General features: G+C 70.9%; 180 protein-coding genes, 1 tRNA gene, 6 pseudogenes and 1 riboswitch. Of the genes and pseudogenes, 77 read left to right on the forward strand and 110 right to left on the reverse strand.

Features of this window, described 5'->3' with window-relative positions; translation table 11 throughout:
• Positions 1–527 (forward strand): SLATT domain-containing protein (locus KUM49_RS45130; RefSeq protein ID WP_217242799.1); only part of this gene is annotated, 527 nt, incomplete at its 5' end.
• Positions 528–663: 136 nt separating this feature from the next.
• Here KUM49_RS45130 and KUM49_RS45135 read toward each other — a convergent pair.
• From KUM49_RS45135 to KUM49_RS45145, 3 genes are all read right to left on the reverse strand, one after another.
• The gene (locus tag KUM49_RS45135) at positions 664–2,565 is read right to left on the reverse strand and encodes a serine/threonine-protein kinase (RefSeq protein ID WP_217242800.1); all 1,902 of its coding nucleotides are present in this window, start codon (positions 2,563–2,565) and stop codon (positions 664–666) included.
• Positions 2,566–2,648: 83 nt separating this feature from the next.
• The gene (locus tag KUM49_RS45140; protein WP_217242801.1) at positions 2,649–3,110 is read right to left on the reverse strand and encodes a MarR family winged helix-turn-helix transcriptional regulator; all 462 of its coding nucleotides are present in this window, start codon (positions 3,108–3,110) and stop codon (positions 2,649–2,651) included.
• A complete protein-coding gene (locus tag KUM49_RS45145) occupies positions 3,107–3,715 on the reverse strand; it encodes a type 1 glutamine amidotransferase family protein (protein WP_217242802.1) in 609 nt (202 codons plus the stop codon). The genes KUM49_RS45140 and KUM49_RS45145 overlap by 4 nt, the downstream gene beginning before the upstream one ends.
• Positions 3,716–3,904: 189 nt before the next feature.
• Between KUM49_RS45145 and KUM49_RS45150 the strand changes: the two genes are divergently transcribed.
• The 3 genes from KUM49_RS45150 to KUM49_RS45160 all read left to right on the forward strand — a co-directional run bounded on the left by KUM49_RS45150 (position 3,905) and on the right by KUM49_RS45160 (position 6,845).
• Positions 3,905–5,260 carry an aspartate aminotransferase family protein gene (locus KUM49_RS45150; protein WP_217242803.1) on the forward strand — a complete coding sequence of 452 codons (1,356 nt, stop codon included), beginning with the start codon at positions 3,905–3,907 and terminating at the stop codon, positions 5,258–5,260.
• Between the two features lie 101 nt (positions 5,261–5,361).
• Positions 5,362–6,063: a GntR family transcriptional regulator gene (locus tag KUM49_RS45155; protein WP_217242804.1), complete on the forward strand. Its 702-nt coding sequence runs from the start codon at positions 5,362–5,364 to the stop codon at positions 6,061–6,063.
• Between the two features lie 131 nt (positions 6,064–6,194).
• Positions 6,195–6,845 carry a hypothetical protein gene (locus tag KUM49_RS45160; RefSeq protein WP_217242805.1) on the forward strand — a complete coding sequence of 217 codons (651 nt, stop codon included), beginning with the start codon at positions 6,195–6,197 and terminating at the stop codon, positions 6,843–6,845.
• 2 nt (positions 6,846–6,847) lie between these two features.
• Here KUM49_RS45160 and KUM49_RS45165 read toward each other — a convergent pair whose 3' ends face one another.
• Both KUM49_RS45165 and KUM49_RS45170 read right to left on the reverse strand, forming a co-directional pair.
• Entirely contained in the window at positions 6,848–7,141 is a 294-nt protein-coding gene (locus KUM49_RS45165) for a hypothetical protein (protein WP_217242806.1), read from the reverse strand.
• Between the two features lie 217 nt (positions 7,142–7,358).
• On the reverse strand, positions 7,359–8,642 hold the full coding sequence (locus tag KUM49_RS45170; protein WP_217242807.1) for an adenylosuccinate synthase: 1,284 nt from the start codon (positions 8,640–8,642) through the stop codon (positions 7,359–7,361).
• A 201-nt stretch (positions 8,643–8,843) separates the two neighbouring features.
• On the opposite strand from KUM49_RS45170, the gene KUM49_RS45175 reads away from it, so the two are divergent.
• A complete protein-coding gene (locus KUM49_RS45175; RefSeq protein WP_217242808.1) occupies positions 8,844–9,737 on the forward strand; it encodes an acylglycerol kinase family protein in 894 nt (297 codons plus the stop codon).
• A 26-nt stretch (positions 9,738–9,763) separates the two neighbouring features.
• Here KUM49_RS45175 and eutC read toward each other — a convergent pair whose 3' ends face one another.
• Positions 9,764–10,522, reverse strand: coding sequence for an ethanolamine ammonia-lyase subunit EutC (eutC, locus tag KUM49_RS45180; protein WP_217242809.1), 759 nt, complete (start codon positions 10,520–10,522; stop codon positions 9,764–9,766).
• Entirely contained in the window at positions 10,519–11,907 is a 1,389-nt protein-coding gene (locus tag KUM49_RS45185; protein WP_217242810.1) for an ethanolamine ammonia-lyase subunit EutB, read from the reverse strand. Before KUM49_RS45185 ends, eutC begins: the two co-directional genes overlap by 4 nt.
• Positions 11,908–12,111: 204 nt before the next feature.
• Here KUM49_RS45185 and KUM49_RS45190 point away from each other — a divergent pair, with 204 nt between their 5' ends.
• Entirely contained in the window at positions 12,112–13,623 is a 1,512-nt protein-coding gene (locus KUM49_RS45190) for an APC family permease (protein WP_217242811.1), read from the forward strand.
• A 461-nt stretch (positions 13,624–14,084) separates the two neighbouring features.
• Here the strand turns inward: KUM49_RS45190 and KUM49_RS45195 are convergent, their stop codons facing one another.
• From KUM49_RS45195 to KUM49_RS45215, 5 genes are all read right to left on the reverse strand, one after another.
• Entirely contained in the window at positions 14,085–15,287 is a 1,203-nt protein-coding gene (locus KUM49_RS45195) for a cytochrome P450 (RefSeq protein ID WP_217242812.1), read from the reverse strand.
• 89 nt (positions 15,288–15,376) lie between these two features.
• A complete protein-coding gene (locus KUM49_RS45200; protein ID WP_217242813.1) occupies positions 15,377–15,814 on the reverse strand; it encodes a VOC family protein in 438 nt (145 codons plus the stop codon).
• A 13-nt stretch (positions 15,815–15,827) separates the two neighbouring features.
• The gene (locus tag KUM49_RS45205; protein WP_217242814.1) at positions 15,828–16,538 is read right to left on the reverse strand and encodes a response regulator transcription factor; all 711 of its coding nucleotides are present in this window, start codon (positions 16,536–16,538) and stop codon (positions 15,828–15,830) included.
• The gene (locus KUM49_RS45210; RefSeq protein WP_217242815.1) at positions 16,535–17,872 is read right to left on the reverse strand and encodes a histidine kinase; all 1,338 of its coding nucleotides are present in this window, start codon (positions 17,870–17,872) and stop codon (positions 16,535–16,537) included. The genes KUM49_RS45205 and KUM49_RS45210 overlap by 4 nt, the downstream gene beginning before the upstream one ends.
• 210 nt (positions 17,873–18,082) lie before the next feature.
• Positions 18,083–19,045 (reverse strand): alpha/beta hydrolase, encoded by a 963-nt coding sequence (locus KUM49_RS45215; RefSeq protein WP_217242816.1) that lies wholly within the window; start codon positions 19,043–19,045, stop codon positions 18,083–18,085.
• 250 nt (positions 19,046–19,295) lie between these two features.
• Here KUM49_RS45215 and KUM49_RS45220 point away from each other — a divergent pair, with 250 nt between their 5' ends.
• Positions 19,296–19,904 (forward strand): TetR/AcrR family transcriptional regulator, encoded by a 609-nt coding sequence (locus KUM49_RS45220; RefSeq protein WP_217242817.1) that lies wholly within the window; start codon positions 19,296–19,298, stop codon positions 19,902–19,904.
• Positions 19,905–19,955: 51 nt separating this feature from the next.
• On the opposite strand, the gene kynU is transcribed toward KUM49_RS45220, so the two are convergent.
• The 11 genes from kynU to KUM49_RS45275 all read right to left on the reverse strand — a co-directional run bounded on the left by kynU (position 19,956) and on the right by KUM49_RS45275 (position 30,989).
• Complete coding sequence (gene kynU, locus KUM49_RS45225) at positions 19,956–21,212, reverse strand: kynureninase (RefSeq protein WP_217242818.1); 1,257 nt, start codon at positions 21,210–21,212, stop codon at positions 19,956–19,958.
• Entirely contained in the window at positions 21,205–22,044 is an 840-nt protein-coding gene (locus KUM49_RS45230; protein WP_217242819.1) for a tryptophan 2,3-dioxygenase family protein, read from the reverse strand. Before KUM49_RS45230 ends, kynU begins: the two co-directional genes overlap by 8 nt.
• 149 nt (positions 22,045–22,193) lie before the next feature.
• Positions 22,194–22,607, reverse strand: a complete 414-nt coding sequence (locus tag KUM49_RS45235) for a DUF3151 domain-containing protein (protein ID WP_217242820.1) — start codon at positions 22,605–22,607, stop codon at positions 22,194–22,196.
• A gap of 77 nt (positions 22,608–22,684) precedes the next feature.
• A complete protein-coding gene (locus KUM49_RS45240) occupies positions 22,685–24,151 on the reverse strand; it encodes an MFS transporter (RefSeq protein ID WP_217242821.1) in 1,467 nt (488 codons plus the stop codon).
• A gap of 66 nt (positions 24,152–24,217) precedes the next feature.
• Entirely contained in the window at positions 24,218–25,249 is a 1,032-nt protein-coding gene (gene fbaA, locus KUM49_RS45245; RefSeq protein ID WP_217242822.1) for a class II fructose-bisphosphate aldolase, read from the reverse strand.
• 181 nt (positions 25,250–25,430) lie between these two features.
• A complete protein-coding gene (gene pyrE, locus KUM49_RS45250) occupies positions 25,431–25,979 on the reverse strand; it encodes an orotate phosphoribosyltransferase (protein ID WP_217242823.1) in 549 nt (182 codons plus the stop codon).
• 10 nt (positions 25,980–25,989) lie between these two features.
• Positions 25,990–26,778: an aldose 1-epimerase gene (locus KUM49_RS45255; RefSeq protein WP_217242824.1), complete on the reverse strand. Its 789-nt coding sequence runs from the start codon at positions 26,776–26,778 to the stop codon at positions 25,990–25,992.
• 86 nt (positions 26,779–26,864) lie between these two features.
• Positions 26,865–27,791 carry an SRPBCC family protein gene (locus KUM49_RS45260; RefSeq protein ID WP_217242825.1) on the reverse strand — a complete coding sequence of 309 codons (927 nt, stop codon included), beginning with the start codon at positions 27,789–27,791 and terminating at the stop codon, positions 26,865–26,867.
• Between the two features lie 120 nt (positions 27,792–27,911).
• Positions 27,912–29,549 (reverse strand): polyamine aminopropyltransferase, encoded by a 1,638-nt coding sequence (locus tag KUM49_RS45265; RefSeq protein ID WP_217242826.1) that lies wholly within the window; start codon positions 29,547–29,549, stop codon positions 27,912–27,914.
• Positions 29,550–29,609: 60 nt separating this feature from the next.
• Positions 29,610–30,239, reverse strand: coding sequence for a DUF2617 family protein (locus KUM49_RS45270; protein WP_254402775.1), 630 nt, complete (start codon positions 30,237–30,239; stop codon positions 29,610–29,612).
• 405 nt (positions 30,240–30,644) lie between these two features.
• The gene (locus KUM49_RS45275; RefSeq protein WP_217242827.1) at positions 30,645–30,989 is read right to left on the reverse strand and encodes a hypothetical protein; all 345 of its coding nucleotides are present in this window, start codon (positions 30,987–30,989) and stop codon (positions 30,645–30,647) included.
• Between the two features lie 129 nt (positions 30,990–31,118).
• Between KUM49_RS45275 and KUM49_RS45280 the strand changes: the two genes are divergently transcribed.
• The 4 genes from KUM49_RS45280 to KUM49_RS45295 all read left to right on the forward strand — a co-directional run bounded on the left by KUM49_RS45280 (position 31,119) and on the right by KUM49_RS45295 (position 33,562).
• The gene (locus KUM49_RS45280; protein ID WP_217242828.1) at positions 31,119–32,324 is read left to right on the forward strand and encodes a pyridoxal phosphate-dependent aminotransferase; all 1,206 of its coding nucleotides are present in this window, start codon (positions 31,119–31,121) and stop codon (positions 32,322–32,324) included.
• A gap of 162 nt (positions 32,325–32,486) precedes the next feature.
• Positions 32,487–32,744, forward strand: a complete 258-nt coding sequence (locus tag KUM49_RS45285) for a type II toxin-antitoxin system Phd/YefM family antitoxin (RefSeq protein WP_037676836.1) — start codon at positions 32,487–32,489, stop codon at positions 32,742–32,744.
• Positions 32,745–32,753: 9 nt separating this feature from the next.
• Positions 32,754–33,014 (forward strand): Txe/YoeB family addiction module toxin, encoded by a 261-nt coding sequence (locus KUM49_RS45290; RefSeq protein ID WP_217242829.1) that lies wholly within the window; start codon positions 32,754–32,756, stop codon positions 33,012–33,014.
• A 263-nt stretch (positions 33,015–33,277) separates the two neighbouring features.
• The gene (locus tag KUM49_RS45295; protein WP_217242830.1) at positions 33,278–33,562 is read left to right on the forward strand and encodes a hypothetical protein; all 285 of its coding nucleotides are present in this window, start codon (positions 33,278–33,280) and stop codon (positions 33,560–33,562) included.
• Positions 33,563–33,697: 135 nt separating this feature from the next.
• Here KUM49_RS45295 and KUM49_RS45300 read toward each other — a convergent pair whose 3' ends face one another.
• The 3 genes from KUM49_RS45300 to KUM49_RS45305 all read right to left on the reverse strand — a co-directional run bounded on the left by KUM49_RS45300 (position 33,698) and on the right by KUM49_RS45305 (position 35,878).
• The gene (locus KUM49_RS45300) at positions 33,698–34,588 is read right to left on the reverse strand and encodes a hypothetical protein (RefSeq protein ID WP_217242831.1); all 891 of its coding nucleotides are present in this window, start codon (positions 34,586–34,588) and stop codon (positions 33,698–33,700) included.
• Positions 34,589–34,869: 281 nt separating this feature from the next.
• Entirely contained in the window at positions 34,870–35,007 is a 138-nt protein-coding gene (locus tag KUM49_RS49560; protein WP_308407017.1) for a DUF397 domain-containing protein, read from the reverse strand.
• Complete coding sequence (locus KUM49_RS45305) at positions 34,964–35,878, reverse strand: helix-turn-helix transcriptional regulator (protein WP_217242832.1); 915 nt, start codon at positions 35,876–35,878, stop codon at positions 34,964–34,966. The genes KUM49_RS49560 and KUM49_RS45305 overlap by 44 nt, the downstream gene beginning before the upstream one ends.
• A 176-nt stretch (positions 35,879–36,054) precedes the next feature.
• Between KUM49_RS45305 and KUM49_RS45310 the strand changes: the two genes are divergently transcribed.
• A complete protein-coding gene (locus tag KUM49_RS45310) occupies positions 36,055–36,528 on the forward strand; it encodes an ATP-binding protein (protein ID WP_217242833.1) in 474 nt (157 codons plus the stop codon).
• Positions 36,529–36,707: 179 nt separating this feature from the next.
• Here KUM49_RS45310 and KUM49_RS45315 read toward each other — a convergent pair whose 3' ends face one another.
• Entirely contained in the window at positions 36,708–37,235 is a 528-nt protein-coding gene (locus tag KUM49_RS45315) for a YbjN domain-containing protein (protein ID WP_217242834.1), read from the reverse strand.
• A 158-nt stretch (positions 37,236–37,393) separates the two neighbouring features.
• Here KUM49_RS45315 and KUM49_RS45320 point away from each other — a divergent pair, with 158 nt between their 5' ends.
• Entirely contained in the window at positions 37,394–37,885 is a 492-nt protein-coding gene (locus KUM49_RS45320) for a hypothetical protein (RefSeq protein WP_217242835.1), read from the forward strand.
• A 97-nt stretch (positions 37,886–37,982) separates the two neighbouring features.
• On the opposite strand, the gene clpB is transcribed toward KUM49_RS45320, so the two are convergent.
• The gene (gene clpB / locus KUM49_RS45325) at positions 37,983–40,580 is read right to left on the reverse strand and encodes an ATP-dependent chaperone ClpB (RefSeq protein ID WP_217242836.1); all 2,598 of its coding nucleotides are present in this window, start codon (positions 40,578–40,580) and stop codon (positions 37,983–37,985) included.
• A 131-nt stretch (positions 40,581–40,711) separates the two neighbouring features.
• Between clpB and KUM49_RS45330 the strand changes: the two genes are divergently transcribed.
• Positions 40,712–41,125 carry a pyridoxamine 5'-phosphate oxidase family protein gene (locus tag KUM49_RS45330; protein ID WP_217242837.1) on the forward strand — a complete coding sequence of 138 codons (414 nt, stop codon included), beginning with the start codon at positions 40,712–40,714 and terminating at the stop codon, positions 41,123–41,125.
• Positions 41,126–41,368: 243 nt separating this feature from the next.
• Here the strand turns inward: KUM49_RS45330 and KUM49_RS45335 are convergent, their stop codons facing one another.
• Positions 41,369–41,704, reverse strand: coding sequence for a hypothetical protein (locus tag KUM49_RS45335; RefSeq protein ID WP_217242838.1), 336 nt, complete (start codon positions 41,702–41,704; stop codon positions 41,369–41,371).
• Positions 41,701–41,940 (reverse strand): hypothetical protein, encoded by a 240-nt coding sequence (locus KUM49_RS45340; protein WP_254402777.1) that lies wholly within the window; start codon positions 41,938–41,940, stop codon positions 41,701–41,703. The genes KUM49_RS45335 and KUM49_RS45340 overlap by 4 nt, the downstream gene beginning before the upstream one ends.
• Positions 41,941–42,109: 169 nt before the next feature.
• Here KUM49_RS45340 and KUM49_RS45345 point away from each other — a divergent pair, with 169 nt between their 5' ends.
• A complete protein-coding gene (locus KUM49_RS45345) occupies positions 42,110–43,054 on the forward strand; it encodes a helix-turn-helix transcriptional regulator (RefSeq protein WP_254402795.1) in 945 nt (314 codons plus the stop codon).
• Between the two features lie 36 nt (positions 43,055–43,090).
• Positions 43,091–44,065, forward strand: a complete 975-nt coding sequence (locus KUM49_RS45350; RefSeq protein ID WP_217242840.1) for a helix-turn-helix transcriptional regulator — start codon at positions 43,091–43,093, stop codon at positions 44,063–44,065.
• On the opposite strand, the gene KUM49_RS45355 is transcribed toward KUM49_RS45350, so the two are convergent.
• Positions 44,028–45,095: a helix-turn-helix transcriptional regulator gene (locus tag KUM49_RS45355; RefSeq protein ID WP_217243037.1), complete on the reverse strand. Its 1,068-nt coding sequence runs from the start codon at positions 45,093–45,095 to the stop codon at positions 44,028–44,030. The genes KUM49_RS45350 and KUM49_RS45355 overlap by 38 nt on opposite strands.
• Positions 45,096–45,472: 377 nt before the next feature.
• On the opposite strand from KUM49_RS45355, the gene KUM49_RS45360 reads away from it, so the two are divergent.
• From KUM49_RS45360 to KUM49_RS45370, 3 genes are all read left to right on the forward strand, one after another.
• Positions 45,473–47,011, forward strand: a complete 1,539-nt coding sequence (locus tag KUM49_RS45360) for a circularly permuted type 2 ATP-grasp protein (RefSeq protein WP_217242841.1) — start codon at positions 45,473–45,475, stop codon at positions 47,009–47,011.
• A 210-nt stretch (positions 47,012–47,221) separates the two neighbouring features.
• On the forward strand, positions 47,222–48,154 hold the full coding sequence (locus KUM49_RS45365) for an alpha-E domain-containing protein (RefSeq protein WP_217242842.1): 933 nt from the start codon (positions 47,222–47,224) through the stop codon (positions 48,152–48,154).
• A 1-nt stretch (position 48,155) separates the two neighbouring features.
• The gene (locus tag KUM49_RS45370; protein WP_217242843.1) at positions 48,156–48,998 is read left to right on the forward strand and encodes a transglutaminase family protein; all 843 of its coding nucleotides are present in this window, start codon (positions 48,156–48,158) and stop codon (positions 48,996–48,998) included.
• 61 nt (positions 48,999–49,059) lie between these two features.
• On the opposite strand, the gene KUM49_RS45375 is transcribed toward KUM49_RS45370, so the two are convergent.
• Both KUM49_RS45375 and KUM49_RS45380 read right to left on the reverse strand, forming a co-directional pair.
• Positions 49,060–49,719: a Uma2 family endonuclease gene (locus KUM49_RS45375; protein ID WP_217242844.1), complete on the reverse strand. Its 660-nt coding sequence runs from the start codon at positions 49,717–49,719 to the stop codon at positions 49,060–49,062.
• A 103-nt stretch (positions 49,720–49,822) separates the two neighbouring features.
• Complete coding sequence (locus KUM49_RS45380; protein WP_217242845.1) at positions 49,823–50,281, reverse strand: ATP-binding protein; 459 nt, start codon at positions 50,279–50,281, stop codon at positions 49,823–49,825.
• 221 nt (positions 50,282–50,502) lie between these two features.
• Here KUM49_RS45380 and KUM49_RS45385 point away from each other — a divergent pair, with 221 nt between their 5' ends.
• On the forward strand, positions 50,503–51,384 hold the full coding sequence (locus KUM49_RS45385) for a helix-turn-helix transcriptional regulator (RefSeq protein WP_217242846.1): 882 nt from the start codon (positions 50,503–50,505) through the stop codon (positions 51,382–51,384).
• A gap of 10 nt (positions 51,385–51,394) precedes the next feature.
• A complete protein-coding gene (locus tag KUM49_RS45390; RefSeq protein WP_217242847.1) occupies positions 51,395–51,577 on the forward strand; it encodes a DUF397 domain-containing protein in 183 nt (60 codons plus the stop codon).
• A gap of 22 nt (positions 51,578–51,599) precedes the next feature.
• On the opposite strand, the gene KUM49_RS45395 is transcribed toward KUM49_RS45390, so the two are convergent.
• Positions 51,600–52,706 (reverse strand): sugar ABC transporter substrate-binding protein, encoded by a 1,107-nt coding sequence (locus KUM49_RS45395; protein WP_217242848.1) that lies wholly within the window; start codon positions 52,704–52,706, stop codon positions 51,600–51,602.
• 296 nt (positions 52,707–53,002) lie between these two features.
• Here KUM49_RS45395 and KUM49_RS50990 point away from each other — a divergent pair.
• Positions 53,003–53,828, forward strand: a pseudogene (locus KUM49_RS50990) (PA14 domain-containing protein); the annotation flags it as partial.
• A 763-nt stretch (positions 53,829–54,591) separates the two neighbouring features.
• On the opposite strand, the gene KUM49_RS45405 reads toward KUM49_RS50990, so the two are convergent.
• The 5 genes from KUM49_RS45405 to KUM49_RS45425 all read right to left on the reverse strand — a co-directional run bounded on the left by KUM49_RS45405 (position 54,592) and on the right by KUM49_RS45425 (position 59,911).
• On the reverse strand, positions 54,592–55,038 hold the full coding sequence (locus tag KUM49_RS45405; RefSeq protein WP_217242850.1) for a heat shock protein transcriptional repressor HspR: 447 nt from the start codon (positions 55,036–55,038) through the stop codon (positions 54,592–54,594).
• A gap of 5 nt (positions 55,039–55,043) precedes the next feature.
• On the reverse strand, positions 55,044–56,234 hold the full coding sequence (gene dnaJ / locus KUM49_RS45410; RefSeq protein WP_217242851.1) for a molecular chaperone DnaJ: 1,191 nt from the start codon (positions 56,232–56,234) through the stop codon (positions 55,044–55,046).
• A gap of 33 nt (positions 56,235–56,267) precedes the next feature.
• Entirely contained in the window at positions 56,268–56,948 is a 681-nt protein-coding gene (gene grpE / locus KUM49_RS45415; RefSeq protein WP_217242852.1) for a nucleotide exchange factor GrpE, read from the reverse strand.
• A complete protein-coding gene (gene dnaK, locus KUM49_RS45420; protein WP_217242853.1) occupies positions 56,945–58,786 on the reverse strand; it encodes a molecular chaperone DnaK in 1,842 nt (613 codons plus the stop codon). The genes grpE and dnaK overlap by 4 nt, the downstream gene beginning before the upstream one ends.
• A 96-nt stretch (positions 58,787–58,882) precedes the next feature.
• The gene (locus KUM49_RS45425) at positions 58,883–59,911 is read right to left on the reverse strand and encodes an MraY family glycosyltransferase (RefSeq protein WP_217242854.1); all 1,029 of its coding nucleotides are present in this window, start codon (positions 59,909–59,911) and stop codon (positions 58,883–58,885) included.
• 228 nt (positions 59,912–60,139) lie between these two features.
• Here KUM49_RS45425 and KUM49_RS45430 point away from each other — a divergent pair, with 228 nt between their 5' ends.
• Complete coding sequence (locus KUM49_RS45430) at positions 60,140–62,431, forward strand: heterodisulfide reductase-related iron-sulfur binding cluster (protein WP_217242855.1); 2,292 nt, start codon at positions 60,140–60,142, stop codon at positions 62,429–62,431.
• A 72-nt stretch (positions 62,432–62,503) separates the two neighbouring features.
• Here KUM49_RS45430 and KUM49_RS45435 read toward each other — a convergent pair whose 3' ends face one another.
• Positions 62,504–63,535, reverse strand: coding sequence for a hypothetical protein (locus KUM49_RS45435; protein WP_217242856.1), 1,032 nt, complete (start codon positions 63,533–63,535; stop codon positions 62,504–62,506).
• A 166-nt stretch (positions 63,536–63,701) separates the two neighbouring features.
• On the opposite strand from KUM49_RS45435, the gene KUM49_RS45440 reads away from it, so the two are divergent.
• On the forward strand, positions 63,702–64,688 hold the full coding sequence (locus KUM49_RS45440) for a Yip1 family protein (RefSeq protein WP_217242857.1): 987 nt from the start codon (positions 63,702–63,704) through the stop codon (positions 64,686–64,688).
• A gap of 82 nt (positions 64,689–64,770) precedes the next feature.
• On the opposite strand, the gene KUM49_RS45445 is transcribed toward KUM49_RS45440, so the two are convergent.
• The 3 genes from KUM49_RS45445 to dcd form a co-directional block, all read right to left on the reverse strand.
• Entirely contained in the window at positions 64,771–65,139 is a 369-nt protein-coding gene (locus KUM49_RS45445) for a helix-turn-helix domain-containing protein (protein WP_217242858.1), read from the reverse strand.
• Between the two features lie 115 nt (positions 65,140–65,254).
• Positions 65,255–65,764 carry a phosphoribosyltransferase gene (locus tag KUM49_RS45450; protein WP_217243038.1) on the reverse strand — a complete coding sequence of 170 codons (510 nt, stop codon included), beginning with the start codon at positions 65,762–65,764 and terminating at the stop codon, positions 65,255–65,257.
• Positions 65,765–65,814: 50 nt separating this feature from the next.
• The gene (gene dcd, locus KUM49_RS45455) at positions 65,815–66,390 is read right to left on the reverse strand and encodes a dCTP deaminase (RefSeq protein ID WP_217242859.1); all 576 of its coding nucleotides are present in this window, start codon (positions 66,388–66,390) and stop codon (positions 65,815–65,817) included.
• A 556-nt stretch (positions 66,391–66,946) separates the two neighbouring features.
• Between dcd and KUM49_RS45460 the strand changes: the two genes are divergently transcribed.
• Positions 66,947–67,017: transfer RNA gene (locus KUM49_RS45460), tRNA-Gly, on the forward strand.
• A gap of 298 nt (positions 67,018–67,315) precedes the next feature.
• On the opposite strand, the pseudogene KUM49_RS45465 reads toward KUM49_RS45460, so the two are convergent.
• Positions 67,316–67,604, reverse strand: a pseudogene (locus KUM49_RS45465) (PIN domain-containing protein); the annotation flags it as partial.
• A gap of 269 nt (positions 67,605–67,873) precedes the next feature.
• Positions 67,874–68,143 (reverse strand): hypothetical protein, encoded by a 270-nt coding sequence (locus KUM49_RS45470; protein WP_217242860.1) that lies wholly within the window; start codon positions 68,141–68,143, stop codon positions 67,874–67,876.
• Between the two features lie 273 nt (positions 68,144–68,416).
• Here KUM49_RS45470 and KUM49_RS45475 point away from each other — a divergent pair, with 273 nt between their 5' ends.
• Positions 68,417–69,262 carry a DUF6281 family protein gene (locus tag KUM49_RS45475; protein ID WP_217242861.1) on the forward strand — a complete coding sequence of 282 codons (846 nt, stop codon included), beginning with the start codon at positions 68,417–68,419 and terminating at the stop codon, positions 69,260–69,262.
• Between the two features lie 773 nt (positions 69,263–70,035).
• Here KUM49_RS45475 and KUM49_RS45480 read toward each other — a convergent pair.
• Positions 70,036–70,440 (reverse strand): PIN domain-containing protein, encoded by a 405-nt coding sequence (locus KUM49_RS45480; RefSeq protein ID WP_217242862.1) that lies wholly within the window; start codon positions 70,438–70,440, stop codon positions 70,036–70,038.
• A 337-nt stretch (positions 70,441–70,777) separates the two neighbouring features.
• On the opposite strand from KUM49_RS45480, the gene KUM49_RS45485 reads away from it, so the two are divergent.
• Genes KUM49_RS45485 through KUM49_RS45505 form a run of 5 tightly spaced genes read left to right on the forward strand, consistent with a single transcriptional unit; the run spans position 70,778 to position 74,898 of the window.
• On the forward strand, positions 70,778–71,281 hold the full coding sequence (locus tag KUM49_RS45485) for an RNA polymerase sigma factor (RefSeq protein ID WP_374200283.1): 504 nt from the start codon (positions 70,778–70,780) through the stop codon (positions 71,279–71,281).
• Positions 71,282–71,283: 2 nt separating this feature from the next.
• Positions 71,284–72,102, forward strand: a complete 819-nt coding sequence (locus KUM49_RS45490) for a zf-HC2 domain-containing protein (RefSeq protein ID WP_217243039.1) — start codon at positions 71,284–71,286, stop codon at positions 72,100–72,102.
• Positions 72,099–72,932: an ABC transporter ATP-binding protein gene (locus KUM49_RS45495; RefSeq protein ID WP_217242864.1), complete on the forward strand. Its 834-nt coding sequence runs from the start codon at positions 72,099–72,101 to the stop codon at positions 72,930–72,932. Before KUM49_RS45490 ends, KUM49_RS45495 begins: the two co-directional genes overlap by 4 nt.
• Positions 72,929–74,326, forward strand: coding sequence for a hypothetical protein (locus KUM49_RS45500; RefSeq protein WP_217242865.1), 1,398 nt, complete (start codon positions 72,929–72,931; stop codon positions 74,324–74,326). The genes KUM49_RS45495 and KUM49_RS45500 overlap by 4 nt, the downstream gene beginning before the upstream one ends.
• Complete coding sequence (locus KUM49_RS45505) at positions 74,323–74,898, forward strand: hypothetical protein (protein WP_217242866.1); 576 nt, start codon at positions 74,323–74,325, stop codon at positions 74,896–74,898. Before KUM49_RS45500 ends, KUM49_RS45505 begins: the two co-directional genes overlap by 4 nt.
• A gap of 179 nt (positions 74,899–75,077) precedes the next feature.
• Here the strand turns inward: KUM49_RS45505 and KUM49_RS45510 are convergent, their stop codons facing one another.
• The 3 genes from KUM49_RS45510 to KUM49_RS45520 all read right to left on the reverse strand — a co-directional run bounded on the left by KUM49_RS45510 (position 75,078) and on the right by KUM49_RS45520 (position 80,139).
• Positions 75,078–77,840, reverse strand: coding sequence for a hypothetical protein (locus KUM49_RS45510; protein ID WP_217242867.1), 2,763 nt, complete (start codon positions 77,838–77,840; stop codon positions 75,078–75,080).
• Between the two features lie 79 nt (positions 77,841–77,919).
• Positions 77,920–78,828, reverse strand: a complete 909-nt coding sequence (locus KUM49_RS45515) for a L,D-transpeptidase family protein (protein ID WP_217242868.1) — start codon at positions 78,826–78,828, stop codon at positions 77,920–77,922.
• A gap of 105 nt (positions 78,829–78,933) precedes the next feature.
• Positions 78,934–80,139, reverse strand: a complete 1,206-nt coding sequence (locus KUM49_RS45520; protein WP_217242869.1) for an Ig-like domain-containing protein — start codon at positions 80,137–80,139, stop codon at positions 78,934–78,936.
• A gap of 232 nt (positions 80,140–80,371) precedes the next feature.
• Between KUM49_RS45520 and KUM49_RS45525 the strand changes: the two genes are divergently transcribed.
• The 3 genes from KUM49_RS45525 (at position 80,372) to KUM49_RS45535 (ending at position 83,312) form a co-directional block, all read left to right on the forward strand.
• The gene (locus KUM49_RS45525) at positions 80,372–81,061 is read left to right on the forward strand and encodes a response regulator transcription factor (protein WP_217242870.1); all 690 of its coding nucleotides are present in this window, start codon (positions 80,372–80,374) and stop codon (positions 81,059–81,061) included.
• Complete coding sequence (locus KUM49_RS45530; protein ID WP_217242871.1) at positions 81,058–82,878, forward strand: HAMP domain-containing sensor histidine kinase; 1,821 nt, start codon at positions 81,058–81,060, stop codon at positions 82,876–82,878. Before KUM49_RS45525 ends, KUM49_RS45530 begins: the two co-directional genes overlap by 4 nt.
• 239 nt (positions 82,879–83,117) lie before the next feature.
• Positions 83,118–83,312, forward strand: coding sequence for a hypothetical protein (locus KUM49_RS45535; protein WP_374200281.1), 195 nt, complete (start codon positions 83,118–83,120; stop codon positions 83,310–83,312).
• Positions 83,313–83,391: 79 nt separating this feature from the next.
• Here the strand turns inward: KUM49_RS45535 and KUM49_RS45540 are convergent.
• The 3 genes and pseudogenes from KUM49_RS45540 to KUM49_RS45550 all read right to left on the reverse strand — a co-directional run.
• Positions 83,392–83,789, reverse strand: a pseudogene (locus tag KUM49_RS45540) (glycosyltransferase); the annotation flags it as partial.
• Positions 83,786–84,595, reverse strand: coding sequence for a MerR family transcriptional regulator (locus tag KUM49_RS45545; protein ID WP_217242872.1), 810 nt, complete (start codon positions 84,593–84,595; stop codon positions 83,786–83,788). The gene KUM49_RS45545 and the pseudogene KUM49_RS45540, both read right to left, overlap by 4 nt.
• A gap of 244 nt (positions 84,596–84,839) precedes the next feature.
• Positions 84,840–85,139 carry a hypothetical protein gene (locus KUM49_RS45550; RefSeq protein ID WP_217242873.1) on the reverse strand — a complete coding sequence of 100 codons (300 nt, stop codon included), beginning with the start codon at positions 85,137–85,139 and terminating at the stop codon, positions 84,840–84,842.
• An 830-nt stretch (positions 85,140–85,969) separates the two neighbouring features.
• On the opposite strand from KUM49_RS45550, the gene KUM49_RS45555 reads away from it, so the two are divergent.
• A complete protein-coding gene (locus tag KUM49_RS45555) occupies positions 85,970–87,400 on the forward strand; it encodes a glycoside hydrolase family 43 protein (protein ID WP_217242874.1) in 1,431 nt (476 codons plus the stop codon).
• A gap of 247 nt (positions 87,401–87,647) precedes the next feature.
• A complete protein-coding gene (locus KUM49_RS45560) occupies positions 87,648–89,918 on the forward strand; it encodes a family 43 glycosylhydrolase (RefSeq protein ID WP_308407019.1) in 2,271 nt (756 codons plus the stop codon).
• Positions 89,919–90,164: 246 nt separating this feature from the next.
• Here KUM49_RS45560 and metK read toward each other — a convergent pair.
• The 9 genes and pseudogenes from metK to KUM49_RS45605 form a co-directional block, all read right to left on the reverse strand.
• Positions 90,165–91,065 (reverse strand): annotated as a pseudogene (gene metK, locus KUM49_RS45565) (methionine adenosyltransferase); the annotation flags it as partial.
• A gap of 286 nt (positions 91,066–91,351) precedes the next feature.
• Positions 91,352–92,068 carry a GAF and ANTAR domain-containing protein gene (locus KUM49_RS45570; RefSeq protein ID WP_217242876.1) on the reverse strand — a complete coding sequence of 239 codons (717 nt, stop codon included), beginning with the start codon at positions 92,066–92,068 and terminating at the stop codon, positions 91,352–91,354.
• A gap of 78 nt (positions 92,069–92,146) precedes the next feature.
• Complete coding sequence (locus KUM49_RS45575; RefSeq protein WP_217242877.1) at positions 92,147–92,866, reverse strand: ANTAR domain-containing protein; 720 nt, start codon at positions 92,864–92,866, stop codon at positions 92,147–92,149.
• Positions 92,867–92,933: 67 nt separating this feature from the next.
• Positions 92,934–93,104, reverse strand: coding sequence for a hypothetical protein (locus KUM49_RS45580; protein ID WP_217242878.1), 171 nt, complete (start codon positions 93,102–93,104; stop codon positions 92,934–92,936).
• A 273-nt stretch (positions 93,105–93,377) separates the two neighbouring features.
• Positions 93,378–93,971: an alkaline shock response membrane anchor protein AmaP gene (gene amaP, locus KUM49_RS45585; protein ID WP_217242879.1), complete on the reverse strand. Its 594-nt coding sequence runs from the start codon at positions 93,969–93,971 to the stop codon at positions 93,378–93,380.
• Positions 93,972–93,980: 9 nt separating this feature from the next.
• Positions 93,981–94,670: a DUF6286 domain-containing protein gene (locus KUM49_RS45590; protein ID WP_217242880.1), complete on the reverse strand. Its 690-nt coding sequence runs from the start codon at positions 94,668–94,670 to the stop codon at positions 93,981–93,983.
• Complete coding sequence (locus KUM49_RS45595; RefSeq protein ID WP_217242881.1) at positions 94,667–95,113, reverse strand: Asp23/Gls24 family envelope stress response protein; 447 nt, start codon at positions 95,111–95,113, stop codon at positions 94,667–94,669. Before KUM49_RS45595 ends, KUM49_RS45590 begins: the two co-directional genes overlap by 4 nt.
• Complete coding sequence (locus KUM49_RS45600) at positions 95,110–95,337, reverse strand: hypothetical protein (protein ID WP_217242882.1); 228 nt, start codon at positions 95,335–95,337, stop codon at positions 95,110–95,112. Before KUM49_RS45600 ends, KUM49_RS45595 begins: the two co-directional genes overlap by 4 nt.
• A gap of 38 nt (positions 95,338–95,375) precedes the next feature.
• The gene (locus KUM49_RS45605; RefSeq protein ID WP_217242883.1) at positions 95,376–95,810 is read right to left on the reverse strand and encodes an Asp23/Gls24 family envelope stress response protein; all 435 of its coding nucleotides are present in this window, start codon (positions 95,808–95,810) and stop codon (positions 95,376–95,378) included.
• Between the two features lie 200 nt (positions 95,811–96,010).
• Here KUM49_RS45605 and KUM49_RS45610 point away from each other — a divergent pair, with 200 nt between their 5' ends.
• Positions 96,011–96,817, forward strand: a complete 807-nt coding sequence (locus KUM49_RS45610) for a hypothetical protein (protein ID WP_217242884.1) — start codon at positions 96,011–96,013, stop codon at positions 96,815–96,817.
• Positions 96,818–97,141: 324 nt separating this feature from the next.
• Here KUM49_RS45610 and KUM49_RS45615 read toward each other — a convergent pair whose 3' ends face one another.
• The 3 genes from KUM49_RS45615 to KUM49_RS45625 form a co-directional block, all read right to left on the reverse strand.
• Positions 97,142–98,380 (reverse strand): PP2C family protein-serine/threonine phosphatase, encoded by a 1,239-nt coding sequence (locus KUM49_RS45615; protein ID WP_217242885.1) that lies wholly within the window; start codon positions 98,378–98,380, stop codon positions 97,142–97,144.
• A gap of 191 nt (positions 98,381–98,571) precedes the next feature.
• Complete coding sequence (locus tag KUM49_RS45620) at positions 98,572–99,375, reverse strand: hemolysin III family protein (RefSeq protein ID WP_217242886.1); 804 nt, start codon at positions 99,373–99,375, stop codon at positions 98,572–98,574.
• A gap of 60 nt (positions 99,376–99,435) precedes the next feature.
• Complete coding sequence (locus tag KUM49_RS45625) at positions 99,436–99,768, reverse strand: MerR family transcriptional regulator (RefSeq protein ID WP_217242887.1); 333 nt, start codon at positions 99,766–99,768, stop codon at positions 99,436–99,438.
• Positions 99,769–100,657: 889 nt separating this feature from the next.
• Between KUM49_RS45625 and KUM49_RS45630 the strand changes: the two genes are divergently transcribed.
• Both KUM49_RS45630 and KUM49_RS45635 read left to right on the forward strand, forming a co-directional pair.
• Positions 100,658–101,587, forward strand: coding sequence for a phosphorothioated DNA-binding restriction endonuclease (locus KUM49_RS45630; protein ID WP_217242888.1), 930 nt, complete (start codon positions 100,658–100,660; stop codon positions 101,585–101,587).
• 331 nt (positions 101,588–101,918) lie between these two features.
• A complete protein-coding gene (locus KUM49_RS45635; protein WP_217242889.1) occupies positions 101,919–102,293 on the forward strand; it encodes a hypothetical protein in 375 nt (124 codons plus the stop codon).
• Positions 102,294–102,450: 157 nt separating this feature from the next.
• Here the strand turns inward: KUM49_RS45635 and KUM49_RS50555 are convergent.
• Positions 102,451–102,695, reverse strand: a pseudogene (locus tag KUM49_RS50555) (VapC toxin family PIN domain ribonuclease); the annotation flags it as partial.
• A gap of 211 nt (positions 102,696–102,906) precedes the next feature.
• On the opposite strand from KUM49_RS50555, the gene KUM49_RS45640 reads away from it, so the two are divergent.
• Positions 102,907–103,680 carry a polysaccharide deacetylase family protein gene (locus KUM49_RS45640; RefSeq protein ID WP_217242890.1) on the forward strand — a complete coding sequence of 258 codons (774 nt, stop codon included), beginning with the start codon at positions 102,907–102,909 and terminating at the stop codon, positions 103,678–103,680.
• Positions 103,681–104,206: 526 nt separating this feature from the next.
• Here the strand turns inward: KUM49_RS45640 and KUM49_RS45645 are convergent.
• The gene (locus KUM49_RS45645) at positions 104,207–105,496 is read right to left on the reverse strand and encodes a S1 RNA-binding domain-containing protein (RefSeq protein WP_217242891.1); all 1,290 of its coding nucleotides are present in this window, start codon (positions 105,494–105,496) and stop codon (positions 104,207–104,209) included.
• A 236-nt stretch (positions 105,497–105,732) separates the two neighbouring features.
• Between KUM49_RS45645 and KUM49_RS45650 the strand changes: the two genes are divergently transcribed.
• Positions 105,733–106,908: a hypothetical protein gene (locus KUM49_RS45650; protein WP_217242892.1), complete on the forward strand. Its 1,176-nt coding sequence runs from the start codon at positions 105,733–105,735 to the stop codon at positions 106,906–106,908.
• Between the two features lie 32 nt (positions 106,909–106,940).
• On the opposite strand, the gene KUM49_RS45655 is transcribed toward KUM49_RS45650, so the two are convergent.
• The 3 genes from KUM49_RS45655 to KUM49_RS45665 are packed head-to-tail and all read right to left on the reverse strand — an operon-like array spanning position 106,941 to position 116,838.
• Positions 106,941–109,517 (reverse strand): ATP-binding protein, encoded by a 2,577-nt coding sequence (locus tag KUM49_RS45655; RefSeq protein ID WP_217242893.1) that lies wholly within the window; start codon positions 109,515–109,517, stop codon positions 106,941–106,943.
• Positions 109,517–112,870, reverse strand: a complete 3,354-nt coding sequence (locus KUM49_RS45660; protein ID WP_217242894.1) for a hypothetical protein — start codon at positions 112,868–112,870, stop codon at positions 109,517–109,519. The genes KUM49_RS45655 and KUM49_RS45660 overlap by 1 nt, the downstream gene beginning before the upstream one ends.
• Positions 112,870–116,838, reverse strand: a complete 3,969-nt coding sequence (locus tag KUM49_RS45665) for an AAA domain-containing protein (RefSeq protein ID WP_217242895.1) — start codon at positions 116,836–116,838, stop codon at positions 112,870–112,872. Before KUM49_RS45665 ends, KUM49_RS45660 begins: the two co-directional genes overlap by 1 nt.
• Positions 116,839–117,887: 1,049 nt before the next feature.
• On the opposite strand from KUM49_RS45665, the gene KUM49_RS45670 reads away from it, so the two are divergent.
• The 4 genes from KUM49_RS45670 to KUM49_RS45685 all read left to right on the forward strand — a co-directional run bounded on the left by KUM49_RS45670 (position 117,888) and on the right by KUM49_RS45685 (position 121,656).
• On the forward strand, positions 117,888–118,730 hold the full coding sequence (locus tag KUM49_RS45670) for an SDR family oxidoreductase (RefSeq protein WP_217242896.1): 843 nt from the start codon (positions 117,888–117,890) through the stop codon (positions 118,728–118,730).
• 26 nt (positions 118,731–118,756) lie between these two features.
• Positions 118,757–119,854 (forward strand): class I mannose-6-phosphate isomerase, encoded by a 1,098-nt coding sequence (locus KUM49_RS45675; RefSeq protein ID WP_217242897.1) that lies wholly within the window; start codon positions 118,757–118,759, stop codon positions 119,852–119,854.
• Positions 119,855–119,935: 81 nt separating this feature from the next.
• Complete coding sequence (locus tag KUM49_RS45680; protein WP_217242898.1) at positions 119,936–120,784, forward strand: alpha/beta fold hydrolase; 849 nt, start codon at positions 119,936–119,938, stop codon at positions 120,782–120,784.
• On the forward strand, positions 120,781–121,656 hold the full coding sequence (locus KUM49_RS45685; protein ID WP_217242899.1) for a sugar phosphate isomerase/epimerase: 876 nt from the start codon (positions 120,781–120,783) through the stop codon (positions 121,654–121,656). Before KUM49_RS45680 ends, KUM49_RS45685 begins: the two co-directional genes overlap by 4 nt.
• A gap of 88 nt (positions 121,657–121,744) precedes the next feature.
• Here the strand turns inward: KUM49_RS45685 and KUM49_RS45690 are convergent, their stop codons facing one another.
• Together KUM49_RS45690 and KUM49_RS45695 are read right to left on the reverse strand one after the other, a co-directional pair.
• On the reverse strand, positions 121,745–122,857 hold the full coding sequence (locus KUM49_RS45690; RefSeq protein WP_217242900.1) for a CU044_5270 family protein: 1,113 nt from the start codon (positions 122,855–122,857) through the stop codon (positions 121,745–121,747).
• Positions 122,854–123,573 carry an RNA polymerase sigma factor gene (locus KUM49_RS45695; RefSeq protein WP_217242901.1) on the reverse strand — a complete coding sequence of 240 codons (720 nt, stop codon included), beginning with the start codon at positions 123,571–123,573 and terminating at the stop codon, positions 122,854–122,856. Before KUM49_RS45695 ends, KUM49_RS45690 begins: the two co-directional genes overlap by 4 nt.
• Before the next feature lie 250 nt (positions 123,574–123,823).
• On the opposite strand from KUM49_RS45695, the gene KUM49_RS45700 reads away from it, so the two are divergent.
• On the forward strand, positions 123,824–124,195 hold the full coding sequence (locus KUM49_RS45700; RefSeq protein ID WP_254402780.1) for a hypothetical protein: 372 nt from the start codon (positions 123,824–123,826) through the stop codon (positions 124,193–124,195).
• A gap of 103 nt (positions 124,196–124,298) precedes the next feature.
• Here the strand turns inward: KUM49_RS45700 and KUM49_RS45705 are convergent, their stop codons facing one another.
• The 5 genes from KUM49_RS45705 to KUM49_RS45725 form a co-directional block, all read right to left on the reverse strand.
• The gene (locus KUM49_RS45705) at positions 124,299–124,802 is read right to left on the reverse strand and encodes an MSMEG_6728 family protein (protein WP_217242902.1); all 504 of its coding nucleotides are present in this window, start codon (positions 124,800–124,802) and stop codon (positions 124,299–124,301) included.
• A gap of 66 nt (positions 124,803–124,868) precedes the next feature.
• Complete coding sequence (locus KUM49_RS45710) at positions 124,869–125,345, reverse strand: SRPBCC family protein (RefSeq protein WP_217242903.1); 477 nt, start codon at positions 125,343–125,345, stop codon at positions 124,869–124,871.
• Between the two features lie 89 nt (positions 125,346–125,434).
• A complete protein-coding gene (locus tag KUM49_RS45715; protein WP_217243054.1) occupies positions 125,435–125,722 on the reverse strand; it encodes a hypothetical protein in 288 nt (95 codons plus the stop codon).
• Positions 125,723–125,786: 64 nt separating this feature from the next.
• Complete coding sequence (locus KUM49_RS45720; protein WP_217242904.1) at positions 125,787–126,674, reverse strand: hypothetical protein; 888 nt, start codon at positions 126,672–126,674, stop codon at positions 125,787–125,789.
• Positions 126,671–128,323: a serine/threonine-protein kinase gene (locus KUM49_RS45725; protein ID WP_217242905.1), complete on the reverse strand. Its 1,653-nt coding sequence runs from the start codon at positions 128,321–128,323 to the stop codon at positions 126,671–126,673. Before KUM49_RS45725 ends, KUM49_RS45720 begins: the two co-directional genes overlap by 4 nt.
• 282 nt (positions 128,324–128,605) lie before the next feature.
• On the opposite strand from KUM49_RS45725, the gene KUM49_RS45730 reads away from it, so the two are divergent.
• A complete protein-coding gene (locus tag KUM49_RS45730; RefSeq protein WP_217242906.1) occupies positions 128,606–128,872 on the forward strand; it encodes a hypothetical protein in 267 nt (88 codons plus the stop codon).
• A gap of 24 nt (positions 128,873–128,896) precedes the next feature.
• On the opposite strand, the gene KUM49_RS45735 is transcribed toward KUM49_RS45730, so the two are convergent.
• Positions 128,897–131,365 (reverse strand): SpoIIE family protein phosphatase, encoded by a 2,469-nt coding sequence (locus KUM49_RS45735; protein WP_217242907.1) that lies wholly within the window; start codon positions 131,363–131,365, stop codon positions 128,897–128,899.
• Positions 131,366–131,592: 227 nt separating this feature from the next.
• Here KUM49_RS45735 and KUM49_RS45740 point away from each other — a divergent pair, with 227 nt between their 5' ends.
• The 4 genes from KUM49_RS45740 to KUM49_RS45755 all read left to right on the forward strand — a co-directional run bounded on the left by KUM49_RS45740 (position 131,593) and on the right by KUM49_RS45755 (position 136,566).
• The gene (locus KUM49_RS45740) at positions 131,593–133,560 is read left to right on the forward strand and encodes a glycoside hydrolase family 97 protein (RefSeq protein ID WP_217242908.1); all 1,968 of its coding nucleotides are present in this window, start codon (positions 131,593–131,595) and stop codon (positions 133,558–133,560) included.
• A 167-nt stretch (positions 133,561–133,727) separates the two neighbouring features.
• Positions 133,728–134,774 carry a polyprenyl synthetase family protein gene (locus KUM49_RS45745; protein ID WP_217242909.1) on the forward strand — a complete coding sequence of 349 codons (1,047 nt, stop codon included), beginning with the start codon at positions 133,728–133,730 and terminating at the stop codon, positions 134,772–134,774.
• 227 nt (positions 134,775–135,001) lie between these two features.
• Positions 135,002–135,808: an ABC transporter ATP-binding protein gene (locus KUM49_RS45750; RefSeq protein WP_217243040.1), complete on the forward strand. Its 807-nt coding sequence runs from the start codon at positions 135,002–135,004 to the stop codon at positions 135,806–135,808.
• On the forward strand, positions 135,805–136,566 hold the full coding sequence (locus KUM49_RS45755) for an ABC transporter permease (RefSeq protein WP_217242910.1): 762 nt from the start codon (positions 135,805–135,807) through the stop codon (positions 136,564–136,566). The genes KUM49_RS45750 and KUM49_RS45755 overlap by 4 nt, the downstream gene beginning before the upstream one ends.
• A 283-nt stretch (positions 136,567–136,849) precedes the next feature.
• Here the strand turns inward: KUM49_RS45755 and KUM49_RS45760 are convergent, their stop codons facing one another.
• A complete protein-coding gene (locus KUM49_RS45760) occupies positions 136,850–137,077 on the reverse strand; it encodes a hypothetical protein (protein ID WP_217242911.1) in 228 nt (75 codons plus the stop codon).
• A gap of 225 nt (positions 137,078–137,302) precedes the next feature.
• Between KUM49_RS45760 and KUM49_RS45765 the strand changes: the two genes are divergently transcribed.
• The gene (locus KUM49_RS45765; RefSeq protein ID WP_217242912.1) at positions 137,303–137,905 is read left to right on the forward strand and encodes a CAP domain-containing protein; all 603 of its coding nucleotides are present in this window, start codon (positions 137,303–137,305) and stop codon (positions 137,903–137,905) included.
• 35 nt (positions 137,906–137,940) lie between these two features.
• Here KUM49_RS45765 and KUM49_RS45770 read toward each other — a convergent pair whose 3' ends face one another.
• The 3 genes from KUM49_RS45770 to KUM49_RS45780 form a co-directional block, all read right to left on the reverse strand.
• Positions 137,941–138,957 (reverse strand): hypothetical protein, encoded by a 1,017-nt coding sequence (locus KUM49_RS45770; protein WP_217242913.1) that lies wholly within the window; start codon positions 138,955–138,957, stop codon positions 137,941–137,943.
• Positions 138,958–139,166: 209 nt separating this feature from the next.
• Positions 139,167–139,958 carry an Fpg/Nei family DNA glycosylase gene (locus tag KUM49_RS45775; RefSeq protein ID WP_217242914.1) on the reverse strand — a complete coding sequence of 264 codons (792 nt, stop codon included), beginning with the start codon at positions 139,956–139,958 and terminating at the stop codon, positions 139,167–139,169.
• A 125-nt stretch (positions 139,959–140,083) separates the two neighbouring features.
• Positions 140,084–140,851 (reverse strand): DUF4232 domain-containing protein, encoded by a 768-nt coding sequence (locus KUM49_RS45780; RefSeq protein WP_217242915.1) that lies wholly within the window; start codon positions 140,849–140,851, stop codon positions 140,084–140,086.
• A 213-nt stretch (positions 140,852–141,064) separates the two neighbouring features.
• Here KUM49_RS45780 and KUM49_RS45785 point away from each other — a divergent pair, with 213 nt between their 5' ends.
• Positions 141,065–142,363: a helix-turn-helix transcriptional regulator gene (locus tag KUM49_RS45785; RefSeq protein WP_308407020.1), complete on the forward strand. Its 1,299-nt coding sequence runs from the start codon at positions 141,065–141,067 to the stop codon at positions 142,361–142,363.
• Positions 142,364–142,493: 130 nt separating this feature from the next.
• Here KUM49_RS45785 and KUM49_RS45790 read toward each other — a convergent pair whose 3' ends face one another.
• Positions 142,494–143,006, reverse strand: coding sequence for a hypothetical protein (locus KUM49_RS45790; RefSeq protein WP_217242917.1), 513 nt, complete (start codon positions 143,004–143,006; stop codon positions 142,494–142,496).
• Positions 143,007–143,405: 399 nt separating this feature from the next.
• Between KUM49_RS45790 and KUM49_RS45795 the strand changes: the two genes are divergently transcribed.
• Positions 143,406–146,447 (forward strand): hypothetical protein, encoded by a 3,042-nt coding sequence (locus tag KUM49_RS45795; protein WP_217243041.1) that lies wholly within the window; start codon positions 143,406–143,408, stop codon positions 146,445–146,447.
• A gap of 75 nt (positions 146,448–146,522) precedes the next feature.
• Here the strand turns inward: KUM49_RS45795 and KUM49_RS45800 are convergent, their stop codons facing one another.
• Positions 146,523–147,200 carry a TetR/AcrR family transcriptional regulator gene (locus KUM49_RS45800; RefSeq protein WP_217242918.1) on the reverse strand — a complete coding sequence of 226 codons (678 nt, stop codon included), beginning with the start codon at positions 147,198–147,200 and terminating at the stop codon, positions 146,523–146,525.
• Between the two features lie 149 nt (positions 147,201–147,349).
• Between KUM49_RS45800 and KUM49_RS45805 the strand changes: the two genes are divergently transcribed.
• The 8 genes from KUM49_RS45805 to KUM49_RS45840 all read left to right on the forward strand — a co-directional run bounded on the left by KUM49_RS45805 (position 147,350) and on the right by KUM49_RS45840 (position 153,111).
• Positions 147,350–148,213 carry a patatin-like phospholipase family protein gene (locus KUM49_RS45805; protein WP_217242919.1) on the forward strand — a complete coding sequence of 288 codons (864 nt, stop codon included), beginning with the start codon at positions 147,350–147,352 and terminating at the stop codon, positions 148,211–148,213.
• Positions 148,214–148,245: 32 nt separating this feature from the next.
• Entirely contained in the window at positions 148,246–149,463 is a 1,218-nt protein-coding gene (locus KUM49_RS45810) for a cytochrome P450 (RefSeq protein WP_217242920.1), read from the forward strand.
• Between the two features lie 91 nt (positions 149,464–149,554).
• Entirely contained in the window at positions 149,555–149,911 is a 357-nt protein-coding gene (locus tag KUM49_RS45815; RefSeq protein ID WP_217242921.1) for a PRC-barrel domain-containing protein, read from the forward strand.
• 34 nt (positions 149,912–149,945) lie between these two features.
• Positions 149,946–150,116: a hypothetical protein gene (locus KUM49_RS45820; protein ID WP_217242922.1), complete on the forward strand. Its 171-nt coding sequence runs from the start codon at positions 149,946–149,948 to the stop codon at positions 150,114–150,116.
• A gap of 234 nt (positions 150,117–150,350) precedes the next feature.
• Positions 150,351–150,554: a cold-shock protein gene (locus tag KUM49_RS45825; protein WP_030939356.1), complete on the forward strand. Its 204-nt coding sequence runs from the start codon at positions 150,351–150,353 to the stop codon at positions 150,552–150,554.
• A gap of 238 nt (positions 150,555–150,792) precedes the next feature.
• Positions 150,793–152,373: a DEAD/DEAH box helicase gene (locus KUM49_RS45830; protein WP_217242923.1), complete on the forward strand. Its 1,581-nt coding sequence runs from the start codon at positions 150,793–150,795 to the stop codon at positions 152,371–152,373.
• 132 nt (positions 152,374–152,505) lie between these two features.
• Positions 152,506–152,787: a hypothetical protein gene (locus KUM49_RS45835; protein WP_217243042.1), complete on the forward strand. Its 282-nt coding sequence runs from the start codon at positions 152,506–152,508 to the stop codon at positions 152,785–152,787.
• 6 nt (positions 152,788–152,793) lie between these two features.
• Positions 152,794–153,111 carry an SCO5918 family protein gene (locus tag KUM49_RS45840; RefSeq protein ID WP_217242924.1) on the forward strand — a complete coding sequence of 106 codons (318 nt, stop codon included), beginning with the start codon at positions 152,794–152,796 and terminating at the stop codon, positions 153,109–153,111.
• A gap of 75 nt (positions 153,112–153,186) precedes the next feature.
• Here KUM49_RS45840 and KUM49_RS45845 read toward each other — a convergent pair whose 3' ends face one another.
• Positions 153,187–153,561 carry a hypothetical protein gene (locus KUM49_RS45845; RefSeq protein ID WP_217242925.1) on the reverse strand — a complete coding sequence of 125 codons (375 nt, stop codon included), beginning with the start codon at positions 153,559–153,561 and terminating at the stop codon, positions 153,187–153,189.
• 440 nt (positions 153,562–154,001) lie between these two features.
• Here KUM49_RS45845 and KUM49_RS45850 point away from each other — a divergent pair, with 440 nt between their 5' ends.
• Positions 154,002–154,340, forward strand: coding sequence for a MerR family transcriptional regulator (locus KUM49_RS45850; RefSeq protein ID WP_217242926.1), 339 nt, complete (start codon positions 154,002–154,004; stop codon positions 154,338–154,340).
• Between the two features lie 6 nt (positions 154,341–154,346).
• Here KUM49_RS45850 and KUM49_RS45855 read toward each other — a convergent pair whose 3' ends face one another.
• The 5 genes from KUM49_RS45855 to KUM49_RS45875 form a co-directional block, all read right to left on the reverse strand.
• Entirely contained in the window at positions 154,347–154,958 is a 612-nt protein-coding gene (locus KUM49_RS45855) for a phosphoribosylanthranilate isomerase (RefSeq protein ID WP_217242927.1), read from the reverse strand.
• A gap of 75 nt (positions 154,959–155,033) precedes the next feature.
• Positions 155,034–155,621 (reverse strand): TIGR03086 family metal-binding protein, encoded by a 588-nt coding sequence (locus KUM49_RS45860; RefSeq protein WP_217242928.1) that lies wholly within the window; start codon positions 155,619–155,621, stop codon positions 155,034–155,036.
• Between the two features lie 143 nt (positions 155,622–155,764).
• On the reverse strand, positions 155,765–156,058 hold the full coding sequence (locus KUM49_RS45865; RefSeq protein ID WP_217242929.1) for an SCO5918 family protein: 294 nt from the start codon (positions 156,056–156,058) through the stop codon (positions 155,765–155,767).
• A 135-nt stretch (positions 156,059–156,193) separates the two neighbouring features.
• On the reverse strand, positions 156,194–156,397 hold the full coding sequence (locus tag KUM49_RS45870) for a cold-shock protein (RefSeq protein WP_010986199.1): 204 nt from the start codon (positions 156,395–156,397) through the stop codon (positions 156,194–156,196).
• A gap of 254 nt (positions 156,398–156,651) precedes the next feature.
• Positions 156,652–156,999 carry a MerR family transcriptional regulator gene (locus KUM49_RS45875; RefSeq protein ID WP_217242930.1) on the reverse strand — a complete coding sequence of 116 codons (348 nt, stop codon included), beginning with the start codon at positions 156,997–156,999 and terminating at the stop codon, positions 156,652–156,654.
• A gap of 128 nt (positions 157,000–157,127) precedes the next feature.
• Here KUM49_RS45875 and KUM49_RS45880 point away from each other — a divergent pair, with 128 nt between their 5' ends.
• On the forward strand, positions 157,128–157,487 hold the full coding sequence (locus tag KUM49_RS45880) for a hypothetical protein (RefSeq protein ID WP_308407022.1): 360 nt from the start codon (positions 157,128–157,130) through the stop codon (positions 157,485–157,487).
• A gap of 103 nt (positions 157,488–157,590) precedes the next feature.
• Here KUM49_RS45880 and KUM49_RS45885 read toward each other — a convergent pair whose 3' ends face one another.
• Positions 157,591–159,249 (reverse strand): lysyl oxidase family protein, encoded by a 1,659-nt coding sequence (locus KUM49_RS45885; RefSeq protein ID WP_217242931.1) that lies wholly within the window; start codon positions 159,247–159,249, stop codon positions 157,591–157,593.
• Between the two features lie 597 nt (positions 159,250–159,846).
• Here KUM49_RS45885 and KUM49_RS45890 point away from each other — a divergent pair.
• Positions 159,847–160,218 carry a DUF6479 family protein gene (locus KUM49_RS45890; RefSeq protein WP_217242932.1) on the forward strand — a complete coding sequence of 124 codons (372 nt, stop codon included), beginning with the start codon at positions 159,847–159,849 and terminating at the stop codon, positions 160,216–160,218.
• 82 nt (positions 160,219–160,300) lie between these two features.
• Here KUM49_RS45890 and KUM49_RS45895 read toward each other — a convergent pair whose 3' ends face one another.
• Complete coding sequence (locus KUM49_RS45895) at positions 160,301–160,822, reverse strand: hypothetical protein (RefSeq protein WP_217242933.1); 522 nt, start codon at positions 160,820–160,822, stop codon at positions 160,301–160,303.
• A 218-nt stretch (positions 160,823–161,040) separates the two neighbouring features.
• Between KUM49_RS45895 and KUM49_RS45900 the strand changes: the two genes are divergently transcribed.
• A complete protein-coding gene (locus tag KUM49_RS45900) occupies positions 161,041–162,165 on the forward strand; it encodes an aminopeptidase P family protein (protein ID WP_217242934.1) in 1,125 nt (374 codons plus the stop codon).
• A 34-nt stretch (positions 162,166–162,199) separates the two neighbouring features.
• Here KUM49_RS45900 and KUM49_RS45905 read toward each other — a convergent pair whose 3' ends face one another.
• Positions 162,200–162,955: an Ig-like domain-containing protein gene (locus KUM49_RS45905; protein ID WP_217242935.1), complete on the reverse strand. Its 756-nt coding sequence runs from the start codon at positions 162,953–162,955 to the stop codon at positions 162,200–162,202.
• Positions 162,956–163,218: 263 nt separating this feature from the next.
• On the opposite strand from KUM49_RS45905, the gene KUM49_RS45910 reads away from it, so the two are divergent.
• Positions 163,219–163,923: a DUF4142 domain-containing protein gene (locus KUM49_RS45910; RefSeq protein WP_217242936.1), complete on the forward strand. Its 705-nt coding sequence runs from the start codon at positions 163,219–163,221 to the stop codon at positions 163,921–163,923.
• A gap of 24 nt (positions 163,924–163,947) precedes the next feature.
• On the opposite strand, the gene KUM49_RS45915 is transcribed toward KUM49_RS45910, so the two are convergent.
• Positions 163,948–165,627 carry a glycoside hydrolase family 13 protein gene (locus tag KUM49_RS45915; RefSeq protein WP_217242937.1) on the reverse strand — a complete coding sequence of 560 codons (1,680 nt, stop codon included), beginning with the start codon at positions 165,625–165,627 and terminating at the stop codon, positions 163,948–163,950.
• A gap of 286 nt (positions 165,628–165,913) precedes the next feature.
• On the opposite strand from KUM49_RS45915, the gene KUM49_RS45920 reads away from it, so the two are divergent.
• Entirely contained in the window at positions 165,914–166,858 is a 945-nt protein-coding gene (locus KUM49_RS45920; RefSeq protein WP_217242938.1) for an LAETG motif-containing sortase-dependent surface protein, read from the forward strand.
• A gap of 163 nt (positions 166,859–167,021) precedes the next feature.
• Here the strand turns inward: KUM49_RS45920 and KUM49_RS45925 are convergent, their stop codons facing one another.
• On the reverse strand, positions 167,022–167,390 hold the full coding sequence (locus tag KUM49_RS45925) for a metalloregulator ArsR/SmtB family transcription factor (protein WP_217242939.1): 369 nt from the start codon (positions 167,388–167,390) through the stop codon (positions 167,022–167,024).
• 80 nt (positions 167,391–167,470) lie between these two features.
• A riboswitch (cobalamin riboswitch) is annotated at positions 167,471–167,671 on the forward strand.
• A gap of 27 nt (positions 167,672–167,698) precedes the next feature.
• On the opposite strand from KUM49_RS45925, the gene KUM49_RS45930 reads away from it, so the two are divergent.
• Positions 167,699–168,796: a HoxN/HupN/NixA family nickel/cobalt transporter gene (locus KUM49_RS45930; RefSeq protein WP_254402781.1), complete on the forward strand. Its 1,098-nt coding sequence runs from the start codon at positions 167,699–167,701 to the stop codon at positions 168,794–168,796.
• Here KUM49_RS45930 and KUM49_RS45935 read toward each other — a convergent pair.
• Both KUM49_RS45935 and thrS read right to left on the reverse strand, forming a co-directional pair.
• Positions 168,793–169,755, reverse strand: a complete 963-nt coding sequence (locus KUM49_RS45935; RefSeq protein ID WP_217242941.1) for a nucleoside hydrolase — start codon at positions 169,753–169,755, stop codon at positions 168,793–168,795. The two genes, KUM49_RS45930 and KUM49_RS45935, sit on opposite strands and share 4 nt — an antisense overlap.
• 45 nt (positions 169,756–169,800) lie before the next feature.
• On the reverse strand, positions 169,801–171,030 hold the full coding sequence (gene thrS, locus KUM49_RS45940; protein ID WP_217243044.1) for a threonine--tRNA ligase: 1,230 nt from the start codon (positions 171,028–171,030) through the stop codon (positions 169,801–169,803).
• Positions 171,031–171,368: 338 nt separating this feature from the next.
• On the opposite strand from thrS, the gene KUM49_RS45945 reads away from it, so the two are divergent.
• Positions 171,369–172,145, forward strand: a complete 777-nt coding sequence (locus KUM49_RS45945) for a hypothetical protein (RefSeq protein WP_217242942.1) — start codon at positions 171,369–171,371, stop codon at positions 172,143–172,145.
• Here the strand turns inward: KUM49_RS45945 and KUM49_RS45950 are convergent.
• The 8 genes from KUM49_RS45950 to KUM49_RS45985 form a co-directional block, all read right to left on the reverse strand.
• Positions 172,142–172,420 carry a hypothetical protein gene (locus tag KUM49_RS45950; protein WP_217242943.1) on the reverse strand — a complete coding sequence of 93 codons (279 nt, stop codon included), beginning with the start codon at positions 172,418–172,420 and terminating at the stop codon, positions 172,142–172,144. The genes KUM49_RS45945 and KUM49_RS45950 overlap by 4 nt on opposite strands.
• 11 nt (positions 172,421–172,431) lie before the next feature.
• Positions 172,432–172,779, reverse strand: coding sequence for an ANTAR domain-containing protein (locus tag KUM49_RS50560; protein WP_217242944.1), 348 nt, complete (start codon positions 172,777–172,779; stop codon positions 172,432–172,434).
• Entirely contained in the window at positions 172,754–173,170 is a 417-nt protein-coding gene (locus KUM49_RS45960) for a hypothetical protein (protein ID WP_217242945.1), read from the reverse strand. The genes KUM49_RS50560 and KUM49_RS45960 overlap by 26 nt, the downstream gene beginning before the upstream one ends.
• Positions 173,171–173,318: 148 nt before the next feature.
• Positions 173,319–174,140, reverse strand: a complete 822-nt coding sequence (locus KUM49_RS45965) for a GAF and ANTAR domain-containing protein (protein ID WP_308407024.1) — start codon at positions 174,138–174,140, stop codon at positions 173,319–173,321.
• 107 nt (positions 174,141–174,247) lie between these two features.
• Positions 174,248–175,069, reverse strand: coding sequence for a GAF and ANTAR domain-containing protein (locus KUM49_RS45970; protein WP_217242947.1), 822 nt, complete (start codon positions 175,067–175,069; stop codon positions 174,248–174,250).
• A gap of 86 nt (positions 175,070–175,155) precedes the next feature.
• Positions 175,156–175,944, reverse strand: coding sequence for a TIGR03943 family protein (locus KUM49_RS45975; protein ID WP_308407025.1), 789 nt, complete (start codon positions 175,942–175,944; stop codon positions 175,156–175,158).
• Complete coding sequence (locus KUM49_RS45980; protein WP_217242949.1) at positions 175,941–176,945, reverse strand: permease; 1,005 nt, start codon at positions 176,943–176,945, stop codon at positions 175,941–175,943. Before KUM49_RS45980 ends, KUM49_RS45975 begins: the two co-directional genes overlap by 4 nt.
• A gap of 75 nt (positions 176,946–177,020) precedes the next feature.
• A complete protein-coding gene (locus KUM49_RS45985; RefSeq protein WP_217242950.1) occupies positions 177,021–178,370 on the reverse strand; it encodes a tetratricopeptide repeat protein in 1,350 nt (449 codons plus the stop codon).
• Positions 178,371–178,525: 155 nt separating this feature from the next.
• Here KUM49_RS45985 and KUM49_RS45990 point away from each other — a divergent pair, with 155 nt between their 5' ends.
• Positions 178,526–178,744 (forward strand): hypothetical protein, encoded by a 219-nt coding sequence (locus KUM49_RS45990; protein ID WP_217243055.1) that lies wholly within the window; start codon positions 178,526–178,528, stop codon positions 178,742–178,744.
• Here KUM49_RS45990 and KUM49_RS45995 read toward each other — a convergent pair.
• The 4 genes from KUM49_RS45995 to KUM49_RS46010 form a co-directional block, all read right to left on the reverse strand.
• Positions 178,741–180,174 carry an extracellular solute-binding protein gene (locus KUM49_RS45995; protein ID WP_217242951.1) on the reverse strand — a complete coding sequence of 478 codons (1,434 nt, stop codon included), beginning with the start codon at positions 180,172–180,174 and terminating at the stop codon, positions 178,741–178,743. The genes KUM49_RS45990 and KUM49_RS45995 overlap by 4 nt on opposite strands.
• Positions 180,171–182,804, reverse strand: a complete 2,634-nt coding sequence (locus KUM49_RS46000; RefSeq protein ID WP_217242952.1) for a caspase family protein — start codon at positions 182,802–182,804, stop codon at positions 180,171–180,173. The genes KUM49_RS45995 and KUM49_RS46000 overlap by 4 nt, the downstream gene beginning before the upstream one ends.
• 4 nt (positions 182,805–182,808) lie before the next feature.
• The gene (locus KUM49_RS46005) at positions 182,809–183,153 is read right to left on the reverse strand and encodes a hypothetical protein (protein ID WP_308407026.1); all 345 of its coding nucleotides are present in this window, start codon (positions 183,151–183,153) and stop codon (positions 182,809–182,811) included.
• 76 nt (positions 183,154–183,229) lie between these two features.
• Positions 183,230–184,477 (reverse strand): hypothetical protein, encoded by a 1,248-nt coding sequence (locus KUM49_RS46010; protein ID WP_217242954.1) that lies wholly within the window; start codon positions 184,475–184,477, stop codon positions 183,230–183,232.
• Positions 184,478–184,654: 177 nt separating this feature from the next.
• Between KUM49_RS46010 and KUM49_RS46015 the strand changes: the two genes are divergently transcribed.
• Both KUM49_RS46015 and KUM49_RS46020 read left to right on the forward strand, forming a co-directional pair.
• Positions 184,655–185,137: a hypothetical protein gene (locus tag KUM49_RS46015; protein ID WP_217242955.1), complete on the forward strand. Its 483-nt coding sequence runs from the start codon at positions 184,655–184,657 to the stop codon at positions 185,135–185,137.
• A gap of 300 nt (positions 185,138–185,437) precedes the next feature.
• Positions 185,438–186,340: a hypothetical protein gene (locus KUM49_RS46020; protein ID WP_217242956.1), complete on the forward strand. Its 903-nt coding sequence runs from the start codon at positions 185,438–185,440 to the stop codon at positions 186,338–186,340.
• A 98-nt stretch (positions 186,341–186,438) separates the two neighbouring features.
• Here KUM49_RS46020 and KUM49_RS46025 read toward each other — a convergent pair whose 3' ends face one another.
• Positions 186,439–187,785, reverse strand: coding sequence for a PLP-dependent aminotransferase family protein (locus KUM49_RS46025; RefSeq protein WP_217242957.1), 1,347 nt, complete (start codon positions 187,783–187,785; stop codon positions 186,439–186,441).
• A gap of 85 nt (positions 187,786–187,870) precedes the next feature.
• Between KUM49_RS46025 and KUM49_RS46030 the strand changes: the two genes are divergently transcribed.
• From KUM49_RS46030 to KUM49_RS46040, 3 genes are read left to right on the forward strand one after another with little or no spacing between them, the layout of a single operon-like run.
• Entirely contained in the window at positions 187,871–188,665 is a 795-nt protein-coding gene (locus tag KUM49_RS46030; RefSeq protein ID WP_217242958.1) for an alpha/beta fold hydrolase, read from the forward strand.
• Positions 188,666–188,675: 10 nt separating this feature from the next.
• Positions 188,676–189,641, forward strand: coding sequence for an endonuclease/exonuclease/phosphatase family protein (locus KUM49_RS46035; protein ID WP_217242959.1), 966 nt, complete (start codon positions 188,676–188,678; stop codon positions 189,639–189,641).
• Positions 189,638–189,778 carry a hypothetical protein gene (locus KUM49_RS46040; protein ID WP_217242960.1) on the forward strand — a complete coding sequence of 47 codons (141 nt, stop codon included), beginning with the start codon at positions 189,638–189,640 and terminating at the stop codon, positions 189,776–189,778. Before KUM49_RS46035 ends, KUM49_RS46040 begins: the two co-directional genes overlap by 4 nt.
• 21 nt (positions 189,779–189,799) lie before the next feature.
• Here the strand turns inward: KUM49_RS46040 and KUM49_RS46045 are convergent, their stop codons facing one another.
• Entirely contained in the window at positions 189,800–191,869 is a 2,070-nt protein-coding gene (locus tag KUM49_RS46045) for a PhoX family phosphatase (RefSeq protein WP_374200282.1), read from the reverse strand.
• Between the two features lie 282 nt (positions 191,870–192,151).
• On the opposite strand from KUM49_RS46045, the pseudogene KUM49_RS49575 reads away from it, so the two are divergent.
• Positions 192,152–192,596 (forward strand): annotated as a pseudogene (locus KUM49_RS49575) (Toxic cation resistance protein); the annotation flags it as partial.

Here is a 192,596-nt window from a genome sequence, read left to right on the forward strand (position 1 = left end):
CGCAGGGGCTGCGGGCGGGGGCGGCGGCCGGGGCGGTGGCGGGGGCCGCGCTGCCCCTGCTGGACATGACGGGGGTGGTGGCCGGCGTCGCGCCCTGGGGGTATCTCTCGCTGCTGCTGGCGGTCGCGTGCGTCGCCGGGGACCGGTTCTTCGGTGTGACGTCCGGCTGGATAAGGGACGTGGCCACGGCCCAGGCCGTGCAGCGACGGCTTCAGGTGCTCCAGTTCGACTGGTCCTCGGAGTGCGTGCGGGAGGTGTTGGGGCCGGCGGACGGGACGGCGAGCGAGGCGGCCGAGCGGTGTCTGGGGGTGCTGCGAAGGTTCTCCGAGGACGTGGCGGAGCTGGTGCGTACGGAGACGGCGGACTGGATGGTCGAGTTCCACACCGGTGCGTCGCCGCTGGGGATCCAGTCGGCGGTGGCCGTGGGGCAGCGGGCGGACGCCGGGGCCTTTCCGGGGCGGTTTCTGCCGCCGGGAGCGGGGGCCCGGCCGAACATGCCCCGCCAGCGGCCGCCGGAGCCGCGGTGACCGTGCGGGGGTGGGGTGGTGGGCGCCGGGCCGTTTTCGCCCCCGCCGCCCCTTCCCGTCCCGTCCCGGGGGCTGCGCCCCCGGACCCCCATCGGCCCGAAGGGCCTCGTCCTCAAACGCCGGACGGGCTGGGGGGTCACTGTCGGGTGTACGTCAGCTTTTCGTCCGTGCCGGTGTTCGTGCGCTCCAGTGTTCCGTCCGGCAGCAGGGTGATCTCGGTCGGCGCTCCCGGCGTGCAGGAGGAGCGGGGCTCGCCGCTGGTGACCGAGGACGGGCCGACACTCAAGGGGCCGTCACCGCTCGGCGCTTCGAGCAGGTCTGCCTGGAAGACGCAGTGGTAGGTGCCGTTCGCGGTGGGGCCGTCGGCGACCAGGGACAGGACCGTGTCGCCCGTCTCGCCCTGTTGGAGGGTCAGTTCGCGGGTGTGCAGGCCGTCGGCGTTGTCGATCGTCGTGGTCCAGGTGCCGAGGTAGCCGGCCGGGATCGCGCCGTCCGACGGCGGGGCGGAGGTCGCCGGCTCCGAGGGTGACGGGTCGTCGGGCGTGCTCTGGCCGGGGGTCGTGGGAGCGGTCGCGGTGGGGGTGGCGGTCGTGGCGGTCCCTCCGCCGCCCGTCTCCTTGTCACGGTCGCCGCTCATCAGGGCGTAGACCGTGCCGCCGGCACCGAGCGCGACGACCAGGGCGACGAGGACGAGCAGGACGGTGGAGCGGCGGTTCTTCCCGGGGTCCTGGGGGGTCGCCGGGCCGTAGGGCGGAGCGGGGGCGGCGGGAGGCGGGCCGTAGGGCGGGGTCCCGCCGAGGCTGCCGTACTGGTTGTACGGCGGCGGGCTGCCCGGCTGCTGCGGAAAGCCGTACGCCGAGGGCTGCGGGTGTGGTTGCGGGTAGCCGTACGCGGGGTGGGCCGGGGCGGGAGCGGCCGGGCTGCCCGTGGCTGCCGGTGACGGCGTCCGGCCACCCTGGCCCGCGACGACGGTGGGCAGGTGGTCCAGCCGCGCCCCACTGCCCGGCTGCCCCGGCACGGGCGGGCCAGGGGGCGCGGCGTCGGCGACGGCGGCGTGCTCGGGAGACGCCTCGGGACCCCGGGGCGCGCCGGCCCCAGTGCCGTCACCTCCCGCCCCCTCGGGATCCTCCGCGTCCAGCAACTCCACGGCGTGCCGCCCCAGTTGCGCCACCAGCGCGCCGGGCAGCCACGGATCCCGTGACCGCCCCCCGGCCACCGTGTCCTCCGCGCCCGTGCGCTCCAGGATGCGGTCCAGCGTCGGGCGGGCCTCCGGTTCCTTCTTCAGACAGGCACGGACCAGTTCGGCGATGCCCTCGGGGACGCCCTCCAGGTCGGGCTCCTCCTGGACGATGCGGAACATCAGGGCGTGGACTCCGCTGTTGGCGGTGCCGAAGGGCAGCTTGCCGGTCGCCGCGTACGCCAGCACCGAGCCGAGGCAGAAGACGTCGCACGCGGGGGTGATCCGGTCGCCCCGGACCTGCTCGGGCGCCATGAAGCCCGGCGAGCCGACGAGCGCGCCGGTCCTGGTCAGCCCGCCGTCCGTCACCGTCTCCAGGGCGCGCGCGATGCCGAAGTCGATGACCCGTGGACCGTCGATCGTCACCAGCACGTTGGACGGCTTGAGGTCGCGGTGGATGATCCCGCCGGCGTGGATGTCCTGCAACGCGTTCGCCAGTCCGGCCGCGAGGATGCGCACGGAGCGTTCGGGCAGTGCCCCGTGGTCGTGGCCGACGACCTGCTGGAGGCTGGGGCCGGCGACGTATTTGGTGGCGACCCACGGCACGACCGCCTCGGTGTCCGCGTCCAGCACCGGCGCCGTCCAGTACCCACCGACCTGCCGTGCGGCCTGCACCTCCTGCCGGAACCGCGCCCGGAACTCGTCCTGCGCGGCCAGCTCCTCCCGCACGAGCTTGACGGCGACCGTGCGCCCCCGGTCCGACCTGGCCAGATACACCTGGCCCATCCCGCCGGCGCCGAGCCGCGCCAACAACCGGTACGCGCCGATCCGGTGCGGATCCCCAGGCCCCAGTTTCTCCATCGTCGCGCCGCCTTCCCCCGCCCCGCACGTGAGCAACAGCCCGAGGATAGTGCGGCTCCACCCGGCGGTGAGCTGGGCGTTGTCTACGGTTCCGTAACAGGCGGGCCCACCTGTTCGAGCACCTTGGACAGCCGTTCCAGCACCCGTACGGCCTCGGCGAGTTCGGCGTCGCCGCCGTACGCCTGCGCCAGCCGGTCGGCGAACGCCGCGTGGCCGGGGTCGATGCGGGAGACGGCCGCCCGCCCCTCCTGCGTGGGCGCCAGCAGCTTGGCGCGCCGGTGTGCGGGGTTGGGCCGGTATTCGGCCAGCCCCTTCTGCACCAGCAGATCGGCGATGCGCTGCACACTCTGCCGGGTGATGCCCATCGCGCGGGCGATGCCGGAGACCGGCAGCGGTTCGCCGAGCACCGCGCCGAGCACCTGCCACCAGGCGGCGGTGAGTGCGGCGGGCTTCGCCAGCTCCTCGGCCACGGCGAGGAACTGCCCGTTGAGCCGGAAGACGCCGAGTGCGGTGCGGCTGAACAGGTCCTGACGCTCCCGGCTCACTGCTGCGCCTGCGCCTTCTCCAGCACGGCGTACGCCTCGGCGTCGGAGTCGTGGAACAGGCGGTACCAGGCGTCCAGCACCTCGCCCTCGTACACGCCGAGGAGCCCGAAGACCTCCCGGGCGAAGGCGACGGGTTCGGTGGGGCCGGCGGTGATCACGCCGCGGTCGGTGACGGCGTCCGCGTCGACGTACCGCTCGGCGCCGCCGTATCCGGTCGCGGCCAGGTAGAAGGAGACCGCGCTGGTGTGGTCGCGGTCGTCGAGCAGGCCCTCGCGGGCGAGCCCGGCGGTGGCCCCGCAGATCGCGGCGACGGGAACGCCGGCGTCCAGGAAGGCGCGGGCCTTGCGGGCGAAGGGGGCGAGGTCGTCGGACAGGTCCCAGAGGTCGGCACCGGGGAGGATCAGCAGGGAGCTGTCCTCGGGGCGTACGTCGTCCAGGGCCAGGTCGGGCCGGATGCCGAGGCCGCCGAGGGAGGTCACGGGCTCGCGGGCCGGGCCGACCGTGCGGATCTCGTATCCGGCGCGGGCGAGATACGCCGTCGCGTGCCCCGTCTCCCAGTCGGCGAGGGTGTCGTACACGCCGAGATGAACGGGCTTGCGGATCATGGCTGCCTCCTCGGGCGTTCACTGATTCCCTTGATGACAACATCCTGTCATTTCGACAGGAGGCTGTCAATATGACCTCCTCGGCGCTCCACCACCCCCGCCCTCTTCGACAACCTGTCGCGGAAAGCCCCCGTCCACAGACAGGACGCCGATACCGCTTCCACATCGCGGACATTTACTCTCGGGTCCATGACCCCTCAGCCAAACCCCGAGGTCGGCGCCGCCGTGAAGGCCGCGGACCGTGCGCACGTGTTCCACTCCTGGTCCGCGCAGGAGCTCATCGACCCGCTCGCCGTGGCCGGCGCGGAGGGGTCGTACTTCTGGGACTACGACGGCAACCGGTACCTCGACTTCACCAGCGGGCTCGTCTACACCAACATCGGCTACCAGCACCCCAAGGTCGTCGCCGCGATCCAGGAACAGGCCGCGACCCTGACGACCTTCGCGCCCGCCTTCGCGCTGGAGGCCCGGTCGGAGGCGGCACGGCTGATCGCCGAGCGGACGCCCGGTGACCTGGACAAGATCTTCTTCACCAACGCCGGCGCCGACGCCGTGGAGCACGCCGTGCGCATGGCGCGGCTGCACACGGGCCGGCCGAAGGTGCTGTCGGCGTACCGCTCGTACCACGGCGGCACCCAGCAGGCGATCAACCTCACCGGTGACCCGCGCCGCTGGGCATCCGACGGTGCCGCGGCCGGTGTCGTGCACTTCTGGGCGCCCTTCCTGTACCGCTCCCGCTTCTACGCCGAGACCGAGGAGCAGGAGTGCGCGCGGGCCCTGGAGCACCTGGAGACGACGATCGCCTTCGAGGGGCCGGGGACGGTCGCTGCGATCCTCCTGGAGACCATTCCGGGAACGGCCGGGATCATGATCCCGCCGCCGGGCTACCTCGCCGGCGTCCGTGAGATCTGCGACAAGTACGGCATCGTCTTCATCCTGGACGAGGTCATGGCCGGTTTCGGGCGGACCGGCGAGTGGTTCGCGGCGGACCTGTTCGACGTCGTGCCGGACCTGATGACCTTCGCCAAGGGTGTGAACTCCGGGTACGTGCCGCTCGGCGGTGTCGCGATCTCCGGGGCGATCGCGGAGACCTTCGGGAAGCGGCCCTACCCGGGCGGACTGACGTACTCGGGGCATCCGCTGGCGTGTGCGGCGGCCGTCGCGACGATCAACGTGATGGCCGAGGAGGGCGTCGTCGAGAACGCGGCCCGGCTCGGGGCGGACCTCGTGGCCCCCGCACTGCGGGAGCTGGCCGGGCGGCACCCTTCGGTGGGCGAGGTACGCGGTGTCGGCATGTTCTGGGCGATCGAGCTGGTGAAGAACCAGGAGACCCGCGAGCCGCTGGTGCCGTACAACGCGGCCGGTGAGGCGAACGCGCCGATGGCCGCGTTCGGTGCCGCGGTGAAGGCCGGCGGGGTGTGGCCGTTCATCAACATGAACCGGACGCATGTGGTGCCGCCGTGCAACGCGAGTGAGGCGGAGCTGAAGGAAGGGCTGGCGGCGCTGGACACGGCGCTGTCCGTGGCGGACGAGTACACGGAGTAGTCACCTGGACCAATGTTGCGCCGATTCGAACGCGTAAGGTGGCGTGCTCGTAGACATGTACGTGTACGCCACCGGATCGCGACGAGGGAGACGCCCCGACCATGCCCGGCCGTAGCGGCAACGGCGCCGTGACCCGCAGCACCCTGCGGCAGCAGATCGCCGACGCGCTTCGAGACGAGGTGCTGGCGGGGCGGCTGCAGCCGGGGCAGGAGTTCACTGTGAAGGAGATCGCCGAGCAGTACGGCGTCTCCGCGACACCCGTGCGCGAGGCGCTGGTGGACCTGTCCGCGCAGGGCCTCCTGGAGGCCGACCAGCACCGGGGCTTCAGGGTGCACGAGTACTCGGTCGAGGACTTCCGGGGCATCCTCGAGGCCCGCGCCCTGGTCACCGACGGAATGTTCCAGGCGCTCGACAACGGCCACCTGGGCTACCGCGACCTCGACGACCCCCGTACGGCCGCCGCCGTGGCGGGTATACGCCGCCGCGCCGACGAGGCACAGCGCGCCGCGGCCGCCGGTGACCTCACCGTCCTGATCGGCTACGACCTGCGCTTCTGGCGCGAACTGAGCAGCATGTTCGGCAACCGCTACCTCGCCGACTTCCTGCACCGGCTGCGCGTGCAGTCCTGGGTGTGCACGGTGCAGCACCTGCGTCGCCTGACCGACCTGCGCGGCTGCCTGTGGCACGGCCACACCGAACTGGTGGACGCCCTGGCCGGGCACGACACCAAGGCCGCCCGCTCGATCGTCGCCGCGTACAACGCGGACTCCCTGGCCCTGATCGAACGCCTCGCCACGGGGTGAGCCGGGCCGGGCCGGGTATGTGACGTGCACAGGGGCAGCCGACCCGGGGCCGCACCGACTACCCTGCCTTGACCACCGTGTGACGACCACTGTGACGACCGCAGCGCTGCGAGTGACCGAGGAGCTGACTTTTGGCCTGTGACCTGTGGCTGGTGCCGCTCGTAGACGTGTTGTGCCACACCCCGGACAATCCGTTCGCCGAGGAACTCGCGCAATACAACAAGGTGCTCGCCGAGGCCGGGCTCCCGCCGGTTCCGGTGTACCAGTACATGCCGGGACTGTCCGGCGAGGTCGCGCCGGTGGCCGGCTTCGACTACGACGCGCTGCACTTCCTGCGCCGCGCCTACCTGCTCCAGGTCTGCGGGCTGCCGGTGACGCCGGTGGACGAACTGGGCGGCGACTACGAGCAGTTGCTGGAGATGTTCGAGGCGACGGCCCAGCAGTCCCACCTGGTGTGGCACTACGACCACGCGGGCGCGTACGTCCCCGTGGACTTCCCGCACCCGCTGTCCAACGACGAACTCCTCGCGGGCGGCGGCCCCCTCGGCTCGTCCCAGACGCTGCTGCGGGAGCTGGAGTTCGTCGCCCCGTCACTCGGCATCGACCCGGCCAACCCTCCGGCGCCCCCGGAGGCACCGCCCGGTCCCACGGAGCTGGAGGAGCCGGCCGCACCGGTTCCCTACGACCCCAGCCCCTTCGCCCGCGAACGTCACGTGTGGCTCGGCCTGCACGCCGCGGCGACGCGCAGTCTGGCCCAGGGGTCGATGATCATCTTCAGCTGAGGTCAGCGACCCAGCCGGGAGAGGCCCTTCTGGACGTCCTCGTGGTTCATCACCGGGGTGTAGGTGATCTTGGCGCCCAGGTTCATGAAGAACGGCTCGCTGATCACCGGCATCTGCGAGCTGTCCTGCGTGTCGAAGACCATGCAGGCGGTGCGCTGGCCGTTCTCGGAGGTGAAGTAGGCCGCTTCGGGCTTGATCTGTTCCAGCGACGCCTCGATCAGTTTCGGCAGGGTGCCGTTCTGGATGGCCTCGTTCGCCTTCTCCGTGTCCATGGACACCTTGAGCAGTACGCGCATCGCGCTCACCTCTCCTGTGGGGAATCACGCAGACACGATCAGGCTATGCCCGATAAATCCGGTTAGTTCCTACACAAACCGCCCTCCCTTCACGTCGACTCGGGCGATGCACGCGCGTGTGCCCCCGTCCGAGACCGGACGGGGGCACACGCGGGAGAACAGACATCTCTGCTGCACAGGACCCCTGCTGAACAGGACCCCTGCCGAACTGCCGTTCCTAGATGAACGAGTTGATCTCGATCGTCTCGTCCCGGCCCGGACCCACGCCGATCGCGGAGATCGGGGCGCCGGACATCGCCTCCAGCGCCTTGACGTAGTCCTGGGCGTTCTTCGGGAGGTCGGAGAAGGACTTCGCCTTGGAGATGTCCTCGGACCAGCCCGGCAGCATCTCGTAGACCGGCTTCGCGTGGTGGAAGTCGGACTGGGAGTACGGGAGTTCCTCGACGCGCTTGCCGTCGATCTCGTACGCCACGCAGACCGGGATCTGCTCCCAGCCGGTGAGGACGTCCAGCTTGGTGAGGAAGAAGTCGGTCAGGCCGTTCACCCGGGTCGCGTACCGCGCGATCACCGCGTCGAACCAGCCGCAGCGACGGTCACGACCGGTCGTGACGCCCTTCTCGCCGCCGATGCGGCGCAGCGCCTCGCCGTCCTCGTCGAAGAGCTCCGTGGGGAACGGGCCCGCGCCGACGCGGGTCGTGTACGCCTTCAGGATGCCGATGACCCGGCTGATCTTCGTCGGGCCGACTCCGGAGCCCGTGCAGGCGCCGCCCGCGGTCGGGTTCGAGGAGGTGACGAAGGGGTACGTGCCGTGGTCGATGTCCAGGAGGGTGCCCTGGCCGCCCTCGAAGAGGACCACCTTGTCGTTCTCCAGGGCCTGGTTGAGGACCAGGACCGTGTCGGCGACGTACGGCGCGAGCCTGTCGGCGTAGGTCAGCAGCTCCTCGACCACCTGGTCGACGGCGATCGCCCGCCGGTTGTAGAGCTTGGTGAGGATCTGGTTCTTGACGTCGAGTGCCGCCTCGACCTTCTGCGTGAGGATCGACTCGTCGTACAGATCCTGGACGCGGATGCCGACGCGGTTGATCTTGTCCGCGTACGTCGGGCCGATGCCGCGCCCGGTGGTCCCGATCTTCCGCTTCCCGAGGAAGCGTTCCGTCACCTTGTCGACAGTGACGTTGTACGGCGTGATGATGTGGGCGTTACCACTGATCAGGAGCTTGGACGTGTCGACGCCACGCTCGTTCAGTCCGTTCAGCTCGGAGAACAGGACCGACGGGTCGACGACGACTCCGTTGCCGATGACCGGGGTGCACCCCGGCGAGAGGATTCCGGAAGGGAGGAGGTGGAGGGCGTACTTCTGATCGCCCACGACTACCGTGTGGCCGGCGTTGTTGCCGCCCTGGTAGCGCACCACATAGTCCACCGAGCCACCGAGCAGGTCGGTTGCCTTTCCCTTGCCTTCGTCACCCCACTGAGCACCGAGCAGCACAAGTGCGGGCACGCGCGTACACCCCTTCCGGGCGGGGCATGTCCAAGGTCAGAGGCGTACGCGCCATTGACTGTGCCTCGCACAGCCTGTTTCGTACACCGGCGGCCTTCGTTGGCCGCAACCCGTCGGACCGGATGCCCCGGAATAGACGAAGCCCCTGGCGCAATAGCGCAAGGGGCTCTTGCACAAAGATGCTACCCGAGGAAGCGAGGCATGACCGAGGTGGCGACTTACGACCAGCTGCTGGTGGTCATAGACCCGGTCGCCCGCCGTACGGACGGCGAGGCCGTACGGATCGCGAAAGACGTGCTCAGCGCGGGTGCGACCACGAAAGTGTGCCTCCCGGAGGGGCCCGAGGAATTCGCCCGGGCACTCCAGCGAAAAGGTTCCCGCAGGCCCGTCGTGATCGGCGACGACCGGGCTCTGGTGCGGACGGTGTCCCTGCTGCACCGGTGGCGGGAGCTGGCCGGATGTGGGCTGTCGGTGGTGCCGGTGGGGGGCGCCCAGGCCCTGGCCCGCTCCCTGGGCATCCCCGTGGGCGCGGTGGCCGCGGCCCGGGCCGTCCTGGACGGCGCCGAGCGGCGCATGGACCTGCTCGTCGACGAGAGCGACGGGGTGGTGCTGGGGGCGTTGCGGATTCCGCCCCTGCCGGGAGCGGCGGAGGACGCCGAGGAGGCCGGCCGGCACGGCGCCGACCTCGACTCCGGCCGCCCCTGGATACGGACGTGCCAGTCCCTCGTACGGACCCTGGTGACGGCCCGCCCCACCCGCTCCGCCTCCCCGGCGTCCGCCCCCGGCCACTCCCGCCTCCGCGTGGAGGTCGACGGGGTCACCCTGGTGGACCTGGACCAGCCCCTGGAGGCCCTGTCGGTCACCCCGGGCGCCTCGGGGCTGGCCGAGGTCGAGGCCCGGCCCCTGTCGGTGGGCGCGGAGGCGACTCCGCTGCTGGCGACGGGGCGGCGGATCACCGTGTCGGGGCCGGACTTCCGGTACCGGGCGGACGCGGTGGTGTCGGGTCCGGTGCGGAGGCGGACGTGGACGGTGTGGGAGGGGGCGTGGGGGCTGACGTTGCCGGTGGCGGCGGCTGGTGATCATCCACTTGGGTGATCAGGAGCCCGGCCCCTCTTGAGTGATCAGGGACCCGTCGGCAACGCGTCCGACTCGTCCTTCAGCCCCACCCCCGTCAGCCCCAGCTCCCGCGCCCTGCCCATCAGCGCCGCCAGCTTTCCCGCCGCCGCCTCGTAGGTCAGCCCCAGCGGGGGCCGGATGTTGGACAGGCAGTTGCGGTCGGCGTCGGTCGTCACGCCTGGCCTCGGGCCGTACGTGAGGTACGCGCCCAGGGAGTCCGCCGCCGACATACCGGGCCGCTCCCCGACCAGGACGGCCACCATCGCCGCGCCCATCGCGTGGGCGATGTCGTCGCCGAGGGCCACGCGGGCCTGCTCGGCCAGGACGACGGGGGCCACCCGCCAGTCGGCCGCCAGGCGGGCCGTCGTCGCCCGCACCATCGCCGCCGCGTGCTCGTGCACCGCCCGGCTGGACAACCCGTCGGCGACCACGAACACCAGGTCCCACTCCCCCGACGGCAGATGCGCGCGGTCGGTGGCGTCCAGACGGCGGCCCAGGTCGGGTCGCTGGAGGTAGGTGAGCCGGTCGGGGGCGGCGCTGCGGACCCGTATCGTCGGCGTCCCGGTCAGCGCGGCGGCGACCGTGTCCGGGGCGAACGGCGAGTGCACCGCGTCCCGCGCCGCCGCGTGCGCGGCCTGGAGTTCCAGCCGGTGCCGGGTGGGCAGCCCGGAGCCGGCCCGGCCGAGGCCGATACGGGCCTGGGTGTGACGCCGTAGCGTCGACCACAGCGCCGAGTCCTCGGTGTGCGTGACCAGTTCACTCATGCCGCCAGCTCCCGTCCGATGGCCGTCAGCGGATGTGCCGTGACCTCGCGGATCCCGCCGCGTTCGTCCAGCAGGCCGATCGACTCCAGCCACGCCTCGAACTCCGGCGCGGGCCGCAGCCCGAGCACTTCCCGCAGGTACAACGCGTCGTGGTACGAGGCGGACTGGTAGTTGAGCATGATGTCGTCGCCGCCCGGCGTGCAGATCACGAACGAGGCGCCCGCGACGCCGAGCATCGTCAGCATGGTGGCCACGTCGTCGTCATCGGCGTCCGCGTGGTTCGTGTAGCAGATGTCCAGGCCCATCGGCAGGCCGAGCAGCTTGCCGCAGAAGTGGTCCTCCAGGGCGGCGCGCAGGATCTGCCGTCCGTCGTAGAGGTACTCCGGGCCGATGAAGCCGACGACCGTGTTGACCAGCAGGGGGTCGTAGCGCCGGGCGACCGCGTACGCCCGTGCCTCGACCGTCTGCTGGTCGACCCCGTGGTGCGCGCCGGCCGACAGGGCGCTGCCCTGGCCGGTCTCGAAGTACATGACGTTCTTGCCGACCGTGCCGCGGTTCAGCTTCCCGGCCGCCTCGTGCGCCTCGTCGAGCAGCCCGAGCGTCACCCCGAAGGACGCGTTCGCCGCCTGCGTCCCGGCGATGGACTGGAAGACGAGGTCGACGGGCGCCCCGCGTTCCATCAGGTCCACGCTGGTCGTCACATGGCACAGCACGCACGACTGGGTCGGGATCCCGTACCGCGTGATGACCCCGTCCAACAGCTCCAGCAGGTCCCGTACCGCCCTGGGGCTGTCCGTCGCCGGGTTGATGCCGATCACCGCGTCGCCGGAGCCCAGCAGCAGACCGTCGAGCAGGGCCGCGGCCACGCCCGCCGGGTCGTCGGTCGGGTGGTTGGGCTGCAGGCGGGTCGCCAGCCGGCCCGACAGGCCGATCGTGGAGCGGAAGGCCGTCACGACCCGCACCTTGCGCGCGACGGCCACCAGGTCCGCGTTCCCCATCAGCTTCGACACGGCGGCGACCATCTCCGGCGTCAGCCCGGGTGCCACGGCCGCCAGCGTCTCGGCGTGCGCCGCCTCGGACAGCAGCCACTCCCGCAGTTCCCCGACCGTCATCCCGGCCAGCGGCGCGAAGGCCAGCGGGTCGTGCGTGTCGAGGATCAGCCGGGTCACGTCGTCGCTCTCGTACGGGATGACCGGCTCGCTGAGGAAGGCCGCGAGCGGCACCTCGGCCAGCGCCCAGCGCGCAGCGACCCGCTCCCGGGCGGACGACGCGGCGAGCCCGGCCAGCCGGTCGCCGGAGCGCTCGGGGCTCGCGGCCGCGAGCAGGCGCGCGAGGGAGTCGAAGCGGTGGCGCTCGCCGCCGAGGGTGGACGCGTAGGTGCTCATGCGAAGGACGCTACGAGGCGCGGTCGGGCCCGGTCCACGAGCTGCCGCAGAGTTAACGAAGGCGTTCCCCACGCCCGGTTTTTAAAGGTCTGGTTGACATGCATTTAACGCTTCCGGCCTCCTGCGTGACTCATTCGCCCGCCAGGATTCCGGTCCAGTACCCAAACGCGCCGCCAGGACGGCCGACAGGAGAGGGGCCACCCGATGGCAGTACAAGAGGGCGTTGCCCCCGAGGCGAAGACTGGCGGCGAGGGGACCGTTCACCGGCTCAAGCCCAACGCCATCGGCCTGCTCGGCGTGGTCTTCATGGCCGTGGCGACGGCCGCGCCGATCACCGCGATGACCGGCAACGTGCCCTTCATGGTGTCGTCCGGCAACGGCATCGGCGCCCCGGCGAGCTACCTCGTCGCAATGGTCGTCCTGGCAATCTTTTCCATCGGCTTCACCTCGATGGCGAAGCACATCACCTCCACCGGCGCCTTCTACGGCTTCATCTCCTACGGCCTCGGCCGCACCGCCGGTCTCGCCTCCGGGCTCCTGGCGACCTTCGCGTACGTCGTCTTCGAGCCGGCCCTGATCGGCATCTTCTCGGTCTTCGCGACCACCACTCTCGAGGACCAGACGGGCCTGCACATCCCGTGGTGGACGTTCGCGATCCTGATGCTCGCCGTCAACGCGATGGGCACCTGGTTCGGCGTCTCGGTCGCGGAGAAGGTGCTCGTCGTGCTGCTGGCCACCGAGGTGACGATCCTCGCGGCGATGGCGATCTCGGTCGCCCTCCACGGCGGCGGCCCGAACGGCTTCACGTTCGGCCCGATCAACCCGGTCAACGCCTTCCAGGGCACCTCCGCCGGTCTCGGCCTCTTCTTCGCCTTCTGGTCGTGGGTCGGCTTCGAGTCGACCGCGATGTACGGCGAGGAGTCCCGCAACCCGAAGAAGATCATCCCCAAGGCGACGATGATCTCGGTCCTCGGCGTCGGCGTGTTCTACGTCTTCGTCTCATGGATGGCCATCATCGGCAACGGCGAGAAGGAAGCCGTGGCGGCCGCCTCCTCCGCGAACCCCCTCGCGCTGTTCTTCAACCCCACCGAGCAGTACGTCGGCCACTGGGCGGTGGTCGTCATGCAGTGGCTGATGATCACCGGCTCGCTGGCCTGCGGCATGGCCTTCCACAACTGCGCGGCCCGCTACATGTACGCGCTGGGCCGCGAGGGTGTCCTGCCGTCCCTGAAGAAGACCATCGGCCGCACCCACGCCCGGCACGGTTCCCCGCACATCGCGGGCCTCGTCCAGACCATCGTCAGCGCCGTGCTGATCGCCGCGTTCTGGATCGCGGGCAAGGACCCGTACGCCGGTCTGTACGTCCTGCTCGCCATCCTCGGCACCATGGCGATCCTCGTCGTGCAGGCCGTGTGCTCGTTCGCGGTGCTGGCGTACTTCCGCACGCACCACCCCGAGAGCAGGCACTGGTTCAAGACGTTCGTCGCGCCGCTGGTGGGCGGGGTGGCCATGCTCGCGGTGGTCGTCCTGCTGGTGTCCAACATGGGCGTGGCGGCCGGTACGGAGTCCGGTTCGCTGGTGCTGAAGGCGACGCCGTGGCTGGTGGCGCTGGTCGCGGCGGTGGGCATCGGATACGCGCAGTACCTCAAGCGGAGGGACCCGTCCCGGTACGCGCTGATCGGGCGGACGGTACTGGAGGAGACGAAGGAGCGTTAGCCGTATGGCGGTCGGGCCCTGGTGGAGAGGTCGGTCTCTTCCAGGGCCTTGGTCTGTGCGGCCTTACTAGCGCCCCTTGCGGCGGCCCCGCTTCCCACGTGCCTCGCGCTCCTCGAGCTGCTTCCTGATGCTGTCCCGGTCGTGGCGCTCCATTTGCAGCTTCATGTTGAGCCGCTGGAGGGTCGCGCCGTTCGGGACCCGGCTGGCGCGGAGGGTCAGGCCCGGCGAGCCGTCGGTCGTCTCGATCAGCAGATTTCTCGCCCCCGCCGCCCCTGCCCGTCCCGTCCCTGGGGGCTGCGCCCCCAGACCCCCGCTTCGGCCCGAAGGGCCTCGTCCTCAAGCGCCGGACGGGCTGAAAATCAGCCCCTCCGGCGTTTGAGGAGCGGAGTCTGGGGCGGAGCCCCAGAAGGATGGGACGGGTAGGGGCGGCGGGGGCGAGACAACCCGGCGGCCCCCCGTCGTCACGGCTCGACGGCCAGTCCCTCCAGCCCCCGGATCACGAAGTTCGGCTTCCGCCGAGGCTCCGCCGTCAGGCGCAGCGTCGGGGCCTTCTCCAGCAGGGCCGTCATCGATGCCGCCAGCTCGATACGGGCCAGCGGGGCGCCGATGCAGTAGTGGATGCCGGCGCTGAAGGAGATGTGCGGGTTGTCCTCGCGGGCGAGGTCGAGCCGCTCGGGATTCCGGAACACCTCGGGGTCGTGGTTGGCGGAGCCGTAGAGCATCGCGATCTCCGCACCCCGCGGGATCGTCGTACCGTCGACCTCGATGTCGTCGAGCACCCAGCGTTCGAAGAGCTGGAGCGGCGTGTCGTAGCGCATGAGCTCTTCGATCGCGGACGCGACCAGGGTGTGGTCCGCGCGCAGGGCCGCCAGCTGGTCGGGGTTGCGGAACAGGGCGTACCAGCCGTTGACGGTGGCGTTCACCGTGGCCTCGTGGCCCGCGTTCAGCAGCAGCACGCAGGTCGAGATCATCTCCTGCTCGGTCAGCCGGTCGCCCTCGTCGTGCGCCGCGATCAGCCCCGAGATCAGGTCGTCGCCCGGCTCCTTGCGCCGGTCGGCGATCAGCTGGAGGAGGTAGTCGGAGAACTCCACCGAAGCCCGCACCGCCTTCGCCGCCACGTCCTCCGACGGGTTCAGCTCGTACATCCCGCAGATGTCCGCCGACCACGGCCGCAGGGGCGCCCGGTCCGACTCGGGGATCCCCAGCATCTCCGCGATGACGGCCACCGGAAGCGGCTCCGCCACGTCCGCCAGCAGGTCCCCTCCGCCCTTCTCGACCAGCGCCGACACCAGCTCGTCCGCCAGCCCGTGCACATACGGCTTCAGCTGCTCCACCGTGCGGGGCGTGAACGCCTTCGACACCAGACGCCGGATCCGCGTGTGGTCCGGCGGCTCCAGGTCGAGCATCCCGTGGTCGTTGAGGACGTGGAACGGCTCGTGCTCCGGCGGCGGAGCCGTCCGCCCGAAGTCCTCGTGCGTGAACCGGTGCTGATAGGTCCGCCCCAGCCGCCGGTCCCGCAGCAACGCCGAGACGTCCGCGTGGTGCGACACCAGCCACTGGCCGGTGGGCTCGAAGTACCGCACGCGGCCACGCTCACGCAGCTCGGCGTACGCGGGGTAGGGGTCGGCGAGGAACGCCGGGTCCCAGGGGTCGAAGGCTGCCATGCACGGACGCTAGCCCGGCAGCCCCCCGCCTGACCAGGGGTGTCCCACCGACCGGGGCACACTCCCAGCTGCGGCCTCGTGGAGCGACCTCATGGGGCGCCGAAGTCGGGGATGGTCACCGAACCGTCCTCCGCCAGCGGGAACCCCGGATTGTGGGCGACTTCCCAGGCGTGGCCGTCCGGGTCGACGAAGGCACCGGAGTAGAACCCGACGACGTTGACGGCGGCGGGCTTGGTGATGCTGCCTCCCGCCTGTTCCACCGCCGCGAGGAGCGCGTCGGCCTCCGCGTCGGACCGGACGTTGTGGGCCAGGGCGATCCCGCCGAAGCCGGCCGGTGCCGGGCCGGGCTCCAGACCGCAGTCCTCGGCGAGCTTGTCGCGGCTCCACAGGACCAGGCCCAGGCCGCCCGCCTGGAAGAAGACGGTCTCCTCGACTTCCTGCCCCAGCCAGCCCAGGGCCTCGTAGAAGGCCTTGGACCGCGGGAGATCGGACACACCCAACGTGATCAACGTGACGCGCTGTTCCATGCACTCACCGTACTCAGCCGGGCCGGACCAACCGTGCCTCGTACGCGAACACCGCCGCCTGGGTCCGGTCCCGCAGGCCCAGCTTGACCAGGATCCGGCTGACGTGGGTCTTGATCGTCGACTCGGCGACCACCAGTCGTCCCGCGATCTCCGCGTTCGACAGGCCCTGGGCGATCAGGACCAGGACCTCCGTCTCCCGCTCGGTCAGATCTCCGTAGGCCGCCTGCGCGGAGGGCATGAGGCGCGGTGCCTCGGACAGCTTGGAGAACTCGTTGATCAGCCGCCTGGTCACCGAGGGGGCGAGCAGGGCCTCCCCTGACGCCACCACCCGCACCCCGTCCGCGAGTTGGCGCGCCGAGGCGTCCTTGAGGAGGAAACCGGAGGCTCCCGCCCGCAGCGCCTGGTACACGTACTCGTCGAGGTCGAAGGTGGTGAGGACCAGCACCTTCGCCGTGCCGTCCGCCGCGACGATCTCGCGGGTCGCCTCGATGCCGTTCAGCTCGGGCATACGGATGTCCATCAGGACGACGTCGGGGGCGAGCTCGCGGACCTGGTCGACCGCCTCCCGGCCGTTGACGGCCTCGCCGACGACCTGGATGTCCGGCATCGCGTTCAGCAGGACCGAGAAGCCCTCGCGCACCATCATCTGGTCGTCCGCGATCAGGACGCGGATCTTGCCCTGCGTCGTGTCCTGGGTCGTGTCCTGGGTCGTGTCCTGCGTCATGCGTCGCCCTCGCTCACGACGGGCACCGGCAGGAACACCGTCACCTCGTACCCTCCCTCGTCCGTGGCGCCCGCCGTCATCTCACCGTTCAGCATGGAGACCCGCTCCCGCATGCCGGTGATGCCGTGCCCCGCGCCCGGTGAGGGCTTCACCAGGGACGGCTCGGGCGGCGGGCCGTTGACTATGCGCAGGCCCAGGCCGCCGAGGACGTACCCGATCTCCACGCGGGCGCCCGCGCCGGGCGCGTGCCGCAGGGTGTTGCTCAGCGCCTCCTGCACGATGCGGTACGCCGACAGCTCGACGCCCTGCGGCAGTTCGCGCACCGCTCCGGTCACCGTCTTGTCCACGTTCAGCCCCGCGTCCCGCACATTGGCGAGCAGGACTTCCAGGTCGGCGAGGGTCGGCTGCGGGGCGTCCGGGGCCTCGTAGTCCTCGGCGCGGACCACGCCCAGGACCCGGCGCAGTTCGGTGAGGGCCGCCACCGCGTTCTCCCTGATCGTGACGAAGGCGCGCTCCAGCTCCGGCGGCGGGTTCTCCACCCGGTAGGGGGCGGCCTCCGCCTGGATGGCGACGACCGACATGTGGTGGGCGACCACGTCGTGCAGCTCGCGGGCGATCGTCGTGCGCTCCTCCAGGAGCGTGCGCCGGGAACGCTCGTGCGCGGTCACCGTCTGCTGGGCGGTCACCTCCTGCTTGGCCTCGCGGCGTATGTGCCAGACGGAGACGCAGAGCAGGACGAGTGCGGAGAAGACCAGCATGGGCGCGGTGTTGGTGCCGTAGTAGCGGCCCGAGCCGAAAAGGGTCTCCGCCACGATGCCGTAGGCCGCGGTCAGCGCCCACATCCAGCCGGCCGTGCGCGGCCGGGTGCGCAGCGCCACGATCGTCAGCACCGTCAGGTGGCAGGCGAAGCTGCCGGGCAGCCACGGCCAGTCGCCCCACTGGTCGCCGAACGGGAGGGCGAACGGGGTGGCCGCCATGGACAGCCAGAACGCTCCTATCGGCCGGACCATGGTCAGCAGGATCGGGATCACGGCGAGCAGGCCGAGCAGCAGGGCCAGGCCCGCGTCGATGGTCGCGATGGCCAGCGCCGTCAGCGCGGCCGCGCCGATCAGCGCGTGCGGGGTCCAGCCCGCGTACTCCCGCAGCCGGCCGGACAGCCGCCGGGTGAGCGGGCCGTCCGCGCGCATGCGCGGGAGTGGGCGGTAGGCGAAGGCGTCGTGGAACAGGTCCTGCCGCAGCCCGCGCAGGGCGTCCGCGGCCAGCCGGAACTCCGGGCTGCGCGACTTGGCCCCGTCGCCCGGCGGCGTGGTGTGGATCTGGGTCGTCTCGGTCACGTACAGAACGGTAGGCGGAGGCGGGGGTCTCGGTCGTCACCAGTGAGAGGGGTCCTTCGCGGTCCCTCTCAGGTACTACGGGTCTGCCGGCCGGTGGCGCCGAGGCCGACGGAACGCGTTCGGCGCGCTCAGCACGGCGCCGCCTGCCGGTTGCCTCGACGGCCGCAGCCGACTCGGCCTCGACCAGGACGGGTCACCACGCCGGGCGGCTCACCACGCCAACTGCGCGATCTCCTCCGCCACCACCGCACACGCGTCCGCCGCCGGGTCGATCAGCGGGAAGTGGCCGACGTCCTCCAGGAGGGTCAGGCCCACCACTTCCCCCGCCTTCGCCGCCGCGTCCGCGTAGGACTCGGCGACCGCCTGCGGTACGACCACGTCGCTACGGCCCTGGACGAGCGTCGTCGCGATACCCGTGGGAAGCAGCAGGGCGGGGTCGGTATAGGGCTGTCGCTCGGCGAACACGGCCTGTCCACCGAGGAGTTGGAGTACCGCCCCACCGCACACGTCCAGCTTCTCCGCCACCGCGAAGTCCGCGATCGGAGCGAGGGCGACGACCCCCCGCAGCGGCACCGGGCGGTCGGTGCGCCAGGGGGCGTCGGCCGGCAGCAGATGGCGGGCCGCGGCCCACAGGGCGAGGTGGCCGCCCGCCGAGTGACCGGCGACCAGCATGCGGCGCGGGTCGGCCTGCGGAAGGATCTCGCGGACCAGCGCGGGCAGCGCGTCCAGCGCTGCGGCGACGTCGTCGAAGGTGTCCGGCCAACGCCCCGCGACCGGCGTGAACTCCCCGGCCCCGACCTCGGCCCCAGCCCCAGCCCCAGCCCCAGCCCCAGCCTTAGCCCAGTCTTCCGCCCCGGCGCCGCCCTCACTCCCCCGCCGATACTCCACGCTCGCCACCGCGAACCCCCGGCGTGCCAGGAAGTCCGCGAACGGTGAGATGTGACGGCGGTCGTACGGAGCACGCCACGCGCCCCCGTGCAGCACGACGACCAGCGGGGCCGGAACACCGGGCACGACCTCGTAGTGCGGGGCATAGAAGTCGATCACCTGGTCGGGATGATCGCCGTACGCCGCGGTGGCATCGGGGTCGACCGCCTGGTGCGAGAAGACCGACTCCTCTTCGGCGGCGGCACGGGCAGCTGCGGCATCGCGCGCTGCGGCGTCGTCCGGCATGCTCCAACCTCTCAACGACGATGGGGGTACCTCCCAGGCTTTCGGCACTGGGGGAGGATTTGACGGACCGGGAGGCAATCCCGTTGGGAGATTCGGCTGTTGGCGGGGACGCTATCAGGCCCATGACGTGCGCGGACACGGGGATGTCACGCTCGGTGAGGGTTAAACGGTTCTGCTGTTTCGTTACGCTGACGCCGGGGGACCGTGCATCCATCACCCTGGCCCCCACACATGGATCAAGGAGGCCGATATGTCCGCCGAGCCCGGCACCGTGCGCCCCGGCGGGCGTACCGCGCGAGTTCGTACGGCCGTACTGCGGGCGGCGGGGGACGTGCTGGCCGAGCAGGGCTTCGACCGGCTCGACCTCGCGGACGTGGCCCGGCGCGCGGAGGTCGGCAAGACGACCGTGTACCGGCGGTGGGGCTCGGTGACCGGTCTGGTGGCCGACCTGCTCGCCGACATGGCCGAGCAGTCGCTGCCGCGTACTCGCACGGGTTCCGTGCGGGGAGACCTGCGCGCGAACGCCTCGCTGGTCCAGCGGACCCTGGCCGACCCCCGGCAGGGCGCGCTGTTCCGCGCGGTCATCGCCGCGGCGGCGTGCGACGACCGTACGGCCCAGGCGCTGCGGCGCTTCTACGAGGTACGGGTGGCGGAGTGGGCGCCGTGCGTGGCGGCGGGCGTCACCCGGGGCGAGCTGCCGGCAGGCACGGACGCGGGGACCGTCGTGCGGGCGGTCTCGGCGCCCCTCTACTACGGCTTCCTCACCACCGGTACCGCCCCGGACCCCGCCGACGCCGAACGCGCGGCGGACGCGGCGGTCGCGGCGGCGGAAGCGGGGGTGTACGCCCCCTCGGCGTGACCGCCTCCGCCCACCCGACTCGTCCAGTTCCAGCCGGCCAGTTCCAGCCTGTCAGTAGCCTGCGAGATCACCCCGCAACGTCTCCCCCAACACCCCCGCCGCCCGCTCCACGTCCGCGAACCCGACGTACAACGGCGTGAATCCGAACCGAAGCACGTCCGGCCGCCGGAAGTCCCCGACGACCCCTCGCTCGATCAGCCGCTTCATGACCTCCCCGGCGATGGGGGTACCTCCCGCTCGAGCGGAGCCGAGAGTGGGGGAGCACCGCAACGCGACCTGACTGCCGCGTTCCTCGTGGGCCACCGGTGTCAGCGTCTCCACGCGGCCCGGCGGGACGTACTCGGCGACGCACTCCAGGAAGAAGTCCGTCAGCGCGAGGGACTTGACCCGGACGGCGTCGATCGAGACGCCGTCCCAGACCTCGAGGGCCGCCTCCAGGGCGAGCATGGAGAGGATGTCGGGCGTGCCGACGCGGCCGCGCAGGGCGCCGGAGGCCGGTTCGTAGTCGGGGCGCATGCCGAAGGGTTCGGCGTGGGAGTTCCAGCCGGGCAGCGGGGAGTCGAAGCGGTGCTGTATCTCGCGGCGTACGTAGAGGTACGCCGGTGAACCGGGGCCGCCGTTGAGGTACTTGTAGGTGCAGCCGACGGCCAGGTCGACCCCGTGCTCGTCGAGGCCGACCGGCAGGGCGCCCGCGCTGTGGCACAGGTCCCAGACCGCGATCGCGCCCGCCGCGTGCACGGCGGCCGTCAGACCGGGCAGGTCGTGCAGCCGTCCGGTGCGGTAGTCGACGTGATTGAGCAGGACGGCGGCGGTACGGTCGCCCAGCACGCCCGGCACCTGGGCCGGCGTCACCGGGCGCAGGGTGCACCCGGTCATCCGGGCCGCCGACTCCGCCATGTACCCGTCCGTCGGGAAGGTCGTCGCGTCGACGACGATCTCGTCTCGCACGGAGCCGCCGAGCCGAGCCAGCCGTACCGCTCCCACGAGTGCCTTGAAGACGTTCACGCTCGTCGAGTCGCCGGCCACGATCTGCCCGGCCGCCGCCCCCACCAGCGGGGCGATCCGGTCGCCGATCCGCTCGGGCGCCGTCCACCAGCCGCTCTCGTCCCAGGACCGGATGCGCAGCTCGCCCCACTGCCGCCGTACGACGTCGTCGACGCGCCCGGGGACGGCCGCCGGCAGCGCGCCGAGCGAGTTCCCGTCGAGGTAGACGACGTCGTCGAGCACGAACCGTGAGCGAACCCCCGCCAGCTCGTCACCGGCGTCCAACTCCTGTGCCTTGAAGGCCAGTTCGGTGGTCTCAGACATGGGATCGCGCCGTCCACAGCTCGGGGAAGACGTTCTTCTGCGCGCGCTTCTCCAGCCAGGCGACTCCGGCGGAGCCGCCGGTGCCGGTCTTGGAACCCATGGCGCGCCGGGTGGCGACCAGGTGGTCGTTGCGCCAGCGCCAGACCAGTTCGGCCACGTCGGTCAGGGCCTCGCCGAGACGGGCGAGGTCGTCGCTCTCGTCGCCCGAGTACAGGGCGGTCCACACCGCCTCCACATCCGGCGACGGCTCGTAGCGGCGCGACACGTCACGGTCCAGGACAGCGGCCGGGATCGCGTGCCCGCGCCGCGCCAGCAGCCGCAGCACCTCGTCGTACAGGCTCGGCTCGTGCAGCGCCTTCTCCAGCTCCCCGTGGACGCGGGGCGCGCCCCGGTGCGGGACCAGCATGGACGCGGACTTGTCGCCGAGCAGGAACTCCATGCGGCGGTACATCGCCGACTGGAAGCCGGAGCCCTCGCCGAGGGCACTGCGGTACGCGTTGAACTGCGCGGGCGTGAGCTGGCCGAGCGGCTTCCAGGAGGCGTTCAGCGCCTCCAGTTCCCGTACGGAACGCTTCAGCGCGGCGACGGCCGTGGGCACGTCGTCGGAGCGCAGGGCGTGTGCCGCGGTCTCCCACTCGTGGACGATGACGGTGAACCACAGCTCCATCACCTGGGTCGTGACCAGGAAGACCATCTCTCCGGGATCGTCGGAGAGGGTGTGCTGGAGGTGGGTGAGCACGTCCGCCTTGACGTAGTCCTCGTACGGCGTCGTGCCTGCGAAGTCGAGATGCGGAGTCTCGGGCTCCTGGGATTCGTGAGCCTCGTGGGACATCGCTGTCTCCTGTTTGTACTCCGGGTAGCGGTCCGCCCCTGCCGTTACCGACACGGGGGCCCCGGTCCCCGCCGGGCATCTTCTTCGATGGTCCGCCGAAATGGCAAGGCCCGCCTGATCGCGCAGGCGGGCCGTACCGGAAGAACGTCCTAGCCCAGGGTCTGGGCCGCCGTCGGCGAGGAGTCCTTCAGGAACTGCGAGCAGCGCTCGTACTCCTCCTGCTCGCCGATGGCCTGCGCGGCGCGGGCGAGGCCGTGCAGGGCGCGCAGAAAGCCGCGGTTCGGCTCGTGCTCCCACGGGACCGGGCCGTGGCCCTTCCAGCCGTTGCGGCGCAGCGAGTCCAGGCCGCGGTGGTAGCCCGTGCGGGCATAGGCGTACGACTCCACGACGCTGCCCCGCTCGAAGGCCTCGTCGGCCAGCTGGGCCCAGGCCAGGGAGGAGGTCGGGTACTTCCCGGCGACGTCCGCCGGCGCGGTGCCGTTCGCAAGCAGCTCCCGCGGCTCCGGGTCGTCGGGGAGGTGGGTCGGGGGCGGTCCCCCGAGAAGGTTTTCGTGAATGGACATGGGCCAAGTCTCCTCCATCCGACGCGCGACGGAGCCACGTGGGACCGAGCGACGTGTGACAGCGCGCGGTCGTGCCGTCACGCCGGCTTCCGCCGCGCCCGCTCCCCCTCCAACGGCGGCGCCGTGACGAACCCGTGCGTCCGGCACTCGGGCCTGCGGCAGTCCGCCGCCGGCTTGCGCACCGTCGCGAAGGCGACCACCGCCCCCACCACCAGGACCCCCGCGCACACCGTCATGGCCCGCCCGAAAGCGTCGTCGAAGGCCCCCGGCGACCGGTACGCCTCCTCGCCCATCCCGGCGATCAGCGGCAGCGCCGCCACCGCGATCAGGCCCGCCGCCCGGGCCGCCGCGTTGTTGATCCCACTGGCCAGCCCGGCCCGCGCGGTGTCCACCGACGCGAGGACGGTCGCCGTCAGCGGCGCGACCAGGGTCACCATCCCCAGCCCGAGGACGAGCAGCGCCGGCAGCACGTCCACGACGTACGAGGCCCCCGGCCCGACCCGCAGCATCAGCAGCATCCCGGCGGCACACAGCAGCGGCCCGACGGTGAGCGGGATGCGCGGCCCGATGCGGTCGGCCAGGGCGCCCGAGCGGGCGGAGAACAGCAGCATCAGGGCGGTCGTGGGCAGCAGTGCCGTCCCGGCGCCGAGGGCCGAGTAGCCGACGACCACCTGGAGCTGGAGCGCGGCGAGGAAGAAGAAGCCGCCGAAGGCCGCGTACACGCACAGGGTGACCAGGTTGACCGCGGTGAACTGGCGCGACGCGAAGATGTCCGTCGGCATCATCGGATCGGCCCTGCGCCGCTCGACGAGGACGAAGACCACCGCGGCGGCCACCCCGGCGAGGGCCGTGAGCACGACGACCACGGAGCCTTCCCGGGCCTCGATCAACGCGTACGTCACGAGAGCGAGCGCCAGCGCGCCGAGCACCGCCCCCAGCACGTCGAAGCGGGTGTGCGTACCTCCGTCCCCGGACTCGGGAACATGCCGTACGGCGATCGGCGCGCACAGCAGCGCCAGCGGCACGTTGATCAGGAACACCCACCGCCAGCCGGGCCCGTCCACCAGCCAGCCGCCCACGAACGGCCCGACCGCCGCCCCGACCCCGCCGAACCCGGACCACAGGCCGACGGCCCGGCTCCGGTCGTCGGGATGGAAGGACGCCTGGATGATGGCGAGCGAACCCGGCGTGAGCAGCGCGCCGCCGACCCCTTGCAGCGCCCTGGCGGCGATGAGGAACTCGGCGTTCGGGGCGATCCCGCAGAGCAGGGAGGCGGCGGCGAACCAGAGCACGCCGATCACGAAGACCTTCCGGCGCCCGAACCGGTCACCGAGCGCACCGCCCAGCAGGATCAGCCCGGCCAGCGTCAGCATGTACGCGTTGATCGTCCACTGGAGGGCCGCGAGGTCCGCGTCGAGATCGCGGCCGATGCGCGGCAGGGCGACGTTGACGACGGTCGAGTCCAGCAGCGCCATGCTGGAGCCGAGGACGGTGGTGAACAGGATCCATTTGCCTTGCGGCGAGGCCAGCCGGACGTCGGGCATGCCCCAGGTATACAGCGAGCCCGGTGCTGTGGCACCGGGCTCGCCGCAATCGCTCGTGCGCTGCGGCTACTTGATCTTCGTGCCGCTGGAGCGCAGGTTCCCGCAGGCCTCGACGACGCGCGCGGCCATGCCGGCCTCGGCGAGCTTGCCCCAGGTGCGCGGGTCGTAGGTCTTCTTGGAGCCGACCTCGCCGTCGACCTTCAGGACGCCGTCGTAGTTGCGGAAGACGTGGTCGACGACCGGGCGCGTGAACGCGTACTGCGTGTCGGTGTCGATGTTCATCTTGACGACGCCGTTCTCCAGCGCGGTCGCGATCTCCTCCGCGGAGGAGCCGGAGCCGCCGTGGAAGACGAAGTCGAACGGCTGCGAGCCGGCCGGCTTGCCGTACTTGGCGGCGATGCCCTCGTTGAGGTCCTTCAGCAGGTCGGGACGCAGGACCACGTTGCCCGGCTTGTACACGCCGTGGACGTTGCCGAAGGACGCGGCCAGCAGGTAGCGGCCCTTCTCGCCGAGACCGAGAGCCTCGACGGTACGCACCGCGTCGTCGACCGTCGTGTACAGGGAGTCGTTGATCTCGTGCGAGACGCCGTCCTCCTCGCCGCCGGTCGGGGTGATCTCCACCTCGAGGATGATCTTGGCGGCGCGGGCGCGCTCCAGGAGCTCCTGGGCGATGGACAGGTTGTCGGCCAGGGTCTCCGCGGAGCCGTCCCACATGTGGGACTGGAACAGCGGGTTCTCGCCGCGCGCGACGCGCTCCTCGGAGACGGCCAGCAGCGGGCGTACGTACCCGTCGAGCTTGTCCTTCGGGCAGTGGTCCGTGTGCAGGGCGACGGTGATGTCGTACTTCTTGGCGACGATGTGCGCGAACTCGGCCAGGGCGACCGCGCCGGTCACCATGTCCTTGCTGTGCTGACCGCCCAGGAACTCGGCGCCACCGGTCGAGATCTGGATGATGCCGTCGCTCTCCGCCTCCGCGAAGCCGCGCAGGGCCGCGTGCAGGGTCTGGGAGGAGGTCACGTTGATGGCCGGGTAGGCGAACCTGCCTGCCTTCGCCCGGTCGAGCATCTCGTTGTAGACCTCGGGGGTTGCGATGGGCATCTGTCCGCTCCTTGGTATGTGCGGGTTGGCGTTCTGCGTACTACGGCCCTGACCTAGACCTTGGGGGTGACGTCATCGTCGGCCCCATCTTTCCAGACTTGGCCGGATGGTCCCCCCTCCGTGTCCAGCCTGTGGATAACCGGCCGGACATCGGCCGGACAACGACCGGACAACGGCCGGATCAGTCCAGGCCCAGCTCGTCCTTCGAGTACGCGAAGCGGTACGGCACCCCCGCACCCTCCTCGATCTTCTCGGCCGCCCCGGTCGCCCGGTCGACGATCGTCGCGACGGCGACGACCTCCGCGCCGGCCTCGCGCACGGCCTCCACGGCGGCCAGCGGAGAGCCGCCGGTGGTGGAGGTGTCCTCGACGACCAGCACCCGGCGGCCCGCGATCTCCGGACCCTCCACGCGCCGCTGCAGCCCGTGCGCCTTCGCGGCCTTCCGGACGACGAAGGCGTCCAGCTTCCTGCCGCGGGCGGCCGCCGCGTGCAGCATCGACGCGGCCACCGGGTCCGCGCCCATGGTCAGCCCGCCCACCGCGTCGAAGTCGAGGTCGGCGGTCAGGTCCAGCAGCACCTGACCCACCAGCGGGGCGGCCTCGCCGTCGAGGGTGATGCGCCGCAGGTCGACGTAGTAGTCGGCCTCCAGACCCGACGACAGGGTCACCTTGCCGTGCACCACGGCCTTGTCCTTGATCTGCTGCAGCAGCACGCCTCGTACGTCAGTCATGCCAGCCAGCTTAGAGGCGGCGCCACGCCCAGCTGGTCGAGGCCTCCAGCGGCTCCAGCGGCGTGACCAGGCGAGGCAGCGAGTTCAGCCCGTTGGGCGGCCCGGTCTGCGGCTCCACGCACACGGCCGCCTCCTGCTCGTCGTACACGACGACCCACTGCTCGGGACTGGTGACCTTGAGCTCCAGCTGCCCCGGCCAGGTGAGCGTGACGTCCACGCCGCCGGGCATGCCGAAGCAGTCGTCCCACGGGCCCGGCTTCGGGTCGAGCCGGTTGCCGGTGGGCAGGTGGTCCTCGCCGCGCTCCTCCTGCCAGGCGGCCTCGAAGCCGAGCCGCACGTCCTCCTGCCCCAGGTTCCGGTTGAACCACGGGTGCCAGCCGATCTGGGCCGGGAAGGAGGACCCGTACGTCTCCACGGACATGGTCAGCGTCAGGGCGTCCTCGGTGAGGGCGACGACCTGGGTGACCCGGCCCGGGTAGGGCCAGGGCTCGACGAGGTCGTACGTGATGACCACCTCGTCGGCCGTGGTGCGGGCGGTGCGCCAGACGCCGTCGCGCACGGTGCCGTGGATGGCGTGCGGCGGGGAGTTGAGTGGCATCTGGTGGACGGTCGCGCCGTCCCGGAACCGGCCGTCCCTGGTCCGGCCGCACCAGGGAACCATCGGGAAGCAGCCGAAACGGTCGCCCTGGCGCAGGAGTTCGACCCCGCCGACGCGGAGCCCTCCCACCCGGCCGCCGTTGCCCGGCTGCACGGTCACTTCCGCGTCGCCCGCGGTCAGCGTGATGTCTTCGTTACTCACGGGACGACCCTACTGGGCTGATCAAGAGGGCGGTCGGGGAGGACCGCGGGTACCGGGGCGCCGACCCGGCGCTGCGGCGCGCTTCCTCAGCGACGCCTGCGCAACGCCCGGCCCGCGACGATCGCCGAAGCCAGCACCAGCGCCGCCGCCGGTGCCGCCCACCGCAGCGCCGGGTTGGTCCCTGCCGTATGCGGCGCGGGAACCGGCGCGTACCGGCCGCGCGGCGGCGCGTGGTCGACCTCCTCCGCACTGCGCCCGATCATCGTCCGCCGCGCGTGCGCCGCCTCGGCGGGGGGCTGGACGGGCTCCGTGAAGTCCTCGGAGGCGTCGGAGAGGGCGGGCGGGGGGACCTCGGCGTCGAACTCGGAGGGGGACTCGGGGTCAGCTTCGGGCCCCTCCTGCGCGCCGGGCCCTTCCTGCGCGTCCGGCCCCCCTTGCGCGTCAGGCGCCTTTGGCCCTTCCTGGGCGTCCGGGCGCTCCTGCGCGTCCGTGACATCAGTCTTGTCCGTGGCGTCCTGCCGGTCCGTTGCATCCGGCGCGTCCGTGGCATCAGGCGCGTCCACCGCCGTCGGCTCCACCGCCGTCGGCTCCTCCGCCGCGGCCCCCAGGTTCTCCGCGAACCGGCCGAGGAGCCGCGCGGCCGCCGAGGCCACCGCGTCCGGCGGGAGCTCCGTGAGGCGGCCGTCCGCCGACGCCGTGCCGTCGAAGGTGACCGTGGAGCCGCCGTCCGTGTCCCGGAGGCGGAGGGTGAGCGTGAGTTTCACCGCGCCCGTGCCGCGGGCCTCCACGGCGTCACCCTCGACGGCGTACGAACCGTCCGGCCGCGCGAGCACGCGTACGGAACCGCGGTAGGTGACGGAGTGACTGCCGACGCGTACCTTCAGTCGCCCCGCGACGGGCTCGGCACCGGCGTCCTGCTGGAGCCCTGGGACCGCCCGGGCGACCCGCGCGGGGTCGGCCAGCGCCTCCCTGAGCCGATCGACCGGAACCGGAACGAACACCTCATGCTCCATGTCAGCCGAGACTACCCAGTGAGCGCCGTCGTGCACCCCCGTTGGTCGAAAGTGACCGCGCGTCGATACCGGCCTACGCAGAACCGCACCGTCACCGGCTCGGCGCCGCCTCGGTCCGCCTCAGTACCGCGGATGCACCAAGGTCGACGCCGGCAAGCCCGAGATCCGCGTCCCCGCCGCCGCCGTGCCGTCCGCCCTCAGGGAGGCCTGCGTCATCGTCCGGGGGCGCGGCCCGTCCGGGTCCAGCCGCAGTCCCGGCCGCTCCGCCGGTGCCGCGAGCACGAACCCCCAGTCGCGCGGGGCCCTCGACGCGCCTGCCGAGCGGTCGGGGCCCGCGGCGAAGCCGGAGTCGCGGCCACCCACGCGGTAGGGGCTCGTGCGGAGGTCTGCCGCGCGCACGGTCGTCTCCACCGTCCAGAAGACGTGCGGTCGGGAGGTGACCGGGCCGGCGTGGACGACGAGGCGGCCGTCGTCCGTCAGCGCGCGCCGGGCCAGGCCGTAGAACTCCTGGGCGTACAGCTTGGTGCTCGCGGTGATGCCCGGGTCGGGCAGGTCCGCGATCACCACGTCGTACGTCGTCGGCGGCGCCCCGCGCAGCCAGTGGAAAGCGTCCGCGGTCGCCACGTGGACGCGCGGGTCGCCGTAGACCTGGCCGTTGAGCTTCGCGAGGGCGGGGTCGTGGCGGGCGAGCCGGACGACCGCCTCGTCGAGTTCGACCACGTCGACCCGGCGGACGCCGTCGTGGCGCAGTACCTCGCGGGCGGCGAGTCCGTCGCCGCCGCCGAGGATGAGCACGCGCGCGTGCGGGCCGCTCATCGCGGGGTGGACCAGGGCCTCGTGGTAGCGGTGCTCGTCACGGCCGCTGACCCGCAGCCGGCCGTCGAGGAAGAGGGCGAGGGGGCGGCCGTCGGTGCCGCCGGTGAGGACGATCTCCTGGACGTCGCTCTGCAGCGCGACTCGTACGTCCGAGCCGTACACCGCCTGCCGGGCGGCCCGTTCGAAGTCGTCGACGAGTACGGCGGCCGTGGCGAGGACGGCGAACACGGCCACGTTGCCGAGCAGCAGGAGCCAGCGGGCCCGGCGGGTAAGGTCGCGGCGGAACAGGCCGAGGACGAGCGCCCCGCCGGCGATCAGGTTGACCGCGCCGGTGAGCAGCGCGCCGGTCAGCTGGCCGAAGAGGGGGAGCAGGAGGAAGGGAAACGCCAGGCCGCCGACGAGTGCGCCGACGTAGTCCGCCGCGAACAGGTCGGCCACCGCGCCCCCGGCGTCCTGGCGCCGGATGCGCTGGATCAGCTCCATCAGCAGCGGCACCTCGGCGCCGATCAGCACGCCGATGGCCAGGGAGAAGGCGACCAGGAGGCAGCGGGGGCCGCTCGTCCACAGGCCGCCCCAGTCGCCGGTCCAGGCGAAGACGGCGTACAGGGCCATCGCGCTGCATCCGCCGACGAGGGCGAGGCACGCCTCCACCGCGGCGAAACCGGCCGCTGCCCGCCAGCGCAGCCCTTTGGCGGCGAGGGAGCCGAGGCCCATGGCGAAGACCATGACGGACAGGACGACGGAGGCCTGGGTGACCGAGTCGCCGATCAGATAGGTGGCGAGGGCGACGAGTTCGAGCTCGTACACGAGTCCGCAGGACGCGCAGACGAAGACGCAGGCGAGGACGAGGAACCGGCCCGTGCCGGGGCGGACGGGCAGCCGCGCGGGGTCCGCCCCGGGTGGCGTGGTGCCGGGTGGGGCGGGCGCGTGCGGTTCGATCACGCTGCGACGTTACGTCACGGCAACGGCACGCTTCGTCACCCACACGTGTGGAACTGTCGGTCAGTTGAGCACTCGGGGGTTTGAATCCTGCCGCGATCCCGTCGGCACGCTGCCGGCATCCTGCTGGGCTCCTCGGACGCCGGACGGGCCGGAATGGGCCTGACGTGGCCCGGACTTGGCCGCAGACGCTCTCATCCCCACCCGCGTCCTGGTCGCCACCAACTGCCCGTCCTGCGGGTACGCGTGCCAGGTCCGCCAGTGCACGTGCCCCTCGTGGCGCTGGGCCAGCAGCGCCGTGAAGGCGTGCGGGCTGCCGGGGAAGACACCCGCGAGGCCGTTCGGATGGTCGGCGACCAGGGCCAGCAACTCCTGGGCACGGCCCGCGAAGGAACCGGGCGAGAGGACCTCGACCCGGGCCGCGAACTCGTAGTCCCAGTCGCCCACCCGCTTGGCCACGCCCAGCGGGAGCGGTGTGCTGCTGCCCGAGATGCACGCCACCGTCTCCGAACAACTGCCCCGCTCCTCCTCCATGAGCACCTGGTGGGATGCGCCGAGCAGTCGCAACTGAAGCTTGGTGCCCGCCAGTTCGAGGTCGAGCGTGGCCAGGGCGGGGAGCGGTTCGCGCCCCAGGGCCCAGGCGAGGTCGGCCGCGCGCGTGTCGGTGTAGGAGGTCTTCAGGGTCGTGAGCATGGATCGGCTCCGCTAGCACGCAAAGAAAGGGAGGTGTGGGTCCGGCGCACCTCGGTCGGCACCCGGGATTCGGCCCGGTCGGCCCAGTCGGAGTGTGGGGGGTCGGGTGTCCGAGGGATGTCCGAGGGCCAGGTTGGCGTTTTAGAGGGAATCATGAACTGTGGTGGCGCCACAGTGTTTTTACCCAACTTCGTGCGGTTTCCATCCCCTAGAGGGCTCCACAGCTCAACTGTTCAACCACGGCGTGCGCCAGGGCGGTCGGGGCGTGCGCGGGGGTGCTGTGGTATCGGCCGGGAGCCGGACACAGCAGCGGGGGCGTGCAGTCCGATCCAGATACGGACTCCACGCCCCCGCGCCCCCCGATGCGGATGCGGTACCCCCTTCCGGGAGCTCAGCTGCCCCGTGTCAGCTGCCTCCCCCGCATCCGCCACCACCGCCGCAGGACGAGGACCCGCCACCGCAGGACGACGACGACCCGCTGCCGCAGGAGTGGCCGCCGGACGAGCCGCCGTCGTGCCGCGAGCCGCCGTCGGACGATCCCGAGCCGCCGTCACCGGTGGCGACGCCGCCGGCGACCCACCAGCTCGCGTCGCTGCCGCTGCTGCTGTGGTGGTTGCTGCCGCTCGACGACCGGCGGCCCCCACCACGGCCCGCCGGCCGTACCGCGGCGCGTCGGCGACTGTTGCCGACGGCGATGAAGACCCCGACAAGAACGAAGCAGACGATCGCCAGGATGATGCCGATGACCATGGCGCCACCCTCCTTCCGATTCCCCCGAAGCGGCCCCCCGTGGGCGCCTCGCTTGGTGCGTGCCGTGGAGATGCCCCTCCGCCACGCCCGCCAAAGCAGAGTTGAGGAAGTCCAGAGCTTGGGCGGAGGATGGCCGGCATGACCTCCAGCGCACGCCCCCTCCTCAACCGTCGGCTCGCCGAGTTCGGGACGACCATCTTCGCCGAGATGTCCGCCCTCGCCCTGAAGACCGGGGCGATCAACCTGGGCCAGGGCTTCCCCGACACGGACGGGCCCGAGGAGATCAGGGAGGCGGCCGTACGGGCGCTGCGCGACGGCCGCGGCAACCAGTACCCGCCGGGCCCGGGCGTCCCGGAGCTGCGTACGGCGATCGCCGAACACCAGGAACGCCGGTACGGCCTGTCGTACGACCCCGACACGGAGGTGCTGGTCACGGCCGGCGCCACCGAGGCCATCGCCGCCGCGCTGCTCGCGCTGGTCGAACCCGGTGACGAGGTCGTCGCCCTCGAGCCGTACTACGACTCGTACGCGGCCTGCATCGCGATGGCGGGCGGCACGCGCGTACCGGTGACGCTGCGCCCGCACGTCGACGAGGAGGGCGCCGCCTTCCGCCTCGACCTCGACGAGCTGCGCGCCGCCGTCACCGACCGCACCCGGCTGCTGCTGATCAACACCCCGCACAACCCGACCGGCACGGTCCTCACCCGTGCAGAGCTCACCGCGATCGCCGAGCTGGCCGTCGAGCGCGATCTGCTCGTGGTGACGGACGAGGTGTACGAGCACCTGGTCTTCGGCGAGGCCGAGCATGTGCCGCTGGCGACCTTCCCGGGGATGAGCGAGCGGACGGTGTCGATCGGCTCGGCCGGCAAGACGTTCTCGTTCACCGGCTGGAAGGTGGGCTGGGTGACCGGTACCGCAGAACTCGTCACCGCCGTCCGCTCGGCCAAGCAGTTCCTGACCTACGTGGCCTCCGGGCCCTTCCAGTACGCGGTCGCGGAGGCTTTGCGCCTGCCGGACAGCTACTTCGAGGAGTTCCGCGCCGATATGCGGGACAAGAGAGAACTGCTCGCGGACGGGCTGGAGCAGGCGGGCTTCAAGGTCTTCCGGCCGGCAGGCACGTACTTCATCACCACCGACATCCGCTCCCTCGGCGAGACCGACGGCTTCGCCTTCTGCCGCACCCTCCCCGAGCGAGCGGGTGTCGTCGCCATCCCGAACGCGGTCTTCTACGATCACAAGAAGACGGGGGCACCCTACGTCCGGTTCGCGTTCTGCAAGCGCATCGAGGTACTGGCGGACGCGGCGGAACGGCTCCGCAAGACATTCGCGCCCTGATCACCGTTCCTCGGGGCCGGTCGCCACATCCTCGTTACCCGCCGCACGTCACCCGCCCGGAACTTTCGCGCCAGAAGCCGCCCGGTCTCGAGCGTCATTCCGGCGCTTGCCGCACCACAGGAGTCGACGTACAGTTTCTTGTACGTGGAAGGAGGGTCGATCGTGAAGACCATGACGTATTCCGAGTCGCGCGCGCGGTACGCCGAGGTGCTCAACTCCGTCACCGACGACCGAGAAGAGGTCGTCATCACCCGGGCCGGGCATGAGCCGGTCGTCATCGTCTCGCTTGAAGACTACGAGTCGCTGAAGGAGACGGCGTACCTGCTACGGAGCCCGGCGAACGCCCGGCGCCTGCTCGCGTCCATCGACGAGTTGGAAAACGGCGGCGGCACCGTACGCGAACTGGCGACCGACGAGTAACGGCCGCGAATGAAGATCACCTTCTCCTCCCGCGCTTGGGAGGACTATCTGTGGTGGCAGCTTCAGGACCGGAAAATCCTGAAGCGCATCAACACACTTATCGCGGACATCGCCCAGAACGGCAACGAGGGCATCGGCAAACCGGAACCGCTCAAGCACGGATTCCAGGGCTACTGGTCGCGCCGCATCAACGACGAGCACCGACTGATCTACAAAGCCACCGAGGATGGCGTCCTGATCGCACAGTGCCGCTACCACTACGAGAGCTGAACGGACTCGACCGGATCGAGCACAGCCTCCGTCGGCCTCAGCGTCGCGTAGCGGTCAGCACGTCGGCACCTCATCCTCGACGCCGGGAGCCGACTTTGGTCGCGGACCTGCGCAAGTCGCTTGGCCGGCGCCTTGTCCCGAGCCCTCAGAAGCCGCCCTGCCGCCTCCAAACGGCCCCGGTGGCGGGGTGGCGGCAGCGCCACAGGTCGTCGGCGGCCTGTTCCAGCAGCGGCAGCACCGAGTCCCCCTCCTGTTCCCGGAACATGGCGAGTGGCCTCGTCCGCCACGCCGAGCGGGCCCCACAGATGGTCCACGAGCCTCCACAGCTGGAGTTCCGGGCCGTGTCCTTCGGGGATCTCACCACGGTCGGCCAGCGTGATCGCCGCGGTCTCGGCGCAGCCGGGGACCTGGGAGGCCGCGGCTTTGCGCAGGACCGCGAGCGCTCGCGGTTCATCGAGTTCCGCGAGCACCGGCGCGGCGGCAAGGCGGCGGAGGGCGGCATCGGCTTCCAGACCGGCGCAGGCGTCGATGAGCTGGACTGCGGCTGAGCCCTGGCCCCGATGACTAACCACCAGGCCGCACACGTGGAAGAAGCAGCCAGTGCGCACCCTGGACCTCAGCCCCTGAACTCAGGCGGCAAGGCACACCACTGCTCTGCGGTGGACACACATCAGGCCACCGGCTCAGCCGGCCGCACGGAGATCGTCCCCGGACCGGCAATCCCGGCAACGGCCGGGGTCCGCCGAGCGGAACCCCCGGTCGCAGCCGTCACAGTTCCGCATGGGCCCGATCGCCTTACGTACCGCGGGTTCTGCGCCTCTGGTGGCCGGTGCGGGCAACGGCGTTTCCTTGAGCCGGTAAGCGAGGATGCCGACCGGGCGGACCAGGAGGTTGTCCGGGAGTCCTGCGGTGAGGTGGTCCGTGATCTGTGTGGGCAGGAGGCCCGCCGCGAGCCACCGGGTGACGGCCGGGGCGAGGCGGGCGGCTTCCTGCGCGGACAGCACCAGGCGGGGGTCGACCCTGCGCAGGGCGGCCAGTACGGCGACGGCCCGTGGGTCGGCGTCGGCAAGCTGGACCGGTGTCTCCGCCTCGGCCTGGACGGGCGCGGCCACCATCTCCTCCACGCCCGCGGACGCGGGCGTGACCCTTGAGGCGGCGGACTGCTTTCGGGTCCGACGAGGCTTGGGCGGCTCGGGAGGCCCGTCCGGGTCCGGATCCGGGCCACCGCCGGGTACGTCGTAGAAGTACGTTCGGGTGCGGACCTGCCCGGCGGGCGTTCGCTCGCGGCGGCGCTCCAGGTATCCGGCCGCTTCCAAGTCCCTGAGCGCTCGCGAGATCAGGATCTCCCCCTCGCTGAAGTGCTCGCACAGGGCGGTGATGGTCACGGAGGAGCCGTCGGGCAGCGAGGAGATGTACGCCGCGACGCCGACCGTGACCGCACTGCCGCGCCGCTGGGCGAGGGCGTTGGAGATCACCGTGAAGTCGGCCGTCAGGCGGGTACGTACGTGGATCACGCCGGAGGTCGGAGCTCCGGCGTCGGCGCGCAGGCGCGCGTTAGACTGCGGGTCAGCCATCGGGAAGCGGGTTTCTTCCTGGTTGGTCAGGCCCTCGTTCGGGATTGCAGTCCCGGCCGGGGGCCGTATCTGTTTGCGGTTGTCGCGGCGAACGTAACCGCCCGTATCCCGCCCCTGCAAGCCGGTCACTCGGACGGGTGACGCGGGCTTCCTGGCGGGGAGGGTGGGTGGGCGGGTAGTTCTTTCTCCTGGTTCTTTCAGGAGGTCAGTGGCCCGCCGGACCCTCGCGGACAAGGGCCCGGGGATCCCGGAACGCGGACGGCGGCCGGGGGCCGGCCGCCTCAGGTACGGCGGTGCCCGGCCTTCAACTCGCCTATGAAGGCGGTCCAGGAGGCGGCCTCGAAGCAGAGCCCCGGACCGTGCGGGACCTTGCTGTCACGGACGGGGACGACGGCCCGGAACCCGTCGGCCACCTCCACGCAGTCGCCCCCCGCCTGATTGCTGTAGCTGCTCTTGCGCCACGCGGCGCCGTTCAGATCGGGACGGGAGATTCGAGCCACGGTAGTTGCCCTCCATCACGGACCGGATCATGTCGAGTGACATGAGCGGGGGCAGGGCTGCCGCCCGGAGCCGATCGTAAATCACCTTGAAGCGACTGACGTTGGCTGGTTCCTCGATGAGCTGGCCGTAGTCCGAACCCTCTGTGTAGGCCACTTCCGAGCCGTCCGGCAGGATCAGGATTGTCAGCGAGCCGCCCATCGCCTCGTGCCCGCCTTGGTCGAACGGCAGTACCTGCACGGTGACGTGACGTTCCGTAGCCGCGTCAAGCAGTCGCGCCAACTGCTTCCGCATCACGGCCTGGCCGCCGATCGGACGCCTCAGTACCGCCTCGTCCAGGATCACGCACAGCTCCGGCCGGTCGGGCGAACTCAGCCGTTCCTGCCGTCCCATACGTGCTGTGACCCGCTCCTCCAACTGCTCTTCGCCGTCCAGCAGGGCATCCAGGCTGAGAACCGCCCGCGCATAGTCCTCCGTCTGCAACAGCCCCGGCACCACATGAGCCGCGTACTGCCGGATGGCCACCGCCCGCTCCGCGTACTCCATGAACTTCCGCGACCAGTCCGGAAACGCCTCCCGGTACACGTACGGCCACAACTCGACCAGCAGATCGTCCGCGCCGAGTACCGCGTCCAGCGCACGCGCCAACTCCAGCGTCGGTTTCGCCCCGGACGCCCGCTCGATCTGCGTGATCCGGGTGCTCACCACGTGTGTTCTGGCGCCGAGTTCGGCCTGCGTCAGTCCGGCCGCCGTACGGAGCCTGCGTACCCGCGCGCCGAACAGCGCCGCCATGGACGCACTGGGGTCAATTCCGTTGGCCAAAGCGTCACTTCCGTTCCTTACGGGTGGAAAAGTAAGGCTGTGTCACCTGTCGAGCGTAGGGCGATCGGTCGATTCTTGAGCACGGAACGTGACGACTCGTGTACGTCGCGGGATGCCTCAGCTCGACAGACAAGGACGGACAAGCCGTGCTGACCAAAACGACCACGCCGGGAGACGACGAGGCACGCGAACTCCCCGCTTTGGCCGAGCAGTTCGTTTCCTCGCCACGAGGTGCGCAACTCGCCCGGAACCGTGCTGTCCGGCGCATGGAGGAGTGGGGCTACCCGCCGGCGTCGGACGCGTCGTGCACGGTCGGCCTCGTCGTCGGCGAACTCACCGCGAACGCCGTACAGCACGGCCGAGTCCGCGGACGCGACTTCGGTCTCCGGCTCACTCTCGACGCGGCGGCGGGCCTGGTTCGCATCGAGGTCGCGGACGCCGCCACCGCGAAGCGGCCACCCGCGGTCCCGCCCTCGTCGTCCCCCGAGGGTGAGTCCGGTCGGGGGCTGCTCCTGGTGGACGTCCTGGCTGTGCGCTGGGGGTCGGCGTCTCGCCGACCCGTAGGCAAGACGGTATGGGCGGAGGTAGCTGTCGAGGCGGCACTCACCCGTGAGAGCTGATGGCGGCGCAGCCGCCGTGCGGAGACCACCGGGGAGGGGCCGACCAGGTTTTCCACAGGCCGTGCACGGCGAGAGCCCGGCCCTGGCACGCGACCGTGGGGGTCGGCGCCCTGGCCGGGCTCTCTTTCGCCGCTACGGCGGCGGTACGGCGGTACAGGCCGTTACAGGCCCGGGGGGACCTACTCGTCCTCTTCGGGCTTCTCCGCGTCGTTGACCTCCTGCTCGAGGCCCAGCTGCTCGACGAGCCACTTGTCGAACTCGATGGCGGCCCGCACCCAGCTGACCGTGGAGGACACGAAGTGCTCCAGGCTGACGCCGGTGCCGATGAGCATCTGCGCCTCGCCGATCAGACGGACGGTGCCGTCGTCATGCGTGTGCGTGTAGACCTTGGGCCACAGGGTGCGCCGGTTCCAGTCGTCGATGGACTCCAGCAGCAGGGGCTTCTCGTCGATCTTGTGGGGGCGGTCGTAGAACGTCCGCACCGAGAAGACCTGCTGGTCTCCCTCACCACGGAACATGAAGTACGTACGGAACTGCTCCCACGGCGCCGCGAGGTCACCCTCGTCGTCGACGACATACTTCAGCTCCATCTGGTCGAGGAGCTGCTTCACGAGGTCCTGATCCGGGACGACGGGGCCCGCCGGAGCTGACGGCTGCGGCTCGGGCTGGCCCCCGAAGTTCGGAATCGAGGACGGGTCGATGGTCACCGTGATTTTCCCTTCGTACGGATCCTGCCATCCTCCCCCATGCGGGGAGGGGGGTGGCAAGCCCAGGCGAGTCTGTGAGCCTCGGGCTGACATGATCCGGTCAGCAGGAAGCAGGTACAGGAAGCAGGTACTGACCGGTACCCGACGGAGGGGAACTCATGACGCGGAGCGGCGACGAACCCGTGACGGAGCCGAGGACGCCCGGCAGGACCCGCTGGGGCGTGTTCGCGGCGATCATGGCGTTACCGGCCCTGCTGGTGGCGGGAGTGCCCGTGTTGCTCGCCCTGTGGCTGTCCACGGACGACACCGCACGGACGGGGGTCGAGAAGGCACCCTGCGCCGACGCGCTGGCCTTCGGCGGGGCGAAGCTGCCCTCCGGCGCGGACGACGCCGCCTGCGAGGTGCAGTCCGGCATCGACACCCGCTACGACGCCCGCTTCCGTATGCCCCGCGACCAGGTGCGGGACTGGCTGGCGGCCACGTACCGGGGCGGGCCCGAGCCGCGGACGTCGCAGTGCGCCGAGGCCACGGCCGACCTCTGCCTGAACCTGGGCCCCGGGGAGTTCGGCGACCACGGCGCCGTACAGGTGGACATCACTCACGACGGGCCGGACTGGTCCCGGGTGCGGTTCGTGGCGTTCACAGTGTGACCGTGACCGTGACCGCCGTGACCATGACCCGGGCAGGGGCCGGGGAGACCGGCATCCCCGCCCGTGGCGTCCGTCCGCCCACCGTGACAGTGCCTTGTCAGAGCGTCTTGTCCGTCGACGGCCCGACGATCAAGCCCTCCCCGAACACGTCCACCCGGACGGTGTCGCCGTCCTTGACCTCGCCGGAAAGGATCTCCTTGGCGAGGCGGTCGCCGATGGCGGTCTGCACGAGGCGGCGCAGCGGGCGGGCGCCGTAGGCCGGGTCCATGCCCTCGGTCGCGAGCCAGACCAGGGCCTCGTCGCTGACCTCAAGGGTGAGGCGGCGTTCGGCCAGCCGCTGGGTGAGGTGGCCGATCTGGAGGCGGGCGATCCGGCTCAGCTCGTCCTTCGACAGGGCCGAGAAGACGACCAGGTCGTCGAGCCGGTTCAGGAACTCCGGCTTGAAGGATGACCGGACCACCTCCAGCACCTGCTCCTTCTTCTCCGCCTCGCTCCTGATCGGGTCGACCAGGAACTGGCTGCCCAGGTTCGAGGTGAGGACCAGGATCGTGTTGCGGAAGTCCACCGTCCGGCCCTGGCCGTCCGTCAGGCGGCCGTCGTCCAGCACCTGGAGGAGGATGTCGAAGACCTCGGGGTGCGCCTTCTCGACCTCGTCGAGCAGGACGACGCTGTACGGCCGGCGCCGCACCGCCTCCGTGAGCTGGCCGCCCTCCTCGTAGCCGACGTAGCCGGGGGGCGCGCCGACGAGCCGCGACACGGTGTGCTTCTCGCCGTACTCGCTCATGTCGATGCGGACCATGGCCCGCTCGTCGTCGAAGAGGAAGTCGGCGAGTGCCTTGGCGAGTTCGGTCTTGCCGACTCCGGTGGGGCCGAGGAAGAGGAACGAGCCGGTGGGGCGGTCGGGATCCGCGATGCCGGCCCGGCTGCGCCGTACGGCGTCCGACACGGCCTGTACGGCCTCCGTCTGGCCGATGAGGCGACGGCCCAGCTCCTCCTCCATGCGCAGGAGTTTCTGCGTCTCGCCCTCCAGGAGGCGCCCGGCGGGGATGCCGGTCCAGGCGGCCACGGTGTCGGCGATGTCGTCGGCGCCGACCTCCTCCTTGACCATGGTGTCCTTGGCGGCCTCCTCCTCGGCCTGCGAGGCGACTTCCAAGTCCCGTTCCAGGGTGGGGATCTCGCCGTACAGCAGCATGGACGCGGTGTCGAAGTCGCCGTCGCGCTGGGCGCGTTCGGCCTGCCCGCGCAGCTCGTCGAGCTTCTCCTTCAGCTCACCGACCCGGTTGAGGGACTGCTTCTCCTTCTCCCAGCGGGCGGTCAGGCCGCGCAGCTCCTCCTCCTTGTCGGCGAGATCGCGGCGCAGCCGCTCCAGGCGCTCGCGCGAGGCCGGGTCGGTCTCCTTGACCAGCGCGAGCTCCTCCATCTTCAGCCGGTCGACGGCGCGCTGGAGTTCGTCGATCTCCAGGGGCGAGGAGTCGATCTCCATGCGGAGGCGGGAGGCCGCCTCGTCGACCAGGTCGATGGCCTTGTCGGGCAGGAAGCGGGAGGTGATGTACCGGTCGGAGAGGGTCGCGGCCGCGACCAGCGCGCTGTCCGCGATCACCACCTTGTGGTGGGCCTCGTAGCGCCCCTTGAGGCCGCGCAGGATGGCGATGGTGTCCTCGACGCTCGGCTCGGCGACCAGCACCTGCTGGAAGCGGCGCTCCAGCGCCGGGTCCTTCTCGATCCGCTCGCGGTACTCGTCCAGGGTCGTGGCGCCGACCATGCGCAGCTCACCCCGCGCGAGCATGGGCTTGAGCATGTTGCCGGCGTCCATCGAGGAGTCCCCGCCGGCGCCGGCGCCCACGACGGTGTGCAGTTCGTCGATGAAGGTGATGATCTGGCCGTCGGAGTCCTTGATCTCCGCGAGGACGGTCTTCAGCCGCTCCTCGAACTCGCCGCGGTACTTTGCCCCGGCCACCATGGCGCTGACATCGAGCGCGACGAGCCGCTTGTTCTTGAGGGACTCGGGCACGTCGCCCTTCACGATCCGCTGGGCGAGCCCTTCGACCACGGCGGTCTTGCCGACGCCGGGCTCGCCGATGAGCACGGGGTTGTTCTTGGTCCGCCGGGACAGCACCTGCACCACCCGGCGGATCTCCTGGTCCCGCCCGATGACGGGATCGAGCTTGCCTTCCCGCGCGGCGGCGGTGAAGTCGGTCCCGAACTTCTCCAGGGCCTTGTACTGGCCCTCGGGATCGGCGGTGGTCACGCGGCGTCCTCCCCTTGCCTTCTGGAAGGCCTCCGACAGCTTCTTCGCGGTGGCCCCCTGCCCGGAGAGTACGTCGCCGGCCGGGCCGCCCTTCGCGGCGATGCCGATGAGCAGGTGCTCGGTGGAGAGGTATTCGTCCCCGAGGTCCTTGGCCCGCTCCTGGGCGTCCGCGATCACGGCGAGCAGCTCGCGGTTGGGCTGCGGGGGCGCGACGGTGGATCCGGTCACGCTGGGCAGCGACGCGATCGCCTTCTCCGCGCCGGCCCGCACGGCGGCCTGGTCGGCGTCGACGGCGGCCAGCAGATCGACGATGTTCTCGTTGTCCTGCCCCTGGAGCAGGGCAAGGAGCAGGTGGGCCGGGGTGAGGTCGGGATGTCCCTCGGTCACGGCCCGGTTGCCGGCCGCGTTGATGGCGTCCCGGCTCCGGTTGGTCAGCTCGGCGTCCACGTTCGCTGTCTCCTCCTCCTGGCGTCCTTGCGTCAGCCGTCCCGTCACACTGACTCAATCAACGTACACAAACTTGAGTCTATTCCACTCAAGGTGGCCACGGGGAGGTTCCGGACGGCTAGGTTCGGTTCATGGCCGCACATCCCCAGGACCCGGGTGCCCCGGACGCGTCATACCTCAGCTTCTGGCGCGAACGGCACCTGTGCACGCTGACGACACCCCGCCCCGACGGCAGCCCGCACGTGGTGCCGGTCGGAGTGACATACGACCCCGAGAGCCGACTTGCTCGGGTGATCGCGGACAGGGCAAGCACGAAAGTGCGCAACATCCTGGCGGCGGGGCCGGCGGGCGCCCGGGTCGCGGTCTGCCAGGTCGCCGGCCGCCGCTGGGCCACGCTGGAGGGCCGGGCGTTCGCGCGCACGGGGCCGGAACAGGTCGCGGAGGCGGAGCGCCGCTACGAGGAGCGCTACGGACACCCACCGCGCCCGAACCCGACGCGCGTGGCGATCGAGATCCAGCTGACGCGGGCGATGGGGCGGGGCTGAGAAGGCCGCGAGGCCGAAAAGGACCGGGCGAAGCGGGCTCCGGAGGCCCTGGAGACCCGCCAGGACCCTCACAGAGCCGCCGGGACCCGCCCCGCACGCAAAATCGATCAGTTTCAGCCACTCACCGATTCGCCCGATACCTGGAAATGTCCCCAAACTGCAGCGGCGTCACCGTGTTCAGGTCACGGTGACGCCGCTGCGGGGGGAAGCGCCTGCGCGATCTGTTACGACGGGGGAATCGCGTCAGGCACTGCGGGGGGTGGCTGAGATGGTTCGTTGGGGCGGAGCGTCCTGCTCCACCAGTCGATGGTCCCGCTGGTCCAGGTTCACAAAGATCATTCCGTACCGGATGGCACACCGCACGGGCTGCGGCGCACCCCGGGGCCGCCGCAGGCACCGATAGGCCCGTACGTCCTCGTCCTCGTCCCGCGTCACGACGACCGGCTCACCGAAGACGGTCACCATCAACGAGTCACCGGCGTGGGGGATCGCGGTGACCAGGTCGATGAAGTGCCATCCCGAGCGGTAGGCGGTGGCCATTTCGCGGCGGAAGGAGCGGTCGTCGGGTGGAGTGGTCATGACTCGGCGGCCCAGGTGCTGTCGTCCATGCCCCATGTGCTGTCGGCCGGGGCGTCGGACGCCGCCACCACCACCCACGTACTGTCGCCGGGCGGGGCGGCAGTCGCGGCACGCGTGCTCCAGGCGCTGTCCGTCGGGACGTCGCTCCTGGTCTCCGCAAGGCCACTCAGCGTCCCGAAAGCCACAACAGCGGAGAAGGCGGCGGCAAGCGCCGAGCGAAGCATTCTCTTACGCATAGTCGGCTTCGTCCTCATTTGAAGGTCACCTCTCCCCCGTCGACTACGACGATGGCGCATTTGGGCACGTCATGGCCACACAATCGATGCATCATGTTCCTGCACGTTCAGGACCCTGGGGGGTGGAGATTTGATAACAAGCGCGACTAAGCGGACACATCCTCACGCGCTGACTGCACTGTGCGAGGAGGGTCGCCGTCTCTATGAGAACGCTCTCCGCACCGGACGCATCGCCCGTGCGGACGTCGAGCCCGCTCCGTGCTTGATGGAGTTCGCCCTCCTTCATCCCGATCCGGACGACGCGAACTGGCTGCGCCCCGTGCCTCCGTCGATCGCCCTGGCACAGCGGCTCAACCCGATCGAGCACGAGATCACTCAGCGCAGGCGGGAGTCGATCGAACTCGCCGACGCTTTCGAGCCGTTCATGGCCCTCAGCGCCCAGGCGACGGCGTCCACGCACTCCATCACGGTGCTGGAGGGCATCGACCGGATCAACGCTGCGCTCGACCTGGCCACCGCCCAATGCCACACCGAGATGCTCACGGTCCAACCGAGCCGCCGCCGGCTCGAGCACACCCTCGCCCAAGGGCTGGAGCGTGACAGGCCGTTGATCGAAAGAGGCTGCCGCATCCGGACCCTCTACCAGCACACCGCCCGTCACAGTCCCGAGACGCTGGCCTACGTGGCCCGGTTCTCCGACGGCAAGGTCGAATACCGCACCATCGACGAACTGGTGGAGCGGCTGATCATCTGCGACGAGACCGTGGCCTTCATCCCGACGCGTGACGACGGGCAGGTCGCCCTCGAACTGCGTCACCCCGGGCTCGTCCGCTACCTGATCAAGGTCTTCGAGTTCATGTGGGGCCGCGCGGTTCCGCTGAGCGCCGGCGCACCCTACGAAACCGCCCCCGACGGCATCACGGACATCCAGCACTCCATCGCCAAGCTCCTCATCGAGGGCCATGTCGACGAGGCCATAGCCCGACGCCTGGGGATGAACGTCCGCACGTGCCGCGCTCACATCGCCAAACTCGCCTCGGCCCTCGGCAGCGGGAGCCGTGCCCAACTCGGCTTCCTCATAGCGCAGTCGGGCATTTTGCAGCAGGATGCCTGACTCCCGCCGGAGGAAACCGGAAGAAGAGGGTCACGCGTGACGACATCGACGCACCGGCACGGGCCGGAGGAACTGTGCCCAGCGGGTCTCGAACTGTACGGTCGCGCCCTGCGCGAAGGCCGCCTCCCGGAGCACGAGGCGGACCCGGTGCCCTGTCTGCTCCGCGTCGGGCTGCTCCGGCCCGACCTCGACGACACGCGGTGGCTGCGTCCCGTCGCCCCCACCGTGGCCTTGCCGCGGCTGCTGCGCGGCATCGCCGAGGACATCGCCCGGCGCAGACAGGCCGAAACCCTCCTGGCCCAGGCGTTCGAGCCGCTCATGGCACTCGGCATCGGACACCCGGACCCGACGGAAGCCGCGGGGACAACCCTGCTCAGCGGCTCCGAACAGATCGACGAGGCCATCCGACAGGCCATGCTGCGGTCGTCCGACGAGGTGCTGACCATCCAGCCGGGCGGAAAGCGGCCCGTTTCCTCGCTCGCCCTCGCCTTCCCCAAAGAGCAGGAGATCCTCGCCCGGGGCGCCCGTATGCGCACCCTCTACCAGCACACCTCGCGCCACGACCCGGCCGTCCTCGCCCACTACGAACTCCTGGACGGCGACGTCGAGGTCCGCACCCTCGACGAAGTCCCCGAACGTCTCATCGTGCTCGACCGTGATGTCGCCTTCATCCCCGCCAACCCGGACCGCACGATCGCCGTCGAGGTCCGCCACCGTCCCCTGGTCACCTACCTCGCCACCACCTTCGACCGCCTCTGGCACCTGGCCACGCCGATGTACCCCCAGGCGGTCCAGCAGCCCACCCTGAACGGCATCACCCCCCGCCAGCGCGCCATAGCCGCCCTCCTCGTGGAGGGCCACACCGACGCCGTCATCGCCGACCGCCTCGGCCTGAACATCCGCACCGCCCGCGAGCACATCGCCAAACTCGCCTCCACCCTCGGCAGCGAGAGCAGGGCGCAGCTCGGCTACCTCATCGGACGGGCCGGGATTCTTGATCAGGAAGGCTGAGGGCACCCGGCACGAATCCCGGCTCGGCACCCGACCCCACGTCGGCGGGGTGGGACGTACCGTCCAGACCCACCTGCGCGATACGGACGCCCAGTTGCGTACGGCTGGCCGCGCCCAGCGTCTCCGACAGCCGCGCGATGTGCGCCCGGCACGTACGGACGCTTATCCCCAGCCGCTCCGCGATCACCGCGTCCTGATGCCCCTCCGCGAGCAGCGCCGCGATGGACTGCTCCCGGTGCGAGATGCCCTCGATGCCGGTGTCGGGCAGGGGGGCGGTCAGCGGGATCGCGAGGCGCCAGAGGCGTTCGAAGACCGTGCCCAGGTACTCCACGAGCGCGGGGTGGCGTAGTTCGAGGGCCAGCGTGCGGTCCGCGTTCGCCGGGATGAACGCCACCGTGCGGTCGAAGAGGATCAGGCGGTCGATGACCTCGTCGAGGGTGCGCGCCTGGACCGCGCCGCCCATCAGCTCCAGGTAGTTGAGCAGGCCCTGACCGTGCCGGGCCACGTGCGTGTACAGATCGCGCATGCGAACGCCCCGGCCGCGCAGTGCCAGCGCCCGGTGCAGACCCTCCGTCAGTTCGTGCTCGGGACGGATGCCGCCGGGCTGGACGGTCAGGACCTCCGTCGTGCAGGCCTCCGTCGCCTCGTCCATCGCCGCCTGGATGCGGGAGAGGCCGTCGAGGACGCGGATCGCGCCGCCCTCGGCGGATGCCGCCTGCGGTTGTGGGCCGAGGCCCGCGTACCACTCGAAGGCCGCCACCGCCGAACCCACCCGCCGCTGGCTCGCGCTGACCTCGTCGTACAGGCCGCGCAGCAGCCGCGTCATGACCTCCTGGGGTGCCGTCGGCACCAGCCAGTCCATGTCGTCGGGGTCCGGGTGCAGCAGGGCCAGCTCCAGCAGACAGGGCACCGGCCCGGCATCCTCGCGCGGCACGCGGCCCCGCCGCACGGCCCGGGAGTACACGCGGTCCCCGGCGTCGCACAGTCGGTCGGCACCGTGTGGATGCTCCTCCGCCCCGTGCCCGGCCATCGCCCGTCCCACCCCCGGTTCCAGCGCCTTTTGCAGCGCAACTATGCGCGGACCGGACCGGCTGCGCAACACGGCTCCCCCCTTCTCGGCAGGGAGAAAACACCGGTTTGCCCCACTGACTCCACGCCTCCGCCGGTCGGGTTGCAACAACCTGACGGGGGTGTCCCGTACCCGCCGGGCGCACGGTGGAACCCGTACCACCGGCAGCCTCGGGGGCGGCCGGGCGGAATCTGCCCCGCTCGGCGTGCCCCACCCGCCCCCGACGCCACGCCGATCCCACCCGCCCCCGACGCCACGCCGATCCCGCCCGCACCCGCGAGAGCTGCCGGAAATCACGCAGTGATCAGCGCGTTACCAACCCCACTTAACGTCAGGCCATGGCGGACATATTTGACGCATACGCGTTGGCCGACGCGTGGGACGAGATGTTTGAGCGGCCGGGTGAGGTCAGGACCGCCTATGAGCCGGTGCTGGCGGCGCTGCAGCCGATCGAGCCGAGCGAACTGCGCTTCCGGGCCGACCAGATGGCCCGGGCGTTCACCGACCGTGGGGTGACCTACGCCTTCGCGGGTGAGGAGCGGCCGTGGCCGCTGGACCTCGTGCCCAGGATCCTGGACGCCCTGGAGTGGGATCTCATACAGCGCGGGGTGAGTCAGAGAGTCAGGGCCCTGGAGGCCTATCTCACCGACGCCTACGGGCCCGCCCGTGCCTTCGAGGACGGTGTCGTGCCCTGGCGGCTGCTCCTCAGCTCCCCCCACTTCCACCGCGCGGCCCACGGCGTCGAACCGCCGGGCGGTGTCCGCATCCACGTCGCCGGCATCGACCTCGTACGGGACGAGGCGGGCGACTTCCGGGTCCTGGAGGACAACGTCCGGGTGCCCAGCGGGGTTTCGTACGTCATCGAGAACCGGCGGGCGATGACCCGGATCTTCCCGTCCCTCTTCGCCGAGCAGCACGTCGTGCCCGTCGACGGGTACGCCCAGCGCCTGCTCGCCGCCCTGCGGGCCGCCGCGCCCGACGGCACCACGGATCCGCGGGTGGTCGTCCTGACCCCGGGGCCGAGCAACGCCGCCTACTTCGAACACGCCCTGCTCGCCCGCCTGATGGGCGTCCAGCTGGTCGAGGGGCACGACCTCGTCTGCCGCGGCAACCGGGTGGGGATGCGGACGACCCGCGGCGAGGTACCCGTCCATGTCGTATACCGGCGCCTGGACGACGACTTCCTCGATCCGCTCCACTTCCGCCCCGATTCGGTGATCGGCTGCCCCGGCATCATGGGCGCCGCCCTCGCGGGCAACGTGACCCTCGCCAACGCCGTCGGCAACGGCATCGCGGACGACAAGCTGCTCTACACGTACGTCCCCGACCTGATCCGCTACTACCTCTCCGAAGAACCGATTCTCCCCAACGTGGAGTCCTTCCGGCCGGACGAACCCGGCCAACTCGACGCCGTCCTCGACCAGATCGACCAGCTGGTCATCAAGCCGGTCGACGGCGCCGGCGGCCAGGGCATCGTCATCGGCCCGAAGGCCGACCGCGAGACCCTCGAACGCACCCGCGCGGCCGTCATCGCCGACCCCCGCGGCTTCATCGCCCAGCGGCCCGTCGCCCTGTCCACCTCCCCCACTCTCGCCGGGGAACGTATGGCGCCACGCCACATAGATCTACGGCCCTTCGCCGTCAACGACGGCAACGACGTCTGGGTCCTGCCCGGCGGCCTCACCCGGGTCGCCCTCCAGGAGGGCAACCTCATCGTCAACTCCAGCCAGGGCGGCGGCTCCAAGGACACCTGGGTGCTCGCCGAGGGGCACGCGCGGCGACCGGCAGCACCGACAGCGGCACTGCCCGACGTCGCCCCGCGTCAGCTCGGTCCCGGCGGTACCCCCGCCGACGTTCAGGAAGGGGCACAGCAATAAGGGCGCGGCAGCATTGAACCCTCCCCCTCGAAAGCGAGGGGGAGTCCTGGCTCACACTGCTCGGCCGCTCAGCGAACGGTCGAGTCCTACGCGATCAGCGCCAGCCGGGTTGGAACCAGCCCGGTTTCCCCACGGAATGGAGGTTGCTGTGCTGGCTTGGCTCTCGCTCAGCACGTCTCGACCCTACCCGGCGTGTGAGCGGGGGGCCCAGTGAACGACGTGATTCTCTCCCGTATCGCCGAATCCCTGACCTGGACCGGCCGTTACGTCGAGCGCGCGGACAACACCGGCCGCATCCTCGACGCCTACCTGCACCGCATGCTGGAGGACCCCTGGCGCGACGAGGACGTGGCCTGCCGGTCGCTGTACGCGATCCTCGGCGTCGACGCGGGCGAGCCGCGCGTCGACATGCAGCAGGTCCTGGACCAGCTGGCCTTCGACGCCCGCTCCACCTGCTCCATCGAGGGCGCGCTCGGCGCTGCCCGGCTCAACGCCCGCAGCGCCCGCGAGGCGGTCTCCTCCGAGATGTGGGAGTGCCTCAACTCCACCTGGCACGCCCTGGCCGACCAACGGCTCGCGGCCCGCCGTACCGGCCCGTACGCCTACCTGGAACTGGTACGCCGCCGGGCGGCCCTCTTCTTCGGCCTGGCCGACTCCACCATGAGCCGCGACGACAGCTGGCGTTTCGTCGTCCTGGGCCGGAGCCTGGAACGGGTGGACATGACCGTACGACTGCTGTCCGTGCGCGTACTCGACGCGGCGCACGCGCCCGACTGGCCGACCCTGCTCAGCGCGTCCGGCGCCGACGAGGCGTACGCGCGCGTGCACAGCGGCTTCGGCGACACCTCACGGGTGGCCGAATTCCTGCTCATGGACCGGGAGTTCCCGCGCTCGGCGCTGCACGCCCTGACGACGGCGGAGGAGTGCCTGGCCGCGCTCGGCCGCCCCCGCCAGGACCCGGCGCGCCGCCCGATCGGCCGGATGCGCACCCGCCTGGAGTACCTCGACTCGCAGGCCATGGAAGACCAACTCCCGGCCCTACTACGGGATTTGCAGCAGTCCTGCATGGCATCCGCCGACGGAGTGGCCGAGCGGTTCTTCCCCTACCAGGGCCCCGTCGAGTGGGCCCAGGAAGGAGCCTGAGATGGCTCGTCGCCTCCGCATCCGGCACGTCACCCGGGTCTCCTACGCCCAGGCCGCGGTCTCCTCGCACAACGAGGTCCGCATGACCCCGCTGACACTGCCCCACCAGACCACCCTGGACTCCCGGGTCACCATCAGCCCGACCGCCACCACCTGGTCGTACTGGGACTACTGGGGCACCCAGGTCACCGGCTTCGACCTCATGGACCCGCACGCCGACCTCACCATCACCGCCTCCAGCCTGGTCGAGACCCACGCCCCGGACTCCCTCCCCCAGCCCCCGACCTGGCCGGAAGTAGCCGCCCACACCGCCCGCTCCCGCCTGCTGGAGTTCGCGGGCGACACCCCTCGTACGACACTCCCCGCCGAGCTGGTGGAGCAGGCACGGGACGCGGCGGCCGGCCTGGACCCGCACGAAACCGCCGCCACCGTCTCGTCCCTGGTCGCCGACCGGGTCGCCTACCTCCCCGGCTCCACCGGAGTGACCACCTCCGCCGCCGAGGCCTGGGAACAGGGCGCGGGCGTCTGCCAGGACATCGCCCACGTCACCCTCGCCCTGCTACGAGGCCTGGGCCTGCCCACCCGCTACGTCTCCGGCTACCTCCACCCCGACCAGGAAGCGGAACTGCACCTGCCGGTCGCCGGCCAGAGCCACGCCTGGGTCGAGTACTGGGCGGGCGACTGGTGCGGCTACGACCCCACCAACCGCACGAGGCCCGACGAGTCCCACGTGGTGGTGGGCCGAGGCCGCGACTACGACGACGTCACCCCGCACAAGGGCGTGTACCGGGGAGTGGCGGGCGGGTTGCCGGAGGTGACGGTGGAGTTCACGCGGGTGGCGTGAGACGGGGGGCGTCAGGCGGGGGCGTCAGGCGGCGTTGTCCCCCTTTCGGCACCGGTTCGGCTCAGCCCCGCCTGGGGCCCGTGATCGCTTCCCCGATCACGAAGCCCTTGGCCGGGCCTTCGGAAACGGTGACGTCGGTGCCGTACGGGACGCGCTGGATGTCCTCCCAGTCGGCCTTGTCGGGACGAGGGCCGGTGAAGAGGGTGACGGCGCCCTGGCCGTCGTAGTCGTCGATGAGGACGTACACAGGAATCCCGGCGCGGGCGTACTCGCGGCGCTTACGGACGCGGTCGCGGTCTTGGTTGCGCCGGCCGGGGGAGACGACTTCGACCACCAGGTGAAGTGCCTTGGCCTGTACTCCCAGGCCGTCCGCATCCGCGTACGGCTCCGCGTCTTCGGGGGCGACAAAGGCGTCGGGGATCCATCCCTTGCGTTTGTGGATGACGTTGGTGTCCTGAAAGCAGGCGTACTCGCCCTCTTCCAGAAACTTGTCCAGCAGCCGGCGCAGTCGATTGATGATCTGCGCGTGGGACAGGCGACCGGTGGGCGACGCCTCGATGGCTCCCTCGATGATCTCAGCGCGGTAGCCCTCGGGGAGTTCCATGGCCTTCCATGCCTGCCACAGGACCTCGTCCAGCTCGGGGCCGTTCTCGGCAAGGGACACGGACTCGGTCCTGGTCTCAGGCATGGTCTCGGGCCTCTCGTGCGCAAGAGCGGTCATGGCGGCATCACCTCCTCAAGTGTGGGCTGGGCGTGCTTGGGGCACAAGCAACGCCATCACGGTAGGTACGGCTATACGGCTGACCAGGGGAAATGCCCCCAGTTCACCCGTTCGAGCGAGGGCGGAACGAGCCCTCGCCCCCACCCAGCTCGAACCACACTCCCTTGGCGAAGCGCCCCGCCCTCTCGGCCGCGACACCCCACGTGTCCGCCATCTCCGCGACGAGCGCGAGCCCTCTCCCCCAGCAGGCAATGGCCCCCGCGGCGGGGTGCGTGACGACGGGTGGGTCGGGGCTCTCGTCGAAGACGCTCACATGGAAGCGGGCCGGGGTGAGGCGGACGCGGAGCATGGCGGTGCCCTTGGTGTGCAGGTGGACGTTGGTGACGAGTTCCGAGGTGCACAGGGCGGCGGGCATGACGAGGAGTTCACGGTCGTGGGTGAAGAGGACGGCACGTACGAAGTCACGGCAGACGCGGGGTGCGGTGGCGTCGGCGGGGGCGAACAGGCTGTATTGGTGGGTGAGTTGGGTGGGTCGGTGAGCAGTGTGGCGGGCTGGGTCCACGGAGGCTCCTGGGTACGAGGGGGGTTGCCCGGCGATGGCGGTGCCCGGGGTGCGGGTGCTCTTTCGGCTTATGGGCAGGGGAGGCTGAGCGGTTTCAGTGCGTAACTGATTCCACACCCAAGGTAGCGATGAACGGTTCTCGCGAGCAACCTGATCGTCAGAATCGGTGGACTAACTACCGGCGACGGGGCAGACTTTGGGCCGATCACCAAGGAGAACCCGTGGGACTGCGCACCACCATCAGCGAACGACAGCGGCGACTCGGCTTCGAACTCAAACAACTGCGCGAACAGGTGGGGTTGACCACCAGTGAAGCCGCCGACCGGATCGGCATGACGCGCGGGCAACTGGGGCACATCGAGGCTGGCCGGACCTCGATCCTCACCGAGCGACTGCTCGACCTCTGCCGTGTTTATGGTTGCTCAGAGGAGCCCTACATCGAGACCTTGGTCTGTCTCTCCGAGTCCAGCGGCCAAGGCTGGTGGCGCGCCTACCGGAAGCACATGGGGCCGGACTCCCTGAACCTGGCCGAGCTCGAATCAGAGGCTGCGGCCATCCGGACGCACGAGCCACTGTTCATCCCGGGCCTCTTCCAGACGGCCGACTACACGCGGGCCATCTTCACCAGCGAGGACCTGGGCTTTGCGAACATCGAGGAGGGGCTGAGGTTCCGTATGGAACGGCAGCACATCCTGACGCGCGAGAACCCCCCGTCCGTGCATGCTGTCATCCACGAGTCCGCGCTGCACATGCGGTTCGGCGGCACGGAGGTCGTACGGAAGCAGTTGCTGCATCTCATCGAGCTGGCGCGCCTGCCGAACGTGACCATCCAGGTCTATCCGTTCACCTCCCAGGCGCACGCGGCTCTCACCGGCAACTTCGCCCATATCATCCCCGCCAACCCGAAGTTGGGCACCGTCGTGGTCGAACAGCTTCTGGGCTCCCACTACTTGGTGCAGCAGCGCCATCTCCGGGAGTACAACTCACTGTTCGACCGGATCGCAAAGAACGCCCTCGCCCCTGTCGACGTATCGTTGGCCCCTGAAACACACTCGGTGAAGGACTCACTCGCCCTCATCCAGCATGTGCTGTACACCCTCTGAGGAGGCACGGATGCCCGAACTGCACTGGCAGAAGTCGTCGTACAGCGGCGGCCCGGAAGGCAACTGCCTCTACGTCGCCACCGCCCCCGACAAAACGATCCGCCTCCGCGAGAGCGACACCCCGGACGTCATCCTGACCACCGCCCCCGCCGGCCTCGCCGCGCTGATCCGGTACGTCACGGACGCCGGCTGACAGGCCCGGCCGTGGAGAGGGCCTACTTCAGCCCGATCTCCTCGCACGCCGCCTCGTAGTCGCTCGTGCAGATGTCGGACACCTTGTAGATGCCGTCCGCGACGACCGTGGACTCGATGTTGGCCTTCGTCAGGGTCACCACCGGCACCAGCTGGGCTGAGATGTTCTTGTCGGTGGGGCTGTCCACCTTGTCGGAGGCGAGGGCGTCGAACTTGATGTCCTTGCCCTGGATCTTCGCCACGGCCATCTCCGCGGCGGCCTCGGCCTCCTGCGCATACGGCTTGTAGACGCTCATGTACTGCTCGCCGGCGACGATCCGCTGCACGGCGGAGAGTTCCGCGTCCTGGCCGGTGATCGGGGGCAGTTCGGAGAGACCCGCGGCTTCCAGGGCCTTGATGATGCCGCCGGCCATGGCGTCGTTGGCGGAGTACACCGCGGCGATGTTGTTCTTGCCGATCTTGTTGAGCGCCTGGGTCATGTTGGACTGGGCCTCCTCCGGACTCCAGCCCTTGGTGTCGAACGACTCGGCGATCGTCACCTTGCCCTCCAGCTCGGAGAGCGCGCCCGCCTTGAACTGCCCGGCGTTCGGGTCGGTGGGCGAACCGTTCATCATGACGATCTTGTCCGAGGTGTCGGCGCGCGGGCCCAGCGCGTCGATGATCGAGCGCCCCTGGACCTCGCCGACCAGCTCGTTGTCGAAGGAGACATACGCGTCGATCGGGCCCTCGGCCAGGCGGTCGTAGGCGATGACGGGGATGCCCGCGTCCTTCGCCTTCTGCACCGTGCCGGCGATGGAGTGCGAGTCGACGGCGTCCAGGAGGATGACGTCGACCTGGTCGTCGATCATCCGCTGCATCTGGCTGGCCTGCTTGTCCGGGTCGGCCTCGCCGTTGGCGTACACCGTCTTGCCCTTGTTCGCGGTGAGGGAGGAGACCTTGGCCTGAATGATGGGGTAGTCGAACTCCTCGTACCGCGTGTTCGTCTTCTCCGGCATCAGCACGCCGACGGTGATGTCGTTCCCCTTGGTCGGGCTCGCCTCGCTGCCCGTCCCGGTCACCCCGAGCGCACCGCAGGCCGCAAGCGAGAGGGTCATCGTGGACGCGGCCACGGATACGGCGATACGACGCATGGGGGAGCTCACTTCTTGGTGCCTTCCGGACGCGGGCGCAGTATTGCGACCCAGGTGTCTGAAAAGACAACGCGTCAGCGTCCCCCAGCGTCAAGCGGAACCACTTAACGAGTGCGCAACGCCACGCTCCGCTTTGCATGTGAAGACATAGCGAAACTTCTCCAAACGCCCGTTACGGACTCTCCATCAAACGCACCCCCTCGGGACGGCAAAGATCCGTACAACCAAGTTCATTCCTCGCGAGTCGTGATCACAGCGGCTGCCTCTGCCGCTCCGATCACCGACCAGAGGACCGAATGAACCCAGCCAGACGCACGACCAGGGCGGCCACGACCGCCGTCGTGCTCGCCACCGCGGGCGGCCTGCTCACCGCTGTCACCGCCCCCGCGTCCGCCGCGACGACCTGCACCTCGCCGGTCTTCAAGCGGCAGTTCTTCGCGAACACCACCTTCTCCGGTACACCGAAGAAAACGGACTGCGACAGCGCCATCGACCAGAACTGGGGCACCGGCGCCCCCGCCTCCGGCCTCCCGTCGAACAACTTCGGCGTCCGCTGGACCGTCACCCGCGACTTCGGCTCCGGCGGCCCCTTCGCCCTGCCCGTCTCCGCACAGGACGGCATCCGCGTCTACCTCGACAACGTCCGCAAGGTCGACCTCTGGAAGAACGTGTCGACCACGGTCAAGAAGACCGTCAACGTCACGATCCCGTCCGGCAGGCACACCCTCCGCGTCGACTTCGTCAACTGGACCGGGACGGCGAACGTCTCCTTCGCCTACACGCCCCGCACCTCGGCCACGGTCGACACGGTCAAGCCGCTCGCCCCGACGGGTGCTTCGGTCACATACGACCAGGCCACCGGCAAGGCGAAGCTCACCTGGGCGAAGAACAAGGAGATGGACCTCGCCGGATACCGCGTCTACCGGCGCCTGAAGGGCACGGCGTTCGGCAGTGCACCCTTGGCGACGACCACGTCCGCGTCGTACACCGACACCACCCTGCCGGTGACCGGCGACGCGTACTACTACGAGGTCCGCGCCCACGACAAGGCCGGCAACACCTCGACGGGGACGGCCGACCAGGGTGTGACCACCGTCGACCGAACCGCGCCCCCCGCACCCACCGGACTGAGCACCGCCTCCGAACCGGAGGGGCTGTGGGTCGGCTGGGGCTCGGTCTCGGGGGCTGCGTCGTACCGGGTGTACCGGGCGACGAGTGCGGAGGGGACGTACACCCGGGTCGGGAGTACGACGAGCCAGGTGTCCTACGTCGATGCCTCGGCAGCCGAGGGCAGCGCCTACTACTACCGGGTGACCGCCCTCGACGCGGCCGGCAACGAGTCCGTACGGTCCGCCGCCGTCAGCGGCAGGCGCGGGGACCTCACCCCGCCGTCCGCCGTGACCGGGGTGACGGTCACGCCGACCGAGTACGGCTTCCATGTGACCTGGGACGCCAATCCGACGCCGGACCTGGCGCGTTACGTGGTGCGCCGCGGCGAGCTGCTCGGGGACGAGGAGGAGCGGATGTGCTCCCTCTACCCGGGCTATTACGTGGGCGCCGAGACCACCTCGTACGCCTACGCCACCGTTCCGGACGGCGAGGAGTCCTGCTTCATCGTCGACGCCGTCGACGACGACGGGAACTCCACGTTCCAGTTGACCGGCGAGGCCCAGATCGTCATCGCGACCGAGCTCGACATGACACCGAGCACGGCGATGCCGGAGGGTCCGGCGGTCACCGCGCCGTAAGTTCTCAGAGGGAAGCCGGGCCCACTCGTCGAGTGGGCCCGGCTTCCCTCTGGTCACACTTGCCGCGCCGTAGCCCGCCCGGAAAACGCGAAGAGGGCCGGGAAATCCCGGCCCTCTCCACGAGTTGGCCTCAGCCGTCAGTCCTGCTGCCGCTTGGGCCGCCACACCACCAGCGCACTCGTCTGCTGGACCTCCTGGTACGGGACCAGGTCGCGGCGGTACGACGCGTGTACCGCCGCCTCCCGCTGGCGCATCGCCGCGGCGGCGCCCTCGAGGGCCGCCTCCATCTCCGCGACGCGGGACTGCAGCGCGGCGACCTGGTTCTCCAGCTCGATGATCCGCTTGATGCCGGCCAGGTTGATGCCTTCGTCCTGCGACAACTGCTGGACGGTGCGCAGCAGTTCGATGTCGCGGGCCGAGTAGCGGCGGCCCCGCCCGGGGGTGCGGTCCGGGGAGACCAGGCCGAGACGGTCGTACTGGCGCAGGGTCTGCGGGTGCAGGCCGGAGAGCTGGGCCGCCACCGAGATGACGTAGACCGGGGTTTCCTCGGTCAGTTCATACGGGTTGCGTCGACGACCGTCCATCTCGATCATGCTCCCTTCGCGGCCTGGAACAGCTCCGCCCGCGGGTCCTCGTCCGCGGTTGCCTCGCGATACGCCTCTAGCGCTTCACGAGCATTCCCCGTCAGGTCCTTCGGAACACTCACCTCGACGGTGACCAACAGGTCGCCGCGGGTGCCGTCCTTGCGGACCGCGCCCTTGCCGCGGGCGCGCATGGTGCGGCCGTTGGGCGTGCCCGGGGGCAGCTTCAGGGTGACGGGAGGACCGCCCAGGGTGGGGACCCTGACCTCGCCGCCCAGTGCCGCCTCCGCGAACGTGACCGGGACCGTCACCGTGAGGTTGTCGCCCTTGCGGCCGAAGACCGGGTGGGCGCCCACGTGCACCGTGACGTACAGGTCGCCCGCCGGGCCGCCGCGCTCGCCGGGTGCGCCCTTGCCGCGCAGCCGGATCCGCTGCCCGTCGGTGACGCCCGCCGGGATGCGGACCTGCATGGTGCGGGAGGACTTGGCCCGGCCGCTGCCCTTGCAGTCGAGGCAGGGGTGCTCGGCGATCAGGCCGCGGCCCTTGCAGTCGGGGCACGGGTCGGTGAGGGAGAAGCCCCCGCCGGTGCCGCGGGCGACCTGACCGGTGCCGACGCAGGTCGGGCACACGCGCGGTGTGCCGTTCTTGTCGCCGGTGCCCGAGCATGCCTTGCAGGGCTGCTGCGAGGACATCCGCAGCGGGACCGTCGCGCCCTCGATCGCCTCGGTGAAGCTGAGGGTGACCTCGGACTCGATGTCCTGGCCGCGCCGGGGCTGCGTACGCGTGCCCGTGCCGGCGCCGCCGCGGTTGAACAGGCCCCCGAAGACGTCACCGATGCCGCCCCCGAAACCGCCGGCGCCTCCCTGGGAGCCGCCGCCCTGGGCGCCGCCTCCGAAGAGGTCACCCAGGTCGAAGTTGAAGGAGCCGCCGCCCGCGCCCGGCCCCGGGCGGAAGCCGCCGTTGCCGAAGAGGGCGCGGGCCTCGTCGTACTCCTTGCGCTTCTTGGGGTCGCCGAGGATGTCGTTCGCCTCGGAGATCTCCTTGAAGCGCTCCTCGGCCCTGGCGTTGCCCTTGTTGGCGTCCGGGTGGAACTCGCGGGCGAGCTTCCGGTACGCCTTCTTGATCTCGGCCTCGGTGGCGTCCTTGGGGACGCCGAGGACCTTGTAGTAGTCCTTCTCGATGAAGTCCTTGGTGCTCATCCTCGACGTCCCTCCTTCCACGTGGGTTCAAGCTCAGCCCTCGTCCGGGCCACCGCTCTCCTTGTCGTCGGCGGCGGAGGCACCCGAGGCACCGGATGACGTCTCCGCCTCGTCGCCCTTGACGGTCTGCGCGCCGGGCTGGGGCTCGGCCACGGCCACCCGCGCGGGGCGGATGGTGCGCTCGCCGAACCGGTACCCGGGCTGCAGAATCGCCACGCACGTCGTCTCCGTGACGTCCGGCGCGTACGAGTGCATCAGAGCCTCGTGGATCGTCGGGTCGAAGGGCTCGCCCTCCTTGCCGAACTGCTGCAGGCCCATCTTCGCCGCGACGGTCTCCAGCGACTCCGCGACGGACTTGAATCCGCCGACGAGTTCGCCGTGGTCCCGCGCACGGCCGATGTCGTCGAGGACCGGCAGGAGCTCGGTCAGGAGGTTCGCGATGGCGATCTCCTTGACCGCGATCCGGTCCCGCTCGACCCGGCGGCGGTAGTTCTGGAACTCGGCCTGGAGCCGCTGGAGGTCCGCGGTGCGCTCGTCGAGCGCCGTGCGTACCTGATCCAGCTGGGCCGTCAGGCCTGCCAACTGTGCTGATGCGTCCCCGGCCGGGGCCGCCCCCTCCCCGGAGGGGGAGGCGGCCTTCGGCTCGGCGTCGTCGGGGGTGGCGCCGGAAGGGACGTCGGGCTTCTCGTCGAAGCCCGGGGTCTCCTCCGTCACGCGGCACCGTCCTTGCGCTCGTCGTCCACGATCTCGGCGTCCACGACGTCGTCGTCGGCCTTGGCCTCGGACGCGCCCTCGGCACCGGCGGTGGCCTGGCCCGCCTGGGCGTCGGCGTACATCGCCTGGCCGAGCTTCTGCGAGACGGCCGCGACCTTCTCGGTGGCGGTACGGATCTCGGCGGTGTCCTCGCCCTTGAGCGCGGCCTTGAGCTCCTCGATCGAGGCCTCGACCTCGGTCTTGATCTCGCCGGGGACCTTGTCCTCGTTGTCCTTGAGGAACTTCTCCGTCTGGTAGACGAGCTGCTCGCCCTGGTTGCGGGTCTCGGCGGCCTCGCGGCGGGCGTGGTCCTCCTCCGCGTACTTCTCGGCCTCCTGGCGCATGCGGTCGACCTCGTCCTTCGGCAGCGAGGAGCCGCCGGTGACGGTCATCTTCTGCTCCTTGCCGGTGCCGAGGTCCTTGGCCGTGACGTGCATGATGCCGTTGGCGTCGATGTCGAAGGCGACCTCGATCTGCGGGACACCGCGCGGGGCCGGCGGCAGACCGGTCAGCTCGAACATCCCGAGCTTCTTGTTGTACGCCGCGATCTCGCGCTCGCCCTGGTAGACCTGGATCTGGACCGAAGGCTGGTTGTCCTCGGCGGTGGTGAAGATCTCGGACCGCTTGGTCGGGATCGTCGTGTTCCGCTCGATCAGCTTGGTCATGATGCCGCCCTTGGTCTCGATACCCAGGGACAGCGGGGTCACGTCGAGGAGCAGGACGTCCTTGACCTCACCCTTGAGGACACCGGCCTGCAGGGCGGCGCCGATGGCGACGACCTCGTCCGGGTTGACGCCCTTGTTGGCGTCCTGGCCGCCGGTGAGCTCCTTGACGAGCTCGGCGACGGCGGGCATCCGGGTGGAGCCACCGACGAGAACGACGTGGTCGATCTCGGAGAGGTTGATGCCGGCGTCCTTGATGACGTTGTGGAACGGCGTCTTGCAGCGCTCCAGCAGGTCGGCCGTCAGCTGCTGGAACTGAGAGCGGGTGAGCTTCTCGTCCAGGTGCAGCGGGCCTTCGGCGGACGCGGTGATGTACGGCAGGTTGATCGAGGTCTCGGTGGACGAGGACAGCTCGATCTTGGCCTTCTCTGCGGCCTCGCGGAGGCGCTGCAGGGCCATCTTGTCCTTGCCGAGGTCCACACCGTGGCCGGACGCGAACTGCTTGACCAGGTAGTCGACGACGCGCTGGTCCCAGTCGTCACCACCGAGGTGGTTGTCGCCGTTGGTGGCCTTCACCTCGACGACGCCGTCGCCGATCTCCAGGAGGGACACGTCGAAGGTGCCGCCACCGAGGTCGAAGACGAGGATCGTCTGGTCGTCCTTGTCGAGGCCGTACGCGAGCGCGGCCGCGGTGGGCTCGTTGACGATACGCAGGACGTTCAGGCCCGCGATCTCGCCGGCCTCCTTCGTCGCCTGGCGCTCGGAGTCGTTGAAGTACGCCGGGACGGTGATGACCGCGTCGGTCACCTTCTCGCCCAGGTAGGCCTCGGCGTCCCGCTTCAGCTTCTGCAGGATGAACGCGGACATCTGCTGCGGGTTGAAGGGCTTCCCGTCCAGCTCGATCTTCCAGTCGGTGCCCATGTGGCGCTTCACCGAGCGGATGGTCCGGTCCACGTTCGTGACCGCCTGGCGCTTGGCCACCTCGCCGACGAGCACCTCACCGTTCTTGGCGAAGGCGACGACGGACGGCGTGGTCCTGGCGCCCTCGGCGTTGGTGATCACGGTGGGCTCGCCGCCCTCCAGAACGCTGACGACGGAGTTAGTCGTGCCCAGGTCGATGCCGACCGCACGTGCCATGGTTGATTCCTCCAGCGATGACTTGAGTGGAACGGACTCAAGTGTGCACGACGCCTCAGCCCTGGTCAACAGACCTGAGTCGTGCGGACTCAACTCTTATCCGTTCCTTACACGCAACCGCCCTGTGACCTGCGGGGATTCCAGGCGCCGAGGACTGCGAGGGGTGTACACCCGGATCCGCAGCAGGGCGATCACGGCGACCAGGGCGCCCGCCGCCACCCAGAACACCCCGGAGTGCGCGACCCATTCCAGATGCACGAGGACCGCGACGAGTACCCCGCCCAACGCCCCGACACCGAGCAGAACCGCCACCCCCTGAGGGGTGAGGCCGAGCCGCCGCAGCCGGTGCGCGAGATGGTCCGGCCCGCCGCGCAGCAGCGGCCGCCCGGCCAGCCGCCGGGAGAGCAGGACGAGGGCGGCGTCCGCGCCCGCGAGGGCCGTCAGCGCGAACAGCACGCCCGCGCTGGACGCCGGTTCGTGCCCGGTCCGGGCGGCCACGGCGGCCGAGGCGAGCACGAACCCGGTGAACAGGGACCCGCACGAACCGAGCCCCACGCGTGCGGGAGGCCAGTTGTGCATCAGGAAGCCGGTCAGCGCGGCGGCCAGCACGCTCAGCAGCGCGGCCAGCCCGTCCAGCACCTCGGCCGCCGCGAGCACCCCCACCCCGAAGGCGGTGACGACCCCCACGGTGCCCGCCAGCGCGTCCGCGTGGTCGAGTGCCCGGAAGCCGACGGCGACGAAGACGATCCAGCAGATCGCCGACAGCCCGCCCGCGATCCCGGTCTCCGCGTACGGCACCACACAGGCCGCCGCGACAGCCGTACCGCCCACCAGGAAGCGCATCTTGACGCGCCGCAGGTCGGCGATCAGACCCAGCGCGGCGACGGCGGTCCCGGCGCAGAGCAGCGTGCCGACGCCGTCCACGAGCGGCGCGAACCCGGTCCACTCCCCGGCCATCGTGACCAGGCAGGTGACGAGCACGACGGCCACTCCGCCGAGCAGCGGGAGCGGGCGCTGCCGGCGCCGGTCGAGGATGCCGAGGCGTAGGGCAGGGACCCGCAGGGCAGCGGTGAGGACGGCGGCGAGGACGAGGGCGATGACGGCGGCGGCGATCCCGTAGAGCACGGATCCAAGCTAAGCCGAATGTCATGATTTGGTATGAATGGCGGGACTGGACCGGCGCGCCGCGTGAGCCGGTCGCCACCGGGTTTACTGAGGTCTGCCTCAGTAGCACAGATCACCGAGCGGCTGACTACATTGCGACACAGGATTGCGGGTACTCTCAGAGGACTGCATAAGTTACCGCTTAGTAATCTCCCGCGAAGACCCCCTCGCAGGCCCGAGGAGCCCGAAATGCAACTCGCCGCGATCATCGTGTCGCTGGTTCTGACCGTGGTCGGCGTCGCGCTGCTCGCACGCGCCATCGGCCAGTTCGTCCGGTACTTCAAACTCGGTCAGCCGCTCCCCGCCGGCGCCCGGACCGACAACCCCTACCAGCGCAGCGTGACGCTGGTGAAGGAGTTCCTCGGTCACACCCGGATGAACCGCTGGGGCATCGTCGGCTTCGCCCACTGGTTCGTGGCGATCGGCTTCCTGACGCTGCCGCCGACCATCATCACCGCCTACGGCCAGCTCTTCGAGGCCGACTGGACGCTCCCGGTGATCGGCGGCTTCCTGCCGTACGAGCTGTACATCGAGTTCATCGCCGCGATGACGACCCTCGGCATCGCCACGCTGATGGTCATCCGCCTGCTGAACCTGCCGTCCCGGCCGGGCCGCAAGTCACGGTTCGCGGGCTCGAAGATGGGTCAGGCGTACTTCGTCGAGTACGTGATCCTCACCATCGGTCTGGCCATCTACGTGCTGCGTGGCCTCGAGGGCGCCATCCACCACGTGGAGCACTACGAGGCCGCGTACTTCGCCTCGTACCCGCTGGTCCTGGCCTTCAAGGGGCTGAGCGTCGGCACGCTCCAGAACCTGATCTACTTCACCGCGATGATCAAGCTGGGCACGACCATGGTCTGGATGATCACGGTCTCGCTCAACACCAACATGGGCGTGGCCTGGCACCGCTTCCTGGCGTTCCCGAACATCTGGTTCAAGCGCAACGCCACCGGCGGGACCGCCCTGGGCGGACTCCAGCCGATGACCTCCGGCGGCAAGCCGATCGACTTCACCGACCCGGGCGACGACGACGTGTTCGGCGTCTCCCAGGTCGAGCAGTACTCCTGGAAGGGCCTGCTGGACTTCTCCACCTGCACCGAGTGCGGGCGTTGCCAGTCCCAGTGCCCGGCCTGGAACACCGGCAAGCCGCTCTCCCCGAAGCTGCTGATCATGTCGCTGCGGGACCACGCCCACGCCAAGGCGCCCTACCTGCTCGCGGGTGGCGGCAAGACCATGGAGGGCGAGGAGAAGGCGTCACAGGAGCAGCTGAAGGACGTCCCGGCCGCCGCTCTCGCGGAGGCCGAGCGCCCCCTCGTCGGCACCGCCGAGGAGAACGGCGTCATCGACCCGGACGTCCTGTGGTCCTGCACCACCTGCGGCGCCTGCGTCGAGCAGTGCCCGGTCGACATCGAGCACGTCGACCACATCGTCGACATGCGCCGCTACCAGGTGATGATCGAGTCCAGCTTCCCCTCCGAGGCGGGCACGATGCTCAAGAACCTGGAGAAGAAGGGCAACCCCTGGGGCCTCGCCAAGAAGCAGCGCCTGGAGTGGCTGAAGGAACTCGACTTCGAGGTGCCGGTCGTCGGCAAGGACATCGAGGACCTCTCCGAGGTCGAGTACCTGTACTGGGTCGGCTGCGCGGGCGCGCTGGAAGACCGCGCCAAGAAGACCACGAAGGCCTTCGCGGAACTCCTCCACATGGCGGGCGTCAAGTTCGCGATCATGGGCGGCGACGAGAAGTGCACGGGTGACTCGGCGCGGCGCCTCGGCAACGAGCCGCTGTTCCAGGAGCTCGGCATGGAGAACGTCTCCGCGCTGAACCTGGCGTTCGGCGAGGAGATGGACGACGAGGGCAACTTCACCGAGGAGTCGAAGAAGCCCAAGTCGGCGAAGAAGATCGTCGCCACCTGCCCGCACTGCCTGAACACCCTCGGCAACGAGTACCCGCAGCTCGGCGGCGACTACGAGGTCATCCACCACACCCAGCTGCTCCAGCACCTGATCGACGAGGGCAAGCTGGTCCCGGTGACGCCGGTCGAGGGCCTCATCACCTACCACGACCCCTGCTACCTGGGCCGCCACAACAAGATCTACACGCCCCCGCGCGAGATCATGACGGCCGTCCCGGGCCTGCGCCAGCAGGAGATGCACCGCCACAAGGAGCGCGGCTTCTGCTGCGGCGCCGGTGGCGCGCGGATGTGGATGGAGGAGCGGATCGGCAAGCGCATCAACAACGAGCGTGTCGACGAGGCCCTTTCCCTCAACCCGGACATCGTCTCCACGGCCTGCCCGTTCTGCCTCGTCATGCTGACCGACTCGGTCAACGGCAAGAAGAACGACGGCAAGGCCAAGGAGTCCATCCAGGTCGTCGACGTCGCCCAGCTGCTCCTGGACTCCGTCAGGACGCCGGTGGACGACGAGCCCCCGGCGGGCGACACGGACGCCGAGAGCGAGCCGGAGCCGCAGCCGGTGAAGTAGCCGGTTCCGCAGGTGCGTTGAAACGCCCCCATGTCCCGACCGGACATGGGGGCGTCGTCGTACGCGGTCCCGTCACCGAAGGCTGCGGATCGACGTGAGGATGTACACGACCAGGACGAGGAAGAAGCTCCCCCCGGCGAAGAGCAGTTCCGCAAGCCGCGGTTCCTCCCCCAGCAGAAGCGGGCGCCAGCCGAGGAACACGGCCGCGGCCAGAGCCGCCCGGACCGTCTGCGCGAGTGGGGACCAGGCCAGCTTCTGCAGATCGTCGGCGTCGGCGACCAGGCTGAACACGGGCGTCAGAACGCCGCCGAAGACCACCGCGAGGAGGATGAAGGCGAACAGCATCGCGCCGCCCAACTCGCTGTCCGGGAAAGCCTTCCAGCGCCCCTCGGCGATCGTCGGCAGGTCCCTGCCCTCGTGGACGAACCCGCCGAGCCGCGTCGCGGACCGGGCCCACAGGACGTCGACCTCACTCCCCTTGCGGGGCTTCTCGGAGGTGTACGCGCCCTTCACGGTGAGCCGTTCGGGCCCTCCGGCCACGGACACGACGAGGCGCGACGAGTAACCCTGTACGACGTCCTCGTCGTCCACGTCCGTCCGAACCGCCGTCGGCTTCTCCACGACCGTCGCGGCACTGACCTCGGCGCCGGCGTCCCGCAGCGTCTCGGCCCTGCCTCCCGCCTCCGAGCCGGTCAGCAGCGCGACGAAGAACGCGCCCGAGGAGAACGCCACGAGCATCCAGACGGCGGCGGTGCGGAGTTTGGTCCAGATCTCGTGCCCCTGGAAGGAGAGTTCGTGGACGTCGTCCCAGTCGTCCCGGCGGCGGTCCGCACTCCCCTCCTTGCTCAGTGAGACGCCGCCCAGAAGCCGCCAACGCCCGTGCCACCAGGCAACCGCGGCGGGCACCCGCAACACCCACAGCGCCAGCGCCCGCACCACCGCACACCCCGCCGCGACGGCGCCCCACACCAGCGGCCCGTTCCACGGCTGGGGCGTGGGCGCGACGCCGAGCAGCCACGTACAGGCCACCGCGGTGGCCACCCAGCCCGCCAGCGCACACAGCCGTACGACCCAGACCAGCACCCAGAACAACACAGAGTGCATGAGCGCCCTCCCCCCGACTCCCCCAAACCGAACAACCGCATCATCACGCGTCCGGCGTCACATGCAACCTCTTGGCCACCATCAGCCAAATCACCACCGGCACCCCGCACCCCGGCACACCTGCCCCTCGACACCCCTGCCAAGGGGCCCAGGGGTCCCCTAGGGGATGTCACAGCTCGGCAGCAAAGCCGGGCCCGGAACGCCAGGCCCGGCACGTCACTCTCCGAGACCAGGTACGTTCGAAGACGTGGCTGGATTCAGGATCGGACGCGGCCGGGACAACGGCGCTCCTCACGCGCGACCGCAACAACCTCCGTACGGGCAGCAGCAGGCGCCCCAGGGACCGCCGTACGGCTCGTCCCAGGGACCGTCGTACGGCTACCCGCCGGCGCCGCAACCCCACCCGGGGCAGCAGTACGGCGGCGGCACCCAGGCGGGCGGTTACGACGAGCCGGAGTACTTCGGCGACGGCGGCGCATACCCGCCGCAGCCCGGCCCCGACCCGTACGCCGCCAACCAACCGGGGCACACCCAGGCGTTCTCGGTCGACGAGGACCCCTACAACCAGGGCGGCACCTACCGCGCAGGCTCGGCCCCCACGGCCCCGGTCGGCCCCCGCCTGCACTGGAAGCAGCTGTTGAGGGGCATCGTCCTGGCCCCCAACCAGACCTTCCTCCAGATGCGCGACTACACGGTGTGGGGCCCCGCCCTCGTCGTGTCCTTCCTCTACGGCCTGCTCGCGGTCTTCGGCTTCGACGGCGCCCGCGAGGACGCGATCAACGCCACGCTGTCGAACGCGGTCCCGATCGTCCTGGTCACCGCCGTCGCGATGGTGCTGAGCTCCTTCGTCCTGGGCGTGGTCACCCACACCCTGGCCCGCCAGCTCGGCGGCGACGGCGCATGGCAGCCCACCGTCGGCCTCTCCATGCTGATCATGTCCCTCACGGACGCCCCGCGCCTGGTCGTCGCGATGTTCTTCGGCGGCGACGCGAGCTTCGTCCAGATCCTGGGCTGGGCCACCTGGGTCGCGGCCGGCGCCCTGCTGACCGTGATGGTCCGCCGCTCCCACGACCTGCCGTGGCCGAAGGCGCTGGGCGCTTCCGCGATCCAGCTGATCGCACTGCTGTCGATCGTGAAGCTGGGCACGTTCTGAGGTTCCGCAGCGTAGGAAAGGGGCTCCCCGCGTGCTGCGGGGAGCCCCTTCTCGTGGGCCGCCCAGCTACGGTCGGCCGTCCTCAGCTCCGGGCGTCGTACTGCTCGCGTGCCGCGAGTACCGCTTCGATGTGCTCCTCGGCCCAACGGCCCAGTGCTTCCAGGGGCATGTGCAGCGTGCGTCCCAGCGCGGTCAGTTCGTACTCGACCCTCGGCGGCACCTCGGCGTAGACATGGCGGGTGACGAGGCCGTCCCGTTCCAGGTCCCGCAGGGTGTCGGTGAGGACCTTGGCGCTGATGCCGTCGACGGCGGTGCGCAGGTCGCGAAAGCGCAACCGGCCGCTGCTGAGGGCGATGACCACCATGGCGGTCCACTTGTTGGCAATGCGGGCCAGCGACGTGCGCGAAGGGCAGGTCGCGGTCATCACATCGAAATCCGGGTGCTGTGGCATGCGTCACACCGGTCCATCGGTTACGTGAGGTGGCTAGTTACCGATGGTGAGTATAGGGCTCCAGCAGCACAAACCACCGAAGGAGAGAACCCGCATCCGCATCCGCGTCCGCAGGTCAGACGGCTTCCTTGTTCTCCTTGGGTGCCTCTCCCGACCTGTGTACGGGAGGCAGGACACTCCACGGGAAGTTGATCCACTCATCGGTCCGCCTCCACACGTACTCACACTTGACCAGCGACTGGGTCTTCTCGTAGATGACCGCGCTGCGCACCTCGGCGACCGTGTCGAGACAGAAGTCACGCACCAGCTTGAGCGTCTTGCCGGTGTCGGCGACGTCGTCGGTGATGAGGACCTTCTTGGAGGAGAAGTCGATGGCGTTGGGGACGGGCGCGAGCATGACGGGCATGTCGAGGGTGGTGCCGATCCCCGTGTAGAACTCGACGTTCACGAGATGGATGTTCTTGCAGTCGAGGGCGTAGGCGAGCCCGCCGGCGACGAACACCCCGCCGCGGGCGATGGAGAGCACTATGTCGGGCTCGTACCCGGAGTCGGCGATGGCCTGCGCGAGCTCGCGCACGGCGGTACCGAACGCCTCGTAGGTCAGATTCTCCCGAACACCGCTCACACCGCTCACACCACTCGCCCCCTCGCTCATCCCCGCGCTCATCCCCTCGCTCACACCTGTGTCCGATGGAAGTTGAGGAAGGAGCGGGAGGCGGTCGGCCCGCGCTGCCCCTGGTACCGGGACCCGTACCGCTCACTCCCGTAGGGGAACTCGGCGGGCGAGCTGAGCCGGAACATGCACAGCTGCCCGATCTTCATGCCTGGCCAGAGCTTGATCGGGAGGGTGGCGAGGTTGGACAGCTCCAGCGTCACGTGCCCCGAGAACCCCGGGTCGATGAACCCGGCGGTGGAGTGCGTGACAAGCCCCAGCCGCCCCAGGGAGCTCTTCCCCTCAAGCCGCGAAGCAAGATCGTCGGGGAACGTGATGACCTCGTACGTACTGGCGAGGACGAACTCCCCGGGATGCAGAATGAACGGCTCATCGCCCTCCGGCTCGACGAGCCGCGTGAGATCCGCCTGCTCGACGGAGGGATCGATGTGGGGGTACCGGTGGTTCTCGAACACCCGGAAGTACCGATCAAGACGTACGTCAATGCTGGACGGCTGCACCATGGATTCGTCGAAGGGATCGATGCGCACCCGCCCGGCGTCGATCTCGGCCCGGATGTCCTTGTCTGAGAGAAGCACGCCCCGAGGATACGCAAGACGCGCGGACCGACCACCATCGGACGGCCCGCGCGCCACCACTGCTCTCGTACGACTACCGGTACGGATACCGATAGGGCTACTGCCGCGTCACCTGCTACGCCTGATGCTTCTCCAGGGCCACCGGCACCACACTGCGGAGCCGGGCACACCGAGGACACCGGACGAGCCGTCCGGGACCGAGCCGCTCGGCCTGCTGCATCGGGAACGAAGCGGTGCTGAACACGTGCCCATCGGCACAACGGACGACGGTGCGTTCCATCAAGTCCATGAGTCCCTTCCCCAAGAGCCGCGTCGTCCGGCTGCTACTCGCCGCACGACAAAAGCCACATTACGGGATCAAAGAAGCGACTCTCCAGGCGGCACTCCGGCCCACCCGGCCCCTCTCCCACGTCTCCACCGTACGCCCCAACTCCGGCCCCCCGCAGCCCGGTCACCGCCCCTTAAACACACAGCGGCCCCACGGCTTCAGCGCCGGGGGCCGGACATGAGGTAAAGTGACCGTGCGTTCCGACACCGGTTCATTCCGGCGTCTTTCGCGGGTGTAGTTTAGTGGTAGAACATCAGCTTCCCAAGCTGAGAGTGCGAGTTCGATTCTCGTCACCCGCTCTTTTTGAAGCCCCAGGTCAGCGGCCTGGGGCTTGTTTCATTGGGGAGCCGTTGCTGCGTCTTGCGAGTTTTCTGTGCCCCGGGATTGGGCACGCAGAGGGCACGCGCGCCTTGAGAGGGCGCCCCAATCACGTCGCAGCGTGACGTTGACCTGCATTTTCATGTAGATGAGCCGGAGACGAGCCCTCAGCCCGCTGTTCCCGGGCGAGGGCGATATCCGTCCTGCACGCGCTTCGTCTCGGGCGGCACACAAGCCCCTCGTGGGAGCGGGCACTTGACCGCCGAGGGTCCTGCGCCAGAGCGGGAGGTCGTCGGGGAGTACCCGGAACGCCTCGTGGCGGCCCAACGGGCGAACGGCCCGGAAGTCTCGTCGGTCGAGGGTGAGAATCGCGTCCGTGTCGTAGTCGGCGGCAAGCGCCACGTTCACCGCGTCGGCGAGGTCGAGGTCCAGGGCGCGGTAGCGGACGCGGGCCGATTGGGCGGCGCCCAGGTGGTGCTCCGTGATCTCCGGGATGACGACACGACCCCGGCTGATCCAGCGCCGCAGGTCGTCGACCGCGCTGAGGTGCCGCCTCCCTGCCGAGCTCAGGCACTCTTCCCCATGCCCACGTGCCGAGGACCAGCCGAGCCACGAACAGACCCTCTTCCTCACCCGGGTCCATGACCGGCTGTTCCGAACCGGGCTGGCCGACCTCGCCGACCCCGACCAGCCCACCACGCTCCGGACCGCCACCCGCGCCTACGGCAAGGCCGGGACGACCACCTCCGACGCGCCCGGACTAGCCACCTGAACAGCCAAAACCTGCACCATCACGCAAACCGACCCGATCAGGACGGCTTCGCTCGTCCAAGCCTTCTAGGGAATCCTGACCGTGTAGACACCGTTGGAGAAGTCGGCGGCCGTGGGCTTGACAGTCACGCCGCCGAGAGACTGCATCCCCCCACCCGAGCCGCAGTTGCCGCCCTCCCAGGCGGAGATGTCAATGCTGGTGCCCGCGGTGATCTTGTAGTCGGTAGCGAGTACGATCCGGCCGTTGCCGCCGGAGACGTCGGCGTCCCGCGCACCCAGGCAGGTGACGGAGGTGCCGTCATCGATCCGGAGAGTGCCGAAATACACGACGGACATGCCGGCCCCTCTGGCGGCCATCGGTACGTTGGCGGTGAGTGAGGCCGTGGTGGCTGCGGACGCTGTGGGCGCTGCGACAAGAGCGGTGGCACCGGTGAGGGCGAGCAGGGCGGCCAAGGAAGCGGAACGGGCCGTGCGGCAAGTACGGCCGTGGGGGGACGTGAGGCGCATGCCGTCTTCCAATCATCGAAGGGGTTGTCCAACTCTCAAGCAATTTCCGTGACCAGTGTTACCCCAGGGAATACCGGCACGGGACCCCGGTTTCGGCCATGTTTGAGCCCCGTCGCGACCCGGGCGTACGGAGGAACCGCCGACACCGTTCCGGCCTGTGGACAAGAGGTCGCGCGGATAGGCGTGCTGGATCTGCTGGCGACGGCTGCTTTCGCCGTTCTCGCCGTCGGATGCTCGTCGACGGCGTCGAACGACGCGAGCTCGAAGTCCCCGTCGGACAAGGCGGTTTCGAAGACCAAGTCGGAGAACTCGGCACCACAGCTGGCCCCCGCTGCCTGCGCGGAACCGCTCGACGTGGAGTTCCAAGGCCGCGTCTGCAGGGCCGTCGAGAACGTCGACTTCGGGATCGGCAAGAAGGCGGGCAAGGCCGTCTCGGTCATGTGCGACGACACGGACCGGAAGGACGACGCGCTCGTCCCGCAGCCGGAATCGCCCGCCTACAAGATCGACGGTGTCGACCCCCGCGATGCCATCGCCGTCGACGACACCTTCTTCGTGGTCAACTCCGGCGAGCAGCTGTCCGCCAAGGTCCAGAAGCTCATCGACGACGCGACCACACGGGACCAGACGGAAGCGACGGTGCCCGAAGGCGCCTGCGCGCAGGAGGTGGAATTCGCCGGCAAGGTCTACACGGGCGTCACCGTCGACCGCGACGTCAAGACCGGCAACAAGGTGGGCAATGCCGTCCACGTCGCCTGCAACGACACACCCGGCGACCACAACGACGGCCTCCTCCCGCAGCCGGAGTCGCCCGCATACAAGATCCCCGGCGTCGACCCCGGCATCGCCATCGCGGTCGACGACTCCCAGGACACCATGCAGATCTACGTGGCCGACCTCGACAAGCCTCTGCCCTCCGAGATCGAGAAGCTCATCAACGCCTCGTAACTCCACCCCACGCACAGCCGCCGGATCGCTCCCTCCCCCTGCGCGTCGTCGACCTGCCCGTCGCCGTCGCCCAGGGGAAGCCCCTCCCTCCAATGCGCCATCGCCCAGGCCGGCTCGCGTGTACCGAGCCGAGCGGGCATGCGGCCGCACGGCCGAAACCCCACGTGTGCACCCGCAACGGCACACCCAAACCGACCCACGACACGAAGGAACCCGGGCCAATGAGGGGCGGAGAGCCGTGTATCCCCTCTCTCCACGACGCCGTGCCCACAGCGTGCCCGTAAGAGCGGACAACCACGGTCAACAGGGGTGCGATCCGACCCTGACGACCACCTCAAAAGGGAGGTATCTACGCAGGTCAAAGCCATGTGGTCCGCTCAAGCGCCGTCCCTTCCCAAGCTGAGAGTGCGAGTTCGATTCTCGTCACCCGCTCTTCTTGAAGCCCCAGGTCAGTGGCCTGGGGCTTGTTTGTCGGCGAGGATTTCTCTGCAGGAACCGGCCACTGGGTACACGAAGATCGGGCACGCGGAGGGCACAAGTTCTCAGCGGTCATGGCAGACTCACCGGATCTAACCGCGAACGGCTCCTCTGACCTGCGGTTTCGCCGCATCAACCACATCGGTCGCACCTGCGAGCCCTCAGCCTGCCCGTCCCACTGGAGAGACGGATGGCGCGTGCGGACGCCGCGCAGCACTGTTGATTGCCCAACTCCTGCCTGGTGGACAGGGCTTCAACGAGTCCGCAACGGTGGACGCGAGCGCTGCGACCACCCCTCAGGCGATGTCGTGGATGTTGTGCTCGGTCAGGTCGGATGCGTGCCGGGCAATGGTGCGATAGTCGTCGTCGTCGTGCAGAACGGCCAGTCCGTGATGGGCTGCAGTCGCGGCGATGACGAGGTCCACTGCTGAAGCGCTGCGGTGCTCACCGGCCCGAGCCATCCGGTGTTGCACTGCGCTGATCCAGCGCCCCGCGTTCTTCGATACCGGCACATCGGCGTACAGGTCGGTGAACATCTCCGTGATCTCGTCGTACTCGCGTCCGTTCCGGGCACTGTGGAGGAATTCGGCGCGCTGCACGTAGCAGGATGCGATGGCCCCGGCGTCGATCGCGTCGTACCAGGCCGATCGCAGGGCCACGCCTGAGTCTCGGATCCCGGCATGTGCAGGTGCGACGGACACTCCAGATCAGCTCCGACTCCTGCCTCCTGCTCACCGGCTGTGCACCGGAGACGGGCTGGTACTCGAGTGACGACGCGGTCGCCTGCGCCCATCCCACCTCATGGCCCCACCCTGGGAACGCACACGGCGCGCCGGGCACGGCGGCAGTGGCAATGCGACTCCCGTCTGACGCCGGTGCAGACGGCGGGACGCCGTCGTACCGGAGCTTTCGGAGTCGTCGCGTATGACGGGGATCACACCGAGGGGAAAACCTGCCGTACGCGCCGGGCGTCTAGCGGGTGTGAGATCAGTGAGGAAGGAACCGGCTGAGCTGGACGAGGAGCGTCTCGTCCGGCTCGTGGCGAGGGGTGACCGCGCGGCGTTCGAGGAGTTGTACCGGCGCACCGCGCCGTGGCTGGCGGTGCGGTTGCGGCGCCGCTGCGCCGACGAGCAGATCGTCGCCGAGGTCATGCAGGAGACGTATCTGGCGGTGTGGCGCGCGGCGGGCGCGTTCGCCGGGGCCGCGGTCGGCGGGACCGCCGTCGGCTGGCTGTGGACGATCGCGGCACGCCGTCTCGTAGACGCGTTCCGGCGCAGGGCCCACCACGCGGAGCCGCCGCCCGCGGCCGCCGCGCGACCCATGGCACCCGCGGCCGAGGAGGAGGCGCTGGCGGCGACCGTCGGCGGTGATGTCGGGGACGCGCTGCGGCGCCTCGCGCCCGAACTCAGACAGGTACTGCAGGCCATGGTGCTCGACGGGCTGTCCGTCCGGGAGACCTCGGTCCTGCTCGGCGTGCCCGAGGGCACGGTCAAGACCCGTGCCCGTCGGGCCCGGACCGAGATGCGGAGGGCGCTGGCATGAGCATGAGCGTGGAACACGCGTCGACGCGGCTCATCGACGGTTACGCGCGCGGCGATACGGACATCGCCGCCGACGAGGTGTGGGCCCTGGAGGCCCATCTGGAGGTGTGCGGGGTCTGCCGTGACCGGTTGTCGACCGCCACCACGGCGGGGGCGCCCGCCGTGGCGACGCTGGTCGGCACCGTGTGGTCCGACCTCGAACCCCGGCTGGCCACCACCGCCACCATGCCCCGCCGCAGGCGCTGGTCGGCACGGTTGTCGAGGTGGCTGACGCCCACGATGGTGCCGTGGCTGGCCATGGTCGTGAGCGTGACACTGCTCGCGCTGCTGCTCGACCTGGCCGGCACCGGCTTTGGTGACGTGTCGCTGGTGCTGCTGCTCGCCCCGGTCCTGCCCGTGCTCGGTGTCGCGGCGTCGTGGTCGCGCGGGCTGGACCCGGCGTACGAGCTGACGGCCTCCGTGCCCAGGGCCGGGCTTCCCCTGGTGCTGCGGCGCACCGCGTCCGTGCTCGCCGTCGTCGTCCCCGCGCTGCTGGCGGGCGGATGGGTGACGGGGGTGACGGCCGCTCAGTGGCTGCTGCCCTGTCTGGCGTTCACCTCGACGACCCTGGCACTCGGCGGAGTCGTCGGCGTGACCCGGGCCGCCGTCGCGCTGGTCGCGGTGTGGGCCGCCGTGGTCGTGGCACCGACCCTGGCCACCAGCCGTACGCCCTTCGCCCTGCACACGGACGGTCTGCCCGTATGGGGCCTGATCCTCACCCTCGGCATCGGCGTCGTGATCACCCGCAGGGGCGCGTACGCCGTACTGGGAGCCCATCGATGACCAACCGGAAGGAACACAACGTGATGTCCGCGGTGAGCGCGGCCGACCTCGCGCCGACGCCCTACGCCTGGGAGATCCGGGCCACAGGGCTGAAGGTGAGAGTCGGTCGGAAACGGATGGCCGTCGACGGGCTCGACCTGTCGCTCGGTACCGGCGTGCACGGCCTGCTCGGACCCAACGGGGCCGGCAAGACCACCCTCATCCGGGCGCTGGCCACCGTGCTGCGCCCCGCCGAGGGAACCCTGGAACTGCTCGGCGAGTCCGCCGGAGGCCTCGGCGAACACCGGGCGCTGCGCCGCCGGATCGGCTACCTGCCCCAGGAGTTCGGCTACTACAAGCGCTTCACGGTGCGCGAGTTCGTCGAGTACATGGCATGGCTGAAGGAGGTGCCCAAGGCGGACATCCCCGCGGCGGTGCAGCGAGCGGTCGAGCGGGTCGGCCTCGCGGACCGCGCCGACGACCGGATGAAGACCCTGTCCGGCGGCATGGTGCGGCGCGTCGGGATCGCCCAGGCCATCGTCAACGACCCGGCGATCCTGCTCCTCGACGAACCGACGGTCGGCCTGGACCCGGCCCAACGACTGCGCTTCCGCGAGCTGTTGCAGGAACTGGGCACGGACACCTGTGTCGTCGTCTCGACCCACCTGGTGGAGGACGTCGCCGCCGCCTGCACCGACGTGGTGCTGTTCGCCGAGGGCCGGCTGGTCTTCCAGGGCACCCCGGACGAGCTGGCCGCGGCGGGCGGACCCGAGCACGTGGGTGACAGTCCGCTGGAGCGCGGCTACTCGGCCCTGCTGCTCAACCCCGCGCAGGAAAGGGGCACCTGGTGAACGTCCGTGTCCTGCACATCGAGCTGAGACGCTCCGTCGCCCCGTGGGCCGGCGTCGTGGTCCTGACGAGCGCGCTGGCGTTCCTGTACCTGCTGGACGCCGAGTGGTGGAGGGGCACCACGGCGTGGACGGCCCAGTGGACGCCCCTGGCGATGTGGACCCGCTCCCTGCTGTTCTACCTGTGGCCGCTGGCCGTGGGGCTCGGGGCGCTGCAGGGGCTGCGCGACCACCGCTCGAAGATGTCCGACCTGCTCACGAGCACGCCGCGGCCCGCCTGGCACCGCGCGGCCACGCTCGCGGGCACGACGGCGATCACGCTGGCCTCGGCCTTCGCGCTCCTCGTCCTCGCGGGCGGGGTCCAGGTGTTCGCCAACTCCGGGTACACGCACCTCGGGTGGCTGCCGGTCTCGCTGGTGGGGGCACTCTTCCTCGTCGCGGGTGCCGTGCTGGGCATGGGGGCCGGGCGGGCCCTGCCGTCCGCGCTCACCCCGCCCGCGCTGGCCATGAGCGCGTTCGTGTTCACGGCCCTCATGCACATGTCGTTGGGCCGGACGGAGACGACCACGGCGACGGGGATCACGATCACGGAGCCGAACCGGGTCTCCCTGCTGTCACCGGCGGTGCAGGAGGTGCGCGATGTGCTCCTCACGCTCTCCGCCTCCGTGCACGTCGGGCAGACGATCTGGCTCCTCGGCATGGCCGCGACCGGCTTCGCGCTGCTGGTCGCCGCGACCTGGCGCGCCCGGCTGATCGCCCTGACGCCCGTCCTGGCGAGCGCGGTGATCGCCCTGCTCGTCCTCCCTTCCGACCCGCGCCGGATGTACGTCGTCGACGAGGCCGCCGCGGAGCTGGTGTGCGACGGCCCGGTGTGCGTGACGAAGACGCACCAGGCGCGACTCGCCGACCTGGCGGGCCCCGGTAAGGAGGCACTGCGCCTGCTGCACGGCGCCCTGGGCGGCCGGGCGCCGGTGTCGGTCCGGGAGAACACCGCCGTACTGCCGGAGGGCTCCACGCCGCAGTGGTCCCGCGAGACCGTGCTCATCGACTTCGACGACGGCGTCATCGCCGCCGCGAAGGGCGAGGAACTGACCCGGGCCCTGATCGCCAAGGGCATGGTGCCGGGGTGCACCCCCGTCGGCTGGAGCGGCTTCGGGGGAGACGAATACGCGCAGACCGTCGCGGCGGGCTGGGTCCTCGGGGACCTCAGGCCGCTTCCCGGCATGGAGTCAGCAGGTGTGCGCCGCGAGGTCGACGCCGCGACCCGCCCGGTGTGGAAGGAACTCAAGGCGCTTGGGCGGGCCGAGCAGCTCTCGCGGATCAACGCGATGCGCGCCGCCGCGCTCTCCTGCGAGGGCGACCCGTTCGATGTGCTGTCCGGCGGTGCGTCCCGGTGAGATGGCTGACGCTGTACGCGCGCTCGCGTCAGGTACCCGCATCGCTCGCCATGGTGGTGACCAGCGCGGTGGCGGTGTGGGCGCTCGCCCGGGACGGCGGTGCGGGGTCCGGGGATCAGCGGCCGGCCGTGCTCGTTCTCGCTACCGGGGCGATGGCGGTCTCGATCGGGCTCGGCGGGCAGGACCTCGCGCTGGACCGGACGGCCGCGATCCGCTGGGCGCCCCGCAGAGCGGCGCACGTGCTGCTCGCCGGCGCGGTCGTGGCCGCGGTGCTGCTGGCAGTGCAGACGATGGGCGAGGACATGACCACCGCCGCGTTCGTCGTCCGGGACAGCGCGGGCCTGATGGGACTGGCCGCTCTGGGCGCGGCGCTCTCCGGCGGGCAGTTCGGGTGGACGCTGCCGTTCGCCTGGCTCTCGTTCTCGTTCTTCGCCCCGCCCCCGACGAGTGCGCCGATGCAGGTGGCGACGTGGATGCTGCTGCCGCCCGGCACGGCGGCGGGCACCTGGACGGCCCTGGTCCTCGCGGTCACCGGCACCACGGTCTACGCCTTCGCGGGACCGAGGCGGTAGCCGGTCCGGCCACCGCTCGGGACACGGCCGTGATCGTGCGCGCCGTCCCCCGTGGTGCTTCGTGTCCCCCTGGTGACGCAACGGTGGGTGGTGGCCGATCGCCTCGGCCACCACCCACCGCTTCGGTCACTTCGGCGGGTGGGGACGCATCGTGCGTCCGCGGTCCCGCACGGCGCCCCTCAGGACGTGTCCTCGATCCTGCCGGTGAAGACCGGGCCGACCGGCGGCTCCTCGAAACCGAACAGCTGGATCCGCACCGCCTCCTCCGGTTCGGTCACCCCGTCGGCGATCGTGGGGAGGGCCACCTCGGCGCTCAGCCGACCGGCGGGGACGGCGGACATCAGGGACATTCCCACCTGGGACAGAGGGCGCTCCGGGAGCGGCGATTCGCCGTGGTTCTCCATCAGCCACCGCGGGTCCACGTCCGTGGTGGACAGCTCCGCGCCGTCGTCCGCCGCCAGGAAGCTGAATACGACGGGTACTTCGGTGTCCGCGACCGTGGACAGGTTGGCCCGCCAGGTGAGGCTCTGTCCCTCGGTGACCCGGTCCGCGACGGGCGTCACGGTGACCTCGGGCATCGGGTCGTCGTTCCGCACGGTCACGCCGCCGTGGTGGGAGCCGACCACCGCGCCGTGCACCGCCTTCACGAGCACGTCCTGCCCCGTGTCCTGGCCGTAGCGGGTGTTGCCCTCTGCTTTCACCGGCACGTCGATGACGGAGTCACCGGGCCGCACCCGCACCAGGCGGGACGTGGCCCGGCCGGTGACGGGATCGGTGACGAACAGCCTGACCTGGCCGTCGCCCCGGCCCGAGAGGCGCACCGGGACCTGGTGGGTCCGGGTTCCGGAGTCCCCTTCGTCGACCGTCAGCCGGCCGATGTCCACACGGGGCAGTGCGACCGGGCGCACGGCCGGTGTACCGGGGCGCCAGCCCCAGGCGTCCATCAGCCAGGCCCGTCCGGAGCGGTCGCGCGGGGTGATGTCCAGCGTCGTCACCCGGCCCATGTCCAGCCGGGCCCGGGTCGCGGCGGTCAGCGGCACGCGTATCTCCTGCCCCCAGTACGAGGCGGTCCCGCCGCTCCCCGGCAGCCCGGCGACACGGACCCGGCCGAGGGTCGCGCGGCGGCCGGAAGCGTCGGCGATCCTCACGTCCAGCAGCGTTCCCTTGGTGTTGGGCGGCACGATCACCCGCAGGGCGAGGGCCTCGGCGCCGGAGAGGGAGGCCGGCTCGGCGGAACGCACCCGTACGGGAGAACCCGGTGCGGACCATCGCAGGGCCACCGCCCGACGGCCCGGTTCGGGCGCCGTCTCCCACTCGGCGAAGTGCGGTGAGGCCCCCGTCCCGTCGGGAGCCAGGCAGGCGGTCGCCGCATCGGGGTCCGCCACCGCCGAGCACAGCCGTCCGCCGTCCACGGTGACCTTGGCGTTCGGTAGGAACGCGGCGGTGCGGTGCCCGCCGACGGCGTGGCTGAGCACCCGCGCCGGGTCCGCCGAGGGCGCGCGCAGGTTCGAGCCGTCCAGCAGCGGGCGTACCCGGTCGTCGCCCGCGACGAACAGCCGGGCCGCCGAGGCGATGTACGTGCCGCCAGCGGCCTGTTGCTGACCGGCCGTCAACCGTGTGGCGCTGCCCGGAGCACACACGGGGTCAGGTTCCGCGGCGTCGTCCACCGCCGGAGCCGTCGCCTGCCCCGGTGTCCACTCGCTGTTGAAGAAGTTGTGGTTGGCGCCCACCATGTAGACCGCGCTGTGCAGGGCGGCGCCCCGGCTGACTTGGCGCGTGCCGTCCACGTAGATCTGGCCCTGCAGGTCGCCGACGTCGCCGTCGCAGCCCGGCAGGATCGTCATCGACGGCACGTCGGGGACCGGGTTCTGCCCGAAGGCGGTGGGCCCGAGGAGGACGGTGCCGCGGATGTGCCAGCGCACCGGCCCCCGGTATCCGTCCTGGTCTGCGGGCGGGTGGGAGAGGCTGTCCATGGCGGCCCGGTTCACCCCCTCGCCGCCCCGCGAGTGGCCGACCAGCAGCACCCGGGACAGGTCGCCGGGAGGTGCGCTCCGCACGACCGCCGGAGCCGATGACCGGCCGGAGCCCGCCCAGCCGGCCCAGCGGGCGAGGTGCAGACGCACCAGAGAGGAGCGTGCCTGGGCCCCGCCGTCCTCCACCCCGTCCTGCCCGTTGACGCCGTTGGCGGAGACGGACACCGTCACGTAGCCCTGGGAGGCCAGCAGTTTCTGATCGCGCAGATAGCCCCGGTGGCTCGGCACCGGCTTCGAACCGGACGGGCAGGGCCACTCGCCGAAGCTGGCGCCGTCGGTCGTGAAGCAGGTGTCGTGGCGGCCGTGCAGGAACAGCGCCAGCGGCCGGCGGCCCGGAGCCCCCCTCGGCGCCACCACCACGGCGCGCATCTCCACGGGCGCGTCCAGGCCGGGCAACCGCACCGAGGGCAAGGTGTATTCGCCGGTCGTCGTCCCGTACCGGCCCGGCTTGCCGGGGTCGACGGGGTTGGCCGGCAGCACGGCCGGCAGCTTCGCCACCGGTGCGGTGCGCCGCTTGTCCGGGCCGGCCGTGACGCCCGACGCGTCCAGTCGGCGTCCCCCCGCCCGCGCCTGCAGGTCCGTAGCCCGCCCGAGGCGTGCCGCGTGCAGGTCGAGCCGGAAGGTGCGCTGGTCCTTCGCGGCCACCGGCCGGCCGAGGAGCCGGTCTCCCGAGTAGAACTCGACGCCGGCGTCGGTCAGGGGCACCGGGTCGGCGGAGCGCCAGACCAGCTGCTTGCCCGAGGCTCCACCGGTGATCCGCCACCCGGCGGGGAGTTGGCCGTCGGGGCCGACCCGCGGCGCGGACGGCCGGGGTTCGGCCGCCTGCTGGGCGGCAGCCGGTGCCGGTGATCCCAGCGCGGTCGTGAGTATCGCCGCAGCGGCGACCCATATGCGCCTGACGCGCATCAACGTTCCGTCCTTTCTTGGTCCTTGGCCGAGCGCCCCGGCGTTCGCCGGGGCGCTGGCGCTGTCGTCCCGCACCGCTCGGTCAGCGTCTGAGGGATGCGGCGTCGCCCATGACGATCACCGGGTGCTGGGCCGGGTCGAGTGCGAGCAGAAGATCTCTCATGTGCTTCTTCGTCAGGCTCACGCAGCCCTGCGTGGGCCCGCGGTGGTCGACGTGCAGCCAGATGCCGCCGCCCTTGTCCGCGCCCTGCGGGCGGGTCCAGTCGAGGGGGGAGGTACCGGGCTTGCGGTTGTAGTTGATCGCGACGACGTAGTCGAAGGAGCCCGCGAGCGGCTCGCCCTTGAAGCCGGTGCCGCCGATGGTGAAGGCCGGCCCCTGGTCGTACGGCAGTTTCGTGCCCGGGTCGGCGAGCAGTCCGCCCGCGTCGGTGAGGGTGAACACGCCGATGGGCGACCGGAGATCGCCAGCGCGGTGGCCGTCCGTCCAGCCTTTGAGAGCGTTGTGGGCCGGCCAGGTGGCCCCCGGTTCCCAGCCCGCGCCGCTGCGCCGGTACAGGACCACCTGCGAGGCCGAGGAGTTCTTGCCCCGGCCGGTGACCAGAACGGCCTGGCGCGCGTCAGCCGGGATCTCCGCCAACGTCCGCGGTCCCAGGCCCGGTAGCCGCGCGGGGGCGGACGTGGTGGCCGCTCCGGGATCGGCGGACGCCCGCGGATCGGCGGATGTCTGTGGGGGCCTGGCCTGTGTAGTGCCGGGGGCGGCGGATGCGGCGGCCGATGCGGCGCCCGCACCGTCCGCCGCCGGCGGGGCGGCGTCGGCCTGCCTGACGCCTGCCGTCGTGCCCGCGCATCCGGCGAGTGCGACGGACAGGACCAGGACGGCGGCCGGTATCACCGGACGGTACGAGCCCGGGCGGGCGAAGTTGGTCTTTCCGGTCCCGAACGGCGCACGCGGCCAACGCCGTTGGGACGGACGAGGGGTTGAGGAAGCCATGACCGTCAGCCTGGACGAGACATGTGAGGAACTGATCAGCTCCGACTCCCGAAGTCGGACCGGGTGTGTGTGCCGGACGAACGCCGGCTGACGGCGAGGTCCGACTCAGCGTGCGGAGCCCGCCTTCCACCGGCCCCATGGCATGTTCCAGCCGTTGAGGCCGTTGTCGGGGGCGATCGTCCTGTCGTCGGAGTTCTTCACCACGACCACGTCACCGACGAGGGAGTGGTCGTAGAACCAGGCACCGTCCTGGCCGGCGTCGTCACCGCCCCGGACGTCGTTCAGCCCCACGCAGCCGTGACTGATGTTGGACCGGCCGAACACCGAGTCCGCGCCCCAGTAGTTGCCGTGGATGAACGTGCCGGAGGTGGACAGGCGCATCGCGTGCGGGACGTCGGGGATGTCGTACTCGCCGGCGAACCCCACGGTGGCTCCGTTCATCCGGGTGCTGATCAGCTTCTCCGATATGACCATCCGGCCGTTCCAGGTCGGCGAGTTCGCCGCGCCCGCCGTGATGGGCAGGGTCTTGAGGGTCTTGCCGTCACGGACGACCGTCATCCGGTGCGCGGAGGCGTCCACGGTGGAGACCTGGCTGCGGCCGACGGTGAAGCGGACGGTTCTGTCCTGTTCGCCGTAGGCGCCCTCGGCACCCTTGACTCCGTCGAGGCGGATTTTGACGGTGACGGTCGAGTTGGCCTTCCAGTAGTGCCGCGGACGGAAGTCGACGCGCCGCGCGCCGAACCAGTGCCCGACGACGGGTTGTCCACTGCTCGCACTGACCTCGATGGCGGACTCGACGGCTTTCTTGTCGGTGATCGCCTTGTCGAAGGTGAACGAGACCGGCATGCCGACGCCGACCGTGGTTCCGTTGTCCGGGGTGAACGTGCCGGTGAAGCGGTCGGTTTCGGCGACGGTCGTGAACGCGACCTTCTTCGTCGTCCGGTGACCGCCGTAGCCCGCGGCCACCACGGTCAGCCGGTAGGCGGTGCCGTGTTCGAGGGGGGCGTCGGGGGCCCAGCTCCCGCCGTTCGAGGAGAGGGCGCCGCGCACTGCCCGGCCCGCCTCGGTGGCCAGGGAGACCTCGGCGATCCGCCCCGCCTCCACCCCGACTCGGCCGCCACGCTTGACGGAGACGTGCTTCTGCCCGTCGGTGGCGTTCAGGCGTATGCGCGGTGGGGCGGCGGTTCCGGAAGCGGCGGGCAGCCCCTCGGTGCGGTCGCTGTCGCGTGCCGGCCCGGGGTTGCAGCCGGCCAGAAGACATGCCGAGACCGACAGGGCGGCCAGGGCGAGGGCGGGGCGGGTGCGGTGCATGGGGTCTCCGTCGTTCGCGTCGAGTGGCCTGTCCCACCGAGTCGGGGAAGGCGGCCCCGGGTTCGAGCGGCAGGGGCGTTCGGCGCCGTCCGGCGTGCCTGTGCCGCGCCGGTGCCCGGCAAGACCGAGGCCGGGAACCCAGCCTGGCGTCCGGATATCAGGAAGTTGTCAGGATGTGGGAAGGCCCTCAGACAGCCCTGGACGGGGCTCACACGCGCTTACAGTCAGCGGCGTGTGCGCACATATTCTGGTCGCGGAAGACGACCCCTTACAGGCCGAACTCATACGACGGCTGCTGCTTCAGGAGGGTCACACCGCCGTGGTGGTCGGCGACGGGCGGGCCGCGATCGACGAGGCCAGGAGCCGCAGACCCGACCTGGTCGTCCTGGACCTGATGCTGCCCGCTGTCGACGGTCTCGGCGTGTGCCGGGTGCTGCGGCGGGACGGGGACGTACCCGTCCTCATGCTCACCGCGCGCTCCGCCGAGGACGACGTCCTGCTCGGCCTGGAGCTCGGCGCGGACGACTACATGACCAAGCCGTACAGCCCACGGGAACTGCTCGCCCGCATCCGCACCGTGCTGCGCCGCACCCTCCGCCCCACCGACGACTCCCCGGTGCTGCGGGCAGGCGGCATCACCGTCGACCCCGAACGGCACGAGGTCACCCGCGACGGCGTCCCCGTCCCCTGCACTCCCGGTGAGTTCGCCATCCTGCACGCGATGACCGCGGAACCCGAGCGGGTCTTCACGCGCCGTCAACTGCTGCGGCACACCCGGGGACTCGACCGTGCCTCCACCGAGCGCGCCATCGACGTACACATCATGAACCTGCGCAAGAAGATCGAGGCCGACCCGCGCAGACCCGTCCGGCTGCTGACCGTCTTCGGCGTCGGCTACAAGCTCACCGGGCAGCCGTCATGACGCCCGCCCCCCGCATACCCTGGCGCAAGAGTCTGCTGGTGCGGCTGCTTCTCACGTCCGTCGCCATCGCCGTGGTCTCCGTGGGCGCCACCGCCTGGCTGGCAGTGCAGACCACCACGCGGGCCATCCAGGAAGAGCGCGGTCAGGTGCTCTCCGACGACAGCGACATCCTGCGGCGGCTCAGCGGCTTCGCCGCGACCCACGCCGACTGGGACGGTGTGGAGGCGTCGGTGCGCGATCTCTCCCGCACCATGGGACGGCGCATCGCCCTGACGACAGAAGCCGGACGCACGATCGCCGACTCCGCCGCCCCCGGCACCGCGCTGCCCGCCCGCGCCTCGGCCACCGTCGACCCGCTGAACACCGACACCTTCACCGAACCGGGGGCCCAGCTCGCCGGGATCGACCCGCGGGCGGTGGGGCCGTATCTGCTCCCGGCGGCAGAGCGGACACGGGTGCGGGCGCTCGCCGAGAAGCGCCTGACGTGCGTGCGCAAGCACCTGGGCGGCGGTGGCGTCCGAGAGCTCCCCAGCGGCCGCACCCTGGTCATCGCCGACGGCGGAGAGACATCCGTGCCCCCGCAGTGCGCGGACGGCACGCTCAACACCCCCACCCCCACCGAACAGAGGGCTCTGGACGCACTCTCCGCGCTGACCGTTCCGTGCTTCCGCCCCGTCGGCGGGAAGGCGGCCAACCCCCTGGCCGGCATCGGAATCGACGTCACACCCGGCTTCACCGCCGCGGCCAAGGACCCCGGCCGCCGGCTCGGCGGCAGCCGGCAGACACAGAACTGTGTCGAGGACGCGCGCCGCACCCAACTCGACCCGCACGTCGCGCCCAGAGCGCGGCTCTATCTGGGCGCCCTCGGCCAACAGCCCGTGGGCTTCGACCTCTCCCCCGCCAACAAGGGCAAGATCGTCGGCGTCGCGAGTCTGGTCCTGGTGGTCACCGTCGCCATGACGACCGTGGTCGCCATCCGCCTCGTCCGCCCCCTGCGAGCCCTGACGGCCGCGGCCCAGCAGCCGCCGCAGCGGCACACACGCGTCGCGGTCACCACCAAGGACGAGACCGGCTACCTGGCCGCCGCCTTCAACGACCTCACCGCACGCCGCCAACAGCTGGAGACCCAACGCAAGGCCATGGTCAGCGACATCGCGCACGAACTGCGGACCCCGCTGACCAACATCCGCGGCTGGCTGGAGGTCACCCGCGACGGACTGGTCGAGCCGGACCCGGAACTCATCGCCTCCCTGCACGACGAGGCACTTCTCCTGCAGCACATCATCGACGATCTTCAGGACCTCGCCGCCGCCGACGCCGGCACCCTGGCACTGCACCCTGAACCCGTACGCGCGGACGACCTCGTCGCCCAGACGGTGTCGGCCCACCGCACCCGGGCGGAGTCCTCGGACATCCGCCTGCGCACCCACACCGATCCCGACCTCGTCCTGGACGCCGACCCGGTGAGGATGCGGCAGGTCCTGGGCAACCTGACCTCCAACGCGCTCCGGCACACCCCCGCGGGCGGCACGGTCACCCTCACCGCCCGTCAAACCGGCGACCTGGCCGTCCTCACCGTGGAGGACACCGGCAGCGGCATCGCCGCCGAGGACCTCCCCCACGTCTTCGAGCGTTTCTGGCGGGCCGAGAAGTCCCGCAGCAGACGCACCGGCGGCAGCGGACTGGGCCTGTCCATCGTCCGCCAGTTCGTCGAGGCACACGAGGGAACCGTCACCGTCGGCAGTGAACCCGGCAAGGGTTGCGTCTTCACCATCAGGCTCCACCCGGCCCGGCACACGGACCGACGCACCCCATGAGGTGCGCCGCATGAGGCACGGCCGATACGTGCCCACGACGTGCCCTTCAGTACGGACAACCGCGGCCAACAGCGGTAGCAACCCGCCCTGCCACGACCCACTTCGAGTCAGGTATGCGCGGGTCGAAGGCCGTGCCCTCGTCCAAGCGCCGTCGCTTCCCAAGCTGAGAGCGCGAGTTACTCGATCTTGAGTCGCGGTGTCGCGCAGCGCTCGCCGCCTCAGGCACCAGGCTGCCCGTAATGGAGATCAAAGTCTGCAGCGTTAAATCAGCATTCTGTGATCTTCCGACCTTCGACTGTGACGTGCTCGTAGCTCCCGGCAGCGATCTGCGCGTCGTCGCCTATACCGCCGCTGCTGGCAGCGACGCCGCCGACCGGCTCAGGCTGCTCAACGTCATCGGCACCCAGACCATGACCGAAGACAACATCCGGTGACAGCAGTCGCCGGGCGCACTCGACCCCCATGGCCGCAGCCCGGCGTACCGACCACCGACGACGGCTCGCTGTCAACGCCGACGGGCGGGAAGTCGCCTGTCGGTGCGGTGGGTTGGAGGTACACACCGAGGCTCGGTATGCCCGTGGCCTCGGTGAGATGCCAGCCGAGCGGGGCCGTGGTGGCCGACAGCAGGAGAAGATCCGTGCCGTCGGCCACCGCGTCGGCGAACCCCTGGCCCAGTTCGGTGGTGAACGCGGCGGCGGCGCGCATCAGGTCACGCCTGCTCCTTACGCCTCCGTGGCCCGTGTGTCGGCGGGCAGGCGGCGGAATTCCAGCCCGGCCTCGCGTACGAGGGGCGCGAAGGCGTTCGTGGTGGCCAGGGCGACGTCGTATCCGGCACGGCGCAGTTCGGCGCCCAGGCCGGTGTAGGGCGCGACGTCACCGCGCGATCCGGCCGCGGCGATCAGGATTCTCATCGGTCCTCTCGGTCTTTCTGGGAGTCGGTACGGGAACCGGTGCGGCGGGAGGCGTTGGCGTGGACCGCCTCGCACAGATAGGCGGCGAGGCCCGCGCGTTGCTGCGACGGCGGTACGACGAGGGCGAAGGCGCGCGGGTCGGCGGCGAAGTCGTCCGCGATGCGCCGGTGCATGTCCGGCGGGCAGGGGGTGAACCAGCGTGTGAGGTGCCCGCGGTGTTCCTCGGCGAGGTCCATGGCCCGCTCGCCGTCGGCCGGCTCAGCGTCGTCGAAGACCGCGAGCAAGCCCGTACGCCAGGCGGCGGCCTCGCCCATGAGCTGCCGCCAGTCCTCCTTGGTGTGGGCGTTCGCGCGCTCCATCGCCTCACGGTGCCCCTCCGAGTGCCGCCACTTCGACTCGGCCTCGGTGGCGTAGCTGAGGTCGAAGGTGATCTCGCCGAAGACGTCGAAGCGTTCCTCGGGAGTCAGCGATACCCCGGTCCGCTGGACCTCGATGGCCCGCTCCGTGACCTCGGCCAGCCGCTGAAGCCTGGCGATCTCCTCCCTCAACTGCCTTTGCCGGGCGTGTAGATGCTCCAGAGCACCCGTTTGGGAATCCGTGAGAATGGCGGCGATCTCGTCGAGCGGGAAATCCAGTGCCCGGTAGAAGAGGATCTGCTGGAGCCGGGCCAGGTCGGCGTCGCTGTAAAGGCGATAGCCGGCGTGGCTGCGGCCGCTGGGTGAGAGCAACCCAGCCTTGTCGTAGTGATGCAACGTACGCACGGTCACCCCGGCGAGTGAGGAGACCTGACCCACGGAGTAGCCCATGCACCTGCCCTTTCATCCGACCCCAGCCTCAAGCCTGACGTAAGGGGAGGGTCAAGCGGCTCGCCCCCATCGCTCGGTTCACCGCACTGAGCCTCCGCCAACTTGAAAAAGCAGGCCAGAGGGCTGGTGTGATCGGTTCTCGGGTCACTCACGCTGACCGTGGGCGGCTGTCTGCGCAGTAGATCGTCCGTCAGGCTGCGGTGTATTGCCGGCGCCAACGGCCCGGGGTGGCAAATCTCCCTGCTCACTGCGGCAGGTTGGCCTCGTCCGCCTTGCGGAAGATGTCTCCGCACGTGGGGGAGGGCACCGACTCGCGGGCTGCAAGGACGGTCAGCGTACGGCGCACTTCCGTGCTCAGCCGAAGGAGCTGGAGACTGGTCTGGCCGCCCTTATAGGCGTACAGGCGGAAGACGTTGACCGCGATTTCGTCGCGGTCGTCGGCGAAGGTGTCTGGGAGCCCGGCGAGTAGTTCGAAGTCTTGCTTGCCGGTCGCCGCGTCGGCCACGGCGCCCAGGGGCAGGGTCTCGCACTCTGATGCGGACAAGGAAGTGTCCACTGCGACAGCGTGGGCGGCCAAGGCCGCGAAGACCTCAATGAATCGTTCCGCCACCGCCACGTCAATACCCCAGGAGTGCAGCCGCTCTCGGCGGCGATCCTGGCCCCGCGCCGTCCTGGCCGCCGAACGCAAGGAACGCGCCCGCATCTTAAGCGCCATCTCGCAGCTGGCTTCCTGGCAGAAGGACAACCGGGGCCCTCTACTTCCCGATGCCCTCGACCATCTGGACCGCCGAGCTGCCCAACCACCGTTCCGCGTCTTTGACTCGTTTCAATAATGTGGTCGCAGGCGCGATTTTTGTCCTGTTCTCGGCGCCGCGTGATGGTTGCGCAGCGGGAATCCCCGCGAGCCATCCGGACACGCAAGGAGGTCTCCGCAGCTCAAGGGGATGGGTCGGGCGAGTCCCCCGCCGCCGCGAGCGGTCACGGGTGCGAACGCGGGAAACCGAACTGGCCAGTTCCATTGACGTACCCCTGACCGACATCTATCTTCTGCTCGAACTTGCGAACAACGTTCGATTTTTCGAACCATGGCCGTCAAAGGAGACAGCCCATGTTGCGCATCCGTCTCCGGCGCACTTCTGAGTCGGCTCCTCCGCCGACCGTCTCCGCCGCCTTCGTCACCCGGCCCGCCACCGCAGGGTCTCCGGTCCCTGCCAGGCTCACGCGGAAACCCGGGTTCGGCGGTCGCTGACCGGCATGACGCGGCGTCCCACGTCGCGCGGGAACCAGCCCTGCCCCGACGGTACGGAGGCCGGGCCTCACCCTCGACCCCTCACCAGCACCTGATCAGTGCACTCCACAAAGACAGGAACCAATATGCCCGCGGTTCTCTCCAGGCTGGCGGCGATATTCGTCGCCGCCTGCCTGCTCTTCACCGCCCAGGTCGTGACCGCACCTCAACGGGCCGCCGCCGCCGATCCGGGTTACCTGATGACGCACTTCATCGGGGAGGGGTCGACCGGTCAGCAGATGTACTTCTCGTACAGCGCGGACGGTCTGAACTGGACCGACCTCAACGGTGGGGGGATGACCCTGCGCTCCACCGTGGGCACGCGAGGGGTACGTGACCCCGCTCTGGTCCGCTCGCCCGACGGCAGCAAGTACTGGATCATCGCGACCGACCTGTGCATCGACTGCGGGCAGACGTGGAGCCAGTCCATCAACGACGGCAGCCGCAACCTCGTGGTGTGGGAGTCGACGGACCTGGTCACCTGGTCGCAGCCCTGGCTGCTCAACGTGGCCGGCCAGATCCCCGACGGACGCAACGCGTGGGCGCCGGAGGCCATCTGGGACCCGGCCGGCAACGACTACGTTCTGTACTGGGCGACGAACAAGCCCCTCAACGGCGCGACGAAGCACCGCATCTACTACGCCCGCACCACCGACTTCCGCTCCATCACCACCCCGCAGATCTACATCGACCGCCCCGGCACCCAGGAAATCATCGACACCCAGATCGTCGAGGTCCCCTCCGGCGTCGGCAACTACCGCTACGTACGGGCCTCCGGCGACGGCCAGATCACCCTTGAGGGCAGCAACTCGATCCTCGGCACCTGGACCAACCTCGGCAACCTCTCCGGCATCGGCCTGACCGGCTCCCAGGTCGAGGGTCCGATGTGGATGAAGTTCCGCGACCGCAACGAGTGGACGCTCTACCTCGACCAGTACGCGGCCGGAAAGGGATACATGCCGGTCACGACGACCAACCCGTCCGCCTCCGGCACCTACACGCTCCCGACGTCGGGAACCTACTCCCTGGGCGGCACCAAGAAGCGCCACGGCTCGATCCTGAACCTGACGGCCGCCGAGGACGCCCGGATCCAGGCGCGCTGGGCGAACACCCCGGCCCAGCGGCTGCAGTCCTTCAACTTCCAGGACCGCTACGTGCGGCACACCAACTTCGACGTGCGCATCGACCAGAACGTCACCAACGACGACGCCAAGTTCCGGCCGCGACCGGGCCTGGCCGGCTCCGGCACCGTCTCCTTCGAGTCGGTCAACTTCCCCGGCTACTACCTGCGGCACTCCAACTACGACTTCCAGTTGGCCTACAACGACGGCACCGCCCAGTTCGCCGCGGACGCCACCTTCCGTCAGGTCGCCGGACTCGCCGACTCGTCCTGGTCCTCGTTCCAGTCGTACAACCACCCCGACCGCTACATCCGCCACTACGCCTACCAGCTGAAGCTCGAACCGATCACCAACGCGACGGGACGCGGCGACGCCACCTTCCGTCTGACGAGCTGACCTGACAGGGATGCCGGCGCCCTCGGGCGGCGCCCCACCTGCCGCCCGCCCTCAAGCGAGGAAGGCGCCGGCATCCCACCCGCGAGCGCAACGCGACACCAAATGTCATTGGGGGCGGGACGCTGACACCTCGACCGAGGCGTCGCGTCCCGCTCCCCCTCATGCATGTCTTCTTCAGGGGATGTGAACCATGCACAGCGTGAGACTTCAGTGCCGACAGAGAATCAGGCAGGGCGCTCTGGCCGCCGTGGCCGCCGCCACACTCATGGTCGGCGTCGTCGGCCCGGCGGCCCCCGCCCAGGCGGCGGAGATCACCGACGGCCTGGCTCTCTGGTACAAACTCGACGCCACCTCGGGCACCGTGGCGGCGGACGCCTCCGGCAACGGCCGTAACGGCACCGTCAACGGCACCGCAAGCTGGTCGGGCAACGGGGAGGGGCTCACGTTCAACGGGTCCAGCACCTACATCAAGGTGCCGGACAACATCATGAGCGGTATGAACTCGATCACCGTCTCGATGGACGTGCAGATCGACGCCACCCAGGCCACGCCGTACTTCATCTACGGCTTCGGCAACACCGCGAGCAGCGGCTCCGGCAACGGGTACCTGTTCACCACCGGTAACTCGTTCAGGACCGCGATCGCCTCCGGGAACTCGTCCACCGAGCAGAACACGCGGACCTCCGCCGCGCTGCAGCGCTCGGTCTGGAAACACGTCACCTACACCCAGACCGGCACCACGGGCGTCCTGTACGAGGACGGCGTCGAGAGGGCCCGCAACACCTCGGTCACCCTCACCCCCGGTTCCATCGGGTCCGGCATCACCACGGCCAACTACATCGGCAAGTCGCTCTACACCAGTGACAAGCTCTTCAAGGGCAAGATCCGTGACTTCCGGGTCTACGACCGCGCGCTGTCCCCCGGCGAGGTTCTCGATGTCAGCGGGAACACCACCGGCATCGGCGCGGCCACCCACCCCGACCTGAAGATCGACGCCATCGTCGACGACGCGACCAGCAAAATCACCCTCCCACTGACCGAGGGCACCGACCTCACCACGCTCGCCCCGCAGTTCACCATCGCCCAGGACGCGACCATCAGCCCGGCCTCCGGCACCCCGCGCGACTTCAGCGCGCCCGTGACGTACGAGGTGACCGGCCCGGACGGCGAGAAGCGCACCTGGACGGTCGAGGCGCTGGAAATGAAGAGCCCAGTACTTCCCGGGCTCACCGCCGACCCGAACATCGTCCGGTTCGGCGACACCTTCTACATGTACCCGACCACCGACGGCTTCGCGGGCTGGAGCGGCACGCAGTTCAAGGCGTACTCCTCCAAGGACCTGGTCCACTGGACGGACCACGGCGTCATCCTGGACCTCGGACCCGACGTCAGCTGGGCCGACGCCCGGGCCTGGGCCCCGACGATGGCCGAGAAGAACGGGAAGTACTACTTCTATTACTCCGCCGACACGAACATCGGCGTCGCGGTCTCCGACTCGCCCACCGGCCCGTTCACGGACCCCCTGGGCAAGCCGCTGATCGCCCGTGGCGCCTTCAGCGGCCAGATGATCGACCCGGCGGTCTTCACCGACGATGACGGGAAAAGGTACCTCTACTGGGGCAACGGCCGGGCGTACGTCGTCCCGCTCAACGACGACATGGTCTCCTTCGACGCCTCCAAGGTCACCGACATCACCCCCAGCGGCTACAACGAGGGCACCTTCGTCATCAAGCGCAAGGGCACCTACTACTTCATGTGGTCGGAGAACGACACCCGGGACGAGAACTACCGCGTCGCCTACGCCACCGGCTCCTCACCCACCGGGCCCTGGACCAAGCGAGGCGTGATCCTCGAAAAGGACCTCACGCTCGGCATCAAGGGCCCGGGCCACCACTCCGTCGTCCAGGTGCCGGGCACCGACGACTGGTACATCGCCTACCACCGCTTCGCCATCCCCGGCGGTGACGGCACCCACCGCGAAACCACCATCGACAAGCTGGAGTTCGACTCAGGCGACCTGATCAAGAAGGTCGCGCCCACCTTGAGCAGCATCGACCCGGTCTCCGTCGGCACCGTCCTGCCGACGCATACCAACCGCTCGCTCCAGTCGGTCAACTTCACCGGCCGCTACACCGCCGTCCGCTCCGACAGCCTCGGCTACCTCGACCCGGTGACCTCCTCCAGCACCACGGCGGTCAAGCAGAGCGCCACCTTCACCATCGTCCCCGGCCTGGCCGACCCCACCTGCTACTCGTTCCGCGACTCCTCCGGCCGCTACCTGCGCCACAAAGACTTCCGGGTCCGCGCCGACGCGAGCAACGGCACGTCCGTCTTCACCAAGGACGCCACCTTCTGTGCCCGGCCGGGTTCCGTCACCGGCTCGGTCAGCCTGGAGTCGTTCAACTACCCCGGCCGCTACCTCCGCCACTCCAACTACGAGCTGCGCATCGACACCTTCCAGGACACCGCCACGTTCCGCGCCGACAGTTCCTTCAAGGCGGTCAACCCCTGGGCCTGACCGACCCCCTGACTCGACAAAAGGGCGGCGCCCCGGCTGGGGTGCCGCCCTGTCGTTCTGCCCGGTCGGGCAGGTGGAGACCCCGACGGGATTCGAACCCGTGCAACTCGCTTCGCAGGTTTGTCGGTGCTGGTCAGGGCGTGATCCGGATGCGGTCACCCATCTCCGCCCCGAGTTGTTCGGCCTCCCTCGTGTGCTCTTGCAATGGCGCCCTTCCCCCTGCGCTCTCTGCCCGCGCTCGGGCAGTGCGTGGCGGCGCAGCGCGTCCGCGCGGTCGGTGCTCCCAGGTGAAGTCGGGGAGTTCACGGCCGAAGTGGCCGTACGCCGCGGTCTGGGCGTAGATCGGGCGGAGCAGGTCGAGGTCGCGGATGATCGCGGCCGGGCGTAGGTCGAAGACCTCGGTGATGGCCTTCTGAATTGCCTCCTGGGAGTACGGGGTGGTGCCGAAGGTCTCGACGAACAGGCCGACGGGCTCGGCCTTGCCGATCGCGTACGCCACCTGGACCTCGCAGCGGGAGGCGAGGCCCGCGGCGACGACGTTCTTCGCCACCCAGCGCATCGCGTACGCCGCGGAGCGGTCGACCTTGGACGGGTCCTTGCCCGAGAAGGCACCGCCGCCGTGGCGGGCCATGCCGCCGTACGTGTCGATGATGATCTTGCGGCCGGTCAGCCCGGCGTCACCCATCGGGCCGCCGATCTCGAAGCGGCCGGTCGGGTCGACCAGCAGACGGTAGCCCTCGGTGTCCAGCTTGATGCCGTCGTCCAGCAGGGCCTTCAGCTCCGGCTCCACCACGAACTCGCGGATGTCGGGCGCCAGGAGCGAGTCCAGGTCGATGTTTGACGCGGGCTGCGAGGAGACGACGACCGTGTCCAGGCGGACCGCCTTGTCGCCGTCGTACTCGATGGTGACCTGGGTCTTCCCGTCGGGACGCAGGTACGGGATCGTGCCGTTCTTGCGGACCTCGGGCAGGCGCTTCGACAGGCGGTGCGCCAGGAAGATCGGCAGCGGCATCAGCGTCGGCGTCTCGTCCGTCGCGTATCCGAACATCAGGCCCTGGTCGCCGGCGCCCTGCCGGTCCAGCTCGTCCGCCTCTCCACCTGCGGCAGCACCCTCGACCCGGGCCTCGTACGCCGCATCCACGCCCCGCGTCCTGCTCGCCGTCGTGATGGCCCTGTCCTGGTGGGGAGGACCACATCCTGCCGACGTCGCCGACCGAGCCGGCCGAACCACCCGCCGAGTCTCCGTTCACCCCGGCGGCCCCTGCCCAGCTCCCACAACTCCTCGGTGTTGACACCGCGTTGCAAGGGAGGATGCCGGGCGTTGACTGGCAACACGGCGTAGGGCCATGCCACTCCGGATCATTTCGGGCGCAGCATTCCGCCTTCCCGCTTCGCCCGGCCCCCGCGGAAATCACCTTCTGCTGATCCGGGGGTCAGGCCACCAGCCCGGGGAGGGGTTCGGAGTCGTCGATGAAGGCGCGGGCCACATCGGACAGTCGCCGGTTGTGGGCGCGGGCGTAGCCGCGCAGCGCGGTGAACGCCTGTTCCATGTCGATGCTCTGCCGTTCGGCGAGTTTGCCCTTGGCCTGCTCGATCAGTACGCGGCTGTTCAATGCCGTCTGCAGTTGTTCGTTGAGGACGGTGCTGCGGTGGGTGGAGCGTTGCTGTAGGAGGCTGATGGTGGCGACGTCGGCCAGGGCCTGGGCGATGAGTGTGGCGGGCGGGTCGAAGGGGCCCGGGGCGGCGCGGAAGAGGTTCAGCGCACCGACGGTCTCGTCCCGCAGACGCATGGGCAGGGCCTGGACGGCGCCGAAGCCGCTGCGGTGGGCCGCTGTTGCGAAATGCGGCCAGCGGTCGACCTCCCGGGTCAGATCGGGGACGATCACCGGTGCGCCGGTACTGAAGCACTCCAGGCAGGGGCCCTCGTCGTTCTGGAGCTGGAAGAGCTCCAGCAGGCGCACCTGTTCGTCGGAGGCGGCCATCACGCGCAGTTTGCCGTCCCGGTCGGCGAGCAGCACCCCGGCGGCGCTCGCATCGAGCATGCTCACGCAGCGGTCGGTCAGCAGGCGCAGGAAATCGATGAGGTCGAAGTCGGCGACCAGGTTGTCCGCCAGCTCGACGAAGGTCTTGGCCAGGAGCTGCTGATTCATCGTGTCACCCTCGATTGAGACTAGTCCCGCCGAGAGGGGGCGGGAAGCGCAGCACGCTTATCGTCCGGAGCCGGTGCGTCAGTCGTCATCGTCCGTCCGTTTCGGTTCCGTGTCCGGGGAGAATCGAAGCCGGTGGGCCACCACGTCGGCGAGCTGGCGCCCTTGTGTATAGGCGTAGGCGCGCAGCCGGACGAAGGCTTCGTCGATGCCGACTTCGAGCTGGACGGTGAGGATGCCGGTGGCCTGGTCGATCTCCGCCCGGTATCCGCCCAGGTCCTCGAAGCCGTGGTCCGGTGACGGTGCGCCGGCCTGCGCGCCCGTCTCGTCGATCCGCGCGTCGAGCAGGAGCAGCGTCGCGAGATCGGCGAACGCCAGCGCGTCGGCCAGCTCCTCCGCGTTCAGCACGGTCGGCACGTCGGCGTACAGGTCGAGGACTCCCGGGCTGATCGCCCCGATCTGCAGGGGGAGCGCGAAGACGGCGCGTGCCCCGGCTTCCAAGGCCGCGTCGGCGAACACGGGCCAGCGGTCCTGCAGCCCGCCGGTCAGCAGATCGGGGGACAGGACGGCCGAGCCGTGGGTTAAGGCGTCCACGCAGGGGCCCTCGCCCAGGGTGAGCTGAAGCTCCTTTAGCTGCTCGCTGATGGTGTCGGTGCTGCACAGCGGATGGCTTGCGGTGGTCTTGGACATCGCCGATACCCCGGCTCCGCCGACCGGCAATGCGGCCACGGCCGCGGTGCACACGTCCACCACACCGACCGGAGTGCCGCGTCGGGCCGCCTGCTCGGCGACCAGCACCATGCACCAACGGCTGGCACCTGACTGTTGTGCTGTCAGGCCCGGACCGGTCCGGGGCATTCGGGAGCGGTCAGCGGGCCGGGTGCCGGGGGGAGCGCCAGATGGAGCGGGCCGCCAGGTAGAGCAGATCGGCGATGAGAAGCAGTACGCCGATGGACATCAGGTAGAGCATGCCGTCGACGGCCGCGCCGATGGCGACCAGAGCGATTCCGGCGATGAGCAGGGTCAGGAAGAGGACCATGACGGGATCTCTCCTGGAAAGCCGTGCGAGTTCTGTGTGGTCTCTCGGTACGGCACGACACGCTGTGCCTGTGCCCGATGTCGCGTCGGCCGAGAAGTGGTACGCGACGGCCCCGGCGCACGAGGCCGCCAAGGGCCGGTGTCTTCGCGCACGCCGCCAGCGAAGCGAGTGCGCCAGGCAGTGTGCTGGTCGTTCAATCCTCCGCGTGCGCTCGGTTCCAGGAATCCTGGGCGCCTCGCAGCCGACACCCCATGAGGCTTGGCCCAGGGGGTCCTAGGTGGCGCGTTGGGCGCGGTGGCGGGCTTCCCGGAGTCGGATCTTTGAGGGGAGGCGGTCCAGGCCGGCCGAGTCTCGTGCGTGTGCGAGTGTTTCGCGGCTCAGCTGCCCAAGGGCCCGCGCTGGATCGGCGTGAGGCTCCAACAGCAGCCGCACGCGTGCAGTGGGGGCGGTACGTCGGCCCGTCAGCCGGACATGAGCCCGCGAGACCCCGTCCAGGGCCTGCGCCTCTTCCTCGATGACGTTCTCCAGTGTGCGGCCGTTGAGTCGGGCTGCCGCGCCGTCTTCGCTGTCGACGAGGACCTGGTCCAGGCGGTGTCTGCGTTGCGCGAGGAGCCACCACAGCAGCAGGGCGAGCAGCACGGCGAGCACCGCGATGACGGTCGGCCACCACCAGTCCTCTTCCCGCCACCGGGTGCGTCCCTCGGTGCCCAGCACCACATCGTCCGGCCCACGGAAGGGCCACCAGCCCGGCACGTCGAAATCCCAGTGGCGCTGCAGGTCCAGTGCGCCCAGCAGTACGCCGCCGCCCAGGGCGAACAGTCCGAGGCCGAGCAGTGCGAGCAGCACCCGGTTCGCCGTCTTGAGCATCGGATCACCTCAGCCCTTCTTGGGGCGCCGGACGCGCACGGACAGTGTGGGTTGCCGGGCCAGGCCCAAGGAGGTCATGGCTTCGCCCAGCTCGGTGTGCAGGTCCCCGCGGACCTCCTCGAGGTCGCGGAAATGTGCCCGGGCCCGGGCTTTGACCTTCCGGCGGCCGACATTGACCTGTGCCGACTGGACGCCGGGTACCGGCATGGCCCGGTCGCGCAGAACCAGGGCGGCCGCGCGGCGGTCGAGCCCGGCGCGGACGTCCTCTGTCCCAGGGATACCGGTGGGCCGCCGCATGGGCAGCAGCCGGCGCAGTCCCGGCGTCACCGCCAGCAGGAAAAGCCACAGGCCGAGGGCCATCGCCACCGAGGCCCCGACGATCATCCAGACGTCGTCCAGGGGCCGTGTGGCCAGTTCCTCGGCGAGCCGCCGCCGCCAGCGCATCGCATTCCAACCTGCCCGCACCGCGACCACGTCGTACAGGAGAAATCCGACGGCCGCGGCGGACAGCAGGGCTGCCAAGGCCGCGGGGATCCGCCGCCCGGACCAGAAACGGTGCGTCGGCCGACCTGATCCGTCGATCGCCTTCGTGGCGCCCCCTGCCGCCCCCGGGGTGCCGTCGGCGGACGGAGCCGCCTGTCCCGAACCGGAGGAGAGGTCGCTGTCACCGGTCGGCTGCCGCGAGGTGTTCGCGCTCATCTCACCCTCTCCTGGTCCGTGTGCCGCGTATGCGCCGAGTGCAGCCTCTCGACCGACACCGCGAGGTCGGACACCTCCATGCCGGCCCATGTCCTCATCCGTTCGATGACCGCTTGGCGCACCGCGGCGCACTGCTCCCCGATGTCGGACGGATAACCGAGCTCGACGGCGATGCGCAGCCGCGCCTCGCCGAGCACCGCCTGCCATCCGGCCGCAGACTCGGCGTCTCGTCCTGCGCCGGTCCGTTCCGGCGCCCGCCGTACGGATGTGCTCACGTGTGGCGTCCGGCGGCCGGGAGGTACATGGCCGGCCGACTCGGCGAACCGGCTCAGCGCCTCGCGCGCCACCCGGGCAGCGATCTTCGCGACGACCCGGTCGGTGACGATGGTCGCCCCGCGCTCCCCGCGGGGGACGCCCGGACGCTCATCGGCTTCCCCGCTCACCGCCGCCAGTCTCCCCGAGCCTGTCGCCGGTCATCTCGGATCCGATCCTGCCGGTCCCGGCGACGGACGAAGTCGCCCGGTTCGAGATCACCTTCAGTGAACCGCCCGATGGCGAGACCGACGAGGCCCAGCACCAGAACCAGTAGGAAAGCCCAGAAGTCACCGAAATACGCGGCGAAACCCAGCGCCATTCCGGCCATCAAGCCCACCACGGCCCTGCTCATTTCGCGCTCCTTCACTCAAGTGGGCTGTTCCGCCCCGGCTACTGGACCCGCTGCCGCTCCTCCCTTTCGTCCTCTTCGTCATCCGGCAGTTTCACGTCGCTGACCGTGATGTTGACTTCCACGACTTCCCGGCCCGCCATCCGCTCCACCGCGGAGATCACGTTCTCCCGCACCGCGGCGGCCACGTCCGTGATCGAGACGCCGTAGTCGACGACGAGCTCCAAATCGATGGCCGCCTGCAGCTCACCGACCTCGACACTGACCCCGCGGGTGACGGACTTGCCACTGCCGGCGCCGGGCATCCGCTCTCGCACGGATCCCATCGAGCGGGCGAATCCGCTGCCCAGGGCGTAGACGCCGAGCACGTCCCGTGCCGCCATTCCGGCGATCTTCTCCACCACCACTTCGGCGATGGTCGTCCGGCCGCGAGAACCGGGCGCAGCGCCGAGCTTGACGCCAGTGTTCGCAGTCATTGGAGTATTCCTCCCTAATGAGGCAATAAAGCACCCATTGCTCGGATTATAGTCTTTTTAGCACTTTTTGCCCGTCTGTAGAGCGTGAGACGGGGTGGTCCGACGAGTGGCCTGAAGCCCCCGCCCCGACCTCTCGCGGACACCCGGGCAGAGCGCCGCGGAAGAGAACCGCGGCCGTGGAGAAGGAGGGTGAGAGGCCAGTGACCGAGGCATGGACGCAGGCAGTACGACGCCGGCTCGAGCTGGGCCGTCTCCTCCCGCTCGGCGGGCCCCACGACGGGACGTGGATCACCGAGCAAGCGGCCGTCCAGGCCCTCGGGCGCACTGCCGCCGAGGTCCCCGGTGTCCGGCTGGAGTCCCTGCGCATCGGGTCGGCGCCGCTCCAACCCGTGTCCGAGCCGGCCGTCCGTCCGCCGGCCAGCGCGCTACCGCCTGGCCCGCTCACCATCGAGGCCGCCTTCACAGCATCCCTCGTGCGGCCGCTGCCGGAGACCGCCGACGAATTGAGGAGCGCGCTGCTGGGCGCGGCCGCTGAACAGCTCGGGCTGGCCACGGTGACGGCTGACATGCGCGTAACGGATCTCCGTGAGGTCCCGGAGGCAGGCATGACGTCTCGGACCGCGGCGACGGCCATGAGGCCCACGCCGGAAGGTGCGGTCGCGCGGAGCTCGCCCCCGGTGACCGGAACAGGGTCCATGCGGGGACTCGTCAGGGAGCTGGCGGACGTCGCCGCGGGTGTGCCGGGCGTCGCCCGCCTCACCGCCGTGCTGGGCAGCCGCCCGGTCAGGGTGGAGGACCATGATGATCCACCCGGCCGACACATCGAGGTTCACCTCGCGGTCGGCCCCGGACACCATCCACTGAAAGTCGCCCGCGCCGTCCGGGAGGCGGTAGCCGAGGCAGCCACCACTGACACCCCGGGCCCGGCCACCGTCGCCGTCCTCATCACGGAAACCGCGGCCTGGCGACGGACCTCGCCGGTCACCGTGATGAGTGCCCCTCAGTGATCGGCCGGCCCCCCTTCACCGGCCGTCCCAGGTTCTTCCCTGAAAGTGCGCGGACCGCTTCGCCAGCCCTGTCCTGTCCTGTCCTGTCCTGTCCTGTCACGGTGTGAGACCTGCCTGGCAGGGAAACGGGAAACCGCATGCAGACAGAGGGCCTGCGCTGCCACTCGCAGACGGAGCAGGCGTCTTCCCTTCTCCGCGGTCGCGCGATGCGCATCCCGCAGCTGCGCAAGGCCCGGACCATCGTCCGCCGCTGGTGCGAGGAAACGGAGCTGGGCTACGGCGCCGTTACCTGGCCAGGCCCTCGCCCCGCACTCACGCCCGGCGTCATCGCCCGGGAGTGGTCCGTCCCGTCCTCGACGCGGCGGAGGCGTCGGTGAGGTCGGCTCCGGTGTCGGCGTCCCGCTGGGAGTGTTCGGTGCCGTGCCAGTCCAGGCACATGACGGTCGCGTCGTCCTGCAGGTGACCGTGGTGGGCGTCGACGACCGCCGCGATGAGGGTGCGGGCGGCCTCGCGGGGATGCAGCGCGCGGGTGCGCACGATCAGGTCGGACAGGTCGAGGCTGCCTGCGTTGCGCTCCAGCATGCCGTCGGTCAGCATCACCAGCCGGTCGCCCGGCCGCAGGTCCAGAGACTGGACCCGGTAGGCGTGAGGGGCAGGGAAGCCGAACGGCATGTCGATCTTCGGAGTGATCTCCCGCACCTGTCCGTTCCGCATCAGCAGCGGCCAGGGGTGCCCGGCGTTGACGAACTCGGTGGTGCCGTCGATCAGGCTGATGCGCAGGAGCTGGCCGGTGACGTAACCCCGGCGGCCGTGCTCACGCATGGCCTGGTCGGCCTGTCGGGCCTGATCGGCGAGGTCGCCACCGGCCCGCCGTGCCCGGCGCAGGGCACCCACCAGAAGGGTGGCCAGCAGCGCGGCGTCGACATCGTGCCCCATGGCATCGGTGACGGAGAGCTGGACCGTGTCACGGTCGATCACGTAGTCGAAGGTGTCACCCCCGACGTGGTCGGCCGGCTCCAGCGCCCCGGCGACCGCGAACTGCGCCGCCTCACACGCCAGCGAAGCCGGAAGCAGCCGGTGCTGGATCTCCGCGGCCAGACTCAGGGGGACGGTACGGCGGCCCCACTGGTACACGTCGGTGTAGGACCGGTTCGCGATGACGATGTACGCCAGGGCGTGCGCGGTCTCGCCGATCTCCCGCATCACCTCCGCGTCCGGCGCCGCGGGCAGGAACAGTTCGAGGAGCCCGATGGCATCCCCCCGGTTGGTCACCGGGGCGACGATCCGGACCAACGGGCCGTCGCCCTTGTCCTCCACGCTCGGCCGCTGGGTGCGGATCACGTCGTCGTACAGGGTGCCCCGCAGCGTGATGCGCCGGGCGGGCTCATCGGTGTCGACGCTGCCCGCCGCCCCCAGCCGTACGACCGAGCCGCCGGTGAAGTCGGTGATCAGGAACGACACCGACGCGGCGCCGAGGTGCTCCTTGAGCATGCGGGCGACCACGTCGAGCGACTCCACGGGCGCCGCGGCCTCCGCCGCCTCCAACGTCCCCGCCAGAGTCATCGCCCTGCCCCGGCGACTCCCGCCCCCGGGAGGGCGAGAGGCCCGCCCGCCGTCCGGCCCTCTTGCGGTCACGTCGGTTCCTCACTGCTCGATGACGCTCAGGCCTCCACCAAGGCCCCCCTCGCCCGCCAGTCTCTCCGATGTGCGGTCGAGGACCCGAGTCACGCGATTGGGCTTGCCTCCGAACGCGGTCATGTGGCTGCCAGGAGGATGGCCGTGTAGTGCGCGGTGAAGGCGGCGATGGTCAGGGCGTGGAAGACCTCGTGGAAGCCGAACCAACCCGGTGAGGGGTCGGGGCGCTTGAGCCCGTAGACGACGGCGCCCGCGGTGTAGAGCAGACCGCCGGCGACGACGAGTACGACGACCGCGGTGCCGCCGGTGCGCGCGAAGTCGGGCAGGTTGAAGACAGCCACCCAGCCCAGGGCGATGTAGCACGGGGTGTACAGCCACCTCGGGGCCCCGATCCACAGGATGCGGAAGGCGATGCCGGCCAGCGCGCCCGCCCACACCATGGCCAGCAGCACCCGCTGCTGACCCGCGGGCAGCAGCAGTACCGCCAGAGGTGTGTAGGTGCCGGCGATGATCAGGAAGATGTTCGCGTGGTCCAGCCGCCGCAGGACCGCCTCCCCGCGCGGGCCCCACGTTCCGCGGTGGTAGACCGCGCTGGTGCCGAACAGCAGACAGGCCGACAGCGCGTACACCGAGCAGGCCGCCACTGCCGCCGCCGTGCGTGAAACGGCGATCAGGAGGATGCCGCCGACCAGCGCCAGAGGGAACACGCCGGCGTGCAGCCAGCCGCGCAGCCTCGGCTTCAGCGCAGCCGCCGCGCGCTCCGCCCCGCTTTCCGGGCCGGCGGCTGTCTGCCCGGCAGTCAGCTGGTCTGTTGTGCCCGCAGGCGCATCGACCGCCGGGGGGCACAGGGCGTCGGGCGTGCCGCCGGGGCGGGGCTGGGGATCGCGTCCGTGTGCCGGCGGCTGAGTGTCTTCGGCGATCATGCGCTCGTCTTCTGAAATCGGCGGAACAGTGCGGCCTGGCCCGGCACTGCGGACCGCGGGTCAGATACCGGCCGTGTGCCGGGTTGCGGTGCGGCGGTACTCGGCGTTGATGCGCCGGGCTTCTTCGAGCTGATCCTCGAGGATGATGATGCGGCAGGCGGCCTCGACGGGCGTCCCGTGGTCGACGAGTTCCCTGGCACGGGCGGCGATCCGCAACTGGTAACGGGAGTAGCGGCGGTGGCCGCCCGGGGAGCGCAGCGGGGTGATGAGGCGGGCCTCGCCGATGGCGCGCAGGAAGCCCTGCGTGGTGCCGAGCATCTCCGCGGCCCGGCCCATCGTGTAGGCGGGGTAGTCGTCGTCGTCGAGACGGCCGAAGGAATCGTCTGCTGTCACTTGCACCTCTTCTGGGCCCGGGGAACGTGTGGAGGGCCCTGGCGCCGTACGGCGCCAGGGCCCGAAGGAACTGCTACACCATCTGCCGGCCCTCATGCTGCGCCGGCCCTCTGTTTCCGCAGACCCGACCGAGATGCGGTCGGGGATGTCGGGATCGCGGTTGCTCGACCGGAGACCACCTCACTGTCGATGTCCTGCGGTACCCGGGCTCAAGACTTCCGCCCGGGCGATCCTGATGGCGCTCGGCTCCTCCGTTTCATCCCTCGGAGATCAACTGCTTGCCAAACGGGGGACTGCGTACTGCTGGTACTGCCTGTACTGCTCCACTACGAACTGCTGGTGATGCTGGTACTTCCTACTGCTGTACTGCGCACTGCTGAAGTGGCCTGAGACAGCACCACCGTCACTCTCCGGCAGCCAGCCCCGTCGCCCGTCCTGCGTCTGCTCTGGCTTGGAACCCCACTGCCGGACCTCCCGATGCGCGCGCCCGCAGCCGACGCCTTCACCGAGGTACCGCTCACTCACTTCACTGCTGGTCCTGCTCACAGCGGCCCCTGATCACTGCGGGCCACCCGGTCCGGTCGTCAGCCCCGTCGCCGTCCTGCAACAACCCTGGCTTCGAAACTCCACCACCGAACCGCCCTGCGAACTGCAACTACCCACTTCTGACCGGCAGTTCGTGTCTGCCAGGCCCTGCGGTCCTTCTGGCTACGAGAGAAACCATAACCACACCACCACCCAATGTCTACTCCAGCTGACATAGATATTCGCGCGTTCCACGGCGAGGTAATCCGCCTCGAACGGCGATGGAGGACCGGGCGCAGACGATGAGAGACCAGGGTGACCTGAGAGATGTTCGTTTCGCGATTCACCACTACGATCACCGGCCATGGACTGGCTCGAACGCACCGCGAAGCTGAGGCAGTGGGCCAGAAACGGGATGCGCGCTCCTCACAAGCCGCTGCTGCTCCTGTATGCGCTCGGTCGATTCCAGGAAGACGCCGAGGGCGAACTGCGGTACAGCGCTGTCGAGGCAGACCTCCAACGACTGCTGACCGAGTACGGGCCTCCCCACAAGACGACACCCGCCTACCCTTTCCACCACTTGGTCAACGACGGCGTGTGGGAAGTACGTACCGACCGAGGAAACGGCAGCCCCGGAACCGGACTCCGAGAGCTTCGGGAAGCGGGTGCCGCCGGACGACTCGCACCCGAACTGAGGGCCGCACTGCGATGCGACCGCCAACTGCTCACCCGGATCGCCCGTTTACTGCTCGACCTTCACTTCCCGCCCTCGCTTCACGGCGAGTTGTGCGAAGCCGTCGGCCTGGAACTGGAGCCGACGGAGATCGAACGGCTCTCGACGGCGCGGAGACGGCGGGACCGGCGGATGCGGGAGCTGGTGCTGACCGCCTACGAGTACCGGTGTGCCTTCTGTGGCTACGACGGCAGGATCGGCGCGGTGCCGGTCGGGCTGGAAGCCGCGCACGTGCGCTGGTGGGCCTTCGACGGCCCGGACGACGTCGACAACGGACTGTGCCTGTGCTCGCTGCACCACAAGCTCCTCGACAAGGGTGTCCTCGGTATCGGATGGCGGTCCCCCCGCCCGAGCCGAACCGAGATCGGGGGAGGTCACCACATCCTGGTGTCGCAGCGCTTCGTCGGCAGCAGCCCCGTCGCCCGCGAACAGGTCATATCGCTCGCGGGCCGCCCCCTCATCGGCCCGCAGCCGGGCGCCCGGCCCGTCGCCGCGGCCCACCGCGCCTGGCACACCAGCCAGGTCTTCCACGGCACTCCGCGCGCTGCCACTGCGGTCTGACAGATCCCCGCACAGAGACGTCGGGCGACCACGCGCAGCCGCAACGGCCAGGCACAGCCGACCTATGCGTGGGCGGACAACCACGGTCGACAGCGGGGCCACCACGCCCCATACGCGTTCGTCATCGGTCGGCTCGCTCACCGTCGTGGTGCCGGCCGCCGGCCGAGTGCGGCGAGAAGCCCAGGCCCACCGGTAGCCTTCGATGCCGGTCACCACAGGTGAGGGGCACCAAGTGATGCAGGGCAGCAGCCCGGACTATGAGGTGGGCGACATACTCCGGGTGTCGTGTGCGCCGGTCCCGGCCCGGGTTACTGGGGTATCGAGGTCCTATGTGTCGATCGAGTGGCCATGGGGAGAAGTCGATCCTGACTCGCAGTACGGCTGGAACGGCCGATTCGCCCTTCCTGTCGAGCCCGACGGCTGGGAGTGGTCACTCTTCCGAACGGAAGGGGATCCACGGGGCCTGGAGCCGGATGACACATGCCTCGTCGGCATCCCGGAGACGCTGGTGCGCGTCATCGATGTCGGGCACTACGACCCGCCCATGGACACCGGTCGGCTTCCTCGGCCACAGACCTTGCTGATCGTGCTTCCCGTCGATCGCCCCGGTGTCGAAGGGGGCAGCGAAGACGAGGGGGACACGATCGAGCTGGACTCCGCTGCGCCCATCGTGATGGAGCGGGTCTCGCACAACAGATCCGGCTAGGCCGCCCGCACGGTCGGCAGCACGTCGCGAGACCAACTGCGCTGGTCTGGCACGTGAAGCCCTGTGCCGGAACCGTGCCAGATCGTACGGGGAACACCGGGGAACACCGGGGAACACCGAGGAGCCAAACGACGCCCCGCCAGACACCGACACTGCTGTTCTCCCTGATCTCCGGCATCACGACACGACCCCGGCTCATCCAACGGCGCAGGTCGTCGACCGCGCTCAGGGCGGCCTCGCGCCCCGACTCCGCGTGTTGCCACGTGATCGAGGTCCGCCAGGAGGAGCGGGGACGTAATCAGGAGGCCGCCGCCATGATCGTCTCGTCGCGCCCCTGTGCTGCGGGTGAGTCGAGTCGAGAGCGGCCAGGAGGCCTGAAGCATCCGCGATGACGACGATCATCCGGCAGTTCCGGAGTCCGTCTCGCGGAGGGCCGCGTCGGCGACCGCGTCACGGCGGGCGCCGGCTGTTGCTCGGTTGGTTGTCCGGGAACCACCCCGGGATTGTCCGTGATCGGTAACGGACGCATCCCGTGGTCGCCGTTGCTCGTCCTGCCAGTTGGTCGCAAGGCGATCAGGGAATCGGCGAGGAACTGCGTGGAAGCGGGGCGGACATGGCACGACACGGCGGCGGGCGGGGCTGGTACGGCAAGGTGCTCGGCGCGGCGTGCGGGGTGACGTTGCTCGCCGTCGGTGCCTCGATGTGGACCGCGCAGGCCGGCGTCGTGAGCGGCTCGTCGCCGAAGGCGACCGTGTCGGCCAGGCCGGCCGGCGACGTCAAGCCGGTCGCGGTGGACATCGCGCACGCCTCGGACCAGGGGGCGCGCGGCGTCAATCTCACCATCGACGACGGCCCCGACCCCGTGTGGACCCCTCAAGTGCTGGACGTGCTGCGGGAGTACGGGGTGAAGGCCACGTTCTGCATGGTGGGGACGCAGGCGCAGGCCCACCCGGACCTCGTGAAGAAGGTGGTCGCGGACGGGCACCGGCTGTGCGACCACTCGGTGTCGCACGACACGACCATGGACAAGAAGTCCGAGGCCTTCCAGTCGAAGCAGATCCTCGACGCCGAACGCATGATCACCGAGGCGTCCGGGGGCGTACGGCCGATGTACTACCGGGCGCCCGGCGGGGCGTTCACCCCGTACAGCCGCACGCTCGCCGCCTCTCGCGGCATGCGTCCGCTGGGCTGGAACGTGGACACCAAGGACTTCGAGCAGCCGGGCGCGGACGCCATCGTCGCCACCGTCGAGCGGGAGCTGCCCAACGGTCCGACGGTTCTCCTGCACGACGCGGGAGGCGACCGCTCCGAGACCGTCGAGGCCCTGCGTCGGCTCATCCCCCGGCTCGAGGAGCAGGGCTACTCCTTCGGCTTCCCGGTGCGCTGAGCCCGACCCTGGTCGATGACGGCGCGCGCGTACCACCGCCGTGCACGCCGACTCCGCGTCAGGCGGCCGCGGTTCGGGGACGGGGGACGGGGGACGGGGGACGGGCACGATGCTCCACCAGGTGATCCAGCGCAGGCACCACTCCAGGGGGCTGTAGTGGAAGCGGCGCAAATTAGTGGCTGAGGGCGGTCTGGACGGCGAGGATCGCCGCGGCCAGCAGCACGGCGGTGTACCAGCGCGCGAAGTTCTGCCTGAAGGAGAGGAGGCCGGAAACGTCCACGGGATGGTCGGGCCCAGCGGCCGGCGCGCCCGCCAGGTACCCATCGGTGCCGCGCGGGGGCGCGACGGACGGCCGACTCGGGCCGTCCGGTGACGAGACCTGGGCCCCCGCGATTTGTGCAGTGATCGGTTGTCGTGTGCCAGGTTTGCGCCATAGCTCTTCAGCTTGAAGCGCGGTCGTGCGGGCTAAGTCACGAAGACGGTGCCCTGCCGACTGCTATAGCGGCAGGGCACCGAGTGGCTCCGGTCAGGCGGCGGCCTCCTGATCGTCGACGGACTCCGGGAGCTCCTTGACCAGGACCCGGTCCCGTTGCAGGTCCACGGAGAGGATCTCGACCCAGATCATCTCGCCAGGCTCGATGGCGTCGGCGTTGAGGTCGTGGCGCAGCTCCTCCGACATGGCGGTGCAGTGCAGGATGACAGGCCGGCTGCGTCCGGGCAGCTTGAGCAGCACGTAGCCGCCCTGGCCCTCCGGCTTGGTCCGGAGGACCTCGCCGTCGAACCGGTCGCCGGCCGACAGCCCTGCCTCCCGTGAGGCCGGGCTGATCCGCGGGACCGCTGCAAGAGGCCGACTCTGGCGCAGCGGCTTGATGAGACGCAGTGAGATCCGGCGCCGCTCGGTGTCCATACGGACCACCGTGACCTCCACGTCGTCCCCGGGCTCGAGTCGGGCCGCGGACACCACGTCCGACTTGGCGAGCAGACCGTTGACACCGTGCGCCACGTGGACGAAGACGCCGAGCGTGGGATGGACGTTGTGGACGGTGCCGGTGAAAAGTTTGCCCACCGGGTAGTCGGCGCTCAGCACCGGCCAGGGGTTCAGGCTTCCGGCCAGCAGCGTGTACCTCATGTCGCCGCGGGCGTCCATGTCGAAGGCACCCTGGAGGCGGGCGCCGACCTCGTACTTGGTGGTCATGTCCGTCACCAGCCGGGTGTAGTCCACGTCCGCGTTGGACAGCACACCATGCCGGCCGTCGTCCGTCTCGACCACGACGAACTCCCGAGAGGCGGAAACGACGCGGGCAGGCACCGGCACCGTACCGCCGCCGATCATCGGCAGGAGCGTCATCTCGACCACTGTCTCCTCGCGTACCGCCTCCAGTGCCAGGCGCAGCTCCTCACGCATCCGGTTCATGTGGGCGTAGTGCGAGGAGTAGGTGATCGTCCGCAGGTCCTTCACGTCTGCGGGAATCTCCTTGAGGTCCTGCGTGAGGTAGATCATTTTCTTGCCGAGAAGATAGGCCCAGGCGAACTCGATCGACACGTTCACGGACTCATCCGAGAAGACGACCAGGACGATCTCGGCCTGCTGGATGCCCTTCCACACCGGCGTGAGGACGGAGTCTCCGCCGTACAGTGAGTCGGCGCGAACCGCCGTCATCCCCAGGCTGGAGATGAGCGGCACGAGCTCCGACTTGAAGAAGTTGTCGTAGTCGAAGAGCTCGCCGTCGGGCGCCGTCTTGACGCCGAAGGGGGTGGCGACGAAGACGTTGCCGGGAATGGGACGCTCGTCGCGAGTGAGACGGTGGCTGACCATGGTGCCTGCTCCTGTCGGGTGGTGCGCTGGACACTCCGCGGTCGGCGGAGGGGGGTCGGTTCGACCACAACTTGAGAGTGCGCCTGAGGTCCTGACACGGTCATCCGTCGCTTCGCTGACACTTGGCGCCGCTCCGGGCGCGCTGTCAGCCACCGTGTCAGCGAGATGTCAGCCACTGGTGGGTACATCTGCCGCAACCTGTACCAACTGGTTTTTTCAGCTGTAAATTTGACTATGTGCCAGCACCCGATCACGCTTCCGGCCCACCCGTCGGCAGACTGCACATCCGGCTTCTCGGCGCTCTCCAGGTGACCGGCGAGGACGGAGCCCCGCGGAAGTTACCCCCGCAGGGCAGACGAACGTTGCTGCTGAGACTCGCGGTCGCCTCCGACCCGGTGCCCGTCGAGTGGCTGTGCGGGGCACTGGAGCGGAACAGGAGCGCCTTGCACGCGCTCAAGAGTCGACTCGCCAGCGACGGCTACGACGTGGAGCATGTGTCCGGGGGCTACCGCCTCGTCGCCGGGCAGTACAGCGTCGACCTGCACGAGTTCATGGCCGGGATCGACGCTCTTGCCCCGAGCACCCCGGTGAGCGAGCTGGACCGACTGGCTCGGATGTGGAGGGGCGACCCGGCCCGTGAGCACGACGCACTGCCCGAGGAAACCTGGCAGTCCGCTCGGCGCGGGCTGCACAAGCTGGCCAAGGCGTTGTGCGCGATCCCGGAGGCGGAGCGCCCCGCCTCCGCCCAGGCCCTGCCGCGCATCTTCCCGGAGGACCGCGTCCTGCGCGCGCTGACGCCCGCCCCGCCCCGCAAGAACCTGCTCATCGTGGACGACACAGACGCCGACGAACTGGGCGATCGGCTGATGGGCCGCTATGAGGTCATCCCGTTGAAAGGCATGCCGGAGTGGCGGAGCTTCCGCTCCGACCCCCGGCTGCATGAGATGGACGGAGCACTGATCGACCTGCACTTGGACGACCGTGCCACGTCGAACGGCATGGAGATCATCGAGCACCTCTGCAAGCACACCCGGATTCCCACCGCTCTCGTCTCCGCCTACCCGCCCGCCGAAATCGGCGAGTTGAACAGCACCTTCCTCCAGCGGCACCGGCTGCTGCGCGTCGTGCCAAAGGGTAAGAACGGGCGCGAGCTCTACGACCGTCTCGACGAGGTGGCGAAAGAACTGCTCGACGACGCCCCCCGCTACCGGCTTCTGCGGCTGAAGGCGGAACTCGCCCACGCTGTCTTCCGACTGGAGGAGGAGCGGGCTCACCCGCGCAATCGGGCCGCCCGTGCGTCGGCCATCCCCTGGAAGCACAAACAACGCCGCGCCGAAGAGGCGATCGACCACGGTGACGTACTGAAGGCCTCCCGCCTGGTGGGCGAGTTCTGCAACGGAAACTGGAGCTGAGCTGTCCACGGGCCGCGGCGGTCGGAGGCCCCTCACTCCACGGCGGAGGCGGAGATCAGCGGGAGTTCGATCCGAACCTGAGCGCCGAGCAGTTCCGGGGAGGGATCAGGCAGTACCCGCAGCCGGCCCTCGTACAACTGCGTCAAGGCGCGTGCGAGACGGATGCCCTGGCCTGAGCCGTTCCGAGTGCTCACACATTCGCCCTGGTTGAGCCGGGAGGCCACCCCCTGCGCCATGCCGTCCCCGGAGTCTGCGACGAGGATCACGCACCAGGGCTTGCCGTCGACAGCTGTCCACGCAGTCACCGTCACCTCGACGAAGCCGTGCTTTGCGGCTGTCGCGTCGATCGCCTTGCGCGAGTTGTCGAAGAGATTCCAAAAAACCTGGCCGAGCAACCAGGGGTTGGCCTTGATCGACAGATGCTCGGCGCCGGTGACGTCGTACCTGTCGCGGCCTCCCGAGCCGAGATGGGCCCCGCAGGTCTGTTCCACGATGACCTCGGCCAGTGACAGCCTCCGGGGCGCCTCCTTGGCCGCGCTCATCAGGGAGCCCACCTGGCGCAGTTGCTCGGACACTCGCAGATACTCCTCGTTGAGCGTCAGTCGGCGCTCACGGTCCTCCTCTTCCACCATCCCGGTGTTGATCTCCGACAGCTTGCGCTGGAGGTTGGCGTTGTAATGGTCGACGGTATCCACCGTGAGCTGGTTCAGGGAGATGACCACCTGGGCGAGCACGGCGTCCGCCTGCTCGCGTGCTTGCCGCAGAAGGTCCGCCACAATCTCCTCGGACGGCCGCCCGCTCCCCCGGGCCAGGAGTTCGGGCAGCCCGTTCGGTGCCAGGGTCAGCCGCCCATTCCGGCGCTCCATGATGCCCAGGGCCACCAGGGGCCCCACCCCTTCTGCCAGCTCCGCCAGAGGAGGGACCCCGCCGCTGCCCGCAAGGTCGGCGAGGACATCGCTCAGCTCGCCTACCTCGAACTCACCCCGGCCGCCGCCGCTGTGCAGCCAGAGCGCGGTGTGGAGCGCCAAGCCGGCGTTGACGCCGGGTAGTTGCTCTTGCACCCGGCGGGCAGCCCGCCGCCGCCAGTCCATGCCCTCGCGCACCGCCTCCAGCCGGGCGCGCAGATCCCGGCCGGAGAGACGGGACCCCGGATGGTCGCAGAGGGCCTGCAGTAGTTCCCGGAGGGCCAACGAGTGTCCGCCCGTCTCGTAGAGCACGGCCTCCACCGTGACGCTGTCGGGCTGCAGGCCGAGCAGGTCAAAGAACCACGAGAGCTGGAGCGCGGCCTTGCCCCGACCCGCCAGCTCAAGGCCCCGACCGGATCCGGATCGGCCCGCGTCCAGCAGCCCGCTGACGCCGAGCCCCGGTGCCACCGCCCGCAGCAGCGTCAACTGCCTTTCGGCGGCGGGCGGCACCGACCCTTGGGGCGTCGGAGCGGCCAGTCGCAGCAGGTCGTCCGCGTACAACGCGCCGCACCCCTCGGCCGACAGGGTCTCCCCCTCCCACTCGGGCACCAGCCAGATGAAGGGAGTCGAGGCCAGCTGCTCGGGCGGCTCCGCCGTGCTCGGCGCCACCCACAGGGCGACGCCGGCCCGGCCGAAGAGCCCCAGCGGGGGCAGCCGGTGATCAACGGTGCAGTACAGCCGGCTCACCACTCCGTCGACGAGGGCCTCGCACTCCACCACCGGCTCGGCGGTCCCCACACACTCGTGCAGCGCCTCAACCAGCTCGCGCACCGACGACGGTTCGGGCGGCCGGTCCGCTCCGGCCGAGACCAGCGCGGCGAGCGCGTCCGTCAGCCGCCGCCCCGCCGTGTCCTCGTAGGCCGGCAGCCAGCCGTGCAGTTCGGCTGAGCGCAGTTCGCCGTTCTGGTACCACTCCAGTACGTCCTGAAGCGCGTACCGGCGCAGCTGTACCGGTCTGGGCAGCCGGGCGAGTCCCGAGGGTCCGGCGTCAGCGCGGAACTGCGCCCGGTCGCTGCGCACCAGTACGCGGGCCAGCCGAAATTCCCCCGCGGTCAGACACTCCTCCAGCAGGTCCCGGGCCGCTCGGTCCGGCGGCTCACCGCCCCGCGACCGCTCCAGCTCGGCGCGCAGCTCGTCACCTCGCAGCCGCTCCGCCTCGCGGGCCTGTGTCTCCCAGCCCGCGAGCAGTTCGGCGAAGGCGGACTCGTCGGTGGTGGCCAACTCCACCAGGCTGTCGTGTGCCATGCCGTCCACGTCGTGCCAGCTGCGGGCCAGGTCGAGTTGTTCGGCGCGGCGGGCCAGCAGGTGCAGGGCGCGCGTGGCACGGCCCGCGGCCCCAAGGCGGGCGTCGGTGAGGTCGCTCTTGAGCTGCCGGGCGTCCTCCAGTGGCAGCCGACCTCCGTCGATCATCAGATCCACCAGGTCGAAGCGGCCCTCGGCGAGCAGTTGCCGGGCCGCCGTCGCCGCACCACGCGGGACCAGCAGGCCGTCGAGCACCTCGTCGGCCAACCCGTCGAGGGCGTCCGCGCCGAGGGCCGAGGACAGAGGGCGACCCCCCGCGAGAGCCGAGACGAGCGCGGTGTGGCTCCATCGGTCAGACCACTCCTGGAGAACGTCCAGCAGGATTCCGTCGGTTGGTTCCATCAGTGCTGCTTCACCTCGTCCGCCGCTGCCCTGTGTGCCGCTCCCAGCCGGTACAGGTCGGCCATGCCGTCCAGGACGGTGTGGCACAACACGCGTTCCGACTCGGCCATTTTCGCCACAGCCGCCTCAGTCCGGCCGCGCAGTTCCGCCGTGACACGCCCCAACTCCCGTACGGCGTCCATGGGGTCGCGGGGGCCGTGGGCCCGCTGATCACCGGGTTCCGGGCCGGTGTCGGCTGCGGCGACCCGCCACGCGAGGTCCAGCACCTCGCCGAGCTTGGACAGATAGCTCTCCCTGGGGTCGCCGGCCAGCAGCTCGGCCCGCGCCTGGCTCACACTTCGCCAGACGTCGTCCACCAGGTCTGCCGCCACGGCCCTGCCGTCACCGTGGCGGCGGCCGGTGCCGGTCTCCTTGGTCAGCAGGGCGCCCAGGCCGTCCGTGTCACGGCCGGCCACCAGGGCCCGTATCCGGCCGAAGAGCCGGTCGTCACGGAAGAGCACATGGTGGGTCCGGATGGCCGGCTTGATGAGCACCGGCGGCCGGTCGGCCACCAGCAGTGCCTGTTCCAGCGCCTGCCACTGCGCGTCCCTTGCCTCCTGGTGCCGCTCGTCACTGAGTGCGCGGCGGATTTCCGGGCCCGCCGGAAGGCCGTACAGCTCCTGGTGACAGAGGCGTACCGCGCTGCCGAGTTCTTCCCAAGGCTCTCCCAGCCCGGCGGCCAGTTCCACCACGACGTCCAGTGCGAGGCCGTCGCCGGTGCGCAGCACCTCTTCCACGGCAACGAGCAGAAGCGCCGCCTGCTCATCGGAGTCGGGGTCGGTGTCGGCCGCGACCTCCAGCAGATGCGTGCCCAGCCTGCGTCCGCCACGCGCGGCGGCGATGGCGGCCAGAGGCAGACGCGGCCGGGCCGCCGGGTCGGCGACGGACCGTCTCAGGAGCGCGGCGCGCGTGTAGTCGCCCCGTTCCCAGCAGAGCCGGACCAGCCTCAGCCGCCAGCGTGTGCCGGTCGCGGAAGGTGCGGCGGCCGTGTGGTGCAGCAGGCAGCAGGCAGCCGCGGCGGTGACCAGGTCCGGTTCGGCAGTCCGGTCGAGGTCCTCCAGTACTGCCCAGGGGTCCTGCGACCGGTCGAACTCGGTCCGCAGCAGGGCCGCGCCCTCCGCGCTCGGCTGCCAATTCGTGATGATGCGCTGCCGGGCATAGACGACGCGAGGATCCGCGCCACCGGACGCGGCGGGCAGCGCCTCCTGCCTGCGGACGTGCGCGGCGACCTCGGGCGGTTCGCCGACCGCGGCCGCCAGCTCGGCAGCGGCCCGCGCACTGGTGAGCACGATCCCGGGCGCGGGCCGTGGGCGGCCACGCCAGTCTCCGCGCCCGCCCTCACCAAGCAGGTCCTTGCCGCCGACCAGGACCTCGTCGTCGTGGACCAGGACCCTGCCGCGCGCGGGCACCAGTCGCAACCGACCCGGGTACTCGGCCGCCAGCCGCACCAGTTCGGCGGGCTCCTGGCCGGGCGGTACCGCCAGCCCGAGAGTCACCCACACCCCTTCCTGGATTCTGCCGGCCAGCAGCGTCATGAACCGGTCGTCGACCGACGGAGGCCGGTCACTGCTGATGACGAGTCGGCGCCGGACCGAACGAAGTGCCCGCCACAGCAGATCGACGTGCGCGTCGGTGTCCACAATGCGCGCGGCCGGGAGTTCTCGGTTCCCCGCCGTCTCGGCCAGAGCGCGGGCGTAGGCGACCCAGCCGTCGGACCATGCCCGTACGGCCCTCTCGGGGGCGTCAGCTTCTTCGGGGGGAGGCTCCGGGAAGTCGAGCGCTTCCGGGAGCGCCGGCTGCCCGGTGCCGAAGGCGTCACCCGTCGTCCTGAGCAGTCGGCTCATTCTCGCCGTGGGGACGATGCCTGCCGCCCAGGAGAGCAGCCGGCCGAAGACGACGGAATGGCTGTCCTCGTCCGGGGCCGTCAGCAGGAGCCCCAAGGTGTGGCGGCCGGGATGCCCCATGATGTCGCGGTCACTGATCAGCGCGGCCTGGTCGTCCCGGATCACCACGTTCGTCTCGGGGCAGGGCGCCACCTGGGGATACAGCAGCCGGCCGGGGCCGTATCGGCGTACCAGGCTGACCAGGGCGTTGTGGACCGGGCTCGGCAGCTTGGCGGTGGGCTGCTCGCCCCACAGCAGCACCACCGTGACCCGGGCGTCTAGCGCCTGGCGCAGTGCCGCCTCCCAGCGCCGCCAGCCGGTGACCGTGATCTTCGGCACGGCGATCACCAATTGGGTCCGGCTCTGCCCGATCAGCTCGGCGACCCGGGCCTCGTGCTCCTCCTCGGCGACGGTGACGGCACGCACTTCGCTGGCGGTCCGGTTGTCGACCGCCGCGCACACGGCCCGTGCCTCGTCGCCGAGTTCGAGGTGACGGGCGGGCCGGGTGGCGGCGGGAACGGAGAAAGCCCGGTCGGCGCGTTCGTGCAATCGGACGAGCAGCCGCTCCAGCGGAGGCGGGTCGATGAGGTCCTGTCCAGCCACGCCACGCAACGCCCGGACGAACGAGGTGGACGGGTTGTCGGCGGCGAGCTGGGTGAGCCGTTCCCCGGCGAGCTGGTGCCGGGAGGCGGGGTAGGCCCGGTCGGCGACGACGACCTGGAGCCGGCCCGTGTCGGGATCCTCGTGAACGAGGACGTCCAGTGCAATCCAGCGCCGTTCGGTGATCTGGGCGTCGTCCGTGGGGGTCCGGTACGAGAGCACCCGGGGCGGACGTCCGTTGCCTTGCCGCCCGTGGATCGACCCAGCGGCAGCGTCGGGGCCATCCGCGTCCCGCTCGGCGAAGCGCCGGTGCAGATCGCGCTCCAGTGCCGGGATCAGCTCGGCCCGGGGCACCTGGGCCGGCGTGGTGTCGTCGAGCCCCGGTTCCATTGCCAGCCGGCCCGAGGCCGGGGCGAGGTTCCCCCGGCGTGGCTGGACCAGCCCGGTCAGCCGGTCGATCATCACCTCGCAGTCGTAGTCGAGCGTCTCGGCGCCGGGCAGCTCGTGCAGGGTGTTTTCCACGATCCTGCTGCGGACCTCCTCGCTGACCAAAACTCCGCCGCTCGTGAAGTCCAGCCGTACATAGCCCTTGCGCCACACGTCGTGAAGCAGTTCGAGGGTGACCCGGTGTCCGAGACCGAGAAGTTCCACGAGTTGGTCCACTGACGTGATGCCGGGCTTACCTTCCCTGTCCCGCTCCAGGGCATCGATGAGCCGCAGGGCCGTCATCTCGATCGGCGAGAGGACGTCCCCGAGGCCGGCGCTGACATGGACCAGAAAGGTGTCACAGGGGACGTAAATGACTGCTCTGCTGCCGGGTGCCGTCCTCATCACGGCTCCACCGGGCCGAGTGCGGAGTCGGCTGCCGGGCCGGATTGCCCGAGGCCGGTGAGATCGGCGACCGGAATCCGGGAGCCGTACAGTTCCACCGCCCGGCAGACCTGGTTCCAGAAACCGACGTCGGCCATCGGCCGCTGGGCCTTGCGGCGCCCCTCCTGGGCGTGGGTCTCGTCCTGGTCGTGCTCTTCGGTCCCACCGCGGGCAGGCACCGGGCCCGGCTTGGGCACCGGGCCCGGCTTGGGCACCGGTGGCGTGCAGGGCCGAGCCGCCGTCTCCGGGACGGGCCGGGGCGCCGTCTCCGGCTCGTCCTCCGCCGACCGGGGTCGGAACGCCGCGAAATGCTCGAAATCCCCTACCAGGACAAGAAGTTGACGAGCCCGGGAGAGCATCACATTGATGAGGTCGGCCCCAGTCAGATGTCCCAGTCCCAGCCACGGCTGGCTTTCGGTACCAGGCGGTCGCCTGTCGCGCACGAGGGACACCACGACGATGTCGGCCTCCCGGCCCTGGAAGGCGTGCACGGTGGACAGGTAACGCTCCAGTCCGAGCTTGGCCAGTTGGCGGTTCTGCTGCCGATAGGGGCTGAGCACAGCCAGCGTGGTCCCGGGCTCACCGGCGCTCAGTGGTACAGGAGCCGGGCGCATGGCCTCGACGACCTCCTGCACGATCCTTGCCTCACCGCGGTTGAGCCAGCGGGGCAAGCCCTGGCAATCGGGTTCGCCGTGGGTGTCCAGCCACACCAACGAGCGCCCGGCCAGAGCCTCGGGAGCGGTCAGGTTCACCGAGGCCACCTCCTTGCCGGTCGTCAACCGTCCCGGTGGCAGGCCGTCGGGCAACCGTCTGCCGCCGGGCGCCGGGTAGAAGACGCGACTGACGACCTGGCTGATCTCGTCCCGCATCCGGTACTGCGTGTGCAGCGTCAGCAGCGGTCTCCCGCGCCTGTCCTTGTTGCTTGTACTCCTCGCCTTGTTCACATCACTCGTTCCGCCCCCTCCTTGTCCGGGCAGGTCAACGGGCGGCTCAAACAGCGAGCGGAACAGGTCGAAGGCCCGGACGTAGGCGTCGTGATTCGCGCCGATCCGTTGGAACTCTTCGTCCGGGTCGTCGACGCAGCTTTCCAGGAAACGAAGAACGTCGGCGCGACGGTGCGCCGGAAGCTGCTTGTGGTCGCCGATCAGGGTCCAGCGCCGTCCGCGGCACAGTGGCATGGCGAGCTCCGTCGGCCAGGCCTTGGCCGCTTCCTCGACGACCACCCAGTCCATGGTGCTGCGCACCCCGACGGGTGTGACGTTCTCCGCTGTGGCCATCGCGCAGGTGGCGAAGACGAGGTTGGCCGTTCGGCGCAGCCGGTCGCCCAGCTCCGGCAGCACGCTGTCGGTGGCGTCCTCCTGCAGCATCCGCTGCCAGTCCTCCAGTACGCCGCGTGCGTCGCCGCCCACCTTTTTCATCCGCTGCGGCAAGTTGCGTCGGATCCAGTCGGCACGCTCCTCCGCCAGCCGGTTTTCCCTCCAGGGCTCCAGCACGGGGTCCACGGGCGCTTTGGGGGAGGCCACCCGGAGCGCCACTCCCTCCCAGCGGTGCGTTGACTCCCCCAGGTCGTCGAGGGCGTCCAACCGACGCAGAACCCGCTCGGCCAGGTTGTCCAGTGCGAAGTTGGACTGTGCCGAGACCAACACGCGGTGCCCGGGATAGACCCGCAGATAGTGTGCGATGGCCTCGGCCGCGACCGTCGTCTTGCCGGTACCGGGCGGGCCCTGGAGAGCGAAGAAGGGCTCTTGGGTGAGGAGCTGCTGGACCGCCTTCTTGCCGTCATCCCCGCTCAGCCGCTCGCCCGCCCGCCGCCAGCGGTAGGGCAGGAGCCGGAGCGACATCGGCGAACGCAGCTGATCCAGGAGCGCCGGGTTGTTCATCATCTCCACACGGCCGTCCACCTGGCGCTCCAGCGCGATACGACTGCCCCGGTCGTCCAGCGGCCTGATCCACCCCGTTTCTGGCACCGGGGGCGAGTCCTCCGTCAGTTCCAGGACCACCCGGTCCGGGCCGCCCCTGTCCTTGACCAAGGCGCGGGCAGCGTAGCGGGACGGTCCAGGCCGCCCCCGCTCGTCCGGGACGATCTCCACGGCGGCCGGCATGCCGTGGTCGCCCTCCAGCGGACCGAAGAAGTCACCCAACGAGAGGCGGAACCCCATGTCCGCGTACTTGGTCAGCAGTGCCGATTCATTGACCCACGCCTGGTCGCGATCCTCATCCAGGCTGACGGTCACCGTGCGCGGCGAGTCCTTCGGGCCTTCGCAGGCGTAGGTACGTGCGAGCAGTTCTGCGCCCTGGTATTCCAGCAGCCAGTCGATCGCCGCCTCGTACTGCCGCTCATGGTCGGGGACCTGACGCTCCGAGCCCACCGCCTCTACGAGCGGCCGCCAGGAGGGGCGATCCGTGCACACCCGGTCGAACTCGCCGGTGTCCATGTCGGTCGGTACCGCTTCCAGTTCGGGCAGTTCCCGGCGCAGCGGCTGATCCAGCAACGGCTGCAGCCGCGTGCGGACGGAGTGCTGGTCGCGGCGCACCACGTATTTGATCAACAGCACCTCGTCCAGTTCCGGGCCCAGTCCGCCCCATCCCAGGCGCGGCCGGTAGTAGGTGCAGAACCACAACGCCCTACTGCCGACCAGGAGATGCTTCGCCTCGGCGCGCGTGCGCTGGTCACGTTCGCTGCCAACCACGAAGGGAACCGCGCCGTGCGGAGAGCGCAGTAGCCTGGCTCCTTTCAGATCCCGCTGGATCAGCCCGGCCAGCTCCAGCCGACCGGTGTCGGTCTCGGGGCTGTGCCCCAGCCAGCCCCACTCGTAGATGGTGAGCCTTGACTCCTCCGGCATGTAGCCGATCAAATGCGGCCGGCTGCTGACGCGCTCGTCCCAGGTGACGACGATCCGTTCGTACTCCCGGTGCAGTTCCTCGACGACCTCGTAGGCGGTGGGACGCTCACGCGGGTGGTCCCAGCGCAGCATCGTCTCCAGCAGGCCGGTGAGTTGGGGCGGTAGTTCTCGCTCAGCCCTGAGCGTCGCGATGAGATGGGCGTTGAGCTCCGCCAGTCGCTCCGGAGTGCTGTGCGAGACCTCGCTTTCCACAGGCAGCAGTTCGGCGGGCATCGAGCCGAAGAACCATTCCCAGACCACGACCGCCAGGGCGTAGACGTCGACGCGTTCGTCCTCCGCGACGGGCGAGTGCCCGTCGTTCGGGAAGAGAAAGTCCAGCCGTTCCTTGGGTGCGAACGCCAACGCGCGGCACGGCTGCGACAGGTACAGTTCGCGCAGTTTCTGCCCTTCACCATGGGCGTCGATCATCGAGTTCTGGACCAGATTCGCCATCAGCGCGCTCATCTCGAAGCGCGCCAGCCACATGTCCGGCGGGTCCTGGTCCGTAGCGGCGATGGTGCCGGGCCACAGGTTGCGGTGGTAAGCACCGAGCCCGTGCAGCGTCGCCAATGCCTCTGCCAGCCGCAGAAACTGACGTAACGACAGCTTGGGATCACGGTGCATGTAGGCGACCGCCTCCGGGTCTGCCAGGGTGTTGCTGCTGCCGCGGGTGACAGCCACCGCCACACCGCGTAGAGCACCGCTGCCGATCGCCTCGCTCGTCTCTTCCGGTGAGCGGAAGCCGCCGTCCAGGATCCTGGGCAGACCGGGCTGGCCCGTCGCACCGACCCGCAGCAGTACGCGCACTTCCTGCTCCCACAGCAGCCCGCCCACGCCCGTGATGCCCACATAGATCTGGACGTCCACCGGCCGCCCCTCGGTGTCGACAAGTCGGTAGCGAAAGAGCTGCTCGGGGATCAGTTCCTCACGGCTGACGGCGAATTCGGCCCCTCGGGGTGGCTCGTAGGGGCCGTGAACCGCTGTTTTCGGGTCGCAACAGAAGAATCTGACGAACTTGTCCACGAGTTCACCGACGCCGCCTGACAAGGGCGCACCTTCCTCCAGCCGGGAGAGCCAGTGTGAACCATTCTCCGCATTTACACACAGGTAATAACGCAATCCGCGCATAGCGGTTGTTCGTGATCACAGGTGGCAGGGCCATACGGCGCGGAGTCGGCGTCAGCAGGAGTCACTCAGCCGGCCAGTACGCCTGGACATCCGGTTGGGCTGATGAGAACTCACCCTTCGGTGTCGAGCTTCGGGCGCCGGATCGGTTGGACGCATAGGCAGGTCGGAGCAGCACAGCCTGTCCTGGCCTCGCTGATTCCCAAGCCCCGCATACGAGTTCACTGCCGTCACCGACCTGTACAAAGCCCCAGGTCAGCGACTTGAGGCTTGCGTCTTGCTGGGGGCCTGCGCTTCCGACCGGCCAAGCATCCGAAGATGCGTCGCACGGAGGGCACGAGTGCCGGGCGGGCGCCAGCCTCTCCTACGTGCGTCGCGGAGGCGAAGCCTGCCCGCGTCGGAGCGGCAGGTCGTCGGGCAGGACACGGAATGCGACAGCGGACGCCGGCAGACCGGGCGGCATCCAGGTGGTCCTCCGTGATGTTCGGCATGACGAGTGGTCTCGGCCCGTCCAGCGCCGAGGCGGTCGACCGGGCTCGGGCGGCCTCCCCCGGAGCTCACGTGTGGCGACACGGTCGAGTCCGGCCGACGGGAGCAGGGACTGACCGGCAGCCCTGCGGCCGTGATCGTTTCGATGGACGCGTGGAGGAACTGAACGGGCTCCACGAGGCCTGTGTCGGGCGGCTGCCGTCAGGACTCGTTTGTTCCTCCGCGCCTGGGTAACCCGCTCGACGGACAGGGGCGTTGTCGCCCTCCCTTTGCCGCTCCTTTGACGTGGCCGTCCGCTCAGGTTTGACGGCTCCACCATCTCCGTCCGGGTGTCCCGGTGAGTCACCCCGCTCGCCCGGGTGCCCCGGCCGGTCCTGCGACCCGCGGCCCGCTGCCCACTGCGACGGGGCCCGGCCAGGAGCGGGAGGCACGTGCCCTGCCACGCGACCGGAAGACGCCAGGAAAGAACGAGGTACGTCCCCATGAGCAAGCCCGCACAGCAGCAGCAGCCTCCGGGTACCGAGGCGTCCCTGCGACCCCAGGCCGACCACGGTGAGCGCAGCTACCGCGGATCGGGCCGGCTGGCCGGGAAGAAAGCCCTGATCACCGGTGGTGACAGCGGGATCGGCAAGGCCGTCGCGATCGCCTACGCCCGCGAGGGCGCCGATGTCCTTCTCTCGCACCTGAACGAGGAGGAGGACGACGCCCGCGACACGGCACGCTGGGTGGAGGAGGCCGGCCGCAAGGCCGTCCTGGTGCCGGGCGACCTGTCCGATCCCGCCCACTGCCGGGAGGTGGTGGCGCGGGCCGTCGAGGCGTTCGGCCGCATCGACGTCCTGGTCAGCAACGCGGCCTTCCAGATGTTCCGCGACTCGATCGAGGAGATCCCGGACGAGGAGTGGGACCACACGCTGTCGACCAACCTCGGCGCCATGTTCCACCTCTGCAAGGCGGCGGTGCCGCACATGAAGCCGGGTGCGTCGATCATCGCGTCCAGCTCGGTGAACTCCGACTCGCCGCCGCCGGGCCTGCTGGCGTACAACGCGACGAAGGCGGGCCTGGCCAACATGGTCGGCTCGCTGTCCCAGTCGCTCGCCGAGCGGGGCATCCGGGTCAACAGCGTGGCCCCGGGGCCCATCTGGACGCCGCTGATCCCCGCCACGATGCCGCCCGAGCAGGTCGAGGACTTCGGGGGCCGGACGCCACTGGGGCGCGCCGGGCAGCCGGCCGAACTCGCCCCCGTGTACGTCATGCTCGCCTCGGACGAGGCCGCGTACGTCTCGGGTGCGCGGATCGCCGTCACGGGCGGCCAGCCCATTCTCTGACACACCGTCAGGCAAGGGGAGTGACCGTGGACTGGTATCCGTTGCCGCTGACCACCCCCGTCAAGCAACACCTCTTCGGCGGCCGGGCGATCACCGATCGGCTGGGCCGTACCGGCCTGCCCGACGGCCCGGTCGCCGAGATCTGGGAGGTCAGCGATGTGGACGGCGAGGGTGCGCGCGTCGCGGACGGCTCGCTGGCCGGCCGGCCACTGCGCCGGCTCGTCGAGGATCACCCCGAAGAACTCATGGGACGCGGGTGGCGCGGCCCGCACTTCCCGGTGCTGACCAAGTTCATCGACGGCACCGGCACCCTCCCGGTCCATCTGCACGCCGACGACGACACGGCACGCCGGCTGGAGGGCGAGCCCCACGGCAAGACCGAGGCGTGGCACGTCCTCGACGCGGTCCCGGGAGCCACCGCCCTGGTCGGGGTGAAGGCCGGTGTGGACCGGGACACCCTCCACCGGGCCCTGCTCGCACAGGACTTCGACGCGGTCATGCGCCGGCTTCCGGTGCGGGCCGGGCAGACCGTCTACGTGCCCGGCGGCACCCTGCACAGTTTCGGCCCCGGCACCCTGGTCTACGAGATCGAGCAGACCTCCGACATCCAGCAGCACGCCATGCGCCGGCACATGGAGGACGGCTCGGAACTGGCCGACGAGGAGTGGCACGCCAACCTGGGACGGCTCCTCGACGAGTGGCGTCCCGGACCGCGCCCCGAGTTCCACTCCGGCCTGGGTGTCCAGGTCGACGACGGGGTGGAGCGCACCGTGCTGTGCGCCGGCCCGTACTTCGCCCTGGAGCGGTGGCGCGCGGGCGCAACGGCCCCACTGGTGCACGACTTCTCCACCGCGCTGGTCGTCAGCAACGCCGGCGCCCCCGTCACCGTGGAGTCCGGTGACCGCTCCGAGCGGCTCGGGCGCGCCCGGAGCCTCCTGCTTCCGGCCGCGCTGGGCCGGGTACGGATCCAGGGGCCCGCCGATGTCCTCCTCGGCTATCTCCCCGACCTGGAACAGGACATCCGCACGCCACTGCTCGTGGCCGGGCACGGGGCCGCCGCCGTGGCCGCGCTCGGTGAGGGCCTCTCCCCGGCGCCGCCGGGGCCGGGCGCCGGGCGGCACTGAGACGAGCGCTCCGGGAACACCCCGGCCCCACCGCCGACGCGGACACCGCGCGGCGGGACCCACCCACGCCGAAGGAGAGCCATGGGCGACATCACCACCAGCGACGGCGTCACGATCCACTACGAGGAACAGGGCTCCGGCCCTCCTCTCGTCCTGATCCACGGCTGGGGCTTCAGCGGCCGCTTCTTCACCCGCAACGTGGCCGCCCTCGCCGAACACGCCCGCGTCATCACCGTCGATCTGCGCGGTCACGGCGACTCCGGCAAACCCCGCCACGGCTACCGGGTGTCGAGGCTCGCCAAGGACCTGTTCGACCTCCTCGAAGCACTCGACCTGCGCGAGGTCACCGTGCTGGGCTGGTCACTCGGCTGTCCGGTCGTCTGGAGCTATCTGGAACTGTTCGGCAGCCACCGCCTGGCCCGCGCGGTGTACGTCCAGCAGGCACCCCGCCAGTACTACGCACCGGACTGGAAGCACGCACACGCCACCTGTTACGACGAACCCTCCCTGGCCGCTCTGCAGACGCAGCTCACCTGCGATCCGTCGGCCTTCGACGAGGACCAGATCGGCACCATCTTCGCGGGCGCACCCACCTCGCCGGAGCGGGAGTTGCTGCTGGCCGAGATGGCCAAGTCACCCCCGTACGCACGTAACGCGCTGATGGCCGACCACACCCGCCACGACTGGCGCGACCTGCTGCCCGCGATCCGGCTGCCCGGCCTGGTTCTGGTGGCGCGCCAGGACCAGGTGTTCCCCTGGCAGGGCCCCGCCCGGGTCGGTGAGGCGCTCCCGGGCGCCCGGACCGTCTTCTTCGAGCACAGCGGCCACGCGCTGTTCTTCGACGAGCCGGAGAAGTTCCACCGGACGGTGACCGGCTTCCTGACCGACGGCAGGAACGACGGCAGGAACGACACGGAAGTACTCGTATGACTCTGACGGACAGCCCCACCCCTCCGTTCGCCTTCCCCTACGGCGTCAACCAGTTCACGACCATGCCCTGGTCCTTCGAGGAGGACCTGACGCACTACGCCGGCCTCGGCGTCGAAGCGATCGAGCTGTGCGAGACCAAGCTCGACCACGACCCCGACCCTGCCAAGGCACAACTCGCCTCGGTCGCCGAGACGGGACTGCCGATCAGCTCGGTCCAGCCCGTCGTACGGACCGTGTTCCCCAGCGAGACCCAGCCGGATCCGGCCGGCCGGCGTGACCGGCTGGCCCGCTTCCGCCGCAGCGTGGAGCTGATCGCACCGTTCGCGCCGGGCGCGGCCTTCGTCACCAACACCGGGCCGGCGCCCGACGGGAACCTGCACGAGGCTATCCGCCAGGTCGTCGGCCATCACCGCGAACTGGCGGACATCGCCGCCGACCACGGCGTACGGATCGCGCTGGAACCCCTCAACCCCGTCCTGCTCAACGCGGAGACCGCCATCTGGACCTACCGGCAGGCGCTCGACATCGTCCAGGAGGTCGACCGCGAGAACGTGGGCGTCTGCCTCGACCTGTGGAACCTCTGGCAGGACCCTGATCTCGTCCCCCGCCTCGCCGACGCTCCCGACCGTCTGTTCCTGCTCCAGGTCAGCGACTGGCGCACGCCCCGCTCGCGGATGGACCGGCGCAGCGTCGGCACCGGCGACATCCCGGTCGGCCGACTGCTGCACGCGGCCTACGACGTCGGCTACCGCGGCCCGTGCGTCCTGGAGATCTTCTCCGACAACGTGCCGGACTCGCTCTACGAGACGGACCTGGACGATCTTCTGCGCACCAACCGCACCGCCCTCGCATCGGCCTGGCGAAACGGCTGAGCGGGGGCGGGAGCGGCCGTCGGGAGCGGTCGTCGGGAGCGGTCGTCCCGTGTCATCGGCCCGGCTTGCGGGAGAGGGCGCCCCCCTGTCAGCCGCTCTGTGACGGGGTCTGCTTCTCGCCGTCGACGATGGCGCGGCTGAGGATGGCGCTGGTGAAGGTGACCGTGCCGGGCGTGATCAGGGCGTCCTCTCCGCTCATCTTGTTCACCTGAACCGAGCGCTCGCCCAGGAAGACATGGGTCTTCTTGTCGAAGATCCACTCCTCGCGCTGACCGCTCGTCTTGTCCAGCCGGGCCACCGCCACGCCGTGCCGGCCCACCGCGTCCGTCGCGTCGTTGACCACGACGACACCCGGGATCTTCGCCGCGGCCTTGAACAGGGCCGAGTACAGCTCCGCCGGAGGGTAGGTCTCGCCGAGCAGGTCACCGATGGTGGTGAACGCCTGCTGGTCTGGGGAGTTGCCGTCCCCCTCGGTCTCCTTGTAGATCTTGGCCAGAAGGGCGTCGGGGTCGGTGGTCAGCTTGGTCAGATAGTCGTACGACGGAGCGTTCAGGTGCGCCTCCGGAGTGTTGCCCGTCTCGTCGGGAAGGCTCAGGGTCTCGCCCTCGCTGGTGTCGTTGACCGCCGGGTCGATCAGCCAGCCCTTGGTGCCGTCCGCCGACATCCACACCTGGCGGCGGTGCAGCTCGTGGCTGGCCAGGAAGCTCTTGTCGTCGATGGTCCTGACGAAGGAGGAGGCCGTCTTGGACTCGACGTAGATGTACTGGCCGGGCTTGACGGTCGGGTGGTCCACGTCGGCGGCCGCCAACGCGATCTGGTCGAGCAGCTGCGGTACGCCCTTGGTGGACGCGGCGCCGACGGTTGTGGTCAGGGCCGGTCCGGTGGCGACGCCGCCGTCTTCGATCCCGGTGCCGCCACCGGACTTGACCACCCCGGTCACGACCACGCCGGCGAGGGCGGCGACCAGCGCGGGCAGGGCGATCGCCGGGCGCGGCAGCCGGAGGCGCCGGATCTTCGCCGGGGCCACCGCCTTCTCCCCCACGCCTGTGTGCTCTGCCTGCTGCGCCTCGTGGATCTGGGCCATCATGCGCTCCTTGTGGAACTGGTGACGGCCCGGCGGCAGGTCGCGCGTCGTCCGGTCGAAGAGCTGTGCGCCTTCTTCCCACTCGGCAGCACTCTGCCGGGACGTGTTCGCGTTCATCGGTTTCCTTCCTGTACGGGCCGGATCACGTGTGCGTGATCGCCTCTTGTCTGTCTGCCGGGGCGGCCGACTTCCCGATTCCGGAAACTTTTCTCGGACGAGGTCGCCGCAGCGGGGCGTACCAACTCCCCTTTTCTGTCTGCCAGTTGGAGTCCTCTCAGTTCGGACTCGGCGACCTCCGCGACCTCCGCGACCTCCGCGACCTTGCGGAGCTTCTTGCGGGCGCGGGACAGCCGGGAGGCGAGCGTGCCCACCGGAATGCCGAGCGCCTCCGCCGCGGCCTCGTAGTCCAGGCCCTCCCCCAGGCAGAGCGCGATGACTTCGCGCTCCGGCCGGCGCAGCGCCGCGAGCGCGGTGAGCGCCGTCGCGAGGCGCCGTCGGCCGTCGAGCCGGTCGGCCACCTCCTCGGCATGGTCGGGTACCGACAGTTCGGCCGCCGCGGCCGCCTCCGCCGCCGCCCGGTACCGCCGGTTGCTCCGGAACTGGTTGCGCGCCGTGTTGGTGGCGATGCCCAGCAGCCACGGCCGCAGGGAACCGCCCTCCGGGTCGACCTTGTCGCGCAGCCGCCATGCCTCCATGAAGGTCGCGGCCATCACGTCCTCGGCCGTCGACCAGTCGGCGGCCAGCCGGAAGGCATGGTTGTAGACCGCGCGCGCATACGTGTCGAACAGCTCGGCGAACGCGCTCGAATCACCAGCCCGTATCCGGGTACGCATATGAGTGCTCACCTCAATGAGCTGTCCGGCACCGCACACCGGCTTCCCGTGACCTGCGCCACACGCGCCCTGGATGCGCCTTTCCGCCCGCCATGTCGGGTACGGCGGCTCGCACTTCCTCACCTCTGATGACTGGCACGGCACAGCGTCGCAGACCCGACGCCCGCCACGAAGGCCGTCACATCCCTGCGGGCAGCTCTGGGCGGACACGACGCCTTCTCCGCGACCGGTGCAGCGTCAGAAGGACGCCGTGAACGCCGACGTGGAGATGAAGAACGGTGTCGCGACCCAGGTGACCGAGCGGCGCGCCGCTCAGCAGGACGCCGGAGACGACACCGGCTCCGCCCCCGACTCGGGCTCCGGCTCCGACTCCCGCGAGACCGTCATCGAGGGCATCGACGAGGGCAAGGGTGTCAACGGCACCTGGTTCGGCAACGTCTCCTACCTGGCGCCGGGCAAGTACACGGTCTCCGACATGAAGGGCACCGAGCAGCAGTTCCTCGTCGCCGACGACACCAAGATCGTGGGCTACGACGACATCTGCGACGCCGTGAACACCGGCCCGGGCGGAGAGGGCGGCGTCGAGTGCACCGAGGCCGAACTCGAGGCGGCCGCCAAGTAGGGCTTCAGCGCAGAGGTCGTGGTCAGCAACGGCATCGCGACCACGATCCGCGACGACCACTGAGCACAGCCCGCGGCATGTCCGCAGCACACCGGCAGTGGCCCTACCGGGCCGAGCTGGATCTCCCGGCGGAAGGCGCGCCGCTTTCCCGGTCCGACCTCGGCCAGATGTACGGCAGATCGTCCGGCACGCCGGGGAAGAGCGGCGCGTAGGCGGCAGGGTCCTTGCGTACCAGCGCCGACCGGTGGCTGAGGTGAAAGGCGTCCTCGCCGAGCCAGGGAGGCAGCTCCCCGGCGGCCGCCAGTCGTGGCTGGTCACGCATCGGTGTTCCGGGACGGAACGCGGTCAGATCGGCGACCAGTGTGGCCGCACAGGTGTCCTGATGACCCTGGTCACACCACACCGCGCAGACCTCCAGGCCGTACCGGACCAGCGCCTCCTCATATCCCGCCCACATGCGGACGGCGGGATGCCGGCGCCACCCGTAACCCGGCACGACGAGGCCGCGAAGGACCTGCAACGCCTCGACCCGCTGCTTGCCGAGTCGACGGCGGTCGAGCACGAGCGCTGAGGCTCTGAAGTCGGGATGGGGCAGGAAGGTCTGCATGCCGTGGTCCCTCACCGATACGGGCTCGGCGACGGGCCCCGCCGCCCGCCTTCGCGCCGTCGTGCGTCAGAGGGTTGAACCGGGGTTCTCGGGCCGGATCCGTCCTCGCCAGGCGCCCGTCTCTCCGCCGTGGCCTTCGATGTAGTCCTTGAAGCGGTGCAGGTCTCCCTTCACCCGGCGGTCGATCATGCCGAGCATGTCCGCGCCCTTCTCGACCATGCCGGAGGGCTCGACGTCCATGGTCAGTTCCACCCGGGTGTGCGTGTCGTCGAGCCGCTCGAACCTGACCGATCCGCGTTGCCGGATCTCACCGCCGACGACCCGCCACGTGATCCGGTCGTCCGGCAGCTGGTCGACGATCTCGGTGTCGAACTCGCGCTGCACACCACCGATTTTGGTCGTCCAGTGGTTGTGCCGCTCGTCGAGCTGCCGTACCTCCTCGACGCCCTCCATGAAGTTCGGGAACTCCTCGAACTGCGTCCACTGGTTGTAGGCGGTGTGGACGGGAACCTCGACGTCTACTGCTTCCTTCACCGTGCTCACGGTCTCCTCCTCGCTGAGAGTCGTGACGGTCGTTGCACGCCGCCGAGTACCCGCGCACGGAGGGATGCAGACCCGCATAACGCCCTGAATCACGTACCTCCGCAGGAGGACGCCACCGGTACGGCCCCGTGAGCTCGGGGCCGTACCGGGGCGGCGGTGCCGGTGCGGCGGTCGGGGCCGGGATCAGTCGGTGAAGTACTTCCAGGCGCCTGGGTCGTGGAGTTGACGGAGTCGCCGGAGGAGCCGTTGATGTACGACGAGCGCATCCGGGCCCGGATGCCGGACTCGCCCGGCGCTTCCAGGTTCACGGCCGACTTGCCGTTGGCGGCCAGGGCGAAGTACTGGGACCGGAACATCGCGGAGGACCGCGGTGCCACCGGGTGACCTGGCGGGTGCCGTCGTCCGGCGCGGTCGTCGGCTCCCGCCGGCCGGCCGCCGGGGTCAGCGGCAGTCGTACGTGAGGTTGGTCGTGACCGTGTGGGGGGTGGGCGTGAGGATGCGCAGTTCGGCCCGTGCCGTGTAGTGGCCCTTGCCCTGGAAGGTCCACAGCAGGTGCAGACGGGCCTGACTCTGGTCCCGGACCACCACCTCCCGCAGGACGCCCGAGGCGGTGCCGTCGCTTCGGGTCCAGCGGTAGGAGAGCGTGCCCGGCCGGCCGTTCGTGGCGACGAGGGCGACGATGTCCGCGGTCGCGTCGCATCCCAGAACCGCCGGCCGGGCTGTGGCCGCCACCGAGCGCACCGCGACGGAGGGCCCGTGGCGCTGCCAGGCGAGGAAGGCGATGACCGAGACCAGCACCAGCGCGGGCAGTGCGTGTCTGCGCAGACGGTGGCGCGGAGGCGGAACGACGGGCGGCGGCACCGCGGGCAGCGTCATGTGGGTGCGGTGCGCGACGGCCGCTGTCACCCCCGGACCGAAACGCAGCACGGTGCCTTCCACGCGATCCGGCCGGGTCGGCGGCGTCGGCGTCGGCGTCGGCGTCGGCGTCGTCAGGATTCGCGTGGTGGGCGGCGCGAGGAGGGTGGCGTCCGGCTCGGGCCGCTGGATCCAGTGACTGCCCAGCACGGTGGCGCTGTACTCGGCGCCGACGGGGCCGACGGCGCCGGGCTCGTCGCTCGGGGCGGGTTCGTGGTCCGGGGTGCGTTCGTCGGCGGGGCCGAGGTGGAGAGTGGAGGTGTGCTCGTCGGCGGGGCCGAGGTGGAGAGTGGATGTGCGTTCGTCGGCGGGGCCGAAGCGAACGGTGGAGGTGTGCTCGTCGGCGGGGCCGAGCACCCGGGTGGGCTCCCCGTCGTCGGCAGGCGCGGGGGCGCGGTCGTGGTGAGCGGTCATCGGATGTCACACCGCCTGGTCAGAAGCTGCTGTGTGGCGCCGCCGTCGGCGGAGGCCGGGGTGGTCGTGGCCTGCACCGACCAGTAGCAGCCTCTGCCCTGGAAGGTGTGGTCGACGGTGAGCGTGTAGTGGGTGGCGCCGCTGCGCTCGAACGTCTGGGACGCACCGTCCGGGGTGGTGCCGAGCTGGAGCCCGGTGTCGCCCGTGAACCACGCGACGGTGAGGGAGATCGGCCCGGTGCCGTCCGTGGTGATGTCGATCGTTGCCGTGCCGGTCGTCGTGCCCGTCTGCTGGAAACCCGCTACCGCGACGTCCTTGACGGCGGGAGCGGCCGGAGGGGTGGGGGAAGCGGTCGTCGGCGTCGCCTCGGTGGCCGTCGCGCCGGGTGTCGTCGCTCCGGGGGCCGGAGCGGTGGTGGCGGCGTCGGACGCCGAGGGCTCACCCGTGCCGACCGTCGCGAGGTCGGAGGGCGACGGGCTGGAGGACTCGGTGGAGGACGTCGGGGGCAGGGAGGAGGAGTTCGCCGACGCGGCCGGAGAGACGAGTTCCCCCGACTCCACACCCGGCTGGGCACTGGTGGTCGCCAGGGCCTGCCCCGCCTGCTGCGGATCCGCTCCCGGGGTGTCCTGGACGCCGTAGGAGAGGAGGACGGCCACGACCAGGGCCGCACCGGCCACGAGCATCCCCGGCCGGCCGGGACGCCACGACCGCGCCCAGCCGGGGTTCGGTCCGCCGCTCAGGACCGTGCGCGCGGTGTCCGTCGTGGTCCGCGGGGCGCTGCGGGCCGAGGGCAGCAGCAGCGGCAGCAGGGCCACCAGCGCGGCGAGCCGGCCGCGGCCGCGTTCCTCCCAGTCGGGCCCGTAGGCGGTGCGGGCGGCCGTCTCCAGTTCCGTGACGAACGCCTCGGCGTGTCCGGGCCGTTCCCGCGGGTCCTTGGCCAGACCGCGCCGCACCAGCTCCCGCACCGCCTCGGGCGCCTCCTCGGCGGGGACGGGCGCGTCGACGTGCTGCAGCGCGAGTTCGGCGAGATTGTCGCCCCCGTAGGGCTTGTGGCCCGTCAGGCACTCGAAGAACGTGGCCGTGGCCGCGTACACGTCGGCGGCGGGAGAGGCGGGCGCGCCGGTCCACTGCTCCGGGGCCATGTAGTGGGGGGTGCCCGCCACGCCGACGCTGGTGCCGGCGTCCACCGCGATCCCGAAGTCGACCAGCTTGGACGACCCGTCCGGCACGACCAGGACGTTCGCCGGCTTGTAGTCGCGGTGGACCACGCCGACGCGGTGCGCGTCGGCCAGGCCGAGCAGCGACCCCTTGAGGACCACGAGCGCGGCCTCGGGGTCGAGCGGGCCCTGCCTGGTCAGCAGGGTCCGCAACGAGACACCGTCCACCAGCTCCATCACGATGGCCGCGCCGTCCGGGCTCTCGACGTACTCGTACAACCCGGTGACGTACGGGCTCTCCAGGCCGCCGAGCAGCCGCGCCTCCGCCCTGAAGTCGCGTACGAAGCCCGGCCGGGTGCGCAGTGACTCGCTGAGGTACTTCACCGCGACCTCGACGCCGGTCTCCTCGTGCACGGCGAGGATGACCCGCCCGCTCGCCCCCGACCCGAGCTCCAGTGACTCGGTGTATCCGGGCACTGCCCATGTGTTCATACCAGCCCCCCAAGGCCGCCCGCGCTGCCGGAAACTCACCCGCCCCGGAGCACGGAGCATGCACCCAAAGACACACTTTCAGCCACTGTGGTTGCGGTGCGGCTTCCAGGCTCCTTGCGTGGCCCGGCCCGGATGAGTGGTGACAGGTGGCTGAAAAGGATCACTGAAAGGGGGCACTGAAGGGTTCGCACGGATCAGAAGGCCCCTTCGGTGGCGGGCCACGTGCTGGCAGAGGACGCTGGATGCGGGGGCAACCCGAGGGACCCGAGGGAGAGGCACCCCATGGCTCAGACCGGCCCGGACCACAAGGCGCACACGCCGTTTCTGTCCCGCCCCGGCGTCCGCCGCCTCGCACCGTTCGTTCTGATCACCGCGATCGCTCTGATCTTCATCTTCGAGAACCGCACGAGTGTGAAGATCCGCCTTCTCATCCCCGAGGTGACCATGCCGCTGTGGGGCGCCCTGCTGATCGCCTGGGGCCTCGGCATGCTCGCCTGCGCCCTCACGCTGCGCCGGCGCCCGCACCGGCACACCCGACGGCCGGAGTGAGTTCCCGGGACGTCGGCACCGGGTTCAGTCGGCGAAGGGCCGCTGCACAGGATCGATGCTCTGTTCCGCCCAGATCGTCTTGCCACTGGAGGTGGGGCGGGTGCCCCAGCGCTGGGTCAGCTGCGCGACCAGGAGGAGGCCACGGCCGCCTTCGTCGTAGGTGCGGGCACGGCGCATGTGGGGTGCCGTGTTGCTGGCGTCCGAGACCTCGCAGATGAGGCTCGTGTCGTGGATGAGGCGCAGTTGGATGGGCGGCTGGGCGTGCCGGATGGCGTTGGTGACCAGTTCGCTGACGACCAGTTCCGTGATGAAGGCCGCATCGTTCAGTCCCCAGCCCTCCAGCCGGGCCACGGCGTTCTTGCGGGCCTCGGCGACGGCGGAGGGGTCGGGGGCGACCTCCCAGGCGGCGACCCGGCCGGCGTCCAGTGCGCGGGTGCGGGCGACGAGGAGGGCGACGTCGTCGGTGGGGCGCCCGGGGAGTACCGCTCCCAGTACCGTGTCGCACAGGACGTCCAGGGATGCGGCGGGACCGGCGAGGGTCAGGCACAACCGGGAGATGCCGACGTCGATGTCGTGGTCGCGGGAGGCGACCAGGCCGTCGGTGTAGAGGGCGAGCAGGCTGCCTTCCTGCAGTTCGATCTCGACCGACTCGAAGGGAAGTCCGCCCAGGCCCAGGGGCGGTCCCGCCGGAAGGTCGAGCAGTTCCACGGTCCCGTCGGGGCTCACCACGGCCGGCGGCGGATGCCCGGCCCGGGCGAGCGTGCAGTGCCGGGAGACGGGGTCGTAGACGGCGTACAGGCAGGTCGCTCCGACGTCTCCCGCGGTTTCCGCGTCCCCGGCGGTCCGCCGCTCCGTGCCTTCCGCCTCGGTGGCCAGGCGGCCCACCAGGTCGTCGAGGTGGGTGAGCAGTTCGTCGGGGGGCAGATCGATGTCGGCCAGGGTGCGTACGGCGGTACGCAGCCGGCCCATGGTGGCGGAGGCGTGGATGCCGTGGCCCACCACGTCGCCCACGACCAGCGCCACTCTGGATCCGGACAGCGGGATGACGTCGAACCAGTCCCCGCCCACTCCGGCCCGGGCGCCGGCCGGCAGGTAGCGGGAGGCGACCTCGACGGCGGCCTGCTCGGGCAGGCTCTGCGGGAGCAGGCTGCGCTGCAGGGTGACGGCCGTGCCGCGTTCGCGGGTGTAGCGCAGGGAGTTGTCGATGCAGACGGCCGCCCGGGCCGCCAGTTCCTCGGCCAGCACCAGGTCGTCCTGCTGGAACGGGTCGGGGTGCCGGTGCCGGGCGAAGACGGCGACGCCCAGGGTGGTTCCGCGCGCCGAGAGGGGCACGGCCATCACCGAGTGGAAGCCGAACTCGCGGATCCGGGAGGTCCTGAGCGGGTCCTGGGCCACCCAGTCGGCGATCGCGGGCTCGGTCACCCGGCGCATCACGGCGCGCCCCGACCGCAGACTCTCCACCGGCGGGGAGCCGTCCGGGTACTCGTCCACCTCGCCCGGCGCCACGACCGCCTCGGGGCTCCCCGGAAACACGGACTGGTGGGCGATGCGCCGCAGCGCGAGGGAACCGGCCGCCGCCGGTATCACCGGGCCCTCCTCGTGCAGGTCGGCGAGGGACGCCAACAGGTCGACGCTGATGAAGTCCGCGAGGTCGGGGACCGCCACGTCCGCCAGTTCCTGTGCCGTCCGCGTCACGTCGAGGGTGCTGCCGATGCGCCGGCCGGCCTCCGCGATCAGCTGGAGACGGGTGCGGGCCCAGTACTGCTCCGTCATGTCGTGCCCGGTGGAGGCCACGCCCAGGACGCGGCCGTCCGGGCCCTCCAGGCGGTAGAGGTGGACCGACCAGGCGTGCTCACGGGTCTCGCCGGGGGCACGCGCGTGGTTTTCCATGTACTGCGGCTCGCCGGTCTCCAGGGCTCGCCGCATCAGCCGCTCGACCTCCGGAATCGCGGGGTCGTCAAGCACGTCCGAGAGCCGCAGTCCGCGCAGGTCGTCGTCGCTCAGGCCCAGTGCGCCGCTCGATGCCCGGTTCGACCGGCGGATGCGCAGGTCCGTGTCGTGCACCGACGTCGCGCAGAACGGGGACAGGAGGAGCCCCTGCCTCATGAGTGCGTCGTCGTCGGGGTGGGGCTGCGACCCGTGCACGGCGGAGACCAGGAGCCAGTCGTGTATCCCGTCGTCCGGCGCCCTGTGATGTGCCAGGACCCTGGCCTCGACGCGGTGGCCGTCCCGGCGCCGGAGCGCGAGCGTGCCGTGCCACCTCGGCAGTTCGGAGAGGGGCGGGAGGTCGCTCGCCGTGGGCTCCTCGGTGAGCAGTGAGGCGGCCGGCCGGCCCAGGATCTGCGCCGACGAGTACCCGAGCAGCTGCTCGGCGCCCTCGCTCCAGCCGGTCACGGTGCCGTGTTCGTCGACGGTGGCGCGCGCGGTGAGCACGCCCCGGAGGTCGTCCGGGGCGGGACTCGCTTTCCGGTCGTCGACGATACGCCGCTCCATGGCCGCTCATCTCGCTCTCGTTGAGCTCCACCTGCCCTGTTTGTGAACAGATCACCCTTTTTCACTGTATTCCATGTGTTTATTCCGACGAGCCGCGGTTGGTTCAAACCCTTGACCCGAGATATCCCGGCGCGTACGTTCCCCACGGCAGTAACCGGTTACTACCTAAATTCCGTCCGCCTGCGAGCGCGTATCGACGCGATCCTCGAAGGAGAGGTCCCTTCACGATGAGAACTGCAGGAGACCCGGGAGAGCCCGCGCTGTCACGCCGGGGCGTGCTCAAGGGCGCGGTCGTCACCGTCGGGACGGCGGCGGTGGGGCTCGGCACCACGCAGCCGGCCCACGCGGCGGACGCCCTGGCCGGCCCGGTCGGTGCGACCGCGCGCATGGGCGGCACGTCCATCACCCTGTCGCTGGTGGACGGGGCACTGCGGTGGTCCGCCAAACGCAACGGCAGGACCGTCATCGACACCTCGGCCCTCGGGCTCAGGCTGAGCGACGGAACCGTCCTCGGCAGCGACGTGACGGTGACCGGGAACCGGTACCGGACCGTCCACGACACCTGGTCCCCGGTGTACGGGCGCAACGCGACCGTCACCGACCTCTACCAGGAACAGCGCTGGCACCTCCGGGACACCGCCTCGGGCATCCGTTTCGGTGTCCAGATCCGCGCCTACAGGACCGGCGTCGCCCTGCGCTACCTCCTGCTCGACGAGGGCACCGCCACCATCGCCGACGAGCTGACGACATTCGCCTTCCCGGCCGGCACCACCGTCTACAGCGCCCGTGACGAGGACGCCTACCTCCCCGTCGCTCCCGGCTCGATCCCGGTCACCGGAACACCGAGCACGGACCAGGGCCCGTTGACCGACCTGCCGTTGACCGCCTCCCTCGCCAACGGGTTCCTCGCCTGCGTCTGTGAGTCGTCCCGGGTGGACTTCCCCCGCCTGATGCTCAGTTCGGTGGACGGGCAGCCGGACACCCTGTCGGCCTTCCTGATGGAGCACACCGCCCGCGGCACCGGACCGGTGGAGACGACGTCCACGGTCGGCACCCCCTTCGCGACGCCGTGGCGCGCGGTGGTGATCGGAGCCACGCACGCCGAACTGGTCGACAACGCCGAGCTGGTGCTCAATCTCGCCCCGCCCACCGCCCTGACCGACACCTCGTGGATCAAGCCGGGCAAGGTCTTCCGCTGCGAACTGTCCACCGCCGCCGGCCTCGCGGGCGTCGACTTCGCCGTGGCCCGCGGCATCGACTACATCGAGTACGACGCCGGCTGGTACGGGCCCGAGTTCACCACCACCGACGCGACGGCCCCGATCGCCGCCATCGACCTGCCCTCGGTCATCTCGTACGCCACCGGCAAGGGCATCGGCGTCTTCCTCTACGTCAACCGGATCGCGCTGTCCGACGCGGACGCGCTGTTCGGCCTCTACAAGAGCTGGGGCGTCGCCGGTATCAAGCTCGGCTTCATCAACGAGGGCACCCAGGCGATGACCAACCAGATCACCGGCTGGGCCGAGACAGCCGCGAAGTACCGGCTGCTGATCGACATGCACGACGACGTCCGGCCGTTCGGCTACGAGCGCACGTACCCGAACCACATCAGCCTGGAAGGCGTCCGGGGCAACGAGCAGTTCCCGACCGCCACCCACAACGTGACCCTGCCCTTCGCCCGCAACGTCGGCGGCCCGATCGACTACACGATCTGCTACGGCCAGTCGCGCAACAAGACGACCAACGCCCACCAGATGGCGATGGCCGCCGTCTACTACCAGCCGCTCAACTTCCTCTTCTGGTACGACAAGCCGTCCAAGTACGCCAACCCGGCGGGCTGGCCCGGACTGCCCTGGTTCAACTCCGTCCCCACCACCTGGGACGAGAGCAGGACCCTGGCCGGGTCGATCGGCGAGTACGTGGCCGTCGCCCGCCGCAACGGCTCCACCTGGTACCTCGGGGCGATGACCGACGAAACGGCCCGGACGCTGTCGCTCCCGCTGTCGTTCCTGGACGAGGGCACCTACACGGCGACCGTGTACGCCGACGGCACGCCGGGCACCGCCCCGTACCGGACGCCGGTCGTGGTCCGTACCGAGACCGTCACCTCGGCGACCACGCTGGACGTGGTCATGGCCGCCGCGGGCGGCCAGGCCGTCCTCCTGCGGCCGTTGACCCCGACGGAGGCGGCCTGATTGTCGGCTGGGTGCATCGTCGTAGGGCTGGGCTGCTTCAGTGATCTCCTTACGCCGGTGGGTGCGCCGAGGTTTCCGGCGCTGTGCGGCAACCGATTGACTGGCGGGACATCCGGCGCATTCCTGTGCGCCGTCCCCCATGTCCTTGCCGTTGTGAGGAGCAGTGCATGTCGCAGATCACCGACCCGGCCCCGGTGCACACGTTTCCGCGACTCGGCTGGGTCGACGATCTGCTGTTCCCGGCCCTGCGGACGGCAGTCGAGGCGCTGCCCGCGGCGGAGAGCCGAGTCGCGAGCTACCACCGGGGCTGGTGCGAGGCGGACGGCACGGAAACGCCGGCCTCGTCCGCCGGGCGGGGCAAGTCGGTGCGTCCCGCACTGACGCTGCTGTCGGCGGTCGCGGTGGGCGGACCCCCGTCGATCGCCGTGCCGGGCGCGGTGGCAGTGGAGTTGGTGCACGACTTCACGCTGATCCACGACGACGTCATCGACGGTGACGCACTGCGCCGGCACCGGCCGGCCGTCTGGTCCCTGTTCGGCACGCCGGCCGCGGTGCTCACCGGTGACGCACTGCTGGTGATGGCGATGCGCGCACTGGCCGCCGCGCCGCCCCGGCGGGCCGGCGCGGCGGTACAGGAACTCGTCGCAGCACTCCATGAGTTGATGGAGGGCCAGAGCCTCGATGTGGCGTTCGAGAAGAGACACGAGGTGTCGGTCGCGCAGTACCTGGCCATGGCGGAGGGAAAGACGGGCGCCCTGATGGGCTGCGCCTGCGCGCTGGGCGGAGTGCTGGCCGGGGCGGACTCCGCCCGGGTGCGCGGGCTGCGGGAGTTCGGGCGGCGGCTGGGCGTCGCCTTCCAGTGCGCGGACGACGTCCTGGGCATCTGGGGCCGGACGTCCCGGAGCGGCAAGCCGGTGGGCGCGGACCTGGCCGCGCGGAAGAAGTCGCTGCCCGTCGTGGCGGCCCTGGCCGGCACCGGAGCGGCCTCGGAGCGTCTGCGGGACCTGTACCGCTCGACCAGCCCCCTGGACGAGCAGGACGTCGAGGTGGCACGCCGCCTGGTGGAGGAGGCGGGCGGCAGGGACACCGCCGAGCAGGAAGCACGGCGCCAGATGACGGCCGCCCTGCGCTCGCTGTCGTTCGCGCAGCCGACGGCGGACGCCTACCGGCAACTCCACGACATCGCCCAGGCCATGACCCGGCGCGAAATCTGACGCCCCCGCCGCCGGGCCGGATCGCCGTCCGGGGACCCGGGCAGGCCCCGTGATTTCGCGCCGGGCCGTGCCGTTGTCCTGTCGGCGGCACCGCCTGACCCTCCCGGCAGCCCGTGGCCTCAGCAGTCCCTCTCCTGACGAAACACAGTGGAGCCGTGCAGGACACCGAGCACAGCGCAGCCCTTCCGAGTGACCTCCCGGCCGTCGCCGCCTACGGACTGCAGGTGATGCGCGGCGCCCACCCGGTGCTGCGGAACCTCACGTTCACCATCCCCAGGGGCTGCATCGTCGGCCTGCTCGGCCCGAGCGGCTGCGGCAAGACCACGCTGCTGCGCTGTGTGGTCGGCGTCCAACGGGCCGCCGCCGGCCACGTCCAGGTCCTCGGCCACTCCGCGGGCGCCTGGCCGTTGCGTACCCGCGTCGGCTACGTCACCCAGGCCCCGTCGGTGTACGCGGACCTGACCGTGCTGGAGAACCTGCGGTACTTCGCGGCCGCCCTCAACCTGCGGGGCTGGCAGCGAGAGGACGCCGTGGTCCGCGTGGTGAAGGAGGTGGACCTCGCCTCCTACGCCGACAAGCCGGTCGCCCGGCTGTCGGGGGGACAGTACTCGCGGGTGTCGCTCGCGGTGGCGCTGCTGAACAGACCCGACCTGCTGGTGATGGACGAACCCACGGTCGGACTCGACCCGATGGTGCGCCGCGAGCTGTGGCTCGTCTTCCAGCGGCTGGCCGAGGAAGGCACCACGCTGCTGATCTCCAGCCATGTCATGGACGAGGCCGACCGCTGCGACCGGCTGCTGCTGATGCGCGCCGGGCGGCTCCTGGCCAGTGCCGACCGGGACACCGTACTCAAGCACACCGGGTGCGCCGATGTGGAGGAGGCCTTCATGCATCTCGTCCGAGCGGCCGGCGCGGCGGAGGCGCGCGCCCGGGAGCGTGCGGTCGTCAGCGGCAGCCCGGTGCCGCACCTGCTCGACCAGGCCGGCCCGCCCGACACCGAACGGGCCTTCTTCGCCACGGACACCCTCACGTGAGCCTCACACCCCTCGCCGACCGGCTGCCCTTCTCGCCCACCATCACCGGTGCCACCGCGGTACGCGTGCTGCAGCAGACCTCCCGCGACCGCGGCAGCACCGCCCTGCTGCTGGGCATTCCGTGCATGCTCATGGTGCTGCTGAAGCTGATGTTCCACGGGGCGGAACCCACCTTCGAGCGGGTCGGTCCGCAGGTCTTCGGCATTTTCCCGGTCATCGTGATGTACCTGGTGGCGTCCGTGTCCACCCTGCGGGAACGCACCTCCGGCACCGCCGAACGGCTGCTGACCATGCCGGTACGGCGCCTCGACATCGTGCTCGGCTACAGCCTCGCCTTCGCGTTCCTGGCGCTCGTCCAGGCGGTGTTGTCCACTTTGCTGTCCGTCGGCCCGCTCGGTCTGGACATCAAGGGGCCCGCCTACCTGCTGATGGTCATCGCCATGCTCGGCGCCCTGCTCGGCCTGGCGCTGGGCCTGCTGGTCAGCGCCTTCGCCCGTAACGAGTTCCAGGCCGTGCAGTTCCTGCCCGCCGGTGTGCTGCCGCAGTTCCTGGTCTGCGGCCTGTTCGTGCCCCGCGACGACATGCACGGCGCCCTGTCCGCCGTGGCCAAGGTGATGCCGATGACCTACGCCGTCCAGGCCGCGGGCGAGGCCGCCACCCACACCGCCGTCACCGGGGTGTTCGTGCGGGACGCGCTGTTGATCCTGGGGTGCGTGGTCCTGGTCCTCGTCGCCAGCGCCGCCACGCTCAAGCGCTGACACGACGATGAGGGCCGTCCGACGACGGCCCTCATCATCCGCGTCCCGCCTGCCGGACCCCTAGGGCCTGTCCGGCGGATCAAGTCGCAGGACATCCGCGGCGCCTCGTCGACGCAGGTGAGCGGGGCCTGGTGCGTCGAGCTGCGAGGCGGAGGAGGGCGTCGACGCGATGGGGGTCCCCCCGCTCGAGCGAGGTCGAGAGTGGGGGAGTCGGCAACCGACGACAACGCCGCAGATCGGCGTGCCAGGCCCCGCGTCTGCGGCATGATCCGCCGGACAGGCCCTAGTGGCCCATGCCCCAGGAGAAACCGCCGGAGATGCTGCCGGACCTCGGGATCTCGAAGGGGCCGAAGTGCAGCGGCTGCTGGTGGCGGCCACCGAACCCGTCCGGGCCGGGCGAGCCGAAAGCCGGGGCCGGGACTGCCGTGGCACTCGCGGCCGCGGTCCCGCCCGCCGTCAGCGCCAACGCGGCCAGCGACACCACAGCGACACGGCGAAGCAGCAACGACATGACAAACCTCCACACGGAATGACCGAAGAAAGGGAGAAGGGGGCGAAGACAACCCTAGCCAACACGGCCCTCCGCAGAACACCGAGAAAGGCGGCATTCCCCCGAACGAAGAGGCAAAAGCAAGAACCGAAAAACACCTCCCCACACGAATCCACGGCCCCCCGGCCGAACGGGGGAAATCCGATGACGAAGGAAGGCGAAGAGAATATGACCGGGATGCGGCACATGACACGCGCCGCCCTGTACGCCGCTCTCGCGCTGGTGGCCGCCACCATGACACCGGCCTGGGCCGGCCCGCCCGTGCCCGAACCGCCGCCCCACTACCAGGCACCCTTGTGGCCGACCCCGACGCCCGGCCACTGGCAGGTTGCGTCGGCCGGCGGCCCTTCCGCCCACTCCGGCCACCGCCCGTCCGCGGCCCGGCCCGAGCCGTCACGCCCCGGCGCCGCCACCGAGAACCAGCTGGTCACCGCCGTCAACGAGCGCCGCGAGCAAGCCGGCTGCCCGACGGTACGCCTGCACTCCGCCCTCAACCGGGCCGCGCGCGCCCACAGCCTGTACATGGCCCGGCAGCACCGGCTCACCCACGTCGGCGCCGGCGGCAGTTCCTCCCGCGACCGGATGCGGGCGGCCGGGTACGACGCCGACTCCGCCGCCGAGACCGTCACCGCCGGTGCTGACGACACGCAGGCCGCCGTCGACGCGTGGATGGGCAGCCCTCCGCACCGGGCGATCCTCCTCACCTGCCGTTACACCCACGCGGGCGTCGGCGTGGCCGCGGGCTCCGGCGGGCCCTGGTGGACCTTGGACCTGGCCTCAGGCCACTGACGCGGTGACAGCCGCGGCCGGGTGGGCAGGGCCCGTCACGCGAGGTCCGTGTCCCACCACCAGGCGATGCCCGGCGCGCCCTCCACCGGACCCGGCCGCGGGTCGGAGGGCCTGTCCGCCCACACCAGCGCCACGTCCTCCGTCTCGTCCGGCCAGTGCCCCGGGCTCAGGTACCGCGGGACCCGCAGCCCCCACTCGTTGTTGCCGCGGATGCCGTACCTCAGGCCCTGCAGGTAGGTGGCGAGCCCGGTGCCGGCCGTCGGCCGGACGCGGTCGTGCAGGTGCAGGAACCGCTGCAGGACGCGGTCACGCAGACCGGCCGCCGCCTCCACGGCCTGGTGGAGACCGAGGGACCGCTCCTGCATGAGCACGGTGTAGACGTTCTGGTCGGCCTCTTTGCCGGCCAGCTCCTTGTGCAGGGAGTGCCGGTCGTTGTCCAGAGCGGCCACGCAGATGGCCATCTCGGTCAGCGCGCGCACCGCCGGCCGGTGCAGCTCCCGGTCGGCGACCTCCACTCCCGTCGCCAGTTCCAGCAGCGCGAAGGTCGGCTCGCCGCCCGATGACAACAGCCGCATCGCCAGGAAGTCGTCCAGGCCGGGCATACGGCCGACCGCCTGATTCCCGATCTGCCAGGCCACCCCCGAAAGCCACGCCCGGTGCGCGTGCACGAACCGGCTCACCTGGGTGGGCGGCGCGAACGAGCGGAAGCGGCCCACGATGTCCTGCAGGGCGGCGACGAAGCGGTCCTCGCCCCGCGCCGAGTGCGCCTCGCAGGCCCGCTGCACCTGACCGGCCAGTGCGTTGAACTGCGCGGGGCGACTGCTCAGCGGCCCGCTGTCGCAGCGGGCGTCGTCGAACGCGAAGCCCCAGTACACCCACAGGGCCGCCGCGAGCAGCCGGTCGTCGTCGGCGGCGACCGGGGCGAACCGGGCGAAGAAGTCGGCGCTGTGCGTGGCCACCACCCACGCTTGCTCCCGTGGGGTGGCACACATGCCGCTGCCGCCGATCCACTCGACGGCCCGCTTCTCGATCCGCCGTACATGAGGATGCACGGCGGATTCCAGCGGACAGAAAATCGGCGGCAATTGCAGATCGGATACGCGGGACGTCACGGCAGAACACACCTTCCGAAAAGGAGACGGGGGCTGCCACGATCATGCGAAACGGGCCGATCCGAATGCGACAGACCATGCCAGACGATTGTCGGGTGCCAATCGAAAGGGTTGCATTCCTGCCGTTGTTGACCTTGTCGGTAAAAGGCTCAGGAGCCGTCCGGCTGGCAATGCGGGCACCACACCGTGGTGCGGCTCGCCAGCCGGGAACGGTTGAGAGGTGTGCCGCAGCGGGGGCAGGCCGGGGCGGGGTCGTCGCGGTGGCCGGTGAGCCAGGAGTCGCGTGGCGGAACGCGGCCCGCGGTGACCGCTGAGCGCAGCGTGCGGCGCATGTGGGTGTAGAGGCGGCGGCGTTCGGGCTCGGTGAGGGCGTTCGCCCGCCCGGTGGGACTCAGCCCGGCGCGCCACAGGATCTCGTCGGCGAGCAGATTGCCGAGCCCGGCCACGACGGACTGGTCGGTGAGGACGGTCTTGACGCGGCCGCGGTGGGAAGCGAGCGCGGTCTCGAACTCCTCGCGGTCCACCGCCATCGCGTCGGGGCCCTGCCCGTCCAGCAGTCGTACGACGTCGGAGTCGTCGTCGGCCAGCCAGAGTCCCCGGAGCTTGCGCTGGTCGCGGTAACGGAGTTGGCGGTCGCCCTCCAGGGTGAACAGGACGCGGTCGTGGGCCTCGATCTCGTCGCCCGGACGGCCGCAGACGAGCAGGCCGGTCATGCCGAAGTGCAGCATGACGGTGAGGCCGTCGTCGGTGTGGGCGAGCAGCCACTTCCCGTGCCGCTCCGGCCTGCCGAACCGCCGGCCCTCCAGCGCGTGGCGCAGCCGTCGCACGCTCACCTCGTGCAGGACGCCCGCGTCGCGTACGTCGACGCGCTGGATGAGCCTTCCCTTGGCGCAGGACTCGAGCACCTTGCGGAATTCCTCGACGTCGGGCAGCTCAGGCATGGGACAGGTCCTCTCTCCCCTCCCTCAAGCCATGGTCGCTCGCGGCGGACCGAGGTGCCTGTCGCCGGGGAGCGGGAAGACCGGCACCCTGCGTCGGCGTCGCAGGGTGCCGACTCACCGGTGTGTCACCAGGCCAGGGCGTCGGCCATGGTCGACTGCCAGTACGAGACGCCGATCGAGTCGTCGACGTACACGCCCTTCGCGGGGAGTGACGGGCGGGCGGTGCCCGCGCCGTTGCCGAGGGAGACCGTGAGGGACGTGGCGGTGTAGCCGTTGGAGCCGCTGCCGTCCGCGGCCGCGAGGAGGACGCTCGCGTAGCCGGACTCGCCGGGGGCCAGTGTGACGACCGCCTGCGGCTTGGAGTCCTCGAAGGCCGGCGGGACGGACTGGGCCTCGCCGAACCGGACGACGGGGTAGCCGGTGAGGTTGCAGTTCTTCGAGCCGGTGTTGGTGACGGTGAGGAGGAGGTGGTTCAGGGGACGGGAGACCACCGTGGCGGTCGTCCGGGTGGCGGTGCTGGAGCAGGCGACGGGGACGGACGCCGAGTCCTTCGAACCCGAGGTGCCCGAGTTGCCCGAGTTGCCGGAGGAACCCGCGGTGCCCTGGGAACCCGAGGAGCCCGAGCTCCCGGAACCCGACGTGCCCGTGGAACCGGTCGTACCGCCCGCACCGCCGGCCGAGCCCGCGGCGTCGGTCTGTCCCGCCCCCGTGGACGTTCCGCCGCTCGCCTTGGGCGACGGCGTCTTGGAGGCCGCCGGCGCCGACGTGGACGCGGAGCCCGCCGACGCCCCCTCGTCGTGGACGCCTTCTCCGTTGTTGCACCCCGTCAGGGTCAGCGTGGCGATGGTGATCGCGGCGGCGAGCATCTGGACGCGGGTGGTGCGTGCGGACATGAGTGAATCCCCCTGGTGTGTACGGGTGTTGCGGGCCGCTCGACCGGGTGCCGGGAGCGGCGTGCTTGGATGGCCCAAGCTTGTGCGGTGATCCGTCCCGGCCGCCACGACTGCCGGGGCATACGGGACGCTGGAACGCTTGCAATGGCTCTGACCTGGGGGAATGACCTGCCCCTGGAACGGGGTCCCGGGACGTGGGGAGTGGGAGGAACGGTGGCGGGGGACGAGTTCTCGGCGCTGTTGGGGCAGTTGAAGGAGCGGTCCGGGCTCAGTTACGGGGTGCTCGGGAAGCGGCTGCACACGAGTGCGTCCACGCTCCACCGATACGTCAACGGGGACGCCGTACCGACGGACTACGCGCCCGTGGAGCGGTTCGCGCGGGTCTGCAGGGCGACACCCGAGGAGCTGGTGGAGCTGCACCGGCGGTGGGTCCTCGCGGATGCCCGGCGAGGGCAGAAGGCGGACGGGGGCGCTGCGGAGGAGCCGCGGACGGTGCCGACGGCGGCGGGGGACGGGACCCCGGCGGCGGCGGACGAGGCCGTGCCCGAGGTCGAGCGGCGGGCTCCGGCCAAGACGCCCGTGGCGCGGCGGCGTGCCGCCGTCCTCGTCGGTGCCGCCGTTGCGGCCGCCCTCGTGTCGGCCGCGCTCGTGGCGCAGCTCGTGCCCGGCACGGGCGACGACGACCAGGGCGGGAAGAAGTCCGTGGGCTCCGCCTCCGAGTCCGTCGACGACAGTCCCGCCCCTTCCGAGTCGGCGGGCAGGAAGGACAGGTCGGCCTCGCCGTCCGCCTCGCGCAGCGGCAGTCCCACGGCTTCCGCCTCCGCCTCTGCCTCCGCCTCCGCCTCCCGGAGCGGTGCGGCGGCCGGGGCGGCCCAGGGGGGCGGTGCCGAGGACGGGGCCACCGCGCCCGCCGTCGCGGTCGATCCGTACAAGTGGGAAGGGCCGTGCAGCCAGCACTACCTCGTCGACAAGAAGCCCGAACAGGTGCCTCCGCCGCCGGGCGAACCCGACGCGCGCGGATGGGTCACCGCGCTCGGCGGGGTCGCCGGCGGGCGGCAGATGCTCGCGGTGACCGTGCAGGGCACCGGGAAGGCCACCGTCGTCCTGGATGAACTGCATGTGCGGGTGGTGGAGAAGAGCGCGCCGCTCTCCTGGAACGACTTCGCGATGGGCGTCGGGTGCGGTGGCGGCGTGGACACGGCGGCGTTCGGTGTGGACCTCGACGCCGGGCGGCCCGCGGTCTCCCCCAAGGCCGGGCAGCGGGACTTCCCGTACAAGGTGAGTGAGTCCGATCCCGAGGTCTTCCACATCTTCGCGGACGCGCGGGCGCACAACGTGAGCTGGTACCTGGAGCTGGAATGGTCCAGCGGCGGCAAGCAGGGCACCCTGCGCATCGACGACCGGGGCAACCCCTTCCGCACGAGCGGCAACGTGGGACGGCCCGCGTACAACTATCCGCTCGGTGACTCCGAGTGGACGCGGGACGAGTGGAGTCCCCACGTTCCCGGCTGAGTGCCCGGCGGGCGGCGGACGAGGCCCGCTACGGCCTTGTCTCTGACGGGCACCTCCTGAAGCACGCGAGAAGACCCGGGCCCGAGACCCGGGTCTTCTCGTCATGTGCGGAGGTGATCAGTCGTCAGGCTCAGCCGTACAGGGCCACCCGCGGGTGCACCGTGCCCTCGGCGGCCGGGTCGAGGACGGTGAGGCGGTAGTGCTCGGTGAGGGTGTCGCCCGCGTGCAGCGTGCGCTGTGCGGTCGAGAGGTCGGTGTACAGCGTGCCGGTCTGGCTGCCGAGCTGGACGGCTTCCCAGCAGCCGGTCGCGGTGCGGCGCTCGACCCTTACGTCCGAGGGCTCCAGGAAGGGCCCCGCGTCCGGTGATTCCACCAGGAGCTGCGGGGCGACGACCTGGTCCACCGAGGAGTCGTTGCGGTAGGTGACCGTGAACCTGTGCTTACGGCTGTCGGCCGGGAGGGGGCTCGTGGGCAGGTCGACGAAGCCCGTGAGTACGGCGGGCGCCTGCTCGGGCAGGGCCGTGGACACGGCCGCGGGGGCCTGCTGGGCGGCTGCGGCGGCGGGCCCGGCCGCGGCCAGACCGGCCACGGCCACGACGAGGGCCACGAGAGCGACCCTGAGACGACTGTTCTTCGACGACACGTTCGCTGATCCTTCGGATTCGCTTGAGTGAACTGGACCGCATCGTAGGCCGCGGTCGGCACCCGGCGGATCGGCCGTACGGACGATACGGACGGTAGGAGAACCTGCGCCAACTGGGCGCCCGAGAGCGGGAGATGAAGACTTCCTCACCTCTCGTGGATGTTTCGTGGATACCCCCCGGTAGGGGTCCTCGGGCGTCAACTGCCGCCATATGGACTGATAGCTTCCGCTTCACCGGCCCGGGGGAACCATCAAAGCCGGTACCAGACCTTGACAAGTGAACCCGGACGGAATGCCTTGCGCACTTCTCGTGAAACTGCAGGAGGAAGGCACCGCTGGCGGGTGCCGAAGAGCCGACGCGGTCGAATACTCGCGGCCGGCGCGACATCCGTGGTGGCGATGGCGCTCGTCGCCCCGCTGGCGTCGGCGGCCTTCACCGACCCCTCCTCCCCGACCGGCACCACGCCACCGCCGGACCGGGTGACCGACACCTCCCGACTGCCCTCGGGATGGCGGCAGTCCGACGACCGCATCGTCACGTACGACGGAGACGGCACCGGACTGCACGTACTGGTCGCCGACGCCGCGCACGCCTACGCCTGGCGCACCGCGGCCACCCTGTCCGAGCCGGGCATCGACACCGACCAGTGGATCGGGCAGAACTGTGTGACCGCGTCGGGCGACCGCGCCGTGGTGGTCTACGCGCCCCGGCAGGCGATCAACGATCAGCAGGGCTTCCAGCAGGGCGCCTTCGCGGCCGTGGTCGACCTGGCCGACGGCACCGTGACCAAGCTGCCGCAACTGGTCTCCCTCGCCTACTTCAACCCCGGCTGCGGGGACGGCGAGCAGGCCGTGCTCTCCAGGCCGCAGGGCGAGGGCACCCAACTGCTCACCGTCGACGCACGGCAGGGGAAACTGACGCGTCAGCAGACCGTCCCCGGCCAGCTGACCTCCGCCGTGCCCTTCGGCACCGGCATCGCGGCGGCCAACGGCACCTCGGTGGTCTCGGTGAACCGTGAGGGAGACGTCCACACCCTGGCCCGTACGGCGGGAACACCCTTCCGGCTGGTGCCGGACGCACACGGCGGCCTCGCCTACCAGGCCCCGGCCGCCGGGAAGAAGGTGCAGGTCCGCCGGGTCACGGAGGGCGGCTCCGACCGGCTGCTCGGCTCCGGCGCGCTCGGCTCACTGGCGGTGCACGGCACCGGCGGCCGCGTCTTCGTCACCGGGACGGACGCCCAGGACGACATCCGGGGCTCCGCACTCCCGGAGAACTCTGCGAAGGACTCTCCGCAGGACTCTCCGCAGAACTCGACGGAGAACGCTCCCCAGAGCTGGCCGAAGGGCTGGAAGGTCCTCGACGTCCCGGCCTCGTCCGAGGTGTCCACCACCGGCGCTCTCGCCCTGACCGGTGTCGGCAACGGCGCGGAGGCGGCCGGCGGCAAGGGCGTCGGCAGGGCCCTCGCCGCGGGCACCGCCCAGCCGGTCGGCATCAACGCCCTGGCCCCGGGCACCGGCGCCACCTTCGACTTCCGGGTGAAGCCCAAGGCGCCCCAGCAGGGGCAGGGCACCGAGCAGTCCCCGGCCCTGGCCGCCCTCACCACCGCGGTCAGCGGCGAGAGCCCGTCGGCCGGGATGCACACCGACAGCCTCGACAGTGCGTCCACCGGCATGCGCACGAACAGCCTGAGCAGCCCCTCGGCCGGCATGCGGCTCGACAGCGTCGACGACGACCCGGAGCACACCACCACCGACCCGGACCGTACCTGCGCCGTCACCCGCAACGACCCCGGCCTCCAGGCGCTCCAGCCGTCACCGGCCATGGTCGAATGGGCGACGGACCTCGCCGTACAGGGCAAGCTCGACGTCCGCCGCCGCAGCGGATGGAACGGCACGGACCTCTCGTCGTACACCCCCCAGGGGATGTTCCCGCCCGTCGAGCTCAAGGGCGGTGGCCGGGTGCCCGCGCAGATCATGCTCGGCGTGCTCACCCAGGAGTCCAACCTCGTACAGGCCACCTCCCGGGCGGCCGCCGGCGAGAGCGGCAACTTCATCCAGGGCGGCTACTACGGCAACGGCGGCAGCGTCCACACCGTCGACTGGTCGGCTGTGGACTGCGGTTACGGCATCTCCCAGGTGACCAGCGGAATGGCCCGCTCGGACACCACCTACACCGCCGAGCAGCAGAAGGCGATCACCGTCGACTACGCGGCCAACATCGCCGCCGGTCTGCAGATCCTCCAGGGCAAGTGGAACCAGCTGTACACGCACGGCATCCTCGCCAACGGCGGTGACCCGCAGTACCTGGAGAACTGGTGGTACGCCCTGTGGGCGTACAACAGCGGCTTCAACGAGCCGAGCGCGTCGGACGCCACCGCCCCCTGGGGCCTGGGCTGGTTCAACAACCCGGCCAACGGCCTCTACCCGCCGGACCGGAAGATGTTCCTGTCCTCCGGCTACGACGACGCCCGTAACCCGAATCTGTGGACCTACCCCGAGCGGGTCCTGGGCTGGGCCGCGTACTCCCAGCAGAAGACCGACCCGGCGACCGGCGCGTCCGGTGCGGCCTTCACCGTCGGCGACTGGCCCGCCGGCGCACCGGACGCCGAACCGCCGCACGACACCTTCTGCAAGCCCGCCGACAACGAGTGCGACACCTCCAAGCCGCACAAGGTCGAAGGCTCGAGCCAGCCCGAAGGCCCCTGCCAGCGCGACGACTTCAAGTGCTGGTGGCACCAGTCGTCGACCTGGACGGACTGCACCACCACGTGCGGCACCGAGGTCCTGGCCTACCAGGCGACCGACCCCGAACCGAAGGCCACGTCACCCCGTCCGGCGTCCTGCACCTCGACCCTCCCGGCGAACGCGCTGATCGTCGACGACGTGCCGAACACGGTGAAGTTCCGGGTGGGCGCCACCAACCCCTGCGCCGACCAGAAGAACTGGACCAGCCGGGGCACCCTGACGTTCACCTTCGGCTCCGCGGTGCAGAACGGCGCGACCGTCTACCCCTCGAAGATCGACTTCCATCAGCTCGGTTCCGGCTTCGGCGGTCACTTCTGGTTCACCCACACCCGGGTGCCGACCTTCACCGACTCGGTCGTCACCGGCACCTGGACGCCCGACCGGTCGATCAAGGGCTGGGCGCGGGTCATGGTCCACCTGCCCGACCACGAGGCCAACACCGGCCAGGCGACCTACCGCATCGACCTCGGTGACGGCACGGTCGTGGACAAGACGATCTCCCAGGACACCGGCGGCAAGAACGCCTGGGTCTCCCTGGACTCGTACGAGTTCCACGGCACCCCGAGCGTCTCCCTGAGCTCGGACACGGCCGACGGCACCGGCGACGACTCGATCGCCTGGGACGCCCTGGCCTTCGAGCCCCTGCCGGGCAAGCCCTCGGACGCCGCGACGGCGTCCCCGTCTCCGCAGAAGTAGCAGCAGTAGTAGGAGAAAAGCCCCCAGGCCTCATCGGCCTGGGGGCTTTCTCCTGTTGTCTGCTGCCATCTGCTGTTATCTGCTGTTGCGATGCGGGCCCAACTCCTGAAGAACATCACCGAGTTGGTCAGGGGTGAGGGCCGGGCCGGGAAGGGGCCGTGAGGCCGTCGGCGAGGTCTGCAGGCCGGCGAGGAGCAGGGCCAGGGGGCGACGCCAGGCGTCGGAGGCCGTCGCGGTCGCCAGGGCCGGAACGGCGCGGCCGAGGGCCGCGAGGGCGAACAGGACGTCCTCGACGGTGACGTCGGCGCGAACCGTGCCCTCGTCGCGGCCGCGCCGCAGCAGGAGCTCCACCGTCTCCCGGTTGTGGACGTGCACGGCCTGCAGCGCGTCCACGCCCTCCAGCCGGGTGGTCATGAGGTCGTTGGTGCCGCGGTCGGCGGCCAGCGTGGTGAAGACGGCCTGGAGGTACGCGTTCAGGCCCTCCCACGCGTCCGACGCGGTCCGGGCCTGCTCACCCGCGGTCATCGTGTCCGTCAGCACATCGCGGAAGGCGGCGTCGATGAGGGCGGCGCGAGTGGGGAAGTGCCGATAGAGCGTCGCGTTTCCGACGCCCGCCCGGCGGGCGATCACGTCCAGCGGCGCTTCGAGTCCCTGCTCGGCGAACACCTCCTGTGCCGCGGCCACCAGGAGTTCCCAGCTGCGCCGCGCGTCGCGTCGCCGTGGGGGCGTCGCACGGTGTCCTTCGACGGTCATCATCCCTCCACACGAGGCCGGGAATCCACGAGGCCGGGAATCCACGAGGCCGGGAATCCCGGAAGTGGGGAGCACTCCCCGGCGGCGATGTTATCGTCTGAATCCGAAACAGGGACTACTCCCCATTTTTGGTGTGCGGAGGGCAGGACATGAAGGGCACGGGCGGCACGGCACTCGTACTCGGCGGTGGCGGCCCCGTCGGCGGCGCCTGGATGACCGGCGTGCTCGCCGGGCTCACGGACGCCGGCGTCGACCTGGACCGGGCCGACGTCGTCATCGGCACCTCGGCCGGCGCGGTCTTCGGCTCCCGGCTCGCGTGCGGGGAGCCGTCTCGCGAGATGTACGAGCGTCAACTCACCGGCGCCGACCGGCTGGTCATGAGCGTCACCGCGGCCCAGACCCTCCGCTTCCTGTGGGCGGCGCTCGGCTCCCGCGACCCCGACCGCTCCGTACGCCGTCTCGGCCGCGCCGCCCTGGCCGCCCGGCCCACCCCCGGACCCGGCCTGCCGGAAGTCCTCCGGCCGTTGCTGCGCGGGGCATCGCACTGGCCCGCGCGCGACCTGCGCATCGCCTCGGTCGATGCCCTCACCGGGCAGGTGGAGACCTTCGGCCCGGACTCGACGCTCACCCTGGCCGAGGCGGTCGCCGCCAGCTGCGCGGTGCCCCTGGTCTGGCCGCCCGTCACGGCTGCCGGTCGCCGGTGGATGGACGGGGGCAGTCGGTCCACCACCAACCTGCACCTGGCCCGCGGCTGTCGGCGGGTGGTGGCCGTGGCACCGGTTCCGTCCGCCGTCGGACCGCATCCCCACGCGCGGCAGGAGGCCGCCGCACTCGCCGCCGAGGGGGTCGCCGTCACGCTCCTGGCCCCGGACCGCGCCTCCCGCCGGGCCATGGGCCGCGACCTGACCGCCGACTCCCGCCGCCTGGACGCCGCCCTCGCCGGGCACGCCCAGGGCACCGCACTCGCGGACACCGTGGCCGACGTGTGGCACGGCCGTCGCAGCGAGCGATAGCGAACCGACGGCCCCCGACGAAAGGCGATGTCATGCAGGCCCCCACCCTGGAGGAGCTGGCCCCCGACGGCCACGACCTGACGCGTGACCCGTATCCCCTCTATACGGCCCTGCGCGCCGAGGGCCCCGTGCATCGCGTGCTCGTCCCGGGAAGCGGGGAGTGCTGGCTGGTCGTGACCCGCGACGCGGCACGTGCCGCGCTGACCGACCCCCGCCTGCGCAACGACATCCGGCACTCCTCGTCCTGGCGGACCGACGGCGGCCACGCCCTCGGCCGCAACATGCTCCAGAGCGATCCCCCTCAGCACACCCGGCTGCGCCGGCTGGTGGCCGGCCACTTCGCGCCCGCCCGGGTCGCCGCGTTGCGCCCGCGGATCGAGGACACCGCCCGTGACCTGCTCGCCGCGCTGCCCGCGCGAGGGACCGCGGACCTGGTGAGCCGGTACGCGCTCCCGCTGCCGGTGACGGTGATCTGCGATCTCCTCGGCGTCCCCGCGGCGGACCGTGCCGCCTTCCACACCTGGTCGAACGAGCTGGTCATGCCCACCTCTCAGGAGGCGGCGGCCTCGGCCGCGGGGGCGCTGGCCGGCTGTCTCACCGAGCTGATCGACCGCAAGGCGCACACTCCGGACGGCACGCTGCTCAGCGATCTGGCCGCGGCGTCCCGCGAGCCGGTGGCCGCCGACGGCACGACAGTGGACGAGGCGCCCCTCACCGACGAGGAACTCCTCGGCATGGCCTTCCTCATCCTCGTCGCCGGCCATGAGACGACGGTCAACCTGATCTCCGGCACCCTCCACGGCCCGCTCACCCACCCGGACCAGCTCGGCCTGCTCCGCGCCGACCCCGGGCTGACCGGCCAAGCCGTCGAGGAGTCGCTGCGCCACACCTCACCGGTCCACGCCTCGGCGTTCCGCTTCGCCACCGAGCCCCTGGACCTCGCGGGCACCCGCATCAGCACCGGCGACGCGGTCCTGGTCTCCCTCGCCGCGGCTTCCCGCGATCCGCTGCACTTCCCCGAACCGGACCGCTTCGACATCACCCGGCGCGTCCAGGGCCACCTCGGCTTCGGCCACGGCCTCCACCACTGCCTCGGCGCCCCGCTGGCCCGCCTGGAAGCCGAGACCGCCGTACGCCTGCTCCTGGCACACCGCCCCTCCCTCACCCTCGTCACCGATCCGGCGACACTCACCTGGCGGACCAGCACACTGCTGCGGGGCCTGGCCGAACTGCCGGTCCGGCTGGGCTGAGGGGCCATCTGCGCGGAGGCCGTGCGCGGGTGATGCCGGAAAGGGGCGCCGGTCCTACGATGGCAAGTGGGCCAGCACACAGGGAGCAGGCATGATCCGTTCAGCCGACATCCGCGAGTGGCGCAACCATGACGTGGTCGACCCGAAGGGCCACAGGATCGGCATGCTCGAAGCGGTCTACGTGGACACCACCACCGACGAACCGGCCGTGGTCACGGTCCGCACCGGACTGCCCTCCCGCCGGCGACTGGTCTTCGTCCCGCTCGACGAGGCCGTCCTCGGCCCCGGCTACGTCAAGGTCTCCCACCCCAAGGGGGAGGTGCGGAAGGCCCCTTCCATCGGGACGGACGACGTACTGCCCGCCGAGCAGGAGGAAGCGATCTTCCAGCACTACGGCATGCCCTACCGGCCCGGCGTCAACGGCGAACGCCAACTCGCGCGCCGCTGACCCTCATCCGCGGCACCGGGAGGTGTGCGAGCCGATGGTGATCTTCCTGCTGCTCGTCCTGGTGGCCGTCGCGCTGGGCATCATCGGCGCCGCGGCGGACGGTCTGGGATACCTGCTCGCCATAGGCATCGTGCTGTTCGTGGCCGATGTGGTCTTCATCACGGCACGAGGGGCCCGGCGGGTCCGCCGACGGCCGATTCGCTGACCACGAGAGCAATATCTGTGACCGTGAAGTGAGAAATCGACGCGACGCGCGATGAGTATTCCCGCATCGGCCGACCAGGCGAAATCATCGACCGTGCACGCCCGATCGCGACCTGCTACTGTCGATCTCAGTTGCAGGTGTGGTTGCCAGAAGGTTCTTTCCGACGGGCTGATCATCACGGCGACCGGAGTCCGCACACGGCGAACTCCGAACACCGTCCCAAAGGAGAACATCATGGCTACTGGCACCGTGAAGTGGTTCAACGCGGAAAAGGGCTTCGGCTTCATCGAGCAGGACGGCGGCGGCCCCGACGTCTTCGCCCACTACTCGAACATCGCCGCCCAGGGCTTCCGTGAGCTTCAGGAGGGTCAGAAGGTGTCCTTCGACATCGCTCAGGGCCAGAAGGGCCCGACGGCCGAGAACATCGTCCCCGCCTGACACTGAATCAGACGCTGACTTCGCAGCTGGGGCCCGCACCTTGGGGTGCGGGCCCCAGCTCGCTGCGTTCCCGGGCGCCGCGTAGAAATACCGCGCCCGAAACCGGATATCGAATTTCCGATATCCATTGCTAGACCATATCGGTTGGAATTCACATTCGGCTCGTTCTTGCAATTCTCTGCGCTGCTCACCTGCTGCGGGAATTCCTTGGTACGTGCCGCATCAAGGAAGGTTCCCTATGAACCGCGCCCACACGCGCACCCGTACAAACGACCGCTTCGCCCGTACCCGCACCGGAGGCATGTCCTCGGGTTCGGCCTCCAAGAAGCGCGGCAATCCCGGCCGCGGCGGTCGACAGACCGCAGTGCAGGGCGAGTTCGCCCTGCCGAAGACCGTCACCCCCGCCCTGCCCGCCGTCGAGGCGTTCGCCGAACTCGACATGCCGGAGAAGCTGTTGGCCGCACTGGGCCACGAGGGCGTGACCGTACCGTTCCCGATCCAGGCCGCGACGCTGCCGAACTCGCTCGCCGGCCGTGACGTCCTCGGCCGTGGCCGCACCGGCTCGGGCAAGACCCTCGCCTTCGGCCTGGCGCTGCTGGCCCGCACGGCGGGTCGCACCGCCCAGCCCAGGCAGCCGCTCGCCCTGGTCCTCGTGCCCACCCGCGAGCTCGCCCAGCAGGTCACCGACGCGCTCACCCCGTACGCCCGCGCCGTGAAGCTGCGGCTGGCCACCGTGGTCGGCGGAATGTCGATCGGCCGGCAGGCCGGCGCGCTGCGCGGCGGCGCCGAGGTCGTCGTGGCGACGCCCGGCCGGCTCAAGGACCTGATCGACCGCGGCGACTGCCGACTGGACGACGTCGACATCACGGTCCTCGACGAGGCCGACCAGATGACGGACATGGGCTTCATGCCCCAGGTCACCGCCCTGCTCGACCAGGTGCGCGCCGACGGCCAGCGGATGCTCTTCTCGGCCACCCTGGACCGCAACGTGGACCTGCTGGTCCGCCGCTACCTGACCGACCCGGTGGTGCACTCCGTCGACCCGTCCCAGGGCGCGGTCACCACGATGGAGCACCACGTGCTCCACGTCCACGGCACGGACAAGCAGCGGACGACCACCGAGATCGCGGCCCGCGAAGGCCGCGTGATCATGTTCCTGGACACCAAGCACGCGGTGGACCGGCTGACCAAGCACCTGCTGAGCAGCGGCGTCCGCGCCGGGGCCCTGCACGGCGGCAAGTCCCAGCCGCAGCGCACCCGGACGCTCGCCCAGTTCAAGGACGGGCATGTGACGGTGCTGGTGGCGACCAACGTGGCGGCCCGTGGCATCCACGTCGACAACCTCGACCTGGTCGTGAACGTGGACCCGCCCACCGACCCCAAGGACTACCTGCACCGCGGCGGCCGTACGGCCCGTGCGGGCGAGTCCGGCAGCGTCGTCACCCTGGTGACGCCCGATCAGCGTCGCGACATGACCCGGCTGATGATGTCGGCCGGCATCAACGCCACGGTGACCCCGGTGCGTTCGGGCGAGGAGGAGCTGAGCCGTATCACCGGCGCCCAGGCTCCGTCCGGCATCCCGGTGGTCATCACCAACCCGGTGGTGGAACGCCCCCGTCGCTCCGCGTCCTCGTCCTCCTCCCGGGGCCGTCGTGGCCGTGGCAGCGCGCAGGGCGGCCAGAGCGGTCAGAGCGGTACCCAGGGCGGACAGGGCCGTGGCGGCCAGAGCGGCCAGAGCCGTGGCGGTCAGAGCCGGTCCGCCGGCGAGGCCGGACGCCGCACCGCGAGCCGCAGGACCTCCTACGGCTCGGCGGCCTAGGACCTGTCCGGCGTTCTTACGGTGAGCGGGGGACGGCACGCCCATGCGGCGTGCCGTCCCCCGCTCACCGGCGCCTCTCCTCCTCCGCCCTGTCCACCATCTCGCAGGAGGCACTCTTTGACATCGGTTCAGATGCAGCGGCACTCGGCGGTTCCCGCCACCACTACTGTGGTCGACGTGGACGTGTCCGGGCCGCGGGTCTGTGACGACATGACGGTCGAAGTGGCGCTGTCGGTCATGGCCGGCGCCCGTGTCCAGTATCTGCTCGTGTGCGACGGGGACGACGAGAGCACCGGCTCGATCACCCGGGCCCAGCTCGCCCGCCTCCGGGCCGGCTCCACGTATACGGACCGGATCCGGCTGCGGGACATCCTCGGCGGACACGCGGTCAGTCCGTTCCCCTTCTCCCTGTGAGGCATCATGCGCTGTGTCATCGCCCGCTACCCCTTCGACCTCACGAAGATGGGGGTCCTGGACTCGATGAAGGGCATCAAGCCCGAACTCGTCACGGGTGAGTCCGTGACCATCGGCCGCCGCCGGTACCCCGTCAAGCAGGTGGGCGAGATCATCACCCGTCAGGACCGCCGCGACTTCTCCGCCGGTGAGGTCACCCGCGCGATGGCCCGCCTCGGCTTCACCTGTCACGAGCACCCCGAAGCCGTGCCCGTGGCACCGGTCCTCAGCCCGCTCCAGACCGCCTCGGCGCTGCTCGGCACCCCCGAGCACCAGGAGGCGTGAGGACGGGCGCAAGCCGCCTCAGGACGACAGTGAGGGCCCCGCCGACCGATGTCGGCAGGGCCCTCACTGCTGTTCTCACTGGTCGGAGTAGCTGAAGTCGCCCACGGTCCAGGCGCTGACGTCCTTGATAGCGACCCGGTACATTCCGCCCGTGTCGGGGATCCCGACGGTGCCCTGCAGGATCCGGGCCAGATGGAAGTGCAGATGCGTGGGCGTCTCGCCGGGTTCGGGCCGGCGCTCCGCCCGGCCCGCGGTGAAGACGTCGGCGAACGGGCCCAGATGGTCCGAGTCCTTCAGCACCTCCGACACCCGCTCACGCCACACGGCCTCGGGTGCCAGTCGGCCGGTGATCACGGCACCTCCGACGACCACGGTCAGCGACATCTGATTGCTCTGCTCCGACTCCACCATGGCGGAGATGGCGATGAGCAGCTCGTCAGGGTTCGGCATGAAAGCCGATTCTATGCGGCAGCCGGCGCGGGCTGCGCGGCCCCCCGGTCGGACCGCAGAATACCTGGCACCCCCCTGCGCCGAAATCTACTTTTGAGGGAGTAGACATTGGCCGATACCACAGGTAGCGTTTCTCCCGTAGACATGGTTCAGCGAAGCCCGGCAGACACGAACTGCCTGGTAGGAGGAAGGACGGAGGAGCAGACGCCATCAGGATCGCCCGGACCGAGCGTGCTCGGGACGGGTACCGCAAGACCCCGGATTGGAAGGTGGTCCCCGGTCACGCAGCCACGATCCCCGCAGTCCCGCCCTTCTGGGCCGGGCGGCGGACGTAGCAGGTCGGCACAGCAGTAGGGCCGACAGATGGTGTTCAATTTCCTTCGGGGCCCTGGTGCCGTACGGCGCCAGGGCCCCTCGACGCGTTGGTTCGACGAGGTGACATGACAGCAGATACTCCGCTCAGCGGTCGTCTGGACGACGACGACTATCCCGCGTACACGATGGGCCGGGCCGCCGAGATGCTCGGCACCACGCCGGGCTTCCTCCGAGCCATCGGTGAGGCCCGTCTGATCACACCGCTCCGCTCCGAGGGCGGCCATCGCCGCTACTCCCGGTACCAGTTGCGGATCGCCGCCCGTGCCCGCGAGCTCGTCGACCGGGGCACGCCGATCGAGGCAGCCTGCCGCATCGTCATCCTCGAGGACCAGCTCGAGGAGGCTCAGCGCATCAACGCGGAGTACCGCCGCGCAGCGGGCCAGTCGTCCCGCGGTTCGGGCTGAGCTGCGTCAGGACCGTGCGCGGGCGGCCTTCACGAACGCCTTGATCAGGGCGGGGTCCTTGACCCCCCGGCTCTGCTCCACCCCGCTGGACACGTCGACACCCCACGGGTCCGTGGCGTCGACGGCGTGCCGGACGTTGTCCGGGCTGAGGCCGCCGGCGAGCAGCCACTTCTCCCCCGAACCGGCCAGTGGCTTGCTGTTCCAGTCCCAGGCGACGCCGGAACCCGGCACGGGCGCGTCGAGGAGGAGCATGTCCTCGCCCATGTCCCCGAAGCGCGGCACCAGGTCGCCGAACGCCGCGGCCCGGATCAGCGTCCACTCGCCCGTGGCCAGGTCGTCGTAGTACCCGCGGTCCTCCGGCCCGTGCAGTTGTACGGCGCCGATTCCCGCGTCGGCGGCCACGGACCGCACCTCGTGCGCGGGCTCCCTGCGGAAGACGCCCACCGTCAGTACGCCCTCCGGCACGCGTCGGCACAGCCGTGCGGCCGTGGCGACGTCGATGCGGCGCGGGCTCTCCGAGAACACGAACCCGATGGCGTCGGCCCCCGCCTCGACCGCCGTGTCGACGTCCCTCTCGGTCTTCAGGCCACAGATCTTCACGAACAGGGAGTTGCTCACGCTGGTGCTCCATTGCGGCGGACGACGGGAACCGGTTGAGACAACGTTACCGGCGTGGTCCCGGCCGCCCCGCGGTCAGGTTCCGCGCTTCCACGAGGGGTCCCTGCCCGCCAGGCCCAGGGCGCGGTCGAACAGCGGGGCGGCCCGGGGCACCGCGACCTCGGGGCCGAACACGCCGTACCGTCGGGCCGTCTCGGCCCTGGCGGCCACGTTCTCGTACACCGCCGCGGCGAGATCGTCGTCCACCCGCAGGTCCTGACCTGTGGCCACGGCCAGGTCCCAGCCGTGCAGCAGCCACTCACACAGCAGGATTCCGCCGACGAAGGGGGCGGGCATGAGGCCACCGCCGGTGAGGCCCGTCTCACCGGCCCACGCCCGCGGCTCGCTCCAGACGGCGGCGGCCGCCGCCGACCGCTCGGCGTATCTCTCGGCCCAGTCCGGCTCCGCGGTGAAGTCGTACCCCTCCGCGACCTGTTCCGGCGGTGACTGCCTGAGTCCGGCGGCGTGTCCCCGTACGGCGGTCCAGAGGATCAGGTGGTTCACGAGGGCACCGACGGTCATCTCCTGGCACGGAGTGCGTCCGCCGAAGTCACCCGGCCGGACCCCCCGCACGATGTCCACGGCGGCGGCCGAGGCCCGGGTCATCACAGCTGCCAGTTCCATGGCCCCACGGTAGGCAGGACGACACGGCGGCCTCTTGAAGAAACGCGACAACGACACCACGACAGGAACCCCGGCCCGACCAGATGGTCGTCCGGGGTGAGTGGGCTGGTCAAAGGGGCGGCATGACCGGGAACGCGTCGGTGTCAGGCGCCGGTTCCGCCGGAGGGCTCCGTCGTCGAGCCGGACGAGAGCGGTGCCTGCGGGGGTGTCTCGTGGCAGGTGAAGCCGAGGCGGACCAGGGCCCGGGTCACCTCACCCGCGGTGAAGTCGCGGCGGTCCTGGCGGGTGATGATCTCGCCGACCTGCTTGACCGGGTACACCTTGCGTCCGATGACCACGCAGGCCCCGGTGACTTCCTCGGGACGGATGCCGGCCATCTTGCTCTCCACCTCGGACTTCACGAGGTCGAAGGGGAAACGGGCGATCACACAGCGCATGGGTGCCTCACCAGGGTTCGGGCGGAGCATGGCGGAAGCGCGGGGAAGCGCGAGGCCGGGGGCATGCCGCACGGCCTGTTCGGGGAAAACGAAGAGGGCCCGCACCCAAGGTGCGGGCCCCGATCGTGCGAGCAATTAGGCGGGAACGATGTTCTCCGCCTGCGGGCCCTTCTGGCCCTGGGTGACGTCAAACGTCACCTTCTGGCCTTCCTGCAGCTCGCGGAAGCCCTGGGTGGCAATGTTCGAGTAGTGAGCGAAAACGTCGGCGCCGCCGCCGTCCTGCTCGATGAAGCCGAAGCCCTTTTCCGCGTTGAACCACTTCACGGTACCGGTGGCCATGTCATATCTCCTGAGGCAGTGCTAGGGACTCGCACTTCGCGAGTCTCGCTCATCGCCGTGATGATCACCTGCCCGGAAAACCGACAGCAAAAAGGTAACCACAACTGCAACTGCGTCGAGCCTAGCACGGAAAGAATGCGGCGCCAGGGGAAGACTTCGGCGTGCCGACCTAACGGAAAAGCGCACGTGGGAGACGCTCCGCGTCGTCCGAGAATCTTTTTCCCGGATCTGCTCGAATTTCTTCCGCGGTCACATCAGTTTTCTTCTCCGGCCACGTCAGGTTTCCGGTCCGGCCGCAGGTCACCGTTGTCACGCAGGGCCTCTTCGAGCTGGTCCTCGAGGCCGATGATGCGCATGGCGGCCTCGATCGGGGTCCCCTGGTCGACCAGCTCGCGGGCCCGGGCGGCCAGGCGCAGCTGGTGGCGCGAGTAGCGGCGGTGGCCGCCGTCCGATCTCTTCGGAGCGACCAGGTTCGCCTCACCGAGAGCCCGGAGGAAGCCGGGCGTGGCACCGATCAGCTCGGCCGCCCGGCCCATGGTGTACGCCGGGTAGTGGTCGTCGTCGAGCCGGCCGGCGGCCTGCGACAGGTCTTCCGAGGACATGTACGCCTTCCCGCGGGTCGCCGGGGCGCGGCCCGCCGCATGGGGCAGATTCCCTGCACGAGAACTCTAGTCGCCCGGGTGGAATCTCTGTCGCGGCGGACACAGATGTGCGATGCCCTCAGGGGGCGATGACCTCTCGGGAGTACCGTGGACTCGACCGGGGGCATGCGGCAGACCTGCGGCAGAAGAAGAAACTGGTGACAGTCATGGGCTCGACGTCCGACCGCCCGCCCGAGGGAGAAGGCCTCGCAGAGGTCCGCATCATCGCCGCGGACCCCGACGTCGCCCAGCGGGTCGCGCTGGTCCTGCGCGAGGTGTTCCCGTGCGACGAGCCGCGCAGCTATCCGACGGGCCCGGACGGATTCGGCACCCTGCTCCACCTGACGGTCGACACCGGTCACACCGCCGAGGCATCGCCCGAGCCCTCGAACTGGCTGGTCAGCAGCCGCTCCAAGGGCCAACGCGCACACACCGACGAGCCCGGCTGACCCCCGGACACCGCTCCGCACGTACGCACACGTCAGACGGCCGCCGTCGCCCCCCTCGATGAGGGGCCGACGGCGGCCGCGTGTGTGACGGGGGTCGTCGGCGTTACGGCGCGTCGATCAGGTCGTGCGGCGGCACGGTCACCGTGCGGGCGCCCGGCTCACCGGCCAGGACGACCTTGCGGAGCGCGACGTTGTTGTCGGTGTTCGTCTCCTGGAGCCGCTTCTCCGGGTTGGCGATCACCTGGATGTAGTACGTGCCGTTCGCCAGGTCGGTGATGTCGAAGGACTGCCCGGGACGGTACTGGGTGTACGTGTCGCCGGACCCCACGTCGAGGACCTCGCGGACGGAGATCGAGTTCTGCTCGCCGCAGGCGGTCGACAGATCGGTGTTGCGCGGGTGCCAGTTGGCATTCTTCACCGTGTAGTCGACGGCGTCGGTGTTGGCCAGGCAGAACGCCTCCTTGCCGCTGCGCACCTCCTTGGTCTGGTCCTCGCTCAGCAGCCGGTAGCTGGCGAAGTCGGTGAAGTGCCAGTGCTCGTGGCCGCTGCGCGGGTCCCACTCCATGGTGCCGGTGGGCGTGTACCCGACCTGCTTGCCGTCCGCGTCGTAGAAGTACTGGTACGCGTCCATCAGGTCCTTGCCGGGGCTGCGGAACCCGTCCACGACGAGCGGAGCGGGACCGGCGTTCCAGACGTTCGCGCTGAACGCGAGGTAGTCCTTGCCCGGCGCGTCCCCGTCCTCGCCGTCGGTGATGGCGATGTCCCACGCCGGCAGCGACCGCAGGTCCGGCTTGGGCACGCTCGCCGCGACGCCGGTCCGGCCGGTGGGCCGCTTGGCGTTGGGCGTGAGCGCGGGCGCGATGCGGGAGCCGTCGGTGTGGCCGGTGCCGTCGCCCAGGTGGTGGGCCGTACCGCGGTCTTCGAGGGCGTGGGAGAGGGCGGGGGCCGTGGGTGCGTCGGCGCCGCGGGGGCCGTAGTGGTGGGAGTCCGAGGCCGAGGCCTTGGCGTCGGTGTGGGCGCCGTGCCCGCCGTGGCGGGCGGAGGCCAGCCCTTCCCCTCCGCCACCACCCATGTCCCGCACCGTCACCTTGACGGTCGGCTGGTCGTCGGGGATGTCGAACAGGTCGCGGTACTTCTTCGCGACCGACACCTTGGCCGTGTACTCGCCCGCCGGCAGATCCACCGGCTTGTCGTAGTCGACCGTGGTGGAGTTGGCCGCCCACCCCTTCTCCACACCCCACACCGAGCCCAGTGTCCACGGGTTGGTGGGGCAGCTCTCCGGATAGTGCGAGGTCGCGGGGGCGTCCGGACGGAGCCGACCGGAGGCGTTGTTCGGGCAGAAGGTCCCCTTGCTCGTCACCACCTCCTTGCCGGCCGCGTCGGTGATCGTCACGTCGAGGAAGCCCGTCAGCCCCGAGAAGTCCTTCACCAGCCCGGCGGGCAGGGTCTTGGTCCGCGTGCTCGTCCCGTCCCGCAGGATCTGCCGGGCGACGACCGGGTCCTTGTACGACTTCCGGGTCACCTTGAACTCAAGCGGCGCGTTGTCGACCGTGACGTACGTGCCGAGGTCGAGGAAGACGCCGGAATCCCACTCGTAGCGGTCGAGCGTCACGGAGTTCGACGCGGCTATCAGCTTCAGCTGCGGCTTGCCGGGGGTCGCCGCCGCCGCCTCCGCTCCGGTGCCGGGGACGGCTCCGGTTCCGGTGACGACAACGGCGAGCGCGGCTCCGGCGGCGAGCGCGGAGCGCTTTAAGTGCTTCATCGGTACGAGTTCTCCCAGGGTGCGTTCTCGATCAAGCCTGTGATCAGCCTGTGAGACCTGTGGGAGCCGTGCCGGGGTTGCTCGGTGAGAACGAAATCAAGTGGAGTGCCGCGAAGTGACGCGAACTAGGCGCCGAAGTGGCCGAGTTCGATGTCGATGCCGAACCCGATGCCGTGGCCGCCGGCTCCGCGTCCGGTGCGGCTCCCCCGCCTACTCCCCCGCCTGTGCCCTCCCAGGCGTCCGGGCCCTCCAGTGAGCCATGCCTTCCGCCCCGAAGCCGGCCACTACGAGCATGCCCGCCAGCCACAGGAGGGACGGCCTCTGCCCCTGCAGGCCGGCAAGCAGCGCCGCCACGCCGAAGGAAGGCAGAAGGACCGCCACAGCGGTCCACCACCGACCCCTGCGGGCTTGGACGACGGCGGAAGCCGAGGCGAGCACGATGAGCAAGACGGTCACTGCCACTGGTATCGGCACGGTGGCAGTCTGCCGTCTTCCTTCTCCGCCCACACCGAAGTCGGGTCGCTCGGTCGGCGCGCTCGTCGAATTCGTGTGGCCTGGGACACATATTTATCGCCCATATGGGCGATAATCGGAAGCATGAGTACCGCAACGTTTGTCCTTGCGGCCACGTCGGGCGACGTGCTCAACGTGATCGCCGCTTTCGCCGGTGGCCTGTTCATCGCCGGTGCGCTGGTGTGGGCCGTGCAGTTCGGGATGCGGGTCCAGGACCGGGAATCGCCCCGGCCCCGGCCCGAGGAGCAGGCGCATCTCCCCGCGACCGGACCGGTCCGCGAGATGCGGGAGATGCGGGAGCCGGACGAGATGCCGATGCCCGGGGACAGCCGGGAACGGCTCATGCCGTATCAGCTCCATCCCGCCGCGTCCCGGCGGGGCAAGGACCAGCGCCGAAAGCGCTGGCTGCCCGGTTCCAGCGGTTCCTTCGGCGGCGGCGGCCTCGGGCACGTGTGACCGACGGCCGGGTGGGACCGGCCGTCGGCTGGGACGGACACCGGCCGCCGGGTGGGACGGCCGCCGGGTGGAGCCGGCCGGACTAGGCGTTGCCGCGCGCCGAGGAGGCGGGCCGGTACACAGCCAGCGCCCAGATCACGAAGACGTTGACGGCGATCATGACGATCGACCAGACCGGCGAGTACGGCAGGAACAGGAACTGGGCGACCATGTGCAGGGACGCCAGGAAGATGCCGGTCATGCGTGCCCAGGCGGCGCCCTTGAGGATTCCCGCGCCGGTGAGCGCGACCACGGCGCCGAGGACGATCAGGATCACGCCCCAGCCCGTGAGGTTGATCTTGTAGACGTAGTCGCCGAGATTGGCCCACACGTCGTCCTCGGCGAGCGCGGAGATGCCCTGGAAGATCGCCAGGATGCCGTTCACCAGCATCAGGACGCCGGCGAAGACCACGCCGCCCGTGGCCCAGCCCGTCCCGGCCGACTGGCCGGCGGGCATGCCCGTCGACCGCTGGGTGTCGTCCCAGGCGGGCTGCTGACGCTGCGCTCCTGTCGACTGCTGCCCTCCGCCGGTCGGCGGCTGCGTCGCGTGCGGTTGCTGGCTCATGGGCGGGTCCCGTTTCTTCCGAGTCTGCGAATGCTTCGAGTCCTACGACCCTTCGACGATCGGGCGGTACGGAGTGCGCCGCCAGGGGAGCGGGCCATCCGGGTGACCTGCGGCACGCACGGGCCGTGCGGCATGCGGGGGGTTCGTGCGGCATGTGGGGCCCCACGAGGCGCCGGCCCGCAGGACCGTGACGCACACCGCGACGACAAGGCAGGGCGATGAGCGAGACACCGGTTGCCTTCACCGAGCACGACTACGAAGACCGTATGGTCCGGGCCGCCCGGGACGCGGCCGACGCCGGACTCTCGGGGCTGCTCGTCACGCCCGGCCCCGACCTGGTCCGGCTGTGCGGCTACCGGCCCACCGCGCTCACCGAACGCCTCACCCTGCTGGTGCTGGTGCCCGAGTCGGAACCCCGGCTACTGGTGCCGGCGCCACAACGCCCGGACGCGGAGGCGGCCCCGGGCGCGGGCGCCCTGCGGGTGTCTCAGTGGCGCGACGGCCAGGACCCGTACGCGGCGGCGGCCGGACTGCTGCGACCGAACGGCCACTACGGCGTCTCCGACGCCACCTGGGCCCTGCACCTCCTCGGCCTCCAGGAGGCGCTGCCCCTCACCACGTACCGGGCGCTGAGCATGTCGCTGCCGATGCTGCGGGCGGTCAAGGACGACCACGAGCTGGCGCGGCTCGCGGCGGCCGGTGCGGCGGCGGACGCGGCGTACGAGGAGATCCTCGCCGTACGTTTCGCCGGGCGCCGGGAGACCGACGTGGCCGGCGACCTCGCCCGCCTGCTGCTCGCGCACGGCCACGGCCAGGTCGACTTCACCGTGGTCGGCTCCGGGCCCAACGGGGCCGACCCACACCACGAGGCCGGCGAACGCATCATCGAGAACGGCGACATGGTGGTCCTGGACTTCGGAGGCCTGAAGGACGGGTACGGCTCGGACACCACGCGGACCGTGCACGTGGGCGAGCCCACGGACGAGGAACGCGCGGTGCACGACATCGTGCGCCGGGCCCAGCAGGCCGCCTTCGAGGCCGTACGGCCGGGCGTGCCGTGCGCGGAGATCGACAAGGCGGCCCGCACGGTGATCGAGGACGCCGGGTACGGCGCTTACGTCGTCCAGCGCACCGGCCACGGCATCGGCGTCACCACGCACGAGCCGCCGTACCTCGTGGCGGGCGAACTGCGGCCGCTGGTACCCGGGATGTGTTTCTCCATCGAGCCCGGCATCTATCTGCCCGGCCGCTTCGGCGTCCGTATCGAGGACATCGTCACGTGCACGGAGACGGGCGGGCGGCGGTTGAACAGCACCCCGCACGAGATGGCCGTGGTGAGCTGACCGCCTCGGCCCGACCGCCTCGGTCCCGACCGCGTCAGTCCCGACCGGCCGGTCCCACCGTGATGGTGATCTGCTCGCTCGTCGCGCCGACCCCGTTCAGCGTCGCCGTCGCCTGGAGCCGGCCCGAGCCCGCCGGGAGCGCGGTGCCCGGCACGCAGGACCACGTGCCGTCGGCCGCCGCGGTCGTCGCGCAGACCTCGTTCTCGAGGGCGTCGCGCACGGTGACCTGGGCTCCGGGGTACGCCGTACCGGCCACCTCCGGCCGCTCCGTCAACGGCACCCCGGACTCGGGACGCGTCAGCGTCGGTCCCGGCAGGCCGACGGTCACCTCGCAGGTGCCCCGCTCCTTCACCGCACCCCGCGCGTCCGTGAGCCGCAGCACGCACCCGCGAAGCCGCGTCCCCGGCACGGCGTCCGAGGCCACCGCCAGGACGAAGGGGAAGGCCGCCGGAACGCCTGGCACCCCCTCGTCTTCCACGAAGGTGTACGACCCTCCGCTCCCCCCGGACATCACCGCCCCCCGATAGCCGCGCCCGGCGAACGGCACGCCCGTGACCTTGCTGCCCCCGGGAGCCGTCAGCGTCAGAGCGGACCCGACCGCCGGCGCCGCCTGCGCATATCCCGCGACCTGGACAACGCCCTCCCGCCCGGGGGCGATGGTGACGGCCCCCGTCAGCTCGCGCCCGGGTGCGGCGGCGGCGGCCTGCGGCGGCGGCCCGGACACGGTCATCGTGCCCACCACCGCGATCCCCGCCAGTGCGACCCCCGTTGCCCTTCTCGGCCCGTTCATCGTCGGCACCGCTCCTTACCGGGCGTACCAGCCCTCGATGCGTGCGATTCTCGCGGCTGGCTTCCGCAGGTGGCATGCGCTGTGCGGCCGTATGGGCGAGGTGTCGCCGGTGGGCCGCCCGCTTCGGCGAGGAAGAAACGGGGCGGATTCTTTACCAAATCAAAAGGTTTCTCGGGCATCCTCGTCCGTACTTCTGTACGTCCGACCCGCCATGGCGGGCCCCCGACCGGGCAGGAGACACGGTGCGCTTTTCGCGGAACACGATGGGAACGCTTTTCGTCGGCGGTGCTCTCACCCTGACCTTGGGTGCGTTGGCCTATCCCTCGATGCTTGGTCTCGACACCGTCTCCAGCGCGCAGGACAGAGTGATCGCCCAGACGCAGTGGGGGCCGTTGACCGAGCAGGACCGTGCCTTCGTGGTCTCTGTGCGCGCGGCAGGGCTGTGGGAGTATCCGCTCGGGCAGATCGGCCTGAAGAAGGGGACGGCCCCGGAGGTCAAGACCGCGTCCGAGCACCTCGTCGACGGACACGGGGCACTGGACGCCAGTTGCCGCAAGATCGCCCCGTTGCTGAACATCACCCTGCCGAACGTGGCGAGCCCGCAGCAGGTCGCGTTCGTGAACCAGATCGACTCCTCGCCGACCGGCAACGCGTTCGACTCGAACTTCGCGAACATCCTGCGGATCACACACGGTTCGATCTTCAACACCATCGCGAAGATCCGCTCCACTACCAAGAACTCGCTGATACGGCAGCTGGCCGACCAGGCCAACAACACCGTCCTGGACCACATCACGGTCATGGAGAAGACCGGCCTGGTCAACTTCGATCAGGCCCTCTTCCAGCAGACCACCCCGCCGAAGCTGCCCCAGAGCGACATGACTCCGCCGCCGCCGCAGCCCGGTGAGCCGATGGTCGTCCTGACCCCTCCGCCGACCGCGACCGCGACGCCGACCATCACCCCCTGAGTCCGTCGGCTGGGTGGCCGGTCCCTAGGGAGCGAGCCAGACGGTCGTGTCCGGGCCGAGCCGGCCGTCCTCGAACGGGCGGCTCGCGAGCAGCACTTCGCCCGGCGGCAGTGGTACGGCCGTGCCCGACAGGTTGGTGACACACCGCCAGCCGTCGCTGCGGGTGAAGTCCAGCACGCCGTCCGGACTGTCGGCCGTCCAGGTCAGCGTCTCGCCCTCCAGCAGCTTGCGGCGCAGCCTGAGGGCCCTGCGGTAGAGCTCCAGGGTCGAGCCCTCGACCCCGTCCTGCGCCTCGACGGCGTAGGACGCGAAGCTCTCCGGCTGCGGCAGCCAGGCACCGCCCGCGCCGAAGCCGTACGACGGTCCCGTGCTCGTCCACGGCAGCGGCACCCGGCACCCGTCCCTGCCCTTGCGGACGCGTCCCGTCTGTTCCCAGATCGGGTCCTGGAGGACCTCGAAGGGCAGGTCGGCGACCTCGGGCAGGCCGAGTTCCTCGCCCTGGTAGACGTATGAGGACCCCGGCAGCGCCAGCATCAGGAGCGTGGCGGCGCGGGCTCGCCGCAGGCCCTCGGCCGGGTCGACGGCGGGGGCGTGACCGCCGGACAGCAGCCAGGCGTTGTCGTCGGTGCCGGGCGGGAGCATCAGGCGGGAGGCGTGCCGCACCACGTCGTGGTTGGACAGCACCCAGGTGGCGGAGGCGCCGGCCTCCGACGCGGTGGCCAGCGAGTCGGTGATGACCTGGCGCAGCTCGGCGGCGTCCCAGCCGGCCTTCAGGTACTCGAAGTTGAAGGCCTGGCCGAGCTCGTCGGGGCGGGCGTACCGCACGCGCCGGGCGCCCTGGACCCAGGCCTCGGCGACGGCCATGCGGGGCGGGCGGTAGGCGTCCAGGATCTTGCGCCAGTCGCGGTAGATCTCGTGGACCTCGTCGCGGTCGAAGAAGGGATGGGTGCCGGGCGGGAACCGGGGCAGCGCCTCCTCGCTGCTGAGCTCGGGGGCGCCGAGGTCGCGCAGCGGTTCCTCCAGGTCCTTGGCGAGGGCATGGGCGACGTCGACGCGGAAACCGTCGACCCCTCGGTCCGACCAGAAGCGCAGGGTGGTGCGGAAGTCGGCGCGGACCTCCTCGTTGTCCCAGTTCAGGTCGGGCTGTTCCGGGGCGAACAGGTGCAGGTACCACTGGCCGTCCGGCACCCGTTTCCAGGCGCTGCCGCCGAAGACGGACTGCCAGTCGGTGGGCGGGAGTTCGCCGTGGCTGCCACGGCCGTCGCGGAAGACATAGCGGTCGCGGGCGGACGAGCCGGGAGCGGCGGCGAGGGCTTCCCGGAACCAGGCGTGCCGGTGGGAGGTGTGGTTGGGGACGAGGTCGACGATCACCTTGAGGCCGAGGCGGTGGGCCTCGGCGGCCAGCGCGTCGAAGTCGTCGAGGCTGCCCAGGCGGGGGTCGACGTCGCGGTGGTCGGCGACGTCGTAGCCGCCGTCGGCGAGTTCGGAGGGGTAGAAGGGGCTGAGCCACAGGGCGTCGACGCCCAGTGCGGCGAGGTGGTTCAGGCGCCGGGTGATCCCGCGCAGGTCACCGAGCCCGTCGCCGTCGGCGTCGGCGAAGCTGCGGGGGTAGACCTGGTAGACGACGGCCTGCCGCCACCAGTCGGGGTTCCTGGAGGAGAGGTCGGGAAGGTGGAGTCGGTGCTCGGGGTTCGCGTCGGTCACGCGGCGTTCTCCCTCGTGGCGGTCGTGACGGTGGGCAACGGCACTCAGGTACCTGTCCACATTGTCGGGAAAGCGAACTCGAACGCCGTCCGGAGCGGTTCATTCCCTGTGTGTCGGAATTGTGAGGGAGCCCTGAACTCCCTCTGCATATCCGCAGGTTGACAGCGTTCCGCTGAGAGATCCACGATGTGCGAACACTGTGGCGCAAGTGACCAATGAGCCCAGTGTTTCTCAGAGCTGCTGCAAAGCACTTCACCACCCCTCACACACATCCGATGGGATCCGCATGTCGACAGTCAGACGTGTCACCGCGCGCCGCCTGCTGGGGACGGGCGCCGCGGCGCTCGTCCTTTGTTCCGCCTCCGTCGCCGCCGCTTCCGGCGCCTGGGCCACCGGCACGCCCGGTGGCGACGGCTGGAATTCCGGCGGCACCTACAAGCCCGGCACCGGCGCGGGCACGGAGACCGGGACCGACCGCTGCCAGTTCTCGCTGGACGGCACGAGCTTCTACGACTCGGTCAAGGTCGACGACCAGAACCTCAAGCCGACGGACGACGGCAAGGTCCACATCAAGGTCCGCACGGCCGGCGACGCCAGCACCTGCACGGCCTCCCTGGCCTCCTACCTCGCCCACGGCGCCACCTTCGGCACCTCCGGCGAGCAGGTCTTCGTCGACTTCGACACGGTGACCGTCAAGCCGGGCCAGACCGACACCCTCGACATCGCGGTGCCGGACGCGGGCTGCTTCGCGCAGATAGACCTCTACCGCGGCGCGGTCAAGTTCGACGGCGTCCTCGACGCCGATGACGGCTTCGTCCACGGCGACCTGCCCAAGGGTCCGGACCGCCCGGTCATCAAGGACAAGCTGATCGCTGCCTGGAACGGCGGCACGAAGGACTGCACGACGGCTCCGTCCGAGCCGCCGGCCACCCCGACGCCGACCCCGTCGACCCCGGAGGCCACCGAGCCGTCGAAGCCGGCGGAGGAGACGACTCCCCCGGCGACGGAGCCCCCCGCCGGGTCCCCCTCTCCGTCCACCGAGGCCCCGAGCCCGTCGGCCTCCGAGTCCACCACCGTTCCCGCCGCCACCCCGAACGGCGGTGGCGACAACCTCGCGGAGACCGGTGGCAGCAGCGCGACCGGACCGATCGCCATCGGCGCGGCGGTGCTTCTCGCGGGCGGTGCGGGCATCGTGCTGGCGACGCGGCGTCGCAAGGCGGCTCGCTCGTAATCAAGCGCAGTTGGTGTGGTCGGCCGCCGGTCGGGCTGTTTCAGCCCGGCCGGCGTTCGGGCTTCGGGCTGAGGACACGGGATTCGCCCCCGCCGCCCCTTCCCGTCCCGTCCCTGGGGGCTGCGCCCCCAGACCCCCGCTTTCGGCCCGAAGGGCCTCGTCCTCAAACGCCGGACGGGCTGGAAGTTGCACACTGCTTCAGCAGCGAGGCGATGTCGGCGTCCACCACCCGGTAGCGCACGATCCTTCCCTCCTTCTCCCCCTCCACGACCCCCGCCGCCCGCAGCAGCCTGAGTGCCTGCGACACGGCGGGGTCGTTCATGCCGGTGGCGATCGCCAGGTCGGAGACGGCCAGCGGGCCGGTCCGGTGCAGGGCGAGCAGCAGCGCGAGCCGCTTGGGATCGGCGAGCAGGGAGAAGCGGTCGGCCCAGGTGCGGACATGACCCGGTTCGCCGATCGCGGCGATCGCGTCGCACACCCGGTGCCCGTCGATGGTTCGGCGATCCGCTCGGTCGGCCGGAACGAGATGCATGCCGCCATCCTCGCAGGCACCCCCATGTGATCTTCCATACCTGCGCAGGTACGCAGCTATGCAGGAGACCGCTTGCCGCCCTACGGTGGGCGGGCCGTGGTGCTCGGGAAGCCGGTGACGACCCCTCAGGGGGTCCATGCCGGAGCGGCCCTCGCCACTGTGATCGGGGAGTTTCCGTCCCGTCCGGCGCAAGCCGGGCCACTGGTCTCGCGACCGGGAAGGCAGGAACGGACACGCACGACCCGTAAGCCAGGAGACCGGCCACGGCATCTCACGAGTTGATCCACGAGGTGCTGGAGCGTGACCGGATGACCCTGCCCAATCCTGCCCCGACGTCCTTCAAGTGGCGTCGGGAGGACACCCTCAAGACCGCCGGCCTGATGGCGGTCGTCGCCGCACTGCACGTCGTCGCCTTCGGAATCCTGTTCCTCCTCGTCGTCCCCGGGCACTACGAGGTCGGCGACAAGGCCTTCGGCATCGGCCTCGGCATCACCGCCTACACCCTCGGCATGCGGCACGCCTTCGACGCCGACCACATCGCCGCGATCGACAACACCACCCGCAAGCTGATGGCCGACGGCAAGCGCCCGGTGTCGGTGGGCTTCTGGTTCGCGCTCGGCCACTCCAGCGTGGTGGTGCTCCTCGCCCTGCTGATCGCGGGCGGCACCCAGCTCGCCGGAAAGGTCATGAACGAGGACTCCGGCACCCACCAGGTGCTCGGCGTCCTCGGTACGACGATCTCCGGCACGTTCCTCTACCTCATCGCCGCCCTCAACCTGGCCGCCCTGCTCGGCATCCTGAAGGTGTTCAAGGCGATGCGGGCGGGCGCCTACGACGAGAAGGAACTCGAACAGCACCTGGACTCGCGGGGATTCATGAACCGCATCCTGGGCCGCCTCACCAAGTCCATCACCCGGCCCGGTCAGATGTACCCGCTCGGCTTCCTCTTCGGCCTCGGCTTCGACACCGCGACCGAGGTCACCCTGATGGTGATGGCCGGGTCGGGCGCGGCGGCCGGCCTGCCCTGGTACGCGATCCTCTCCCTGCCCCTCCTGTTCGCCGCCGGCATGAGCCTTTTCGACACCCTCGACGGCACGTTCATGAACTTCGCCTACCAGTGGGCGTTCTCCAACCCGGTCCGCAAGGTCTTCTACAACCTCACCATCACCGGCCTGTCCATCGTCGTCGCCTTCTTCATCGGCACCATCCAACTCGTCGGCATCCTGCACGAGAAGCTCGACCTGAGCGACGCGGTCACCACCTGGATCGCCGACATCAACCTCGACAGCGTCGGCTACGTCATCGTCGGCCTGTTCGTGGTGGTGTGGGCGGTGGCCATCGCCTACTGGCGGCTCGCCAGGGTGGAACAGCGGTGGGCGGTCCGGCCGGCGGCGGAAACGCGCTAGACGCCCTCCACCGTCGTCAGCCACAGCTTCACGTACCGCTCCACGTCCACGCGCAACGCCACGTCCACCAGCCGCTGTTCACGGGTGCCCTCGTGGATCTCGGACTCGCCGGGGCGGGGGCGCCGGTCGACGATCGTCTGGCCCCGGGTGGCGCCCGGGGCCAGGCTCACCTCGACCGGGAGGCGTTCGGTGGTGATGCCGTCCGGGTCGACGACCGCGCAGACGGCGCCCGCGTCGCCGAGGCCGCCGGTGGGGGTGGGGTCGCCGGAGGTGGCGGGGTCGCGGTGGGCGAGGAGTTCACCGGCCATGCGCAGGCGGGGTTCGGAGCTCGCGCGCAGCCGCTGCACGTCCCCGGCCGGGACGAGGACCTGCTTGAAGACGTCCAGGCCGTACATCGTGATCGGCACCCCGGCGGTGAGCAGGATCGCGGCCGCCTCCGGGTCGTGCCACACGTTGAACTCGGCGACCGCCGTGGCGTTCCCGGTCGTCACCGCGCCGCCCATGAACACGATCCGCTCGATGTTGCGCACGACCTCCGGGTGGGTGCGCAACAGCAGCGCGATGTTCGTCAGGGGCGCCATGGGGATGAGGGTGACCGGCGTCGGCGAGGCGAGGATCTCCCGCCGCAGCAGCGTCACCGCGTCCACGTCGACCGCCCGGCGGGTCGGCGCGGGCAGCCCCAGGTCGCCCATCCCGTCCTCACCGTGCACGTGCCGTGCCGTCCGCACCGGCTCGATCAGCGGGCGCTCGGCACCCCGCGCGACCGGGATGTCACCGGCCCCGGCCTGCTCCAGCACGGTCAGGGTGTTGCGGACGACGCCGTCCACGTCGGTGTTCCCGGCCACGCAGGTCACCGCCCGCACATCGAGCGCGGGGTGGCGTACGGCGAACAGCAGGGCCAGGGCGTCGTCGACGCCCGTGTCGCAGTCGATGATCACCGGGATGGGCTGACCGGTCACGGCGGGGTTCCTCTCTCCGGGCTACGACGGGTTACGACAGCGACCTTACGCAGCCGCCCACAGTTCGGTCCCGCGATCACCGACCCGGGCGGCGATCCGGTCCAGCAGCTCCCCGACCGGCATCGCCCCCGGCCGGCTCCCGTCCCGCAGCCGCAGCGCCGCCAGGTCACCGTCGGCCTCCCGCTCCCCGATCACCGCCTGGTACGGCACGAGTCGCGCCGCCCGGATCCGGGCGCCGAGGGTGCCGTCACCGGGGCCGTGGAGTTCCGCCCGGAGCCCCCGTGCCAGGGCCTGCCGGACGACCTCGTGGGCCCGCTCCTCCTGTGCGTCCGCGACCGGCAGCACGACCAGCTGCACGGGCGCGAGCCACGCCGGGAACGCGCCGCCGTGCTGTTCGAGGAGATGCGCGACCGCCCGTTCCACGCTGCCGATGATGCTGCGGTGCACCATGACCGGCCGGTGTTTCGCGCCGTCGGCGCCGATGTAGTGCAGGTCGAAGCGTTCGGGCTGGTGGAAGTCGATCTGGACGGTGGAGAGGGTGCTCTCGCGGCCGGCGGGGTCGGTGATCTGGACGTCGATCTTGGGGCCGTAGAAGGCGGCTTCGCCCTCGACGGCCTCGTAGGGGATCCCCGAGGCGCCGAGAACCTCCCGCAGCAGCGCGGTGGCCCGTCGCCACAGAGCCGGGTCGGCGACGTACTTGCCGCCCTCGCCGGGCAGGGAGAGCCGGTATCGGGCGGGGCGGATGCCTAGATCGGCGTACGCGCGGCCGATCAGCTCCAGGGCGTCCCGGGCCTCGTCCACGGCCTGGTCCAGGGTGCAGAAGTTGTGCGCGTCGTTGAGCTGGATGGCCCGGACCCGGGTCAGGCCGCCGAGCACCCCGGACGGCTCGGAGCGGTACATGCCTCCCAACTCGGCCATCCGCAAGGGAAGTTCACGGTAGCTGTGGGAGCGGGAGCGGTAGATCAGCGCGTGGTGGGGGCACAGGCTGGGCCGCAGCACGACCTCCTCCGCGCCCAGCTCCATCGGCGGGAACATGTCCTCGCTGTAGTGCGACCAGTGCCCCGAGATCTCGTACAGCTCGCGTTTGCCGAGGACCGGCGAGTACACGTGCCGGTATCCGGCGGCGCGTTCGGCCTCCCGGACGTACTCCTCCAGGGTGTGCCGGACGACGGCCCCGTCGGGGAGCCAGTACGGCAGGCCCGCGCCCATCAGCGGGTCGGTGTCGAACAGGCCGAGTTCCCGGCCGAGCCGGCGGTGGTCGTGCGGTCCGGACATGGCGGTCATGGCGGTCGTCTCCTCACGGTGACCGGCGACGAGCCCCCGCACGACAAAGCCCCGGGGCACTCGCCCCGGGGCTTTCGACTGGGTCAGCTGTCAGCGCGCCGGGACACTCTCCGGCGTCGTCGTGAGAGACACGAGTAGTACGTGGGCGCGCTGCATGGGGCGACGGTAACAAGGGGACGGGGAGCCGGACGATCGGTTTTCGGGACCCGCGCCGGCCCCGGCACCGGCCCCGCTCACCCGTACGGCCCGGCTCGCTGGTGGGAGGGCGGAGCTGGTGGTGCCGTAGGAGGGCGTACTCGATCTTGGACGGCCTCAAGGAGGCACCCCCGATGACCCCGCCCCCGGCCCGCGCGCTCGCCGCCTGCGCCGTCAGTCTGAGTGCCTTGGCCGGTACGGCCGGCTGCTCCGCCCTCAGTACGCCGCCCACCGCCCAGAAGCCGGACTACGGGCGCGCGACCAGCGCACCCATGACGTCCGCCGCCCCGTCGTCCGCCGGACTCACCCAGGCGCAGGCGCAGGCCGCCCTCGTCACCGAGGTCGATCTCGGCGAGTCCTGGGCTCCTACGCAGGGGTCCGCGACCTGGCACGACGGGCTGCTGAAGGCGACGGCGGAGTGGCCCGAGTGCCGGCGCCTGCTCGACGTCCTCTACACCGAGGAGCTGTTCGGCGCGGACACCCGCCCCCGCGCGGTGATCGGCCTCGACGACGTGTGGAACGGGTCCCAGCTGCGCTACCAGGTCGTCACCCGGAGGGCGGCGGACGTGGACCGGAGTCTGGCCTGGCTGAGGACCCTGCCGCAGAAGTGCGCGCAGTTCACGTCGACGACCGCCCAGGGCAACGTGACCGAGGTCCAGGTCACCGACGCGGCGCTGCCGGAGGTGGGGGACGCCCGCCAAGGTCTACGGGTCACCGTGTCCGGCGCCACGCTGAACGGCGAACCGGTCCTGCTCACCCTGGACGTCGCCGTCGTCCGCGTCGGCGCCGACGCGATCGGCCTCACCCACGGCGGTCTCGGCGACGTGTCGGCCGACGTCACCGAGGCGGCCGTGGACCTGGGCGCGCGGCGTCTGGCGGAGGTCCACAAGCACGGCCGGGCGGAGATCTAGACCAGCCGGTCGACCGCCTCCTTGGACTCCTTCAGACCGTCCCCGGTGATCTCCCGGTACAGCTTCACCGCTTGGACGGTCCTGCCCTCGCGGGCGAGCGAGGCGACCTCGTCCATCCGCGGGTCGTGCTCGGCCAGCCCCAAGTGGTCCAGGACGAGGTCGAGTTTGCGCTCGACTCGCGCGACTCGGCGGTCCGCACGGGAGATGCGGCTCTCCACACCGGCGATGCCCACCAGTACGACCGCGGCGATCAGGAACAGTCCCAGGGTGTCCATGATCGACGATCCTAGGCGCGGCCCGGGACGCCTTCCAGCAGTTCCTCCGGACCGAGCATGCGCTCCGCCGGCGCGCGGGCGACGGTCGTCATGGGCAGCCGCTCCTTCTCCGCGTACAGGCGCAGCAGTACCAGCGCCTCCTTGAGGGAGAAACCCGCGTACTCCGCCACGAGCCCCTTGGCCGGCTCGACCGTCGCCTTGGCGGACACCGCGGCCTGCAGGGAGGTGAGCAGATCGTGCGGCCGCCTGGCTTCGGCGGGCCAGTGGGCCAGGGTGAGCGCGGCGGTGTCGCACAGCCCCTGCGCCACGGCGATGTCGTCGGCGGGCAGGACGTCACCGTGCCGGTTGGCGAGGGACACCGCACCGATCGTGCGGCCGTCGAGGCGCAGCGGCAGGACGTGCAGGCAGACGTATCCGGCTGTCAGGGCGTGAGCGGTGTAGTCGGGCCAGCGGGGTGCCCTCGCGCAGATCGTCGGCGGTGACGGGATCGCCGGTGCGGAAGCAGTCGACGGACGGTCCCCGCCCCTGCCGCACCTGGAGGGCGTCCAGCCGGCCGAGGTCGTCGTCGGAGGCCGTCATGGCGCGCAGGGAGCCCCGCGCGTCGGCCATCACCACCCCGACCGCGTCCACGGCCGGCAGCCCCGTGCAGTGCTCGGTGAGCCGGGCGAACAGATCGAGCGGATCGAAGTGCGCGCCCAGTGTGTCCGCGAGGTCCACGAAGGCGCGGATGAGCCGCATCTCCCGGTTCATCCCAGTCCCCTCACACCGTCACCACTACGCCGGTCCGCCGGTCGGCCGGTTGGCCGGTTGGCCGGTCCGCCGGTCCGCCGGTCCGCCGGTCCGCCGGTCCGCCGGTCCGCCGGTCCGCCGGTCCGCCGGTCGGCTAGCCGGACAGTTCCTAGTCGCGGTCGAACCTCTTCCTGTGCGAGACCACCTCGCGCGCCACCTCGGCGGCGGTGCGGTTGTGCGCGAAGGCGTCGCCACGCAGCCGGGCCAGCGCCTCGTCCGAGCCGACTCCGAGCTGCACCATGATCATGCCGATGGCCTGGTAGACCTCGTCGTGGTCCGCGGTCAGACCGCTCAACCAGGGTTCCGTTCCTCCCTGCCCGTTCTCTTCCCCCCGGGGCAGCGCCATAAGGGCTACCGTCATGAAGCTCGCCACGAGTTGCGCGGTGCGCAGGTCTCGGGCGTCGAGTTCGCCGGGGGTGGCGCGGTAGAGGTCGAGCGTACCCACGCACACGGCGTCGTTCCCGAGCGGAACCGAGTACACGGCCTGCACGCCGGCCTCCGTCGCCTGCTGGGCGAAGACCGGCCAGCGGCGGGCGTCCCGCCCGCTCGTGAGGTCGGAGGCGAGCACCGGGGAACCGATCCCGGCGGCGTGCACGCAGGGCCCGTCGCCCAGGGTGGCCTGGATCTCCGACAAGTGCGCGGCCTGGTTGCTGCTGGAGACCAGTTGGACGGGCATGCCGTCACTGCGCAGCGACACGCTCGCGCCGATCACCGGCAACAGCTTGACCGCCACCCTGCACAGCCGTCCGGGGATCTCCACGGGCTGGGCGCCCCGCACACCCTCGGCGATCACATGGGCCGCCTCCCCCCGCTCGCCCTGCTGCTCCTGAGCGGCGTCATGGCCGGACAGCCGGGGGTCACCGCCGCCCGACCTGTCACACGGACCGTGGTCGTCGCCCGGGGCGCCGTCGCGGTCGTCCCTGGGCCGCACGGCTACCGCCTCCTTCGATCCAGCGCCCCCAGTCTCGTACGTGAGCCCTGGGAGCGGACTCATGACCAGGTCAGGGTTCGTGGCGCGACCGAGAGCGCCCCGGTCGACTACCCGTCGCCCGACCCGCGAAACGCGCTCGGCCCGCCACCGCCGAACGGTGCGGCACGGGGCCACAGCGGGCGGACGGAGGGCGGCTCACCGCCGACCTTGGTGACGATCTCGGTGGCGAGGTCGCGCAGCTTCACGTTCCGGTGCTGGGAGGCCCGGGTGAGGATCTCGAAGGCCCGCTCGGAGGAGCACGACTCCTGGGTCATGACGATGCCGAGCGCCTGGTCGATGACCGTCCGCGAGGAGATCGCGTTCTGCAGGTCCAGGCTGAACTGGAGCTGCCCCGCGAACTTCAGCGCCACCCCGAGCGCGCCCGACGCGTACCCCGCGAAGACGGCGGCCTGCTCGCGGACCTGAGGGGTGAAGGAGCGCCGGTTTTCGGAGTACATGTTCAGGACACCGGGGACCTGCTGCCGGGCCGGGGCGAGCGGCAGCGCGAGCACGCTCCGTATGCCGTGCCCTCGGGCGAGCCCGGGGAAGGATCCGAAGCGCTGCTCCTCGTCGACGTCCTCGATGCTGTGCGGTGAGCCGGTCCGCAAGGTCTCCAGACAGGGGCCTTCACCCACCTCGTACTGGCGCTGGTCGAACCGGTCCACCAGTTCGTCGCTGGCCGCCGCGCTGTAGGGGTCGTGGCGGTTCTCGGTGCCGAGCGTCACCGAGCAGTGCACCGGGACGGGCAGGGCGGTCGCGGCGAGGGTGACGAGCTGCTGGAGGAAGTCGTCCAGCCGGTCGGACTCCAGCAGCAGGTCCTGCAGCCGGACCAGGATCTGTTCGCCGCGCTCCGGACCGCCGGGACGGGGCACCGCGGGGGGATCCGTCATGACGAGCCTCCTCCGTCCGGGAACGGTCCCGGGCGACGAGTACCCGGGTGGACGGAAATGAGGCGGCGGACGCCGCCCGTGCTCGGTCAGCGCTGCTCGTACGGATCCGCCGGCTGCTTCACGCGCTGCACCGACGTGACGTCCAGCACCGCCGGCCACGCCGCGTCGGTGCCGAGTGCGCCCTCGGGGTGCCAGGTGCCGGTGACGGTGACCCAGGTGTCGACCGGCGGCGCGTCGTCCCCGCGCACCTCGACCCGGCCGGCCGTCGCGTCGGCGGCGCAGCAGCTGACGAGGAGCCGGGTGACGTACCAGGTGCCGTCGTCGCCGTGGGTGACGAAGCCGGTCAGCCGGACCGTACGGCCCTGGAGCGAGCGCCCGCTGTCGTAGATCGCCCGGGAGCCGAACTCGCCGAGGGTCAGCTCCACCGGGTCCCCGCCGGCGAGCGCGGGGAAGGCCCCGACCCCCTGCGCGGCCCGCTGGGCGGACTCGCGCCCGGCGCTGTACGACCCGAGGGCCGGCGGCGGGAAGAGCAGCAGGGCGAGGGCGGGGAGGGTGAGGAGCCAGGCGATGCGGGGGCCGTGCCCGTGGTGATGACCGTGCCCGTCGTGATCGTCCTCTTCGTGCCCCTCCTCTTCGTGGTCCTCCGGCGCGGGTTCGTGACCGTCCGGCGCGGGTTCATGACCCGCGTGCGCGGATCCCCGTACGACCGCCATCACCGCGCCCAGCAGCACCAGCACCACCCCGGACACGACCAGGTAGGGCCGCAGCCCCGCCTGCACGTACCGCAGGTACAGCTCGCTGAACAGCGAGATACGCAGGACCGCCGCGCCCGTGAGGACGAGGAGGAGGGGGGAACCGTACTGGCCCGGAGTCACAGCAGCCACCACCCGACCAGCACGCTGCTCGCCACGGCCACCACCCAGGTCGCGGCGGAGAACCGTACGGCGAAGGCGCGCCCGAAGGTCCCCGTCTGCAGGGCGATCAGCTTCAGGTCGACCATCGGCCCGACGACCATGAACGCCAGCCGGGCGGTGGGCGGGAAGCCGCTGAGCGAGGCGGCGACGAAGGCGTCGGCCTCGCTGCACACGCACAGGACGACGGCCAGGAGGGCCAGCAGCAGCACCGCCAGCCAGGCCGAGCCGGTGAACAGGTCGAGGACGGACTGCGGGACGGCGATGTCGAAGGTCGCCGCGGCCGCCGCGCCGACGACGAGGAAACCGCCGGCGTGCAGGAAGTCGTGCTGGAGGCCGGCGCCGAAAGCCCGCAGACCGCCCCCGCCGGCCGGGGCGCGCCGCATGGGCAGTCGTATCCACTCGTCCCGCCCGAACCGGGCCCACAGCCAGCCCATCACCACCGCCGTCCCCAGCGAGGCGACCAGCCGGCCGAGGACCATCTCGGGCTGCCGGGGGAAGGCGATGGAGGTGGCCACCAGCACAACCGGGTTGATCGCGGGCGCGGAGAGCAGGAAGGCGAGCGCGGCGGCGGGGGCCACCCCCCGGCTCATCAGGCTCCCGGCCACCGGCACGGACGCGCACTCGCACCCGGGCAGCACGACGCCCGCGGCCCCCGCGACCGGCACGGCGAGGGCCTGGTTGCGCGGGAGGAGCCGACGGAACACCTTCTCCGGCACGAAGGCGCCTATCGCCGCCGAGACGACCGTGCCGAGGAGGAGGAACGGCACCCCTTGGACGGCGACCGCCGTGAAGACGGTCCACCAGGCGGCGACGGGCGGGGTGTACAGGTCGAGGGCGAGCAGCGGCCCGAGGACGGACACGACCGTGACGACGGCGAGCAGCGCCGCCCCGCCGAGGACGGCGTACACGAGCGCGCGCACGGCGAGGCGCAGGCTGTCGCCCACCGTCCGTTGATTCTCCACGAGCCTGTCCCGGTAGTCCGTGTGTGGTGTCTCCGCGCACGGTAACCGGGACCACTGTGTGCCGGCCCGGTTTCGTTACAGAGGAGGCTGTGCGGGGGCCGGGCCGAGGGTGGTCGTCCCCGGGGCCGTACGGTGTCCGAGCCCCGTCCGGTAGGCGTCCAGGGCCGCCTCCACACGTCCCGAGCGCCGCAGCAGATCCCCCAGCAGCCGGCACAGGTCGGCCAGGTCGCCGGCCGCGCCCGCCCGCTCCAGCAGGCTCAGGGCGCGTACGTAGTGCTCCTCGGCGGCCTCGGGGTCCCGGGCGTCCTCGGCGATGATGCCGAGGAGGCGGTGGGCGGCGGCGGAGTGCAGGGCGCCGCGTTCGGCGGTGAAGTCGCTGAGCACGTCGTGCAGCAGGGCGGCGGCCTCGTCGGACCTGCCGCGCCGGTGCAGTACGTCGGCCAGCTCGACGGCGACCTGGCTGGAGTAGAGGGCGGCCCGCTTGGCGGAGAGCATCGCGAGGGCCTCCCGCAGCTCGGCCTCGGCACGCTCCAGTTCGCCGTTCTGCGCGTACACGTAGCCGCGCATCCAGTGGCAGTTGGCGAGTTCGGTACGGATCTGCAGCTGCCGGTACAGCTCGGCCGCCTTCGCGAGCGAGGCGTCGGCCTCGGCGATCCGGCCCTCGGCGAGCAGGGTACGGGCGACCGAGCGGTGCATACGGGCCACCAGCGCCGGGTCGCCGACCTGGGAGGCCAGAGCGAGGGCGAGCTCGGCGGCCTGGGCGGCGCGGGCGTGGGCGCCCATGTCCATGTAGGGGCCGATGACGCCGGCGTACAGGAGCAGCAGCGCGTCGGGGTCGTGCAGGCCGCCGCGGTTGAGCTCGTCGAGCGTGGACTCCAACAGGTAGACCGCATAACGGAGTTCGCCGCCCAGGTAGTGGGAGACGGCCCGGCCCCGGATCGCCGGGACGCGGGCCGGCAGGGGGGCACCCGCACTGGCGAGCACCTCCTCGGCCCGCTCGAAGTACAGCCGGGCGGTGGCCAGGTCACCGGTGTCGATGCCGGCCTCGCCGAGCCCGAGCAGCGCGTCGGCCTGCTCGCCCGCCAGACCGTGCGTCTCCGCCTCCGCGAGCACGGCCGCGAACCCCTCGGCCGCCGTCTCGGTGGCACCGGTCGCCAACGTGCGCTGCGCGCCGGTCAGCCGCAGCCGCAGCTCGGTGACCAGACGGGCCGGCCGCCCGGTCGCCAGCTCCTCGAAGCCGACGCCGAGCCGCTCGGCGAGGTGCCTGAGCGCCTCGTCGGAGGGGCGGACGCGGCCGGCCTCCAGGGTGGAGATGTAGGCGGGCGTGTAGGCCGGTTCGGCCACCTGTTTCTGGGTCAGCCCGCGATCCGTCCGCAGCTGCTGCACCCGCCGCCCGATGATCACCGGGTCGTCGCGCTCCGGCATGCCCAACTCCCCTGGTGCCTCTTGCCGTTCGGCTCCGTCAGCCCCTAGGTTAAACGGCGTGTTAAGCATGCTTAACACGCCGCTGCTCATGGTGGTCCGGTTGTTGTTGTCGTTGTCCGTGTTCTTGCTGTTGTTGTCGCCGCTGCGAGGTTGTCGTGCCTGAACGCACCAGCGCCACCGAGCGTTACGCCAGGAGCATCGTCGCCGCCGTCGTCGCGGTCGCCGCCCTGGTACTGGCGGCGAACGCGGGCCCGGCGAGAGCCACGGAGCCCCGGCCCGCGCAGCACGCCACGCACCTCACGGACTCCGCGGCTCCCGCCGGCCGCCAAGTACTCCCGCACACCCCGCCGAGCGGCCTCGTGGGGTGTCCCTAGTCCGGCAGCGCCTTGCGCAGGGCCTCGTCCAGTCGCTCCGCCAGTTGCGCGTCGGTCGGCGGGCGGTCGCCGAACAGGGCACCGAGCTGGGCGGTGAAGGTCTGGGTGAACGCGCCGTACAGCGGGGTGCGCGGCCGCTGTACGGCGGCTCGGAGCGCCGGGAGGAGGATGCGGCGGGCGTAGGCGGGGCGGCCGTCGGCCCTGTCGCGGGGCATACGGTCGGCGCGCTCGCCGGTGGGGGAGGCCGAGGGGGCCGCGGCGGCCAGGGTGCACTTCACCGAGTCGTCCTCGTACGCCGATGTCCGCGTCGCCGCGAACCCCGCGTCCAGCAGACAGCGTTCGCTCTCCTTGCCGGTGAGGAAGCCGATCAGCTGGGCCGCCTTGGCCGCCCGTTGGGACGCCGTGGTCACCGCGAGGTTCTGGCCGCCGAGCACCGCCCGGCCGGGCAGCGGGGCCACACCGAGCCGGCCGGGGGTGAAGGACTGGTGCAGCGTGCGGTAGGCGTAGGGCCAGTGGCGCAGGAACGTGGTGCGGCCCGCGGCGAAGTCCGCGAGGGAGGCGGCCTCGTCGGAGTGGACGGCGTCCGGGAGGGTGTACGGCGGACCGGTGCGCTGCCGGAGTTCGGCGATGCCCTCGGTCAGCTGCTCGGCGGAGGCGACGTACCGACCGTCCGCGTCGATGAGCGCGAGATCCGGCGTCGCGGACGCGAACGCCTCCAGGGCGTTGACCGTACGGCCCTCGTAGGGGGCGAGCTGGGTGGTCCAGCCCTGCTCGTAGCCCTTGGGCGGCTGGTTCTCCAGTGACTGGATGGTCTCCTGGAGCCAGGCCCGGTCGACGCCCGCGCTCAGGTCGGTCTGGTGGACGCCCGCCTGGTGAAGGTGGTCGCGCCGGTAGTAGAGCAGACCGACGTCGCTGTTGAACGGCACCGAGTACACCTTGCCGTCCCAGCGGGCCGTGTCCGCCACCGACGTGATGACGTCACCGTCCAGCACGCCGTCGGGCAGCCGGCGCACGAGGCCGGCGGCGGCGAACTCCGGTACCCAGGTCACATCGAGGTTGACGACGTCGTAGGCGGCGCTGCCCGACTGGAGGGCGCCCAGGAGCTGACTGCGCTGTTCGTCCGCGCTGCCCGGCAGTTCCACCAGCCGGGCGCGGTAGCCGGTGCCGGCCTTCTCCTGCTGCCGGTTCCAGGCGTCGATGAGCTGCTGACGGATGCCGTTCTTGCCGGTGACGTCCCGGCCGCTGGCGACGACGATGTCCCCCGGCCGGTCGGCGACGGGCGTCGTGGAACCGCCCGCACCCCCACCGGTGCACGCCGCGACCAGGAGCAGGACCAGCAGGACCGCCAGCTGCCGGCCGGCGCGGCGCGGGGCCGTCCCGCGTCCGGTGCCGCCGCGCCACCTCTCCGGTTCGCTGCCTCGCCCCGTCATCTGTCCGCCCCCAGTCCGGTGCGTGCGACCTCGTCGGTCAGGCCCGCGCCGAGGTCCTCGTCGGTGTCCAGGCAGCGGCCGCCGCTCGCGGCGGAGATGCGGGCGGCCGGCCGGTTCGGGTCGCAGCCGCCGGTTTCCAGGGACACCATGGCCACCGGCACCTTCGCCGCCCGCGCCCGGGCCAGTACCTCGTCGAGGTTCGCACCGGTGAGCCGGCCGTCGTCCTCGCTGTCGGTGATGTGGACGAGGAGGCGGGGGCGTTCGTCCGGGCCGAGGCCGCCCAGGTCGTCGAGCGCGGCGAGCAGGGCGCGGTGCGGGTCGGCCTGGGCGTCCCGCACGCGGGCCGCGTCGACGGCGCGTTCCGCCTCCTTGCGGGTGTGGCGGCCGAAGGGGAGCACGGTCTCGTACGAGCGCTCGGCCCCGGACGTCCCGGACACCGCCCACACCCCGTACTCGTCCCTGCCGCCGAGCCCGCCCAGGGACTGCTTGAGCAGTCCGGGCCCACCGCTGGGGCCCTCCCACAGGGAAGCCATCGAACCGGAGCTGTCCAGCAGGAACAGGACCTGGCCAGGGCCGTGCGCGGCGCGGTACTTATTGAGCGTCTCCTCCGTCTCGACGCGTCCGGCGGTCTCGGTGAGCGGCGACGGCACCGGCACCATCCCGTGGGGGACCGGGCTTTCGGCGTCCAGCAGAAGGGGCTCGCCGCGCGCGGAACGGAAGCCGTCCCGGCCGAACGCGGCCTGCCCGTCCGACCCGGCGAGCCAGGTACGGAAGCTCTCGGCCGCCTCGTCACGCGCCGCCTCGTCCCGGTCGGCGTCCTGCCAGCGGACCCGCACGAAGGTGGGCTCCACCCCCGGCACGTCACCGGGGTAGTGGGCGGACCGGGGCGTCCGGGTCGCCCGGTCGCAGCCGACGCCGCTGCGCAGCAGGAACTCGGGGACGAGGGCGGCGGTGCGGTTGTCCACGGCGTTGTCGTCGGGCAGCGTGCACAGCAGGCCGGCGGCCGTGGGAGAGGGCGGCCCCGGCTGGGCGACCTTCAGTTCGGCCCCGGCCGGGTCGGCCCCGCCCGCGTACAGGCCGATGGTGGCGAGCAGCGCGGAGGTCGCGAACTCCGGGTCGGGGCGGCGCACTTCGGCATCCGCGTCGCGTTCGCGCAGGGCGGTGATCATCAGGGCCAGCGAGGGTTCGACACGGTCGTCCAGGTCGGCGGCGAGCTCCCGCGGGGCGGCGAGCACGACCGGGGAGTACGCCAGCGGCTCCTCGTCAAAGTCCAGGCGGGCCACGGCGTCGGTGTCCTGGGCGGCCGTGGCCCGGGCGGCGTCGGCGGCGGTGGCGGGGATCCAGACGTCCGGCTGGGGGCCGACGTCCCGCTGCGGGTTGGCGTCCTCGTCCCGGGGCTCCTGCCAGGCGTCCGACTGTCCGGCCAGCGCGGTGACCACGTCGGCGGATCCCGCGCTGTACACCGTGATGCCGCTGCGCCGGCAGCCGTCGCCGGTGGTGTTCTCGTCCGACTGCAGATAGGCCTCCGCCGCCGAGGTCACCGTCGGTTCGAGGTCGGGGTCGGTCAGGACGCGCAGTTCGAGGGGCGGCGCGCAGGAGGGGTGGCCGGCGGTGAGGGTGACGATGCCGTACGAGCCGAGTCCCAGGGCGGCGAGGACGAGAGCGAGGACGAGCAGGACGCGGGTGGCGGGGCGGCGGGTGGCGGGCGGACGCCGGAAGGCGTGGGCGAGGGCCGCGGCGCCGGTGCGGAGACGGGCGAGGAGGACGGCCGCGGCTGTACGCAGGCGGGAGGGGCCCGGTTTCCGTTCTTCGCGGGGCCGCTCGGACGGGCTGTGCCGCTCTCCCGGCGGCCACGGCCCCGACCCGCCGATCGCCCGCCGGACGGACGGAGCCGGCCGTGCGGACAGCAGGACGTCCTCACCCGGCTCCGTCCTGCTCTGCGGTTCCCACGCCTCACCGCGCACCGTCTTGTACCCGGCCGCCGCCATCCGGTCCCGCAGCCGGTCCGCGACCTCCTGGAAGCCCAACTCGCCGTTCTCCTCCAGGAGTTGCACCAGCTCCTCGGTGAACGGCGTGGGTGTCGAGGGGTCCCCCGCGTCGATGCGGTGATTGGCCTGCACGCTCATCAGGAGCAGCACGCGCCGCTTGTCGCGGAAGGTCTCCCAGATCCACGCGGCGTTGCCCGCGAAGCAGCAGTCGAGGACCACCACGATCCGCTCGGCCGGGCCGGCGGCCAGCATGGTCAGGGCCGTGCTGACCGTCTCCGAGCCGGGGAAGACCGCGTGCCCGCCCGCGACCACGCTCGCGTTGCGCATCTGCAGGAACAGCTCGTCGCCCGCGCTGGGGATGGCGCCGTGCCCCGAGAAGTACAGGAACAGCAGCCCCTGCGCCTCTTCGGCGGTCCTGCGCAGGGCGTGGTCGAAGTCGTCCCGGGACGGCGAGCGGGCCACGGTGATCTCGTGCTCGCCGAAGACCCGGCCCCGTAACAGCGTGTCCCGGAGCCGGTTCAGGTTGTGCTTGACGGCGGGGAGGTCGCCGGGCACGCCGTGCGGCGGCTCCGTGAGGTCGTATTCGGAGACCCCCACCAGCAGCGCCCGGTTCACCCGTCCACGCGGGTCGAAGCGGGTCACCGGCCTACCTGTCGTCGAGGCCCATGGTGTCGACACGACCCTCGGGCGGATCGCCGTCCTCGACCTCTCTCCGGTTGGCCCGCCATGCCTCCACGGCCTGCTTGACCTGCGTCAGCAGCTCCTTGAAGACGGTGGCCGCGCCCGCCCCGATGACGGCGACGACGATGTCCATCCCGACGCCCATCGGGGCGCCCGGCTCGTCGGTGCGGCGCTGCTCGTGAATCTGCAGCCGGCCGGCCCGCACCAGTTCGTCGAGTGGTTTCTCCCGCTCCAGCCACTTGCGCAGAGCGCCGACGTCGCTCTCGCTCGCGGTCCCGTCCAGCCGAACCCGTATGCCTTGGTTGGCCACTCCATCCCCCTCAGCCATAACTCACCATCATGGCACCGCTCCGGGAGTCAGGGGAGGGGTCGGGAGCACCGCATGTTCACGAGCCGAGCGTCTGCAACTGCCGCAGCTGCCGCCGGATGTGGTCCAGGGCGCCCTCCCGGCGCCCCGGCACCCGGGCCCGCAAGTCGGCCAGCGCGGCCCCGAGTTCACGAGCCGCCGCCGGATCGCCGATCTGCCCCCACTGGTGGTGCGCCCGGTCCACGGCCGACTCCACGGCGGGCGCGTCCACCGCCTGCCCGGCACCCAGCCGAGCGGACGCCACCGCCAGCCAGGTACGGCAACTGCGCGCCGGATCGCCCGCGAACATCGCCAGATCCGCCCGGACCTCCGCCCAGTGCAGGGCCTGCTCCGAGGCACGGCCGTGAGACCGTACGGCGGCCTGCTCGTGCTCGGCGGCGAGGGCGTCGGCGGCGTCGTGACGGCCGTCCTGGACGGCGGTGGTGATGGCGGCGTGCGGATCGTCCTCGTCGTCGACGCCGTGCCGGGCGGCTTCGCTCTCCGTGCGCGGCCGGACGATCTCCCGACGCCGGTCCGCACCGGCCTGCCCGTCCGGCGCGTGCGGCCGGGACGGTTCGGGCTGATGCGGGGTCCGGGGGGCGAAGCCGGCCGGAGCGGGCACGGCCCCGCCCGGTACGGCCACGCCGGGCACCCCCACCCCGGGCACGCCGAGGACCAGGTCCCCGTACGCCTCGCTCCCCAGCCGGGCCAGCGCCTGCTCGTGCAACTGCTCCATCGGCGGACGCCACCCGCTCCGCAGGATCGTCGCGACCGCCTTCATGTACGCCGGCGCGGCCACCGTCCGCCGAGACGACGGCGGCGGCGCGATACGTCCGTACACCGCGGTGCTGCGCCCGCAGTCCAGCGGGTGGGCGCGCAGCCACTGCCAGGTCTCCGCGTCGGCGTGCAGGTCCAGCAGCAGGGTCGTCGTCCCGGGCGTGCGCAGGCGCAGTTCCTCACGGATCCAGTGCCAGGGGAGGCCGGTGTAGCGGACGGTGGCGGTGGTGGTGCGGGCCAGCGCGAGGTGGGGCAGGTGCTGGCGGCGGTCGAGCAGGAGCTGGCCGGTGACGAAGACGGTGAGCGGGCCGGGGGCCGTCGCGGCGGCGCGCAGCCGGGTGAGGACGGCCTGGGGTTCCAGCGGGTCGGCGAGCTCGACGACGTTGGCGGTCTCGGTGCCGGACAGCACGGCGGGCGGCACGGCCGCGAGCACGGGGAGCACGGACGCCGCGTCCACCAGACAGCCCTTGCCCACCGGCGATGCGGCCAGCAGCAGCACGGTTCCCGGCATCGGTCCCTCCCCGTCCCCCGTCGATCACGTACGGCAGCACCGTAACCGCTGCGGCTGCAAAGGTGGGCCCCAGGCCAGCAAACGAGCCCGCCCGCGCGGGGCGGAAGCCGCCGACTTGCCAGGGCCTGTCCCCAGGTGTGCTCTGGAAGGCGGGGGCGAGGAGAGAGGAGTGCTCTCATGGCTCACGCGGCACCCAGGCCCGGCAGATTGCGCGGCACACGCCGTCCGGCCCGCCCGGCCCGGCGGAGCATGACCCGGCCGAAGCGCACGCCCGACCTGTTCAGCGAGCGCGTCCACGCGGTGGCGAGGTACGCGGTGCCCGTCGTGCTCGGCCTCGTCTACGGCTACTGGGCCGCGGCCAACCGCCGCGAGGGCGGGCCCATCACCGGCTGGAACATCCTGTTCGGCTTCGTCACCGCGATCGCGTTCATCGTGCTGTGCCTCGCCGTGGCGACGTTCGCCCCGCGGCTGAAGCGGGAGCTGCACTCGATCACGAAGTCCGCCTTCGCGGGCGCGGCCATCGGCTTCCTGTACAGCCAGTCCGACGCGAGCGTGCTCAGGTCCACGGCCCTGGGGCTGGTGGTCGCGGCGGGCATCTTCGGCGTGTTCTTCTACCGCTACTACACACGTGAGGACGCGGCGGGAAACCGCATCCGCTGACCGCATGCCGGCCACCCACCGGGCGCCGGGAGAGATCCGGTCGACGACGACCGGTGAGTGACTGGTGGCGCCGCTCTCACGCCGAGGGCGGTGCCGGAGACGTCGGTGCCCCGGGCCGGATCGCCGGATGCGACCGGACCGCCGGATCCGCCGCGGCCATGTCCGTCGGCGTAGGCCGGCGGGGTCGCGGGACCAGAACCTTACGGAGGGCGGGCGGTTCGGCGCCCGTTCGGTGTGCGCGTGCGTCCGTATGGAGTCGCGCCGCTCGCGGTCCCGGCCCGGCCCGTCTTGCCTGGAAGGGTGCCCTCACGACTCCGGAACGCCCTGTCGGCCGTACTGATCGCCCTGGCCTGTCTGCTCGTGCCGTTCGGCGCGTCGGCGGCCTGGGTGGCGTACGGGCTCGCCGACACCGGCCGGTACGTCACCACGATGGCGCCGCTGGCCGCCGATGCGGACGTGCGCGACGCGATCGCGGACACCGTCGGGGCCGAGATCGTGAACGCGGCCGACGTCGGCGGGCCGATGCGCCTCTTCGTGCGGGACGCGGTGCGCTCGTTCACCCGGACCGAGGCGTTCCGCACGGTGTGGGACGCGGGCAACCGGGCCGTGCACGAAGCGGTGCTGAGTGCGCTGCGGGACGGCGGCGAGGGCGGCGTGACGGTGGACCTCGCACCGGTCGCCGCCGAGGTCAGGAACCGGCTGAGCGAGGACCACGTGCCGTTGGCGCACCGCATCCCGGTCCGGCACACCGAGGTCTCCGTCCTCCCGGCCGAGGACCTGTCCCGGCTCCGGAAGGGGTTCCACGTGCTCGACGTCGCCGGATTCTGGCTGCCCGTGACGGCGGCCGTGCTCGCGGCCGCCGGGATCGCCGTGGCGGCCGGCCGCCGCCGCGCGGTCACCGCGACCGCCCTCGGCACCGCCCTGGGCGGCGCCCTCCTCGGCCTCGCGGTCGCCGTCGGCCGCCGTCTCACCCTCGCCGACCTGCCCGACCCCGCCCACCGGCCGGCCGCCGGCGCGATCTACGACGCCCTCACGGCCACCCTGCGCACGGTCTCCTGGCTGCTGGCCGCCGCCGGACTGGCGGTGGCACTGGCCTGCCTGCTCAGCGGCCGGTACGGGCATCTCCTGCGCCGGCGATCTCGGCAAGCGTCCGCAGCGCCCGCCGCAGATCCGGCACAGCGGCCGACGCGAGCCCGAGCCTGACCGCGTCCGGCGTCCGGCTCGGGTCGACTACGACGCCCTGCGCACGGTCTCCTGGCTGCTGGCCGCCGCCGGACTGGCGGTGGCACTGGCCTGCCTGCTCAGCGGCCGGTACGGGCATCTCCTGCGCCGGCGATCTCGGCAAGCGTCCGCAGCGCCCGCCGCAGATCCGGCACAGCGGCCGACGCGAGCCCGAGCCTGACCGCGTCCGGCGTCCGGCTCGGGTCGACGGCGAAGGCGGGCCCGGGCGTGACGGCGACACCGCGCGCGGCGGCCGCGGCCGTGAAGGTGTCCGCACGCCACGGGGCGGGCAGCTCCCACCAGGCGTAGTAGGCGCGCGGATCCGACCGTACGGCGAACCCCCGCAGTTCCTCCTCCAGGACCCGCTGCCTGCGCCCCGCGTCCGCCCGCTTCGCCGCGACCAGTTGCGCCACCGTCCCGTCCCCGATCCACCGCACCCCCGCCTCCAGCGCGAACCGTCCCGCACTCCACCCGCCGGACCGCACGGCGGCGGCCACGGATTCCACCCGATGCGGCGGTACGACGAGAAAGCCGACGGTGAGTCCGGGCGCCACGCGCTTGGACAGGCCGTCGACGACGTGGGTGAGGGCGGGGGCGTAGGCGGCCAGCGGTGTGACCAGGTCGTCGGCCAGGAAGGACCAGATGCGGTCCTCGACGACCGGGATGCCCAAGTCGGTGGCGGTGGCGGCCAGTCGGCCCTTGCGCTGCTCGCTCATCGTCACGGACGTCGGATTGTGCAAGGCCGGCTGGACGTAGAGGGCGGACAGGGGTGCCGTGCGGTGGGCGGCGGCGACGGACTCCGGGCGCGGGCCGTCCCCGTCCGTGGCGAGCGGCACCAGCGTGATGCCCAGCCGGGCCGCGATCTCCTTGACCACGGGATACGTCAGCGCCTCGACGCCGACCCGGCCGCCGGGCCGGACGAGGGAGGCGAGGACGGCGGCGATCGCCTGCCGGGCGTTGCCGGCGAAGACGAGCTGCCCGGGGGCCGGGCGCCAGCCGGGGGCGGCGAGCAGACCGGCGGCCGCTTCCCGGGCCGCGCGGGTGCCGGTGGCGGCGGCAGGGCGGAGGGCCTCCGCCAGGACGTCGGGGCGCAGGAGGGGCGCGAGGGCGGGGGCGAGGAGTTCGGACTGGCCGGGTGCGGACGGGTAGTTGAGCTCCAGGTTGACGGGCGCGGCGGCTTCGGCCGGCTCGGTGAGCGCACGGCCCGTCGCCGCGACCGGAGCCGCCCGCACGAACGTTCCGCGTCCCACCTCCCCCACCACCAGCCCGCGCCGCACGAGTTCGCCGTACACCCGCCCGGCCGTCGACCCGGCTATCCGGCGCCGCCGCGCGAACACCCGCTGCGGGGGCAGCCGTTCCCCGGGCTTGAGACGTCCGGCGGCGATGTCGTCGGCCAGGCGGTCGGCGAGGCGCCGGTAGTCGTCCACAGAGTCCCACCCCGTCAGGATCGGATTGCACCGAGAGCAAAGATCTTATTGCACCGACGAGTTGGGGCGATCTAGGGTCGGTCACATGACCTCTTTCCCGGAGTTTCTCGCATATGAAGACAAAGGGGCCGATACCTCTGCGGTCCCCCTTGTCCTGGTCCACGGCCACCCCTTCGACCGCACCATGTGGGCCCCGCAGATCGCCGAGTTCTCCGCCACGCGCCGGGTGATCGCCCCCGACCTGCGGGGCTACGGCCACTCCCCGCAGGCCCCCGGCGTCACCCGGTTCGCCCGGTTCGCGGAGGACATCGAGGCGCTCCTCGACGAGCTGAAGGTGGAGACCTTCGTCCTGGCCGGCCTGTCGATGGGCGGCCAGATCGCGATGGACGGCTACCGGCGGTTCGGGGAACGCGTCCGGGGCCTGGTCCTCGCGGACACCTTCCCGGCGGCCGAGACCCCGCAGGGCGTGCGCACCCGCAACGCCATGGCGGACCGGCTGCTGCGGGAGGGGCTGCGGGGGTACGCCGACGAGGTGCTGGAGAAGATGGTGGCGCCGTACGCCTCGCCCGAGGTGAAGGCCCACGTCCACCGCATGATGACGTCCGCGCCCGCCCAGGGTGCCGCCGCCGCCCTCCGCGCCCGCGCCGCCCGCCCCGACTACCACGAGCTGCTGACCCGCGTCACCGTCCCCGCGCTGGTGGTGGTGGGCTCCGACGACACGTACACGCCGGTTGCCGACGCCGAGGCCATGCACGCGGTCCTCCCCGACTCGACACTGCGGGTGATCGAGAGGGCGGCCCACATGCCGAACCTGGAGCGGCCGGAGGAGTTCAACGGGGCGCTCGGGGAGTTCCTGGCGCGGGTGGACCGGCGCTCGTAGTCTCGGGACGGTGACCCGACAGCGCTTCCGCCGGCCCGGCATCTGGTGCGCCGCGCCGCTGTTCGCCGGGGTGAGCGTCGTCGTGGGGTGCCGGGTCGCCGACACCGACGGGATCACCCCTGTCCCCCAGCTCCTCGCCTTCCTGCCGTGGCTGCTCGCACCCGCCGCGCTGGGGCTGGGGATCGCCCTGCTGGCCCGGTGGTGGACCGGGGTGGTGTGGGCGGTCGTCGTCATCGGACTGCTGGCGTGGTTCATGGAGCCGTACGGGAAGAGCAGCGAGCCCGGCGGTCGGGCCGTCGCCTCCCTGCGGGTGCTGAGCTCGAACGTCGAGTTCGGGCAGGCCACCGACTCCCTCGTCGCCACCGTCCGCAGGGAGCGGCCGGACCTCGTCTTCATACAGGAGTGCGAGTACACGTGTGACGCGGCGCTGAAGCAGGCCCTCGACGCCGACTACCCACACCGACAGGCCGTCGAGGGCGGCGGATCGGCGGGGTCGGTCCTCCTCAGCCGCTTCCCCCTCGAGGGCACCGAAGGCATCCCCGGCACGATGGGCATGCCGGGTGCCGTCGCCGACGTGCGCGGACGGGCCGTACGGCTCCAGCTCGCGCACCCGATGCCCCCGCTGCCCGGCCAGGTCGACGTCTGGCGGCGCGAGCTGGGTGCCCTGCGCGACTTCGCCGCCGGCCGGGCGAAGTCGCCGACCATCATGGCCGGCGACTTCAACGCCTCCCAGGACCACGCCGCCTTCCGCCGCATCCTCGACACCGGCCTGCGCGACGCGGCCCGCCTGACCGGCGCCGACCGCACGCCCACCTGGCCCGCCCGCACGGCCCGGACCACTCCGGCGCTGGGCACCCAGATCGACCACGTGCTGGTCTCCGCCGACTTCGCCGCCCGCGAGACCCGCTTCCTCGACCTCGTCGGCACGGATCACCGCGCGCTGCTGGTCGAGATCACGCTGCACCAGCGCGGATGACGACCGCGCTGGTCGCTGTGCTCAAACGCCGATGTCGTCGCCGTCGGCGCGCCGCCCGCGAGACCCGCTTCCTCGACCTCGTCGGCACGGATCACCGCGCGCTGCTGGTCGAGATCACGCTGCACCAGCGCGGATGACGACCGCGCTGGTCGCTGTGCTCAGACGCCGATGTCGTCGCCGTCGGCGCGCCACACCGCCACGACCGACGGGCGGACGATCTTGCCGGGGCCGTCGGGCCAGGTGCTGGCCGGCTTCTCCACGGACGCGCCGTTGATCTCGCCCGGGTGCTGCACGGCGACGAGCACCCGCCGGTCCTGGATGACCGGACCGCAGGTCTCGGCGCCGATCGGCATGGTCAGGAACTGCTTGAGCTCACCGCGCCGCTCGCCCTTCGTGGCGACGCCGAAGAGCCCGTCGTGGAAGCCGAGCTGGGCGCCGTCGGTGGAGATCCACAGGTTGCCGTGCGGGTCGAAGGCCACGTTGTCCGGGCAGGAGATCGGGCTGACGTCGTCCTTCGGGAACCCGGCGAAGTAGGTCGCCGGGTCGTCCGGGTCACCGGCGACGAGGAAGAGCGTCCAGGCGAACCTGGTGCTCTCGGCCCGGTTCCAGCGCTCGGTGAGCTCCAGGACGTGCCCGTGCTTGTTGGCGTTGCGCGGGTTGGCCTCGTCGGCCGGGGCGTTCGTACCGACACCGCGGTTGCTGTTGTTGGTGAGGGCGACGTACACCTTGCCGGTGTGCGGGTTCGGCTCGATGTCCTCGGGCCGGTCCATCTTGGTCGCGCCGACCTTGTCCCCGGCGAGCCGGGTGAAGACGAACACCTCGTCGGCGGTCATGCCCTCGACGTGCGAGACGGCACCCTTGGCGGTCGCGGTGGCCAGCGGGATCCACTCGCCGCTGCCGTCGAACTCGCCGTCGCCCGGCAGCTTCCCCGTCCCGTCGATCTCGATGGCGGGGGAGTCACCGGTCAGCTTGGCGACGTAGAGCGTGCCCTCGTCGAGCAGGCTCAGGTTGTGCTCCCGCACGGCACGGGAAAACCCCTTCTTCATCCGCTTGCTGCCGACGAACTTGTAGAAGTAGTCGAACCGCTCGTCGTCGCCGGAGTACACGACCGGCCGCCCGTCGTCCGTCAGCCGCACGGTCGCGCCCTCGTGCTTGAAGCGGCCGAGGGCGGTGTGCTTGCGGGGCGTGGAGGACGGGTCGTACGGGTCGAGCTCGACGACGTACCCGAAGCGGTGCACCTCGTTCGGCTCCTGGGCCACGTCGAAGCGCTTGTCGAACCGCTCCCACTTGCGCTCGGAGGCCGCGGTGCCGATGCCGTATCGCTTGTCCGTCGCCCGGCTCGCGTGGGCGAAGTACTGGTTGAAGTTCTCCTCGCCGTGGAGCGTGGTGCCCCAGGGGGTGGTCCCACCCGCGCAGTTGTTGAGGGTGCCCAGGACCTTGGTGCCGGTCGGGTCGGCGGAGGTCTTCAGCAGGTCGGACCCGGCGGCGGGCCCGGTGAGCCGGAACTCGGTGGTGGCGGTGACCCGCCGGTTGAGGGGATGCCGGGAGACGGCGGTCAGTTTCCCGCTCCTGCGGTCGCCCTCCACGACGACGGCGGACAGCCCGTGGGCCGCCCACGCGATCTCCACCTGCTCGCGGGTCGGGTTGGCGGCGTCGTAGCCGCGGAACATGAGCACCTCGTCGGTGTACTCGTGGTTGGCGACGAGGATCTGCCTGTTCCGCTCGCCCGGCAGCGGGAGGAGGGAGAGGAAGTCGTTGTTGTATCCGAACTGACCGGCCTGCGCGGCGGCGGTCTGCTTCTCCGGGTCGAAGGCCGGCGCCCCGCGCAGGATGGGCTCGCCCCAGCGGATCACGACATTCTGCCGATAACCAGCCGGAACGGTCACAACGTCGGCCGTGTTGGGCGCGACGGCGGCGAACCGAAGGCCACGGGCGGCCTTGCCGCGACCGGGCTTGCCCGCAATAGCACTGTTTGCGCCACTTTCGGCCGCGGCGACCGGCGAGGCGAGCCCCGCCCCCGCCGCACCGGCCACGGTCACGACGGCCGCGGCCCGCATGATCGACCGCCGGCTGAGCGCACCGGCGATGACGTCACCGACGTACGGGTTGGCGGAGGTGTTCGGCACCTCGTGGAAACAGGCGTCACCACACCGGAACCGGCAGGTGAGGGCGGAGCGCCCCCCGGGGTGCTCGTTCGAAGTCCTGATCAACGGCAACTGCATACGCACTTTGCTCTCCCCTTGCTTCCCCTTGGGTCCGGTGTGACGGACGCTATGCGCACGTCTGTGCGGGAGCGGGGCGTGCCGGTGAACCGAGGGTGAACCCGAGGTGGCTGTCAGGCAGTTGGCCTCGACGGGCAGGCGCGCGGGTCAAGGCTTGATATGCCCTCTTGACGTCTCCCGGGTCGCGTGACCCGCCCCTGCCCAAGATCGCCTTCCGGGGCCGCTAACCTTACGTGTCCGTCCTGGCCAGGGATTGACGGGCTACAACTCATGCGAAGGGTTGCGCACATGGGCATTCTCACTCTCCTGCGGAACGCGTTCGGCCGGTCACGCAAGGGGCACACCACCGCCCCTTCGCAGGAAACCGAGGTTGCCTCACAGGAGGCCGCGCCGACGGTACCGGCCCCTGCAACGGAGCCGACCCCGGACCCGCAGCCGACGGCGACGGTCCCGGAACCGCGCACGTCGACGCCGTCCACACCGCCCGCCGAGTCCCCTTTGTCCGCAAAGGACGAGCACGACTTGGTCGCGGCGGCCTTCGACAAGGTGGCCGTACCGAAGCCGGCGGAACCGGCGGAACCGGCTGTGACTGCGGCGGAGCCGGTGAAGACGCCGGTGGCGGAGGAACCGACGCCGGAGCCGGTGGTGGAGACGCCGGTCGCGGAGGCCACTCCCGAGCCCGAGCCGGTGGCGGCCGAGGAGCCGGTCGCGGCCACGAAGGTCACGCCGGAGC

The organism is Streptomyces sp. AC555_RSS877, assembly GCF_019049245.1.
Lineage (GTDB): Bacteria > Actinomycetota > Actinomycetes > Streptomycetales > Streptomycetaceae > Streptomyces.

Coding starts and splice junctions, on each gene's coding strand:
- KUM49_RS45445 (WP_217242858.1), bottom strand. CDS start 65,139: ATGCCACAGCACCCGGATTTCGATGTGATGACCGCGACCTGCCCTTCG.
- KUM49_RS45280 (WP_217242828.1), top strand. CDS start 31,119: ATGGCCGGCATGACCTCCAGCGCACGCCCCCTCCTCAACCGTCGGCTC.
- KUM49_RS45545 (WP_217242872.1), bottom strand. CDS start 84,595: ATGGGCTACTCCGTGGGTCAGGTCTCCTCACTCGCCGGGGTGACCGTG.
- KUM49_RS45695 (WP_217242901.1), bottom strand. CDS start 123,573: ATGCGTACCCGGATACGGGCTGGTGATTCGAGCGCGTTCGCCGAGCTG.
- KUM49_RS45880 (WP_308407022.1), top strand. CDS start 157,128: ATGACCTCTCGGGAGTACCGTGGACTCGACCGGGGGCATGCGGCAGAC.
- KUM49_RS45555 (WP_217242874.1), top strand. CDS start 85,970: ATGCCCGCGGTTCTCTCCAGGCTGGCGGCGATATTCGTCGCCGCCTGC.
- thrS (WP_217243044.1), bottom strand. CDS start 171,030: ATGTCCGGACCGCACGACCACCGCCGGCTCGGCCGGGAACTCGGCCTG.
- KUM49_RS45885 (WP_217242931.1), bottom strand. CDS start 159,249: ATGAAGCACTTAAAGCGCTCCGCGCTCGCCGCCGGAGCCGCGCTCGCC.
- KUM49_RS45355 (WP_217243037.1), bottom strand. CDS start 45,095: ATGGCCGGGCACGGGGCGGAGGAGCATCCACACGGTGCCGACCGACTG.
- KUM49_RS45925 (WP_217242939.1), bottom strand. CDS start 167,390: ATGCATCTCGTTCCGGCCGACCGAGCGGATCGCCGAACCATCGACGGG.
- KUM49_RS45240 (WP_217242821.1), bottom strand. CDS start 24,151: ATGCCCGACGTCCGGCTGGCCTCGCCGCAAGGCAAATGGATCCTGTTC.
- KUM49_RS45375 (WP_217242844.1), bottom strand. CDS start 49,719: ATGACCGCTCTTGCGCACGAGAGGCCCGAGACCATGCCTGAGACCAGG.
- KUM49_RS45430 (WP_217242855.1), top strand. CDS start 60,140: ATGCAACTCGCCGCGATCATCGTGTCGCTGGTTCTGACCGTGGTCGGC.
- KUM49_RS45995 (WP_217242951.1), bottom strand. CDS start 180,174: ATGACGGGGCGAGGCAGCGAACCGGAGAGGTGGCGCGGCGGCACCGGA.
- KUM49_RS45390 (WP_217242847.1), top strand. CDS start 51,395: ATGCCCGAACTGCACTGGCAGAAGTCGTCGTACAGCGGCGGCCCGGAA.
- KUM49_RS45870 (WP_010986199.1), bottom strand. CDS start 156,397: ATGGCCACCGGTACCGTGAAGTGGTTCAACGCGGAAAAGGGCTTCGGC.
- KUM49_RS45330 (WP_217242837.1), top strand. CDS start 40,712: ATGGCCGCACATCCCCAGGACCCGGGTGCCCCGGACGCGTCATACCTC.
- KUM49_RS45895 (WP_217242933.1), bottom strand. CDS start 160,822: ATGAGCCAGCAACCGCACGCGACGCAGCCGCCGACCGGCGGAGGGCAG.
- KUM49_RS45760 (WP_217242911.1), bottom strand. CDS start 137,077: ATGTCGTTGCTGCTTCGCCGTGTCGCTGTGGTGTCGCTGGCCGCGTTG.
- KUM49_RS45645 (WP_217242891.1), bottom strand. CDS start 105,496: ATGGTCAGCCACCGTCTCACTCGCGACGAGCGTCCCATTCCCGGCAAC.
- KUM49_RS45890 (WP_217242932.1), top strand. CDS start 159,847: ATGAGTACCGCAACGTTTGTCCTTGCGGCCACGTCGGGCGACGTGCTC.
- KUM49_RS45620 (WP_217242886.1), bottom strand. CDS start 99,375: ATGATCGCCGAAGACACTCAGCCGCCGGCACACGGACGCGATCCCCAG.
- KUM49_RS45900 (WP_217242934.1), top strand. CDS start 161,041: ATGAGCGAGACACCGGTTGCCTTCACCGAGCACGACTACGAAGACCGT.
- KUM49_RS45590 (WP_217242880.1), bottom strand. CDS start 94,670: ATGAGCGCGAACACCTCGCGGCAGCCGACCGGTGACAGCGACCTCTCC.
- KUM49_RS45135 (WP_217242800.1), bottom strand. CDS start 2,565: ATGGAGAAACTGGGGCCTGGGGATCCGCACCGGATCGGCGCGTACCGG.
- KUM49_RS45580 (WP_217242878.1), bottom strand. CDS start 93,104: ATGGTCCTCTTCCTGACCCTGCTCATCGCCGGAATCGCTCTGGTCGCC.
- KUM49_RS45685 (WP_217242899.1), top strand. CDS start 120,781: ATGACTCTGACGGACAGCCCCACCCCTCCGTTCGCCTTCCCCTACGGC.
- KUM49_RS45655 (WP_217242893.1), bottom strand. CDS start 109,517: ATGGAACCAACCGACGGAATCCTGCTGGACGTTCTCCAGGAGTGGTCT.
- KUM49_RS45405 (WP_217242850.1), bottom strand. CDS start 55,038: ATGGACGGTCGTCGACGCAACCCGTATGAACTGACCGAGGAAACCCCG.
- KUM49_RS45765 (WP_217242912.1), top strand. CDS start 137,303: ATGACACGCGCCGCCCTGTACGCCGCTCTCGCGCTGGTGGCCGCCACC.
- KUM49_RS45490 (WP_217243039.1), top strand. CDS start 71,284: ATGAGCGTGGAACACGCGTCGACGCGGCTCATCGACGGTTACGCGCGC.
- KUM49_RS45335 (WP_217242838.1), bottom strand. CDS start 41,704: ATGACCACTCCACCCGACGACCGCTCCTTCCGCCGCGAAATGGCCACC.
- KUM49_RS45195 (WP_217242812.1), bottom strand. CDS start 15,287: ATGGCAGCCTTCGACCCCTGGGACCCGGCGTTCCTCGCCGACCCCTAC.
- KUM49_RS45470 (WP_217242860.1), bottom strand. CDS start 68,143: ATGTCCGTCGTGTATTTCGGCACTCTCCGGATCGATGACGGCACCTCC.
- KUM49_RS45735 (WP_217242907.1), bottom strand. CDS start 131,365: ATGGAGCGGCGTATCGTCGACGACCGGAAAGCGAGTCCCGCCCCGGAC.
- KUM49_RS45820 (WP_217242922.1), top strand. CDS start 149,946: ATGGTGATCTTCCTGCTGCTCGTCCTGGTGGCCGTCGCGCTGGGCATC.
- dnaJ (WP_217242851.1), bottom strand. CDS start 56,234: ATGAGCACCAAGGACTTCATCGAGAAGGACTACTACAAGGTCCTCGGC.
- KUM49_RS45495 (WP_217242864.1), top strand. CDS start 72,099: ATGACCAACCGGAAGGAACACAACGTGATGTCCGCGGTGAGCGCGGCC.
- KUM49_RS46010 (WP_217242954.1), bottom strand. CDS start 184,477: ATGCCGGGAACCGTGCTGCTGCTGGCCGCATCGCCGGTGGGCAAGGGC.
- KUM49_RS45185 (WP_217242810.1), bottom strand. CDS start 11,907: ATGAGCACCTACGCGTCCACCCTCGGCGGCGAGCGCCACCGCTTCGAC.
- KUM49_RS45800 (WP_217242918.1), bottom strand. CDS start 147,200: ATGACCGTCGAAGGACACCGTGCGACGCCCCCACGGCGACGCGACGCG.
- KUM49_RS45910 (WP_217242936.1), top strand. CDS start 163,219: ATGGGAACGCTTTTCGTCGGCGGTGCTCTCACCCTGACCTTGGGTGCG.
- KUM49_RS45835 (WP_217243042.1), top strand. CDS start 152,506: ATGCAGCGGCACTCGGCGGTTCCCGCCACCACTACTGTGGTCGACGTG.
- KUM49_RS45840 (WP_217242924.1), top strand. CDS start 152,794: ATGCGCTGTGTCATCGCCCGCTACCCCTTCGACCTCACGAAGATGGGG.
- KUM49_RS45575 (WP_217242877.1), bottom strand. CDS start 92,866: ATGGTGCTGGTCGCCGAGCAGGCGGCCCGACGCGGCACTCCGGTCGGT.
- KUM49_RS45320 (WP_217242835.1), top strand. CDS start 37,394: ATGACGCGGAGCGGCGACGAACCCGTGACGGAGCCGAGGACGCCCGGC.
- KUM49_RS45395 (WP_217242848.1), bottom strand. CDS start 52,706: ATGCGTCGTATCGCCGTATCCGTGGCCGCGTCCACGATGACCCTCTCG.
- KUM49_RS45690 (WP_217242900.1), bottom strand. CDS start 122,857: ATGAACGCGAACACGTCCCGGCAGAGTGCTGCCGAGTGGGAAGAAGGC.
- KUM49_RS45200 (WP_217242813.1), bottom strand. CDS start 15,814: ATGGAACAGCGCGTCACGTTGATCACGTTGGGTGTGTCCGATCTCCCG.
- KUM49_RS45165 (WP_217242806.1), bottom strand. CDS start 7,141: ATGCGCGTACTGCTCAAGGTGTCCATGGACACGGAGAAGGCGAACGAG.
- KUM49_RS45815 (WP_217242921.1), top strand. CDS start 149,555: ATGATCCGTTCAGCCGACATCCGCGAGTGGCGCAACCATGACGTGGTC.
- KUM49_RS45630 (WP_217242888.1), top strand. CDS start 100,658: ATGGACTGGCTCGAACGCACCGCGAAGCTGAGGCAGTGGGCCAGAAAC.
- KUM49_RS45440 (WP_217242857.1), top strand. CDS start 63,702: ATGTCACAGCTCGGCAGCAAAGCCGGGCCCGGAACGCCAGGCCCGGCA.
- KUM49_RS45725 (WP_217242905.1), bottom strand. CDS start 128,323: ATGAACACATGGGCAGTGCCCGGATACACCGAGTCACTGGAGCTCGGG.
- KUM49_RS45260 (WP_217242825.1), bottom strand. CDS start 27,791: ATGGAGCATGAGGTGTTCGTTCCGGTTCCGGTCGATCGGCTCAGGGAG.
- KUM49_RS45845 (WP_217242925.1), bottom strand. CDS start 153,561: ATGCCGAACCCTGACGAGCTGCTCATCGCCATCTCCGCCATGGTGGAG.
- eutC (WP_217242809.1), bottom strand. CDS start 10,522: ATGAGTGAACTGGTCACGCACACCGAGGACTCGGCGCTGTGGTCGACG.
- KUM49_RS45230 (WP_217242819.1), bottom strand. CDS start 22,044: ATGTCCCACGAGGCTCACGAATCCCAGGAGCCCGAGACTCCGCATCTC.
- KUM49_RS46030 (WP_217242958.1), top strand. CDS start 187,871: ATGACCTCTTTCCCGGAGTTTCTCGCATATGAAGACAAAGGGGCCGAT.
- amaP (WP_217242879.1), bottom strand. CDS start 93,971: ATGCTCAAGACGGCGAACCGGGTGCTGCTCGCACTGCTCGGCCTCGGA.
- KUM49_RS45520 (WP_217242869.1), bottom strand. CDS start 80,139: ATGCACCGCACCCGCCCCGCCCTCGCCCTGGCCGCCCTGTCGGTCTCG.
- KUM49_RS45920 (WP_217242938.1), top strand. CDS start 165,914: ATGTCGACAGTCAGACGTGTCACCGCGCGCCGCCTGCTGGGGACGGGC.
- KUM49_RS45305 (WP_217242832.1), bottom strand. CDS start 35,878: ATGGCGGCGCTGTTCGGCGCGCGGGTACGCAGGCTCCGTACGGCGGCC.
- KUM49_RS45290 (WP_217242829.1), top strand. CDS start 32,754: ATGAAGATCACCTTCTCCTCCCGCGCTTGGGAGGACTATCTGTGGTGG.
- KUM49_RS45805 (WP_217242919.1), top strand. CDS start 147,350: ATGAAGGGCACGGGCGGCACGGCACTCGTACTCGGCGGTGGCGGCCCC.
- KUM49_RS45295 (WP_217242830.1), top strand. CDS start 33,278: ATGGCGAGTGGCCTCGTCCGCCACGCCGAGCGGGCCCCACAGATGGTC.
- KUM49_RS45275 (WP_217242827.1), bottom strand. CDS start 30,989: ATGGTCATCGGCATCATCCTGGCGATCGTCTGCTTCGTTCTTGTCGGG.
- KUM49_RS45145 (WP_217242802.1), bottom strand. CDS start 3,715: ATGATCCGCAAGCCCGTTCATCTCGGCGTGTACGACACCCTCGCCGAC.
- KUM49_RS45730 (WP_217242906.1), top strand. CDS start 128,606: ATGGCTCAGACCGGCCCGGACCACAAGGCGCACACGCCGTTTCTGTCC.
- KUM49_RS45530 (WP_217242871.1), top strand. CDS start 81,058: ATGACGCCCGCCCCCCGCATACCCTGGCGCAAGAGTCTGCTGGTGCGG.
- KUM49_RS45970 (WP_217242947.1), bottom strand. CDS start 175,069: ATGACGGATCCCCCCGCGGTGCCCCGTCCCGGCGGTCCGGAGCGCGGC.
- KUM49_RS45945 (WP_217242942.1), top strand. CDS start 171,369: ATGACCCCGCCCCCGGCCCGCGCGCTCGCCGCCTGCGCCGTCAGTCTG.
- KUM49_RS45360 (WP_217242841.1), top strand. CDS start 45,473: ATGGCGGACATATTTGACGCATACGCGTTGGCCGACGCGTGGGACGAG.
- KUM49_RS46040 (WP_217242960.1), top strand. CDS start 189,638: ATGACGACCGCGCTGGTCGCTGTGCTCAAACGCCGATGTCGTCGCCGT.
- KUM49_RS45670 (WP_217242896.1), top strand. CDS start 117,888: ATGAGCAAGCCCGCACAGCAGCAGCAGCCTCCGGGTACCGAGGCGTCC.
- KUM49_RS46015 (WP_217242955.1), top strand. CDS start 184,655: ATGGCTCACGCGGCACCCAGGCCCGGCAGATTGCGCGGCACACGCCGT.
- KUM49_RS45950 (WP_217242943.1), bottom strand. CDS start 172,420: ATGGACACCCTGGGACTGTTCCTGATCGCCGCGGTCGTACTGGTGGGC.
- KUM49_RS45150 (WP_217242803.1), top strand. CDS start 3,905: ATGACCCCTCAGCCAAACCCCGAGGTCGGCGCCGCCGTGAAGGCCGCG.
- KUM49_RS45535 (WP_374200281.1), top strand. CDS start 83,118: ATGGAGATCAAAGTCTGCAGCGTTAAATCAGCATTCTGTGATCTTCCG.
- KUM49_RS45860 (WP_217242928.1), bottom strand. CDS start 155,621: ATGGAACTGGCAGCTGTGATGACCCGGGCCTCGGCCGCCGCCGTGGAC.
- KUM49_RS45875 (WP_217242930.1), bottom strand. CDS start 156,999: ATGTCCTCGGAAGACCTGTCGCAGGCCGCCGGCCGGCTCGACGACGAC.
- KUM49_RS45155 (WP_217242804.1), top strand. CDS start 5,362: ATGCCCGGCCGTAGCGGCAACGGCGCCGTGACCCGCAGCACCCTGCGG.
- KUM49_RS45960 (WP_217242945.1), bottom strand. CDS start 173,170: ATGAACCGGGAGATGCGGCTCATCCGCGCCTTCGTGGACCTCGCGGAC.
- KUM49_RS45705 (WP_217242902.1), bottom strand. CDS start 124,802: ATGCAGACCTTCCTGCCCCATCCCGACTTCAGAGCCTCAGCGCTCGTG.
- KUM49_RS45640 (WP_217242890.1), top strand. CDS start 102,907: ATGGCACGACACGGCGGCGGGCGGGGCTGGTACGGCAAGGTGCTCGGC.
- KUM49_RS45435 (WP_217242856.1), bottom strand. CDS start 63,535: ATGCACTCTGTGTTGTTCTGGGTGCTGGTCTGGGTCGTACGGCTGTGT.
- KUM49_RS45905 (WP_217242935.1), bottom strand. CDS start 162,955: ATGAACGGGCCGAGAAGGGCAACGGGGGTCGCACTGGCGGGGATCGCG.
- KUM49_RS45515 (WP_217242868.1), bottom strand. CDS start 78,828: ATGGCTTCCTCAACCCCTCGTCCGTCCCAACGGCGTTGGCCGCGTGCG.
- KUM49_RS45605 (WP_217242883.1), bottom strand. CDS start 95,810: ATGACTGCGAACACTGGCGTCAAGCTCGGCGCTGCGCCCGGTTCTCGC.
- KUM49_RS45190 (WP_217242811.1), top strand. CDS start 12,112: ATGGCAGTACAAGAGGGCGTTGCCCCCGAGGCGAAGACTGGCGGCGAG.
- KUM49_RS45300 (WP_217242831.1), bottom strand. CDS start 34,588: ATGGCTGACCCGCAGTCTAACGCGCGCCTGCGCGCCGACGCCGGAGCT.
- KUM49_RS45370 (WP_217242843.1), top strand. CDS start 48,156: ATGGCTCGTCGCCTCCGCATCCGGCACGTCACCCGGGTCTCCTACGCC.
- KUM49_RS45270 (WP_254402775.1), bottom strand. CDS start 30,239: ATGCTCACGACCCTGAAGACCTCCTACACCGACACGCGCGCGGCCGAC.
- KUM49_RS45985 (WP_217242950.1), bottom strand. CDS start 178,370: ATGCCGGAGCGCGACGACCCGGTGATCATCGGGCGGCGGGTGCAGCAG.
- KUM49_RS45775 (WP_217242914.1), bottom strand. CDS start 139,958: ATGCCTGAGCTGCCCGACGTCGAGGAATTCCGCAAGGTGCTCGAGTCC.
- KUM49_RS45795 (WP_217243041.1), top strand. CDS start 143,406: ATGGCGCTCGTCGCCCCGCTGGCGTCGGCGGCCTTCACCGACCCCTCC.
- KUM49_RS45740 (WP_217242908.1), top strand. CDS start 131,593: ATGAGAACTGCAGGAGACCCGGGAGAGCCCGCGCTGTCACGCCGGGGC.
- pyrE (WP_217242823.1), bottom strand. CDS start 25,979: ATGACTGACGTACGAGGCGTGCTGCTGCAGCAGATCAAGGACAAGGCC.
- KUM49_RS45720 (WP_217242904.1), bottom strand. CDS start 126,674: ATGACCGCTCACCACGACCGCGCCCCCGCGCCTGCCGACGACGGGGAG.
- KUM49_RS45570 (WP_217242876.1), bottom strand. CDS start 92,068: ATGAATCAGCAGCTCCTGGCCAAGACCTTCGTCGAGCTGGCGGACAAC.
- dnaK (WP_217242853.1), bottom strand. CDS start 58,786: ATGGCACGTGCGGTCGGCATCGACCTGGGCACGACTAACTCCGTCGTC.
- KUM49_RS45600 (WP_217242882.1), bottom strand. CDS start 95,337: ATGAGCAGGGCCGTGGTGGGCTTGATGGCCGGAATGGCGCTGGGTTTC.
- KUM49_RS45660 (WP_217242894.1), bottom strand. CDS start 112,870: ATGAGGACGGCACCCGGCAGCAGAGCAGTCATTTACGTCCCCTGTGAC.
- KUM49_RS45680 (WP_217242898.1), top strand. CDS start 119,936: ATGGGCGACATCACCACCAGCGACGGCGTCACGATCCACTACGAGGAA.
- KUM49_RS45205 (WP_217242814.1), bottom strand. CDS start 16,538: ATGACGCAGGACACGACCCAGGACACGACCCAGGACACGACGCAGGGC.
- KUM49_RS45340 (WP_254402777.1), bottom strand. CDS start 41,940: ATGCGTAAGAGAATGCTTCGCTCGGCGCTTGCCGCCGCCTTCTCCGCT.
- KUM49_RS45780 (WP_217242915.1), bottom strand. CDS start 140,851: ATGTCCGCACGCACCACCCGCGTCCAGATGCTCGCCGCCGCGATCACC.
- KUM49_RS45830 (WP_217242923.1), top strand. CDS start 150,793: ATGAACCGCGCCCACACGCGCACCCGTACAAACGACCGCTTCGCCCGT.
- KUM49_RS45615 (WP_217242885.1), bottom strand. CDS start 98,380: ATGACTCTGGCGGGGACGTTGGAGGCGGCGGAGGCCGCGGCGCCCGTG.
- KUM49_RS45175 (WP_217242808.1), top strand. CDS start 8,844: ATGACCGAGGTGGCGACTTACGACCAGCTGCTGGTGGTCATAGACCCG.
- KUM49_RS45750 (WP_217243040.1), top strand. CDS start 135,002: ATGCGCGGCGCCCACCCGGTGCTGCGGAACCTCACGTTCACCATCCCC.
- KUM49_RS45235 (WP_217242820.1), bottom strand. CDS start 22,607: ATGTCCATTCACGAAAACCTTCTCGGGGGACCGCCCCCGACCCACCTC.
- KUM49_RS45850 (WP_217242926.1), top strand. CDS start 154,002: ATGACAGCAGATACTCCGCTCAGCGGTCGTCTGGACGACGACGACTAT.
- KUM49_RS45215 (WP_217242816.1), bottom strand. CDS start 19,045: ATGCCGGACGACGCCGCAGCGCGCGATGCCGCAGCTGCCCGTGCCGCC.
- fbaA (WP_217242822.1), bottom strand. CDS start 25,249: ATGCCCATCGCAACCCCCGAGGTCTACAACGAGATGCTCGACCGGGCG.
- KUM49_RS45220 (WP_217242817.1), top strand. CDS start 19,296: ATGTCCGCCGAGCCCGGCACCGTGCGCCCCGGCGGGCGTACCGCGCGA.
- KUM49_RS45930 (WP_254402781.1), top strand. CDS start 167,699: ATGACCCTGCCCAATCCTGCCCCGACGTCCTTCAAGTGGCGTCGGGAG.
- KUM49_RS45825 (WP_030939356.1), top strand. CDS start 150,351: ATGGCTACTGGCACCGTGAAGTGGTTCAACGCGGAAAAGGGCTTCGGC.
- KUM49_RS45865 (WP_217242929.1), bottom strand. CDS start 156,058: ATGCGCTGTGTGATCGCCCGTTTCCCCTTCGACCTCGTGAAGTCCGAG.
- kynU (WP_217242818.1), bottom strand. CDS start 21,212: ATGTCTGAGACCACCGAACTGGCCTTCAAGGCACAGGAGTTGGACGCC.
- KUM49_RS45745 (WP_217242909.1), top strand. CDS start 133,728: ATGTCGCAGATCACCGACCCGGCCCCGGTGCACACGTTTCCGCGACTC.
- KUM49_RS45810 (WP_217242920.1), top strand. CDS start 148,246: ATGCAGGCCCCCACCCTGGAGGAGCTGGCCCCCGACGGCCACGACCTG.